This window comes from Bartonella sp. Raccoon60 (genome assembly GCF_002022585.1).
GTDB classification, from domain to species: Bacteria; Pseudomonadota; Alphaproteobacteria; order Rhizobiales; family Rhizobiaceae; genus Bartonella; species Bartonella rochalimae.
In genome coordinates, this window is sequence record NZ_CP019786.1 from 749,730 (window position 1) to 980,415 (window position 230,686).

187 protein-coding genes, 3 tRNA genes and 6 pseudogenes (2 of these 196 only partly in view) are annotated in these 230,686 nt (G+C 35.3%); 72 read left to right on the forward strand and 124 right to left on the reverse strand.

Features of this window, described 5'->3' with window-relative positions; all coding sequences use genetic code 11:
- From Bra60_RS03355 to Bra60_RS03365, 3 genes are all read left to right on the forward strand, one after another.
- Window positions 1-532, forward strand: the final stretch of a protein-coding gene (locus Bra60_RS03355; RefSeq protein ID WP_078692369.1) for a deoxyguanosinetriphosphate triphosphohydrolase. 698 nt of this gene lie to the left of the window's left edge; only the last 532 of its 1,230 coding nucleotides appear in the window; its start codon lies off the left edge, out of view; its stop codon occupies window positions 530-532.
- Between the two features lie 2 nt (window positions 533-534).
- A complete protein-coding gene (gene argS, locus Bra60_RS03360; RefSeq protein ID WP_078688610.1) occupies window positions 535-2,301 on the forward strand; it encodes an arginine--tRNA ligase in 1,767 nt (588 codons plus the stop codon).
- A gap of 167 nt (window positions 2,302-2,468) precedes the next feature.
- On the forward strand, window positions 2,469-5,012 hold the full coding sequence (locus tag Bra60_RS03365) for an SPOR domain-containing protein (protein ID WP_078698071.1): 2,544 nt from the start codon (window positions 2,469-2,471) through the stop codon (window positions 5,010-5,012).
- Between the two features lie 180 nt (window positions 5,013-5,192).
- Here the strand turns inward: Bra60_RS03365 and Bra60_RS03370 are convergent, their stop codons facing one another.
- Window positions 5,193-5,444 carry a hypothetical protein gene (locus Bra60_RS03370; protein WP_078688612.1) on the reverse strand — a complete coding sequence of 84 codons (252 nt, stop codon included), beginning with the start codon at window positions 5,442-5,444 and terminating at the stop codon, window positions 5,193-5,195.
- A 273-nt stretch (window positions 5,445-5,717) separates the two neighbouring features.
- On the opposite strand from Bra60_RS03370, the gene Bra60_RS03375 reads away from it, so the two are divergent.
- Window positions 5,718-6,824 (forward strand): branched-chain amino acid aminotransferase, encoded by a 1,107-nt coding sequence (locus Bra60_RS03375; RefSeq protein WP_078688613.1) that lies wholly within the window; start codon window positions 5,718-5,720, stop codon window positions 6,822-6,824.
- A gap of 98 nt (window positions 6,825-6,922) precedes the next feature.
- Here the strand turns inward: Bra60_RS03375 and glpX are convergent, their stop codons facing one another.
- Window positions 6,923-7,912, reverse strand: coding sequence for a class II fructose-bisphosphatase (gene glpX / locus Bra60_RS03380; RefSeq protein WP_078688614.1), 990 nt, complete (start codon window positions 7,910-7,912; stop codon window positions 6,923-6,925).
- A 731-nt stretch (window positions 7,913-8,643) separates the two neighbouring features.
- Between glpX and Bra60_RS03385 the strand changes: the two genes are divergently transcribed.
- Window positions 8,644-8,718: transfer RNA gene (locus Bra60_RS03385), tRNA-Glu, on the forward strand.
- Window positions 8,719-9,142: 424 nt separating this feature from the next.
- On the opposite strand, the gene Bra60_RS03390 is transcribed toward Bra60_RS03385, so the two are convergent.
- Window positions 9,143-10,894: a BID domain-containing T4SS effector gene (locus Bra60_RS03390; protein WP_153300961.1), complete on the reverse strand. Its 1,752-nt coding sequence runs from the start codon at window positions 10,892-10,894 to the stop codon at window positions 9,143-9,145.
- Between the two features lie 404 nt (window positions 10,895-11,298).
- Entirely contained in the window at window positions 11,299-11,943 is a 645-nt protein-coding gene (locus Bra60_RS03395) for a hypothetical protein (RefSeq protein WP_078688615.1), read from the reverse strand.
- A gap of 230 nt (window positions 11,944-12,173) precedes the next feature.
- On the opposite strand from Bra60_RS03395, the gene Bra60_RS03400 reads away from it, so the two are divergent.
- On the forward strand, window positions 12,174-13,388 hold the full coding sequence (locus tag Bra60_RS03400; protein WP_078688616.1) for an NADP-dependent isocitrate dehydrogenase: 1,215 nt from the start codon (window positions 12,174-12,176) through the stop codon (window positions 13,386-13,388).
- Window positions 13,389-13,625: 237 nt separating this feature from the next.
- Here Bra60_RS03400 and Bra60_RS03405 read toward each other — a convergent pair whose 3' ends face one another.
- From Bra60_RS03405 to ssb, 7 genes and pseudogenes are all read right to left on the reverse strand, one after another.
- Window positions 13,626-14,813 carry an MFS transporter gene (locus tag Bra60_RS03405; protein WP_078698072.1) on the reverse strand — a complete coding sequence of 396 codons (1,188 nt, stop codon included), beginning with the start codon at window positions 14,811-14,813 and terminating at the stop codon, window positions 13,626-13,628.
- A 447-nt stretch (window positions 14,814-15,260) separates the two neighbouring features.
- Window positions 15,261-16,378: pseudogene (gene tgt, locus Bra60_RS03410) on the reverse strand (tRNA guanosine(34) transglycosylase Tgt).
- A gap of 399 nt (window positions 16,379-16,777) precedes the next feature.
- Window positions 16,778-17,290 carry a peptidylprolyl isomerase gene (locus Bra60_RS03415; protein WP_078688618.1) on the reverse strand — a complete coding sequence of 171 codons (513 nt, stop codon included), beginning with the start codon at window positions 17,288-17,290 and terminating at the stop codon, window positions 16,778-16,780.
- Between the two features lie 4 nt (window positions 17,291-17,294).
- Window positions 17,295-17,900: a peptidylprolyl isomerase gene (locus Bra60_RS03420; RefSeq protein ID WP_174377792.1), complete on the reverse strand. Its 606-nt coding sequence runs from the start codon at window positions 17,898-17,900 to the stop codon at window positions 17,295-17,297.
- Complete coding sequence (gene coaD / locus Bra60_RS03425) at window positions 17,897-18,403, reverse strand: pantetheine-phosphate adenylyltransferase (RefSeq protein ID WP_035006330.1); 507 nt, start codon at window positions 18,401-18,403, stop codon at window positions 17,897-17,899. The genes Bra60_RS03420 and coaD overlap by 4 nt, the downstream gene beginning before the upstream one ends.
- A gap of 33 nt (window positions 18,404-18,436) precedes the next feature.
- A complete protein-coding gene (gyrA, locus tag Bra60_RS03430) occupies window positions 18,437-21,211 on the reverse strand; it encodes a DNA gyrase subunit A (protein ID WP_078688619.1) in 2,775 nt (924 codons plus the stop codon).
- A gap of 239 nt (window positions 21,212-21,450) precedes the next feature.
- The gene (ssb, locus tag Bra60_RS03435; RefSeq protein WP_035006333.1) at window positions 21,451-21,939 is read right to left on the reverse strand and encodes a single-stranded DNA-binding protein; all 489 of its coding nucleotides are present in this window, start codon (window positions 21,937-21,939) and stop codon (window positions 21,451-21,453) included.
- Window positions 21,940-22,197: 258 nt separating this feature from the next.
- On the opposite strand from ssb, the gene uvrA reads away from it, so the two are divergent.
- The 3 genes from uvrA to glnA (Bra60_RS03450) all read left to right on the forward strand — a co-directional run bounded on the left by uvrA (window position 22,198) and on the right by glnA (Bra60_RS03450) (window position 27,196).
- Entirely contained in the window at window positions 22,198-25,110 is a 2,913-nt protein-coding gene (gene uvrA / locus Bra60_RS03440) for an excinuclease ABC subunit UvrA (protein WP_078688620.1), read from the forward strand.
- 281 nt (window positions 25,111-25,391) lie between these two features.
- A complete protein-coding gene (locus Bra60_RS03445; protein ID WP_078688621.1) occupies window positions 25,392-25,730 on the forward strand; it encodes a P-II family nitrogen regulator in 339 nt (112 codons plus the stop codon).
- Window positions 25,731-25,786: 56 nt separating this feature from the next.
- Window positions 25,787-27,196 (forward strand): type I glutamate--ammonia ligase, encoded by a 1,410-nt coding sequence (gene glnA / locus Bra60_RS03450; protein WP_078698073.1) that lies wholly within the window; start codon window positions 25,787-25,789, stop codon window positions 27,194-27,196.
- Window positions 27,197-27,416: 220 nt separating this feature from the next.
- Here the strand turns inward: glnA (Bra60_RS03450) and Bra60_RS03455 are convergent, their stop codons facing one another.
- Window positions 27,417-28,157: a hypothetical protein gene (locus Bra60_RS03455; RefSeq protein WP_078688622.1), complete on the reverse strand. Its 741-nt coding sequence runs from the start codon at window positions 28,155-28,157 to the stop codon at window positions 27,417-27,419.
- A 375-nt stretch (window positions 28,158-28,532) separates the two neighbouring features.
- Between Bra60_RS03455 and Bra60_RS03460 the strand changes: the two genes are divergently transcribed.
- The 7 genes from Bra60_RS03460 (at window position 28,533) to traG (ending at window position 36,631) form a co-directional block, all read left to right on the forward strand.
- Complete coding sequence (locus Bra60_RS03460; RefSeq protein WP_078698074.1) at window positions 28,533-28,850, forward strand: TrbC/VirB2 family protein; 318 nt, start codon at window positions 28,533-28,535, stop codon at window positions 28,848-28,850.
- Window positions 28,851-29,159, forward strand: a complete 309-nt coding sequence (locus Bra60_RS03465; RefSeq protein ID WP_035006340.1) for a type IV secretion system protein VirB3 — start codon at window positions 28,851-28,853, stop codon at window positions 29,157-29,159.
- Complete coding sequence (locus tag Bra60_RS07140; protein ID WP_153300856.1) at window positions 29,160-29,327, forward strand: hypothetical protein; 168 nt, start codon at window positions 29,160-29,162, stop codon at window positions 29,325-29,327.
- A 27-nt stretch (window positions 29,328-29,354) separates the two neighbouring features.
- Complete coding sequence (locus Bra60_RS03470) at window positions 29,355-31,031, forward strand: BID domain-containing T4SS effector (RefSeq protein ID WP_078698075.1); 1,677 nt, start codon at window positions 29,355-29,357, stop codon at window positions 31,029-31,031.
- A gap of 132 nt (window positions 31,032-31,163) precedes the next feature.
- Window positions 31,164-32,813, forward strand: a complete 1,650-nt coding sequence (locus tag Bra60_RS03475; RefSeq protein WP_078698076.1) for a BID domain-containing T4SS effector — start codon at window positions 31,164-31,166, stop codon at window positions 32,811-32,813.
- A 168-nt stretch (window positions 32,814-32,981) separates the two neighbouring features.
- Window positions 32,982-34,571, forward strand: coding sequence for a BID domain-containing T4SS effector (locus tag Bra60_RS03480; RefSeq protein WP_078698077.1), 1,590 nt, complete (start codon window positions 32,982-32,984; stop codon window positions 34,569-34,571).
- A 137-nt stretch (window positions 34,572-34,708) separates the two neighbouring features.
- Window positions 34,709-36,631: a Ti-type conjugative transfer system protein TraG gene (traG, locus tag Bra60_RS03485; RefSeq protein WP_078698078.1), complete on the forward strand. Its 1,923-nt coding sequence runs from the start codon at window positions 34,709-34,711 to the stop codon at window positions 36,629-36,631.
- An 848-nt stretch (window positions 36,632-37,479) separates the two neighbouring features.
- On the opposite strand, the gene Bra60_RS03490 is transcribed toward traG, so the two are convergent.
- The 13 genes from Bra60_RS03490 to Bra60_RS03550 all read right to left on the reverse strand — a co-directional run bounded on the left by Bra60_RS03490 (window position 37,480) and on the right by Bra60_RS03550 (window position 50,602).
- Window positions 37,480-37,683 carry an antitoxin VbhA family protein gene (locus Bra60_RS03490; protein WP_035007373.1) on the reverse strand — a complete coding sequence of 68 codons (204 nt, stop codon included), beginning with the start codon at window positions 37,681-37,683 and terminating at the stop codon, window positions 37,480-37,482.
- Between the two features lie 164 nt (window positions 37,684-37,847).
- Window positions 37,848-39,767 carry a BID domain-containing T4SS effector gene (locus tag Bra60_RS03495; protein WP_078698079.1) on the reverse strand — a complete coding sequence of 640 codons (1,920 nt, stop codon included), beginning with the start codon at window positions 39,765-39,767 and terminating at the stop codon, window positions 37,848-37,850.
- 74 nt (window positions 39,768-39,841) lie between these two features.
- The gene (locus Bra60_RS03500; protein ID WP_236823966.1) at window positions 39,842-41,584 is read right to left on the reverse strand and encodes a BID domain-containing T4SS effector; all 1,743 of its coding nucleotides are present in this window, start codon (window positions 41,582-41,584) and stop codon (window positions 39,842-39,844) included.
- A gap of 82 nt (window positions 41,585-41,666) precedes the next feature.
- Window positions 41,667-42,737: a P-type DNA transfer ATPase VirB11 gene (virB11, locus tag Bra60_RS03505; RefSeq protein ID WP_078688629.1), complete on the reverse strand. Its 1,071-nt coding sequence runs from the start codon at window positions 42,735-42,737 to the stop codon at window positions 41,667-41,669.
- The gene (gene virB10, locus Bra60_RS03510; protein WP_078688630.1) at window positions 42,734-43,933 is read right to left on the reverse strand and encodes a type IV secretion system protein VirB10; all 1,200 of its coding nucleotides are present in this window, start codon (window positions 43,931-43,933) and stop codon (window positions 42,734-42,736) included. Before virB10 ends, virB11 begins: the two co-directional genes overlap by 4 nt.
- A gap of 2 nt (window positions 43,934-43,935) precedes the next feature.
- On the reverse strand, window positions 43,936-44,793 hold the full coding sequence (gene virB9, locus Bra60_RS03515) for a P-type conjugative transfer protein VirB9 (protein ID WP_078688182.1): 858 nt from the start codon (window positions 44,791-44,793) through the stop codon (window positions 43,936-43,938).
- Window positions 44,790-45,458, reverse strand: a complete 669-nt coding sequence (locus Bra60_RS03520; protein ID WP_078673470.1) for a virB8 family protein — start codon at window positions 45,456-45,458, stop codon at window positions 44,790-44,792. The genes virB9 and Bra60_RS03520 overlap by 4 nt, the downstream gene beginning before the upstream one ends.
- The gene (locus tag Bra60_RS03525) at window positions 45,448-45,765 is read right to left on the reverse strand and encodes a conjugal transfer protein TraJ (RefSeq protein WP_236823919.1); all 318 of its coding nucleotides are present in this window, start codon (window positions 45,763-45,765) and stop codon (window positions 45,448-45,450) included. The genes Bra60_RS03520 and Bra60_RS03525 overlap by 11 nt, the downstream gene beginning before the upstream one ends.
- Before the next feature lie 177 nt (window positions 45,766-45,942).
- Window positions 45,943-46,962: a type IV secretion system protein gene (locus Bra60_RS03530; protein ID WP_269466612.1), complete on the reverse strand. Its 1,020-nt coding sequence runs from the start codon at window positions 46,960-46,962 to the stop codon at window positions 45,943-45,945.
- A gap of 203 nt (window positions 46,963-47,165) precedes the next feature.
- Window positions 47,166-47,615 (reverse strand): type IV secretion system protein VirB5, encoded by a 450-nt coding sequence (locus tag Bra60_RS03535; RefSeq protein ID WP_194285020.1) that lies wholly within the window; start codon window positions 47,613-47,615, stop codon window positions 47,166-47,168.
- Complete coding sequence (locus Bra60_RS03540) at window positions 47,612-49,966, reverse strand: VirB4 family type IV secretion/conjugal transfer ATPase (protein WP_194284831.1); 2,355 nt, start codon at window positions 49,964-49,966, stop codon at window positions 47,612-47,614. The genes Bra60_RS03535 and Bra60_RS03540 overlap by 4 nt, the downstream gene beginning before the upstream one ends.
- A 9-nt stretch (window positions 49,967-49,975) precedes the next feature.
- A complete protein-coding gene (locus Bra60_RS03545) occupies window positions 49,976-50,284 on the reverse strand; it encodes a type IV secretion system protein VirB3 (protein WP_035006340.1) in 309 nt (102 codons plus the stop codon).
- Entirely contained in the window at window positions 50,285-50,602 is a 318-nt protein-coding gene (locus Bra60_RS03550; protein WP_078688185.1) for a TrbC/VirB2 family protein, read from the reverse strand.
- Window positions 50,603-50,977: 375 nt separating this feature from the next.
- On the opposite strand from Bra60_RS03550, the gene Bra60_RS03555 reads away from it, so the two are divergent.
- Window positions 50,978-51,718, forward strand: coding sequence for a hypothetical protein (locus Bra60_RS03555; protein ID WP_078688622.1), 741 nt, complete (start codon window positions 50,978-50,980; stop codon window positions 51,716-51,718).
- A gap of 220 nt (window positions 51,719-51,938) precedes the next feature.
- On the opposite strand, the pseudogene glnA (Bra60_RS03560) reads toward Bra60_RS03555, so the two are convergent.
- The 6 genes and pseudogenes from glnA (Bra60_RS03560) to Bra60_RS03585 all read right to left on the reverse strand — a co-directional run.
- Window positions 51,939-52,280, reverse strand: a pseudogene (gene glnA / locus Bra60_RS03560) (glutamine synthetase); the annotation flags it as partial.
- A gap of 151 nt (window positions 52,281-52,431) precedes the next feature.
- The gene (locus tag Bra60_RS03565) at window positions 52,432-52,854 is read right to left on the reverse strand and encodes a DUF2155 domain-containing protein (RefSeq protein WP_078688631.1); all 423 of its coding nucleotides are present in this window, start codon (window positions 52,852-52,854) and stop codon (window positions 52,432-52,434) included.
- A 64-nt stretch (window positions 52,855-52,918) separates the two neighbouring features.
- Entirely contained in the window at window positions 52,919-53,317 is a 399-nt protein-coding gene (locus Bra60_RS03570; protein ID WP_078688632.1) for an NADH:ubiquinone oxidoreductase subunit NDUFA12, read from the reverse strand.
- A gap of 166 nt (window positions 53,318-53,483) precedes the next feature.
- Window positions 53,484-54,983, reverse strand: a complete 1,500-nt coding sequence (gatB, locus tag Bra60_RS03575) for an Asp-tRNA(Asn)/Glu-tRNA(Gln) amidotransferase subunit GatB (protein WP_078688633.1) — start codon at window positions 54,981-54,983, stop codon at window positions 53,484-53,486.
- Window positions 54,984-55,102: 119 nt separating this feature from the next.
- Window positions 55,103-56,530, reverse strand: a complete 1,428-nt coding sequence (gene tig, locus Bra60_RS03580; RefSeq protein ID WP_078688634.1) for a trigger factor — start codon at window positions 56,528-56,530, stop codon at window positions 55,103-55,105.
- Window positions 56,531-56,665: 135 nt separating this feature from the next.
- Window positions 56,666-56,748, reverse strand: a tRNA-Leu gene (locus Bra60_RS03585).
- 179 nt (window positions 56,749-56,927) lie between these two features.
- Between Bra60_RS03585 and trmFO the strand changes: the two genes are divergently transcribed.
- Window positions 56,928-58,307: a methylenetetrahydrofolate--tRNA-(uracil(54)-C(5))-methyltransferase (FADH(2)-oxidizing) TrmFO gene (gene trmFO, locus Bra60_RS03590; RefSeq protein ID WP_078698082.1), complete on the forward strand. Its 1,380-nt coding sequence runs from the start codon at window positions 56,928-56,930 to the stop codon at window positions 58,305-58,307.
- 593 nt (window positions 58,308-58,900) lie between these two features.
- On the opposite strand, the gene Bra60_RS03595 is transcribed toward trmFO, so the two are convergent.
- The 8 genes from Bra60_RS03595 to Bra60_RS03630 all read right to left on the reverse strand — a co-directional run bounded on the left by Bra60_RS03595 (window position 58,901) and on the right by Bra60_RS03630 (window position 70,075).
- Complete coding sequence (locus Bra60_RS03595) at window positions 58,901-59,179, reverse strand: HU family DNA-binding protein (RefSeq protein WP_035007353.1); 279 nt, start codon at window positions 59,177-59,179, stop codon at window positions 58,901-58,903.
- A 232-nt stretch (window positions 59,180-59,411) separates the two neighbouring features.
- Window positions 59,412-61,835: an endopeptidase La gene (gene lon, locus Bra60_RS03600; protein ID WP_078689045.1), complete on the reverse strand. Its 2,424-nt coding sequence runs from the start codon at window positions 61,833-61,835 to the stop codon at window positions 59,412-59,414.
- Between the two features lie 171 nt (window positions 61,836-62,006).
- Complete coding sequence (gene clpX / locus Bra60_RS03605) at window positions 62,007-63,281, reverse strand: ATP-dependent Clp protease ATP-binding subunit ClpX (protein ID WP_078688636.1); 1,275 nt, start codon at window positions 63,279-63,281, stop codon at window positions 62,007-62,009.
- 196 nt (window positions 63,282-63,477) lie between these two features.
- Window positions 63,478-64,110, reverse strand: coding sequence for an ATP-dependent Clp endopeptidase proteolytic subunit ClpP (clpP, locus tag Bra60_RS03610; RefSeq protein ID WP_035007350.1), 633 nt, complete (start codon window positions 64,108-64,110; stop codon window positions 63,478-63,480).
- A gap of 143 nt (window positions 64,111-64,253) precedes the next feature.
- On the reverse strand, window positions 64,254-65,060 hold the full coding sequence (locus tag Bra60_RS03615; protein ID WP_078688637.1) for a hypothetical protein: 807 nt from the start codon (window positions 65,058-65,060) through the stop codon (window positions 64,254-64,256).
- A 9-nt stretch (window positions 65,061-65,069) separates the two neighbouring features.
- Entirely contained in the window at window positions 65,070-66,446 is a 1,377-nt protein-coding gene (gene trkA, locus Bra60_RS03620) for a Trk system potassium transporter TrkA (RefSeq protein ID WP_078688638.1), read from the reverse strand.
- 3 nt (window positions 66,447-66,449) lie between these two features.
- Window positions 66,450-67,808, reverse strand: a complete 1,359-nt coding sequence (gene ntrX / locus Bra60_RS03625; protein WP_078673808.1) for a nitrogen assimilation response regulator NtrX — start codon at window positions 67,806-67,808, stop codon at window positions 66,450-66,452.
- 2 nt (window positions 67,809-67,810) lie between these two features.
- Window positions 67,811-70,075, reverse strand: a complete 2,265-nt coding sequence (locus tag Bra60_RS03630) for a sensor histidine kinase NtrY-like (RefSeq protein ID WP_078688639.1) — start codon at window positions 70,073-70,075, stop codon at window positions 67,811-67,813.
- 171 nt (window positions 70,076-70,246) lie between these two features.
- Here Bra60_RS03630 and rirA point away from each other — a divergent pair, with 171 nt between their 5' ends.
- From rirA to Bra60_RS03645, 3 genes are read left to right on the forward strand one after another with little or no spacing between them, the layout of a single operon-like run.
- Window positions 70,247-70,702: an iron-responsive transcriptional regulator RirA gene (rirA, locus tag Bra60_RS03635; RefSeq protein WP_035007342.1), complete on the forward strand. Its 456-nt coding sequence runs from the start codon at window positions 70,247-70,249 to the stop codon at window positions 70,700-70,702.
- A gap of 26 nt (window positions 70,703-70,728) precedes the next feature.
- A complete protein-coding gene (locus Bra60_RS03640; protein ID WP_078692381.1) occupies window positions 70,729-71,922 on the forward strand; it encodes a bifunctional 2-C-methyl-D-erythritol 4-phosphate cytidylyltransferase/2-C-methyl-D-erythritol 2,4-cyclodiphosphate synthase in 1,194 nt (397 codons plus the stop codon).
- Window positions 71,919-72,407 carry a CinA family protein gene (locus Bra60_RS03645; RefSeq protein ID WP_035007339.1) on the forward strand — a complete coding sequence of 163 codons (489 nt, stop codon included), beginning with the start codon at window positions 71,919-71,921 and terminating at the stop codon, window positions 72,405-72,407. The genes Bra60_RS03640 and Bra60_RS03645 overlap by 4 nt, the downstream gene beginning before the upstream one ends.
- Before the next feature lie 15 nt (window positions 72,408-72,422).
- Here the strand turns inward: Bra60_RS03645 and Bra60_RS03650 are convergent, their stop codons facing one another.
- The 13 genes from Bra60_RS03650 to tpiA all read right to left on the reverse strand — a co-directional run bounded on the left by Bra60_RS03650 (window position 72,423) and on the right by tpiA (window position 85,715).
- Window positions 72,423-72,884, reverse strand: a complete 462-nt coding sequence (locus tag Bra60_RS03650; RefSeq protein WP_078688641.1) for a type II toxin-antitoxin system RatA family toxin — start codon at window positions 72,882-72,884, stop codon at window positions 72,423-72,425.
- Between the two features lie 8 nt (window positions 72,885-72,892).
- Window positions 72,893-73,849 (reverse strand): lipoyl synthase, encoded by a 957-nt coding sequence (gene lipA / locus Bra60_RS03655; protein ID WP_035007334.1) that lies wholly within the window; start codon window positions 73,847-73,849, stop codon window positions 72,893-72,895.
- Between the two features lie 74 nt (window positions 73,850-73,923).
- A complete protein-coding gene (gene lpdA / locus Bra60_RS03660; RefSeq protein ID WP_035007332.1) occupies window positions 73,924-75,384 on the reverse strand; it encodes a dihydrolipoyl dehydrogenase in 1,461 nt (486 codons plus the stop codon).
- 207 nt (window positions 75,385-75,591) lie between these two features.
- Window positions 75,592-76,914, reverse strand: a complete 1,323-nt coding sequence (locus tag Bra60_RS03665) for a pyruvate dehydrogenase complex dihydrolipoamide acetyltransferase (protein ID WP_078688642.1) — start codon at window positions 76,912-76,914, stop codon at window positions 75,592-75,594.
- 14 nt (window positions 76,915-76,928) lie between these two features.
- A complete protein-coding gene (locus tag Bra60_RS03670; RefSeq protein WP_078688643.1) occupies window positions 76,929-78,284 on the reverse strand; it encodes a pyruvate dehydrogenase complex E1 component subunit beta in 1,356 nt (451 codons plus the stop codon).
- A 16-nt stretch (window positions 78,285-78,300) separates the two neighbouring features.
- On the reverse strand, window positions 78,301-79,341 hold the full coding sequence (pdhA, locus tag Bra60_RS03675) for a pyruvate dehydrogenase (acetyl-transferring) E1 component subunit alpha (RefSeq protein WP_035007327.1): 1,041 nt from the start codon (window positions 79,339-79,341) through the stop codon (window positions 78,301-78,303).
- A 111-nt stretch (window positions 79,342-79,452) separates the two neighbouring features.
- On the reverse strand, window positions 79,453-79,794 hold the full coding sequence (locus Bra60_RS03680) for an FtsB family cell division protein (RefSeq protein WP_078698083.1): 342 nt from the start codon (window positions 79,792-79,794) through the stop codon (window positions 79,453-79,455).
- Between the two features lie 126 nt (window positions 79,795-79,920).
- The gene (locus tag Bra60_RS03685) at window positions 79,921-80,325 is read right to left on the reverse strand and encodes a TM2 domain-containing protein (RefSeq protein ID WP_035007323.1); all 405 of its coding nucleotides are present in this window, start codon (window positions 80,323-80,325) and stop codon (window positions 79,921-79,923) included.
- A gap of 111 nt (window positions 80,326-80,436) precedes the next feature.
- The gene (gene eno, locus Bra60_RS03690) at window positions 80,437-81,705 is read right to left on the reverse strand and encodes a phosphopyruvate hydratase (RefSeq protein WP_078688645.1); all 1,269 of its coding nucleotides are present in this window, start codon (window positions 81,703-81,705) and stop codon (window positions 80,437-80,439) included.
- A gap of 75 nt (window positions 81,706-81,780) precedes the next feature.
- Entirely contained in the window at window positions 81,781-82,623 is an 843-nt protein-coding gene (gene kdsA / locus Bra60_RS03695; protein WP_078688646.1) for a 3-deoxy-8-phosphooctulonate synthase, read from the reverse strand.
- 35 nt (window positions 82,624-82,658) lie between these two features.
- A complete protein-coding gene (locus tag Bra60_RS03700) occupies window positions 82,659-84,287 on the reverse strand; it encodes a CTP synthase (RefSeq protein WP_078688647.1) in 1,629 nt (542 codons plus the stop codon).
- 142 nt (window positions 84,288-84,429) lie between these two features.
- Window positions 84,430-84,870: a preprotein translocase subunit SecG gene (gene secG / locus Bra60_RS03705; protein WP_078688648.1), complete on the reverse strand. Its 441-nt coding sequence runs from the start codon at window positions 84,868-84,870 to the stop codon at window positions 84,430-84,432.
- 80 nt (window positions 84,871-84,950) lie between these two features.
- The gene (tpiA, locus tag Bra60_RS03710) at window positions 84,951-85,715 is read right to left on the reverse strand and encodes a triose-phosphate isomerase (RefSeq protein ID WP_035007315.1); all 765 of its coding nucleotides are present in this window, start codon (window positions 85,713-85,715) and stop codon (window positions 84,951-84,953) included.
- Window positions 85,716-85,869: 154 nt separating this feature from the next.
- Here tpiA and Bra60_RS03715 point away from each other — a divergent pair, with 154 nt between their 5' ends.
- Entirely contained in the window at window positions 85,870-87,759 is a 1,890-nt protein-coding gene (locus tag Bra60_RS03715; protein ID WP_078698084.1) for a peptidylprolyl isomerase, read from the forward strand.
- A 1,945-nt stretch (window positions 87,760-89,704) separates the two neighbouring features.
- A complete protein-coding gene (locus Bra60_RS03720) occupies window positions 89,705-91,090 on the forward strand; it encodes an amino acid permease (protein ID WP_078688651.1) in 1,386 nt (461 codons plus the stop codon).
- Window positions 91,091-91,165: 75 nt separating this feature from the next.
- Here Bra60_RS03720 and ilvC read toward each other — a convergent pair whose 3' ends face one another.
- A complete protein-coding gene (ilvC, locus tag Bra60_RS03725; protein ID WP_078688652.1) occupies window positions 91,166-92,164 on the reverse strand; it encodes a ketol-acid reductoisomerase in 999 nt (332 codons plus the stop codon).
- Between the two features lie 681 nt (window positions 92,165-92,845).
- Complete coding sequence (locus Bra60_RS03730) at window positions 92,846-95,206, reverse strand: mechanosensitive ion channel family protein (protein ID WP_078688653.1); 2,361 nt, start codon at window positions 95,204-95,206, stop codon at window positions 92,846-92,848.
- 618 nt (window positions 95,207-95,824) lie between these two features.
- Between Bra60_RS03730 and secD the strand changes: the two genes are divergently transcribed.
- The 3 genes and pseudogenes from secD to Bra60_RS03745 all read left to right on the forward strand — a co-directional run bounded on the left by secD (window position 95,825) and on the right by Bra60_RS03745 (window position 101,176).
- The gene (gene secD / locus Bra60_RS03735; protein ID WP_078688654.1) at window positions 95,825-98,335 is read left to right on the forward strand and encodes a protein translocase subunit SecD; all 2,511 of its coding nucleotides are present in this window, start codon (window positions 95,825-95,827) and stop codon (window positions 98,333-98,335) included.
- 107 nt (window positions 98,336-98,442) lie between these two features.
- Window positions 98,443-100,196, forward strand: a pseudogene (gene ybaL / locus Bra60_RS03740) (YbaL family putative K(+) efflux transporter).
- Between the two features lie 26 nt (window positions 100,197-100,222).
- Window positions 100,223-101,176 (forward strand): lysylphosphatidylglycerol synthase transmembrane domain-containing protein, encoded by a 954-nt coding sequence (locus tag Bra60_RS03745; RefSeq protein WP_078688656.1) that lies wholly within the window; start codon window positions 100,223-100,225, stop codon window positions 101,174-101,176.
- A 224-nt stretch (window positions 101,177-101,400) separates the two neighbouring features.
- On the opposite strand, the gene Bra60_RS03750 is transcribed toward Bra60_RS03745, so the two are convergent.
- Window positions 101,401-102,966 (reverse strand): TerC family protein, encoded by a 1,566-nt coding sequence (locus Bra60_RS03750; RefSeq protein ID WP_078673822.1) that lies wholly within the window; start codon window positions 102,964-102,966, stop codon window positions 101,401-101,403.
- 484 nt (window positions 102,967-103,450) lie between these two features.
- On the opposite strand from Bra60_RS03750, the gene Bra60_RS03755 reads away from it, so the two are divergent.
- The 4 genes from Bra60_RS03755 to pgsA all read left to right on the forward strand — a co-directional run bounded on the left by Bra60_RS03755 (window position 103,451) and on the right by pgsA (window position 107,577).
- Window positions 103,451-103,526 (forward strand) — tRNA-Lys (locus tag Bra60_RS03755).
- Window positions 103,527-103,942: 416 nt separating this feature from the next.
- Window positions 103,943-104,788 carry a 23S rRNA (adenine(2030)-N(6))-methyltransferase RlmJ gene (locus Bra60_RS03760; RefSeq protein WP_078688657.1) on the forward strand — a complete coding sequence of 282 codons (846 nt, stop codon included), beginning with the start codon at window positions 103,943-103,945 and terminating at the stop codon, window positions 104,786-104,788.
- A gap of 156 nt (window positions 104,789-104,944) precedes the next feature.
- On the forward strand, window positions 104,945-106,924 hold the full coding sequence (uvrC, locus tag Bra60_RS03765; RefSeq protein WP_078688658.1) for an excinuclease ABC subunit UvrC: 1,980 nt from the start codon (window positions 104,945-104,947) through the stop codon (window positions 106,922-106,924).
- Between the two features lie 71 nt (window positions 106,925-106,995).
- Window positions 106,996-107,577: a CDP-diacylglycerol--glycerol-3-phosphate 3-phosphatidyltransferase gene (gene pgsA, locus Bra60_RS03770; RefSeq protein WP_078688659.1), complete on the forward strand. Its 582-nt coding sequence runs from the start codon at window positions 106,996-106,998 to the stop codon at window positions 107,575-107,577.
- Between the two features lie 249 nt (window positions 107,578-107,826).
- Here pgsA and ndk read toward each other — a convergent pair whose 3' ends face one another.
- On the reverse strand, window positions 107,827-108,249 hold the full coding sequence (ndk, locus tag Bra60_RS03775) for a nucleoside-diphosphate kinase (RefSeq protein WP_035007287.1): 423 nt from the start codon (window positions 108,247-108,249) through the stop codon (window positions 107,827-107,829).
- A gap of 246 nt (window positions 108,250-108,495) precedes the next feature.
- On the opposite strand from ndk, the gene Bra60_RS03780 reads away from it, so the two are divergent.
- Window positions 108,496-110,376 (forward strand): ABC-F family ATP-binding cassette domain-containing protein, encoded by a 1,881-nt coding sequence (locus Bra60_RS03780; RefSeq protein WP_194285016.1) that lies wholly within the window; start codon window positions 108,496-108,498, stop codon window positions 110,374-110,376.
- A 109-nt stretch (window positions 110,377-110,485) separates the two neighbouring features.
- Here the strand turns inward: Bra60_RS03780 and Bra60_RS03785 are convergent.
- From Bra60_RS03785 to Bra60_RS03800, 4 genes and pseudogenes are all read right to left on the reverse strand, one after another.
- Window positions 110,486-112,253, reverse strand: a pseudogene (locus Bra60_RS03785) (autotransporter outer membrane beta-barrel domain-containing protein); the annotation flags it as partial.
- A 252-nt stretch (window positions 112,254-112,505) separates the two neighbouring features.
- Window positions 112,506-115,391, reverse strand: coding sequence for a BafA family autotransporter (gene bafA, locus Bra60_RS03790; RefSeq protein WP_078698085.1), 2,886 nt, complete (start codon window positions 115,389-115,391; stop codon window positions 112,506-112,508).
- A gap of 366 nt (window positions 115,392-115,757) precedes the next feature.
- Window positions 115,758-118,150, reverse strand: a pseudogene (gene bafA, locus Bra60_RS03795) (BafA family autotransporter).
- A gap of 717 nt (window positions 118,151-118,867) precedes the next feature.
- A complete protein-coding gene (locus Bra60_RS03800; protein WP_078698086.1) occupies window positions 118,868-120,772 on the reverse strand; it encodes a BID domain-containing T4SS effector in 1,905 nt (634 codons plus the stop codon).
- A gap of 519 nt (window positions 120,773-121,291) precedes the next feature.
- On the opposite strand from Bra60_RS03800, the gene Bra60_RS03805 reads away from it, so the two are divergent.
- Window positions 121,292-122,581 (forward strand): MFS transporter, encoded by a 1,290-nt coding sequence (locus tag Bra60_RS03805; RefSeq protein ID WP_078688662.1) that lies wholly within the window; start codon window positions 121,292-121,294, stop codon window positions 122,579-122,581.
- Here Bra60_RS03805 and Bra60_RS07575 read toward each other — a convergent pair.
- Window positions 122,578-122,844 (reverse strand): hypothetical protein, encoded by a 267-nt coding sequence (locus tag Bra60_RS07575; RefSeq protein WP_035007426.1) that lies wholly within the window; start codon window positions 122,842-122,844, stop codon window positions 122,578-122,580. The genes Bra60_RS03805 and Bra60_RS07575 overlap by 4 nt on opposite strands.
- Window positions 122,845-122,995: 151 nt before the next feature.
- Entirely contained in the window at window positions 122,996-123,445 is a 450-nt protein-coding gene (locus tag Bra60_RS03815) for a DNA polymerase III subunit chi (protein ID WP_035007277.1), read from the reverse strand.
- 683 nt (window positions 123,446-124,128) lie between these two features.
- Here Bra60_RS03815 and lptF point away from each other — a divergent pair.
- The 6 genes and pseudogenes from lptF to rsmA all read left to right on the forward strand — a co-directional run bounded on the left by lptF (window position 124,129) and on the right by rsmA (window position 132,160).
- On the forward strand, window positions 124,129-125,277 hold the full coding sequence (gene lptF, locus Bra60_RS03820) for an LPS export ABC transporter permease LptF (protein ID WP_078689048.1): 1,149 nt from the start codon (window positions 124,129-124,131) through the stop codon (window positions 125,275-125,277).
- A 527-nt stretch (window positions 125,278-125,804) separates the two neighbouring features.
- Window positions 125,805-126,896, forward strand: a complete 1,092-nt coding sequence (gene lptG, locus Bra60_RS03825) for an LPS export ABC transporter permease LptG (protein WP_078688664.1) — start codon at window positions 125,805-125,807, stop codon at window positions 126,894-126,896.
- Between the two features lie 45 nt (window positions 126,897-126,941).
- Window positions 126,942-129,272: an LPS-assembly protein LptD gene (locus tag Bra60_RS03830; RefSeq protein ID WP_236823903.1), complete on the forward strand. Its 2,331-nt coding sequence runs from the start codon at window positions 126,942-126,944 to the stop codon at window positions 129,270-129,272.
- Window positions 129,273-129,367: 95 nt separating this feature from the next.
- Window positions 129,368-130,327: a peptidylprolyl isomerase gene (locus tag Bra60_RS03835; RefSeq protein WP_078688666.1), complete on the forward strand. Its 960-nt coding sequence runs from the start codon at window positions 129,368-129,370 to the stop codon at window positions 130,325-130,327.
- The gene (pdxA, locus tag Bra60_RS03840) at window positions 130,327-131,337 is read left to right on the forward strand and encodes a 4-hydroxythreonine-4-phosphate dehydrogenase PdxA (protein ID WP_035007271.1); all 1,011 of its coding nucleotides are present in this window, start codon (window positions 130,327-130,329) and stop codon (window positions 131,335-131,337) included. Before Bra60_RS03835 ends, pdxA begins: the two co-directional genes overlap by 1 nt.
- Window positions 131,331-132,160: pseudogene (rsmA, locus tag Bra60_RS03845) on the forward strand (16S rRNA (adenine(1518)-N(6)/adenine(1519)-N(6))-dimethyltransferase RsmA). Before pdxA ends, rsmA begins: the two are co-directional and overlap by 7 nt.
- 49 nt (window positions 132,161-132,209) lie before the next feature.
- On the opposite strand, the gene gmk reads toward rsmA, so the two are convergent.
- From gmk to Bra60_RS03880, 7 genes are all read right to left on the reverse strand, one after another.
- Window positions 132,210-132,875, reverse strand: coding sequence for a guanylate kinase (gene gmk, locus Bra60_RS03850; protein ID WP_078688668.1), 666 nt, complete (start codon window positions 132,873-132,875; stop codon window positions 132,210-132,212).
- A 55-nt stretch (window positions 132,876-132,930) separates the two neighbouring features.
- Complete coding sequence (gene mltG, locus Bra60_RS03855; RefSeq protein ID WP_078698087.1) at window positions 132,931-134,031, reverse strand: endolytic transglycosylase MltG; 1,101 nt, start codon at window positions 134,029-134,031, stop codon at window positions 132,931-132,933.
- 105 nt (window positions 134,032-134,136) lie between these two features.
- Complete coding sequence (gene fabF, locus Bra60_RS03860; protein WP_035007266.1) at window positions 134,137-135,399, reverse strand: beta-ketoacyl-ACP synthase II; 1,263 nt, start codon at window positions 135,397-135,399, stop codon at window positions 134,137-134,139.
- A gap of 105 nt (window positions 135,400-135,504) precedes the next feature.
- Entirely contained in the window at window positions 135,505-135,741 is a 237-nt protein-coding gene (locus Bra60_RS03865; protein WP_035007265.1) for an acyl carrier protein, read from the reverse strand.
- Window positions 135,742-136,001: 260 nt separating this feature from the next.
- Complete coding sequence (gene fabG / locus Bra60_RS03870; RefSeq protein WP_078688670.1) at window positions 136,002-136,739, reverse strand: 3-oxoacyl-[acyl-carrier-protein] reductase; 738 nt, start codon at window positions 136,737-136,739, stop codon at window positions 136,002-136,004.
- An 18-nt stretch (window positions 136,740-136,757) separates the two neighbouring features.
- Entirely contained in the window at window positions 136,758-137,702 is a 945-nt protein-coding gene (gene fabD / locus Bra60_RS03875) for an ACP S-malonyltransferase (protein ID WP_078688671.1), read from the reverse strand.
- An 81-nt stretch (window positions 137,703-137,783) separates the two neighbouring features.
- The gene (locus Bra60_RS03880) at window positions 137,784-138,368 is read right to left on the reverse strand and encodes an undecaprenyl-diphosphatase (protein WP_078688672.1); all 585 of its coding nucleotides are present in this window, start codon (window positions 138,366-138,368) and stop codon (window positions 137,784-137,786) included.
- Between the two features lie 382 nt (window positions 138,369-138,750).
- Here Bra60_RS03880 and rpsF point away from each other — a divergent pair, with 382 nt between their 5' ends.
- The 9 genes from rpsF to Bra60_RS03930 all read left to right on the forward strand — a co-directional run bounded on the left by rpsF (window position 138,751) and on the right by Bra60_RS03930 (window position 147,217).
- Complete coding sequence (rpsF, locus tag Bra60_RS03890) at window positions 138,751-139,158, forward strand: 30S ribosomal protein S6 (protein WP_078688673.1); 408 nt, start codon at window positions 138,751-138,753, stop codon at window positions 139,156-139,158.
- Window positions 139,158-139,406: a 30S ribosomal protein S18 gene (rpsR, locus tag Bra60_RS03895; protein ID WP_035007423.1), complete on the forward strand. Its 249-nt coding sequence runs from the start codon at window positions 139,158-139,160 to the stop codon at window positions 139,404-139,406. The genes rpsF and rpsR overlap by 1 nt, the downstream gene beginning before the upstream one ends.
- A gap of 144 nt (window positions 139,407-139,550) precedes the next feature.
- Window positions 139,551-140,537: a hypothetical protein gene (locus tag Bra60_RS03900; protein WP_078688674.1), complete on the forward strand. Its 987-nt coding sequence runs from the start codon at window positions 139,551-139,553 to the stop codon at window positions 140,535-140,537.
- Window positions 140,538-140,562: 25 nt separating this feature from the next.
- A complete protein-coding gene (gene rplI / locus Bra60_RS03905; protein WP_035007253.1) occupies window positions 140,563-141,141 on the forward strand; it encodes a 50S ribosomal protein L9 in 579 nt (192 codons plus the stop codon).
- 111 nt (window positions 141,142-141,252) lie between these two features.
- Entirely contained in the window at window positions 141,253-142,752 is a 1,500-nt protein-coding gene (locus Bra60_RS03910; RefSeq protein ID WP_078673840.1) for a replicative DNA helicase, read from the forward strand.
- 6 nt (window positions 142,753-142,758) lie between these two features.
- Window positions 142,759-144,174 carry a DNA repair protein RadA gene (gene radA, locus Bra60_RS03915; protein WP_078688675.1) on the forward strand — a complete coding sequence of 472 codons (1,416 nt, stop codon included), beginning with the start codon at window positions 142,759-142,761 and terminating at the stop codon, window positions 144,172-144,174.
- A 127-nt stretch (window positions 144,175-144,301) separates the two neighbouring features.
- Window positions 144,302-144,841, forward strand: a complete 540-nt coding sequence (locus Bra60_RS03920; RefSeq protein ID WP_078688676.1) for a CvpA family protein — start codon at window positions 144,302-144,304, stop codon at window positions 144,839-144,841.
- 133 nt (window positions 144,842-144,974) lie between these two features.
- A complete protein-coding gene (gene purF, locus Bra60_RS03925) occupies window positions 144,975-146,465 on the forward strand; it encodes an amidophosphoribosyltransferase (RefSeq protein WP_035007246.1) in 1,491 nt (496 codons plus the stop codon).
- A gap of 2 nt (window positions 146,466-146,467) precedes the next feature.
- Window positions 146,468-147,217, forward strand: a complete 750-nt coding sequence (locus Bra60_RS03930; RefSeq protein ID WP_078698088.1) for an SDR family NAD(P)-dependent oxidoreductase — start codon at window positions 146,468-146,470, stop codon at window positions 147,215-147,217.
- An 87-nt stretch (window positions 147,218-147,304) separates the two neighbouring features.
- Here the strand turns inward: Bra60_RS03930 and pssA are convergent, their stop codons facing one another.
- The 6 genes from pssA to Bra60_RS07145 form a co-directional block, all read right to left on the reverse strand.
- Window positions 147,305-148,141 (reverse strand): CDP-diacylglycerol--serine O-phosphatidyltransferase, encoded by an 837-nt coding sequence (pssA, locus tag Bra60_RS03935; RefSeq protein WP_078698089.1) that lies wholly within the window; start codon window positions 148,139-148,141, stop codon window positions 147,305-147,307.
- Window positions 148,142-148,149: 8 nt separating this feature from the next.
- Window positions 148,150-148,848 carry a phosphatidylserine decarboxylase gene (locus Bra60_RS03940; RefSeq protein ID WP_078688680.1) on the reverse strand — a complete coding sequence of 233 codons (699 nt, stop codon included), beginning with the start codon at window positions 148,846-148,848 and terminating at the stop codon, window positions 148,150-148,152.
- Between the two features lie 108 nt (window positions 148,849-148,956).
- A complete protein-coding gene (locus Bra60_RS03945; RefSeq protein WP_078688681.1) occupies window positions 148,957-150,843 on the reverse strand; it encodes an ABCB family ABC transporter ATP-binding protein/permease in 1,887 nt (628 codons plus the stop codon).
- 126 nt (window positions 150,844-150,969) lie between these two features.
- Entirely contained in the window at window positions 150,970-151,638 is a 669-nt protein-coding gene (locus Bra60_RS03950) for a DUF421 domain-containing protein (protein WP_078673845.1), read from the reverse strand.
- A gap of 50 nt (window positions 151,639-151,688) precedes the next feature.
- Window positions 151,689-153,197 carry a cysteine--tRNA ligase gene (gene cysS / locus Bra60_RS03955; protein WP_078688682.1) on the reverse strand — a complete coding sequence of 503 codons (1,509 nt, stop codon included), beginning with the start codon at window positions 153,195-153,197 and terminating at the stop codon, window positions 151,689-151,691.
- Between the two features lie 341 nt (window positions 153,198-153,538).
- Window positions 153,539-153,691, reverse strand: a complete 153-nt coding sequence (locus Bra60_RS07145; protein WP_153300816.1) for a hypothetical protein — start codon at window positions 153,689-153,691, stop codon at window positions 153,539-153,541.
- A 481-nt stretch (window positions 153,692-154,172) separates the two neighbouring features.
- On the opposite strand from Bra60_RS07145, the gene Bra60_RS03960 reads away from it, so the two are divergent.
- Window positions 154,173-154,550, forward strand: a complete 378-nt coding sequence (locus tag Bra60_RS03960) for a TIGR02301 family protein (RefSeq protein ID WP_078698090.1) — start codon at window positions 154,173-154,175, stop codon at window positions 154,548-154,550.
- Between the two features lie 15 nt (window positions 154,551-154,565).
- Here Bra60_RS03960 and Bra60_RS03965 read toward each other — a convergent pair whose 3' ends face one another.
- Entirely contained in the window at window positions 154,566-155,894 is a 1,329-nt protein-coding gene (locus Bra60_RS03965; protein ID WP_078688683.1) for a dihydroorotase, read from the reverse strand.
- Window positions 155,895-155,957: 63 nt separating this feature from the next.
- Between Bra60_RS03965 and ygfZ the strand changes: the two genes are divergently transcribed.
- Window positions 155,958-156,824, forward strand: coding sequence for a CAF17-like 4Fe-4S cluster assembly/insertion protein YgfZ (ygfZ, locus tag Bra60_RS03970; protein WP_035007229.1), 867 nt, complete (start codon window positions 155,958-155,960; stop codon window positions 156,822-156,824).
- Complete coding sequence (locus Bra60_RS03975; protein WP_035007228.1) at window positions 156,824-157,453, forward strand: YfbR-like 5'-deoxynucleotidase; 630 nt, start codon at window positions 156,824-156,826, stop codon at window positions 157,451-157,453. Before ygfZ ends, Bra60_RS03975 begins: the two co-directional genes overlap by 1 nt.
- A gap of 146 nt (window positions 157,454-157,599) precedes the next feature.
- On the opposite strand, the gene panB is transcribed toward Bra60_RS03975, so the two are convergent.
- From panB to rpoZ, 11 genes are all read right to left on the reverse strand, one after another.
- Window positions 157,600-158,415, reverse strand: coding sequence for a 3-methyl-2-oxobutanoate hydroxymethyltransferase (panB, locus tag Bra60_RS03980; RefSeq protein WP_078688684.1), 816 nt, complete (start codon window positions 158,413-158,415; stop codon window positions 157,600-157,602).
- Complete coding sequence (gene panC / locus Bra60_RS03985) at window positions 158,412-159,272, reverse strand: pantoate--beta-alanine ligase (RefSeq protein ID WP_078688685.1); 861 nt, start codon at window positions 159,270-159,272, stop codon at window positions 158,412-158,414. Before panC ends, panB begins: the two co-directional genes overlap by 4 nt.
- Before the next feature lie 19 nt (window positions 159,273-159,291).
- Window positions 159,292-160,038: a DNA repair protein RecO gene (gene recO / locus Bra60_RS03990; RefSeq protein WP_078688686.1), complete on the reverse strand. Its 747-nt coding sequence runs from the start codon at window positions 160,036-160,038 to the stop codon at window positions 159,292-159,294.
- 4 nt (window positions 160,039-160,042) lie between these two features.
- Window positions 160,043-160,945 carry a GTPase Era gene (gene era, locus Bra60_RS03995; protein WP_078673850.1) on the reverse strand — a complete coding sequence of 301 codons (903 nt, stop codon included), beginning with the start codon at window positions 160,943-160,945 and terminating at the stop codon, window positions 160,043-160,045.
- A 15-nt stretch (window positions 160,946-160,960) separates the two neighbouring features.
- Window positions 160,961-161,644, reverse strand: coding sequence for a ribonuclease III (rnc, locus tag Bra60_RS04000; protein WP_078688687.1), 684 nt, complete (start codon window positions 161,642-161,644; stop codon window positions 160,961-160,963).
- Window positions 161,645-161,658: 14 nt separating this feature from the next.
- Window positions 161,659-162,441: a signal peptidase I gene (gene lepB / locus Bra60_RS04005; protein ID WP_078688688.1), complete on the reverse strand. Its 783-nt coding sequence runs from the start codon at window positions 162,439-162,441 to the stop codon at window positions 161,659-161,661.
- 79 nt (window positions 162,442-162,520) lie between these two features.
- The gene (gene acpS / locus Bra60_RS04010; protein WP_078688689.1) at window positions 162,521-162,922 is read right to left on the reverse strand and encodes a holo-ACP synthase; all 402 of its coding nucleotides are present in this window, start codon (window positions 162,920-162,922) and stop codon (window positions 162,521-162,523) included.
- Window positions 162,923-162,927: 5 nt separating this feature from the next.
- Window positions 162,928-163,521, reverse strand: coding sequence for a DUF2062 domain-containing protein (locus Bra60_RS04015; protein WP_078688690.1), 594 nt, complete (start codon window positions 163,519-163,521; stop codon window positions 162,928-162,930).
- Between the two features lie 88 nt (window positions 163,522-163,609).
- Window positions 163,610-164,188, reverse strand: a complete 579-nt coding sequence (gene pyrE / locus Bra60_RS04020) for an orotate phosphoribosyltransferase (protein ID WP_078688691.1) — start codon at window positions 164,186-164,188, stop codon at window positions 163,610-163,612.
- Window positions 164,189-164,200: 12 nt separating this feature from the next.
- Entirely contained in the window at window positions 164,201-166,429 is a 2,229-nt protein-coding gene (locus Bra60_RS04025; RefSeq protein ID WP_078688692.1) for a RelA/SpoT family protein, read from the reverse strand.
- A 115-nt stretch (window positions 166,430-166,544) separates the two neighbouring features.
- Window positions 166,545-166,943 (reverse strand): DNA-directed RNA polymerase subunit omega, encoded by a 399-nt coding sequence (gene rpoZ, locus Bra60_RS04030; protein WP_078688693.1) that lies wholly within the window; start codon window positions 166,941-166,943, stop codon window positions 166,545-166,547.
- A gap of 830 nt (window positions 166,944-167,773) precedes the next feature.
- Between rpoZ and Bra60_RS04035 the strand changes: the two genes are divergently transcribed.
- Complete coding sequence (locus tag Bra60_RS04035; protein WP_078688694.1) at window positions 167,774-168,442, forward strand: uracil-DNA glycosylase; 669 nt, start codon at window positions 167,774-167,776, stop codon at window positions 168,440-168,442.
- A gap of 36 nt (window positions 168,443-168,478) precedes the next feature.
- Here the strand turns inward: Bra60_RS04035 and smpB are convergent, their stop codons facing one another.
- On the reverse strand, window positions 168,479-168,958 hold the full coding sequence (gene smpB / locus Bra60_RS04040; RefSeq protein ID WP_035007204.1) for an SsrA-binding protein SmpB: 480 nt from the start codon (window positions 168,956-168,958) through the stop codon (window positions 168,479-168,481).
- Window positions 168,959-168,976: 18 nt separating this feature from the next.
- Window positions 168,977-169,861, reverse strand: coding sequence for a 4-hydroxy-tetrahydrodipicolinate synthase (dapA, locus tag Bra60_RS04045; RefSeq protein WP_078698091.1), 885 nt, complete (start codon window positions 169,859-169,861; stop codon window positions 168,977-168,979).
- Between the two features lie 238 nt (window positions 169,862-170,099).
- On the opposite strand from dapA, the gene Bra60_RS04050 reads away from it, so the two are divergent.
- Both Bra60_RS04050 and alr read left to right on the forward strand, forming a co-directional pair.
- Entirely contained in the window at window positions 170,100-172,214 is a 2,115-nt protein-coding gene (locus Bra60_RS04050) for a lytic transglycosylase domain-containing protein (protein WP_078698092.1), read from the forward strand.
- A 1,068-nt stretch (window positions 172,215-173,282) separates the two neighbouring features.
- Window positions 173,283-174,404 carry an alanine racemase gene (gene alr, locus Bra60_RS04060; RefSeq protein ID WP_078688697.1) on the forward strand — a complete coding sequence of 374 codons (1,122 nt, stop codon included), beginning with the start codon at window positions 173,283-173,285 and terminating at the stop codon, window positions 174,402-174,404.
- A 127-nt stretch (window positions 174,405-174,531) separates the two neighbouring features.
- Here the strand turns inward: alr and gcvP are convergent, their stop codons facing one another.
- The 3 genes from gcvP to gcvT are packed head-to-tail and all read right to left on the reverse strand — an operon-like array spanning window position 174,532 to window position 178,828.
- A complete protein-coding gene (gcvP, locus tag Bra60_RS04065; protein WP_078698093.1) occupies window positions 174,532-177,327 on the reverse strand; it encodes an aminomethyl-transferring glycine dehydrogenase in 2,796 nt (931 codons plus the stop codon).
- 4 nt (window positions 177,328-177,331) lie between these two features.
- A complete protein-coding gene (gcvH, locus tag Bra60_RS04070) occupies window positions 177,332-177,700 on the reverse strand; it encodes a glycine cleavage system protein GcvH (protein WP_078688699.1) in 369 nt (122 codons plus the stop codon).
- 6 nt (window positions 177,701-177,706) lie between these two features.
- On the reverse strand, window positions 177,707-178,828 hold the full coding sequence (gene gcvT, locus Bra60_RS04075) for a glycine cleavage system aminomethyltransferase GcvT (protein WP_078688700.1): 1,122 nt from the start codon (window positions 178,826-178,828) through the stop codon (window positions 177,707-177,709).
- Between the two features lie 512 nt (window positions 178,829-179,340).
- On the opposite strand from gcvT, the gene Bra60_RS04080 reads away from it, so the two are divergent.
- From Bra60_RS04080 to Bra60_RS04090, 3 genes are all read left to right on the forward strand, one after another.
- Entirely contained in the window at window positions 179,341-180,003 is a 663-nt protein-coding gene (locus Bra60_RS04080) for an LON peptidase substrate-binding domain-containing protein (protein ID WP_078688701.1), read from the forward strand.
- Between the two features lie 13 nt (window positions 180,004-180,016).
- Window positions 180,017-180,211 carry a Trm112 family protein gene (locus Bra60_RS04085; RefSeq protein ID WP_035007187.1) on the forward strand — a complete coding sequence of 65 codons (195 nt, stop codon included), beginning with the start codon at window positions 180,017-180,019 and terminating at the stop codon, window positions 180,209-180,211.
- Window positions 180,212-180,806: 595 nt separating this feature from the next.
- The gene (locus Bra60_RS04090) at window positions 180,807-181,838 is read left to right on the forward strand and encodes an aspartate-semialdehyde dehydrogenase (RefSeq protein ID WP_078688702.1); all 1,032 of its coding nucleotides are present in this window, start codon (window positions 180,807-180,809) and stop codon (window positions 181,836-181,838) included.
- Between the two features lie 88 nt (window positions 181,839-181,926).
- Here Bra60_RS04090 and Bra60_RS04095 read toward each other — a convergent pair whose 3' ends face one another.
- Complete coding sequence (locus tag Bra60_RS04095; protein ID WP_078698094.1) at window positions 181,927-182,583, reverse strand: SH3 domain-containing protein; 657 nt, start codon at window positions 182,581-182,583, stop codon at window positions 181,927-181,929.
- 1,348 nt (window positions 182,584-183,931) lie between these two features.
- Here Bra60_RS04095 and Bra60_RS07745 point away from each other — a divergent pair.
- A complete protein-coding gene (locus tag Bra60_RS07745) occupies window positions 183,932-184,126 on the forward strand; it encodes a hypothetical protein (RefSeq protein WP_371326050.1) in 195 nt (64 codons plus the stop codon).
- Between the two features lie 88 nt (window positions 184,127-184,214).
- Here Bra60_RS07745 and Bra60_RS04105 read toward each other — a convergent pair whose 3' ends face one another.
- A complete protein-coding gene (locus Bra60_RS04105; RefSeq protein WP_035007182.1) occupies window positions 184,215-184,703 on the reverse strand; it encodes a MaoC family dehydratase in 489 nt (162 codons plus the stop codon).
- A 167-nt stretch (window positions 184,704-184,870) separates the two neighbouring features.
- On the opposite strand from Bra60_RS04105, the gene Bra60_RS04110 reads away from it, so the two are divergent.
- The 6 genes from Bra60_RS04110 (at window position 184,871) to Bra60_RS04135 (ending at window position 191,460) form a co-directional block, all read left to right on the forward strand.
- A complete protein-coding gene (locus Bra60_RS04110; RefSeq protein WP_035007181.1) occupies window positions 184,871-186,184 on the forward strand; it encodes an NAD(P)H-dependent oxidoreductase in 1,314 nt (437 codons plus the stop codon).
- 454 nt (window positions 186,185-186,638) lie between these two features.
- The gene (locus Bra60_RS04115) at window positions 186,639-187,559 is read left to right on the forward strand and encodes a siderophore ABC transporter substrate-binding protein (protein ID WP_153300962.1); all 921 of its coding nucleotides are present in this window, start codon (window positions 186,639-186,641) and stop codon (window positions 187,557-187,559) included.
- A gap of 95 nt (window positions 187,560-187,654) precedes the next feature.
- Window positions 187,655-188,611: an ABC transporter permease gene (locus Bra60_RS04120; protein WP_078698095.1), complete on the forward strand. Its 957-nt coding sequence runs from the start codon at window positions 187,655-187,657 to the stop codon at window positions 188,609-188,611.
- Window positions 188,604-189,554 carry an iron chelate uptake ABC transporter family permease subunit gene (locus Bra60_RS04125; RefSeq protein ID WP_078688704.1) on the forward strand — a complete coding sequence of 317 codons (951 nt, stop codon included), beginning with the start codon at window positions 188,604-188,606 and terminating at the stop codon, window positions 189,552-189,554. The genes Bra60_RS04120 and Bra60_RS04125 overlap by 8 nt, the downstream gene beginning before the upstream one ends.
- Entirely contained in the window at window positions 189,551-190,309 is a 759-nt protein-coding gene (locus tag Bra60_RS04130) for an iron ABC transporter ATP-binding protein (RefSeq protein ID WP_078673862.1), read from the forward strand. The genes Bra60_RS04125 and Bra60_RS04130 overlap by 4 nt, the downstream gene beginning before the upstream one ends.
- A gap of 788 nt (window positions 190,310-191,097) precedes the next feature.
- Window positions 191,098-191,460: a hypothetical protein gene (locus tag Bra60_RS04135; RefSeq protein WP_078698096.1), complete on the forward strand. Its 363-nt coding sequence runs from the start codon at window positions 191,098-191,100 to the stop codon at window positions 191,458-191,460.
- Window positions 191,461-191,728: 268 nt separating this feature from the next.
- Here the strand turns inward: Bra60_RS04135 and fliQ are convergent, their stop codons facing one another.
- The 14 genes from fliQ to fliF all read right to left on the reverse strand — a co-directional run bounded on the left by fliQ (window position 191,729) and on the right by fliF (window position 204,918).
- Window positions 191,729-191,995: a flagellar biosynthesis protein FliQ gene (gene fliQ / locus Bra60_RS04140; protein ID WP_035007171.1), complete on the reverse strand. Its 267-nt coding sequence runs from the start codon at window positions 191,993-191,995 to the stop codon at window positions 191,729-191,731.
- Window positions 191,996-191,998: 3 nt separating this feature from the next.
- Window positions 191,999-192,508 carry a flagellar hook assembly protein FlgD gene (gene flgD, locus Bra60_RS04145; protein WP_035007169.1) on the reverse strand — a complete coding sequence of 170 codons (510 nt, stop codon included), beginning with the start codon at window positions 192,506-192,508 and terminating at the stop codon, window positions 191,999-192,001.
- Between the two features lie 17 nt (window positions 192,509-192,525).
- Window positions 192,526-192,969, reverse strand: coding sequence for a flagellar biosynthesis repressor FlbT (flbT, locus tag Bra60_RS04150; protein ID WP_035007168.1), 444 nt, complete (start codon window positions 192,967-192,969; stop codon window positions 192,526-192,528).
- Window positions 192,966-193,334, reverse strand: a complete 369-nt coding sequence (gene flaF, locus Bra60_RS04155) for a flagellar biosynthesis regulator FlaF (RefSeq protein WP_035007165.1) — start codon at window positions 193,332-193,334, stop codon at window positions 192,966-192,968. Before flaF ends, flbT begins: the two co-directional genes overlap by 4 nt.
- Window positions 193,335-193,351: 17 nt before the next feature.
- Window positions 193,352-194,434 (reverse strand): flagellar hook-associated family protein, encoded by a 1,083-nt coding sequence (locus tag Bra60_RS04160; protein WP_078698097.1) that lies wholly within the window; start codon window positions 194,432-194,434, stop codon window positions 193,352-193,354.
- Between the two features lie 7 nt (window positions 194,435-194,441).
- Window positions 194,442-195,812 carry a flagellar hook-associated protein FlgK gene (gene flgK, locus Bra60_RS04165; RefSeq protein WP_078688708.1) on the reverse strand — a complete coding sequence of 457 codons (1,371 nt, stop codon included), beginning with the start codon at window positions 195,810-195,812 and terminating at the stop codon, window positions 194,442-194,444.
- Window positions 195,813-195,842: 30 nt separating this feature from the next.
- Window positions 195,843-197,051, reverse strand: a complete 1,209-nt coding sequence (locus Bra60_RS04170; RefSeq protein ID WP_078698098.1) for a flagellar hook protein FlgE — start codon at window positions 197,049-197,051, stop codon at window positions 195,843-195,845.
- Window positions 197,052-197,252: 201 nt separating this feature from the next.
- A complete protein-coding gene (locus Bra60_RS04175) occupies window positions 197,253-197,948 on the reverse strand; it encodes a response regulator transcription factor (RefSeq protein WP_078688710.1) in 696 nt (231 codons plus the stop codon).
- A 262-nt stretch (window positions 197,949-198,210) separates the two neighbouring features.
- Entirely contained in the window at window positions 198,211-198,687 is a 477-nt protein-coding gene (locus Bra60_RS04180; protein WP_235692234.1) for a transglycosylase SLT domain-containing protein, read from the reverse strand.
- Window positions 198,688-198,736: 49 nt separating this feature from the next.
- A complete protein-coding gene (fliK, locus tag Bra60_RS04185) occupies window positions 198,737-199,999 on the reverse strand; it encodes a flagellar hook-length control protein FliK (protein ID WP_078688711.1) in 1,263 nt (420 codons plus the stop codon).
- Window positions 199,983-201,323 (reverse strand): chemotaxis protein, encoded by a 1,341-nt coding sequence (locus Bra60_RS04190; RefSeq protein ID WP_236823904.1) that lies wholly within the window; start codon window positions 201,321-201,323, stop codon window positions 199,983-199,985. Before Bra60_RS04190 ends, fliK begins: the two co-directional genes overlap by 17 nt.
- A 2-nt stretch (window positions 201,324-201,325) precedes the next feature.
- A complete protein-coding gene (locus Bra60_RS04195; protein WP_078688712.1) occupies window positions 201,326-202,480 on the reverse strand; it encodes a flagellar motor protein MotB in 1,155 nt (384 codons plus the stop codon).
- Window positions 202,477-203,232, reverse strand: coding sequence for a hypothetical protein (locus Bra60_RS04200; protein ID WP_078673867.1), 756 nt, complete (start codon window positions 203,230-203,232; stop codon window positions 202,477-202,479). Before Bra60_RS04200 ends, Bra60_RS04195 begins: the two co-directional genes overlap by 4 nt.
- A 21-nt stretch (window positions 203,233-203,253) precedes the next feature.
- Window positions 203,254-204,918, reverse strand: a complete 1,665-nt coding sequence (gene fliF, locus Bra60_RS04205) for a flagellar basal-body MS-ring/collar protein FliF (protein WP_078688713.1) — start codon at window positions 204,916-204,918, stop codon at window positions 203,254-203,256.
- A gap of 339 nt (window positions 204,919-205,257) precedes the next feature.
- On the opposite strand from fliF, the gene Bra60_RS04210 reads away from it, so the two are divergent.
- Window positions 205,258-207,045, forward strand: a complete 1,788-nt coding sequence (locus tag Bra60_RS04210; protein WP_078698099.1) for an autotransporter outer membrane beta-barrel domain-containing protein — start codon at window positions 205,258-205,260, stop codon at window positions 207,043-207,045.
- Between the two features lie 501 nt (window positions 207,046-207,546).
- Window positions 207,547-210,597: an autotransporter family protein gene (locus Bra60_RS04215; protein WP_078688715.1), complete on the forward strand. Its 3,051-nt coding sequence runs from the start codon at window positions 207,547-207,549 to the stop codon at window positions 210,595-210,597.
- Between the two features lie 310 nt (window positions 210,598-210,907).
- Here Bra60_RS04215 and Bra60_RS07580 read toward each other — a convergent pair whose 3' ends face one another.
- From Bra60_RS07580 to Bra60_RS04285, 15 genes are all read right to left on the reverse strand, one after another.
- Window positions 210,908-211,672, reverse strand: coding sequence for an autotransporter outer membrane beta-barrel domain-containing protein (locus tag Bra60_RS07580; protein ID WP_236823905.1), 765 nt, complete (start codon window positions 211,670-211,672; stop codon window positions 210,908-210,910).
- Window positions 211,612-213,177 carry a hypothetical protein gene (locus tag Bra60_RS04220; RefSeq protein WP_236823906.1) on the reverse strand — a complete coding sequence of 522 codons (1,566 nt, stop codon included), beginning with the start codon at window positions 213,175-213,177 and terminating at the stop codon, window positions 211,612-211,614. Before Bra60_RS04220 ends, Bra60_RS07580 begins: the two co-directional genes overlap by 61 nt.
- 745 nt (window positions 213,178-213,922) lie before the next feature.
- Window positions 213,923-214,675: a flagellar type III secretion system pore protein FliP gene (fliP, locus tag Bra60_RS04225; protein ID WP_078688716.1), complete on the reverse strand. Its 753-nt coding sequence runs from the start codon at window positions 214,673-214,675 to the stop codon at window positions 213,923-213,925.
- A complete protein-coding gene (locus tag Bra60_RS04230) occupies window positions 214,672-215,172 on the reverse strand; it encodes a flagellar basal body-associated FliL family protein (RefSeq protein ID WP_078688717.1) in 501 nt (166 codons plus the stop codon). Before Bra60_RS04230 ends, fliP begins: the two co-directional genes overlap by 4 nt.
- A 112-nt stretch (window positions 215,173-215,284) precedes the next feature.
- Entirely contained in the window at window positions 215,285-215,950 is a 666-nt protein-coding gene (flgH, locus tag Bra60_RS04235) for a flagellar basal body L-ring protein FlgH (protein WP_035007412.1), read from the reverse strand.
- Window positions 215,951-216,057: 107 nt separating this feature from the next.
- Entirely contained in the window at window positions 216,058-216,690 is a 633-nt protein-coding gene (locus Bra60_RS04240; protein WP_236823907.1) for a MotE family protein, read from the reverse strand.
- A gap of 71 nt (window positions 216,691-216,761) precedes the next feature.
- Complete coding sequence (locus tag Bra60_RS04245) at window positions 216,762-217,988, reverse strand: flagellar basal body P-ring protein FlgI (protein WP_078698100.1); 1,227 nt, start codon at window positions 217,986-217,988, stop codon at window positions 216,762-216,764.
- A complete protein-coding gene (gene flgA / locus Bra60_RS04250; protein WP_035007140.1) occupies window positions 217,988-218,446 on the reverse strand; it encodes a flagellar basal body P-ring formation chaperone FlgA in 459 nt (152 codons plus the stop codon). Before flgA ends, Bra60_RS04245 begins: the two co-directional genes overlap by 1 nt.
- Window positions 218,447-218,451: 5 nt before the next feature.
- Window positions 218,452-219,240, reverse strand: coding sequence for a flagellar basal-body rod protein FlgG (gene flgG / locus Bra60_RS04255; protein ID WP_035007411.1), 789 nt, complete (start codon window positions 219,238-219,240; stop codon window positions 218,452-218,454).
- 46 nt (window positions 219,241-219,286) lie between these two features.
- The gene (locus Bra60_RS04260) at window positions 219,287-219,625 is read right to left on the reverse strand and encodes a flagellar hook-basal body complex protein FliE (protein ID WP_078673873.1); all 339 of its coding nucleotides are present in this window, start codon (window positions 219,623-219,625) and stop codon (window positions 219,287-219,289) included.
- Window positions 219,626-219,682: 57 nt separating this feature from the next.
- Window positions 219,683-220,099, reverse strand: a complete 417-nt coding sequence (flgC, locus tag Bra60_RS04265) for a flagellar basal body rod protein FlgC (protein WP_078673874.1) — start codon at window positions 220,097-220,099, stop codon at window positions 219,683-219,685.
- Window positions 220,100-220,101: 2 nt separating this feature from the next.
- On the reverse strand, window positions 220,102-220,488 hold the full coding sequence (gene flgB / locus Bra60_RS04270; protein ID WP_035007135.1) for a flagellar basal body rod protein FlgB: 387 nt from the start codon (window positions 220,486-220,488) through the stop codon (window positions 220,102-220,104).
- A gap of 590 nt (window positions 220,489-221,078) precedes the next feature.
- Window positions 221,079-222,608 (reverse strand): FliI/YscN family ATPase, encoded by a 1,530-nt coding sequence (locus Bra60_RS04275; RefSeq protein ID WP_153300897.1) that lies wholly within the window; start codon window positions 222,606-222,608, stop codon window positions 221,079-221,081.
- Between the two features lie 40 nt (window positions 222,609-222,648).
- Window positions 222,649-223,383: a flagellar basal-body rod protein FlgF gene (gene flgF / locus Bra60_RS04280; RefSeq protein WP_035007133.1), complete on the reverse strand. Its 735-nt coding sequence runs from the start codon at window positions 223,381-223,383 to the stop codon at window positions 222,649-222,651.
- Between the two features lie 35 nt (window positions 223,384-223,418).
- Complete coding sequence (locus Bra60_RS04285; RefSeq protein ID WP_078688720.1) at window positions 223,419-224,219, reverse strand: DUF1217 domain-containing protein; 801 nt, start codon at window positions 224,217-224,219, stop codon at window positions 223,419-223,421.
- A 269-nt stretch (window positions 224,220-224,488) separates the two neighbouring features.
- Between Bra60_RS04285 and motA the strand changes: the two genes are divergently transcribed.
- The 7 genes from motA (at window position 224,489) to Bra60_RS04320 (ending at window position 230,009) form a co-directional block, all read left to right on the forward strand.
- Window positions 224,489-225,364: a flagellar motor stator protein MotA gene (motA, locus tag Bra60_RS04290; protein ID WP_035007128.1), complete on the forward strand. Its 876-nt coding sequence runs from the start codon at window positions 224,489-224,491 to the stop codon at window positions 225,362-225,364.
- Window positions 225,365-225,366: 2 nt separating this feature from the next.
- Window positions 225,367-226,335: a FliM/FliN family flagellar motor switch protein gene (locus Bra60_RS04295; protein ID WP_035007127.1), complete on the forward strand. Its 969-nt coding sequence runs from the start codon at window positions 225,367-225,369 to the stop codon at window positions 226,333-226,335.
- The gene (locus tag Bra60_RS04300) at window positions 226,328-226,798 is read left to right on the forward strand and encodes a BAB2_0123 family type IV secretion system effector (RefSeq protein ID WP_035007126.1); all 471 of its coding nucleotides are present in this window, start codon (window positions 226,328-226,330) and stop codon (window positions 226,796-226,798) included. The genes Bra60_RS04295 and Bra60_RS04300 overlap by 8 nt, the downstream gene beginning before the upstream one ends.
- A gap of 144 nt (window positions 226,799-226,942) precedes the next feature.
- Complete coding sequence (fliN, locus tag Bra60_RS07150) at window positions 226,943-227,347, forward strand: flagellar motor switch protein FliN (protein ID WP_078674107.1); 405 nt, start codon at window positions 226,943-226,945, stop codon at window positions 227,345-227,347.
- Window positions 227,348-227,375: 28 nt separating this feature from the next.
- On the forward strand, window positions 227,376-228,458 hold the full coding sequence (locus tag Bra60_RS04310) for a flagellar motor switch protein FliG (protein WP_078688721.1): 1,083 nt from the start codon (window positions 227,376-227,378) through the stop codon (window positions 228,456-228,458).
- Between the two features lie 18 nt (window positions 228,459-228,476).
- Window positions 228,477-229,547 (forward strand): flagellar biosynthesis protein FlhB, encoded by a 1,071-nt coding sequence (gene flhB / locus Bra60_RS04315; protein WP_078698101.1) that lies wholly within the window; start codon window positions 228,477-228,479, stop codon window positions 229,545-229,547.
- 36 nt (window positions 229,548-229,583) lie between these two features.
- Entirely contained in the window at window positions 229,584-230,009 is a 426-nt protein-coding gene (locus Bra60_RS04320; protein ID WP_078688723.1) for a hypothetical protein, read from the forward strand.
- Between the two features lie 664 nt (window positions 230,010-230,673).
- Here Bra60_RS04320 and Bra60_RS04325 read toward each other — a convergent pair.
- A protein-coding gene (locus Bra60_RS04325; RefSeq protein ID WP_035007120.1) for a hypothetical protein crosses the window boundary here: on the reverse strand, window positions 230,674-230,686 show its final stretch. The gene runs 455 nt beyond the window's last position; only the last 13 of its 468 coding nucleotides appear in the window; its start codon lies beyond the right edge, outside the window; the stop codon is at window positions 230,674-230,676.

Here is a 230,686-nt window from a genome sequence, read left to right on the forward strand (position 1 = left end):
CGAGCAAGTTTCCTTGACTGCTTCATTATTAAAAGATATCGAAAAAAAATATCCTAAACTTGACCAAACTCGACGCGGATATGAATTAGTACGTCGACAAATAACAATCATGGTTGAAGATGTAATCGAACAATCACAAAGAAATTTATCTTTTATCAAACCAAAGAGCACAAATGATGTTTATCAAGCGAAACAAACTATTATTACCTTTTCTCCAAGAATGGCTACTCAAGAAAAGCAATTAAAGGATTTTCTCTTTCAAAATCTTTATTATCACAATAAAGTTCTTGTACGTCGCAACATAGCGAAATCTATTGTACAAAAATTATTCAACTGTTATTATGAAAATCCAAACTTATTGCCTGAAAATTGGTACATTAAAATAACTAATTTAACCGATCAAGAGTTAGCGCGGCTTATTGCTGATTTTTTATCAGGTATGACCGATCATTATGCTTTGCGTGAATACCATCGGTTATTTAAGCATACAGATGATTTCGATTCACTATTTCGAATACAACATGGAATTTGAACATGAATGTTTTTAAGAATTTCGAAAATAAAATTAAAAAATTAATCGAATTATCTGATATAAAAGGAAAAAATGGTGAAATCTTAGATTTATCAAAAATCGTTGCTGACCCTCCACGTGATGCTTTACATGGCGATTTATCAACAAATGCTGCTATGGTACTTGCTAAATCTGTTGGACTAAATCCACGTGCTCTTGCTGAAAAAATTATAAAGCTCCTCAATAGTGATCAATCTGTTAGCGACATTGATTACATCGATATAGCCGGCCCTGGATTTATTAATATAAAATTTAAACAATCATTTTGGCAAAATGCCTTAAAGTTAATGATTGAAAAAGGAATATCCTATGGTCAAATTGAAATAGGACAAGGAAAAAAAATCAATATCGAATATGTTTCTGCAAATCCAACCGGGCCTATGCATGTTGGGCATTGCCGGGGTGCTGTTATTGGAGATGTTCTTGCTAATTTGCTTCAGTTTGCTGGTTATGAAGTTACTAAAGAATATTACATCAATGATGCTGGTGAACAAATAAAAGTACTCGCCCGTTCTGTAATGTTGCGTTATCGTGAAGCACTTGGACAAACAATCAGTGAAATTCCAGAAGGGCTTTATCCAGGTGAATATCTCATACCATTGGGGCAATCTCTTGCCAAAAAATTTGGTGACAAATTATTAATTATAGATCAAGAAGAAGCTTTATCTACAATACAGGAACACGCAATTGATGCAATGATGGCAATGATTCGCAAAGATCTAGCCGCTCTTAATATTTATCATGATGTCTTTTTTTCGGAACGCACGCTTTACGAAAATAACGCACAAGCCATCCGTAGTACTATTACTGATCTTACTTTAAGTGGTTATATCTATAAGGGTATACTGCCACCACCAAAAGGGAAAAACGTAGAGGATTGGGAACCACGCGAACAGACCTTATTTCGTTCAACTGACATTGGTGACGACCAAGATCGTGCTCTAATTAAATCAGATAATTCTTATACTTATTTTGCAGCTGACGTTGCTTATTTTCGTGATAAATTTAATCGCCACTTTGATGAAATGATTTACATTCTAGGCGCTGATCACACTGGTTATGTAAAGCGATTAGAAGCTGTAGCAAAAGCAATTTCTGGAAATAAAGCCAAACTAACTGTTCTCTTGTGTCAGTTAGTGAAACTTTTTCGCGATGGTCAACCCGTACGCATGTCCAAAAGAGCTGGATCCTTTGTTACTCTTCGTGATGTTGTAGAAGAAGTTGGCCGTGACCCAGTTCGTTTTATGATGCTTTATCGTAAATGCGAAGCACCTCTTGATTTTGATTTCGCAAAAGTAACAGAACAATCGAAAGATAACCCGGTTTTTTATGTACAATATGCACATGCACGTTGTCATTCAGTCTTTCGTCAAGCGCAAGAAGTCTTCCGTACTGAAAATCCTTCAAATAGTACAATGATTGCGCATCTTGACCAATTAGTCGATGAGAATGAAATATTGTTAATACGCAAACTCACCGAATATCCACGGATCATTGAACAAGCCGTCATTTACAAAGAACCACATCGATTAGCGTTTTATCTTTATGACCTTGCATCAAACTTCCATGGACATTGGAATAAGGGCAATGACAATCCTAATTTACGTTTTATTAAACCTGATAATAAAGAATTATCACTAGCCAGACTTGGATTAATTCAAGCTATTATTAATATTTTATCATCAGGGTTCACAATTATTGGAGTAAAAGCACTAACAGAAATGCGTTGAAAAAGTTCTATAAATATATAAAATGAGCATTTGATTTAGAATATTTTTTGTATATTCTTTAATTGGTAAAAACTTAAATTTAATATACAGTAAATTAGTTTAATATACAATGGAATGGAATTAATAGTTGTACATAAAAAAATGCAGATTTTCATGCGAGAAAACCTATGAGCGATAATGATCGCAAAAATCCAGAGGAAATGAAACAAGATCATGAGCATTATGATCCGGTGGAAAGGCTTACGCAGATTTTCAATTCAAATTTAGAAAATAAAAAAAAGAATGCTCAGAATCCTGATTCTTCATTAAAATCGGAACATTTGGAATCTGAAAATTCTGGAGACTCTTCTTCATTTGATTTGCCTTTTCTGGAAGAAATTACTGAAAATAATTTAGCTGGCGAATTACCATTTGATGACAATGAACAATGGGCTCCACAATTAAATACCGACAACCAAAGCTATAGGAATGTAGCCGAATATTCTCCTCATAATGAAGAACAAATTTTAAATACACTTTCTCCATTACCTATCCCAAGCTCTCAGACAACACAAAACACCTCAGAGACTGTCAATATTAACTCCTCTTTTGAAACCAATAATTTCAATGCACAAATACAAAATTCTTTTCCTGATGAAGTGAGTACACAAAGTAGATATATATCTTCTAATGCAGCTCTTTATAAAGAGGCTAAGACTCCTTTACAAATGCAAGACCAACAGTCAGATATTTATAGTGTCAAGCCAAAGTATGCTTATCAGAAAAATACTTACAATACATCTGTAAATTACTCATATGAAAGACCAACTACTCAACAAAATTTTGTTGAAGATCGTCAAGTTAATATACCAATTTCCTCCACGGATACGCGTATATTTTCTTCATCTGTTAATACAGTTTCAAATATAAACGGCGCTACAATGGATAAATCAACGAATGTTTCATCTATGATGGATTCGTCACCCACTGATAAATCCGTTAGTTTAGAAGACTTTTCACAAGAACAGCATATCATTAATCATAATGAAACAGAACCTTTAAAAGAAGATAATGAAACAAAATATTCATTATATAATAATGCTCAAATTCAATATATTAAAAATGATAATCATAGTATTAAAAATAACTCTCAAAATAATGAACAAAGAGAGCAATATAACCAAAACAATTTAAATTATACACAATCCTCATTAAAGACTTTTAATATTGCACAAACTAATAGTTTTCCTATAGAAAGCTCTTCGCATAGCGATAATTCTCCTCCTAATGTTGATACCTATAAATTTGCAGAGGAAATAGTAGAACAGACTGAACCAATTATGGTCTCAGAAGTTTCATATGAAGAACCAAAATACGATGTATCTAATGATGATTTAGAAAAAGAATTTACTGATGTATTCGGCGTAGGTAGCACTATAACCAAAAATTTTTCTCAAAAACAGCAAAGTGAAGTTTTTTATCCTGCTAAAAAAAATCTAACAGCGAATTTACATATAAATACTCAAGAACCAAATACCAACTATTCTTCTCCTGAGAATGGGAAACATTATTACTCTTCTTTTCCTGAAGATTCACAATATGGATATGCAAATGAGATACCTGCTAATACATTAGAAAATTCTTCCCCAAAAAGTTTTTCTATTGTAGGAATTCTCTCTAAAAGTCTTGCTTTTCTTATTTTGGCTGCAATTGGTCTTGTCAGTTATGTTCACTTTTTTATGTTATCAGACACGAATGAAAGTCCAAATATTATTCGTGCTGATAATACGCCTTTTAAAGTCAAACCAGAAATAACCGAATCTGAAAGTAATATTACGCAGAATTTAGATCTTTACAAACAGATAACCGAAAAAAATGAGAAGCAAGAAAATGCGCAGCAATTTCTTTTTGATAATTCTGAAGCACCTGAAGATTTAACAGTGTTAAACAAGAAAGGATCCGAAAATCCTATAGCTTCTTCTCTTAATGAAGCACCATCAGAAGATTTAACAGCGTTAAATAAGAAAGAACCTGAAAATCCTACAACTTCTCCCCTTAATGAAGCTTATGTTGAAGATGCAATTACTGCAGCGCTTAATCATACTGTTCCGACACATGAAGTTAAAACTGTTGTTGTAAAACCAGATGGTACAATTGTAGTAAATCCAGTTCACTACAAAAATGAAGAGCCTTTTGCTCAATCTGAAGTGACTAAAAAAACTGTATCTGAACAATCTCAAAAACAATCATCTGTTTCTTCACAATTACCTGATGTAAAGAACAATGAAAACAATCAAGAAAAAACGCAACATACTCCTACAACTGATATTGACCACATTATCACAGAGAGTAATGCTATCTCTACTATTCAAGAAAAAACTCGAAATTCACTTATACCAATTCCTTCACCTGCCCAATTGAATTCAAAGATTCCAATGCCAACTTCCGCTCATTCAAATTCTTCAGGACAAACAGCAGTACAAAATGGTGAAAAATATTATGTGCAACTTTCATCCCAACCCACTCCTGAATTAGCACAAAATTCTTTGAGAAAAATAAAATCTAAATTTGGATCTATTATTGGTTCTCGGCCATTAAATATTCAATCTGCCCTCATATCAGGGAAAGGTACCTACTACCGTGTTCGAATTCAAACACAAAACCGTAATGAAGCTGTAAGCCTTTGTGAAAATATCAAACAATCTGGGGGAAGCTGTTTTATCACAAACTAAACAAATGTAATGACAGCCTAAACAACTGTCATTCTATTTTATTCGTTCTCTTCTCTTTCTCTAGATGTTATAGTTAATATCAAAATTATTCTTTAGGATGCTTCATTTTCTTTATTTGTGTCAATCTCATTTTTTATCTATACAGAATCTACTTTATAAAATGATAAAGTATCGTTCTTTTTAAGGTATCGGAGGCACTATTGAATTTTGTGTTGGATTCGTTGTTGTCTGATTTACTCCTGTCTTATTCCTGTTAGGGATATTTTCTGATGATTTATTCCAAAAAGACCCTAAAAAAGCGACAATAAGCCAAATAAAGAGAAGAGAAAGAATAATAGTAAAAATACTTTTACCAATTGAATTAGACCATTTACAGTTTCTTTTTTCTACAGCTTTCTGCTGATCATATATTGGATATTTTTTTTCAATCATAGCGAATTCCTTTACTTGTTAATCATAATTCAATGATAAAAACATTTACAGTATCTCGAAAAACGCTGTGTATATATAAAAGTTCCAAACTCCTTGATACGAATTATAATCAAAATTCTAATAATAGAATATCTATTAATAGTTGCTAGAGTCTATATTATATGATGAAAATATTGACATAAGAAAATTGCCAATAATAATATTATTATAGAAACTTTTTATTATCTTGCCAAAAGATATAGAAATAAAATTTTGTTTCAGAAAGTTTAACTTATGAATTCTCCTAAATCATCATTTTTGTTTAAAATAGATAAACATCCTTCACCTTTATCAGATAAAAAGCGTGAAGAAATTCTGAAAAGCCCTGGTTTTGGTCAATTTTTTACAGACCATATGGCTCTTATTAAATGGACTAAAGATAAAGGTTGGCATGATGCTATTATTTCTCAATACAAACCTTTAGAAATTAGTCCATCAAGTGTCATTTTGCATTATGCGCAGGGAATCTTTGAAGGCTTAAAAGCATATCGAGCAAAGGATGGACGTATTTTACTATTTCGCCCTGAGGCTAATGCACAACGTTTTATGGAATCAGCAAAACGATTAGCTATGCCTGAATTACCAAAGGATATCTTTTTGGATGCAGTGAACCAATTAGTAAAAATTGATCAAAAATGGGTTTCTAATCATCCAAATGCTAGCCTCTATTTACGCCCTTTTATGTTTGGCAACGACAGCCTATTGAAAGTTCATCCTTCTCTAGAATATATCTTTTGTGTCATAGCATCTCCAGCTGAATCATATTTTACAGGACAAAAAACAACTATTAGCGTATGGCTCGAAACAGACTACAGCCGTGCTGGCCCTGGTGGTACAGGAACTGCTAAATGTGGCGGAAACTATGCAGCAAGCTTAATCGCACAAAACAATGCAACTCAAAATAATTGTAGTCAGGTACTTTTTCTTGATATGGTTGAACGAAAATGGATTGAAGAACTTGGTGGAATGAATATTTGCTTTATTATGGCTAATAATATACTTGTAACACCTGCACTCAACGGTACTATTCTAGCAGGAATAACGCGTCATTCAATTTTGAAGTTAGCACAACAAATGGGTTTAACAATAGAAGAACGCCCTTATTCTTTTGATTCACTGAAAGAAGATGTGCAAAATGGTCACCTTAAAGAAGCTTTTGCATGTGGCACAGCTGCTGTTATAACAGCAATCGGACGTATTAAATATAAAGGTGGAGAATGTATCATCGGAAATGAAGTATATGGTGAGATTACAGAAGAACTTCGCGCACAACTTATCGATATACAAAAAGGAAATATAGAAGATAAAAACGGCTGGGTACGCTCTGTGCAATTATCATAGTATCTATAATAAAAAACAAAAATATCTTCAAAAATTTATAAAGATATATTTCTCTAATTAATGCGTCCTTATTTTTATGCAATATCAGCTAAAAATCATCAGCCAAATTTCAACTGATTTCTATGTTGTGTTCTAATATTTCGAATTGTACCAGTATGTGAACGCATTACAAGACTATCTGTTTGAATATAATCACGAGTAAATTTAACACCAGACAACATATTACCATCAGTTACACCTGTTGCTGCAAATAAAACATCACCCTTAGCCATTTCTTCCATTGTATAAACCTTATTAGGATTCTTAATCCCCATCTTGGCAGCACGAGCAATTTGTTCTTCTGTATTAAATTGTAAACGTCCTTGCATTTGTCCACCAGTACAACGTAAAGCTGCCGCAGCTAATACACCTTCTGGTGCTCCACCAATACCCATATAAATATCAATACCTGTTGCCTCTGAATCAGTTGTATGAATAACAGCAGCAACATCTCCATCACTAATTAAACGAATTGCTGCACCAGTCATACGCACTTTATTAATCAATTCTGCATGACGAGGCCGATCCATAATGCAGACAGTAATTTGATTAACATCTATTCCTTTGGCTTTTGCAAGAGCATGAATATTATCGGCAGGATTCGCATCTATATCAACCACTCCCTTTGGATAACCAGGACCGATAGCTATCTTTTCCATATAAACATCAGGAGCATAAAGTAAATTCCCTTTTTGGGCAATTGCAATCACAGCAAGTGAATTAGCAAGATTTTTTGCACAAATAGTTGTTCCCTCAAGTGGATCAAGAGCGATGTCAACAGCTACTCCATTTTGAAGTCCTACTTTTTCTCCAATATAAAGCATAGGAGCTTCATCACGCTCTCCCTCACCAATTACAACCATGCCATCAATAGGTAAACAATTAAGTTCTCGACGCATCGCATCCACAGCAGCTTGATCGGCCGCTTTTTCATCACCACGTCCTCGCCAACGCGCAGCTGCAACAGCGGCATACTCAGTCACACGTACTAATTCAAGGGTTAAAATACGATCGAGTCCATTTAAGATCTTTTGAGTTGATTGGGTCATATAAAAAATCCTATTGAATTAGTATTCACAAAACGACATTAGCATTTTATTCTTAAATATCAAGAATACAGCTTTTGCAAAGATGAAAGATTTTCACAAGAAAAAAACTATAATCTAATTCCTCTTAGTACTCATTAACTAACCTGGGAATCTTTATATAGGATTGTAGCTTGTAAATATTTATCTGCTTTAATGAACTCTTTTCACTTTATATACATTATTTTCAGCTTCGCGATGCGTATTTTCTTCCAGCTTATTTACATTATATAAACAGTAGCTTGTGATTGTTTTATTAATGGATCAGTAAACATATAATCGCCATACTTCAGTCAATTGTTCTATAAACAATTTTCATTTTTATTAAAAAATGCAGATGCAGATCTTCTTGAAATGACTTTTTATGTTAGTAATGCTTTTTTATGAATCAATCTACAATAACGAATAAAATAATACTCAAAAGTATATTACATTATAAAATCCCTAACTTGATCATCTTCATCTGTTTTTTTATTAGAAAAAATAAAAGTATTACTATTGTTGTATACTAAAATGTATTACCGATTGTTATCAGATATTGTATCATTTAAAATCTTGTAAAATAAGCCTGGATTATATAATCTCCTAGGCATATCTCAAAAAAATAATTCAATAAAATGCATTTTTTTTAAAAAAAATCACTTATAGGACTTGCGAAGTAAAAAGATCCTCTCTATAAGCCTCATCATTGGTCTGCGCCCATCGTCTAGCGGTTAGGACATCGCCCTTTCACGGCGGAAACAGGGGTTCGATTCCCCTTGGGCGTACCAGTTTCTTTCCTTCACATAATCTGTTTGTTTTATTAATCTTTTTAAAAGATGAAGAAGTAGGAGCTTATATTTTCCTTTTTAGCTCATTATAAATTGAAAGTTCTTTCCGAGCTATTTTTTGTTTTGATAAATCCAATACTGGCTGAACAAAAAATTATGGTACCTCAGATTATTACAATCGAGATAAATACAAACTTTACACAAATGCTTTGCCCCCATGAATATAAAAAAATAAAAAATGTAAATCTTATATTTGTAATAGATTATGCTCCATTTTTTTCGATTCATGAGCTCTGCTTCTAGTTAGCTGACATACTTTTTGAGCTTTCTTAATAATTTCTGTGACTTTCTGTGCTCTACTGAATGATATACCGACACTTTCAGCGAGCTTCTCATAATCTCTATCATCAAGGGTTTGATACTCCTAAAATGTAAGACGATCTTTGACTTTATCCACAAGACCTGTAATTTCTCCGCAAAGTGAGGGATTGGCATTTAAAGCTTTGATCTGATCTTCTTCAGACATAGAAAGGATATTTTGCACTGCTTGACTAGGCATTTTTATCGCTTGCTGACAACGTTCTTGTTTTTCTTGGTGCTCTTGAAGAATGTGCTCTCTACGAGAGACTACAATACTTATATAATTATCAAATTCCTGAGTGAGATTAAAGTAATCTTTCTTAGCTTGTTTGCGCCGTGGACTGTCAATGCCCAATATTTCCGTACCTGCCAATTTAGACATATATTTAAAAAGACTCATATTCTGTCTGATATACTGTTCACCGAAACCTGAATCTATATTAACAAGATTGATATCAGCATCCAATATTTTCGAGCTTTTATAGACAGATTTTGATAAAGTTTTGATTTTTTGTCGACTCTTTTGAACGAAAATATCACCTGCAATTCTTGCAACAATTTCTTTTTCCGTCAAAGGAGCTACTTTTTCTTCTGGAATAAGAATATTCTCAAAGTTTTCTGGCACAGAAGCTCTAAAAGTAAGTTTGTCACCAAGCCGTAATGCTGTTAATGTTTCTGGTGCAAAATAATCTTTTTTGCATATAACATACTTATTATTTATCATGAGCATGATGGAATCTAGGCTATAACCTTTACAAATACCCGTATAGGTAGAACCTTCATTTGGCACTACAACAACCCTATTTGTCACCTTTGCATACTCATCAAAAGATCCCGCATTCCTTATGACATTCATGAAGAATTCTCTTAAAACATCCACTTTTTCTGGATTGGAGATATCTTCAAATAGATGACACATAGGAGTGATATTGCCTACAGCTCTGCCACCACGTGGTAACGCAGCATTATTAGCAGATCGCATGCGTTGTTCTGTTACAACCGAGAAGTCAAGCCTATACCCTGCTGCTTCGGCTATTTGTTCCATAAATATCCGTTGTGCGCATCCATTTCCAACTGCAAAAGGTCTTAAATTACTAAACAAAGCAAATATCATCGATGCTTCATAAACAAACTCTTTATGTGATAAACCTTTCAAATTATTCTTTTCGGCTAGTATTTGATCGATTCTCTCTAAACCGTCTTTAATTTTATTATTGACTGGCACCGTGGTAACTGTGCCATCTAAAAATGTAAATGGAATATCACAGATATGCCTAGCCCTTTCGAACGTTTTCTCAAACAAACATTTATGAAGATATTTTAGATAAGATGAATCAAACTTTTCTGGTAGCGGTTCTTTTTTAAGCCTATACTCTGCTTCTGATACATCATAGGCACACATATTTTGAAACTCTATGCCCTGCAATTCATATTTATTTTTCAACGTTAAACTATTAGCATAGACATAGCCATTTAGCAAAACCTTATCCACCGGAATATTAAATTTCTTCCGTGTAAGATCTCTGAATAACAAATAATCTCTAAGTAAAAAATCTTTAAGTGAAAAATCACTAAATGAGAGATCATCGCGTAAAAAACTATCAGCTGCAATCACATACCTCTTTATAAAGGCAAACTCCTCAGGAAGAATGTAAAGCCCATTAATCATATATACGTTGATAGACATCTCTACAGACTTTCGTAGTTCCTCTTGAGAAATATCTATCGACTCTGTACTCGATTTATTGTCTATACTAATCACTCCGTTTTCGTACTTCTGTGATGTAAAAGCTTTAGAACTAGGAGATTTTTCCATGCACACCTTAAACGATCAGCGCACACCTTTCAGCTTTTTTAAAACTTAACGATTATTATTTACAGTAATAAATACAGAGTGTTTCAAATATCATTTAACTTATTGTCAATATGTTTTTTATTATTTCTATAAAAATGTTGGAATAAAAATTAAACGATAAAAAGCCACAAAAAGGGGAAGAATAGTGAAAAAACGTAAACAAAACCAACAATATAAAACCCCTCACCTTGATAAGAAAGTGAAGTATTGATTTTATCATTTTTTTATTTGGCCAATGTAATCTCTAAATAATCTTGTGAATTTTTATCATGTAATAAAATAAATCTTTGTACTTATTAATGCAAACAAGCCAATTAACGCAAACAAGCCAATATTCTTAGAACTATATAGCTTAATGGTGATATTCAATAAATAATAGAAAAACGAAGAGATCCTATAGAGCCTGTAAATATTTGCTTACCTTCCTGTTGAAACTGTTGGATTAACTGATCATCAATCATACGGCGATCCCACATTGTACCAAACACATTACCTTGTTTCCAATTGACTGACTTTCCAATAAGATTTTCTATATCTGATTGATTATATATTCTAGCAGTATCGTGTTCTAAAGCTGTAAATAAAGCTTGTGGTGCCCCAAGTAATTTCCCTTCTCTTGCTAAAGAATGCACCAGATTTTTCAATTGATTACTGTCCATTATTAAAGGAACATAAACCTGAAAACGACCATTTGGAACGCCATCATAATCTTGAAATTGTGATACATCAACTTCAAAAGTGTTCCATAAAGAAAGAGAATAAGTACTATTAATTAAAGAAGGTAAGATTTCTGTAAATTGAATTTTATTATTAGAATTATCGGGCAACTCTTGAAGACGTGATAATGTATCATGAAAAACTGAAGGAATAATATTTTTATTACTGATATGCGCAGATGGCACCTGAATAGTATCCTGAAGTATCTGACTTAAATTCTGCTCTTTATGTGAGCTATGTTTTTGGTAGCTATCAATTCCTGGATTTACTTGAAACGAGTTAATAGAAACCATTATTTCCCCCATTTAAATGATACACCCCAATAATACCCTATACTGTAATTGATATAACACAAATAAAAAGATTTCAAAATAAAAAGGAAGAATTAAAAGAACAAATATTTAAAATAAAAACTGAGTTATATATACAAAAAGCTTTTTCTAGATTTCTGTTTTTAATTTCCATCATGGATCTGAAAGTGCTATAGGAAAAATATTATTTCAATACAATAAAGGGACTCCTAATGGCAAAGATTAAAGTGACAAACCCCATTGTCGAAATCGACGGTGATGAAATGACTCGTATTATCTGGAAGTATATTAAAGATAAACTCATTCATCCCTATCTCGATATTGATCTTAAATATTATGATCTTTCCATTGAAAATAGAGAAGCAACTAGCGATCAAATAACAATTGATTCTGCTCATGCAATCAAAAAATATGGAGTCGGTGTGAAATGTGCAACCATTACTCCTGATGGAGCACGTGTTAAAGAATTTAATTTAACAAAAATGTGGAAATCACCAAATGGAACAATTCGCAATATTTTAGGAGGTGTTATTTTTCGTGAGCCTATTATCTGCAAAAATATTCCACGTCTCGTTCCAGGTTGGACAAAACCAATTATTGTCGGACGTCATGCTTTTGGCGACCAATATAAAGCAACAGATTTCAAATTTCCGAATAAAGGAAAATTAAGTATTAAATTTGTTGGCGATGATGGCCAAATTATTGAACATGATGTCTTTAATGCTCCAAGTGCAGGAGTTGCAATGGCAATGTATAATCTTGATGAATCAATTCGCGACTTCGCCCGCGCGTCCTTTCATTACGGACTTCAACGCAATGTCCCTGTCTATCTTTCGACCAAGAATACTATTTTAAAAGCCTATGATGGTCGTTTTAAAGATATCTTTCAAGAAATATTTGACTCAGAATTTAAAACCGAATTTGAAAATCGTAAATTATATTATGAGCATCGTCTCATCGATGACATGGTGGCTTCTGCGCTTAAATGGTCAGGTGGTTACGTTTGGGCATGTAAAAATTATGATGGTGATGTTCAATCAGATATCGTTGCTCAAGGATTTGGTTCTCTTGGTCTAATGACTTCTGTTCTGATGACACCAGATGGTAAAACTGTTGAAGCAGAAGCTGCTCATGGTACAGTAACGCGTCATTACCGTCAGCACCAAAATAATAAAGAAACATCAACAAATTCTATTGCTTCTATTTTTGCTTGGACACGTGGACTAACACATCGTGCTAAGCTTGATAATAATGAAAAATTAAAAAACTTTGCTACTACATTGGAAAGAGTTTGTATTAATACTGTTGAAGAAGGTTTCATGACAAAAGATCTCGCTATTTTAATCGGTCCCGAAAAAAAATGGCTATCCACAACAGGATTTCTTGATAAAATTAATGAAAACCTAAAAAAAGAAATGACTCACTAGCATCATTCCACACTCAAAGTTTTCTAAATAGAAAACTTTGAGTTTTTTCTATAAATTATTAAATCGTTCAAATACAAATTCTATGATTCGCTCTAACAGCAATCTTTCTCTATATGAATACTTTTTATTATCTGTGCCGTGTTATTTTTTATCGAAGTCACTACTATGCTGCTCTCTTTTGATGATTCCTACGCTTATATATAAGAGGCTAAAATAACTTTAAAAATCTTTTCAACTTTACTTAGGAAAATACTGATTATATTTTTCCATGTGCCACAAAAAACAGAACATCAGCAATCCACACAAAGTTAAAATACCTCCAAGGATAGCTGTGTGTTCATAACTATAGCCTAATTTCAAAATACATGCTCCAAATTCCGCTCCAATAGCATTCGCAATATTAAAAGCAGATTGCATCAAAGCGCTTGCTAACATCTGTGCAGGCATAGCAATATCGATGATTTTTGCTTGTATAGAAGGCATAGATGCAAAAGAAGTCCCAATAAGAAAACATCCTAATGCTGCTGTTAGCGGAGTATATGATAAAAAGAAAAAAAGAAAAAAAACGAATGTACTCCAAAGCATAGCAAAAAATATCGTTGCTGAAGAACCAATCTTAACTGCAAATTTAGGACCTAAAATATTACCCACAACCATTCCCAATCCCATCAATGGCATAATAAATGGTACCCATTCAAGAGAAACATTAGAAATATAAAGCAATGTTGACTTAATATACGTAAAAACAGAAAATAATCCTGATGCACCAATTGAAACCATCGCCAAAAGAAACCATACTTCTTTTTTCTTTAATGCACTTAATTCGTTTAAAATGCTTGTTTTAGTAATGTTAGAAACAGAAGGTAAAAATTTCCAAATAAGAAAACAACACATCAAAGAAATAATACCTACAAGAAGAAATGCAAACTGCCAACCAACAAGTTGACCAATCCAAGTTGCACTCGGTGCTCCAATAACTGTTGCAATTGTCAAACCAAGCATAACACTACCAACAGCTTTTGACCGTTCATTTCTTTCTACCATTGAAGAGGCGACCATAGTTGCAATACCGAAATAAATGCCATGTGGAAGACCACTGATAAATCGTAAGATTACCAATACGTTAAGGACAGAAAAAAATGAACTAATAATATTCGCTAAAGCATAACAAAACATCAACCCTATCAAAATAGCCTTATGTGGCAGCTTAGCTGTTACGATAGCTAAAATAGGTGCTCCAATCACAACTCCTAAAGCATAAGAAGAAATATATTGTCCGGCTGTAGCAATACTAACATGTGAGCTACGCGCCATCTCCGGTTGTAAACCCATTGCAACAAACTCAGCAGTACCAATAGCAAAGCTTCCTACTGCAAGAGCTAAAATGCCCAAATGCTTGGTTTTAAAATCAATTCTAAAAGACATGAAAGAATTTTATCCTTAGAAAATCTTTGTCTTATTATTTTTACACTAAATATTATTCTATTAAATATGCTGTAAAATGAGCAAATAATACGTTTTTAATATCAAAAGCAATTTCTTGAAACAAAAAGAATATACAACTTTTACGTTTTACTTTCATGATGTTTTATAAAAATAAACAAAAAGCATATTAAAAAGGTAATTTTCATACTTCTTTAAGGATTTACTAACTTAGAATTAACATTGTTAATTTAGATAGTGATTAGAAACAGAAAATAAACTGCTTCTCTCCGGATCAGGTAGTGCGTGCCGGAGCAATAATTTTTGTTCGATAGAGTATATCATAGAGAAATAAATAACCACACCGCATATTTACCTTAAGGTAGCCATTTATATTCCCTAAAAGAGCTATATGAATATCTTTTTTTAATACAATTTTCTTTACGGACCTTATTGTCCTTGCATCCATAAGGCTACTGTATCGGAGCAAAAGTCGGCGTAACGTCCTGCTTGAATAGCATCACGAATACCTTGCATAAGTTGCTGATAATAAAAAAGATTATTCCAAGTCAACAACATGCCTCCAAGAGATTCACCAGATTTGATTAAATGATGCAAATAAGCGCAACTATAATCACGTGCAGCAGAACAAGGCTACTGTGGATCAAGAGGATTTGGATCTTCTGCATAACGTGCATTTCGCAAATTAATTCTTCCAAAACGAGTAAAAGCTAAGCCATGACGGCCTGCACGTGTTGACATAACACAATCAAACATATCTACCCCTCGAGCTACACTTTTTAAGATATCATCTGGCATCCCTACACCCATGAGATAACGAGGCTTATCCTCCGGTAAAATTGAACAAGTAACATCTAGAACAGCGGTCATAACATCCTGAGGCTCATCAACCGCAAGCCCTCCAATAGCATAGCCTTTCAAGTCCATTTCTTTTAATGCTTGAGCAGAGCGTTCACGTAATTTCATATTATCTCCGCCTTGAACAATACCAAACATTGCTTTTTCTGGTTGATCACCAAAAACTTTTTTACAACGCTGTGCCCAACGCAATGAAAGTTCCATAGCAGCTTCTATTTCTCTCTCTGATGCCGGTAATGCAATACACTGATCAAGCTGCATTTGAATATCAGAATCAAGAAGACCTTGGATTTCGATAGAACGTTCTGGACTCATATCGTAATAGGCCCCATTAATATGAGAGCGAAAAATAACACCCTGCTCCGTAATCTTACATATCCCCGAAAGAGACATAACCTGAAAACCACCAGAATCCGTTAAAATAGGCCCAGACCAACGAATAAATTTGTGCAATCCTCCTAAACGCGCAACACGCTCAGCTCCCGGTCGTAACATCAAATGATAAGTATTACCTAAAATAATATCTGCACCAAGAGCGTGTAATTGGTCTATATACATAGCCTTAACGGTTCCAACCGTTCCAACTGGCATAAATGCAGGTGTGCGAATACGTCCTCGTCCTGTTATAATTTCGCCTTGGCGAGCATATCCATCTTGAGATTTTTTTCATAGTGAAATGCTTTTATCATCATTTTTATCTTTTTAATTTCAGGATCCCATATCACTACTAAAATAAAAGCAATGGCTTCTTTACTGCAGCTACAAATTATGGATCTCTTTTATTCACTAACACTAAAACTAGTCAAAAAAATCAGCTATTAAACGATTAATAAAATAAAAAAATTATTGAGTGCAATAAAAAATATCTAATATTTTATGATACTAGCCAATAACCCTCTTTTAATTGAAAATCTTTAGAAAATGATAAAAATCTTATGAAAAATATATTTTTACCTAGATAAAAAAGTTTCTAGTACAATTTTCTATTTTGAAATCTCAACATTCAAAACTCTTTCTGCACGAAAAGACGTTATTTATATGCAGACTTCATGCTGTAAAATTGCAAAAAATGTTACATAACATCTCTATTATTTGGCATCTGCAGCAATTGTAGCTTTAATAATTGCATCTGGATCTACAACAGGCTCACCGCGCTTAATTTTATCAATATTTTCCATACCTTTAAGCACTTGTCCCCATATAGAATATTGACGATTAAGCCAAGGAGCATCTGCGAGACAAATAAAAAACTGCGAATTAGCCGAATTTGGATTCTGGCTACGTGCCATAGAAACTGTCCCACGTTTATGAGGAAGATTTGAAAACTCTGCTTTTAAGTCGGGTTTATCTGAACCACCCATACCAACACGTGACAAATTAAATTTCTGACCATTTTTTTTGCCAAACTGAACATCACCAGTTTGAGCCATGAAATCGTCAATAACACGATGAAAAACAACATTATCATAGGCGCCCTCACGCACAAGTTCTTTGATACGTGTAACATGAGCAGGAGCTAAATCAGAGAAAAGCTCAATTACTACTTCTCCTTTTGTTGTTTCAAGAATTAAAGTATTTTCTGGATCTTTAGGCTCGACCATAGCGTCATTCCTTTATTTCTACTTCTACTTTTTTCTCAATTTGTAAATAAGCAGCATTAATAACATCAGGATCTGTTACAGACCCATTATTATCTGCAGTTCCTTTTTTAATTTTATCAACAACTTCCATTCCTTTTACAACTTCTCCAACAACAGTATATTGACCGTTTAAAAAAGTAGCATCATCAAAACAAATAAAAAATTGAGAATTTGCTGAATTTAAATCTTGTGAACGAGCCATACCAACAGCACCACGTTTAAAAGGTTGCTTTGAAAACTCTGCTGGTAAATTAGAATAGTCTGAACCACCTTTACCAACATTTTTCAGATCAAAATCAACACTATCTTTTTTTCCAAATTTCACATCACCAGTTTGAGCCATAAAACCAGGAATAACGCGATGAAATACGACATTATTATAAGCACCTTCTTCTGTTAGTTTCTTAATTCGAGCAACATGTTTTGGTGCAAGATCTGGTCGCAACTGAATAATTACATCACCATTTTTAAGAGATAAAACAAGAATATTATGCTCATCTGCAGCAGCACTAAATGAAAATAAGTAAAAAAAACATGTTAAAAAAGTAAAAATTCTAAAAAACACAATCATTCTTCCCTTTGAGATTTAAATTTTGAATACAAAGCTTGTGCAACATTTGGAGGAACAAAAGGCGTAATATCTCCTCCCATAGTGACAATTTGACGCACCAATGTAGAGCTTATCATACGGCTAGAAATACTTGCTGGTAAAAAAATCGTTTGCAACTCAGGAGCCATCATTTCGTTTATTCCCGCCATCTGCATTTCATAATCAAAATCAGTACCATCACGCAATCCACGAATAAGAAATGAAGCACCAATTTCACGCGCTTTATCAATAAGGAGATTGTCAAATGAAATAACTTGTAACCGATCAGAACCTATATTCAATATATCTTTTCTCACTTGTGCAATTAAATCAACACGCTCTTCAAAACTAAAAAATGGCTTTTTTATAGCTTGTATACCAATAGCCATCACCACTTTATTAGCTAAAACTAAACTACTTCGCAAAATATCAAGGTGACCATTTGTAATAGGATCAAAAGATCCTGCATAAAGAGCAACTGTCATCTATTTTTTCCGATGATTTTAGAGTTATTTATCTTAATTAATATCAACCATACCAGAATGTTTTTCACTGTCATCATCTAATTGATTGGCATCATCCTCAGGATCAGAAATGCGCTCAACCGATACAACTTTTTCACCCTTTGCTGTATTAAAAATTGTTACTCCTTTTGTAGAACGACCAGCTATACGAATCCCCTCAATAGGAACTCGAATAAGTTGTCCTCCATTTGAAACCAGCATTATTTGATCTTGCGCTTCTACTGGAAAGGCTGCTACTAGCTTACCAATTTCAACAGTTTTATTTGGATCAGTTGCGCGAATCCCCTTTCCACCGCGCCCTGAAATACGAAATTCGTAGGAAGAAGATCGCTTTCCGTATCCAAACTCACTAACTGTTAAAAGCATTTGTTCACGAGCAGCAAGCTCTGCATAACGCTCATCTGTTAGTTCTGTTTCATCTCCATCTTCATCTTCATCTTCATCAACAATTACAACATCTTCCGTATCCGCACCAGCAGAACGTCGCTCATTAATTGCACGTTTAATATAAGCAGAACGCTCCACTGACGTTGCCTCAACATGCTCTAAAATAGTCATAGAAATAACCTTATCACCATCAACCATATTGATACCACGTACCCCTACCGAATTACGTCCCACAAAAACACGAACATCAATGACTGGAAAACGAATACATTGTCCATTGGCTGTTGTCAGAACAACATCATCACGCTCTGTACAAGTTTCTACAGACAAAATTTCATCTTCGTCATCAAGTTTCATGGCAATTTTACCATTACGATTTACCTGAATAAAATCCGATAATTTATTGCGGCGTACTGTTCCACGAGTTGTTGCAAACATAACATCTAATTCACTCCAACTTGCTTCATCTTCTGGCAATGGCATAATTGTTGTTATACGCTCTCCTTCCTGTAAAGGAAGCATATTGACCAACGCGCGCCCACGCGACTGCGGTGTACCAATAGGCAAACGCCAAACCTTTTCTTTATAAACGATCCCTCGTGATGAAAAGAAAAGAACGGGTGTATGTGTATTACTCACAAATAAGCGCGTTACAAAATCCTCATCCTTTGTGGACATACCAGAACGCCCTTTACCCCCACGACGCTGAGCACGATATGTATTGAGAGGTACACGTTTAATATAACCACTATGGCTAACCGTTACCACCATATCCTCTGGCACAATTAGATCTTCATTGTCCATCTCAGCATTACCAAAACCAAAGACAGTGCGCCGGAGAGTCACAAATTCCTCGCGAAGAGTACTTAGTTCATCCTTCACAATGCCCATAATCCGTAAACGTGACGACAAAATATGAAGATAATCTGTAATATCTACCCCAATTTTATTTAACTCATCAGCAATTTCATCACGTCCAAGTGCAGTAAGCCTCTGTAAACGTAACTCCAGAATAGCTCTAGCTTGTTCTTCAGATAAATTATATGTGTTATCCTCATGGATAATATGACGAGGATCATCAATAAGCTTAATTAAAGATGCTACATCAGCTGCCAACCAACGCCGCTCCATTAACTGTACACGCGCCGTCTGAGGATCAGGTGCTGTGCGAATTAATGCTATAATTTCATCAATATTTGCAACCGCAATAGCAAGGCCAACTAAAACATGCGCACGCTCACGCGCCTTACGCAAAAGATATTTTGTGCGCCGACTGACCACCTCTTCACGAAAAGAAACAAAAGCACGAAGCATATCAAGCAACGTCATTTGCTCAGGCTTTCCCCCATTCAGCGCGACCATATTACAGCCAAAAGAAGTTTGTAATGGCGTATAGCAGTATAGTTGATTCAAAACAATATCCGCAACAGCTTCTCTCTTAAGTTCAATAACAACCCTATATCCATCACGATCAGACTCATCACGCAGATCAGAGATTCCTTCGATGCGCTTATCGCGTACTAATTCAGCTATCTTCTCAATCATCGTTGCTTTATTAATCTGATAAGGAATTTCGCTTACAATAATTGCCTGTCGGTTATTGCGAATTTCTTCAATATCAACCTTAGCACGCATAATAATTGAACCACGTCCTGTTTCATAAGCTGAACGAACACCTGAACGACCGAGAATAATACCACCTGTAGGAAAATCCGGACCAGGAATAATTTCAATTATTTCATCAAGTGTTATATTAGGATTGTCAATTAAAGCAATACATCCATTAATGACTTCACCAAGATTATGTGGAGGAATATTGGTTGCCATTCCTACAGCAATCCCACCTGATCCATTAACTAAAAGATTAGGAAAACGTGCTGGTAAAACTATAGGTTCACGCTCACGTCCATCGTAATTATCTTGAAAATCAACCGTCTCTTTATCGATATCAGCTAAAAGTTCTTCTGCAACTTTTTCTAAACGACACTCTGTATAACGCATTGCAGCAGGAGGATCACCATCCACAGAACCGAAATTTCCTTGTCCATCAATTAATGGATTTCGTAAAGAAAAATCCTGTGCCATACGCACCAATGCATCATAAATTGAAGCATCACCATGGGGATGAAACTTCCCCATAACTTCCCCAACGACACCTGCTGACTTACGATAAGATTTATTAAAAGAAAGCCCCATTTCATTCATCGCATGAAGAATACGCCGATGAACAGGCTTAAGACCATCGCGCACATCAGGTAATGCACGCGATACAATAACGCTCATCGCATAATCGAGATAAGAGCGTTGCATTTCTTCAATAATACTAACTGGTTCAATACCAGTCAGGACATCATGTTCTGATTGTGTAGTAAGATCGGTCACAACTTCAATACTTTCAAAAAAGAATCATTTTGATCTTTTATATCGAAAAAAATTGCAAAATGCTAATTCAGCTCTTTACAAAAAGTAAACATTTAATGATAATTTTCAATACGTTATTTTCTTTTATTAAAAATCGTATATGCAATGAATAACGCGCACGCTCCTCAATAAAAAGTAAAATAAACATATATGATAAAATATACAAATACTTCTGAAATAGAATATCGCTACTAAAGGTATCAAAAAGGAATATCATCATCCAATTGATGTGAAAAATTTCCTTCTAATTGAGTATTTTTCTGATCAAAATCATCTCTTTGATCAAAACCACTGCTTGACTGATTCACATTGGATATTTGCTCTCCACTCCCTACCCCACGGCTATCAAGCATTTGTAGTTCACCACGGTATTTTTGTAAAACAATCTCCGTTGTATAACGATCATTTCCATTTTGATCTTGCCATTTACGTGTCTGCAACTGACCTTCAATATAAATTTTACTTCCCTTTTTTAAATATTGCTCAACAACTTTAATCAGATTTTCATTAAAAATAACGATATTGTGCCATTCTGTCCGCTCTTTACGTTCATTCGTATTGCGATCACGCCAACTCTCTGAAGTAGCAATACGTAAATTTGCTACCTGATCACCAGAATTCAATCGACGAATTTCAGGGTCTGCACCAAGATTACCGATTAAAATAACTTTATTAAGGCTCCCAGCCATTGTATAAACTCCACAATTTCAAACCATTTATATTATAACAAAATCGAACATCAACGTATAGTTTATTTTACATAAAACACAAAAAACTACTACCTTAACTAAACTACTACCTTAACTAAACTACTACCTTAACTTTCTTCATTTACCAAAGTCTGCATTCTTTTCTAAATGCAGCAATTGAACACATTGTAATTTTCAAAAAATAATCTTATTTCATATTCATGATTTAAGTTTTGCTAATATGTGCCAAGGATTAATATGTCTCATCAAAAATATATCTCTATTCGCGGCGCACGTGAACATAACCTAAAAAATATTAATCTTGACCTCCCCCGTGATAAACTCATTGTCATAACGGGTCTCTCCGGTTCAGGGAAATCATCTTTAGCCTTTGATACAATTTACGCTGAAGGCCAACGTCGTTATGTTGAAAGCCTTTCCACTTATGCACGCCAGTTTTTGGAAATGATGCACAAACCAGATGTCGATCAAATAGATGGACTTTCCCCTGCTATCTCCATTGAACAAAAAACAACCACCCGCAATCCTCGTTCAACAGTTGGTACTGTCACTGAAATCTACGATTATATGCGCCTGCTCTTTGCTCGTATTGGTATCCCTTATTCACCTGTTACGGGCCTCCCTATTGAGAGCCAAACAGTGAGTCAAATAGTTGACCAAATTATGACACTTCCAGAAGGTACTCGCATTTTTATTATGGCGCCTTTAATTAGAGGAAGAAAAGGTGAATATAAAAAAGAACTAACAGAACTTTTACAAAAAGGATTTCAACGTGCAAAAGTTGATGGAAAATTTTATGAAATAACTGATATACCTCCTCTTAATAAAAAATATAAACATGATATAGATGTAGTAGTAGACCGCATTATCGTGCGTAATGATATTACTGCTCGACTAGCTGATAGTATAGAAACTTGCTTACAATTAGCAGACGGGCTTGTAATTGCTGAAATGGCAGATCAGCTTTTAACAGAAAATGAAACTGTAAAAGGATCTTTCAATAAATCAACAAATGAAACCCACAAACGACTCATTTTTTCAGAAAGGTTTGCTTGTCCTATATCTGGTTTCTCAATTCCTGAAATTGAACCACGCTTGTTTTCATTCAACAGTCCTTTTGGCGCTTGCCCTGCTTGTGATGGACTTGGTACAAAAAAAGTAATCGATCCGATAAAAATCATACCAAATGAAAATCTTACTTTAAAAGCTGGAGCTATTGCTCCTTGGTCCCAATCATCCTCATCTTATCATCATAAAACTTTAGAAGCATTAGGAAGGGTTTATGGGTTTAAGCTCACAGATAAGTGGTCCACGCTCTCAAATGAAGCACAACACGCTATTTTATATGGAACAAAAAAAGAGATCTCCTTTTTCTATGAAGATGATGTACAGTCTTACACTACAAAAAAAACCTTCGAAGGTGTTATTCCAAACATGGAGCAACAATGGAAAAAAACAGATTCTACACATTTTCATGAAGACATTGAACCTTATATATCTTCTTCACTCTGCCCAACTTGTAATGGTTACCGTTTAAAACCAGAAGCACTTGCTATCAAAATCCATGGAATGCATATTGGGCAAATATCAGAACTTTCCATTTTAAAAGCAAGTCATTGGTTTTCCAACGTTCATCAATATCTCAATGAAAAACAGCGCAATATATCAGCACGAATTTTAAAAGAAATCTGTGAGCGCTTAACATTTTTGAACCGTGTGGGACTCGAATATCTTACCTTATCCAGAGCTTCAAGTACACTTTCAGGTGGAGAAAGTCAGCGTATTAGACTAGCCTCGCAAATTGGCTCTGGTCTCACAGGAGTTTTATACGTATTAGATGAACCATCCATTGGCTTACATCAACGTGATAATGAACGTCTTTTAAAGACGCTATGTCATCTACGCAATCTTGGCAATACAATCATTGTTGTTGAGCATGACGAAGATGCTATTCTCACCGCGGATCATATTGTCGATATTGGTCCTGCTGCAGGCGTCCATGGTGGAGAAATCATAGCTCAAGGCCCCCCACAAAAAATTATAAACAATCCATCTTCACTTACAGGTCAATATCTCTCAGGAAAAATGACAATTAATTTTCCTACTCAACGACGCAAAATATCAAAATCAAAAACACTTAAAGTAATTGGAGCCAGAGGTAATAATTTGAAAAATATCAATGTAAATATTCCTCTCGGAACTTTTACTTGCATAACTGGTGTTTCTGGTGGAGGAAAATCAACATTTCTTATTGAAACCCTCTTCAAAGCGGCATCACGTCATATCATGGGAAGCCATCAAATCCCAGCAAGCTACGATAAAATTGAAGGACTAGAGTTTCTTGATAAGGTAATTGATATCAACCAATCACCTATTGGACGTACCCCACGCTCCAACCCAGCAACTTATACTGGCATTTTCACTCAAATTCGCGATTGGTTCGCAGAACTCCCGGAATCAAAAGCTCGCGGTTATCAAGCTGGACGTTTCTCATTTAATGTTAAAGGAGGACGTTGTAAAGCATGTCAAGGAGATGGTGTTATCAAAATCGAAATGCATTTCTTACCTGATGTCTATGTTACTTGCGATGTATGCCAAGGAAAACGCTACAATAGAGAAACACTTGAAGTGAAATTTAAAGGTAAATCCATTGCTGATATACTTGACATGACAGTTGAAAAAGCAGAAGATTTTTTTCAAGCTATTCCTTCTATTCACAACAAACTCGGCATCCTTGTTAAAGCTGGTCTTGGTTATATTAAAATCGGGCAACAAGCCACAACACTTTCTGGTGGTGAAGCTCAGCGTGTAAAACTCGCTAAAGAACTTTCACGCAAAACAACCGGGCGCACACTTTACATCTTAGACGAACCAACAACTGGTTTACATTTTCACGATATTTCTAAGCTTCTTGAAGTACTCCATGAACTAGTCGAGCAAGGTAATACAGTTATAGTCATTGAACATAATCTTGAAGTCATAAAAACAGCTGATTGGATTATTGATCTGGGGCCAGAAGGTGGAGATAATGGAGGTGAGATTGTTGCTGTCGGCCGCCCTGAAGACATTATTAATGTCCCTTGTTCTTATACTGGTAAATTTCTAAAAGAACTCTTGCTACGTCGACCTTTACATAATTTAAAATTTTAAAATAAATCACAAAATTATCAATTATCTAATAAAGCACTAATAAAAAATAACGCCTTAATTTACACCATTATTATCTTTTATAAATTTTATATTTTTTATCCTATAAAACAATAGCGCTACATTTTATAATGCAATATAGTTATTTCTAATAAGAATAAAATGCCTTATTTTTGATTTTTTCGTGAAAAAGTACTTTTTTGATACATCTCATTATCGTAATCGTAAATATAGTATAATGATATATAAATTAATAAAATAAAATCATTGGAGATAATCTCAGTATGAAAAAAATTGAAGCCATCATAAAACCTTTTAAGCTTGATGCAGTAAAAGAAGCGCTTCAAGAAATTGGTCTACAAGGTATCACAATAACGGAGGCAAAAGGTTTTGGTTGCCAAAAAGAACAGACAGAGCTTTACCGAGGTGCAAAATATATTATTGATTTTTTACCTAAAGTCAAAGTTGAAGTGGTTGTTCCTGATGAAATCCTAGAGAAAGCAATTGAAGCAATCCGTAAAACAGCTCAAACAAAAAACATAGGAGATGGAAAAATATTTGTTTTACCTATCGATGACGTCATTCGTATTCGAACTGGTGAAACTGGCATTGATGCTCTTTAAATATCTATAAAATTTTTATATTTTCTATTCACCTCAATCCAATAAGGAAATTGAATATGACAACCGTTTCAGACATTCTTAAACAAATTGTAGATAATGATATACGCTTTGTTGATTTACGTTTTACTGATCCAAAAGGCAAATTGCATCATGTTACAATGGATATTGCTGAAATTTGCGAAGATACATTCACCGACGGTGTTATGTTTGATGGTTCTTCAATTGCTGGTTGGAAAGCAATTAATGAATCCGATATGGTCTTAATGCCAGATGCAGAAACAGCTCACATTGATCCTTTTTTTGCTCAATCGACTTTGATCATATTATGTGATGTACTTGATCCTGTTTCAGGAGAGTTCTATCATAGAGATCCACGTTCTATTGCTAAAAAAGCTGAAGCTTATATGAAATCTTTAGGGATCGGTGATACAATTTATATAGGACCAGAAGCTGAATTTTTTATTTTTGATGACGTACGCTATAAAATTGATCCTTACAATACAGGTTTTAAACTTGATTCAAGTGAAAATCCGTCAAATGATGATACTGAATATGAAATGGGCAATCTTGGTCATCGCCCACGCATGGGAGGTGGTTATTTTCCAGTCCCTCCTATTGATTCTTGCCAAGATATGCGTTCTGAAATGCTTACTGCGTTAAAGGATATGGGTGTACATGTTGAAAAACATCATCATGAAGTAGCTGCAGCTCAGCATGAATTAGGTATTCGATTTGATACACTGGTTCGTGAAGCTGATAAAATGCAAATTTTTAAATATGCCGTACATCAAATCGCCAATAGTTATGGAAAAACAGCAACCTTTATGCCCAAACCAATTCTAGGTGATAACGGTTCAGGTATGCATATCCACATATCAATTTGGAAAGATAAACAACCAATATTTGCAGGTAATGAATATGCTGGGCTATCAGAGACTTGTTTATTTTTTATTGGTGGTATTATCAAGCATGCAAAAGCACTCAATGCTTTCACAAACCCATCAACTAATTCTTATAAACGCTTAGTTCCTGGGTATGAAGCCCCTGTCCTTCTTGCCTATTCTGCACGCAATCGTTCTGCAGCATGTCGTATTCCATTTGGTGCTTCACCGCATTCAAAACGTGTAGAAATTCGTTTTCCGGATGCATCATCGAATCCATATTTGGCCTTTTCAGCGCTTATTATGGCTGGTCTAGATGGTATAAAGAATAAGATACATCCTGGTCCAGCTATGGATAAAGATCTTTATGATCTGCCACCGAAAGAGCTCAAAGACATTCCTACAGTTTCTAGAAGCCTAGGCGAAGCACTTGAATTTCTTGATAAAGATCGCGATTTTCTTAAATCTGGCGATGTTTTTGATGATGACCAAATTAATTCCTTTATTGAATTAAAGCTAAAAGAAGTTCTGCGCTATGAAACAACCCCTCATCCCGTTGAATTTGATATGTATTATTCTGTTTAATATAAGAATGAAAATTTTTGTTTGATTGTGATGGAATGCTAGAGCATTCTCATTAGAGGATTATCCTTCTATCAAATAGATTTTTATAAGGCATGTTTATTAGGAGATCATTTGAAACTAGCGATGAGAAGATTATTATCATTACGCGTTTAGACTATTTTTCAAAAATTATGTTTGGTTTATTTTTGTATTTTGAAGTTTAATGGAATATTTCTGCATTTTATTTTGATTCAGACATGAACTGATGGTAGTTATCGGAAGGGTTATAGGTTCCATACTTTTTGCGCCACTGTATAGGCTCAGTAAAGTTGCTAGACCAAAGGCCAATTTTATTGTTATAGGCGTTTTGTTCAGCACTTAAATATGTTGTTGGAACTGAATGTTTATTGTCTTTTGATAGGATCAGCATGCCTTCTGCAAGCCCTATTTCTGCTAGATCGACTCCTTGCACAAAGCACTGAGCATAGTGAGTTTCTTTTTCTATAACAGCTTGTTTACAAGATAAGTTATGTCCTAGAGTTTTTGTGACCAGCCATGCTGTTGTGACAGCTCCACATGGCCATTCTTGATTATCTAATTTTGCTTTTTGACGGGGTGCACATGTATCTACACCATATAAGTGAATATTTCGGACGATAGGTTTATGCTGAGGTTGTTCAGCAGGAATTATTAATTTAAATGTGACACCACTAGTCACAGATGCGATACCATTAAACACACCTTCATGATTATTTGAATCGCTATTGATCCAATTGAGACCTGGGTCATTTTCTTCTAATTTTTTTGGCACACTTGTTTCATAGTGCTTATTTTGTTCGATCTTGATCTCCATTGTATCTTGGTTTTCTTGCATTTTTAATGGTTCGAGAATATCTAGATCTGTTTTGTAATGGTTTTGGCTTATTATCCATATTCCTATAGAGCAGATAATGTAGACAAGAATAATCGATTTAAATCGCATTTGCCCAATCCTTATTGTTTCTATATCCTATAATTTTTTATGCATCTCTGCTTTTTTCCTAGATCTTAAAGAAAGTGTCTCAACAGCATTTGTTGCAAATTAAACACATTTTGCAAAGAAAAACATTATTTTACGCTCTTGATATTGTCATTTTGATAAAATAACAATATCTACGTTAGGCTTTTTGGTTATAGATTTGATTAATTTCTGTCTCTTAGTCGGGGAATTCTAGTAAAGAATTTTTGTGATAGTTTAGTAGAACACTTGCGATTAAAGAATCTTAAAATTGTAGGCCTGTAGTTTTAAGGTTTTTAAATTTGTAAAAGTAATATGATGTCAGTTTGTAATCAATATTCTTTCTGAAGAGGAGATTAAATGCCAAACATTATATCTAAGCATATTTATTATATCGCTTTTGCGCTACTTTTATCAATGTTTGCAGTGTTAACCCCTGCGTATGCTAATTCTGCTGCTGCCGGTATGGGAAATCTTGATACGGTTTTGCGGAATATTGTTACAATGATGACAGGGACAACAGCGAAGCTCATTGCAACGATCTGTGTTGCCGCTGCGGGTATTGGTTGGATGTATGGTGTTATTGATTTACGCAAAGCAGCATATTGTGTTCTTGGTATTGGTATTGTTTTTGGTGCTTCGGCTCTTGTTACGCTATTAATGGGGAGTTCATCATAAATGAATGAAGATACTCTTTTTCTTGCTTGCACACGACCAGCGATGTTTGCAGGTGTTACCGTAGAAGCAATGGCCTTAAATGTCATGGCAACATCTACTCTTTTTATCATAACAAGCAGCTTTTCAATGATCGGTCTTGGAGTTGGTTTGCATTTTATTTTACGCGAAATCACAAAACGCGATCATAACCAATTTCGTGTTTTATTCGCGTGGCTCAATACTCGAGGGAAACAAAAAAACCTGACAAGATGGGGTGGAGGATCTACGTCTCCTCTCCGTCTTGTCCGTACATACAAGGAGCTAAAATAAGTGAGACAACTGTCAGTGATGAAACGGGAATCTCTACCTGAGGAATTTATTCCTTATGTTCGTCATGTCAATCAGCATGTGATTGCATTAGACTCCCGTTGCTTGATGACAGTGATTTCTATCGAAGGAATCAATTTTGATACTGCAGATATCAAAGGATATTCTTAATTTTCAATATAATTAGCTCTGAGCAATATGAGAAAAAAATCTTTAAGAGTAATTTTAAAGCCTTCAAAAAGAAAAGATTTGCCTTCTTTTGGTTGTGATTATACTTATCCTAACAGTGATGTATTAATCAATAAATATGGAATAAAGAATTCTCAAGCTCTTCATGAAAAGAGCGCGTATCATTCAGAGCAAGCGATTATTCGTTTGCGTCAAGAAGCTCTACCAAATAAGTTTAATTCCTCTTATTTGAAACATATTCATAAATGTTTATTTGAAGATACGTTCGAATGGGCTGGCTGTACGCGTGATCTTACATTTAAATTTAAAAATGGCGTAGCTGCTAACATCTCAAAGATGCAAATACCAAATTCAAATGCTTTTTTTAAAAAGAGTAAAGCAGTTCCAAAAAGTTTACATAAATTTGATCAAGTGCTTTCGAAAAAAAATAATTTACAAGGCTTATCGCGTGAAGAATTTGTTGATGAAGCAACGAAGCTTTTTTCCTTTCTCAACTATATACATCCATTTAGAGATGGGAATGGGCTTGCACAACGAGTCTTCTTTGAAAGACTTGCTGAAGCTGCAGGCCATAAACTTGATTTTTCAGTTGCGACTCAAAAACGCATGATACATGCTTGCAATGATGCGATACCTGTAGAAGGTAATGCAAATTATGAAACGATGCAGCATTTGTTCGAAGATATCTCTAATCCAGAAAAAAGACGCATTTTGAAGGATTATTTAAATGCTGTGTCTAATAATGAGCATGCATGTAATTTTTTGGATGATCAAATTATCATAACACCACGTGAAGGTGTGACTTATACAGGTCTTTATAAGGTTAGTAACGCGGATTCTATTATAGTTGAAACAGTAGACTTTTACATGGTATGCTGTAAAGATTATTTTACACCAGAACAGCTTAAGGCATTAAAACCTAATGATGAGATTACTTTTACAGTTTCAATAAATAAAGATTTAGATCAAATTCTCATCCCAGCAGAAAAAATACCTCCTTTAACGTCAGAAAAAATTCTTCAAAAAATTGAGAATCATATTAAACTTCAAAACAATCGAAAAGAAATTGAGAATTTATCACAAATTGTTTATGGAAATTCAAAAGCGTTAGATCCAAGTATTGATGTAATTAATAAAGGACAAGAAGTAAGTAAAAAAATTCCTGAACAAATTTTAAATGATCCTGAATCTATTGCTAAACTTGCTGGTTTTAAAATATTGGGTATAAGAACTCCAGGACGCAGAATAGCTGAAGACAATCTTGCACCGCTTAGTCAAAAAATTAAAAATTATATGCGTTCCGTACAAATTATTAAAAATATAATCATTAGAAATCATGTAATAGAACAAAAACGCCTCTCACAAGAAATAAGACTGCCTAGTAAGCTAATGCAAGATATCCTTAGCGTGGTTCGAAATGAGAAATCACAAGCCTTAAATGTAGAAAATTGTGTTAAGATCCAAAAAGAGCTTATTTCCTTTTTGACTAAATTTGAATCTCGTCTTTCAGAGACAGAATCTCAAGCATTCAGAGAAGGTGATTATAAACAAATCGCTGAAAGTATTGGTATGTCAGAACATAAAGCAAAAATACTTATAAGCACTGTTAATGAAGTAAAAAAAATGTATCGACAACTTCAACAATTGAAAGTGAATAAGTCTATACAGATGGCCGTAGCCGTTTAAAATACAAGCTTTTTTATAACAAAATAAAAACATATTTCTATTCTATAATCCACAAGAGGGGTTGTAATATGGCGTAGGTCAAAAAAAATATAAATTATGATGCAATAGTTAATTTTAGGACTACAGTAAAAAATGGTAATTTCTGATACTGATATATCTTTAGCTATATCTTTAGCTCGTAATTATGCTTATCCTCACATGAAAGTATTAAAGAATAAACATAATATAATGAGTGCTAAAAAACTTGCATACGAATGTGAGCGTTATGCAAAAAAAGTAATGATCGATTTAAATAAGGAACCATTGCCCCAAGAATTTGATTCCTCTTATTTAAAATATATCCATCAACGCTTATTCGAGAGCACATTTGAATGGGCTGGATATACTCGTGATCTTTCGTTTACGTTTGATGATGGCACTGTTGCTGAAATGCCAATGATGAGAGTTCCAGACTCAGATATTTTTTATGTACAGGGTAAGAACATTCAAGAAAGCTTAAAGAAATTTGATCAACTACTTGCTTCAAAGAATAATTTGCAAGGTTTATCTCGTGAAGAGTTTATTGATGAAGCTGCGAAACTTTTTGTTTTTCTCAACTCTATAGCTCCTTTCAGAGCTGGTAATGAGCCTACACAACGAATATTTTTTGAAAAACTTGCTAAGGCTGCAGGTCATCAACTAGATTTTTCAGCTGCGACAGAGAAACGTATAATGCGTGCCTGTATTGATTCAATGACTCTAGAGGGTGATGGGGCTCATAAAGAGATGAAACTTCTGTTTGAAGATATCTCTGATCCCCGAAAAATAATTGTTTTAAAGGATTTTATTCAACGCATACCTAGATTGGAGCGCGAGCGTTTGAATGATGAATATGTTATAATGCCAAAGGAAGGTGTTACTTATACAGGTATTTGTAAAATAAGTACTGTAAATTCCGTTATAATTGAAACAGCGGATTCTCATGTTCTATGCGTTAAAGATTATTTTCCACCGGAACAACTTAAGACATTAAAATCTGGTGGTGTGTGTACCGTTACAGTTCCAATAGATATAGATCAAATTCTCATTCCAGCAGAAAAAATGGCTCCTTTAAAGGAAGAAGAAATAATCAGAAAAGTTTCACGTACTAATTGTATTAAAGAAAGCCAAAAGGAAATTGATTATTTTTTAAAGTTTGTTTATAGAGACATAACAGTATTAGACGAACAGATAATGTGTATTCGTAAATATCCTGAAACAAGTAAACAGCTTTCCGAACAGATTAGAAAATCTCCTCAAGCTTTTGGTAAGCTAGCTGGTTTTAAAGTATTTGGTATAAGGAGTCCAAAACGTAGGATAGCTGAAAGAAATATTGAAAAACTCACTTCAGAGATTGAAAAACATGGGGAAATTGTGAAAAATGTTAAAGATGAAATTTCTCTAGAATTTGAAAAAGATCAAAAGCGTGTTGGGCAAGTGGTGAAAAAAGCTAGTAAAAGAATACAAGATATTCTTAATTTGCCAAAGGATGAGCAAAAAAATGCCTTAGAGGCCTCTCCTCTTCTTTACGAAGAGCTTTGCGGCTTTCTAGATGAAGTCAATTCTCGTCTTTCAGCAAGAGAGAAAGATTACATCTGTGACTATAATGATAAAAAACTTGCCGAAAGCATTGGTACATCAGAAAAGCACGCAATGACAATTATAAAAACTGTTAACAAAAGCGCAAAATTGCGTAAACAATTTGAAAAGATCAAAGAAGAAATTAAAGTTGATTGTTCAGAAATAATGGCTATGGCCGTTTGAAAATACAGGTTTTTTTACTTCTATTTTTGTATGGATAGGAAAAAATTCTGTGATAATGGCTATTTTATAAATAAAGAAAAATTGTTTTTAACGAGTGTATAATATCAAAAGAATATAAAAACCAAAAGCATTCTTCTATTTTACAAAAATTAATAAAAAAGATAAACTATGTACTCTGGTTATTATTATCCTAATACTGAAGTGTTAAAAAACAAATACGGAATAACAAATAATAGAGAATTACGCAAACAGTGTTCTCGTGATATAAAAAAAGTAATGATTGCTCTGCGCCAGGAGCCATCACCCGAGGAATTTAATTCTTCTTATCTAAAATATCTTCATGAACGCTTATTTGAGAACGCATTCGAGTGGGCTGGGTGTATTCGGGGTCATGTATTTAAATTTGCAGATGGCACAACTGCCAAACAGCACATAGTAAAAACATCAGATCATGAAGATACGTTTTTAACTGGTTACAAAATTGAAAAAAGCTTTCAAGAATTTGATAAAATGCTTTCTGAAAAAAATAATTTACGGGGCTTATCGCGTGAAGAATTCGTCGATGAAGCAACAAAGCTTTTTTCCTTTCTTAACTATATACATCCATTCAAAGATGGAAATGGACGTGCGCAACGAATATTTTTTGAAAGACTCGCAGAAGCTGCAGGCCATAAGCTTGATTTTTCAGTTGTGACCAAACAACGCATGATACATGCTTGTAGTAATGCAATGCCTAAGAATGCAAATTATGAAGCAATGCGGCATTTATTCGAAGATATCCTCAATCTAGAAAAAGTACATCTTTTACGAGAAGCTATCTACCCCCAATCTGGGAGTAGACGCAAAAGTCTGGATAATAAAATTGTGATGATAGCACGTGAAGATGTTGCTTATACCGGTGTTTACAGAAACAGTGATTTGAACTCTATTACGATCGAAACGGTGGATTCATATATCTTATGCTGTAAAGATTATTTTACACCAGAACAACTTAAGGCATTAAAACCTAATGATGAGCTTACCTTTATAGCTTCAATAAATAACAATTTAGGTCAATTTCTCATCCCAGCAGAACAATTACCTCCTTTAAAGGAAGAAGAGGTAATTGAAAAAATTGAAAATGATGCTTGTATTCAAAAAAGCTTAGAAAAAATTAGAGCGTTATCAAAATTAATTTACAATAATCCCGAAATACTAGAACAAGATATAAGTCATATTAATGCAAATCCTAAAATGAGCAGAGAGCTTTCTGAACGGATTATAAATTCTCCTAAATCTATTGGTCGGCTAAAGGGTAGAAAAATTGGGCGTATCAAAAGTCAAAAATATAAAATCTCTGAACAAAATGCTAAAATACTTGGTAATGAAATATTTAATTATGCAGATAAAGTATCAAATATTAGATGTACAATTATGAGAGAACATAAAGCAAAAGGAAGACGTCTTTTACAAACAGTAAAGATGCCTAGCAAAAAATTACAAGATATACTTAGTTTGTCTATAAATTTGCAATTAAATGCTTTGCGTTCCTCTCCTGAAACTTATATAGAAATGAATCATTTCATACGTCAAATTACTTTGCGTTTATCAAAAAAAGAACATCAAAAGATGTATAATTCTAATTATCAAGAACTTTCTGCAAGTATTGGTATATCAGTAAATAAAGCGAAAATGCTTATAGAAACTGTTAATAAAGTCAATAAAATTTTGAACATATTGCAACCTAAAAATCCACAAACGCAATTTGTAACCCTCTAAAAATGTAAGGTTTCGTTTAATATTCATAAATTAAGAGTTATTTATAATAATATTATAACTTTTAAGATACCATTCACATTATATGTTCAGTTAATAAGTGTGATTTTGTGGCATAATAAAAACAAAAGTAGGGTGTAATGAGATATACTAAAACGGAATTATTTCTTATTTTAATGCCAATAATTTTAGGCAGTTTGACAATATTTTTTGTTCCTTACATGTTATTATTTGCAACGAACGGATTACAAGATTATGAGAAATATTGGTATATCCGTTCAGAACCATTATTAGTGCAGCTGCTTGTTGTTGCTGTATCATTTGTTTACACCATATCGCAAAAACTGTATCTACGCAAAGCGATTACAATTGTTACAGCGTTTTTTTTTACGGGTGTTTCTCTTTACTATCTTAATTGCGAAATTAAACGCTTAAGTCCTTATATCGGCCAACAAGGAATAACGTGGAGTTATGCTCTGCAATTTATTGATGTCATGGTCATCTTTGGCATAATTGGTGGTATTTTTCTTTTAGCAGCCCAATTCTTAATAACTGCTCCGCTTAAAAATAAAAAAGGAGTAAAGCGTGCCAAAAAAGGAATTTTTGGTGATGCATCATGGATGAATTTAAGTGAGGCAAAAAAAATTTTTCCTGCGAATGGTCAAATTGTTATTGGTGAAAGATACCGTGTTGACGAAGATAGTGTGTACAACATTCCCTTTTCCCCTGGAAACAAGGCAACGTGGGGGAAAGGTGGAACGTCGCCCTTATTAACCTTTAATCTTGATTTTGGTTCAACTCATATGATTTTTTTCGCTGGTTCTGGTGGATATAAAACAACAAGTACAGTGATCCCAGTATGTTTAAAATATCCAGGTTCTATTATTTGTCTTGACCCTTCAACAGAAGTTGCACCAATGGTTCAATTGACGCGTAAAAAGATGGACAATAGAAATGTTATTGTTCTTGATCCAACTTCAATATCAACGAAAACTTTTAATGTTCTCGATTGGCTTTTAGACAATAGTGTACCGCGAACACAACGTGAAGCTAATATCGTAGGTTTTTCTAAACTGCTACTCACTGACAAAAAATCAGAAAATTCTTCAGCAGAGTACTTTTCAACACAAGCGCATAATCTTTTAACTGCTCTTCTTGCGCATGTCATATTTTCTGATGAATATGACGACTGTGAACGTAATCTAAAAACATTGCGAAAAATCCTTTCTCAATCAGAAACAGCAGTTGTTAATCAATTACGCCATATTCAAGATACATCGCCTTCTCCTTTTATTCGCGAAATGGTTGGTATTTTTACAGAAATGGCAGATCAAACCTTTTCAGGTGTTTATACAACTGCCTCAAAAGATACTCAGTGGCTTTCTTTGTCTAATTATGCAGATCTTGTTTGTGGTGATGATTTTGCATCTTCAGATATAGCGGATGGGAATACAGATATTTTTCTGAATCTTCCGGCAAGTATTTTAAATAGCTATCCAGGAATTGGGCGTGTGATTATTGGTGCTTTTTTAAATGCAATGGTTACAGCTGATGGAAACTATAAAAAGCGCGTTTTGTTTGTTTTAGATGAAGTTGATTTGCTTGGCTATATGAATATTTTGGAAGAAGCACGTGACCGTGGACGCAAATATGGCATATCCTTAATGTTATTTTATCAGTCTTCCGGTCAGTTGGTAAATCACTTTGGAAAATCAGGAGCGCAATCATGGTTTGAGAGTTGTTCGTTTGTAAGTTATGCTGCTATTAAAGATTTACAAACAGCTAAAGATATTTCAGAACGTTGTGGTCAAATGACTATAGAAGTGACTGGAGCAAGCAAATCTAAAGGACAATTTTTAAAAGGTTCTAAAAATATAAATTATCAACAAAGAGCGCTAATTTTACCTCATGAAATTATTCAAAAGATGCGACAAGATGAACAAATCATTCTTATGCAAGGGCAACCACCTTTGCGATGTGGACGAGCAATTTACTTTAGAAGAAAAGAGATGCTAGCTACTACTGAACAGAATCGTTTTGCTCCCAAAGGAAAGAAAGACTGACTAGAGATGACAATAAGCACATACAGCAAATATTTTTTGAAAAATTTACTGAATCTGTAAACCATCAATTAGATTTCTTAATTGTTATAGCAGAGCATATGATGATCTACGATATGGTTATCTATAATAAATATAATACTTATTGTAAAATATTCTGTTCATGGAAAAGTAGAAATGTTTTACATAAGTTATTTAAGTTTCTAAACAAATAATAGAGGCGTAATAAATAAGAAGCTATGCTTCCTAAAATACTTAAAACTTTAATAAGATATACAAAATATTTAGATTCTAGAAAATTATTTATAGTTAGTCTAATTCTATAAGAGGTTCTTTCAGTGATAAATTATGATAAAGAGCCGAACATGTCTTATTCATTATTTTCTTATTGTAATTAAACTTATTTAGGCAATAATACATTTAAATTAAAAATGAATGTAGGATAAAGAATTCTCAAATTCTTGATAAAAAACGCAAATTGATTTTACTCATCAAATAACATAGCTTTTGATGAAAAGCACCTGAGTTAATATTTGCATCTTTGAAATGTTAACGATTATACTATTTTCAAATTTAAATGTAAGATCAGCAAGTAACACCTTGCCTATTCGAACATGTTCTTAAATAAGCATTTATAAAGATATTTTAAATAAGGTGAACAAACTTATTTGGCAGCATTTCTCGATGAAAATGAACAGCTGCTTGCTCTCAATCACACGCAGATTTCTTATAAAAAGATTGAGAATTCTTTATCCCATATTCATTTTAATATATTGCTGCCAGAATAAATATAATCATGAGCTAAAGATAAATAGTATATTATTGTATCTCAACATTTATTGTTTTATTCATTATAGTGTTGCATTGTCCATAAGAGTATTAAATTCCTCTAATGAATATTCTCCCTTCGCATATCCTTCTAAAATTTCAAGCGTTTTAGAATGAAGAGTGATTCCCTCAATTGCATGTGTACTAATAGCTGCATCAACTGCTTCACGGCGTTTTTGTAATTCTTCTGACGTTAAAGATGTAGAATGATCAGTTGTTTTTTTCATGAACTCTTCCTTTCTTTTACTTGTTCTTATAAAATAGAAGCATATCTTCTTGTTTGTTCCGTTCTCTATTATTATTTAGAAACTTAAATAACTTATATAAAATATTTATGCTTTTCCATGAATAGAGTTGCTACAATAATTGCTATCTATAAATATTAAATGAATTATAACTCCGCACACTTTAAACTGGTCATATTGATTACTTCTGAGTGATCACGTTTGATTTCTTTTAACAAATTTTGTAGGTTTTTGCCTTGCATAAAGAGCTCTCCAATTTGTTTTGCTTTACTTTGTGATATACCAATGCTTTCAGCTAGCAAATCATAATTACCATCACGAAGCCATTTATGTTCTAGTGGCATAAGACGCTGATTGACTGCTTTTATAAAAACATTGAGTTCTTCTTGGAGTAAAGAAGAAAAACTTAAAGTTTCTTTTTGCATATCTTTTGACAAATTAAAAATATCTTGTAATGTTTTGCTAGGCATTGCCACTACTGTCGTAAGACATTTTTCCTTTATTAGATTCTCTTTAACAATTTCATTTTCTACCTCTTTTACAAGATCAACATAATCATAAACCTTCTGAGCAAGTGCTTCAACATTTTGTTCAGCGGTTTTGTATTTTGAAGTTTTCAACCATAATATTTTTTTGCCTGCCAATTCAGAAATAGACTCAGGACAATCGACTATTTTCTTTATAAAAACTTCCTGAAAATTTTTATCTTCAATAATCTTTTTTACACTTATCTTTTCATTAAAGTCTTTTAAATTTTTATAAACATACTTTGCATACATATCAACTTGTTGTCGCTTTAATTGGACAGCAGGATGACTCGTAATTTTTTCAATAAGTTGATCTGATGTTAAAGAAGCTACCACTTCTTTTGGAATAAGAATATTTTCCAAATTTTTTATATCTCTACTCATTGGAACTTTAAAACTTAGTGGACAACCAGATTTTAATTCCTTAACTTCATTTGGTAAAAAATAATCTTTTTTGAATACCATATAAAGAGATTTTGAAATATAATTAAGATCTACTTTGAGTAGAAGATGTTCCGCGGTCTCACGTTCATAAAAACTTAGATAATTATGCCCTCTCTTTGGCATTACAATAATCATTTTTTGAGCATTTTTATACTCTAACTTACTCATGGAGCTTATGAACTCTTTCATAATACTCGCTTTTTCTGGATTTGAAATATCTTCAAACATATGCTTCATAGCACTTATATCGCCCATAACACCAGAACGCACCATAGAGAGTATACTGCAAACTCTCATACGCTCTTCTGTAACAATTGAAAAATCCAGTTGATGACCTGCAGCTTCAGCAAGTCTTTCAAAAAACATTCGTTGTGTGCGACCATTACCATCTCTGAATGGGTGTATATAATTAATAAGAGCAAACATACTCGCTGCTTCATTAATAAAAGCTTGTCGCGATAAACCTTGAAAATCATTCTGTTCCGCAAGCGTTTTATCCACATTAGCTAGGTATTGAGGAATTTTTTTACCCTCTAAAAAATGATCGTCAGAACCTACCTTTCTCATTGTGTGTACAATAGCAGTAGTGCCATCCTTAAATGTAAACGGGAAATTACGACTACTCCCAGCCCATTCAAATGTATTCTCGAACAAGCGTTTATGGATATATATTAGATAGGAAGAATTAAACCTTTCTGGTAGTGGTTCATGGTGCAAATTAACTATTGCTTTCACCGCATGATGCCCGCTTACCATGGACAAATTGTCTGAGTCTATTATTCCATGTTTATTTTTTAGTACTTGGGTTGCAGGATAAATATAGTTGTCATACGATGATGAGGAGGCAGATAGTAGTTTTTTCATTTCTACCTCCGTATTTCCCATTTCTTGCAATATCGTTTGTATAGCAGCATCCATAAGGATGTTAAACTCATTTAATGAACTTCCCTCTGCATATTTTTCTAAAATTAGAAGTGTATTAGGGTGCAAGGCAATACGTTCAATAGTATGAGTATGAATCGCTGAATCGATAATCCAGCGACGTCTTTGAAGTTCCGCTACCGTTAGAGACACCTGATCCCTGAGTTTTTCCACTAAGCAATCCCTCCTATTTCTCCATTTTTGTAAAATAAAAATATGTTTTTATTTTGTTATAAAAAACTCATATTTTAAACGGCCACAGCCATCTGTATTGACTTTTTTATTTTCAATCGTTGAAGTTCTTGACATATTTTTTTTGCGTCATTAACAGCCTTTATAAGTGTTTTCGCTTTATGTTCTGAAATACCAACACTTTTAGCGATTTTTCTATAATTACCATCTCTGAGTTGTTGAGACTCTATCTCTGAAAGACGAGAATCGACTTTAGTCAAAAAGGAAATAAGCTCTTTTTGGATCTTAACACAATTTTCTACATTTAAGGCTTGTGATTTCTCATTTTGAACCACGCTAAGGATATCTTGCATTAGCTTACTAGGCAGTCTTACTTCTTGTGAGAGGCGTTTTTGCTCTCTATCATAATTTCTAATGATTATATTTTTAGTAACTTCTACAGCAGATATATAATTTTTAATTTTTTGACTAAGTGGTGCAAGATTCCTTTCAGCTGCTCTGCGTTTTGGACTCCTTATACCCAATATTTTAAAACCAGCTAGCTTAGCAATAGTCCTAGGATATTTTAAGATTTGCTCAGGAATTTTTTTACTTATTTCTCGTCCTTTATTAATTACACCAATACTTGGATCTAACGCTTTTGAATTTCCATAAACAATTTGTGATAAATTCTCAATTTCTTTTCGATTGTTTTGAAGTTTAATATGATTCTCAATTTTTTGAAGAATTTTTTCTGACGTTAAAGGAGGTATTTTTTCTGCTGGGATGAGAATTTGATCTAAATTTCTATTTATTGAAACTGTAAAAGTAATCTCATCATTAGGTTTTAATGCCTTAAGCTGTTCTGGTGTAAAATAATCTTTACAGCATACCATATAAAAGTCTACTGTTTCAACTATAATAGAATCCGCATTACTAACCTTATAAAGACCTGTATAAGTTACACCTTCACGTGGTGTTATGATAATTTGATCATCCAAAAAATTACATGCATGCTTATTATTAGACACAGCATTTAAATAATTCTTCAAAATGCGTCTTTTTTCTGGATTAGAGATATCTTCGAACAAATGTTGCATCGTTTCATAATTTGCATTACCTTCTACAGGTATCGCATCATTGCAAGCATGTATCATGCGTTTTTGAGTCGCAACTGAAAAATCAAGTTTATGGCCTGCAGCTTCAGCAAGTCTTTCAAAGAAGACTCGTTGTGCAAGCCCATTCCCATCTCTAAATGGATGTATATAGTTGAGAAAGGAAAAAAGCTTCGTTGCTTCATCAACAAATTCTTCACGCGATAAGCCTTGTAAATTATTTTTTTTCGAAAGCACTTGATCAAATTTATGTAAACTTTTTGGAACTGCTTTACTCTTTTTAAAAAAAGCATTTGAATTTGGTATTTGCATCTCTGAGATGTTAGCAGCTACGCCATTTTTAAATTTAAATGTAAGATCACGCGTACAGCCAGCCCATTCGAACGTATCTTCAAATAAACATTTATGAATATGTTTCAAATAAGAGGAATTAAACTTATTTGGCAGAGCTTCTTGACGCAAACGAATAATCGCTTGCTCTGAATGATACGCGCTCCTTTCATGAAGAGCTTGAGAATTCTTTATTCCATATTTATTGATTAATACATCACTGTTAGGATAAGTGTAATCACAATCAAAAAAAGACGAATCTAATAATTTCTTTTTCTTACTTAAAGGTTTAAAAATTTTTTTTAAAGATTTTAAATTTTGCTTCTTCATGATCATTCGCTCAAATATTATTTTAAATAAATACAACTTTTTCACATAGATTCTTATAAAGTTTTAGATGTTTTAGTATTGATATTTATATCGATACTAAAATCTGAATTTTTTTATTATACTTTTTTTAGTTACCTCCAAAAATATTTCGTTGTTTGAAAGGATCATAATAAATCTCTGTAACTTTAAATTTTCCTTCAATCCGTTTACATTGAACAATAATATCAATCATTGAAATTAATAACCCGCGAATATCATCGCGCTCTAAATGTCCTCCTCCTTCACTTTCTTTAACCAAAAGCGTCATTTGCTCAAATGCAGCCAATGCTGTTGATGCATGAACTGTAGTAATAGAACCTGGGTGTCCTGAATTAACATTGCGAATATAATAGAAAGCAGTACCATCTCGTAACTCTTGTAGAAGAATACGATCAGGACGCATACGCAAGGCGGATTCTAATAATTCTTTTGGTCCAATAGAAGCTAAGCCATACCCATCTTTTGCATAGATCATAGAAACACAATTAAGATGCGGCACAACTAACTCTGGTGTATCTTCAATAGTTATAATACGCTCATCATCAGGAATTTTAGCTATTAATGCTTTTGACAGCGTTGTTTTACCAGCTCCTGTTTTCCCTGAAATAAGAATATTTTTTTGCAATTTCACAGCTTGATTTAAAAAGCAAACAAAATTTTTATTGTAATAATCAATTGCTAATTTATGCTCGACGTTTTTGAGTTCATCAAAACGCAATTGATAGTCATTCAATGGAGTGAAAGAAATCTGTTCACACATTGAAAATAGACCCTTGTTGGCTAGATCTTCGAGCAAATAACTTCGGGATGATGGTTTACGAATTGTCATGCTGACAGTATTTTCTTTTACAGCTGGTGGTATAACAATTTGAATACGCTCATTATTTGGCAAAGTAGCGGATAATATTGGGTTTTTATCGGAAATACTTTGCTTAGAATAGGCCGCGATCACTTTAGCCATACCCATGAGCTCATTAAAGGAGAATTCTGGTACTTCTATTGTTTTCCATCCTGAAATTCCTTCAATCATGATTTGATAGGGACGATTAATAACGATCTCAAAAAGACTTTCATCTTTGAGAAAGTTATCAATTGGTTTAAGTTTTGTTAAAACGATAGCAGTGGCTTCATCGCTTAAATTTTGGAAGTTTTGTTTCATTTTAATGTCACTGTAGAATTTTTATGAAAGTCTCCTGAAAAGGCACGACGAATGACCTGTTTATTATTTTCAACAATTTTCAATTTATATACAGTTGAGAAATCCAGGTCGCGGGCAACAAAAACATTAACCATTTCACCCTGATTTTTGGTCAAGGTTGGAGGGATATTAGCGTAATTGTCCGCGATAATCTTTGCCATATATGTTCCTGCAGAAAGGGTATATTTTTCTGAAGACACGGTATCTGTTGTTTGTTCTTGTGTTGTTGGCATTTTTAGTGAATCTAGCTGGTTATTTAAATAATTTGTTCCATCTCTGACGATTGAAACAAGAAGTGCAGAACCAAGTCGTTCAAACCAATGATTGTCAATATCGCCATCAACACCTGATCGACCTAAGAAATCTGTTGCGGGTGAGGATAATGTTATAATAATACCGTCTGGTGTTTTGGCTCTATTCCATAATATAAAGAGACGCGATTGGCCTCTTTTTAAACCCGCACGATATTCACCAATGATTTGCGTTCCTTTATCGAGCAAGACGACACGACCATTGTCTGATAAGATATCTCTAGAAACGATACAGCTCACAAACCCTTGTTGTTCACTACTGATTGCTGTTTCTAAGATACATGGGATGGAAGCTCCCATTGCAATGATGTAATTTCGGTTACCAAGCGTTGATGCACGAACACCATCTAACTTTGTTGGTTCGAGAAGTTGATTAAAGGATTGTGTTGTTTTATTCGATTTATCATTGCTTTGGTTAGAAGGCACGCTATTATTTTCTGGAATACCCTGTTGCTGATTTGGATTAAAATAGGCTAAAACGGGAGCACGTTGCGCTGCTTCTAATAGTTTATGATCAGATTTTGGCTGATTGATTGTTGGCGCTGGTATTTCAACCTTAGGCAGCAGGGGGGTATTTTTATCAGCTAGCTCTAGAGGAGCTATTGTTGGTTTTATCGATTGGAAAAGCTCTGTTTGTCTGCTTCTTTCTTCTTTCGGCAATTCTATGGGCTGTTTTTTTGTGTCTTTTGAAGTTGAAAGGATTGCATATATTAAATAAATACAGACACCAAAGAGAATAAGAAGAGCAATGGCTTTTCCTAAATTAAAGCCCTCTTTTTTTTCTTGACCATCCTTTATTGTATCGCGGTCATTAAGATTTATTTCGTCCAATTCATCATTATTCATGGCTATTTCTCTACGTTTATTTCACGTTGGACAGAAGGTGATGTTGTACCGGTTTCTGGGTTAATTCCTCTTGGTATGAACCCTTTATTAAAGATACACAGGACTTCGTTACCACGTCGCAAAGTGAATTGCATGGCTATGGCGTGAACAATGACCTGGTTTCCTTTAATTGATTTTGGAACGATAGTTTCTTGTCCATCAAGTGTGACAAGATAAATGGCGGGGATTTCATTATTGTCTAAAAAGGTAAATGTTGTAGTTTTACCATTATCATAGACTGAACTTGGTTCAATGAGGGGTGAACCTTGAGCGACATAAGCCCAATTGCGTGGTCCAAAATGTTCATGCATATTGAGGATATTATCGACAAATTCTTCTTCATTTTTTTGTGCTTTGGCTTGTTCAGCTAATTGTTTACGCAATGCTTCATCTTCTGGATAACGAAACTTTACAAGGAAATATGTGTCATTACCGACGGAAACATCACCTTCACGCACTTGAAGTTCAAATTGATAAGATCGTTTTGTTCCATCTTGACGAGTTGTGATGATTTGTAGATTGGTAATCGGCTGAACTTCACGCGGTTTGAGAAAGACAAAGTGACCAGCTGGTGCTACTTGCCAAGCAACTGAATTGCCAATTCCAATATAGGCAATATTTTCATCATTAGCGAATTCAATCTGTACTGAAGAGCGAATAGATCCAATGATTTTTGTCACATTGTGTGGATCATAATTAATAAATCTAATTCGGTTGTCTTTATGTGCGCTTACGGGAGAAATTTCTGCCCATAAGAAAGACATATGACAGTTTATTGCAACGAGGAGAGTTAAAAAAAATATTTTTATGACTCTAGTCATTGGACCACCTCTGGATCAGATCTATATGCTGATACTTGAAAGCCAAGCGGGTTAATTAAGCGATCTTCTACTGAAATGCGTGCATTAACGTAAGAAAAATTTAAGACTGAAACCCAATGGAAAATATCTTCTTTTCCATTGGAGTCTCTAATTGTTTTATAGTAACGTACTTGAACGAGATCTTTACTTAAAAAAGAGATCGATTTTATTGTGATTGTCACGGACATATTTTTATAGATATTTTGCGGACTGTCTGGATTATTTCCAGAATACCATTTGGCAAAGCGATTTTGTTCTTCTAGGGAAGATAAAAGAGAAACGATACGAAAGTTATTTTCTGTCTCTGATAATTGGAAACCTTCGCGTGCACGAATATATTTGCTGGCGAAGTAGCGCGTTATTACTTCATCGTAGTTTTGGGGTTCTTCTTTTAGAACACTGACAACATCGACAATACCTGTAGAATTATCCACACGAATAACGAAAGGCTCTACGGTTTTTAAGGGTGTTAATGCCACTACAGCTAAGGCTAAAGCGATTGTCATCAACCCAAAAAGCACAGTCAAGGCTACAGCAATTTTCATTTGTAGTCGCGTACTACGCATACGGTCAATATCAAATGACCGCGCTTCTCTTATATATTCTTTAAATTCATCACTTTTCATGTGTGATCTCCGCATTTTTATAAGAGGGCATTTGATGGTTTATTGTGTCTACAGAAGATGCGGGGAGTCCAATATGAGCTTTTGGTGCCTCATTTTCTTGTGTATTTAGGATAATAGGAGTTGTAATGGGTTTGATCGCCGTATTGTGAATGATGTTATAATGATTCCAGTTCCACTTACCATGATTGAGCATACGAGCGTTCTGTCCATTACAGCGTGGAAGTTTTTGGGCTCCACTTTTTAAAGAAGCACAACCAGTAAGTGTTATCAAAAGGATCAAAATGATAGTGATTTTTAGTTGCATCATTTGGACTCGCAAACATTTTGAAAAATAAAACATTGGTGTTTTTCAGTCCATGATTTTACGAAAACATGAACACTAATCTTTTGAAAAAGCTGAGAGAGCTTTGCATGGATTGTGCATACAGTTAATATCTTGTGTGTGAAGGTATTGACTATAGCTACATTGAAGAGACGTTTGAGATTAAAATGAGCCACGTCCACCCCCTCGCATCATTTGCGCAGCTTGTGCAGCGTGTTGTGCAGCCGTAGAACCTCTCGTTGCTGCTGCTGCACTTGCTGCACTTCTACCGGCACCAAAGCCTCTTCCAACAAAACCCAAAGTATTAGAAGCCATTGAGATCATTTGTGATCCTGTTGATACTCCAGCATGATGATATGGTCCTCCACTAGAAAGTGCAGAAGCAATGGTGGGAAGTGATTGGAAGAGAACTACGCCCACTATTGAGACGACAAGAACAGGGGGGAGCAAGAAATAGATTGAAGTATATGAACTCTCGAAAACATAAAGCATAATTTTGCACATCATTGTTCCAAGCATCATTACGAGAACTTGCAAAATTGTAAAATTAACTAATGTTGTAATCCATGCATCAGCATATCTGCGGGTTACATTGAACAAATATAAACTAATAAAAAGAGGTCCAAGACCTATCACCATGATTAATGTAATTTTTGCAAACATTTGAATAATAAAACCGACTGTACAAAAAAAGATAACTGCCAAAAACATTAAACCACCAATCAGTGCAACCGTAATTTTATTGAAAAGTGAAGCATTATTTAGAAACTCTTGATAACGCGTATTTGTAATTAATAAGAGATAATCAAAAACATCAGAGTCGACCGGACTGCTATTAAACGCATTCCCAATAGCATTGGCTAAATTACCGAAAAATATATCTTTGATATAAATATTAAATAGGTCTGCATTAGTTGCCATTGTTGTCACAACAACGATTTTAATAACATTATTAAGAAGACTATGCATTGAAAGGGCGACGTGGCCAGTCATAACATTGTAACCATATAAAAAGATAAAAATAATGGCCGCAAGATTTAATGGTGCTGCAATAGCAGAAGATAAGCTACTGACTGTTGTATCTATGACATCATTGAGTGGTGTCAAAATATACGAAGAAACAGTTTCGAATGGAGTAAATTTAAAATCTGACTCCTGAGTTGTCGTATTCATCAATTTCATCAGTTTTATCTCATTCCAATTTTATTTTTAATGTTTGATAAATATGAATTTATGATCTTTTGTTGCATTTTCTCCATGCTCTTTCTGTGATTGATGATTTCCATTTAATAATAGAAAGAGCTTGAATGAGAGTATTCATTTGAAGATTAGCCAACTACATTTGAAGAGCTTCCTTTTCTTCTTTTTGACTAACTGGAGTTAATTTAATACTTGACCTTAGCTTTAGCTTGATCCAATTTGTCTTGCAGTGTTTGTTGAAGAGCTTCCTGATTTTTCTGTTCTTCTTTTTCACGTTCTTGTTCTTTTGATTGAGCATTTTCCGATTTCATAATAGAAGAAGCCTGAAGTTTTAGAGTATCTACTTGAAGATTAGCTTGAAGAATAGCCAACTCCCTTTGAAGAGCTTCTTTTTCTTCTGGTTTAAGAGTCTGTGATGAAAATTTGTTATTGATTTCTTGAATCTTTTTCTGATTTTCAACTGCTGAAGTATAAATAGATTCAGCTATTTCTGATGTGGGCCGACTATCTTCTGATAGGGGTGTTCCTTGTTGTGTGACATTTTGATAATATGAATCAACTTCTGTGCTTCCCGATTGCGATATTGCATGAGAGATAAAGCATAATGATAAAAACATAATCAGATATTTTTTCATTGGGTTTGTTTCCTTTTGTAAAATATAGGTAGCCATATATCCGGATTTGCTCCATATTCACTTATAATTTGGTTGACGAGTTCAACATTTCTACTTGTTCCGCTTAAGACAGCAATTTCGTTATCCATTCCACGTAAATTAAGTTCTGCAACAATGGAACTTTGGCCTTGTTTAATGAGAAAACGACGAGATTCCCTGCTTAATTCTGATTGGATTAGCTCAAATTCACGTTCAGTGAGTTTAAAGTTTTCAACATAATCATTGTAATTGGCTTTTTGATTTGGAAAAAACAGTTGGGTAGGACATTGCTCAATGATTGTGTGAGCAATTGTTGAATTCAAAGCATCTCTGGGGCTTTGTGTGGCAAAGAGCATCATGCCATTTTGTTTACGAATCGTTTTGAGACGATCTTGAGTAAAAGCTTTAAATGAATCATCTTCAAGGGCTTTCCAGAATTCATCGATAACAATAATGATACGTCGACCATCAATAAGATCGAGAATGCGGTTAAACAAATACATCATCAAAGGGCGACGAATTTCTTCATTATCTAAGAAATCCGTCATGTCATAACCTATAAATTGAGCATCTAAATTGAGATCATCGTGATCATTATCAAAGACCCACCCTAAAGCATTACCTTTGATCCAACGTTGTAAACGTATGGCAATACCTTCTGTGGAAGTATTATCAAAAAACAGTTGAAGCGCACTGAGGGAGCGTTGTGATAGAGGAAGACTTTCTAAGGAATTAATCGCTCTAGCGATATCCTGCCGCTCTTGTTCTGTTACTGTTTGGCCATCCGCGGTAACTAATTTTAAGACCCAGTGCTGAAGAAAGAGTTTGTTTTTTTCAGTGTATTCCATCCCTTTTAATGGAGCAATACCAATAGGTTGACCATTTTTCAGAGGCTTATATTTGCCTCCTCCAGCACGAACAAAGATCTCTGCTCCTTGATCTTTATCAAAAAAGACTATTGTTGGGTTGTGTTTTTGCAATTGTGCAAGAAGAAAATTAACAATGACTGTTTTTCCAGACCCTGATGGACCACATACAAAGGTATTACCAACATCACCAAAATGAAAATTAAAATAATAAGGAGAGCCAGCCTGTGTTTGTAATAAGGCGACGGCAGAACCCCAAACATTACCTTTGAGTTTGCCAATAGGAAAGGAATGGAAGGGGGATAATGCTGCAAAATTCCTGCTGCTAATAGCTCCAGAACGTGCTCGATAGTTAAAGTTCCCAGGAAGTTGTGCCCACCATGCTGCTTCTAACCCTAAATCTTCTCTGGCTATAACGGCCCCACCATTAGTAAGGTATGAACGGGCTTTCGACAGATATTCTGTCAATTCTTGTGGACGATCAGAAAAAACAGCTAAAGAGAGATGATGTTCTCCCAAAACAAAACGATTCGATTCTAAATCATCAAGGGCCTCATCAAGGCCATCAATTTGTGAGCTGGCACGATCAGCTACATTAATCATTTGATTTTGTTTACGGCTCATAATAGCGCTTGCAACTGCTTTACTTTTAAAAACAAAGGATTGCGTTAAGATGAATTCAAAGGGCGCCGTCAACAAGCCATCTGTCATACCAGGACGCGTTTTAGAAGGATATTCTTTCCATCCAAACATACCAACAAAGCGTTCATTGCTTTCATGACGAATTTCAATAATTTCTTTGCCGAAAATAACACGATCTGAATAAATCGTTGAGGCAATAGTACCAAATGTAAGGGGTATGCGCTCACGCCTTCCTCCCACCAATTGATGAAGAAATTCACTTTGCTCAGAAAATACAACATCATTGTATTCGTAAGTAGATAAAAGCCGTGCTCCATAACACTCCAGACCTTGTATAAGATCTTGACTTAACTCTTCAATTTTCCGAATAGCTTCAGAATCTGGTTCCGATTGCATCTTCTTTGCTTGCGTTAAGCGGTGAAAAAAAGAAGCTAACTGTTCAGTTTTATCTGCTGCAGGATTCCAGATAACCGAAAGGAATAGATCATTTCGATAAAGATCTTGCAAAATCATTTTTTGTTTGTATTGCCGATCTAAAGCTGTTGCAAAAGATGAAGAAAATTGACTCTCTGGGTAAATTTTTTCGCGTCGGCGAATGATGTGAGAATATAAAGCGACACGTTCATCTGCTATATTTTTCAAAAGCGTGTTTAATTGGGTATGTAAAGAATTTAATTGGCTGATATCTGCAGTATCAAAATTGATTCCTTCGATAGAAATCACTGTCATCAAGCAACGGGAGTCTAATGCAATCACATGCTGATTGACATGACGAACATAAGGAATAAATTCCTCAGGTAGAGATTCCCGTTTCATCACTGACAGTTGTCTCACTTATTTTAGCTCCTTGTATGTACGGACAAGACGGAGAGGAGACGTAGATCCTCCACCCCATCTTGTCAGGTTTTTTTGTTTCCCTCGAGTATTGAGCCACGCGAATAAAACACGAAATTGGTTATGATCGCGTTTTGTGATTTCGCGTAAAATAAAATGCAAACCAACTCCAAGACCGATCATTGAAAAGCTGCTTGTTATGATAAAAAGAGTAGATGTTGCCATGACATTTAAGGCCATTGCTTCTACGGTAACACCTGCAAACATCGCTGGTCGTGTGCAAGCAAGAAAAAGAGTATCTTCATTCATTTATGATGAACTCCCCATTAATAGCGTAACAAGAGCCGAAGCACCAAAAACAATACCAATACCAAGAACACAATATGCTGCTTTGCGTAAATCAATAACACCATACATCCAACCAATACCCACAGCGGCAACACAGATCGTTGCAATGAGCTTCGCTGTTGTCCCTGTCATCATTGTAACAATATTCCGCAAAACCGTATCAAGATTTCCCATACCGGCAGCAGCAGAATTAGCATACGCAGGGGTTAACACTGCAAACATTGATAAAAGTAGCGCAAAAGCGATATAATAAATATGCTTAGATATAATGTTTGGCATTTAATCTCCTCTTCAGAAAGAATATTGATTACAAACTGACATCATATTACTTTTACAAATTTAAAAACCTTAAAACTACAGGCCTACAATTTTAAGATTCTTTAATCGCAAGTGTTCTACTAAACTATCACAAAAATTCTTTACTAGAATTCCCCGACTAAGAGACAGAAATTAATCAAATCTATAACCAAAAAGCCTAACGTAGATATTGTTATTTTATCAAAATGACAATATCAAGAGCGTAAAATAATGTTTTTCTTTGCAAAATGTGTTTAATTTGCAACAAATGCTGTTGAGACACTTTCTTTAAGATCTAGGAAAAAAGCAGAGATGCATAAAAAATTATAGGATATAGAAACAATAAGGATTGGGCAAATGCGATTTAAATCGATTATTCTTGTCTACATTATCTGCTCTATAGGAATATGGATAATAAGCCAAAACCATTACAAAACAGATCTAGATATTCTCGAACCATTAAAAATGCAAGAAAACCAAGATACAATGGAGATCAAGATCGAACAAAATAAGCACTATGAAACAAGTGTGCCAAAAAAATTAGAAGAAAATGACCCAGGTCTCAATTGGATCAATAGCGATTCAAATAATCATGAAGGTGTGTTTAATGGTATCGCATCTGTGACTAGTGGTGTCACATTTAAATTAATAATTCCTGCTGAACAACCTCAGCATAAACCTATCGTCCGAAATATTCACTTATATGGTGTAGATACATGTGCACCCCGTCAAAAAGCAAAATTAGATAATCAAGAATGGCCATGTGGAGCTGTCACAACAGCATGGCTGGTCACAAAAACTCTAGGACATAACTTATCTTGTAAACAAGCTGTTATAGAAAAAGAAACTCACTATGCTCAGTGCTTTGTGCAAGGAGTCGATCTAGCAGAAATAGGGCTTGCAGAAGGCATGCTGATCCTATCAAAAGACAATAAACATTCAGTTCCAACAACATATTTAAGTGCTGAACAAAACGCCTATAACAATAAAATTGGCCTTTGGTCTAGCAACTTTACTGAGCCTATACAGTGGCGCAAAAAGTATGGAACCTATAACCCTTCCGATAACTACCATCAGTTCATGTCTGAATCAAAATAAAATGCAGAAATATTCCATTAAACTTCAAAATACAAAAATAAACCAAACATAATTTTTGAAAAATAGTCTAAACGCGTAATGATAATAATCTTCTCATCGCTAGTTTCAAATGATCTCCTAATAAACATGCCTTATAAAAATCTATTTGATAGAAGGATAATCCTCTAATGAGAATGCTCTAGCATTCCATCACAATCAAACAAAAATTTTCATTCTTATATTAAACAGAATAATACATATCAAATTCAACGGGATGAGGGGTTGTTTCATAGCGCAGAACTTCTTTTAGCTTTAATTCAATAAAGGAATTAATTTGGTCATCATCAAAAACATCGCCAGATTTAAGAAAATCGCGATCTTTATCAAGAAATTCAAGTGCTTCGCCTAGGCTTCTAGAAACTGTAGGAATGTCTTTGAGCTCTTTCGGTGGCAGATCATAAAGATCTTTATCCATAGCTGGACCAGGATGTATCTTATTCTTTATACCATCTAGACCAGCCATAATAAGCGCTGAAAAGGCCAAATATGGATTCGATGATGCATCCGGAAAACGAATTTTCATTACTTGCCTATAACTATTATGCTTAAATAGCTGATTGGCTTGATAAATAGCATCCCACACAATATAGGTAAAAGTACAAATGGAAATCACTTATCTGTTAATCAAAAAGGTAACCACATATTTCTTGACTTACATAACAAAGTAATAACAATCATTCATCTGCAAGAATATCAGAATTTTTTTTGCAATCTTTTAGCCATACATCATAAATAGGATGCTCAACAGCATTTAAGCCAGGACTATCTGCAAACATCCATCCTGTAAAAATACGCCGTGTTTTTTTCTCCAATGTCATTTCACTAACTTCAATAAAACTAGTAGTACGAGCTGGTTCATTTTTAGAACTTGTATAACACACTCGCGGTATTACTTGCAAAGCACCATATTGATAAACCTGACCGATATGAACTTCAAAACTAGTAACCTGCCCCGTAATTTTATCAAGACCTGTGAAAATAACAATTTCATTGCTAATACGTTCAGCTTGTACAAAACTAACTGTAAATAAAACCGCTATACCCCCTAATAAAAAAGTATAAAAAAAATACTCAAATTTTGATAATAAAAGCTTCATAATATCAAATTAATTACACCTGACAAAAATCATTACAAACATAACCAAAGAAAAAATACACCTATTACTCCTCAGGTAACCATGCATCATAATCTTCACGAGCATAAAAGTTTCCATGATTATAAGCAATAGATCCTTTTGGCCGGTAAGCTTCACTTGTACCCGTCATATTTAAAATATGCGATTTCTCCCAACTATATGATTGATAATTTTCTTCCGTAGGTGGTACATTACAACGGTGGTGAATCCATCCATGCCAACCTGGAGGAATACTAGAAGCCTCAGAATAATCTTTATAAATCACCCAGCGGCGTAAATAGCCATCCTTATGGCGACTACCTTCATAATAAACATTACCAAACTGGTCTTCTCCTATACGTTTACCATGGCGCCATGTAAAAAAGCGTGTATTAATAGTATTACCATTCCACCATGTAAAAATTTGCTTGAAAAAACCAGACATTTCTTCTCCTATTTCTTTCGAATCCTCATAAGATCATTCCAACAAGAATAAATTTATTATGATACTTAGAAACATCAATCGCAGTTGAACCAAATAACTAACTATTAATCTGTACGAATTATATCATAAGTTAATATCATACTTACAGGATTTTCATCCTGATATATTAATCTATCCCAAGCTTACTTTTAACTAATTTATTAACTGTTTGAGGATTTGCCTTACCTTCTGTTGCCTTCATTACCTGTCCAACAAACCAACCAATCAAAGCAGGCTTCTCTCGTGCTTGAGAAACTTTATCAGGGTTATTGATAATAATTTCATCAACAGCTCTTTCAATAACTCCTGCATCCGTTACCTGCTTCATACCACGCTTTTCTACAATCTGATGTGGATCTCCACCTTCATTCCAAATAATTTCAAATAGATCTTTTGCAATTTTTCCAGAAATAGTTCCATCTTTGATAAGATCAATAATTGCTCCCAATTGGTTTGCTGTAATCGGAGTATCTTCAATATCACGATTATCTTTATTTAAAGCGCCTAAAAGATCATTGATCACCCAATTAGCAACCATCTTTCCATCCCGCCCATGTGCTACTTCTTCGAAATAATCTGCAATTGCTTTTTCTGTTACAAGAATAGAAGCATCATATGCGGTTAACCCCATCTCATTGATAAAGCGCGCCTTTATATCATCAGGTAATTCAGGTAATTCTGAAGCTAAAGTATCTACAAAAACCTGATCAAGCTCTAACGGTAAAAGATCAGGATCAGGAAAATAACGATAGTCATATGCTTCCTCTTTTGAACGCATAGATCGTGTTTCACCTTTTGTTGCATCAAAAAGTCGAGTTTCCTGATCTATTACACCCCCATCTTCTAAAATTGCAATTTGGCGACGTGCCTCATATTCAATTGCTTGTCCAATAAAACGAATCGAATTAACATTTTTAACTTCACAGCGCGTTCCAAAAGGTCCACCAGGACGGCGAACAGATATATTTACATCTGCACGCATAGAGCCCTCATCCATATTCCCATCACAAGTACCCAAATAACGAACAATTGTACGTAATTTTGTCATATAGGCTTTTGCTTCTTCTGATGATCGCATATCTGGTTTAGAAACAATTTCCATAAGAGCAACACCTGAGCGATTAAGATCTACAAAAGACATTGTTGGATGCTGGTCATGCATAGACTTTCCAGCATCTTGCTCAAGGTGCAACCTTTCAATCCCAATTTCAATATCCTCAAACTGACCATTCGAATCTGGTCCAATAGATACAACTACTTTCCCTTCACCTACGATAGGATACTGAAATTGTGAAATCTGATACCCCTGCGGTAAATCTGGATAAAAATAGTTTTTACGATCAAAAACAGATTTTAAATTAATTTTAGCTTTTAATCCTAAACCAGTTCGAACAGCTTGACGAATACATGCTTGATTAATAACAGGCAACATACCAGGCATAGCTGCATCAACAAGTGACACGTGATTATTCGGCTCAGCTCCAAACTTAGTTGATGCACCTGAAAAAAGCTTTGAATTTGATATGACTTGCGCATGAACTTCCATGCCAATAATAACTTCCCAATCACCTGTAGCTCCAGAAATAAAACGCTTAGGATCAGGAAGACGAGCATCAACAATTTTCATTATCAACTCACTATCAACATTTCAAATACACCCAATGGCTAACCTAAAACCATTGCCAGAGCAAGCCTAGAATACACATCAAAAAATAATTTATCAGAACTATTTTATTAGCATAAATTTTAACTTGTTTTAGAGATTTTCTTTTTAGTTGAAGCCTTTTTTATACCTTTTTCTTTTACTGCCGATTTTTTCTTGGCAGAAGTCTTGTCAGTTAAACCTGCTTCATCATATTCTTTCATCAACTCTTCAATTGTCACTTTTTTATCTGTTATTTTTATCTGTGTAAGCAAATAATCAATAACTTTTTCTTCAAAGATTGGAGCACGCAGATTAGCAACAGCTTCTGGTGTGCGGCGGAAAAAATCCATCATTTCTTTTTCTCGTCCAGGATATTGGCGAACTTGTTCAAAAACTGCAGCCTTTAATTCATCTTCACTTACTTGAACTCCAACTTTTGTACCAATTTCAGAAAGTACTAAACCAAGCCGAACACGACGCTTCGCAAGCATGCGATATTCTTCTCGCGCTTGTTCCTCTGTGATGCCCTCATCTTCAAAACTTTTGCCCATCCTTTTTAAATCTTCATTGATATGATTCCATATATTATTAAATTCAATCTCTAAAAGTTGTTCAGGAATATCAAAACTATAATCTGCATCTAAAGCATCAAGAACTTGTCGCTTAATTTTTTGACGTGTCATAGAACCATATCGACTTTCAACCTGTCCACGAACGACTTCACGTAAGCGATCAAGAGACTCTAAACCAAGTTTTTTTGCTGCTTCATCATCAATTTTCAATTCATCCGGTTTAGCAACAGTTTTAACAGTAATATCAAACTCTGCATTTTTACTAGCTAAATGCGCAGCACTATAATCATCAGGAAATTTAACAGAAATTGTTTTTACATCACCTGCTTTTAAACCAATTAATTGCTCTTCAAAACCAGGAATAAACTGTTTCGAACCAAGAATCAGTTGTGCATCTTTATCAGAACCACCATCAAATGGGACGCCATCAATTTTCCCTAAATAATCAATTGTTATGCGATCATCTTCTTTTGAAGGACCATTCTTTTGCGAATAACTACGAGTAGAAGAAAGAATCCGCGTTACTTGCTCATCAACTTCTTGTTCAGGTATATCAGCAACTTCGCGAACGATTTCAATATTTTTGAAGTCTTTAACCTCAAATTTTGGCAAAACCTCGTACCTCAAACTAAAAACAAAATCAGCCTTACCATCTATAACTTTTTTATCTTCATCTATATCAATTTGCGGTTGCATTGCTGAATATTCATTACGCTCCGCTAAAATAGAACGCGGAGCATCGTTAATGATCTCATTAAGAATTTCAGCCATAAAAGATTTACCGTACATTTTTCGGAGATGATCAGATGGAACCTTACCCGGACGGAATCCTTTAAGTTTGATCTTACCTTTGGTATCATCCAACCGTTCATTTAATTTTGCTTCCAAATCTTTCACTGGAACCACAATCTTAATTTCGCGCTTCAGTCCTTCGTTAAGCATCTCAGTAACTTGCATCGAACAACCTTTATTTCTCTGAGGAGATAGATAAACCTACTCCAATAACAACAATAATTCTAACACTTTAAATGCTAGATCTAGATAAACGGACTTCGTATACACAGCTATCCGTAGCGCTTAAAGCTATTACTTTGGTGCGGATGGAGGGACTCGAACCCCCACGGTCTCCCGCCAGAACCTAAATCTGGTGCGTCTACCAATTTCGCCACATCCGCTCAAATTTATAAACAAAAACTTCATGTCAGCGGCGTTTCTATAGCATTCAATTCCAACCAATTAAAGAAAAAAAGCAAATGGGTATCCTTTATTAACTCAATAAATAATTCTTTTCACAAAATTATAGAGATAAAATTCATCCTTTTCAAAAAGGACTCCTTACACTAAAAAGTAATTCATGTTAAATAAATCAAAAACTCCAATCCATATTATCGGCGGCGGTCTTGCAGGCAGTGAAGCAAGTTGGCAAATTGCTCAATTAGGAATTCCTGTTGTCTTGCATGAAATGCGCCCAAAAAGAAAATCTGATGCTCATAAAACAGATAAACTTGCAGAGCTCGTCTGTTCAAATTCATTTCGTTCAGATGATGCATCAAAAAATGCTGTAGGACTTTTACATGCTGAAATGCGATTAGCCAAATCTTTAATCATGAAGGCTGCAGATAGTAATAAAGTACCAGCTGGAGGTGCACTTGCTGTTGACCGTGATGAATTCTCAAAAACTGTTACAGAAACACTTGAAAAACATCCTCTTATAACCATACAACGCAAAGAAATTCATGAGATTCCCGAAAACTGGCATAATGTTATTATTGCCACTGGTCCTCTTACCACACCAGAATTTTCTCAAGCAATACAAGCAATAACTGGAACAGAAGCGCTTTCTTTTTTTGACGCTATTGCACCCATTATTTATACTGAAAGTATTAATATGGACATTTGTTGGTACCAATCTCGATATGACAAAATTGGTCCTGAAGGAACAGGAAAAGATTATCTTAATTGTCCTCTTGATCGAGAACAGTATAAAATTTTTGTTGAAGCATTGATAAGTGGAGCGAAAGTAGAATTTCGTGAATTTGAAAATATATCCTATTTCGATGGATGCTTACCAATCGAAGTAATGGCTGAACGTGGACTTGAAACTCTAAGACATGGTCCTATGAAACCTATGGGGCTCACCAATACTCATCACCCTACAATCAAACCATATGCTATTGTACAATTACGTCAAGATAACAAGCTGGGTACGCTTTACAATATGGTCGGCTTTCAAACAAAATTGAAATATAGTGAGCAAACACGCATCTTTAGAATGATTCCTGGCCTTGAAAAAGCAGAATTTGCACGCCTTGGTGGCCTTCACCGCAATACATATCTCAATTCACCAATCCTTCTTGATGAAAGTCTTCGTTTAAAACAAAAACCACAACTGCGTTTTGCTGGACAAATTACAGGCTGTGAAGGCTACATAGAATCAGCAGCGATAGGATTGCTCGCTGGACGTTTTGCTGCTGCTGAATATAATCATGCTTGCCCTTCTTTACCACCCAAAACTACAGCATTTGGAGCTCTATTGAATCATATTACTGGTGGTCATATTGCTACTATCGAAAAAGGAAAAAAATCCTTCCAGCCAATGAATATCAATTTTGGCCTTTTTCCGCCTATTATTTCGACCAATGACTTAGAAAAACGATCACATAAAGAAAAAAAACAAGCTATAATTGAACAAGCTTTAAACGATTGTATTCAATGGTTAAAAAATAGTTTTTAACTGAACTATTGTATTTGATTATAATTACTACATTCGCTAATCTAATTTTTGATCTATTAAGTAATTTAGTTTATTGCTAAAAAATAATTTAAGATTGTTCATTTTGTTAACACATGTCTCATTTTTCACTATAATTCGCTATAAAAAGAAAATGTCGTAATTATATAAATATTAATACTCTAAATAATATATTTCTATTATTATAAAAACAATATTTAACAATAACTTATCTAAATATTTTAATATAATAAATGAAAGAACACGACTTGTCAGTTAGATACACTATCCAACATTAATAACGTTAGTAGAAACATCTACGCTTTTTTACACAAAAAATTAAGAAGCAAATTATCAATTAACTAAAAACAGCTATGATAATGATAAAAATAATTAAATAGATATTATCTCAATTACTGTTTAACATAAATACTCGAGTGATTACTTGAATTCCCACTACATAAATTAACACACAGTTCTTATATTTCACCCACAAAGCTAAACAATGTATCTCACAAACATGTACTAACTATTTCTAAGCATTTCTAAAAAAAACCGGTTTATTTATAAACCGGTTTTTTAAAAAGTAGTTTGAATTATTTATTATTAACAGCTTCTTTAAGACTTTTTCCTGCAGAAAATTTAGGTACAGAACGTGCAGGAATAGTGATTTCAGCACCCGTTGAAGGATTTCGTCCTTTTGTAGCAGCACGATGAGAAACTTCAAAAGAACCAAAACCTGGAATACGAACATCACCTCCTGAAGCTAAAGCTTCTGTAACAGAAGCAATAAAAGCATCAACAGAAGCGCCAGCTTGAGCTTTCGAGATACCTGCTTTTTCAGCAACTGAATTAACCAATTCACTTTTATTCATTAAACATTTCCTTTCCCTATATTGCCGAGTAATAAAATTTAATCAGCTATAAGTAATTTTATTGAAAAGTACAGGAAACAGAAGTGCTATTTTTCCTCAATGCATTGTTTTTTAGAAATAATCGTAGTTATTCACGGAATTTTTTCATTATCTCTCTAAAATAGACAAAATTACAACTTCCTAAATGGCTCTTTTGTGCTTTTTATAGCATAATTATAGCGCATAATGTGAATCAGTGCGCAACTAACATTCCCTCATTATCACTTTCTGGTTTAACAGTTTCAGATATTGTGGAAGATTCTGTCCATTCAATAGGTTCGGGAAAACGAATCAAAGCGTGTTTAAGAACTTCACTTATATGAGTTACCGGAATAATTTCCATGTTATTTTTGACATCATCTGGAATATCAACCAGATCCTTCGCATTTTCTTCAGGAATAAGTACTTTCTTGATTTTCCCTCGAAGAGCCGCAAGCAGTTTTTCCTTTAATCCACCAATCGGTAACACACATCCACGCAAAGTAATTTCACCAGTCATAGCAACATCTTTATAAACAGGTATCCCTGTTAACACTGAAACAATTGCTGTTACCATTGCAATCCCCGCTGATGGCCCGTCCTTAGGTGTAGCACCTTCCGGAACATGAACATGAATATCACGTTTATCAAAAAATGGGGGCTCAATACCAAAATCAGCAGCACGAAAACGCACATAAGACGCTGCTGCAGAAATTGATTCCTTCATAATATCGCGTAAATTACCAGTTACAGTCATCTTACCTTTACCTGACATCATAACGCCTTCAATGGTTAGCAACTCCCCACCTACTTCAGTCCAAGCAAGCCCTGTAACAACGCCAATTTGGTTTTCACCATCAATTTGTCCAAAACGATAACGCTTAACACCTAGGAAATCATTAATATTATCATCCCTAATTTCTATAAACTTTTGATCAGTCTTAAGAATTTTTGTAACTGATTTACGTGCTATTTTCATCAACTCACGCTCAAGATTCCGAACACCAGCCTCACGCGTGTAAAATTGAATAATTGATCTTATTGCATCATCAGAAACACTTAATTCTCTTTTAGAAAGAGCATGATCCTTTAACGCTTTTGGCAAAAGATGCCGTTTAACAATCTCCATCTTTTCACACTCAGTATAACCAGCAATACGAATGATTTCCATCCTATCCATTAATGGACCTGGAATATTCAGTGTATTAGAAGTTGTAATAAACATAACATTGGAAAGATCATATTCTACTTCTAAATAATGATCAATAAATGTACCATTCTGTTCAGGATCAAGAACCTCTAATAAAGCTGATGAAGGATCTCCACGAAAATCCTGTCCCATTTTATCAATCTCATCAAGCAAAAAAAGCGGATTAGATTTTTTTGCTTTTTTCATAGACTGAATAATTTTTCCAGGCATAGAACCAATATAAGTTCGGCGATGCCCACGAATTTCAGCCTCGTCACGAACACCTCCTAATGAAATACGAACATATTCCCGACCCGTTGCCTTTGCAATAGAACGCGCAAGGGATGTCTTTCCAACACCAGGAGGGCCTAACAAACAAATAATAGGACCTCGTATTCTTGATGATCTGCTCTGCACTGCTAGATACTCAATGATTCGCTCTTTGACTTTTTCAAGACCAAAGTGCTCATTGTCCATAACTTTTTCAGCAAAACTAAGATCATTTTTAATTTTTGATTTTTTATTCCAAGGAATAGCTAAAAGCCAATCAAGATAATTACGTACAACTGTTGCCTCTGCAGACATTGGAGACATATTACGTAATTTTTTGAGCTCTGCCCCAGCTTTTTCTCGCGCTTCTTTCGAAAGCTTAGTTTTTCTGATACGCTCTTCTAGTTCAGATAGTTCATCTTGCCCCTCATCACCTGCCCCTAATTCTTTCTGAATAGCCTTTAACTGCTCATTAAGATAATATTCCCGTTGATTCTTTTCCATCTGCCGTTTGACATGTGAACGAATACGCTTTTCAACTTGCAAAACGGAAATTTCTCCTTCCATAAAAGAAAGTACACGCTCAAGACGATTACGTATAGGCAATAGTGCTAGTATTTCTTGTTTTTCTGCAAGTTTAATAACTAAATGGGATGCAATAGTATCAGCAAGTTTAGAAGGATCACTAATCTGACTAACAGCACTGACAATCTCAGGAGAAATTTTCTTATTTAGTTTTACATAATTTTCAAAATAAGAAATCACTGACCGAGAAAGAGCCTTGATTTCAACATCATCATCTTTAGTTTCCTCTGCGATAGTTACATAAGCTTGAAGATAATCATCATTCTCAATAAATTGGTTAATTTTTGCACGTGCAGTCCCCTCAACCAAAACCTTTACAGTTCCATCGGGGAGTTTTAAAAGCTGAAGAATTTTAGCAATAGTACCAACATCATAAAGACCTTCTGAAGTTGGATCATCATCAGAAGCATTTTTTTGCGTAACCAGTAATATCTGGTTATCCATTACCATTGTCTTTTCAAGAGCACAAATCGACTTTTCTCGGCCTACGAAAAGCGGAACAATGATATGCGGGAAGACAACAATATCACGAAGTGGCAAAATAGCGTAAAACCCCTCTATTTCCTCGCCTGTCTTTTCATCAATATATTGCATATTTTTCCTTTCTAGAGCCTCTGACTCGCTCATAATACAAGTCACTCTTTAAAAAGCCAACTCTCTACAATAACTGAAATGATAATTATGGACCAATAAATCAAGTAATTACGCTGTTATATACAAAATATCTATACAAAAATAACACAATAGCTAAATTTATATTATAGATCACGCTGATACATTTTCTTTATTTTCTATATGATCTGAATAAATGTAGAGAGGACAAGCCTTGCCTTCAACTACATCGCTAGAAATCACCACTTCTTGAACACCTATAAGAGCCGGTAATTCAAACATAGTGTTAAGAAGTATCCTTTCCATAATAGAGCGTAAACCACGTGCACCAGTTTTACGTTCAATAGCCTTTTTAGCAATAACACGTAAAGCATCTTCATGGAAAACTAACTGAACATTTTCCATTTCAAAAAGACGTTGATACTGTTTCACTAACGCATTTTTGGGTTGTGATAAAATTTGAACAAGCGCACAAATATCTAAGTCTTCCAAAGTCGCTATAACAGGAAGGCGACCAATAAACTCCGGTATCAAACCAAATTTAATAAGGTCTTCAGGTTCTAAATCACGGAATATCTCACCAACACGACGCTCATCAGGAGCCTTAACAGCAGCAGAAAAACCAATTGAAGTCTTTTCACCACGTCCTGAAATAATTTTCTCTAAACCAGCAAAAGCTCCTCCACAAATGAACAGAATATTCGTTGTATCAACCTGAAGAAATTCTTGCTGTGGATGCTTACGCCCTCCTTGCGGAGGAACCGACGCTATTGTCCCTTCCATAATCTTTAATAGCGCTTGCTGAACACCTTCACCAGAAACATCTCTTGTAATTGAGGGATTATCAGCTTTACGAGAGATTTTATCAACTTCATCAATATATACGATACCACGTTGCGCACGTTCAACATTATAATCAGCAGATTGAAGTAGCTTTAAAATAATATTTTCAACATCTTCACCAACATAGCCTGCTTCAGTTAAAGTCGTTGCATCTGCCATAGTAAAGGGCACATCAACAATACGTGCCAAGGTTTGCGCTAAATATGTTTTACCACATCCTGTCGGTCCAACAAGAAGAATATTTGATTTTGCTAATTCAACATCACTACTCTTAGATTGATGAGCAAGTCGTTTATAATGATTATGAACAGCAACAGAAAGAACACGCTTTGCATGACGTTGACCAATAACATAGTCATCAAGAACTGTTAGAATTTCCTGCGGAGTAGGAACACCATCACGCGCCTTAACTCCAGAAGATTTATTTTCTTCACGAATAATGTCCATACAAAGCTCTACACACTCATCGCAGATAAATACGGTAGGCCCTGCAATAAGCTTATGCACTTCATGCTGGCTTTTGCCGCAGAATGAGCAATAGAGAGTATTCTTCGATTCGCTCTCGCTATTGCTAGTTTTGCTCATTTCACTTTCCTTTCACTGCGATATATGAATATTTTATCCATTTAAAGGTAATTTTTCTTAACTACAATTAAAAACATACATAATATCTTTAGGTAATTTTCTTTATTATTTTTACGAGATCGTATTTTTAAAAATAGCTATTTTAATGGCAATTCTTATACGCTTCACAAATTAACTGCCTTTTCTATAAAAACTCTTAATCTTTTTCTTCTTTTTCAGTTTCTGCACGATATTGTATAACATCATCAATCAAACCAAACTGTTTAGATTCTTCTGCTGTCATAAAATGATCGCGATCAAGAGTATTTTCAATCACCTCATAACTCTGCCCTGTATGTTGAACATAAATTTCATTCAAACGCCGTTTCATCTTTATAATATCTTGCGCATGCCGTTCAATATCTGAAGCTTGTCCTTGAAAACCACCAGAAGGTTGATGCACCATGATACGTGCATTCGGTAAGGCAAAACGGCGACCTGTTGCCCCAGCTGTCAAAAGTAATGATCCCATAGATGCAGCTTGTCCCATACACAAAGTAGAAACAGAAGGACGAATAAATTGCATAGTATCATAAATCGCCATACCGGATGTCACAACGCCACCTGGAGAATTGATATAAAGATTAATTTCTTTTTTAGGATTCTCGGCCTCTAAAAAAAGCAACTGTGCACAAACAAGCATTGCCATATTATCTTCAACAGGACCATTAATAAAAATAATCCGCTCCTTTAAAAGACGAGAAAAAATATCATAAGCTCGCTCACCACGATTAGTTTGTTCAACAACCATAGGAACTAAACTTAAGACTTTTTTTACTGGATCACTCATATCTTCACTTCCATTAATAACTAAGAATTGGCATTTACATTTTTAACAGCCTATCCATAGGCCAACAATGCTCTCTGACGCAAGTCACAATCAATTATGCTTCAGTAAGATTAAAATATTAATAGTTAAAATGATAATAATACCTACTCAAATAAACTCTGAGCACCAGAAATACGTGATACTGCCCAATGGTAAAAGCTTCCTTCTTGAGGTTTCTGAATTGTTTTTTCCTTTCTGTGAATATGAAATCCTATAAAGTTTGGATCTCTCATTGGTTCAACACCAAAAGCTGGATCAAAAATTCTTTCAGCTTTTCGTCCTGTCCAATAATAAAAAGTTTTTTTCTCCTTTGCTTCTTGAAAAAAACCATTCTTTTTCGCTAACCGTGAAATACCATCATTACCAAATATAGTAATTCCAATCCTTCCCGGTAAAACCGGCAATTTCCTTCTTCTCAGCAAAAATGGCATCCAAACACGACGTTTAAAACCTAACCAATGAGGAATAATCTCTACACCCGCCAAATAATCTTCAAATGCTTTTATAATAGGGTTATCAGGTGGTAAATAAAGTGCAGAGACTCCTACTCTTGCAGCGTTTTCTTTTGCTAACCAAACCTGACCTACTTCTGGATGGAACTGTTTAACAAGATAAACATCCGTATCTAACCAAACCCCTTTCTCATATTTCATTAACATAATGCGAAAAAGATCTGAAAATTGAACAATTGTACGACAAGGTTCATAATCAGGAAAATTGGGATCAAGACGATAAAATACTGAATGAGGCAAAATTGACTCGGCTTCATGCAATTCAACACCAACAGGTATATTCTCCACTTTTTCATAGCTGAAAAGCTTAACACGCTGACCAACCTTAACCATTGATGACAAACACAACCAATCAACTAGTCTCAATTGTTTTCCATACCAAAAAGTACAAATATCCATAATAATCTATCAAAAATATTCCAAGCTTACACGAAATAATTGTTCAACATCACGCACACTATCAGCAAGAGCGAAAATTACTACCCGATCACCAGGCAAAATACGTGTATCTCCTGAAAGCTGTATGACTGTCTCATCACGATAAATAGCGCTAATTCTCAAACCCTCTGGTAAATTAAGCTCTCTCAACGGTTTACCAACTAATAAAGATGTTTGCATTGCTTCAGCTTCAATAATTTCCGCAGCACCATTAAAAACAGAATGCACAGCGCGAATACGTCCACGACGCATTCGTTGTAAAATTTTTGATACAGTTACACTTCGAGGATTAAAATATGCATCCACACCAACCGCACGACTAAATTCTTGATAAGCCACATTATTAATCAACACCATGTTGGCCTTGCATCCTAATCTTTTAGCTATAATAGCGCTCAAGAGATTCACCTGGTCTTGATTGGTCAACGTAATCATTAAATCAGCTTGACCAATGCCAGCTTCTTGAAGAATAACTGGATCTAGAACATTACCATATAAAACAGTTGTTTTTTCTAGTTGGTCAGCAATAGTTAGTGCTCTTTCTTTATCTATTTCTATAATCTTCAACTTTATTTTATGTAATCGCTTTTCAATAGCTTGAGCCACATAAAGACCAATATGACCACCACCTACAATAATGATACGATGTGCTTCTTGTTCTTTATGACCAAAAAGTCTAAGTGCACGACGCACTTGATCACGAGCTGAAACAAGATAAATGATATCACCAACGCGTAATTGTGTATCTGAACACGCGATTAATAATTCTGAACCACGTTTAATAGCAGTAACGGTTGTTTGTAAATCAGGAAAAAGCTCTGTTAGTTGCTGTAAAGGCGTATTAATAACCGGACAGTCCTCCATACATTCTAAAGCTAACGCAACAACAGCATCATTACAAAAATAAAGAACATCTATAGCTCCAAGCAAAGTAATACGACGCAAAACCATTTCCCCAACTTCAACTTCTGGAGAAATAACCACATCAATAGGAATATTCTCTCTTGCAAAAAGATTCTTATAACGTGGTTCTAAATATGATTGTGAGCGAATACGGGCTATCTTAGTTGGAATATTAAATAATGAATGTGCTACTTGACAGGCTACCATATTGACTTCATCAAATAAAGTCACCGCAATCAACATATCAGCCTCATCAGCACCTGCTGCCAAAAGAACTTCAGGCCTTGAACCATGACCAATGATACATCTAACATCTAATGTATCACGAATTTTTTCAATTAATTTTGCTTCGGTATCAACAACAATAACATCATGATTCTCCGCAGCAAGACGTTCTGCTATCCCATAACCAACCTGCCCTGCTCCACAAATAATAACATGCATAACTTATGAAACTCCAAGCACCTTAAGCTTACGATGCAAAGCTGAGCGCTCCATACCTATAAATTCAGCAGTACGTGATATATTTCCGCCTAAACGCTCAATCTGTGTCATCAAATACCTTTTTTCAAATAACTCTCGTGCTTCACGTAGTGGTAAATCCATTATATTTTTATCTGTATCCATTTGAATATGGAGGATAGAATCATTAACTTCAGCAGGAAGTAATTCTTTTGTTATTGGTCCATCATCGTCACGCACAAGAATCAATAAGCGTTCAATATTGTTGCGTAACTGACGCACATTACCCGGCCAAGTATGCGTTTGCAAAATAGTTATAACATCATTACTAATTTCACGAGGTTTAATACCAACTTGCTGCGATATCTTTTTAACAAAATGATGTACAAGTTCTGGGATATCTTCACGGCGTGCAGAAAGCGGTGGAACAACAATAGGAACAATCGAAAGTCGATGAAATAAGTCTTCTCTAAATTGTCCATTAGCAATGAGACGCTCAAGATTTTGCGCTGTAGAAGAAATGACACGAACATCTACTTTTACACGTTTTGTGCCACCAACTCTTTCAAATGTCTGATTCGTTAATACCTGAAGAAACTTATTTTGAATTTCACGCGGCATATCAGCAACTTCATCAATATACAAGACTCCGCCATGCGCTTCTTCTAATGCACCAATCTTGCGCTCCTCTCTTTCCAATTCACTACCAAATAATTCTATTTCCATTCTTTCAGCAGTAATTGTTGAAGCATTTATTGTAATAAACGGGCCATTAGAACGCGCTGAAAGTGCATGAATAGAGCGAGCAACCATCTCTTTTCCTGAACCAGAAGGACCAACAATCATAACCCGACTGTTAGTGGGAGCTACTTTTTCTATGACTTGGCGCAAATGCTTCATAACATTAGATGTTCCAAGTAATTCCGGTGTTTCAATTGACCGCTCTCGTAATTCTGAAAGCTCACGCTTTAATTGTGAATTTTCAAGAGTCCGCTCTGCAACTAATAGGAGTCGGCTAGCTTTAAAAGGTTTTTCAATGAAATCATATGCTCCCCGTTTTATAGCAGAAACAGCTGTTTCAATATTACCATGACCGGAAATCATAATCACCGGAATAGAAGGATATTGAACTTTGATTTCATCCAACAACGCTAAACCATCAAGACGACTTCCTTGTAACCAAATATCTAAAAAAATTAACTTTGGAACACGTTCACTAATTTGTGTTAATGCTTCATCAGAGTTACATGCAACACGCGTTTCATAACCTTCATCATCCAAAATACCAGCAACAAGTTCACGAATATCGGCTTCATCATCAACAATTAAGATATCTGATACCATCTTTACTCACCTATCTCATGATTTGTGCTCTGTGTAACGCTTTTATACTCTGTTTTATCGACTGGAAATACCATGCGAATCATTGCACCACGGCCTTCATAAAAATTTTCTAACGCATCATGCAATTCCATGTAACCACCATGATCTTCAATGACTTTACGTACAATGGCTAACCCCAGCCCTGTGCCCTTCTCCCGCGTTGTTATATAAGGTTCTAATAATTTATGTCTTTGCTCTTTAGGAAATCCTTTACCGTTATCAATAATCTCAACAACTAAACACTCTTCTTGACGATAAGAGCGTATCAGAATATGACCGCAAACACTTTTTTCTCGCGCCACAGCATCAATTGCTTCACTCGCATTTTTGATAACATTGCCAAAAGCCTGAACAATAAGACGATTATCAAACGCACCTATCAGCGGTACATTTCCTAAATCTTTCTCAAAATGAATATCATGACGAGTAACTTCTATCAAGAAACAGGCTTCATGCAATAATTCCCGTATATCTAAAATACGCATTTGCGGTTTCGGCATACGTGCAAAAGAAGAAAATTCATCGACCATACGCCCAATATCTCCCACCTGCCGAATAATCGTATCAATACACTGATCAAAAACTTCTCGATCCTGTGTGATAATTTTGTTATAACGTCTACGAATACGCTCAGCTGATAACTGAATAGGTGTAAGAGGATTTTTAATTTCATGCGCAATACGGCGGGCAATATCTGCCCATGCTGATGAGCGCTGCGCTTCTACAAGATCTGTAATATCATCGATTGTTAACACCCATGACTGTTCCTGTCCATCATTTTCTTCCATTGTCATTTGCACATTACAAACACGCTCTTGTCCTGCAACTTTTAAAGTCACTTGCTCACGATAATTCTTACGCCCTAATGAACAAGCAAGCTTAAAAACCTGTCCAATTTCAGAACTTAACGGTACAAGATTACACCCAATAACTTGCTCAGAACGAATACCAAACATTGTTTCAATAGACCGATTAATAATTGTAATATTGCCATTAACATCAATCCCAGCCACTCCTGCTGTTACACCAGATAAAACAGCTTCAGAAAATCGTCGTCTCTCATCAATTTGATCACGAACTGCAATCAGTTCATTACGCCGGCTTTTAAGCTCACTAACCATATAATTAAAAGTCTTTGACAACTGTCCAATATCCCCATCTCTTGCACGTACTGGTACAAAAACTTCCATATTGCCAGAAGCAACATCATCAGCTGCGCTAATAAGAAGCCGGATAGGACACACCAAACGATCAGCAACAGCGATACCAGTCCAAATAGCGGACAGGAATAAACTTAAAAAAAGGCATAAATAAAGCATCCCAAATGCAATTTGGGTCGGTAGCCGATTTTCATTCAAATCACGATAACGGTCTGTATTAACCTCTGTCAAACGCAAGGCAGACAAAACACTTCGATCAACATCACGCACCAAATACAAAAATGTATTTGAAATATTGTTAAATTTCAAAATAATACCAAAATAATCATGAACTCCTGGCTGAAAAGAGAAAGGCCTTGCACTGGTTGCTTGACCAATGAGATAAGGTGGTGGAATAGGGAGCTGTTCCTCATCACCAAGATCACTTGATGCAAAAATAGTTCCATCTGAGCTTAATAAAAAAACACCCCGAAGATTACGCCCTACAGCATGACGTGTCAATTGCATTCGATATTCAGCTGGATTACGTGCCAAAAGTCTTTTATCATCCAGTGCTAATGCCATAGCATAGGATAAATTCTTTAAATTTTGAAGCATTTCATCTGCATAAGCATTTGCTAAATCAATAGAAGAACCTACAATTTGTCGAGTCGTCGTATCAAACCATCGATCAAGACCTAGATTAAGAGCAGGCCCAGATACAAGAGCAACGGCAACAGCTGGCAATGTTGCAACAAGCGCAAACAAAGAAATAAGCCGTACATGAAGACGCGAACCAGCACGCCTTAATCTCCAAGCATGAATAATAGGAATTACCTCATACAAGACAATGACTATAAGTCCCAAAATCCAAATACTATTAATAGCTATAAAAAATAATGTTACAGCCCTATTGGGAACAATAGGCGTTAATCCAATAAGAATAATAAATGAGATAGAAGCAGTCAGCAAAGCTAATACAATAATTGTAACACCCAAGAACGTATACACACTGTTCAAACGCCGCGACTCATCTTTAGAGATATTTTGATCTATACCTTTGGGATTCGTTACGAATGTTGTATTCATAATTACCTTACAATACTTTCTTTACTGCTCTCATATAAATCCTTATGTCAAAAATTGACAATACTATGATTTAAAATATAACTAATCTAAAATTAAGAAAGAGCTTCCACATTTTTCATAGTCACTTTAAAAGTGGTTATATTATTCAGGGGATATTTCATAGGATTTGCAATGCGATTAACCAAACAAACAAATTATGCACTCCGGATGCTCATGTATTGTGCCTCTAATCAAGAAGCACTAAGCCGTATTCCTGAAATTGCTAACACATATGCTGTTTCTGAACTTTTTTTATTCAAAATCCTTCAACCATTAGTCGAAGCAGGCTTTATGAAAACAGTAAGAGGACGTAATGGCGGTGTTAAATTAGCCAAACCTGCAACAGAGATTTCAGTAGCTGATGTTATTAAGATAACAGAAGATAACTTTTCCATGGCAGAATGCTTCGATAATCAATCAAGTAATTGTCCACTAATAAATTTCTGTGGTTTAAATATTGTATTGAAAAAGGCTTTAGACTCTTTTTTTGATGTATTATCATTAACATCCATTGCTGATTTACAATTATTATCCTCTCAACCTCAATTTAAAATTGATAAAGGAAAAAGCAAACAACTCACTAATTAAAATGAAATTTCAAAAGGAAACTCGATATTTCTATTGCAGCCATAATATTAGCTGCCGGGCGCAGCAAAAGAGCAGGATCTTCACAAAATGGCCCTAAACAATACCGGATTTTAGGACAAAAACCGGTTATTTATCATACTATAAATTGTTTTTTACAACACTCCTCTATTACAACTATCGTTTTGGTTATCCATCCAGATGATCGTCAAATATGTGAAAACGCTATAGCTGATTTGAAAGAGCACCTCATCATTGTTGAAGGGGGTGATACACGCCAAATATCCACTTTACATGGACTAAACGCACTCAAAAATATCAAACCAGAATATATTCATATTCATGATGGTGCACGTCCCTTTGTAGAAAAAAAGCTTCTTGAACAAATACATACTATTGTTAATCATCGAGAAGGTGTACTCCCCATCATTCCTATCTCAGATACCCTTAAACGTTTAAGTAACACAGGCCATGTTTTAGATACAATCCCACGAACAAATCTTTATACTGCACAAACGCCACAATGTTTTCCATTTGAACTCATTTTAGCAGCTCATGAAAAAGCAAGACAATCTAACCAACAAAATTTTACTGATGATTCAGCAATCGCTGAATGGTTTGGAATCCCTATGCGAACGGTTCCTGGAAATCCGAATAATATAAAAATTACGTGGCCAGAAGATTTTGAAACTGCCTATTCATATTTACAAAAGAGGACGCAAATGTTCCCTGATATCCGTACTGGACATGGTTATGATGTCCATGCTTTCGAAAAAGGTGATTATCTCACTTTGTGTGGCATAAAAATCCCTTTTAAACAGAAATTAAGTGGACATTCTGATGCTGATGTTGCTCTTCATGCTTTAACAGATGCTCTTTTAGCAACTCAAGGAGCAGGAGATATCGGAACGCATTTTCCTCCTTCTGATTCTCAATGGAAAAATGTATCATCGGAAGTTTTTCTACGTTATGCCATTAATATAATTAAGCAAGCAGATGGCCGTATTGCTAATGTGGATATTACTTTGATTGCTGAAGAACCTAAAATTAATCCTTATCGTCATATAATGACAGAAAACCTTAGCAACATACTCAAACTTTCAACTAATCGCATCTCTATTAAAGCAACGACCAATGAAAAGCTTGGTTTCATTGGTCGTGCAGAAGGCATTGCAGCTCTTGCAGTTACTACAGTTATTTATCCGGGAGAAACTCCACGATGACATACCTTTGTGAAACACTGGCGAAGACTGTCCTTAAAGCTTGTCGTGAAAGAAATTTGCTCCTAACCACTGTAGAATCTTGCACAGGAGGGCTTATTGCTGCAAATCTTACCAGCATTGCAGGATCATCAGATGTATTTGACTGTGGATTTATTGTTTATTCAAATGAATCTAAAATTAATCTTGTTGGCGTGTGCCCTGAACTTATTAAAACATATAAATCGGTCTCAAAAGAAGTTGCTATTGCAATGGCTGAAGGTGGACTGAAATACTCACGAGCTTCAATTTCAGTTGCTGTAACAGGCATTGCTGGACCTGGAGGAGCATATTTAAATAAACCAGTAGGACTTGTCCATTGTGCGACAGCTTATAAAAATCACGCAACTATGCATCAAGAAATGCGTTTTGAGAATTCTGATCGCAATATTATTCGCCATAAAACTGTTGAAAATGCTTTAAATCTTATTCTTAGATATTTCTCATAGCTCTCCACTGAAAAATCATACTGTTGAAAAACCATAAATTTGATGTGCGCGTTTTTCAAAAGCATCAGTAAATTTATGAAAAGCAATACTAAACATTGATCCTACAGCCAACCCAAGCATTTTGCTCTTAAACTCATAATCAATAAAAAACTCTATATCACATGCATTTGTATTTTTAAGATCATGAAAAACCCAACGATTTTCAAGGTATTTGAATGGACCATCAATATATTTAACTTCAATAAGATTTTCTTTAGGATGAAGAAACACCTGAGTTGTAAAAGTTTCTCGAAACATCTTATAACCAACTGTCATATCAGCAAGAAGCAAAGTCTTCTCTTCACGTTCCTTCCGAGAACGTATAACTAAAGATTCACACATTGGTAAAAATTCAGGATAACACTCAATATCGGCAACAAGCTCAAACATTTCATGAGCAGTATAGGCAACTTGCCGATGTGTTGTAAAAGTCGGCATAATTATCTCTATTGGGAAAATTTTTCAGCACGTGCTTTTTGCAAAGCTTTAAAATCATCTCCTGCATGATGAGATGAACGTGTCAAAGGATTAGACGCCATATGTAAAAAACCCTTTACTTTACCAATTTTGGCAAAAGACTCAAACTCTTCAGGGGTTAAAAAACGAATAATAGGATGATGTTTTCGTGTAGGCTGCAAATATTGCCCAATTGTCATAAAATCAACATCTGCAGAACGCAAATCATCCATCAGTTGAAGAACTTCATTCCGCTCTTCCCCAAGACCAACCATAATTCCTGATTTTGTGAAGATTGTTGGATCAAGTTCTTTAACGCGTTGTAATAACCGAATCGAATGAAAATAACGTGCTCCTGGACGGACCTTTAAATATTTTGATGGCACTGTTTCTAAATTATGATTGAAAACATCAGGCTTAGCAGCAACAACAATTTCCAATGCACCATCCTTATTCCGAAAATCAGGCGTCAATACTTCAATTGTCGTCGTTGGAGCTTTCTGACGAATGGCATAAATAACTTTAGCAAAATGCTGTGCACCACCATCAGAAAGATCATCACGATCAACAGATGTAATAACGACATGCTTTAACTCCATTTGCACAACAGCATCTGCTATGCGCTCGGGCTCATTATCATCAACTGCAAATGGAATACCTGTCGCAACATTGCAAAAAGCACAAGCTCGCGTACATATTTCACCTAAAATCATAAAGCTGGCATGTCGTTTACTCCAACATTCGCCAATATTTGGACAACCTGCTTCCTCACACACGGTAACCAATTTATTGGTACGCACCACATTATGTGTTTCCTTATATATTGGTGATACTGGTGCTTTTACACGAATCCAACTCGGTTTTTTCTGAATACTTGTATCGGGAAGATGCGCCTTTTCAGGATGCCGCATACGTCTACTCGTAACTTTATCAAGCACCGTAACCATTCAAGACCTCTGTCTTTTAGATATAAAACGTTGATGAAAAATCACATAATCTAAATTTGCATATAACCTAATCATTAAGCATTTAAAACCTGATCATAAGCATCCAATACACTCTCTTTCATCATTTCTGATAATGTTGGATGTGGAAAAACAGTGTGCATTAATTCTTCTTCTGTTGTTTCAAGATTCATAGCAATAACAAAACCTTGAATGAGCTCTGTCACTTCTGACCCTACCATATGCGCACCAAGAAGCTGTCCTGTTTTTTTATCAAAAATAGTTTTAACTAATCCTTGATCTTCTCCTAAAGCAATTGCCTTACCATTCGCTGAGAAAGAGTAACGTCCAACGCGTATATCATAACCTGCTTCTTTTGCTGCCATTTCTGAAAATCCTACAGAAGCAACTTGTGGCGTACAATATGTGCATCCTGGAATTTTTGTTTTATCCAGCGGATGAGCATTCTTTAAACCAGCAATATGTTCAATACATATTACACCTTCCTCTTCTGCCTTATGAGCCAACATAGGAGGACCAGCAACATCACCAATAGCGTAAATTCCTTTCACTCCTGTCCAACTCCATTCATCAGTAACAATGCATCCACGATCAGTTTTGATACCTAATGCCTCTAATCCAAGATTTTCAATATTACCTTGCACCCCAACAGCTGAAATCAATCGATCAACCATTATTGTTTCTATCTTATCCTTCACATTAATATGCGTTGTAACAAAATCAGCAGCTTTTTCAACTTTAATTACTTTTGCCTCAGTAAGAATACGTATGCCCTTTTTCTCCAGCTGTTTACGAGCGAATGTTGAAATTTCAATATCTTCAACTGGCATAATTTGAGGCATCATTTCAACAACAGTTACCTCAGTTCCCATATCATGGTAAAAAGAAGCAAATTCAATACCTATCGCTCCAGATCCAATCACCAAAAGAGACTTTGGTATAGCAGGAGGAACCATAGCTTCAAAATAAGTCCAAATGAGTTTTCCATCTGGTTTAATATCAGGAAGAACACGAGGACGCGCACCAGTAGCGATAATTACATGCCTTGCTTGATAAGCTCCTTCCCCTAATATTCCTTTAGGAATTGGATTTTGTGGCTGCATAACTTCTTTGGATGATGCAGAAACCATAATTTCTGCAGGTTGATTACCGTTAGCTGCCTTCGTTAGTTTCGCTTCTCCCCAAATAATATCAATTTTGTTCTTTTTCAATAAAAACCCAACACCAGTATTTAAACGGGCTGAAATCCCACGAGAACGCGCTACAACACCTTTAATATCAACTTCTATTGAACCATTAAGCTTTAATCCATAGTCTTTTGCATGTTCAGCAAAATGTTTCATTTCTGCTGAACGCAAGAGTGCCTTTGTTGGTATACATCCCCAATTTAAACAGATTCCACCTAAATGCTCACGTTCAACAATTGCAGTCTTAAAACCACATTGTGCCGCACGAATCGCGGTTACATATCCACCTGGTCCTGAACCAATCACAATTACATCATAAAGACCTGCCACAATAATCCCTCCATGGATATATGCAAAAATGGATGTATTATCCAAACTTTAGACCAAAAATAAATAAGCCTCTTCCCTGTATACTGCTCCGAGTACTATAGAAAAAGCTATATGAAATCAAAAGAGGTTATAAACCATCATTAAACTATTGAGATCTGCTATTTCCATCACATTCTCTCTGCTCTTAAGTGCAATATTTAAAAATAATTAAATTAACATTGTTAATGGATTTTCAATTATCTTCTTAAAAGTCTGAGCAACTTCTGCCGCTAATGCTCCATCAATAGCACGATGATCAACTGAAAGAGTAACTGACATAACTGTTGCTATCGCTAATGCTTCATCCTTAATAATAGCACGCTTCTCACCTGAACCAATTGCAAAAATCGTTGCATGCGGCGGATTAATAATAGCAGAAAAATTCTTTATGCCATACATCCCCATATTTGATACAGCTGTTGTCCCTCCTTGGTATTCTTCTATTCTCAATTTACGTTCACGAGCACGCGTTGCAAGATCTTTCATTTCATTAGAAATAATTGACAAAGATTTTTCTTCTGCACAGCGAATAATTGGTACCATTAATCCATTCGGAACAGAAACAGCAACACCAACATCACAGTGTTTGTGATGCAGCATTCCATCCTCAAGCCATGATACATTAGCATCAGGTATAGCTTTTAAAGAAAGTGCTACAGCTTTAATAATCATATCATTGACGGATAACTTATAAGCAGGTTTCATACCTTCTTGTATCTCAACTATTGGAGCTACAGCATTTAATTGCGTACGTAATTCCAATAATGCATCTAATTCACAATCTACAGTTACATAAAAATGCGGTACCATCTGCTTTGATGCAACTAAACGCTTAGCAATTGTTTTACGCATATTATCATGGGGCGCAAATGTATATTCACTTTCTTTAAACAGTTGCAAAGTCTGTCTATCAGAGGTACCTGAAATTATTGACTGATCGATGTGCAATGCATGAGAACTTGCAATACCATTATTCAGAGCTTTTTCCACATCACGCTTAATGATACGCTTATGAGGACCAGTACCAGAAATAAGTGATAAATCAATCCCTGCCTGAGCTGCCAGTCGTCTTGCTAAAGGAGACGCAAAAAGACCTCTATTATCTCCATTTTGTTTTGCTAATTTCTGGTTTGTTGATGAATGAGCAGCTTGTACACTTGCTGCTTCCATAGATTGTTTAACGACTTGTTCTTTCATCTCAACAGAAGAAGATTCTTCTACAATTTTTGCAGCTTCAGATAAATCCTCTCCCTCTTCTGCTAAAATGACAATCAAACTATTAACTTTAACACCCTGTGTTCCAGCAGGTATAACAATTTTAGCAACCGTTCCTTCATCAATAGCTTCTACTTCCATAGTCGCTTTATCTGTCTCAATTTCAGCAATAACATCACCACATGCAACCTTATCACCTTCTTTGATATTCCATTTTGATAAATTTCCTTCTTCCATTGTAGGAGAAAGCGCAGGCATCGTAATCTTAATAGGCATAGTGCTCTCCTTAATTATGCTTTATAAGTTACAGCCTTAACGGCTTCGACAATTTCAGCAACACTTGGTAAAGCTAATTTTTCAAGATTTGCTGCATAAGGCATAGGAACATCTTTTCCAGCAATTGTAGCAATTGGTGCATCAAGATAATCAAAAGCCTGTTGCATAACACGCGTTGCTATTTCAGTGCCAACAGATGACTGAGGATACCCTTCTTCAATTGTTACCAGACGACCTGTATTTTTAACTGAAGCAATAATTGTTGGTAAATCCATTGGACGAATAGTTCGTAAATCAATTAATTCAGCGTCAATGCCAAGCTTTTCAATTTCTGGCAATGCTTGGACTGCATAATGCATTCCAATTCCAAAAGAAACAATTGTTACATCCTTACCAGGCTTATGGATCCGCGCTTTGCCAATAGGTAAAACAAAATCATCTATCTTTGGAACTTCAAACTGATGACCATAAAGAATTTCATTTTCTAAGAAAATAACAGGATTATCATCACGAATAGCAGCTTTAAGCAAACCCTTGGCATCTGCTGCATTATAAGGCATAACAACCTTAAGGCCCGGCACATGACTATACCATGCCGCATAACACTGCGAATGTTGAGCACCAACGCGTGCAGCAGCACCATTAGGACCACGAAAAACCATAGGAGTGGACATTTGTCCACCAGACATATAACGAGTTTTTGCTGCTGAATTGATAATTTGATCTATCGCCTGCATAGCAAAGTTAAATGTCATAAACTCAACAATAGGACGTAAGCCTCCAAATGCAGCACCAACACCCAACCCTGCAAAACCGTGCTCTGTAATAGGTGTATCAATAACTCGGCGTGCCCCAAATTCTTCTAATAAACCTTGACTAACTTTATAGGCCCCCTGATATTGCGCTACTTCTTCCCCCATTAAGAAAACTGTCTCATCGCGCCGCATTTCCTCAGCCATAGCTTGATTAAGCGCTTCACGCACTGTCATCATAATCATTTCCGTATTTACAGGAATATCAGGATCAGAAGCAATTGTAGGAATAGGTTGTACAGGAATTGATAGCATAGTAGCAGCATCTCCTCCTTGTGATTTTTTTAAAGTTTGTGAAATATTTTCAACACTTTCACCTTCTTCCAATAATACTGCAATAACAGTATTAACTTTCACATTTTCAGTACCTTCAGGTACAAAAATTCTTCCAACAATACCCTCATCAATAGCTTCCACCTCCATTGTTGCTTTATCTGTTTCAATTTCAGCGATAATATCACCAGAGCTAACTTTATCACCTTCCTTTTTAAGCCATTTAGATAACTTACCTTCTTCCATTGTTGGCGAAAGTGCCGGCATTAAAATATCAATGGGCATACTTGCTTCCCCTGCTTTAAACTAGAATATCAGTATAGAGCTCAGAAGAATCTGGCTCTAGATCATTTTGTGCAAAATCCGCTGCATCTGCTACAATCGCACGTACTTCTTTATCAATAAATTTTAAATCATCCTCGCTTGCCCAACCTTGTTTAATCAGCCGATTTTTTACTTGATTAATTGGATCGTGCTCAGACTTTATTTTCTCTACCTCTTCTTTTGACCTATATTTCGCCGGATCAGACATAGAATGACCACGATAGCGATAAGTTTGCATATCAAGAATAATTGGTCCTTTACCCGAACGTGCCCAAACAATTGCTTCGTCAGCAGCTTTTTTCACTGCACGAACATCCATACCATCAACAGCAATGCCTGGAATATCAAAAGAAAGACCTCGGCGAGAAAAATCAGTCTCTGCAGATGCGCGCGAGACAGATGTCCCCATAGCATACTGATTATTCTCAATAATATAAATGACAGGAAGTTTCCAAAGTGCAGCCATGTTAAAACTCTCATAAACCTGCCCTTGATTTGCAGCCCCATCACCAAAATAAACTAATGTCACATTATCTTTACCAAGATACTGATTCGAAAATGCGAGACCTGAGCCAATTGGAACCTGCGCACCAACAATACCATGTCCCCCATAAAAATTTTTTTCCTTAGAAAACATATGCATCGAGCCACCTTTTCCTTTAGAAAAACCACCTTGACGCCCCGTTAATTCTGCCATCACACCACGTGGACTCATACCAGCTGCTAACATATGACCATGATCACGATAAGATGTAATAATTTGATCACCTGCTTTTGTTGCTTTTAATGTACCAGTAATAACAGCTTCTTGTCCGATATAAAGGTGACAAAAGCCACCAATCAAACCCATACCATACAATTGTCCCGCTTTTTCCTCAAAACGCCGAATCAAAAGCATTTCACGATAAGCATCAATTTCTTCTTCTTTGGTGAAATTAGCTATCTGTGCCGTTTTAGTAGTATCTGATGATCCAGCATACACTGTCGACATAGAACTTTTTTTAGCCCGTCCTGCCATACTTAAACTCCCTTCAATGATTATTAGAAATAACCTCTACGAATAAAAGTTACAAGTATTATAAATCAGTTCAAACTATACTATAGTAATTGTTTAAAATATCTCTTTAGCTTAATTAACTTCTAATTCATTCAGATCAGGAGGAGAAATTAAAATTGTTAGCTCATTCGGCTTGGAAAAGTTTAAATTTTTCCGAACATACTCATCGAGCATATCCTTCTCAATATGGCCATCACGTAAAAGAGAAATACGCTTTTCAATAGATATCCGCTCAGCTTTTAATTGATGAAGTTCTTCTTGCAACTCAATAATATGTTGATTAATCTTGCTACGTGAATAAAGTCCATATTTCCCATGATAAATATGATAACTAAAATAACCTAACACCCCCACTGTTATGAGCGGTAATATAAAGCGCGCTTTTATTGATCTCTGTTTTTGTTTTGTCCACATACAGCACAGCCTTTTTTAAGATTTATTTTAACTATGCATTATTTTAATTAACACCTCATTACCAAAACAATCATACACAAGTAGTTTATTACCTTCTTTAAACTATCTTAGCGCAATAAAGACCTGCTAATACGTAATTTTATTCCCATTTTTATCAGTAAAGTTTCCCGATAAAATAAAGATAAAATCAATAATTGCCCAAACCGTAGTAACGACTAATCCTACAACTGATAAAGAAAGAACAAGCATTACAATACCAGTCCCAATTTTACCAACTATAAAACGGTGAATACCAAACATACCAGTAAACCAACAAATAAGTGCAAGCATCAATTTTAATTGTTTTGTTTCTTTTTTTAAAATCGGAAATACAGACTTAGCAACCCCATCTTCACATACAAAATCAAGATAATCACCAATTTGTGGTGAATTTTTTCCTAACCAATCCCAAGTTGCAAATTGATAACGCTTGCCATCATCACCTGATACAAGATAAATGCCCTGATCTTGGCTAATAACTATACCTCTCACTCTTACCTCTCAAAAAACTCAGTATATTAAAATGCTGTCTATAAATGCTTAAGTTTGTCATTGTAAATTATATTTAACATACAATGTTTTCCATCTTTCTGCTAAAAACCATTAATGATAAAAATTACCTGCATAACGAGCCTGTTTTCCTAACATTTCTTCAATACGAATAAGTTGATTATATTTCGCTAATCTATCCGAACGTGCCAATGAGCCCGTCTTAATTTGTCCACAGTTAGTCGCAACCGCAAGATCCGCAATCAGAGAATCTTCTGTCTCACCTGAACGATGAGAAATAACAGCACGATAACCTGCTTTATGAGCTATTTCTATAGCATCAAGAGTTTCACTTAAAGTCCCAATCTGATTCACTTTAATAAGAATAGAATTCGCTGCACCCATTTTTATACCATTGCGTAAACGTGCTGAATTTGTGACAAACAGATCATCACCAACCAACTGACATTTTTTACCAATCGAACCAGTTAGTAACTTCCAACCCTCCCAGTCATCTTCAGCTATCCCATCTTCAATTGTAATAATAGGATAAGTATCAACAAGTTGAGTCAAATATTTTATCTGTTCTTGTGTATTACGATATTTATTCTCACCTTCGTAAAAATATGAACCATTTTTATAAAACTCTGTTGAAGCACAATCTAAACCAATAGCAATTTCTTTACCTGGTTTATATCCACACGATATTATAGAATCTAAAATAAAATCAATTACTTGACTAGCATCCCTAAGATTAGGTGCGAAGCCACCCTCATCACCAACATTGGTATTATAGCCCGCACTTTGCAAATGTTTTTTTAACGTATGAAAAATTTCAGCACCATAACGAACTGCTTCCTTCAATGTAGGAGCCCCGATTGGAATAATCATAAACTCTTGAAAATCGATCGGATTATCAGCATGAACACCCCCGTTCATAATATTCATCATTGGAGTAGGAAGAACATGCGCTTGCGTACCACCAATATAACGATACAAGGGTAAGTTTAATGATTCTGCCGCAGCTTTTGCAACTGCCAATGAAACACCAAGAATAGCATTAGCACCAAGACGAGATTTATTAGGTGTTCCATCCAAATCAATCATTGTTTGATCAATTTCTCTTTGGTTTCTTGCATCTTTTCCGATAAGAACCTCAAAAATTTCACCATTAACTGCAGCAACAGCGTTTTTAACACCTTTACCTTGATAACGCAAACCACCATCACGAAGTTCTACAGCTTCATGCGCACCTTTCGATGCGCCTGAAGGAACAATAGCACGACCAAAAGCTCCATCTTCTAAATGAACATCAACTTCTACAGTCGGATTACCACGACTATCAAGAACTTCACGCCCAATAATACCTGTAATTATAGTCATATGAAATCCCTCATCCAGCAAAAATCCTTATTAATTTTATTCACAAACAACATAGTGCTAAAATACTTCCTATACTCAATATTGAATTTGTTTTTTTGCTAAACGATCAAAATCTATCAAAATTTCAAGTAATCTGTATAAATTATCAATTTTGATCATATTCAAACCATCAGACGGCGCATTATCCGGATCTTGATGTGTTTCCAAAAAAATACCAGCAACTCCAATAGAAACAGCAGCACGTGCTAATACTTCAACAAACTCACGTTGTCCACCAGATGAACTCCCTTGACCACCTGGCTCCTGCACAGAATGCGTAGCATCAAAAATAACAGGAGCACCGAATGAACGCATAATTGGTAATGAACGCATATCAGATACTAAACGATTATAACCAAATGAAGTACCTCGCTCACAAAGCATAACGTTAGGATTACCACTTTTTGTTACTTTCTCTAAGACATTTCCCATATCCCAAGGAGCTAAAAATTGTCCCTTTTTAATATTAATAACACGCCCTGTTCTAGCTGCTGCAACTAAAAGATCTGTTTGACGACATAAAAAAGCTGGTATTTGCAAAACATCTACAACTGAAGCAACGGCCATACATTGCTCTTCTGTATGCACATCAGTCAGAACTGGACATCCAAATTCCTTCTTAAGATCAGAAAAAATAGCTATTGCTTTTTCAAGACCAATACCACGTGTCGCACTTAAAGATGTTCTATTGGCTTTATCGTAACTAGATTTATAAACAAAACCAATACCAAACTGATCAACAATTGTTTTAATCCGCCCCGCCATTTCAAAAGCATGATCTCGACTCTCCATCTGACAAGGACCTGCAATTAAAGAAAGTGCTGCTTCATTTGAAAAAACAACATTTCCAACTTTAACAGTAATGTTTGATTTAAACATTTTATTCCTCGAAAGTAAGCAAATAAATTTATGAACTACCCTAACTTACTTTGCTTCACAGTAGCTTTAATAAAAGAAGAAAAAAGTGGATGAGGATCAAATGGACGCGACTTTAATTCTGGATGATATTGAACACCAACAAACCACGGATGATCTATATATTCTACTGTTTCTGGCAACATACCATCTGACGACATGCCAGAAAAAATCAACCCACATTGTTCTAGCCTATCTTTATAATGAATATTCACCTCATAACGGTGACGATGCCGCTCATAAATCTTTGTGGTACCATAAATTTCCGAAATATGGCTACCTTTTTTTAATTCAGCCACAAAAGAACCAAGACGCATTGTGCCGCCAAGATTTCCAAATTCAGTGCGCTTTTCAAAAACATCTCCCTTAAACCATTCAGTCATTAAACCGACAACTGTATCATTTGTTTTGCAAAATTCACTTGATGAAGCATTTTTAATATTTGCGACATTGCGTGCAACCTCAATACAAGCTAATTGCATACCCAAACAAATACCTAAAAAGGGAATCTTATTTTCTCTTGCAAATCGAATCGCTTCGATTTTACCTTCTGCACCACGCGCACCAAAAGCTCCAGGAACTAAAATCCCGTGAACCTTTTTTAAATAAGACGTAGGATCTTCTTTCTCAAAAAGCTCTGCTTCAATCCACTCAATATTAACCCTTACTTTATTTGCTACTCCACCATGCACAATCGCTTCGATAAGAGATTTATAAGCATCTTTCAAACCAGTATATTTTCCAACAATTGCAATCGTAACTTCTCCTTCAGGATGATGAATCCGATATGTAATATCTTTCCAACAATCCATATCCGGTTCAGGAGCACAATCAATTCCAAAAGCAGAGAGGACTTGCAAATCTAAGCCTTCTTTATGATACGCTATAGGCACATCATAAATTGTTGGAACATCTAATGCCTGAATAACTGCACTTGGACGAACATTACAAAAAAGCGATAACTTGTGCCGTTCTGCCTCTGGAATAGAGCGATCTGTACGCACTAAAAGAATATCAGGAACAATACCAATTGCTCGCAGCTCTTTAACAGAGTGTTGTGTCGGCTTTGTCTTTAATTCTCCTGCTGAAGAAATATAAGGCATTAATGTGAGATGCATATAAATAGCACTTTGCTTTGGCAATTCATTATGCAATTGACGAATTGCTTCAAGAAAAGGCATAGCTTCAATATCACCAACGGTTCCACCTATTTCACACAAGATAAAATCAAATTCTTCATTCCCTGTAGTAATGAATGTCTTAATTTCATCTGTCACATGTGGAATAACCTGAACAGTTGCTCCTAAATAATCACCACGCCGTTCTCGTTCAATGATATTGCGATAAATACGCCCCGTCGTAATATTATCTTGGCTATTTGTAGAACACCCAGTAAAACGCTCATAATGGCCAAGATCAAGATCTGCTTCTGTACCATCATCAGTGACAAATACTTCACCATGTTGATAAGGCGACATTGTTCCTGGATCAACATTCAAATAAGGATCAAGCTTTCGGATCCGCACGTGATAACCACGAGCGCGAAGTAATGCAGCCAAAGCTGCCGCTGCAATGCCCTTTCCAAGAGAAGAAACCACACCACCAGTAATAAAAATATAACGTGCCATGGGATTACGATGATAAATAATTCATAATGATTTTTCCAGCAAAAAATGAAAAAAAATAATCTCTCTTTCATAAAGCAAAAATGTAGAAAAACCATATTCCATAATGATCTATACCAACTCTACATAAAACTATTTAGGCTTATTATTTAGAAATCGGATTACCTACTGGTGGAGGAAGTGGATCTTCATTTTCAGGTATAGCTAAGCCATTTTGTTGTTGAGAAGATGCAGGACCACTGCCCAATTGATCAATAATAGAAGGCTGAGCTTCACCCTCAACTGATGGCGCACTCCCTGATTCATTCTCTTTTGTTGAATTTTGTCCTGAATTAACTGGAATACGATTGAGAATATCAGAACTAGAATTTGATAAGTTTCCAATCACAATAAGTCCAATTGATATCATGAAAAAACAAGCCGCTAAAATAGTTGTCAAGCGCGTCAATGCACTTTTGGTACCACGCGTACTCATAAAGCTTGAGCCACCACCTCCAAGCCCACCGCCTTCTGAAGGCTGAAGTAACACAACACCAATCAAAGCAATAACAACCAAAAAATGAATAACAATGAGTACTGTTTGCATAAATTCTGCTCTTTAATAATTACTCACAACTACCTACACACAAATTAAGTATAATCCAAGGGGTAATTATGATTTTCTCCTTATAATCTACGATAAACATCGCAAATATTTAAAAAATCAACTGCTTTTAGGCTTGCTCCACCGATCAAAGCACCATTAACGTGGGGAATACTCAAAAGCTCAAATGCATTAGATGGCGTTACTGATCCACCATAAAGCAGGCGTATTTTACACCCCTCATCACCAAAGCGAAAACTAATCTTCTCACGAATAAAACTGTGGATCTTCTCAACATCTGTCAAAGCAGGAACTTTTCCTGTGCCTATAGCCCATACCGGCTCATAAGCAATAACTATATTCTCTCCTGTTGAATCATCTGGCAAAGAATCCTCAAGTTGCTGTATGAGAACATCAAATACCTTACCACCTTCACGCTCCTCCAACGTCTCACCAATACAAACAAGAGGAACAAGATCTTCTCGCCATGCAGCTTTTACTTTAGCACAAACAATAGCATCATTTTCATGATAGGCTATACGACGTTCTGAATGTCCAATAATAACATAACTCGCTCCGGCCTCTTTAAGCATAAATGCCGAAACATCTCCGGTATAAGGGCCACTGCTGTTAAAATGGCAGTTCTGCCCTCCTAAAAGAAGCTTTTCATCATGTAATATTTCAGAAGCACGTGACAAAAGTGTGGCTGGAATACAAATAAGTGCTTCAAACAAACGACCCAAATCAGAGCTAACACCAGCAGCAATAGCGCGCAGCTCTCCAAGAGATTCGCCTGTTCCATTCATTTTCCAATTTCCAGCAACCAAAGGTCGAAGATCCGAAGCCATATTTTCACCTCAAAAGCTATCTTAATATTTTTTTTGCTTTAAGTATCAAATTATACAACGAAAGCAAGTCTTTAAGCTTGCATCTTCTTCATCTTTATTGCAAATTCTATCATTGCTGATAATCAATATACCCAATTATAGGATTAATTGAATAATGCTTAAAACCATGAGAAACTCTGTAAATTCTTGGGTTGCTAAGATTTTTCTTAGCACTTTGCTTTTGTGCTTTATCCTTCTATGGGGTGTACCACAATTACATACAACGAATAAAAATGAGCTTCTTACTTCCGGAAAATCCACAATAACTGTTGATACTTATCATCTCGCACTTGCTGACCAAAGTTTACGTTTAGCCCTTACTTCTAATCTTAGACGAATGTTTACACCAGATGAAATACAGAGATATAAAATTCCCTTTTTTGTTCTCAATCAGTTGCAACAGGATGTGCTTTTTGATGAACAAGCGCGTAAAATGAAAATTAATCTTTCAAAAGATATGATAGCCCGTATCATTGGTAATGACGATATTTTTCAGCATAATAGAGTTTTTAATCGCGATTTATTTCTCAACTATCTTCAACAATTACAGACTAACGAAAATAATTTCTTAAAATACTATACAAAAAAAGAAAAACGTAATCAGCTTATTTCAGCTTCATTAGCTGGTATGAGAGCGCCCGATATTTTTTATAAAGCACTTGCTACTTATCACGAAGAAAAACGTATCGCTGATTATCTTGTTATAGACCTAAAAAAAGAGAAAAAAATTGCTGATCCTAATCCAGAGATATTAGAAAAATGGTTTGATACTCACAAGAATAAATTTCGTGCTCCAGAATATCGTACTGTCTCTTTATTCTCTATAACATCAGAAGAATTTTTAAAACCACAAAACATATCAGTAAATGAAATACAGGCTTATTACACTCAAAATACCTCGCGTTTTATTACTCCTGAAAAACGTATAATTGAAGAACTCCGTTTTTCTACACGTGAAGCCGCTGATAATGCAGCAAAAAAAATAGCAGAGGGCTTAAGTTTTGATGCTTTAGTTAAAGAAGAGAAAAAAAACCTCAGTGATATAACGAGGGGGCCTCTAGCAGAAAATGAGCTTCCTAATCATTTAGCATCTGAGATTTTTGAACTCAAAAAAGGAGAAATTAGTGCTGTCATTAATGATCTGCAAGGTCCTGTCATTATTCGCGTTGTACATATTACACCCTCAACTCAAATTCCCCTTCAAAAGGTAGAAAACGATATTCGTCAAACGCTTGCCCAAAACTATGCTGTAACTCATCTGCGCAATAAGTATACAGAAATTGAAAATGCTCGTTTTGAAGGTGCTTCTCTTACAGAGTTAGCAAAACAATATAAATTGCCTCACCGCAAAATTACTATTGATAAAACGGGAAAAACAACTGAAGGAATCATACTCACAGACCTACCTCAAAAAGAGGTTTTATTAAATGCTATTTATCAATTACATGAAGGTATTGATGTGGATCCTCTTTCTCTTCCAGAAGGAGGATATCTCTGGTATCAAGTTGATACGATTATCCCTGCCCGTGATAGAACACTTTCAGAAGTAAAACAAAATGCCATTGTCCAATGGAAAGAAGAAGAAATCCAACGTCTTCTTGATGAAAAAGCCCAAGATATCCTCAAAAAACTCGCTAAAGGAAAAAGTCTTGATGCTCTTGCAACTGAGCTTGGTATCATAAAACAAACAACTCCAGCTCTCCGGCGCCAAGATCCATCACAAATCTTCGGCGTTGAAGGAGTTAAAGCACTTTTTTATGGTACCAAAGATCATTACGGCGTAGTAAAAGGTGTAAATGCGACAAATCGTATTGTTTATAAAATAACGACATCAATCGTACCTGAAGATATTACAGCTCATACTCTTTCGTCTGATATACGTACTAATATAGATACAATGATAAGAGAAGATTTAAAATTAGAAATGTTACAGGCTGCAAACAAAGAATATCCTATAAAAATTAACAGTTCTAATTACACTCGGATTTTCAGTAATTTTCAATAAAGTACCAAAATTATAATTTTTTCTTGTCTAAATAAAAATACATATTTACCTACCCTAATGGGTACATGTATCATAGACTATTAATATAATAATAAATCAGTCTGTTTTTATATGAAAGAACTTTAACGAAACCTTCATTATCCTTGTGATGAATAATTTCTGAATATAAAGAATAATAACAACTAGCTAAAAAAATATTATAACTACTGCAACTTCTATTATATTTTAACCCTTTTTGTTCTTTTTTAGTTTTCTCGGATAACTTCCTGATAAATGAATTAGAGCTATATTAGTGTATTTCAAATGAAAAACTAGTCCAGAAAATTTTACTTTAAAAAGCTTATGCTAAATAAACGATCATAAAAATTACCATTATATCAAACAATTAGGTATCAATCCTTAAAGAAAATTCTGTAGCCAAACTGAATATATCGAGTTGAAAAATGCAGATCTTCTTTGCCTCTATAATTATCCGCAAATGAAATTTACTATCAAATGAAATAACAGGGTCTTTTTCAGGAATGATCATAATTTTGCTAAACAACTACCAATCACGCACTATTATTAATCACGTCTCCCTAAAAATAATCAATACTACGAGCTTGTCTAAACATGAGACATTATTAAGTATCGGAAATTAAGATTCAATAAAAAGATAACTTGTTACTAAAATTTATCCCCCTATTCAAAAAAACATTTATGTGATTTACCTCGTAATGGTGCTATTTTTACTGAGGCTTGCACAAAATATCATCTTGAAATAGATTATAAGCTATAAATGTACTCGTATAAAGCCCACTTATGTTGCACACAAGCAGAAGCTATCCCTAATGATCCATGCTAATCAAAAAGCTGTTTTGATTGCTCATATTCATTAAATTTATATAGAAAGAAAGCTTAAGTAAAAGAAGACAGACCGGAATTTGTGGGATAACAATTCTAACTTTCAACTGAGAAAAATTTCTCTAATTATCTATCCCTGCATATTAATTATTGCCCTTAGTTTCAAGACTAATTACAATATTTGATAAACGCAAACTCTTTCTCCTCAGTATAGCTTTTTCTTGATGTAATACTAATAGAGCATAATTTAGCCTTTTTGCATCATCACTAATAAAAATTAATATTATTTTCTTCCCACAACTATATTATCCACTTTAAAACTATCTTGGATTTACTCAGCTTTAATAGCTAAAAACCGATCTAGAAAAACTTTCTCGATATATATAAGTTACATCTCTTAGTCTATCATAGCATGTAACATCCCTATCCCAACAAACGTAGTAAGCGAAATCGGTACTACAATTAGCCTTGGTTACTTCAATTTATAAAAAAGAAAATTACAACTAATATATGACTCTTAACCTTCAACTGCTTCATTTACAAAATCTGCTATTTTACTTAAGAATCCTGATCTTTTTCTAGAGGGTCAACAATAAAAAACAAAAAGTATTTTATTGACTTCTTTAAAATTTTGAGTATATAAAGGTAAAATGATGGTACTAATATAAACATATAATATTAATACTACTATGAATTTTGAGTAAAATAGATATAACGAAAATATGTGCAATCAATGGTTTAGAAAAATGATTAAAATAATCAAAAGCGCCTACAACCCAACAGATATTAAAATACATTGATAAGCATGAAAATAGTTTTTCCTATATAAGCGAAAATAACGTTTATGCATTACCCCAGTAAAAAAATAATATCAATTTCCAAAGAGTAGTTAAAGCATTATATCTAAGAGTTTCTATTGTTACTCGTCTCAACACAGCAATCAAATCTTTATCAACTCGCTTAATTTTCTCAATCGATACATTATCTAAAATCATTAAAAATGTTTTCTTTTTTGCGATTCACTCATATCATGCCTTTATACGAGTAATTACCTTTTTGATTAGCGTAATTTAGCCTTAATAATAAGGAGGTCTTCATAAAAATGGACTATAAACAAAATTTAGCTGAAAATCATCAAAGGAAATTACAACGTGAATTAGACAATCGTCATGTACAACTCATTGCCATTGGTGGTGCTATTGGAACTGGTCTATTTATGGGATCTGGGAAGACAATTAGTATTGCTGGCCCTTCAATCATATTAGTTTATGCTATTATTGGTTGCATACTTTATTTTGTAATGCGTGCTATGGGAGAATTACTGCTTTCAAATACACAATATCGGTCTTTTATTGATTTTTCAGCTCATTTTTTGGGACCAAAGGTTGGATTTTTTATCGGCTGGACTTATTGGTTATGTTGGATAGTAACTGGAACAGCAGATATTATTGCGATAGCCAGTTATGCACAATTTTGGTGGTCTGAGCTCAATCCATGGATTCCTGTGCTCATCTGTATTGTTTTCTTTTTAATATTTAATCTTGTCGCAGTAAAATTATTTGGTGAACTTGAATTTTGGTTTGGCCTGATCAAAATTTTAGCAATTTTAGCATTAATTATTATTGGATTTTATATGATTTTTATTGGCTTTACCTCCCCACATGGTACTCTTTCTTCTCTCCGTAATGTATGGAATGATGGAGATATTTTTCCTCGAGGTCTTGGGGGATTCTTTGCTGGATTTCAAATTAGTATTTTTTCCTTCGTTGGCATTGAACTTGCTGGAACAATTGCAGCTGAAGTCAAAGAACCAGGAAAAATTTTACCAAAAGCGATCAATTCAATCCCTATTCGTATTGTACTCTTTTATATCTTCTCTCTCATTGTAATTATGTCCGTTACCCCTTGGAATCAAGTTGCTTCAGATAAAAGCCCATTTGTAGAAATGTTTTTGCTAGCTGGTATTCCAACTGCTGCTGGATTAGTTAATTTCATTGTTCTCATGTCAGCAGCATCTTCAGCAAATAGCGGCATTTTTTCTACAAGCAGGATGATATATGGTCTTGCGACTAAACGAGGAGCACCTAGTTTTTTAGGAAAACTTTCTAAAAATTATGTTCCGGCCAATGCATTATTCTTCTCTTGTTTATGTGTTTTGTTAAGCTATATACTTTTGTCATTATCTCCAACGACTATAAGTGCTTTTACAATTATTACTACCATTGTAGCTATTTTATTTATATTTGTATGGTCTATAATTTTAATCAGCTATATTATTTATCGTCGTGATTATCCTATGCAACACATTACTTCTACGTATAAAATGCCAGGAGGGACTTTAATGTGTTGGTTTGTCTTAGCTTTTTTTATATTTATTCTTTTTTTACTAACATTAGAATCTGATACTTTAATAGCTCTAAAGTACACTCCACTGTGGTTTATTTTCTTAGAAAGCATGTATTTTATTTTCAGAAAAAATAAAGAATAAATTTTCATATAAAAATATATCAAAGATTACTCTTTTAGAGATAGTTCGTCAGTTTTTATTAGTTCAATATAAAATTTAGTTGCACTCTTTAATCGACGGTATCATAGCACGAATTTTTTTACCAACTTCCTCAATAGGATGGATATCATTTAAACGCCGCATACTTTTAAAACGTGCAGAACCCGCTTTACATTCTTGTATCCAATCTGATGCAAATTTACCTGTCTGAATATCTTTCAAAATACGTTTCATTTCAGCCTTAGTTTCATTAGTAATTAAACGGGGACCAGATACATACTCGCCCCACTCAGCTGTACTAGAAATTGAACGATTCATGTTTGCGATACCACCTTCATAAAGAAGATCCACAATTAATTTAACTTCATGTAAACACTCAAAATAGGCTATTTCTGGCGCATAACCTGCTTCTGTAAGTGTTTCAAAGCCTGCACGAATAAGCTCGACAAGCCCACCACAAAGCACGACTTGTTCTCCGAATAAGTCTGCTTCACATTCTTCTCTAAATGTTGTTTCAATCACACCAGCACGTCCACCACCAATATTACAAGCATAAGATAATGCTATATCATGCGCATGCCCTGAATTATCCTGTTCAACTGCGATTAAACAAGGCACACCACCACAACGTTGATATGCACTACGTACTTTGTATCCTGGCCCTTTGGGTGCAATCATCACGACATCAACTGTTTTTTTGACCTCAATTAAACCAAAATGAATACTCAAACCATGAGCAAAAGCAATTACTGCTCCATCACGCAAATAATCACGAATAAAATCTTTATAAAGATCGGCTTGTAATTCATCAGGCACTGCCATCATAATGAAGTCTGCCCATTTTGTTGCATCAACAACATTCACAACCTCAAAACCATCTGTTTCAGCTTTTTTGACTGTTGCTGACTCTAATCGCAAAGCAATTTTTATATCTTTAACACCAGAATCTTTAAGATTTAATGCATGCGCACGTCCTTGAGAACCGTAACCAATAATAGCCACTTTCTTTTCTTTAATTAAATTAACGTCTGCATCACTATCGTAATAAACATGCATAATAATACTTTCCCATAGACATATTTAAATTAAACTTCAAAACTTTGATGAACAACAAGCAACACGCATTGAGCACTTTATATCTCACAGATAATCATACTATCACTTATGATAAAATGGCAGCTGAATAAATTTAAATTTTCCTATTGCAAATAACAAGACCTTAAAGTTATAAAAAAAGCATATTTTGATCTAGAAATAAACTTCAAAGATTATTTTATAGCAAATAATAATATTCCTAAAAGATACTAATAGCTATTTAGTATAAATTTCTATTCTAATAACAATAAAAATTTGGTTCTTTATTTAAACAGCTTATTTAAAATAAATAATGTTTATTTATAAACATAAAATATAGAAAATTTTTTTAATGAAAATAAAGTGTACAATTCTTGTACAAAATACTTGAAAAAAACAATTAACCTTTTTTATATTCAAATTTTAAACTACCTTATTTGAACAATTCTTTATCTTCACTAATCTTCCATAAGACCTTCTGCTTTTATAACAAAATTCTTACCTGAAAACGATAATAAAGTAGCTCTCTCTAAACATTTTAATGGCTTAACCAGGATCTAACCAAATACTTGAAAAATACATTCCCTTCAGAAAAACTATTACATCTCTGAGACAGTATTTTTCACCGTTGAGGGATCATCACAGTAAAAATAAAGCCATATTTTAGCATTCCAAAATTCCTTCTTTCACAAAACGTTTATAAAGTACAAAACGAAGTGCATTAGTCACCTTAGATGTAGAAGTAATATTGGATACATAAACAGCTAAAGTAAATGAAAAATTCTTACTATCAAATGCTGTAAAACTTACCTGTGGTGCAGGATTTTTTAAAATTCCTTCTATTGTTGAAGCAACCTCTAATAACATTTCAACAACACGTTCTGGATCAACGTTAATCGCAACAGTGAGAGGTATATCAATCCTCCCCATTTTACTAGGACGGGTCCAATTACTCACATTATTATTAATAAGGCTTGAATTGGGAACAATAATTGTTTGTCGCTGAAATGTTTCAAGTTCTGTCGCGCGTACACTAATACGTTTTACAATACCATGTACTGATCCAACTTCTATATAGTCCCCCAATTTAAATGGCCGCCCAATTAAAATAATAAGACCAGACACAAAATTCTGGACAATGTTCTGCAAACCAAAACCAATACCAAGTGAAAGCCCACCAGCAATAAGCGCAAAATTTCTAACATTTAATCCTGCAATTGATAATCCTACTAAGGCTGATAAAGCAATACCAACATAATTTATGACCGTTTTGATAGAATTACGTACACCAGAATCGAACTCTCCACGCACCATTATTGTACTATCTAACCAACTAATAAATAAGCGGCTAACAAACAAACAAACAAAAAAGAAAATTATTCCTATGATAATAGAAATCAAAGAAATAGATATATTCCCAATTTGAATATTAGTCATTAATTGCCACAATATTGTTTTTATATCGGAATACGAAAAACCAAACTGCATAAAAATTGGCATTGCACAAAATACAATAACAACCAAATTGAAAAAAATACTGCTAACAATCCCCAATCGATTCATTGTTTTTTCTTCTAAATGAAACCTTTTCATCAAAGCACGACCAACATTCGTTCTGATAAGCTCTCCTTCGTTTCCCATGGCATAAGCGCTTCGCATCCCCAAATACATCAACACTAAAAATGTACTACAGATCACAATCTGTTGCATAATAAAACGAGCAAAACCAATATAACCTAAGAAATTCATTACAATTAACAATAATCCAAGTGTCATGGGTAGAATACGTATACACAACAGCCAAGATGGAGTTTCCTCTCTTATACTTTGGCGTCTAAATTGCAAAGGTATAAACGAGATAATGAACAACAAGACTCCTATAAGGAAAACAGCAATAAAACTTTTCGCAATAATCAAAGAAAAAGATGCTGATATCATTCGATAGATACTATCCAGAACTGTATCTAATGCAAACACCACACCTAAAAGAGTTATACAAACTATCAATTGATATGCTGCCAATGGTGTAACATTTAAAAGACGTATATGCGGTCTATACGGTGATAAAAGGGTAACTGCTACACGATTCAACAAAAAGACCAATATAATTTGATGCCCAATCGTATGAAATACGTCTGTAAATGTCCCTAAATTTAAACCAAAACTGCGAAATAAAAATAATGTCAGATAAACATAAATAGCACATACAAAAGAAGGCAGTAAAATTGAAATCAAAACAACCAATAAACGTTGTAGATAAGGTACCTCATCATTTTCTTTGAAAACATCATACTTTACATACCCAATAAATTTACTAGAAAAATATGAAAGACCTAAGGTAACAATAAATGGAATAAAAAAAGCACAAAATAATTGTAGAGGTTTAAAATAAAATGCAAATTTCCACCAAGAATCAAAAAATAAAGTAACGTTTGAAAAGGCCTCTTTTGTTTTTTCAACAACCTCTTGAACCATTGACGTTGAAAATTTAACTTGTTTAAACATATATCCAAAAAGCTCTCGAGACTGAGAAATTGTAACTTTTACTATCTCATTTGCAGCTAAAAATATTGCCTCCAATTTATGAAGTGCATTATTAATTCTATTTTTTTGTTGTAGGATATCTGAGTATTTTTTTCTTTCGCTTCCGAAATTTTTTCGATTATCATCTAGTGCGTTCAACTGGTTCATAATCTCATTAATTTCATTAAGAGAAGTCCGCAAAACAAACGCTCCTGCCAAAGCTCGTTTACTGATATCTCGTGCTTGTAATCTCCATTTTGTCAAAAAATGTTCATTTTCTGGTTTGCTTTCTAAATTTGTTTGTAAAATTTTAATATCCTGTACAAGAGTATCAATAACCGTTTCTTGTTGTTGAATAATTCTATCCACTGATTGTAACTCTATTGACTGTACAACCATCGCAGTTGGCGATGTTAAAGCTCCCCATGCACAAAAACTAGAGAAAACATTGGTCAGAAAAATTAAGAAAAAAAGGAAGGTTCCATTTAAAAATGAATACATATTCATCCTCAGAATAAGCATTTATTAAGTACTCCCTTAAAATTATGATATTCAACAAACACTTCAGTTTTTTATCAAACAAGCTTATAAAACCTTTTCTCATCCAATAATACTGATAAAAAAGTAGATAAATTAAGTTAAAATCAACAATAGAAAAAAAACACTTAACTGTGTTTTTTTTGCATTCATATTGCAAAAAAGAAATTCTTTTCCTTTATAATTTGTTTTTTTTATCCAATTCTAGCATTTTGAATAACGTTTAGTTCAAAAACCTATCTCTATCTAAACAACATACTGATTATAAAATTTTAAATAGTGCTCTTTTCTCAAAGAAACAGATATAATTAATTCCATTACAAAAGTCGTAAATAAAAAATTGTAATACCCTATAGATACCATAACTTAACAGCTGTACTTTTTTGAAGATATTAGTATTGAATGTGTTTTCAATTCCTGCCATAATTTTCCTATACAATTTTAAAACCTTCAAACACAAAATTTTAAATCAACATGCACCTTTCTCTCCTTGATCTATAAAAATAATTCTATTGTATTCTTCTTATCTCATTTTTTATCTCATTTTAATTATTTTAACGTATCTACTAATTGGAATATATCATGCGTACACCTGCCTGGCTGGCTGCTCTTTATTGTTTTATTCTTTTAAGCAGCATCTACGTTGCCTTGCCTAACTTATTTTCGCAAGAACAAATCAAAAATTCAAAATTCCTACCGAATACCCATGTAACACTTGGACTTGACCTTCAGGGAGGATCTTCCCTCTTACTCGAAGTAGATACCAAAACATTAAAACGCGATCAGTTACACACAGTTTTAAGTAATGTACGTAAAAAACTGCGTGAAGCAAAAATTCAAACATCGAGTGTCCGTATCATTGAAGATAATATTGTCGTTGTTCTTTCTGATACCACGCAAAATAAAAAAGCCATTACTACCTTAGAAACATTAATTATGCCTATACACAATAGCTTTGGTACCACAGCTAGTGATATTGCAATCAACAATCAAAATGAAACTATTCGTGTGACATTAACTGAATCTGGCATAAATGATCGTGTTAGCAAAGCTATCGAGCAAAGTTTAGAAATTATTCGCCGCCGTATTGACCAAGTAGGTGTTACTGAACCTGCCATCCAAAAGGTAGGAACCAATCGTATTATGGTACAATTGCCTGGCCTACAAGATCCAAAACAATTACGTGATCTTCTAGGAACTACTGCTAAAATGACTTTTCATCTTGTACCTTCTAATATTGATATCAATAACCCACCTGTAGGTGTTTCAATTCTTTCTGGTTATACAGATATAAATCAAAAATATGCAATTTATGACCAAATTGCTTTGGATGGAAATGTTCTTAAAGATGCGCGAGCAGGATTTGATCCGCAAATACCAGGACGCTCTATCATCTCATTTACTATGAATTCTACCGGTTCAAAAATATTTGCAGACATAACACGCCAACATATTAACCGTCCTTTTGCAATTGTTCTGGATAATAAAGTCTTAACTGCTCCCGTCATTAATAGTGTCATTCCTAATGGACAAGGACAAATTACAGGAAATTTTGATTCTAAAGAAGCCTCAACTCTTGCTGCGCTACTACGAGCTGGTGCTTTGCCCGCGCCATTAACCGTTATTGAAGAAAGAACGGTAGGTCCAAATCTTGGTGCTGATTCTATTAAAATGGGCCTGTATACAGGCATCATAGGTTTTATTCTCGTTACAGTCTTTATTTTTCTTTTATACGGCATCTGGGGTATTATTGCTGATATAGCGATAGCACTGCATACTATTTTGATATTTTCAGCTCTAAGCCTCCTTGGTGCAACACTAACCTTACCTGGCATTGCTGGTATTATTTTAGGTATTGGTATTGCCGTTGATGCCAATATTTTAATTAATGAACGTATTCGCGAAGAAAGTCAAAAAGGTATAAGTGCCTTTGCTGCTTTAGATCGTGGTTTTAAACAAGCTTTTGCAACTATCCTTGATGCCAATGTGACAGCTGTTATTGCAACTGTTTTACTATTTTGGTTTGGTACCGGCCCAGTTCGTGGTTTTGCTGTAACAATGTTGCTTGGCATCATTATATCGATGTTTACTGAAATCACCATAGTAAGAATTATGATGATTTGGGTAGTAAATAAATGGAAAATAAAAAAACTGCAGTTTCAATCTGTTTTCAATTTTATCCCTAAAAACACTACTTTTCGTTTCATGAACGCTCGTTTCATTGGTATTGGTATTTCAATTATTTTATCTCTATCTTCAATTTTTTTGTTTTTTAAACCTGGTTTAAACTTTGGAATTGATTTTGTTGGTGGCAGTCAAATGACCATTACAACAAAAACACCCGCAAATTTAGCAATTTTGCGTTCAAATCTTTCTGCTCTTAATATTGGTGAAGTTACACTACAAAATATTGATAACGAAAATACGATACTGATTCGTATACAGCAACAAAGTGGTGGAGAAATTCAACACACTATCGCTATTGATAAAGTCAAAAAAACTGTGCAAAGTATTTACCCAGATACAACATTCGATCAAACGGAAGTTGTTGGTCCTAAAATTTCAGGAGAGCTTGCTACAGCTGGTATTATTGCTGTTATTCTAGCAGCAGTCGCTATGTCTCTCTATATCTGGTGGCGCTTTGAATGGTTTTTTGCTATCGGAGCAATAGTTACGCTTATCCTTGATATTACAAAAATGGTTGGTTTTTTTGTTTTATTTCAATTTGATTTCAATTTAACAGCCATTGCTGCTCTTTTAACAATTGTTGGTTATTCAATTAATGATAAAGTCGTTGTATATGACCGAATGCGTGAAAATATGCGCCTTTATAAACAAACACCACTGCGTGAAATAATTGATCTTTCAATTAATCAGGTTTTTGTACGCTGTATTTTTACATCAACCACTACGATATTAGCTATGTTACCTATGGCTCTATGGGGAGGAAATACTGTTAATAATTTTGCATGGCCTATAGTCTTTGGCATTATTATTGCAACATCTTCTTCTATTTTTATTGCAGCTCCCATTTTATTATTATTAAATAATTGGTACTATAAGAAGAATAAAAAAACAACTCAAATTATATAACTACCAATTAAAATAGCGCGTTAATTTATATAATATGTTACTCTATTTCTTTTTTTAATTATAATCATTGTGACAACTATTTCTAAAGAAAGTACTACACTACAGTTATGCCTCACGATACGCCATTAATTACAACTATTGTTGCAGGTCTATGTTTAGCATTTATTTTCGGAATGATTGCTAATCGTTTGCGTATCTCTCCATTAGTAGGGTATCTATTAGCTGGTGTCATTGTGGGACCTAATATAGGTAGTTTTAAAGTAGATTCTGTTTTGATCAACCAACTTGCTGAAATCGGTGTTATTTTGCTAATGTTTGGTGTTGGCCTGCATTTTTCATTAAAAGATCTTTTATCTGTTAAAGCCATAGCTATTCCTGCAGCCATTACACAAATGGTATTTGCTACTTTTCTTGGTTTATGCCTCGGTTGGATTATGGGATGGCGATTTAGTGATGGTTTAGTATTTGGTTTAGCATTATCAACAGCAAGTACTGTGATCTTGCTGCGTGCTCTGCAAGAACGATGCCTAATTGAAACAGAAAAAGGACGTATTGCCGTTGGTTGGTTAATCATTGAAGATTTAGCTATGGTTCTAATACTAGTTCTTATACCTGCACTAGCAAACATCCTCGGTAGTACAAAAAAAGAACCAATCGGCCCTCTTGTTCAATGGTTCAACTTAAATGTCTGGGGCATTGTTGGTCTAACGATTTTAAAAGTCATCGTATTTGTTGCTCTAATGTTCATTATTGGAAGGCGTTTTATACCGTGGTTACTAAAAGTGAGTGCACAATCTGGCTCGCGTGAATTATTTCGTCTTAGTGTTTTTGCTATTGCATTAGGAGTAGCTTTTGGAGCCGCTCATTTATTTGGTGTTTCACTTTCTCTTGGTGCTTTTTTTGCAGGTATGATGATGAGTGAATCAGAATTAAGTCATCGTGCTGCAGAAGAATCTTTACCACTGCGCGATGCATTCTCAGTTCTTTTTTTGTTTCTGTAGGGATGTTATTCGACCCTATGAAAATTCTAACCAACTTTTTTTCTTTTCTCGCAACCTTATCGATTATCATCATAGGAAAATCGGCTATTGCTTTTTTTATTGTTAAAGCTTTCCGCTATTCTAATGGAACAGCTTTAACTATTTCAGCTAGCCTAGCACAAATCGGAGAATTTTCTTTTATCCTTGCAGGACTAGGTTCAAACCTTGGACTTTTAAATAACAACGCTCGCGATTTAATTCTTGGAGGTGCAATCCTTTCTATCCTCCTCAATCCCCTTGTTTTTGTTGCTGTTGATAAAATTAAAAAATATCTAGAAAATTCTTCTGCTAACGCGCAAGATAAACAAACAATTATTAATATCGATCCTGAAGATTCCGACGAAGAAGCACTACCAATTACTTCAAAAACTGATCATATTGTGATTATTGGTTATAGCTGTGTTGGAAAATACATAACACTATCTTTAATGGAAAGAGGTCAGCCGATTATAGTAGTTGAAGAATCAAAGCGTCTTGCTGATAAAGCAATAGCAAACGGAATCGAAACAATTTGTGGCAATATCATTAAAAAAGAAATTATTAATGCAGCCAATATTAGAGGTGCACGCAAGGTCGTTATTACAATGCGAAGCACTATTGAAGCAGGACAATGTATAGCAAACATACGCGATCTGAACAAAAACCTTCAAATAATTGCTCATGCACTATCTGAAACAGAAACATCTTATTTAATGGATTTAGGAGCGGATATTGTAGTGACGAATGACAAAGAAATCGCTAATAGTTTTATTGGATATATAATTGGACAACAATCTGTAATGAATACGTCTAATAATGAATTAACTTTACAAAAAATGTAAATAAAAACAAAAACGGATAAAGAAGTGTGAAACTACAGAAATTTATATGGCCATTGATTGGCATCTTAGCAATGTTGATATCGATTCGCATTCTTTATATAAAATTATCTACTATTTCGCTTAGTGCTGTATTAGAACGTCTTTCTAATTTAAGCACGCATCATTGGCTTTTAGCATGTCTTTGCTCATTCGTCGCTTATACAGCTCTCGCTGGTTATGATCGAATTGCCTTGCAACATCTTGGTCGTAAAATTTCTTGGATATTTATAGCTATATGTTCATTCACTACTTATGCACTTTCACATAATATCGGTGCATCAGTTTTTTCTGGTGCTGTTATACGTTATCGCGCTTATACAATAAAAGGACTCAGTGGAACAGAAATTGCTATATTAGTGGGTTTTTGTTCATTCACTTTTGTAATTGGTACAATCTTACTTTCTGGCATTGTTTTAATTTTACAACCAGAAATTATTACCCTCATTCACAATGATCTTCCTCAATGGTTAGGGAAGGTAATTGGTGTGATTTTACTTTCCTGTATAGCTCTTTATATTTTCGGTAGTTGGCTGCAATTAAAACCTTTACGTATAAGCAAAAAAATTTATCTTTTTTATCCACGTCTTCAAATTGTTATTCGACAACTTATTATTAGCCCATTAGAGATTTTAGGAGCAGCAGGAATTATATATGCTGTACTACCACATAATGCTGATATTAATTTTATCTCTGTACTTGGTGTATTCCTTGCATCTTTCTCTATAACTCTTCTTTCCAATGCTCCTGCAGGAGGTATGGGAGTACTTGAAGCTTTATTTATAACAGGCATGCCTAATACAGACCCAACCGATGTTATCGCAGCACTTATAGTATTTAGAATGCTCTATTTGATCATACCATTTATCATTTCACTATTCTTTATAGCAATCTTTGAAACTAAACAATATTTAAAACGAATACAACAAACCCCGCCTGAATAAAAAATAATTTCTTCTTTTTTATACTATATTGATACAAGCTAATAGCTAAACTTAACTAATAAGATACCCACAGGAAAACTCGTTTAAAACTTAATCTGTTCCATATAATTAGTAATCTGCGATTATGATAATGATTATATAATCGATGCAAATGATTTTTCTATTATATTGCAATATCGATTATAACTAAATTTGCTTCTCCATTGATTTCATTACCATGATAATTAGTCCTTCTCATGCACAACAATGGGAGAAATAAGAACTTTAGCGATATTCCGGCGATCCATTTCAATGACTTTAAAACATAAACCTTCTGCTTCAAAACTTTCCCCTTCATTTGGTAAATGCCCCAAACGCCAGAGCATAAACCCTGCAAGCGTAGTATAACGATCTGCTTCATCAACAAGATTACACTCAAGGTAACCGCTTAAACGACGAATATCAGCATATCCCTCAATAAGTAAGCTTCCGTCTTCGAGCTTTTCTGCCACAACAGATTCCTCATCATCAGGAAAATCACCTGCAATCGCCTCAAAAATATCTGTTGGTGTCGCAATACCTTTCAAAGATCCATGCTCATCAACAATAATCGCAATTTGAATTGGAGAATGGCGTAATTTCTCCATTAATCGTAAAACACCTGTATTCTCATGAACAACAAGTGGCTCACGCATAGCTTTTTGCCAATTAATCTTTTTACCTTCAGCTAGATTTAAAAGAAGGTCTTTCGTTAAAGCAACACCAACAAATTCATCTATTTTTTCACGTGCAAGAACTAAGCGACTATGCTTAACGCGTTGCAACTCTTCACGCATTTCATTTTCATTACCATTTAAATCTAACCATTCAATCTCATTACGTGGAGACATAATAGAACGCACAGGACGATCTGCTAAATCAAGGACACCACGAATCATTTCTTTTTCTTCTGGCCGAAAAATTTCTGAAGTAGCAGCTTGTTCAACAATGACGTCTACAGTTTCACTAAGATTTCCACCTTTTTTCCCACCTCCTAAAAGCCTCAAGACAGCATCAGCCGTCCGTTCACGTAGATCATTTGTTGTAATCATCTTTTCACGATTACGACGTCCAATTTGATTAAAAACTTCAATAACAACTGAAAAACCAATAGCAGCATACAAATAACCCTTGGGAATATGAAAACCAAAGCCCTCAACAATGAGAGTAAAACCAATCATCATCAAGAAACCAAGACACAAAATCACAATAGTGGGATGACGATTAATAAAACGCATAAGAGTTCCTGATCCCCACATCATCACCCCCATAGCGATAATAACCGCTATATACATAACCATTGTTTGGTCTTTAGCAATCATACCTGTTGCAGTGATAATACTATCAAGAGAAAACACTGCATCAAGCACAACAATTTGAATAATTACTTGCCAAAAAACAGCATAAATAACTCCTTTTTTTTGTGTATGCATCGTACCTTCTAGTCTTTCGTGTAATTCTAGTGTTCCTTTTGCTAATAAAAAAGCTCCACCACTAATCAAGATTAGGTTATGCCAACTAAATACAAAGGACGAAATAGAAAAAATTACCTTATCAAAACTCATTACCCAACCAATAACCGTGAGAAGACAAAGTCGCATCAATAATGCTAAAGTTAGACCTATAAAACACGCACGATCACGTAAATGTAACGGTAATTTTTCTGCTAAAATCGCAATAAAAATAAGATTATCTATGCCTAATACAATTTCGAGAAAAATTAATGTGGCCAAGCCAAACCACGCATGGGGATCAGTGATCCATTCCATCATAACTCACCATTTAAAAAGATCTTGAAAATTAAAAAGCTTAAATACATGTTGCTGATGAAAAAAATCATAAATTTTCATCCGCATAAGTCATCAATAATGTTGAATACAAATAAACTACATGGGAAAGTAAGTAGCTAAGTATATTCAAAGCAGTGCTTAAACTCTTATGATCGTTGAGAAAATATAACAATAACCCATACCACTTGTTACTACAAGAAGGCTCTCCTGAATCTTGCCCGGGCATTACGCTCGACAACCCTCCAATTATCGTTCTATATTGAGTAGAACATCTATTTATAGAATACCTTAATTAATAGGTTTATTTTTATAGAATATCAAGAGGAGAAGAATATTTTTTAACTTATAGCGTAACTATAAGCTCTCTTTATTTCATAGAAATAGATCAAAAACAACAAGGCTATCTAGACATCCTCTTTTTAGAGGATTATAGAGGGTTTTTCATTTTTACCTCTTTTAAAATTGTGGGTGATTAGCTCAGATGGTAGAGCAGCTGACTCTTAATCAGCGGGTCGTGGGTTCAATTCCCTCATCACCCACCAATAAAGATAATTTATTAATAAAAAAACATAAATAAAATTATAAAAATATACTGCCATTAGATTTAAGTATCTTTTCTGCTCACAATTGATTTACTTTAAATTCAGTGTACTCTTAAATCTAAAAAGTACTTTACCATTTATCTCTACAAAATATCCTGATATTAGAAGGACGTATTTAACTTACTCGAAAATATCAATAGTCCTCAAAATTTTTATCACTCTGAAAATTTTACTTTTACATTAAAGATTATAAAAATTTCACAATAAAATCCTAAATGCTGTTAAAACTTTAATAATCTTCATAGATTTCAAGGATTTAAATTTTTCTAAATCTTAAATCTTTCACTGGTATAAAAGTCATTATTTACGTTAAAAAGAAGTTTGGTAAACAATCAGATATATGATAAAGTTTGCCAATGAATTATCGGCATATTTATCATGCTGGCAATTTTGCTGATGTCTTTAAACACATTATTGTCACACGTATCATAGAATATCTTAAGCGCAAAGAAAAAGCCTTTCGCGTCATAGATACGCATGCGGGTATTGGACTCTATGATCTTTCTTCTGTAGAAGCACATAAAACAGGAGAATGGCGTGAAGGCATCGGACGACTTCTATCGATTCCCATCCCCCGAGACTTAAAAGAGCTTCTTGCCCCATGGTATGATGTTATTTTTGCAATCAATAAAGGAACTAAAGAAATTGCATTCTATCCTGGATCACCTATTCTTATTCGCCAACTATTGCGTAAAAAAGATCGATTAACTGCAATTGAATTACACCGTGAAGATTACCAAATTTTAGCCAGCCACTTTTCTGGTGATTACCAAACAAAAATTCTGCACTTAAATGGTTGGCTTTCTTTAAATTCCCATCTACCACCAAAAGAAAAGCGTGGACTTATTTTCATTGATCCCTGTTTTGAACAACCAGGAGAATTTTCCCGCTTCATTGAAGGAATAGTGAAAGCATATCGACGTTTTTCTGGAGGAGTATATGCTTTATGGTACCCTGTTAAATATAATAAAGAAATTGAACTTTTTCTTCATGCACTTCATAAAACAGAAATTCCAAAAATTTTACAGCTCGAGATGCATATTGGGAAAAGCGTATCCCCACCTAAAATGAATGGTAGTGGCATGATTCTTATTAATCCTCCTTATCTTCTTGAAGACGAAATAAAAAAAATCGCTCCTTTCCTTATCAATCATCTTGGAAGAGATGAGCATGCACATATTATACAAAAATGGCTTTCATAGAGCTCACCTATTCTTTAGTATTTTTAATAAAAATACACACTAAAAATTATCAATTCCGATACCATAAATAGAAAAAACAGCAATTCATAAACAAAGCGCTTGACTAGAAACAATCATTTCATATCTCACAAATATAAAATAGTTTCAGGTAAATTAATGAGCTTAGAAAAGCATATACTCCGCTATACAAAAAATGAAGAAAAATTCCCTTTTTCATCTGATATTATATGGCATGATGCTCATAAAAAAAATGAGAATAATCAATTTAAAGGTGTTGCACTCATCCAATATTTTGTCAAAAATCTCCCTCATAAACCAGGGGTTTATCGGATGCTCAATGAAAATGGTGATATTCTCTATATTGGCAAAGCACGAAACCTCAAAAAACGTGTTTCACATTATACCCGTGAACATGGACACAGTAACCGTATTACACGTATGATTCGTGAAACAAATCATATGGAATTTGTCGTTACCCATACAGAAACAGAAGCACTCCTTTTAGAAGCTAATTTAATTAAAAGATTACAACCACATTTTAATGTTTTACTGCGTGATGACAAAACTTTACCTTATATCATTATCACGGACGATCACCGAGCACCTGCACTATATAAACACCGTGGTGCCCGAACACGAAAAGCTCATTATTTTGGTCCTTTTGCTTCTTCGGAAGCGGTTACGCAAACAATCAATGTTCTACAACGCGCCTTTTTATTACGAACCTGCACTGATTCAGTTCTTGAAAACTGTACACGGCCTTGTTTGCTTTATCAAATTAAACGCTGCTCAGCTCCTTGTACACATGAAATTAGCAGTAGTGATTATTTACAACTTGTCAAAAAAGCAAAAGCTTTTCTTTCAGGAAAAAGTCAATCAGTTAAAAATGATATGGTTCAAGCTATGCATAAAGCTGCAGAAAATCTTGATTTTGAGCGTGCTATAACCTATCGTGACCGCTTATCAGCTCTTTCTCACATACAAAGCCATCAAAGTATTAATCCTCAAACTGTAAAAGAAGCAGATGTTTTTGCAATTGCACAACAAGAAGGAATGACTTGTATTCAAGTATTTTTTTTCCGTATGGGGCAAAATTGGGGAAATCGTTCCTATTTTCCAAAAGCAGATCCCTCTTTTTCCAGCTCCGAAATTCTAGCAAGTTTTCTTATACAGTTTTATGATAATAAGCCAATTCCAAAGCTTATTCTTTTATCTAATACAATTGACGAAGAAATACTCCTCACTGAAGCATTAAGCCTGAAAGCAAACCACAAAATATCTCTATCTTTACCAAAACAAGGAGAACGCAAAGCTCTCGTGAATCATGCTTACACAAATGCCTATGAAGCACTCCAACGCAAGCTTTCTGAAACATCAGCACATAAAAAATTCCTTTGTAATATCGTTAAAACATTTCAACTATCCCATACTCCACGCCGTATAGAAGTCTATGATAACTCACATCTTATGGGAACTAATGCAGTTGGCGTAATGATTGTTGTTGACCAAACAGGTTTTGTCAAAAATCAATATCGTAAATTCAATATTTGCTCGACCGATATCAAACCTGGTAATGATCTTGGTATGATGAAAGAAGTAATCGAAAGAAGATTTTTACGCCTTCTTAAAACATATGGTTTACCTAACAAAAATAAAAATATTGGCTATGAAGATTCTTATCCTCTATGGCCTGATCTTATCTTAATTGATGGAGGGCAAGGACAAATAAATATTACTAATACAGTATTATCTGAATTAGGTTTAGATGATTTTATCACAGTAATTGGCATAGCTAAAGGTCCTGACCGGAAAGCTGGTCTAGAACGTTTTTTTATGAAAGGAAAGCAACCTTTTACACTTCCCCCACATGATCCTATTCTTTATTTTCTACAACGCCTACGCGATGAAGCACACCGTTTCGCAATTGGAACTCATAAAGCAAAACGAAAAAAAGAAACATTCAAAAATCCACTTGATGAAATTGAAAACATAGGCCCTACGAGAAAGCGTGCTTTGCTTAACTATTTCGGAAGCTCTAAAGCAGTTTCCAGAGCATCTATTGAAGACTTAACAAAAGTTACAGGCATTTCTAAAGAAATTGCGTACAAAATTCATAATTATTTTAATAAAAAATAAGGCTTGTTTCATAAGCTTTGCCTTGTTACTTTTATACAATATTTTATACTCTAAAAACTGAAAATTGCTCTATGAAAAATCATACTTTTTCTTTTCCTAATATTCTAACTTATGCACGAATCATTGCTGTACCATTGGTTGTAGCGTGCTTTTTCTTAGAAGGTCGCCTACAATCAAGTGATATTGCTCGTTGGACTGCTGTTTCTATTTTTATTATTGCATCTATTACTGACTTTTTGGATGGCTATCTTGCTCGTATTTGGCAACAAACCTCTAATATTGGCCGCATGTTGGATCCAATTGCAGATAAACTTCTCGTCTCTGCCTGCCTACTCTTACTTGCTGCAGAAAGTACTATCGCCGGCTGGTCACTTTGGGCAGCGATTATTATTCTTTGCCGAGAAATTCTTGTCTCTGGACTACGTGAATATTTAGCTGAGTTAAAAGTGAGTGTTCCCGTCTCTCGTTTTGCAAAATGGAAAACTTTTGTACAAATGATAGCTATTATATTACTCTTAGCAGGTCCGGCTGGTAATAAAATAATTCCTTACACAACAGAATTCGGCATTACTATGCTATGGATTGCAGCTCTGCTTACATTATGGACAGGATGGGATTATTTCCGCGCCGGTTTGAAACATGTTATCACATAAAAAAACAAACGGCGAGATTACAATACATGAATAAAGGCTCATTATCCTAAATAATAAGACATTTACCATTGCTTAAGCTGATACAGAGAACATTTGGAAAATAATGCAAATATATAATTAAAATTTAATAGACTAGAAAAATACCTTTTTAGACATAGCCATACCAACATGTTCTTTTGAAAGTAATAATCTTACTCGAAAAGTCCCTCAATATATTTCGGGACTTTTCATTTGCTAAATAGTCTTTTGTTAACCAACAATTTCAATGTCAGAAAACCAATAAGCTATCTCCATTTTCGCAGACTCAGCACTATCTGAACCATGAACAGAATTTTCACCAATCGATAAAGCATGCACTTTACGAATTGTTCCTTCCTGTGCATCAATAGGATTTGTGGCTCCCATAATTTCACGATTTTTAATGATTGCATTTTCTCCTTCTAAAACCTGCACAACAGTTGGACCAGAAGACATAAATGTCACCAACTCTTCAAAAAATGGACGCCCTTTATGGATTGCATAAAATCCCTCTGCTTGCTGTCGACTCATCCACACGCGCTTAGATGCGATAATATGCAATCCGCCATCTTCAAGCATTTTTGTAATTGCCCCCGTCAAATTACGGCGCGTTGCATCTGGTTTAATCATCGATAAAGTGCGTTCTACAGCCATTTGGTTATCTACCTTTCTTTCATTTAAAAACTATCTTCACTTCTCTATAACAAGTAAAGAACTTTCTACCAAGTAACGGTAAGAAAATCTGTATTAATTTTCAATTATATAATTCTTTTTGAGATCGTAACCTTCATATAATAAAAATATTAGTAGTAATTTATCCTAATAACCATATCATCATTTTTCCTTCAAAAATTGAATAAATGAGCTTATTAGAAAATCATGTAAAGGAAACTTTTCACTATGTTGGTCTTGAATGATATCACAATCCGAATGGCTGGATACCTTTTGATTGATCGCGCTAATATTGCAATCCCTTCTGGCTCAAAAACTGGATTTGTTGGGAATAATGGAACTGGTAAATCAACTCTTTTTCGTGTTATTATAGGTGATATTTCTCCTGAGAATGGTGAAGTTCTCATACCACAAAAAGCGCGCATTGGTTTAGTTTCCCAGGAAGCACCAATAACCGAGCAATCCTTGCTCGAAACTGTTTTAGATGCAGACAAAGAACTTATTAATCTCCTCCGTGAATCAAAAACAGCAACTGACCCAATACACATTGCTAACATTCATACACGTTTAAGTGATATTAACGCTCATTCGGCAAAAGCACGCGCTAGTAAAATTCTTTCTGGTCTAGGATTTGATCCTCATACACAACAAAAACCTCTATCCTCTTTTTCTGGTGGATGGCGCATGCGCATTGCATTGGCAGCTGTACTTTTTACTGAACCTGATCTTTTACTCCTCGATGAGCCAACAAACTATCTTGATATTGAAGGGACTTTATGGCTCATCGAATATATACACCAATATCCTCATACAACTATTCTCATTAGCCATGATCGCGACTTCTTAAATAAGACTGTTAACTCTATCATGTATCTTGAAAATAATAAGCTTACCTTCTGGCGTGGTAATTATGATCAATTTAAACAACAAAAAGCGGAAACTATTAGATTACAACAAAAAGAGCAGGCAAAACAAGAAGCACAAAAAAAACATATGAAGGATTTTATTAACCGTTTTCGTGCAAAAGCAAGTAAATCGCGACAAGCACAATCACGTCTTAAAGCACTAGAAAAACTTAAACTAATCACACCTTGGGAAACAAGATATAGTCAATCTTTCACTTTTCCGATAGCTGATAGACCTGTAGCCTCCCCTATTATTGCATTATCAAATATAAATATTGGTTATGAAAAAGGGAAACCTATTCTTAAAGAACTAAATTTGAGAATTGATAATGATGACCGTATCGCTCTTTTAGGTTCAAATGGAAACGGTAAATCAACTCTTGCCAAATTACTCGCAGGCCGTCTTCAACCAGAACAAGGAACAATAACACTCGCCCCCCATCTAAAAATTGCCTTTTTTACACAACATCAATTAGATGATCTTATACCAGAGCAAAATGCAATAGAACATATGCGCTATCTAATGCCAGAACAGTCAGAAACCAAAATACGCTCTACATTAGCACAGATGGGACTATTAACAGAAAAAATGATGGTAAAAGTTAAAGAGCTTTCAGGAGGTGAAAAAGTACGCTTACTTATGGGACTTATCGTTTTCAAAAGTCCCCATCTTCTTATCCTCGATGAACCTACCAATCATCTTGATATTGATAGTCGTGAAGAACTAATCCATGCACTCAATAATTTTAATGGAGCAGTTATCCTCATTTCTCATGATCGTTACCTTATTGAAGCAACAATGGATCAATTTTGGCTTGTAAAAAATAAAACTGTTCTACCTTATAAAGGTGATATCAACACCTACCGCATAGAAGTTCTTGGCCTCTCCCCCAAAAAAGAAACAAACACTTCTCCTAAAAAAGAACATTTTCTTTCTAAAAATGAACAAAGAAAAATCAATGCGCAAAAACGCTCTCTTCTTGCACCACTACGCAAACAAATCGCTGAAACTGAAGCAGTGATAAATTCTCTTCAAAAACAAATTAAACAACTCGATGAAGAATTAATTCCTGCTTCTTCGCATCATCAGTTCTCTGAAAAAGCAAAAGAACGTGCTAAAGCAGTAAAAAAACTGGAAGAATCTGAAGCACTCTGGTTTGCCTTATCTAATCAATATGAAACAAAAAATCATACAAAAATATAGCTCTCCTACCATTAGCTTTCTTGCTTGACGGAATAATAGCTCTTCATAGAAAAGATCTTTAAAACTTCTCACACAATAGAGGCTATAATCAACAAAACAGAGCGAGCTCTTAAAAACTATAGCGTAACCCTACAATACCTTGAAGGGACTGTTCCACCTTATGCCCTTTGAGATACTGAGCTTCAGCATAAAGCGATAAGTTATCACCAATAAGGCTATGCAAACCAATTCCTAATTTTCCTGCATCTCTCGATAAATCAGTGATAAATTTATGCTGATTATTAATTGTCGTATGATTCCTATCTATATATTCACGTAACCAAGCCGTTGTTATATAAGTCATTAAGTGAGCGTCATCATTCAAATTAAACTTATGACCAACAGATAATCCAGCTTCACTGCGCAATGAAGTAGAACTATTCACATTACCAACCATCTGATTAGAAAGCTTTACTTCCTTACCCGAAACACGGACTCCTGTTAGTTGAGTATAAGGCTGTATCCAGGTATCTGGTGCTACATTAAAATAATACCCTGCTTCAAATGAAGTCCCTATTGCCCATTGGTTATAATCACCTTGAACACCCAAACTATTTGTCGAAATAGCCTTTAAATTATTTGTGTAATAATTATATTAAAACGCTATCTAAATACCACCCTTGATTATCAAAATAAGTCGCATAAGCCCCGGCACTATAAGTGTCCATATTACTGACACCGCCTCGTGCATGGGTAATACGCGCTTGATCATAACTTCCAAAACCACCAATGTAAAAATCCCCTTTCATCAGTTCTTGCAGCCAATCAACACCTAATATGATACCTGTCTGATCAAGTCTAAAATGCGTATGACCTGTAGCCAAACGATCGCGACCCTTGATCCCATACGTCCAGAAAGCCGTATTCTTCTTGTTCCTGCCTAAAATACCTCTTCCAACACGCAAACTTTGCAACTCATTATTAAAAACAAGTTCAGGAGCTACTGCCAAAGATAACACTGCATCTGTCGATGGTGTCGTAGACGAAGTTAGCTTATCAAAATGATCTGCTGCTAAATACCAAATCTTGCTAGCATCATCTCGTCTTTGCTTTAAGGTATACATATAAGTGCCACCGTCAACAGCATTAATCTTTACACCAGAAAGATCCACTAAAGTAAAATGAGAGCCTGCACTTTTATCAGTAACCAAATCACGGTGCTGTGAAAGAGGATTGGTAATTTCAGCACCTGAATCAGCTACGCTTATCATGTGATGACCATCACCACTTTCAATAAAAAGATAATCACCGCGATCCTCTGCAATAGTGGTATTAAATCTAAAATGTAAACTTCCTAATTCACCAGAAAGCTTCTCAATATAAAGATGAGAATAACGGGGTTGAGCTTGATAAGGAATAAAACTAACAGTTCCCTGACCACTTAATTTCTTAATCAAAGCGCTATCTCCATCACGTTCACTAATAACAGATAATTCACTAATAACAGATAATTCTGTCTCTTTTCCTTTTAAAATAAAGTTTTCTATTGTAGAGTGATGCTCTTTATCTCCAGCATAAAGATGAAACTTTCCAAAATCATTAATTGTCGTATCTCCTTCTAATGTCGCACCCGAAAATGCCCATGAACTCGCATGATCATTAACAGTTAGACCATATACATAACCATCCTTATGTATTTCTTGAACAGCATTATCATTTAAAGTAACAATAATAGCTGTACCTTCTGCAAAAACGCGCTGTCCTCCATCCCTAAAAACTTCAGTATTTACTGCAGTCCCTCCCCCTTCTTGATTACTTTTTGCACAAAGATTTTGTATGCCTCCTTCCATCACTTTCGCATTCCATACCACCTCGTTTCCAGATACATTCTGTTCTCCTGTTATATAACCTTGATCCCGAGGAAAAGTTTTTAAACCATTTGAAGATACAGATAGCAATACCGGTACAGATGCTTTCACTTTATCGGTATCAGAATTAGATGAAATAGCTTGTACAAGAAAAATATCTATGACTAGCATCGCAGAAATTAATTTATAGCGCATTATTCAAACTCTACTCTTAAAAGTTAGCGAATTCAGTAGCCTCAATCACCATAAAACATACCAAAAATCGAGACTGAGACTATTTTTTTAAAAATTGTAACGCAATCCTAAAACACCTTGAAGTGATTGCTTTGTCTTCTTCCCCCTGAGATAATGAGCTTCAACATAAAAATTCAAATTCTCACTAATAAAACTATTCAAACCAATACCAAGTTTGCCAGAATTACCAGATAAATCAGTCTTAAATTTATGCTGTTTATTAATTATTGTGTGATTATTATCTATATATTCACGTAACCAAGCAGCCTTTATATAAGTCATCATTTGAGTGGATGTACCTGAACTCAATTCATGCCCTATAGACATCCCAATTTCACTACGCAACGAAGTGTATGGACTAATATCACCTGTCATTTCATTAGAAAGTTTTACTTCCTTATCCCCAACCTGCAACCAAATTAACTGACCATAAGGTTGAACCCAAGTATCTTCCACTAACTTCACATAGCGTCCCGCTTCAAATGAAGCACCTATCGCCTTCTGATTATAATCACCTTTGATATTTATACCGTTCGTTGATATGGCGTGAAGATTATTTTGATAATGATTATATTTTAAAACGCTATCTAAATACCAATCACGATCACCAAAATAAGTCACATAAGCCCCAACACTATAAGTATTTACACGACTAATACCACCCCGAGCATGAACAATATCTGATTGGTCATAACTGCCAAAACCACCAATATAAAGCTGCCCATTCATTAGATCGCTTAACCAATCAATTCCTAGCATTATACCAGTTTGATCTAACTTAAAATTCGTATGACCTGTAGAAAGATGCTCTTTACTCTTGATCCCATATGTCCATAAAGAAGTGTTCTTTTTATTTCTTCCTATCAAACCCCTTCCAGCACGCAAACTTTGTAACTCATTGTTAAAAATAAGCTCGGGAGCTACCGCCAAAGACAATAACACATCCGTCGATGGTGTCGTAGACAGAGCAGATGTAGATATCGGATCTAATATTGGCAACTGTTCCTCTATTGGCAACTGTTCTTCATTATCTTGTATTGGCAACTGTTCTTCATTATCTTGTATTGGCAACTGTTCTTCATTATCTTGATTAATCAATTGTGTAGACTCTTGTTCTCCTAGATCTTCTAAATCTTCTAGATCTTCTAAATTAATATCTTCTTCTAGAGGCAAATGACCTGAGCAAACTGGAATCTCTTTATTAACATCAATCTGTTGTCCCGATGTATATGGAATCACTTCAAAACCAAGAATTTGTGATTGCTCTGAATTCAAGACTGGAGAACCACTCAGCACTGGATAACCATCCACCAGCACTGGATAACCATCCACCAGCACTGGACAATCATCCACACCACTATCATGAGACTGTAAGACACGTCTTCGACTTTTTGGCTCAGCACTTTGATCGTTCTTATATAAGATGGCTGAAGAACTAGAAGCCTGCAGTCCCCCCAAATCCAGTGCTAGAGAACTCTGCTCAGACCGTCTCACATGCCGAGGAGGACGAGATCGAGGCTCTGAAGATTTAGGAGAATTTTTGTGACTTTTTGATTTACCATTATCCGCTTTACCATTAGAAGTAGATGATAAATCTAAATTTAGTTTTTGAATTAAACGTTTAGAAGGAGCGCTTATATGACGAGGTTGGCCAGTATCTGCAGACAAAGCCCAAACCTTCCAATTTCCACTTTTGCTCCTCTGTTGCAAAGTATACATATAAGTTCCGCCATCAACTGCATTAATTGTTTTACCAGCCTTATTTGCTAAAGTGAAACTCGCTCCCCCATTTTGACTTTTATCGGTAACTAAATTAATCTCAGCAACACGAGCATGCTTTTGCGAAAAAGAATCTGCAATTTCACGACCAGAATCAGCAACACTTATTGTATGGCTACCTGAGCTATTTTCAATTAATATATAATCACTTCCCTCCCCAACATCACTAATATTAAAATTGAAATGTAAATTCCCTGAAAGTTTCCTAACATTAAGTTTAGAATGACGTTTATCATATTCAACAGAGGAAAAACCTACTGTTCCACCATTCCCACCTAAATCTTCAATCATAACCTCAGAACTACGGCTGCCATTCTGCATACCAATAGAAAACAATCTTTCAGGACTTCGCCCCTCGATAGTAATATCTTCTTTTGTAATATAACCTCTATCATCACCAGCATAAAGACAAAGACGCCCTTGACCATTAATTCTTGTTGCCCCTGTCAAACTTGTACCAACATATACCCATGATTGCGCTTGATCTTGAATCGTTAAATCCTTCACTGTCCCACCAGAATATACGACTTGAAGAGCTTGATCCTTCAAGGTAACTCCTGAAGCCTCACCTCCCGCTAAAACAAATTGTCTACCATTCGAAGAAACTTCAGTACCTGATGCGTAACCACCTTTTCCTGTCTTTCCTTTATAAAGATATTGTATGCCACCTCCCATGATTTTTGTATTCCATGCTTCCCCACCATCATATAGATTTTGTTGCCCGACACTTCCATTTATACCAGAAACCGAAGATTCATATGCACCACTTCGCTTACTCACTATACCCAAAAGTCTACCGCTTTCTTCAAAAACAAACTGCAAACCACCCTTAACTTGAGTGTTCATTGCAGTGGCTCCACGCGTAACGACCTGTTTTCCACCTTTACCAACAATGGCATTCATTGAGGTTCCATTATTTTCAACAATATCAACACCGCCCTCTTCAATCTTGGTATTCATACTGATACCTCGAGTAACAATTGAAGAGTTTTTCAATACCTTTCCCTGTATAAGAATAGAGGAAAAAGCTTTTATTACTTCACTTAAGTCCAAAGATTCATCAGACATCTCCTGCATTTTCTCCCGCGCGCTTACACTTTGTATGAAAAAAGTACTGACCATTAATACTGAAAAACTTAATTTATAATATTGCATGATCTACGCTCCATCACTGAAAGCTAGATTAACGTCTCCCGACTATCAAACAGCTCATTCTATTATATCACAACGTGTTTTATAGATATCATAATATGCTTTATATTACAACATAATAATATCTCACAAAGCGCAATGATCATAAATAATGTTGGATTATCAGAACAATAGAAAGAAAAATATATGCAAATTATGTATTTCACAAAACAATAAAAATGAATTTAATAAACAAAACTGATCTTGCATATTAGAATACAAAAATATCTCAATATCTGTATCTTCTCAAAAAGAGTTTTCTGATCATTAATATCTGGCTTGTAAAAAATACAATTCCAAAATGATCAGAAAACAAAACAGAGCGAGCTCTTAAAAACTATAGCGTAACCCTACAATACCTTGAAGGGACTGTTCCACCTTATGCCCTTTGAGATACTGAGTTTCAGCATAAAGCGATAAGTTATCACCAATAAGGCTATGCAAACCAATTCCTAATTTTCCTGCATCTCTCGATAAATCAGTGATAAATTTATGCTGATTATTAATTGTCGTATGATTCCTATCTATATATTCACGTAACCAAGCCGTTGTTATATAAGTCATTAAGTGAGCGTCATCATTCAAATTAAACTTATGACCAACAGATAATCCAGCTTCACTGCGCAATGAAGTAGAACTATTCACATTACCAACCATCTGATTAGAAAGCTTTACTTCCTTACCCGAAACACGGACTCCTGTTAGTTGAGTATAAGGCTGTATCCAGGTATCTGGTGCTACATTAAAATAATACCCTGCTTCAAATGAAGTCCCTATTGCCCATTGGTTATAATCACCTTGAACACCCAAACTATTTGTCGAAATAGCCTTTAAATTATTTGTGTAATAATTATATTTTAAAACGCTATCTAAATACCACCCTTGATTATCAAAATAAGTCGCATAAGCCCCGGCACTATAAGTGTCCATATTACTGACACCGCCTCGTGCATGGGTAATACGCGCTTGATCATAACTTCCAAAACCACCAATGTAAAAATCCCCTTTCATCAGTTCTTGCAGCCAATCAACACCTAATATGATACCTGTCTGATCAAGTCTAAAATGCGTATGACCTGTAGCCAAACGATCGCGACCCTTGATCCCATACGTCCAGAAAGCCGTATTCTTCTTGTTCCTGCCTAAAATACCTCTTCCAACACGCAAACTTTGCAACTCATTATTAAAAACAAGTTCAGGAGCTACTGCCAAAGATAACACTGCATCTGTCGATGGTGTCGTAGACGGAGTTGGTGTTGGCAACAGATCTAAATCTGGATTTGGATCTGGAGCCGGATCTGGAGGAGTTGGCTTATCAAAATGATCTGCTGCTAAATACCAAATCTTGCTAGCATCATCTTGTCTTTGCTTTAAGGCATACATATAAGCGCCACCGTCAACAGCATTAATCTTTACACCAGAAAGATCCACTAAAGTAAAATGAGAGCCTGCACTTTTATCAGTAACCAAATCACGGTGCTGTGAAAGAGGATTGGTAATTTCAGCACCTGAATCAGCTACGCTTATCATGTGATGACCATCACCACTTTCAATAAAAAGATAATCACCGCGATCCTCTGCAATAGTGGTATTAAATCTAAAATGTAAACTTCCTAATTCACCAGAAAGCTTCTCAATATAAAGATGAGAATAACGGGGTTGAGCTTGATCAGGAATAAAACTAACAGTTCCCTGACCACTTAATTTCTTAATCAAAGCGCTATCTTCATCACGTGCACTAATAACAAACAATTCTGTCTCTTTTCCTTTTAAAATAAAGTTTTCTATTGTAGAGCGATGCTCTTTATCTCCAGCATAAAGATGAAACTTTCCAAAATCATTAATTGTCGTATCTCCTTCTAATGTTGCACCCGAAAATGCCCATGAACTCGCATGATCATTAACAGTTAGACCATATACATAACCATCCTTATGTATTTCTTGAACAGCATTATCATTTAAAGTAACAGTAATAGCTGTACCTTCTGCAAAAACGCGCTGTCCTCCATCCCTAAAAACTTCAGTATTTACTGCAGTCCCCCCCCTTCTTGATTACTTTTTGCACAAAGATTTTGTATGCCTCCTTCCATCACTTTTGTATTCCACACCACACCACCTTCATATACATTCTGTTCTCCTAGTATATCACCTTGACCCTGAATAATAGTACCGTCAGCAAAACTCTCTGTTATTTTTCCTCCAACATCACCTTTCCCATAAACAAACTGTTTACCACCATAAATTTTCGTTCCCTCTGTTTTTCCCCCATACTTAACCTGTTGTTGTCCATTTGTGTAAATAACAGCATTTCTTGAAAAACCTTGTTTACCCTTGAAAGTTACAACAGTTTCAACACCACCACTTTCAATTTTAGTACCTTCACTCAAACCACCTCCATAAACATAAAGCTTTCCAGAATTTCTAATTATGTTATTGATTGACTTACCTGGATTATCTTGCTGGCCAACATTTCCAACATAGATTTCATTATTATTCTCTATTACGAAATTTTTTAAAATTGCTCCATCTTCAATAATAGTGATGTCACGTTTTCTAATGATCTCAGTTTTTTTTTCTTTCTCATTATCATACTGATCATAAACAACACTCCCCCTATAACTGCCATCCAATCTTTGCATTTCATTCTTATCTGCATCTGCAACTCCCACAAAAGAGCTACTGATTATAAACACCCAATAACCTAACTTCCATTTGTATTGCATAACTACATCCTTACTATTCCGTCTTGAACAAACTACTGGGAAGTAAATAGCTCTGCAAAAGTACATTTCAACCATAACCCATCAAAATTTACCAAAAATGTAAAGTGTACAAACCTTTAATAGCTTGTATTTTAAAATACAAAACGATCCCATTAACACTCTATAAAAAGCATCTTTCAACAAGCATATATTTTTATTGCTTTATCTTTTTAGGAAACATTTTCCAGAGTTAAACAATATAAATTTGATGTTTTTTAAACATCAAAACATCAAATTATTCATTCTTGTCATTAAGTAAAAACATATTGTACATAAAAACACGCTATGCTGCATTCATAGTGCAATATAATTAATGTAGATAACTTTAAAAGAAGACTTTTACGAGTATTATTAAGTAAAATCGATCCGATACAAATAAATCAATATGCGACAATACAATACATGAATAAACTCACTGTAAATCAATACAGAATATGCTAACTAGAACTAAATTACATCCTTTTAATATATGTGTCTGTAAAATTTATGACAACTGCTAAATTTTTATATAATTAACTATCTCAATCAGTAAAATAGACGTGTACCCATCCACCTATTCACTGCACTCATTCGCAAAAAATTCTTCTGCTTTAGCTAAAATGAATTGAAACCTTTTAAAAAACAGATCCTCTGTTTTTTAATACTCTCCACACATAAAAATGAAGATGCAACAACTTCTTACAATTTAATCGGCTTGCATTTAGCTGTATTTTCCGAAAGACTAACGGAGAAAGCTTTTTTAACATCCAAATACAATTTTTCAATCACTTTAACGGTTGTTATAATTTGCTTTGCTTTACTCTCTGATACCCCCAAACTTTCAGAAAGCTCTGCATAATTATTATCATCAAGTGCTTTATACTCATTCAATGAAAGACGACTCATGATTTCATGCATAAAATCACAACATTCCTGACGTAATGAAGGAGAAACCTCAAGCATTTTTTTTTGCGTGTCTTCTGGCAAATTTAAAATATCTTGCATTTCCTTACTGGGCATTTTTACAGATCTACTTGAAATACCACTTTGCACTTCTTGTTGTCTTAAAATTTCATCTCTAGCCGATATTACAATATCTGCATACCGAACAATTGCATCACTAAGTGCAGCACAAGACGCTTCAGCTTCTTTTCGCTTTGAATTCTTCATACCTAACATCTTAAAACCTGCAAGGCCAGAAATAGATTGAGGAGATTCCACAAACTTTTCTGCAAGCTGTTTTGCAAACTGTCTTGCAAGCGCTTTATCAAAACATGAAAATTTACCAATTAATTCGATATCTTCTTTAAAGATTGCCGAATTATTATAAACAAGTTTTGAATAAGACTCAACATCTTTCCAGCCTCTTTGAACAGAGAAATCTTTTTTAATTTCCTCAGCAATTTCTTCTCTTGTCAAAGGAACATATACTCTTTTTGGAATGAGAACATCTTCAAAAACCTTAGGTATTACAGCTTTAAAAACAACTGTATCACCTAATTTTAAGGCTTGTAATTCTTCTGGCATAAAACAATCTTTGTGGCACACGACGCAGCAACCTGGTATTTCGACTAGAACCGAATTTGAACTACAGCCCCTATAAATACCGTTATAAACCGCATCTTTACGAGCAGCTACAATAATCTGTTTTTCTACATCTTTATACTTGTTATTGCTAACAAACTCTTTTAGCATACACACTTTGTTTGGATCAGAAATATCTTCAAACAAATGCTCCATAGGAGTTAAAGCATCTATATCACCTTCTAATGTTTCCGAAGCATGGCTAACAAATTTCATGCGCTCTTTTGTTACAACCGAAAAATCGAGTTTATAACCAACAGCCTTAGCAAGTTGTTCAAAAAACACCTTTTGCGTACATTCATTCCCCCCTACAAAAGGACATACATAATTAAGAAAAGAAAACATTCTTGCTACATTATGAGCAAATTCTTCAGATGATAAACCTCTTAGATTATCCTTCTCAAAAAGAATGTTATCGATTTTTTGCAAACTTTCCTGAATTTCCTCACTATCTTGAATTTTATCATTATTTATAGAGCTCAATTTTCCCATTAATGACAACTTAGCATTTATTCTACTATCAGAAAATTTAAGCTCGTCACGAGTCTTTCCAGCCCAATCAAAAATATTCCCGAATAAGCTCTTATGAAGACGTTTTAGATAAGAAGTGTCAAATTGTTCTGGTACCTTTTCATGAGACAAATTAACAATTGCCTTTGCGACATCGTGTGCAATTTTGTTACGAAGAGCAACTGTATTTGTTATTCCACATTTATTTACTAGCATTCCATATTTATTTATCAGCTTTTTTTCAGAATAGCTTGAATGTTCCTTTTGTGCCTTTACTTTAACGAGTTTTTTCACAGAATTATCAAACTGAGTATTAAACTGCTGTAGTGAATAATCCCCGTTCGCATATTCTTTTAACATATCTAAAGTTCTAGAGTTAAAAGTATATCCCTCAATCATATGCGCACTAATCACTGAATTTACCACTTCACGACGCTTTTGTATTAGGCACTGAGGCGTAGCATAATCCGTCTCATAATTTGAAATCACCTTTTTTTTGCTCTTGAACATTAATGAATCCTCGTTGGGTAAGTTTTTCTTCTTTCTTTTTAAAATTACTATATAACTCTCTTCACATTGCACCTAGAACATAAGAAACATCTTGATTATACTTCTAATACTGCATACGTTCGAAGTAAATCATCAAAAAAATTTTTGACTAGTACTAAATAATTAAACATGAATTCTCAAATTTTTTAAAATACTTTAAGACTAGTGATTACAATTCATACTAAATTTTACACATTTTGACTTTTTAATCAAAATTAAAAACATAATCAAGTCAATTTTACTTATAAGCGACGTTTGATTACACCGATCACTCACTCTTTTAAAAGATTAAATGTAATTATTACAGACAAAGACAACTCTATTGATGCGGATATATAGTCCTTCATTTTCATTTATATATTTTAAAAATCCACAGCAATAATTAAAATCGGTAGTGATAATGACTCGACACTGATATGAATTTTTTATAATTATAGGCGTTTTGTAATTCAATTTCACACAAAAAGGAACTTTCTATCCATGTCTATAAGTATAGAAAAATGCAACACTAGCCGAGAATCTTCACCCGGTCGAATTTTGTTCGCGAGTTTTATCGGCACAACAATAGAATACTTTGACTTTTATGTTTTTTCAACTGCTGCAGCTCTCATATTTCCTCGATTATTTTTTCCATCCCAAAATGAGCAGCTCGCTATTTTGCAATCCTTCCTTATTTTTGGTGTCGCCTTCATATCACGCCCTATAGGATCAATTATTTTTGGTCATTTTGGTGATAAAATTGGACGGAAAATAACGCTGATTGCCTCTCTTCTTACAATGGGTATTTCAACAATTATTATTGGTATTTTGCCTACTTATGAAACAGCTGGATGGATCGCTCCTTTCCTTTTAACAATATGTCGTTTTGGACAAGGAATCGGATTAGGAGGAGAATGGGGAGGAGCTGTGCTGCTTGCGACAGAAAATGCTCCCCCAGAAAAACGTAGTTGGTATGCAATGTTTCCGCAATTAGGGGCTCCAATTGGCTTATGCGTATCTATTATAGCTTACTTAGCACTATGGCATACACTTGATGAAGAGCAACTTTTCTCATGGGGATGGCGTATTCCTTTTGTTGGCTCAATTGTCTTCATTATTTTAGGATTATGGCTTCGTATGTCGATCAATGAAACAATTGAATTCAAAAAAAATATCGACCACGAAAAAACCTCTAAAATACCTGTTCTAGATGTATTCTTCAAACACCCACGAATTTTGTTTCTTGGTACATTTTGTAGCATGACAATTCTTGTATTATTTTACTTGGTTACGACTTATTTGCTAAGTTATTCAACAAACCATCTGCAATTATCATTTAATCAAGCACTTCAAGTAGAAATGATCGGCGCTGTTTTTTTTGGTATTTTTACTGTTCTTACAGGAAAAATTGCTAATCATGTTAACCGCAGAAATTTGATGATTTGGGTTACAATAGCTACCGGTATCTATTCCTTTGCAATTCCTTACTTTTTCGATAATGGAATTTTAGGTATTTGTGCAATGTCTGTTATTGGTTTATCTCTCATGGGAATGACATATAGTCAGATCGGCGCAGTTCTTTCATCAGCATATCCAACAGAAGTTCGGTATAGCGGTGTTTCTATAACCTTTAATTTAGCTGGTATTTTAGGCGCAGCTGTTGCACCCTATATTGCAGAATATCTAGTACAACATTTTAGTGTTTCTTATATTAGTTATTATCTCTTCGTATCTTCTTTTATCTCACTCGTTTGCTTTATTGGTTTTAAAGATGAAGAGATATCACGCTAACATACAATAATAATGAACAATAAAACTAATATTAGCGGCAAAAATGCCGCTAATTTCATTTTTAAAGACATCGGTTTAGGTGTAATCCACCACAATATTCCAGCAAATAATAAACAAAGGAAAAAGAATAAGATATCGATAATAATACTAATATAAGAGACAGAAAATATCTGTGATAGAATATTTGTTGTTCCCAACCATGAAACACAAAAAAAAGCTAATATTACAGCCCATAGAATAAGTAAAATTCGGTCAAATATCATTATCATTCCATTTGAATATTTTAATCTAAGGCTATATTTTAGCGCTCCTAAAAAAATCATAAGAAAAATTCAATCTGATTATTTTGTAACCAAGAGCTCTGATTTATGAGAGTTCAATACTAAAAAAATCAAAATAAAGATATCCTATACCTCAAACCTTCTGCTCCCAACGATAATCTTCAGTTTGCTGCCAATAAGTTAAATTATAATTTTTTGTTTTATAGTCTTTCCACTGCTCACGAATAAGATTCAATTGCGTATCATTATGACCATCAAACATAATCACAAGTCGTTGATAAATATCAACATCTGAACAAACCGCTCCGTCTATAAGAAAGCGCACTTTTGAATCATTCGGATTTTCTTGTCCTGTAGTAAGAAACACAGGCTGCAAATCTGGATACTTATCATATTCTGTCCCATGCCCAATAAATGATTCATCGGCATAAACCCATAAACAAGTATCTATAAAATTGCATTGTTCTTTATTCATACATTGTATTGTTATTCTACCAAAACGCTTCAATGCACGCTCTACTAACACAGGCAAAGTCTCTTTTAAAGTTGACTTTGTTAAATGATAGAAAAGAATATCAACCATTTTAATCCTCAATATTTTTCATTATAAAGCGCTATTAGAGCTTCAGTATTTTGATACGATAAAGTAAGTTAGAATTAAAATCTCGTTTTATTCTAATGATTATATTCTGAAAAAATAATGCCATATATTAATATTTATAAAATCATATTATTCTCGTACAAGTCAGAAAATAGAATTATTATAGCTGCAATCATAGCTTTTCTTTTTGCATTTTTTAATAGAATTTTTTCTTTTACGTATCATGCAGCTAATTTATATAACTTTTAAAAAGGAATTTTTATTTACCCCTAATCCCATTTCTTTAAAACATCCACAAATATAAAAAGCCCTTAGAACAGTGCTCTGTTTATAGAATAACAAGCTAACATCACCATTATATTTTACTAATTCCTAATATTATAATTTCGTTGTATTTAGATATTGCAGACAAAACATCTTGCATCCTTTCTCAAACAGATTTTATTCATATATCGTTACGTAATGCATACATAAAACATCTTGTTAATTAAAAATCAGAGAGACTGGAAACTTATTATTCAAAATAATAAATAAACTGCCTGTATGACTATAATCATTTTCTATTGCTCATAGGAAAGATGCACAAAAAAACAGTCTTTAAATTTTAACTTAACGCATTATAGAATATCACTTTTGAAGTGAAAATTGAGGATAATATTTATTCTATGCGGATTTTTGAATTATACATATTAAAACGCATTTTTATTCTTTTTAGTGCTGTGCTGCTTGGAGCAGTTGGCATCAGTTGGACAGTACAAATTCTTGCACGAGTCGATTTTCTTACAACAAATGGGCAAACATTCTTAACAATTTTATATTTTTCATCTCTATTAATTCCTTCTGTTACTTCTCTTATCATGCCATTCGCATTAGTTGTTGCAATTACAACCATCCTTTTGACAATGAATCAAGATTCAGAATTAGCTGTTATCAGCGCCTCAGGCATATCCAAAAATATTGTTTGGAAGCCAATTCTTCTTTTAGCAATTCTGGCTTCATTTACTTCCTTTTCCATTACTAATTTTATTGCCCCTCACGCGCGTCTTAATATGCGACAAATATTAGCAAGTTCTCATTCCGATCTTATTAGTCTTTTCATTCGTGAAGGTAGTTTCCAAGAATTAACTAAAAATCTTTACATAGAAATTGGTGAACGAAATGCAAACGGAACCATTGGCCGTCTTTTCATTGCTGATCAGCGCGATCCTCAGCTTGGACTTTTTTATTATGCAACAAAAGGAGCTATTGTTAACAATAAAAAAGGTAAATTTTTAATCCTTAATGATGGCGAAATAGAAAGAATTGATTATAAAAATGATAATGTTTCAATTATCAAATTTAGCTCCCATACTTTTAGTCTAAGCGAATTTATTCCCAATAAGAAAACACCTAATATTTATCCTAAAGATCGGCCTCTTTCTTATTTATTCAACCCCAATCCAAGTGATCCTCATTATCAACGAAAACCACTTCAATATAGAGCTGAGTTGCATCGTCGTTTCACAGAATGTCTCTATCCTATTGTTTTTGCATTAATTGCAATAGCCATAGCAGGAGATGCACACTCATATCGACAAGCGCGTATCTCTGCGACTTTTTCTACAATTACTTTTTCCTTATTGATTTATTGGTTAGGATACTTTTTTGCACGGAAAACAGAAAATAACCCTTCTTATATTCCACTACTTTATGTCATTCCAATAGGAATAAGCTTGCTTACCTTTTTTATGCTACTAAAAGACTATAAAATTGGTATCCTTGAAAAATTTAATCATGTCATTCAAACAATTTTTCAAAAAATTATAAAAAATTGATTTACAAAAATAATTCTTCTTTTATTCAAACTGAATTATAGCTCACATTCATGATAGTGAATCAATATGGAAACGATTAATAATAGCTAAGTTTCCTACTATGCATTTTTCTATCTTTAATCTCAATGTAGCAGAACTTTATTATACCAAGGAATTTTCTATAGATAACACCGATACAAAATACAGAAAACTGATTAAATCTAAATTATAATTATAGGAAGTTATCATTTCTGACAAATTACAAGATCTGTTTTTATATAAAGTAGATTATGCAAAATCTTTAAAATTGTCAGTATCTAAAATTTTAGATTATGTAAAATCATTTATACACTATAAATCAAAGTGATAATAAATTAGTAAAATTTCAAACTACTGAATTCTTAATTAATGCTTTTTAATGTTGTAGTAGAATATATCATGCACTTTACGAACTCTCATAATAAAGCTTACTTCGCATTTCATTGAATATTCGCATGCATCATGATATCTACACATCAAAACTCTTACTATCTTTCGGATAAGGTATCATGATTGGATTGACGCTCGGACGATATTTTTTCATGCTTTATCTTAAAACAGTCTGTTTTTTCCTCTTGGGTGCCTTTATTCTCGTCCTCTTAATCGACTTTACAGAAAACTCTAGCAAACTAGCGTTACTTCCTCATCATACAGCAAAAGGAGCATTCCTTATTTCATTGCTGCGAATTCCCTTAATTATGCAACAACTCTTTCCCTTTATTGCATTATTTTCTGCAATAACAATGCTTATCTCCCTTAATAAAAAATTTGAACTTGTTGTTGCTCGTTCAATCGGTATTTCCGCATGGCAATTTCTCGCACCAGCTTGTTTTGGAGCTTTTCTTTTCGGATTATTCTCCATTCTTTTCATTAATCCACTAGCTGCATGGAGCTCTTCCCAAGCAGAAAAAATGATAGCAGAATGGCGTAGTAATAGTGCCCAAATATCTACCACTGACACGCGTATTCCATGGTTAACACAACACACAAATTTAGGAAGAATAACCGTTGGTGCTAAATCAATCATATATCAAGATCTTTCTCTTATTGATGCAACCTTTGTACAATATAATGAGAATGCAACAGTAAAAAACTGGATTAATACTAAAAAAGCAACATTGACAGATGGTGCTTGGTTATTAACAAATGGGACAATCTATAAGATAGGACAAACTCCTGAAAAATTTACTGAATTACGAATAAAAACTCACTTAAAGCCTGAGTTTTTAACTGAATATTTAACCGATCCTATAACTATTCCATTTTACACCCTACCAAAAAAAATTGCTGTTGCACGCTCACTTGGTTATTCTGCCAATAAATTTGATATGCATTTACAATCACTGATTGCTTTACCAATGTTACTTGTGGCAATGACTCTTATTGCAGCAACTGTATCACTAAAAATTCCACGCTTTGGACAATCGAGAACATTAATTCTTGGTGGTGTAATTGCAGGATTTATACTTTATGTTATTTCTATGCTCGTTCGAAGTTTTGGTAACGCTGGTTACATTCCACCAATCATTGCTGCTTGGGTACCAGTTATAGTGGCATTGTTTTTTGCAATATCCTTTTTACTTTATACAGAGGATGGTTAAGTAAAAATGTTAGCAAATAAAAGGAGAATTTTTAAAACACTGAGAATGTTGGTTATAAAAAGCCTCATCAGTTTTTCTGGAGGTGTTCTTATCTCTCATTCTACAATAGCACAAAATTCTAATCCTTTTTTTCAAAATCATCCCCAGAATACAAAAAGTCCTTTCTTACTCTCTGCTGATAAACTTATTTACAATCGTGATGCAAACACCATTTCTGCACAAGGAAATGTCCAAATTGAATATGATAGTAATAAAGCCGTCGCTCAAAGAGTCACTTACAATCAAAAAACAGGACGTGTCATAGCTCAAGGAAATGTTAAGATTACTCAAAAGGATGGAAATAAAATCTATTCTCATTATATTGATATGACAAAAGACTTTGGAGAAGGATTTGTAAATTCTTTACGTATCAAAACAACGAATAATACATACTTCACAGCTGAAAATGCTAATCGTAACAGGAACCAAATAACAATTTTTAACAATGCTATTTATACAGCATGTGAACTTTGTCATAACAAATCAGATGGTGCAGTCTCGTGGCAAATCAAAGCAAAAAAGATCATATGGAACAATGTCAAAAAAACAATTCGATTTGAAAATAGCTATTTTGAAACTTTCGGCATCCCAATTTTATATTTTCCAACGATTGAACTTCCTGATCCAACAGTAAAACGTATAAGTGGTTTTCTTGCTCCTCGCTTTTTTTATGCTGATAATCTTGGTATTGGCGTAAAAAACTCTTATTTCTGGAACCTCTCACTCTACAATGATTTCACACTTTCTGCTACAGTTTATACAAAACAAGGACTTTTAAATGAAGGTACATGGCATCAACGTTTAAAAACAGGCTATTATAACATCCATTTTGCTCATATATACCAAACCAATCCTTACAACTTCGATAATGATAGAGTTGATTCACAAAATACTAATCGTTATATGATAGCAACAAGAGGTAATTTTCGTATTAATTCGCGGTGGATTTACGGCTGGGATGCCTTTGCACAGTCAGACAGAAACTTTAGTCGTACATACAAACTTGAAAATTATGGCGACCCTGTAAAAATTTCTCAGTTTTATTTAAATGGTCTTGCAGGCAAAAATTATTTTGACATGCGTTTTTACCATTTCAATATCCAAAATTCACTGCTTAAAAACACCCTCAATGATCGTCATTCCCAGCAAGCATGGGGTCTACCTATCATTGATTATTCTTTGACACCAAATAAATCAATTTACACTGGAAATCTTACCTTCCGTAGTAATATACAATCAATTTATCGTCGTCATAATGACTTTAATAATACACATTTGCCAGATTACCCTAGCAATACTCTTCAACTCTCCGGTATAGCTGGAAACAGTTTTCGTTTAACAAACGAACTAGAATGGAAAAAACGTTTCAATACCAAAAATGGTTTAATATTAACGCCTATCTTTGCCTTACGAATTGATACAAGTGCAATAAATACTCACAATAACTATATTGCTAGCATAGAAAATGTCTCTTCGAAAAATTTTAATATTGCTTCCTCAACAATTCGTAGTATGGCAACAGCAGGCTTGGAGTTACGGTATCCTCTTCTTATTACTACTGAAATATCCACACATATACTAGAGCCAATAACACAAATTTTTATACGCAATAACGAACAATATGTAGGACAATTACCAAATGAAGACGCGCAAAGCCTTGTATTTGATACAACCACCTTATTTCAACGAGATAAATTCTCTGGTTATGATCGTGTAGAAGGCGGCACAAGAGTAAATATAGGTCTTAGATATTCCGGAAGTTTGAATAATAATTGGTCACTTTATGGACTTATTGGACAATCATTTCATCTCGCAGGAAAAAATTCGTTCGCAGAGAAAGACTTTGTCAATTTAGGTGCATACTCTGGTCTTGAAACAGCACACTCAGACTATGTGACAATGTTTGAAGCAAATCATACTCATGGCTTTTCTATAGCATCTCGTGGACGTTTTGATAAAACAACAGGGAAAGTCCGCCGTAGTGAATTAGAAGCATCACAAAAATGGTCTAATCTTTGGACGTCTATGCAATATGCTTATATTTCACATCAACAAAATGATGAATATACGCAAGATCAGCAAGAGATTTCTTTTCAAGTGGGACTTAAATTTTCCAACTATTGGTCAATTAATAATAATACTAGTTATGATTTAATATCTAATGCTTTTGTAAAACAAGGAATAAATCTAAGTTATATAGATGAATGCTTTGGGATAACGATTGGTTATCAACAGGTAAAAAATCCAGAGAGAAATATGACTTTTAAAAACTTTAATGTTTCTTTTTCATTACGTACTATTACAGCTATTGGCAAAAAAATAAAATCAGATTTATAATAGAAAGTATATCAATCTTAACTTATCATTGTTTTTATGCAGAAAAACATATATTTTGGGTAATAGATGAAAATTGATTGTAAAGGTTTACTTATATGAATACACTAAGAAATAGTGCTCTTGCTTTATTTTGTATCACTTCTTTGAGTGTAAGTAGTTTATCCGTAAGCACATTTTTTACATCACAAGCTTTTGCACAGACTTCAGTTGTCGTTACAGTTAATGGTAGCGCTATTACAAATTATGATATTCAAAGGCGTATTGCTTTTCTTAAATTGCAACAGAAGCAAGGAAATCTTGCCACACAAGCTAAAAATGATCTTATTGATGAAGTCCTTAAAAATAATGAAATAAAACGGCGAAATATTGAAGTTAGCACAGATGAAGTTGAGAATGCTTTTGAAAATTTTGCTGCACAAAATAATATGACTGTTGATCAACTCAATCAAATGCTCACTCAAACTGATGTCACGGTAGAACACTTTAAAGCATATATTTTGGGGCAAATGGGCTGGGCACGTCTTGTTAATGCGCGTTATCAAGCTGAAGGTGGAGTAATTACAGAACAAGAAGCCTCACAGAGGATATTAAAAAATGGCGGTGTCAAACCTTCAACAAACGAATATACACTACAACAAATTATTTTTGTTATTCCTGAACATCGGCGGTCAGCAATTCTAGAAAAACGTAAAAAAGAAGCAAATAAGTTCCGTGCCAATTTCCAGGGATGTAATAGCGCTAAAAACCAGGCAAAAGGTATTTTAGATATTACTATCCGTCATTTAGGAAAATTTTTGGAACCTCAACTGCCTCAAAATTGGGAAAAAGCTATCCTTGCAACGCCAGCTGGAAAAATGACTAACTTTCGAGAAACGCAGAATGGTATTGAAGCAGTTGCTGTCTGTCAAATAAAAAGAGTTTCTGACGACCGTGTGGCTCGACTTATATTTTCCATCCAAGATCATCAAAAGAAAGATATTCCCCAACTTCTTGAAGCTCTCAGTGAAAAGTATTTAAAAGAATTGAGACAAACAGCACGTATTCAAAATTCATAATGGCTCCGCTAATCGTTAGTAGTGGAGACCCGGCAGGAATTGGTCCTGAGATTGTTATAAAAACGTGGAATATGCGTAATATACGTCAAATTCCACCTTTTGTTCTTTTAGCCGATCCTGAAATTATTCATTCGCGTGCTCGTTTTTTACAACTTAATATTGATATAAAATCTGTTTCTACTCATAATCCTGTAGAAAATTTTTCAACATCTCTTCCTATAATTCCCTTAAAAAATCGACAAAGTGATCAACTAGGATTATCTTCACCGGATAATGCTGCTGGAGTAATTGAATCAATTGAACGCAGCGTTCAATTGATTCAAAGGGGTCAGGGATGCGCACTAATTACTTGCCCTATTGCAAAAAAAAGTCTTTACGATTTTGGATTTCACTTCCCAGGTCATACTGAATTTCTTGCTCATCTTGCTCAAAAGTTTTCCAATAAACAATATCATCCAGTTATGATGTTGGCTGGACCTCAATTAAAAACGGTACCAATTACTATTCATATTCCACTTAATAAAGTTTCTTCATCTCTTACATGTGATTTAATTATTAAAACTGCATTAATTACTGAAAATGATTTAAAAACCAGATTTGCAATAAATTCACCACGCTTAGCTATTGCTGGTCTGAACCCTCATGCTGGAGAAAATGGTGCAATAGGAAAAGAAGAAGAAAAAATTATTATTCCCGCTATTGAATATCTTAAAAAAAGAGGACTGAATATTATAGGTCCCCTCTCTCCTGATATAATGTTTCATGAACGTATAAGGCAAACATATGATGTTGCTCTTTGTATGTACCATGATCAAGCTATTATCCCTGTTAAAACATTAGACTTTGATACTACTGTTAATGTTACCTTAGGATTACCTTTCATTCGCACTTCCCCAGACCATGGCACTGCTTTTGATATTGCAGATAAAAAAATAGCTTCTCCTGAAAGTTTTATTGCTGCTCTTAAACTTGCAGACCAACTTGCAAAAAACAATCCAATCATATGCTAATAGATAATCTTCCTCCTCTCCGTAACGTCATCAGTAAGTATAAGTTACAAGCTAATAAATCTTTGGGACAGAATTTTATTTTTGATCTTAATTTAACAGCTAAGATTGCTCATCAAGCAGGCAATATAGAAGGAAAACCTGTTCTTGAAATTGGTCCTGGTCCTGGTGGTTTGACTCGCGCCTTACTTGCAAAAGGCGCTATTGTAACAGCGATAGAACGTGACGAGCGTTGTATGCCAGCTCTTTTAGAAATAGAAGAGCACTATCCACAAAAACTCAAGCTTATTTTTAATGATGCATTAAAACAAGATTTTCCAAAGCTTTTTGAAGCATATCCGGAAAAACCGCGAATTATTGCAAATCTTCCATATAATATTGGAACACAACTCTTATTAAATTGGCTTTTAACAAAATCATGGCCCCTTTTTATGAGTCAATGACTTTAATGTTTCAACGTGAAGTCGCAAAGCGTATTACAGCAACTGCTCAATCTCCTTACTACGGTCGTCTCAGCATATTGACTGGTTGGCGTAGTATTGCAAAAATCGCTTTTGATATTCCTCCTCGAGCCTTCATACCAGAGCCAAAAGTAACTTCTTCCGTTGTTCACATTATTCCACGCTTACAACCTCTCGCTTGCTCTACACAAAAATTAAGCCTCGTCACAAAAATTGCTTTTGGACAAAGGCGTAAAATGCTGAGACAAAGTCTTAAAACTATTGGAGGTGAAACACTTTTAGAAAAAGCTGGTATTGATGGAACACGCCGAGCGGAAACACTTTCTATTTCTGAATTTGTAACTTTAGCTAACCTAATCACTTAAAGAAATAGAATCCTTATTAATTTAAAGATTCTCTTAAAATGATAAGCTATTAATCAATTTTTTCAACAATAAGCTCATCAATAAAAGACTCAAGAAAATTACAACGCTTACGTTTCATTGTTTCTGCTAAATATACCGATTTAATAAGCAATAACGACTGATTCAAATCTTCGTTAATTACAACATAATCGTAAGAGCGCCATTGCTGAATTTCTGTTCTTGCATTGTTTAATCGCAAATTAATAATATCTTGGCTATCTTCTGCTCGACGATGTAAACGAGCAACAAGCTCCTTCATTGATGGAGGAAGAATAAAAACAGAAACAGTATCACCCGGCATTTTTTTTTGAAGTTGTTCAGTCCCCTGATAATCAATATCAAACAACATATCCCGACCAGCGTTCAATGCATTTTCAACACTTTCACGTAAAGTTCCATAATAGTTCCCATGAACTTCTGCCCACTCAATAAACTCGTCTCCTGCACACTTACGTTCAAATTCTTTTTTCGAAATAAAATGATAATGAACACCATCTACTTCACTAGGGCGCCTTGCCCGCGTTGTCATACTGATAGAAAGCTCTAATTGTTGATCTTTTAGAATTAACCGCGAAATTGTTGATTTGCCAGCACCTGAAGGAGAAGAAAGAATAAATAGAAAACCGCGACGTTTATTTTTTTTTTGAGCACTCAATTCATTATCAAATAATGTCATACTGTTACTTTTTTCAAAATTTTCTAAATATGAATTCTAAATTTAAGAAGATTTACTATTTTTCTAACGCCCGCCATTTACGAACGTTTGCATTATGTTCCTCCAAAGTTTTAGAAAAAACATGTCTACCTGAACCGTCGGCTACAAAGTAAAGTGCATCACTTTTCGGAAAACTTGCCACTGCCTTTAAAGAATCGCGACCTGGATTTGCAATAGCTGTTGGTGGCAACCCATCAATTTTATAAGTATTATATGGCGTTTCTCTCTCAAGATCTGACTTATAAATTGGACGATCTACAGGTTTACCTTTTCCACCAAAAATACCATAAATTACCGTTGGATCAGATTGAAGACGCATACCCTTAGCAAGACGATTATAAAATACTGCAGCCACTTGCGGTCTCTCTGTTGCAATCCCTGTTTCTTTTTCAACAATTGATGCCAATATAACAAACTCATCAATAGACTTGATGGGTAAGTCTGGGGAACGAGTAGCCCATATTGCATTAATTAATTTTTTTTGTTCTTCACATAACCTTTTTATAATTTCGACACGTGTTGTGCCACGAATAAAATGAACAGTATCCGTCACCAAACTGCCTTCTGGAGGTAAAACTTCCGGAAGATCACCAATCAAAATTTCATTGGCTGATAACCGGTCAAATACTTGTTGAACCGTTAAACCCTCAGGCACTGTAAAACTATATTCAACAGACTTTCCTTTTACAAGAATATTCATAATATCATGCATCGAAGCATACGCCGGAATTAAATATTCACCGGCTTTAAGACGGGTTGTGTTTTGGTAATAACCAACCCCATAAATAAAAATATCAGATGATCGAATAAGACTACGTTTTTCAAGCAATGATGCAATTTCACGAATTCCTTTTCCAGAATCAATAAGAATAACTTGTTCTTTCTCAGCAATCCCTTTACCCTCAAAAATGTTCTTTACAATATAGAGAGGAATACCAACAACTAAAAGAACAACCACAACAAGCGTTAGAAAAAAATTACCGAGAATAATAAACGGATTGCGCAAAATATGCGATCTTTTCCGTTTTTCATGTAACAATCCATTATTATTTGGTGGATAACTTAATGAAAAGTCATTTATATTCTTCAATGATGACTTACTTTTTGCATCAAACATAACCTACTAACCTTAATAATTTCAGGTATTTTACTAATAATTTCTCACTCAAATCTTATAGTCAAAAAGCTCATCAAGGCAGCCATAACAAATGAAACTACTTAGTTATTCACTAAAACGCCGCATTACTAAAGATGCGTTTGTTCCACCAAAACCAAATGAATTAGAAAGAACTATATCAATTTTTCTCTCACGTGGTGTATACGGCACAAGATCAATTTTTGTTTTAACAGATGGATTATCAAGGTTAAGTGTTGCTGGAGCTATATTATCCCGTATAGCTAAAATACAAAAAATAGCCTCAGCTGCACCAGCTGCACCAAGTAAATGCCCAATAGATGATTTAGTTGATGACATTGATACCTTCAACGCATGATGACCTAAAACACGCTCAACAGCAGCTAGCTCTATAACATCAGCCATCGTTGATGTACCATGAGCATTAATATAATCAATATCGCTCACATTCACTTGCGCACGCTTAAGAGCCAATATCATACTACGCTGCGCACCTTCACCACTCTCCGAAGGAGCTGTAATATGATAAGCATCACCAGACAAACCATAACCAATCACTTCTGCATAAATGCGAGCGCCCCGCTTTTTTGCATGTTCAAGCTCTTCCAAAACAACAACAGCAGCCCCTTCACCCATAATAAAACCATCACGATCGGCATCATAAGGACGTGATGCACGCTCAGGTTCATGATTATACCCAGTAGAAAGAGCTTTACAGGCAGCAAAACCAGCAAGAGATATGCGATTAACTGGAGATTCAGCCCCCCCTGCTACCATCACATCTGCATCACCTAATGCAATTAAACGAGTTGCATCACCAATTGCATGAGCACCGGTCGAACAAGCTGTTACAACCGAATGATTAGGACCACGTAGACCATATTTGATGGAAACATAACCAGAAGCAAGATTAATCAAACGGCCTGGAATAAAAAAAGGAGAAATTCGCCGTGGACCTTTATCACGAAGTGTATAACCAGCCTCAACAATGCCCTCAACACCACCAATACCAGAACCAATCATAACACCCGTCTGTATCTGCTCTTCATCACTTTTGGGAAACCATTCAGCATCTGCAAGTGCCTGATCAGTAGCAGCTATTGCATAAGTAATAAATGCATCAACCTTACGCTGATCCTTAGGCTCCATATGTAAATCAGCATTATATGTACCATTTGTTCCATCCCCTAAAGGAATACGGCCAGCAATTTGACATGGTAAATCAGCCACCTCAAACTCAGTGATGCGTCGAATACCACTTTTCCCTTCAAGAAGCCGCTTCCAACTCCATTCAACATCACTAGCGAGTGGAGATACTAATCCCAAACCAGTAACAACAATACGTCTCATGTTTCTAACCTTGAACCACCCACCTCTAGAAACCATATTGTCAAAATATGCCCTAAACTAAAAAATCAGGCAAAAGCATAAAATACTTTTGCCCTTTAAGTAAAATTATAGAGAAGCTTTATCAATAAACTTCACTGCGTCACCAACTGTGAAGATTGTCTCAGCAGCATTATCCGGAATTTCTATACCAAACTCTTCTTCAAAAGCCATCACAAGTTCAACCGTATCAAGGCTATCTGCTCCTAGATCATCGATGAAGCTTGCATTTTCTACGACCTTATCTGCGTCAACTCCGAGATGCTCTACGATAATCTTCCTAACGCGCTCTTCTGTATCACTCATATTGAATCCTCGAATTATATTGTTTTCCTGTACTTGGTTAGCGATATAAGTTCATATAATCAAGTAATAGATGCATTGCTCCAAAACTTTAGCGATAAAACATAGAACATTCCGTGAATATCTCCTCTTAAATGTACTAAATTGATACCCTGATAAGTCGAACAATTACCATATTTAAAGAAATAAACTTACTGTTTTATTTCACTTATCGTTATCTAAAATAATAATGATTATAAATCAATGTAGAATACAGCAAATACTCAAATCATTGCCATACCACCATTGACATGTATTGTTTGTCCAGTCACATATCCTGCCTCATCACTCGCTAAATAAACAACTGCAGAGGCTATTTCTTGCCCTATTCCCATACGCTTCATTGGAATTGTAGCCATAATTTTTTCTTTCTGCTTTTCATTCAATTGATCAGTCATCGCGGATTGAATAAATCCTGGAGCAATACAGTTAACTGTTATATTTCGCGATGCAACTTCTTGTGCCAATGACTTTGAAAATCCTATTAAACCAGCTTTCGCAGCACAATAATTCGTTTGTCCAGGATTACCAACAACACCAACAATAGAAGTTATATTAATAATACGTCCATAACGCCGCCGCATCATATTATATGTTAGCTCACGTGTTAAAGTAAAGGCAGCTGTCAAATTCACTGCCAATACATCATCCCAATCCTGATCCTGCATACGTACAAAAAGACCATCTCGAGTAATACCAGCATTGTTAACAAGAATATCAATTCCATCCATCTCTTTCTCTGCTGTTTTAGCCAATTGCTTGACAGCATCACGGTTAGAAAGATTAGCGGGGAAAATAAAAGTGTCTTTACCAAGATCTACAGCAATTTCTGTGAGTCTTCCTTCACGCGTTCCATGCAACCCAACAATAACTCCTTGTGCATGTAAAGCACGAGCAATTGCTTCACCAATATCTCCTGATGCTCCTGTTACAAGAGCTTTACGACCTGTTAATTCAAACATTTTTTAGACTCCTTAAGATTAAACACCTAGCACTTGTAATGCTGATTCAATTTCCTCAGCCGTACCAATTGTCAAACCATTAATATCCTTATTAATACGGCGCGCTAAACCTGTTAATACTTTTCCAGAGCCAACTTCAAAAAGAACATCAACCTTATTAGCTCCAAACCATTCGATTGTTTCACGCCATCGCACCCGCCCAGTAACCTGTTGAACAAGAAGCATAAAAATACGTTCCGGATCACTTTCTGGTGTAACAGAAACATTCGCAACAAGCGGAACAACAGGTGCTTTTTTATTAACAGCTCTAAGGGCGTCTTTCATCGCATCAGCAGCAGAACTCATCAAAACTGAATGAAACGGCGCTGATACAGAAAGAAGCAATGTACGTTTAGCTCCTTTTTGTGAAGCAATCTTGATAGCTGACTCGACAGCTTTTGCTTCACCTGAAATAACAATCTGTCCACTGCCATTATCATTAGCGATTTGACACACTCCCTCTCCTAAAACGAACTTGCAAATTTCTTCAACATCTTGCTCATTCAAGCCAATAATTGCCGCCATTGCACCTTCACCAACAGCAACAGCTGTTTGCATAGCATTTCCCCGAATCCGTAAAAGTTTTGCTGTATCAGCTAAACTAAATGTACCAGCAGCACAAAGTGCCGAATATTCTCCTAAAGAATGGCCAGCAACAAATTTCACCTTCTTTGCTATATCAAATCCCAACTTTTCCATGACACGAATAATTGCCATAGACACGGCCATCAATGCTGGCTGTGCATTTGCCGTTAATGTCAAAACCTCTTCTGGTCCTTCAAAAATAATTTGTGATAATTTCTCACCTAAAGCATCATCAACTTCCTCAAAAACCATGCGTGCTTCAATAAATTGCTCTGCAAGTACTTTTCCCATACCAACAACTTGGCTTCCCTGTCCTGGGAAAGTGAATGCTGCTACCATCATCATCTCCAAAATTAAATTTTAGATTTATCTTCTTTTCAACCAATTCAATAAACATAAATTACAACAAATCAACTTAATTTAAAATTGAGTACCTATATGAAAATTATATTTCAAAGGTGGAATTTGATATAGAAATTTAGGAAAATATGATGCAACAAACCGAATAATAAACCAACTTACAAAACTTCCTAAAACCACACCAGCCAAAACATCAAAAGGATAGTGTACACCTGTAAAAACACGTCCCCAACAAATTAATAACAAAAATATCAATGCAAACTTAGAAGCAATTTTGTATCGATACAAATAAAGATTAACAAAGTAAGACACAATAACTAATGCATGATTACTTGGAAAAGAAGCTGTTTCCCGATGTTTAATAAGAGGTCGCATCAAACCTGCAATAAATGGACGTGGACGATAATAAATAAGAGAAATAATATAACCTATAATAAGAGCAACACAAATACTAAGACCAATACTTAAAGCAACACGCCTTTCCGTACATCCACCACAAAACCATAATACACAAAGATGTATAGGAATAATATAAATTAAAAACTTTGCACAAATGATACCAAACCAAACAAAAATCAAATCCATTTGATTACTCTTAGCAAGCATTTCGAAAAGTGCTATATCAATCTGGTGTAAAACGTTCATTCTTATCTCACTTAATATATCATTATCTTCCTATTATACCATTTTTTACTAAAGGAAACAGTAATATGATAAAGTTAAAGTGAAACGCAAAATGTATAAAAAATATCCTAAGACTCAATAAATGATATTTTTTGTAAACACCAACTTGCTATTTTTAAAGATAAGCTGTAAATATTCAATGTTCATTACCGGTATTTGGCTGGGGGTTGAACGGAGGGCTGGGAAAAACCAGTGGGAATATAATAATTCCGGCCTCCTGTGTCTCCGCTCTCGAGTGTCTCGAATGCAAACGCGCCCTTTCTTCTTTGGATTTTCCAATAAAGACAAGTCGCAGAGGCTTTGCGCCAAAACTAGTAGAATTTAATTGAAGAAAGGCAAAATAATGGCTCTTTATGAACATATATTTCTTGCCCGACAAGATATTGCACCACAGCAAATTGATGAGCTTTTAGAAACTTACAAAGGCGTTATCGAAGCGAATGGTGGAAAAGTTGGGCGTGTAGAGAATTGGGGTCTTCGTTCTCTTGCTTACCGAATCCGCAAAAATCGTAAAGCTTATTACGTATTGATGAATATTGACGCTCCAGCATCAACAATTGCTGAACTTGAGCGTCAAATGCGTATTAATGAAGATATTTTGCGTTATATGACTGTCCGCGTAGAAAAACATGAAAAAGAACAATCGACAGCACTTTCAGGACTCAACCGTGATAGCTTCTCTAATCAAAATGAAGAGAAAGCTCAAAATCTGCACCGTCAACATGAAAATCCAACAGGAGGAATAGCATGATGACTGATATTCAACAAACTTCGATACGTCGTCCTTTTCATCACCGCCGTAAAACATGTCCATTTTCGGGTGCAAATGCTCCTAAAATTGATTATAAAGATATCAAGCTGTTACAGCGTTATATTTCAGAGCGTGGGAAAATTATTCCTTCGCGCATCACAGCTGTTAGTCAAAAAAAACAACGTGAATTAGCAAATGCTATTAAGCGTGCTCGTTTTCTTGGCTTACTTCCATATGTTGTCAAATAAATTTTAATTTATTATGTAGCCAGAATTTTTTCTGGCTACTTATTCTTTTTCTTTAATACTTTACAAAACATATTTTAATTATAATATATCCAAAAAAGTTGGGGTATTATATACCTCTAACTGCAAAAGGCAGGACAGCGATCAATGGAAGATTCCTATTCTTATAAAACAATAATCGGCGTTTTAGCAGGACTGTTTACTGCTGTTATAGGGATGGCAATCATCAATGTTTCAAATATCATTCCCTATTGTTCTCTTTTTTTAGGTTGTTTTATTTCTCTTCCAATCTTTATCGCAGCATTTAGATATGGTACACTACCTAGCCTTATTGCTTTAATTAGCGCTACTTTTGTTCTTTCCATAACCAATAATATTTATATTGGTTTTAGTTTTATGTTGTTGTTTTTTCTTCCTGCTGTTTATGCTTCTTGGCTCCTTGGATTTGCACAACCAGTACAAACAATACAAGAAGAAAATTCGTTGATGTGGTATCCATTACCACCAATTATTTTTCTTTTAACAAATTTTATTGCCTGTATATCAACTTTTATTGGAATTTATATTCAAAATCATCCATCTTCTCCTATTATTGCGAAGCAAATTACCGAGAATATAGTACAGACTATGCGACAATCGCAGTCTATAAACGAAACTAATATTCTTTCTTTTACTGAACTTGTAATGACACATACAGCAACTCTAACAGCAGTAATATTGACCGTTTACAGTTTATTGTTTTTTATTGCAAATCTTTACTTTTCAATGATGATAGCACGCCATATAAATTGTTTGAAAAGACCTCGTGATGATTGGAAACAAAATTTCCGCCTTCCAATTTGGGGACTTATCATTTTCATTTTTGCTTTTATAGCCGCAATGATTGAAACCAATTCTATTTTAAATTTAGGCGCAAATGTTTTTATCACTGCCTATACATTTATCATATCAGTTACTGGTCTAGCATATCTCCATAATATTACAAAAGAAATAAGTGGTCGAACGATAATATTATCTTTTGTTTACATTGCTATTTTAACTGTTATTTTTACTGTACCTATTTCTTTTATGCTGCTGCTTATGGGCATTTGGGCAACCATTCAATATAACAGCCAATCACACAAATCTCACTAATTGATTTAATTCGAAAGGAAAAACTATGGATATCATTTTGCTTGAACGCATCACTCATCTTGGTCAGATTGGTGATATTGTCTCAGTTAAAAATGGCTATGCGCGCAATTTTCTATTACCTCAAGGTAAAGCTTTACGTGCTAATGAAGCCAACAAAAAGCACTTTGAAACACAGCGCGCACAGCTTGAAGCTCGTAACCTTGAACGCAAAAACGAAGCTCAAAAAATTTCTGAAAAACTTGATGGACAATCATTTACTATTATCCGTTCAGCTGGTGAAACAGGACAACTTTACGGTTCCGTATCAACACGTAATATTGCTGATATTATAACAGAGAATGGCTTTTCGATTGAACGTAACCAAATTGAACTTAATCACCCTATTAAAACCATCGGTCTTCACACCATTTCTCTCAGCTTACACCCCGAAATTCAAGTTTCTGTAACAATTAATATTGCACGCTCAACTAGTGAAGCGGAGCGTCAAGAAGCAGGTGAAAATCTGACTTCTACTGAAGCAATATATGGTACTCAAGAGCAACCATTAACAAAAGAAACTGATAACCATGTAGAAAACAACCTTAATGAAGAAAGTCACAGTTAATGAACATCTTTTTCTTACTTAACTGTTTGTTTTTTCTTCTCTCCCATTAAAATTGGTATATCATGATAATATTTAGCCGAAAGGCTAAATATTATTAATAGGAAGATTGTTATGGAAGAAACCGGCATCTCTAATCTGATCCCTCAGCAAAAAGAAGAATCCACCTTTTTTCGGCAGATGCCACATAATATTGAAGCTGAACAAGCATTGCTTGGCGCGATTCTTATTAATAACGATGCACTTGATCGCGTGTCAGATTTTTTAAAATCAGAACATTTTTTCCAACAATTACATCAACAACTCTTTGAAGTTGTATCACAAATTATCAAAAAAGGAAAACTGGCAACCCCTGTCACTATCAAACCTTTTATTCCAGCTGAAGAAAAAATTGGAGATATTACTGTATTTAATTATGTTATTCGTTTAGCTAAAGAAGCGGTAACAATTATTAATGCTGAGGATTATGGACGAGTAATTTATGACCTTTTTATCCGACGTTCCTTGATTAATCTTGGAAATGAAGTTGTCAATACCTCATTTGATGCCCCTTTAGAATTGACACCAATTCAACAAATTGAAAAAATCGAGCGTGATTTATTTCAGCTAGCAGAAAAGGGAAAATATGGTGGTGGATTTGAGAGTTTTGATGAAGCTATTAAAAAAGCTATTGATATGGCAGGAATAGCAAAAAAGCGATCTTCACGATTATCAGGTATTGCTACTCACATAAAAAAGCTTGATGAACAAATGGGAGGATTACAGCCTTCTGATTTAATTATCATTGCAGGACGTCCTGGTATGGGAAAAACTGCTCTTGCTACCAATATTGCTTTCAATATTGCTAATACTTATAACTGTGATACAAAAAAAGAATCATCGCCAGACAATGAGGGGGGAATTGTCGGATTCTTTTCGCTTGAAATGTCATCAGAACAACTTGCAACACGTATTATTTCTGAGCAAATAGAGGTCTCTTCTTCTAACATTCGTCGAGGCAATATCTCAGAAGAACAATTTGCAAAATTATTACGCATAATGAATCGCCTACAAAAAGTTCCACTTTATATTGACCAAACGGGTGGCATATCAATCACACAATTAGCTGCACGTGCACGTCGCCTCAAGCGACAACACGGTTTAGATGTTTTGATTATTGACTACATACAGTTAATGACAAGCAATTCAAAACGCTCATCTGAAAGTCGCGTTCAAGAAATTACAGAAATCACCACAGGATTAAAGGCTTTAGCTAAAGAGCTTAATGTTCCCATTATTGCTCTTTCACAGCTTTCACGCCAAGTCGAAAATCGGACAGATAAACGTCCACAACTATCAGACTTACGTGAATCTGGTTCAATTGAGCAAGATGCGGATGTTGTTATTTTTGTATATCGTGAAGAGTATTATCTCAAAAATGAAGAGCCTAAGATAGGAGGTCCAGAACATTTAAAATGGCAAGCATCAATGGATGAAGTTTTTGGAAAAGCTGATATTATCGTAGCGAAGCAACGCCATGGACCAACAGGCATAGTCAAACTCTCTTTCCAAGCTGATTTCACACGCTTCAGTGATCTGGCAGACAGTAATTATCTTCCAGAACAATATGGTTAAACCATTATGGTACGTAATCGTCTTCAATTTATTTGCCAAGATTGTGGCACAGTCCATTCACGTTGGGCTGGAAAATGTCACTCCTGTGGAAATTGGAATTCTCTTACTGAAGAAGGTACAAATAGCGGTGTAGGAAGTGGCCCTCCTAAAAATATTCGTAAAGGTCATATAGTTACACTTACATCTCTTTCTGGAGATATCGAAAATGTTCCGCGTATCCATTCTGGCATTGCTGAGCTTGATCGTGTTACCGGAGGTGGTTTTGTCCGTGGATCAGCATTACTGATTGCTGGCGATCCAGGCATAGGAAAATCAACATTACTAACACAAACAGCAGCAGCCTTATCGCAAAAAGGGTATAATGTCATCTATGTATCAGGTGAAGAAGCTATTACACAAATTCGCTTACGTGCACAAAGACTTAATGCTACAAATACAGCAGTTCAACTCGCTGCTGAAACTAATGTTGAAGATATTCTAGCAACTTTAAATACACATAAAAAACTTGATATGGTCATCGTTGATTCCATTCAAACTTTGTGGTCAAATCTAGCAGATTCAGCACCTGGAACCGTAACACAAGTCCGCATCAGTGCTCAAGCAATGATCCATTTTGCAAAAAACACAGGAGTTTCTGTTGTTCTTGTTGGTCACGTCACAAAAGATGGACAAATTGCTGGACCTCGTGTTGTCGAACATATGGTTGACGGAGTTTTTTATTTTGAAGGTGAAGGTGGACACCATTATCGAATTTTAAGAACTATGAAAAACCGCTTTGGACCAACGGATGAAATTGGCGTCTTTGAAATGTCTGACAGAGGATTACGGGAAATTTCTAATCCATCTGAATTATTCTTAGGTGAGCGTAATGAAAAAGCGCCGGGAGCTGCGGTTTTTGCAGGAATGGAAGGTACACGCCCTATATTAGTAGAAATTCAAGCTCTTGTTGCTCACTCTTCGCTTGGTATGCCACGGCGTGCTGTCGTGGGATGGGATGGGAATCGTCTTTCGATGATTCTAGCCGTATTAGAAGCTCATTGTGGTATCCGCTTTGGACAACATGATGTCTATCTTAATGTTGCAGGTGGTTACCGAATATCAGAACCTGCAGCTGATTTAGCAGTTGCAGCAGCTTTGGTATCTTCTCTTGCAAACATCCCTCTTCCAACTCACTATGTGTATTTTGGTGAAGTCAGCCTCTCAGGAGCAATCCGTTCCGTTGCACATTCAGGACAACGCATTAAAGAAGCAAAAAAGCTAGGATTTCAAGGAGCTTTTCAACCTATAACAACAACAGAAATAATAAAATCACAAAATTTTCAACAACATACATTCTCTGATCTTCCTGAATTGATTGCGGCTATTACTTCAGATGAAAAACGCTCTGTACCACAAAAAATAATTAAAGAGAAAATTCCATAAAACGCAAAAGATTCTTGATATAAAAATAGAAAGTCGACATAACCAAAAATCAAAAATATATTTCTATACATTTTTATACTGATTATAACGAAATGCAACGCATATATCATATATAAGGAATCAAAAAATGAGTGTAACAATTCTAGACGGTATTGTCGTAGTAGTTATCCTATTTTCTTCTTTTCTAGCCATGCTTCGCGGTTTCTCACGTGAAGCGTTATCATTCATTTCCTGGATAATTGCAGCAGTTTCAACATTTTATTCATTTAAACTTATATTACCCTTCACTGAACAATATCTCTCGAATAAAATGATAGCATTGGTTATCACATTTTTCATGATTTTTATCACTGTTCTTGTCATTACTTCTATCATCACTATGAAAATTGCTGATTTTATTATTGATAGTCGAATTGGCGCACTTGATCGCACCGTTGGATTTATTTTCGGAGCATTTCGTGGCTTATTAATCGCTGTCATCAGCATACTGCTTATTAATGCACTTGTTAAACCTGAACAACAATCCGATTGGCTAAAAAATGCACAAACAAAACCTATGTTAGATTCACTGAGTAAAAAAATAGCAGAAATGATGCCAAAAGATCTTGATTATACCTTTGAAATAATAGAAAAATTCTTTAAAAAAGATGACACCTCAGATAATTAAATTACAAATATTATTAGACGAATTAACGATGCTCTTATTCACAGAATAAGAAATGGTTTTATTAAGAATGAGCTTTAAATCATATGGAGTCTATGATATCGGCTATTTCTTACGTCATAACTGAAAGAATATGATGACAAAAATCGACGTCTCTTGTCAGGAATTTTCGTTAGATGACGATACACTTCATGAAGAATGTGGGGTATTTGGTATCCTTGGACATGAAGAAGCAGCAACACTGACAGCTCTTGGGCTACATGCGTTACAGCATCGTGGACAAGAAGCTGCAGGGATTGTTTCTTATCATAACAAGATGTTTCACCAAGAAAAACATTTAGGTCTTGTAGGTGATCACTATACAGACTCCGCAACATTAGCTCGCCTACCAGGAGATCGTGCTATTGGACATACCCGCTATTCAACCACAGGTGAAGTAGCATTACGCAATGTACAGCCTCTTTTTGCAGAATTAAATGCTGGAGGCATTGCTATTGCTCATAACGGCAATCTAACAAATGGCCTTACATTACGCCGCGAATTAATTGCCTCTGGTGCTATCTGTCAATCAACATCAGATTCTGAAGTCTTTCTCCACCTTATTGCTCGCTCACGCCATGAATCATCATCCGATCGCTTTGTTGATGCTATTCGGCAAGTAGAAGGTGGATATGCTATGTTAGCATTAACACGTACTAAACTAATTGCCGCACGTGATCCAACAGGCATTAAACCACTTGTTATGGGTGAGCTTGATGGTAAACCAATCTTTTGTTCAGAAACCTGTGCTCTTGATATTATTGGAGCGAAATATATTCGTGATGTTAAAAATGGTGAAATCATTATATGTGAAATACAAAAAGATGGTCAAATCACTACAAAAATTATTAAACCAGAAATAGAGAAGCCTGAAAGGCTTTGTCTTTTTGAATATGTCTATTTTGCCCGTCCTGATTCAATTGTCGGAGGACGAAGTGTCTACGTAGTCCGAAAAAATATGGGTATACATTTAGCACGAGAAGCACCTTGTGACGGTGATGTTGTGGTTCCTGTTCCTGATGGGGGTACGCCTGCAGCAATTGGTTATGCACAAGAAATTGGAATTCCTTTTGAGTTGGGCATTATTCGTAATCATTATGTTGGTCGTACTTTTATTGAACCAACTCAACAAATTCGTGCTTTCGGTGTTAAATTAAAGCATTCTGCAAACCGTTCTATTATTGAAGGAAAGCGTGTTATTTTAATCGATGACTCAATTGTACGTGGAACAACATCTGTAAAGATTGTAAGAATGCTCCGCAATGCAGGAGCAAAAGAAGTTCATATGCGTATTTCCAGCCCAATGATTTTATATCCCGATTTTTATGGTATCGATACACCTACAATTGAGAACCTTTTAGCTAATCAATATCCAAACCTACAATCCATGTGCAATTTTATTGGTGCTGATTCATTAGACTTTCTTTCAACTGATGGTCTATATCTTGCTGTTATAGGAGAAAAACGAAACAATTCTCATCCACAATTTACTGATCATTATTTCACTGGTCATTATCCTACACATCTTACTGATCAAAAAAGTACTCCAATAGTTCATAAATTGTCTGTCCTGAAAACAAGAAATTAATAATGATAAAATCTGATTTTGATCTTACTGGATGTGTTGCTCTTGTCACAGGGGCCTCTAAAGGAATTGGTTATCATCTAGCATTAGAGCTAGCAAAACGCGGCACTCATATTATTGCACTTGCACGAACAATAAGTGGTTTAAAAACGCTTAATAATGAAATTAAAAAAAAAGGTGGTTCTGCAACATTAGTATCACTCGATTTGCATAATATGGAAGCCATTGATGAATTAAATGTATCAATTGACGAATGTTGGAAGAAACTTGATATTTTAGTTGCAAACGCTGCAATCCTAGGGACTCTTTCGCCAATAGCTCATATCGAAAATGCAATGTTTGAAGACATTTTGCAAATAAATCTTACCAGTCAATGGCGTTTAATGAAAGCGGTTGAACCTTTATTGCTCAAATCTAATGCTGGACGTGCTATCCTTCTGTCATCAAGTGTTGCTCATTGCGCACGCGCTTCCTGGGGACCTTATGCAGCTTCTAAAGCCGCCCTAGAACTTCTTGCTCGTTGCTGGGCAGAAGAACTCAAACACACATCTATTAAAGTTAATTGCGTTAACCCAGGTGCAACACGTACTACAATGCGCGCACAAGCTCTTCCTGATGAAGATCCCCAAACCCTACCTTCTCCGCAAGAAGTTGCAGCAGAAATAGTCTATCTCTCATCACCTCACTTAAAAGAAACAGGAAAGCTTTTTGATGTTCGTAAAAAACGATTTATGAACTATCATATTCCTGATTAACCGTAATCTATATATACTACAAAACCAATTACAGCTTTTCTAGAACAAATACTTTACTTTTTTATAGCTAATTATAGAACTCTCTAATTATTCATTAGCTACTATAATGTTTTTGATTTTTCCTTCTAAAGCAGCTTTTTTACTATAAGTCCAAGCACTATAGGGAAGAAAAGCCATATAACCAAAAGCTGTTATTAATAAAGTATACCACATATAAGTAGCCAGAAAACCAACATAAATAACAATAACTAGCATACATGGTATGACAACATCTCGCCTCAAATTATTACCTATTGTTTTTCCACTCCAAACTGGTAAACGACTTACTAAGAGAAAAGCAACAATCACAGTATAAAAACTAAAGAATAAAGCCCATCCCCAATTGGGGATTAAACCGACTCCCCCTAAATAAACAGGTAATAAAAGCATTAATGCACCTGCTGGTGCAGGAACACCAATAAAATAATTCCTCTGCCACTCTGGTATATCAGAATCATCTAGCATCACATTAAAACGAGCTAACCGCAAGCAACACGCAACACAGTAAACAAGCGCAGCTACCCAACCGACCTGATGAGCCTGAGTCAGTATAAAAGAATAAACAACAAGAGCAGGAGTAACACCAAAATTAATAACGTCAGCAAGTGAATCCATCTGCGCTCCAAAAGATGAAGTACCATCCATCAAACGAGCAACACGACCATCAGCTCCATCTAAAATTGCTGCCAAAAGTACTACCAAAATAGCTGATTCATAGCGATTCTCAAAAGCCAAACGAATACCATTCATTCCTGCACAAATTGCTAAAATAGTAATAATATTAGGAATAATATACCGCATCGGTATAGGTGAACGCCGCCGATGAGCAATATCACCACTTTGTCTTTCAGGTTCAAATGAAGAAAACGGTGAAGAATTTTTCATGTCTCATCCTAATCAAGTCTAAAGTCACTTACAGCAACGTCATCACCAAAGGAACCTAAAACTGTTTCCCCCGCAATTGCTATCTGACCAACTGCAACACGCAATTTTACATTAGCTGGCATATAAACATCAAGACGAGAACCAAAACGAATTAATCCAAAACGTTGTCCAGCAATAATTGAATCATCTGTTTTTTGCCAACAAACAATCCGACGAGCAATCAATCCTGCTATCTGAACGACACCAATTTTTCCATGTTCACTATCAATCACCATTCCATTACATTCATTAAATTGACTAGCTTTATCAAATTCAGCATTAGAAAATTTACCAGGACGATAAACGATAGACTCTATTGTCCCACTCATAGGAACACGATTGATATGACATGCAAAAATATTCATAAACACAGAAACACGTACCATTTCTTGATCGCCTAATCCCAGCTCTGCAGGCGGAACACATGGCTCAACAAAAGAAATGCGACCATCAGCAGGAGAAAGAACCCAATCTGAATTCACAGGTATCACTCGCTCTGGATCACGGAAAAAATATATACACCACATTGTTAGAACAAGACCACACCAAAACAATGGACTCCAGATTAAACCTAAAATGAGTGAAACGACAAAAAATGCTACAATAAATGGATAACCTTCTTTGTGAATTGGGACAAATCCATTTTGGATAGATTTTACAATAGTCATATAACTTCCTATTCATAGATAATTTAATAATTAATAAATATTTTTCTTCCCCCTATTTGTATATTTAATCAATCATTATACATACAATCAGCTACCATTTTATGTAATTTATTTATCACGATTAACAACACCTAGTTCATCCTCTTCACGCATTTTTCGTAATTTCTCTTCAGCTTGTGAAGCCTCAAGCTGCTTATCCCACATTGATGCATATAAACCTTTTTTGCATAAAAGATCAGCATGTGTCCCTTTTTCAATAATACGACCATTTTTAAGCACCAATATCTCATCTGCACCAACCACAGTTGAAAGACGATGAGCAATAATCAATGTTGTACGCCCGCTGCTTACAATATTCAATGCTTGCTGAATTTCCTGCTCTGTCGTTGTATCAAGAGCTGAAGTTGCTTCATCTAAAATCAGAAGTGGTGGTGCTTTTAAAAGTGTTCGTGCAATAGCTAAGCGTTGTTTTTCACCACCAGATAATTTAAGACCACGTTCACCAACTAAAGATTGGAATCCCTCTGGAAGCATTTCGATAAATTTCGATATCTGTGCCATTTCAGCAGCTTTGCGCATCTCTGCATCTGTAGCATTTGGGCGTCCATAATAAATATTATATGCAATTGTATCATTAAATAAAACTGTATCTTGTGGCACCATGCCAATCACTTCACGCAAACTTTTTTGAGTGACATCACGGATATCCTGTCCATCTATGGTTATTGCTCCCTCACTAACATCGTAAAATCGAAAAAGTAATCGAGAAATAGTTGATTTACCAGCGCCTGAAGGGCCTACGATTGCAACAGTTTTACCTCCAGATACTTCAAAATCAATATCTTTGAGAATTGGACGAGTTGAATCATAGGAAAATTTCACTCGATTAAACCGAATAGTACCGTGAGTCACCACAAGCGACTTAGCATTTGGTTTATCAATAATTTCTTGCGGAACATCCAAAAGATCAAACATTGCTTCAATATCCGTTAAACCCTGCCGAACTTCACGATAAATTGAGCCAATAAAATTCAATGGAATAGATAGCTGCATTAGCAGCGCATTAATAAAGACGAAATCTCCCAAAGTTTGCGTCGCATAAGCTACTTCGTAAGCTGACATTAACATAAGAATTGTCATCCCAATACCAAAAATAAGGGCTTGACCAAAATTAAGCCAGCTTAAAGAAGTCCAAATCTTCACTGCAGTTTTTTCATAACCAGCCATAGAATCATCAAATCGACGCGCTTCTAGAGTTTCATTGCAAAAATATTTAACTGTTTCAAAATTCAACAAAGAATCAACTGCACGTGTATTTGCTTGTGTATCCGCCGTATTCATCTCTTTCCGAATACTAATGCGCCAATCACTTGCCTTAATTGTAAACCAGGTATACAAACCAACTGTTATCGTAACGACAAGAAAATAATACCACCCATAACTTATATAAAAAATAAATGCTGCTAGAATAAATTCTAAAATAGTTGGTATTGTATTAAGAATTGAAAATCGAACAACGGCCTCAATTCCCTTTGTGCCGCGTTCAATAATGCGAGAAAGGCCACCAGTTTTCCGTTCCAAATGGAAACGTAAAGATAATTCATGTAGATGAACAAAAGTCTTATATGCTAATTGGCGAATAGCATGCTGACCAACGGTCGCAAAGAGAGAATCGCGCAATTGATTAAATCCAGCCTGAGCAATACGCGCAACGTTATAAGCCAAAACTAATATGATAGGCACTACCCAAATCGATGAAGAAGACCACACAGGTATCTTAAACGCTATATCAAGTGCATTCGTAGCATACTTAAAGAAATATGGAACAAATACAAGAATCAGCTTTGCTAAAATAAGGTAAAATACCGCCCATACAACGCGCATTTTTAGATCAGATCGATCTGATGGCCACATATAAGGCCATAAGTTATAAAGTGTGCGTAGGGTCTGACCTGAAGCCGCTGACACTGTTTTTATGATTCTATTCTGTTTCATAAAATCTTGACTTCTTTATTACCCATTTAATGCGCACAAAAACAAGCTCCTATATTGCTCTTTCATAAAATTATATCATACCTTTTATCTACCTCTAGTAAACTGTACAATACAAATACATTTAAATTAAACCGTTCTTGGAAAAGGAACAAGAAATAATCCGCTGGAACGCTTATTATTCTTATCTATATTTTCATACCACTCTGCAACAAATAAATCTTCAATTTTTACACGCTTCTCTTTCAACTGTGTCTTAAGCCATTTCTTTGTTTTATTAATCTCTTTAAGATTTTCTTCAAGTATTTCACCATTTGTTACTAAAATAACAGACCTCTTACCTTCTTCTTTTTTAACAACAGAAAAATCACCATTCGTCTCTAATCGAACAAAATCTGCTTCATGTAAGCGACACCCTTTAATACTTAACATTGTCGCTAAATCATTTACACTGATCCCTAAACGCTTAATCTCATCAAGCTGAAAAACACCATCTACTATAAGTTTAGCATTTCCTCCTGCAATAAGCCGATGAAAAAATACTGAATATCGTGCAAAAAAATTAAAAGATGTAATTAAGATTTGCCAAATAAATAAAACAAGCAATAATTGGATACCACTAATATTTGGATTATAAATAACGCCTCCAATAATACCTCCCATAACAAAATTACTTACCAAATCAATTGGTGTAATTTGACTGAGACTACCACGACCTGTTGTCCTTAAAATAAACAAAAAAGCGATAAGACCCACAACTAGCTTAAGTGTGACATATCCATAACCGTATAATTCCATAAAATTCTCTCCTCATATTTATGAGAGCTACTCGAATATGGAAATGGAAATTAGAATTGTTTCATCTCCCACGTGGTTATACGCTCACCAGTCTGCGGATCCTTGCTATCTTTTAAAAAGATCCCCTCCACTGCAAGCTCATCACGAATTTTATCCGCAGCTGCCCACTCCTTATTATGGATAAGAGCAAGCCTTTCAGCAATACGCTGATCAATAAATTGTAAATTAAGATGTGTCTTGCCAATGAAGAGTGGACATTCTTTTTCCTTAACCAACTCCTGTCTCAATAACCCTAGAAAATCCATACCATGTGCAAGAGCTATAACATTGTGCTCTTTATAAAATTTCCGTAAAATAGTAATTGTATTTGAAGTATTAAGATCATTACTTAATGTTTTAATTAAAGAAGAATCAACAGTTTGATTATCTTCCAAACAGTATTTTTCACTACGAAGCAATTCATACCAGCGATACAACTCACTACTGGACTGTATTAAACGCTGCATTGTCCAATTTAAAGGCTCTCGATAATGCGTTTGTAACATCGAAAAACGTATAGATAAACCAGCCCAGATCTGTTTTACTTCAGCTGACAAAATATCTGCAAACTCAAAAAAATCATCCTCTAAGAGTGAACGAATAGTAATGAAATTCCCAAGACTTTTAGACATTTTTTTACCTTCAACTTGCAAAAAACCATTATGCATCCAAAAATTAGCCATCCGTTCTGTCCCAAAAACTGAACAACTTTGCGCAATTTCATTTTCATGATGAGGAAAAATCAAATCAATACCACCGCCGTGAATATCAAAAATATTTGCCGTCGGATCTTCACAAACAAAACCACCACCATAAGGAGATAACAACTTCGCCATCGACATTGCTGAACATTCAATATGCCAACCAGGACGACCTAAAACGGAAATTCCTGCTGGTGATGTCCAACCTGGTTCTCCTTGAGCAGAAGGTTTCCACAAAACAAAATCCATTTCCCCCCTTTTATAAGAAGCTACATCTATGCGTGCCCCTGCTCTCATTTCATCAAGTGATCGTCTTGCAAACATACCATAACGAGGGTTATCTCCCATACTACTGACAGAAAATAATATATGATTATCCGCTATATAAGCGTGGCCCTTTTCAAGAAGCCTTTCAATCAAAAACCGTATTTCCTCCAAATGATCCGTTGCGCGCGGTTGACTGGTCGGCGGCAAGCAACCAAGCGCCAATGTATCTTGCTGAAATTGATAAGATGTATGTTCTGTTAATTGATGAATAGCATCATTAAGTTCTAGATCGGGATACTGAAGAGCTGCTTTTACATTAATTTTATCATCCACATCGGTAATATTACGAACATATATAACATGGTTTTCACCGTAAACATGACGTAACAAACGAAATAAAACGTCAAAAACAATAACAGGACGAGCATTACCGATATGAGCGTAATCGTAAACTGTTGGACCGCAAACATAAAGGCGTACTTTAGTAGCATCGATTGGTATAAAATCTTCTTTTCTCCGTGTCAGCGTATTATAAAACCGCAACTCTCCCATCATCACACTCCATTAGTGATACTTCTTAGCCATTCCCTTAAAATTGTTTACATCAATGCATTAATAGCACTGTAATAGCACTGTTTGAAAAGAAATCTCGCCCTGTTGCATCTACTACTAACATCAATTTTTATATATAATAAAAAAATAGCAATAAATGCTCATTAACAAACATACTAACTATGCATACTCAAATAATTAAAATAAATCAAACTGTTGATTGTTTTGAATATCGGATAATTTAACTGTTTAATTTGGTAAAGATATAACCTAAAAAAATATTTGATAACATATAGGTTGTCTTGTTAACTTGATTTGAAATGAGATAAAATTCGAAACCGTCATACTAAGCTTATCATAAGGTCTATAACCTCATTTTTCTTGTAACGAGAACAATCAAGCCAGCACACAATACTAGCACGATTTACCATAACAGGAATACGATGATGAATGGCATATAAATATTGAAGCAAATGACCACGTAATAATTGCACCCGTATCAATCAGTAATACATCTGCACCATTCTAGATTTCCATAAACTCTGCAGAACCAATAAACCGATATCCTTAGGATGAATGAAATTGTGTCTTTTTCATACCATATTTTTTGCATTCAAAAAATCTAACTGATAATTAAAAGTCACTTTATTCGTTATGAGCAAATGTTAACTGCCATTATCTATTAGATAATAATTTTCATCAAAATAGAATTATGGACAAGAAATACTCTGTAATCTGGTGGAGAAAGAAAATTGATTGTATGAAAAAAAATAAATACCCTAAAATATTCAATTTTAACATTTTCATGATTATTTTCTTACGTCTATCATGCCCTAAATACTTACTGCACACCTATAGCGAATAAGAATGAGTGAACTATTTTGACTCTATTTATCAATATACAGTCCATAATAAAACTCCTCTATCCACTATTGAAATTCATAGAGATAATGTTAAAAGCGAGTAATAAAAATAATGAATAAGATATTGATAAATATATTTTTTTTAATTTTCTTCTTAATTCCAACACAAACTTTTGCACAACAATACCCATCTTATCATATCAAACTTTTACGATTAGTAGAAATTTTAGGATCTCTGCATTATCTACGTAATCTTTGTAGCCTTCCAACAAATCAATGGTATGATCACATGGTTGCATTAATTGAAGCAGAAAAACCAACTCCACAAATACGTGCTCACCTATATGAAACGTTTAATGCAGCTTACAGCGCTTTTTCAGAAAATTATCATCGTTGTACAGATTCAGCAATCGAAGCAGATCAAAGATATGTAAAAGAAGGTAATGCCTTATCCACAAGTTTACTTAAGCATTTCAATAATGAAAACTAGAAAAAAAGAGTAGTACTACGATAACGCTTCTATAAATTTAACAGGTTCACCTTGCGAAGGCGTAACAATTTCACCTTCCCACATAACCCGCCTACCACGAATAATCGTCCCCACAGGCCATCCTTTTACCTTTTTACCATCATAGGGTGTCCAACCAGCACGCGAACCAACTAATGCATTCGTAATAATTTCCTCACGTTTAAGGTCAACAATAGTCAAGTCAGCATCATATCCAACAGCAATACGTCCTTTACAACTTATACCAAAAACGCGATTAGGACCATGCGAAGTAAGATCAACAAAACGTTCAAGAGACATTTGCCCTGCATTAACATGAGTAAGCATGATTGCTGCTGTTGTCTGTACACCTGTTATCCCTGAAGGCGATGAGGGATAAGGCTCATGCTTCTCTTCAAGTGTATGTGGAGCATGATCAGAACCTAAAATATCGATAATACCTTGCTGAACTCCATACCAAAGACCTTCACGATGACGTTTTTCGCGAATAGGTGGATTCATCTGAATTAATGTACCAAACCGTTGATAATCATCAGCGCTCAAAGTAAGATGATGCTGAGTAACTTCAACTGTTGCTATGTCTTTATGCTCTTTCAAAAAATCAACTTCTTCCGCTGTAGAAAGATGTAATATATGAATACGTGCCCCTGTTTCACGTGCGATTTTAACTAAACGCTGTGTACATTGTAAAGCTGTAACCTCATCGCGCCAAACTGGATGTGATGACACATCCTCTGTAACACAAAAAGCTTTACGTTCTTTAAGCCGTGCTTCATCTTCAGAATGAAAAGCTGTGCGACGGCGTGTATTTTGCAAAATAAGACGTACACTTTTATCATCGTCCACGAGAAGATTACCTGTCGATGATCCCATAAACACTTTAATTCCAACAACACCAGGAAGTCTTTCCAACTCTGCTAACTCATAAATATTATCACGCGTTGCTCCGACCCAAAATGCATAATCACAGTGCATCCGATGATATCCACGTTTAACCTTATCATTCAAAGCCTCTTCCGATATCGTTAATGGATTGGTATTTGGCATTTCAAAGACTGCTGTAACTCCCCCTAAAACAGCAGAACGAGAACCGCTTTCCAGATCCTCCTTATATTCCTTACCCGGTTCACGAAAATGTACTTGGCTATCAATGATACCAGGCAAAATATGAAGTCCGGTACAGTCAATTAGCTCTCCACTAGATGCACGTGTGAGATCACCAATTTCAACAATACGACCATTCACAACACCAATATCGCGCTTGCTGATACCATCATGATTAACAAGCGTTGCGCCTTTAAAAATTGTATCAAATGTTTTAAACATAGCCATGCTCCTTGTATATAACCTCTCTATCGTTATGTAACTCGAAGCAGAAAGGCAAGAACCATGATTGAAAAACAGAATGCCATAAATTTAAAAAACCGTAAAATTATTAAAGTCATAGGTGAAGAAGCAACAAATTTTCTGCAAGCTCTTATTACTACAGATGTAACAAAAATAAACTCACGAGAGCTCTTTCCTGGTGCCCTATTATCCCCACAGGGGAAGGTTATCGCTGATTTTCTGATTGGTAAAATAGACCAAAACTACATGATTGATATTGTGGCTTCCCTAGCTGACGTTTTTCATAAGCGCCTCACCCTCTACAAACTCCATAAAAAAATAGAAATTACAGAACCATTACAAGAGGTTATAAATGTTTTTTGGAATAATGATTTAGATAATTTAAATTTTAATTTAAGTTTTGTAGATAAGCGCTTCCCAAAAAAGGAAAAAGTTATACGAACTTATGGAAAAATTCCTTTTCTTATTCCAGAATATAATACTTGTTGGGATCAAATGCGTATCCATTACGGGATAGCAGAAAGTGGTCAAGATTATGAAATAGGTAAAGTTTTACCCTATGATATTAATTATGATCAAATTCATGGACTTTTCTTCAACAAGGGATGCTATATTGGACAAGAGGTTATTTCACGAATGTATCATCGCAAAACAGCTCGCCGCCGTTTTTTAGTGGTTAAAAGCCAGGCTCCCTTAACCTCAGGCTCTACCATTAAAGCAGGTACAAAAATATTTAGTCAATTAGGAACATGCGTCAAAAATGAAGCTTTAGCCTTAATGCGTATTGACCATGTCAAAGAAGCTATTGATAAAAATCTTCAATTTACAGTAGATGATATTCCTGTAACTATTAATATTCCTGAAAATATGAATTTTACCTTCCCTGAAAACTCCGTAGAGGCTAACTAATGGCTAAAGCTGAATTATCACAAGATGGAACAACACGTGCGTGGCAAAGAATGCTTTCTGGTCGACGGCTCGATTTACTTAATCCTTCTCCTTTTGATATTGAAATTGAGGATATTGCCCACGGCCTAGCTCGCGTTGCACGTTGGAACGGACAAACAAAAGGAGAATATGCTTATTCTGTTGCACAACATTCACTTCTGGTTGAACAAATATTTCAGCAACTTTTCCCACAGTCCTCTAATGAAGAATGCCTCTTTGCTCTTCTTCACGATGCACCAGAATATGTTATTGGAGATATAATTTCACCTTTTAAAGCTGTGATAGGAAAATATTATGAGCGCGTAGAAAAACATATACAAGATATTATCCACATACGCTTTTCCTTACCTGTCAATCCGCCTCAACAGATCCTAAAAAAAATCAAACAAGCTGATCGCATCGCTGCTTTTTATGAAGCCACCACTCTTGCTGGTTTTAGTAGAGCAGAAGCTCTTCGTTATTTTGGTCATCCAGGTAATATTGGATCTGATGAACTCAATTTACAACCATGTTCCACACAACAAATTGAAAATGCCTTTTTAACTCGTTTTAACGACCTTGATGTTCAAAAGCCATATTCTGGTTGTTGATTTTTTTATCATAACTGAAAGAATATAAAATTTCTATCATACGGTCATTACCTTAGTGAAGCATTAAGATTCTATTGTATCTCTTCCTATGAATCCCTTCAAAAATTTCTTCATCCCTTTTGTAGAACTGCCGTTTTAAACTCAATTTATTTGAGCTTGTAAACCTCTGAATCAGCTGGAAAAACGCGTGATTTGACATCATTCGCATAATTCCTAATTGCTGTATCCATCGCCTGCTCGAAAATACCATAACGACGTACAAATTTAGGTATATAAGCACCATAACCTAACATATCTTCCATCACCAAAATCTGCCCATCACACTGATTGGAAGCACCAATACCAATAGTAGGAATAGAAAGTTTCTCTGTAAGTTTTATCGCTAATGGCTCTACCACCCCTTCCACAACAACAGAAAAAGCACCTGCCGCTTCAATTGCTGTAGCATCCGCTTCAATTTGTAACCAATCACTTTCATTACGTCCTTGCGTCTTAAAACCACCAAAACGATTCACCGCTTGCGGTGTGAGACCAATATGCGCCATAACTGGAATACCACGATTGCATAAAAAACTAATTGTTTCTGCCATATAAGTACCACCTTCAAGCTTCACCGCACCACATCCTGTTTCTGCAAGAATACGGGATGCATTAGCAAAAGCTTGCTCTGGACTTTGCTCATAAGAACCAAAAGGCATATCGACAACAACAAGAGCACGTTTAGAACTACGCACAACAGCTTGTCCATGTAAAATCATCATATCCATACTAACAGGAAGTGTTGTATCAAACCCATATATAACCATACCAACGCTGTCACCAACCAAAAGCACATCACAATGTGAATCAGCAATCCGAGCGCTATAAGCCTGATAAGCTGTTAAAGCAACAATCGGTTCTTGTTTTTTTCTCGAACGTATTTCAGAAGCAGTAATGCGCTTTATATCTTTATGAAGCCTCATTTTTTCAGCCTTTTTATTGTAATATATTGATCAATAAGTCTGACTTTACCAAAGCAAACGGTAAGCAATAAAACCGCAGGTTTGTTTAGTTCCTTTTTAATCGCACACAAAGTTTCCAGATCGCATAAATCTATTGCTTCAATCACAGCACGTGGTTCTTTTTGTAAAACAGAGCGAACAACTTCACACAATTTATCAACGGATCGTTCACCTTGCTCATAAAGCCTCTTAACAGCTTTAAGACTTTCAGGAATAATCCTTGCAGCTTTGCGATCTTCTAGTGTCAAAAGTTTGTTACGTGAAGAACTAACAACTCCATCTGCATCGCGTAAAATAGGTACACCGACAATTTCAACAGGAAAAGCCAAATCTTTAACCATACGACGGATAATCAAAAGCTGTTGAAAATCTTTTTCCCCAAAAAAAGCTTTATCTGGTTGAACAATATTAAAAAGCTTAGCAACAACACTGGTCACACCACAAAAATGTCCTGGACGTAATTTCCCCATCAAAATACGTGATAAGTTTTCTACTTCTACAATTGTTTCATTGCCTAACGGCCACATTTCTTCTATAGAAGGCGCAAAAACATACTCAACATTCTCCCTTTTCAATAAAGAGCAATCCCCTTCTAGATCTCTTGGATATACATTAAAATCCTCATGACGACCAAATTGTTTGGGATTAACAAATATAGAAACCACTACACGATCACACATTGACCGTGCCTGTTGTACCAATGCAAGATGGCCATTATGTAATGCCCCCATAGTCGGTACAAAACCAATTGATAGCCCTAAGCGCCTCTCCTCTCTGAGGTGTTGACGCAACCCAGCAATTGTTTTTAAAATTTGCATTTTATTTACTTTCACAAAATCAAAATGTTGATGCTTTCATACAAAATCGCCGTTCAAACAATTGTATCAAACTAACACGCAAAGACAACTGTTTTATACCTCTCGCTTCCCAAACATAGCGTGTTAAAAAAAAATTTGTCAGAATTAATCCTTTGCTTATATCATTAAAATCAACAGGATAAACACTTTTTTGTACAAGGAATTGTGGTAAAAGTAAAAGCTTATCTTTCCAAGGACGTCCTATTTCTTCACATACAGCACGTCCCGATTTTGGAGAAACATAATAAAGTTTTTCTTGACGGCCTGTTACAGCACAACAAGATAAATCAAGCCCAAAACCAAGTTCTTCAAGCAGTAGAAGCTCAAAACGTACAAGCAGTTCAGCATTTATAAATGGATCCTCAAAATTTTGCATAAAAAAATATAACATATCATACAAAACAGGATGAGAATCACGCTCAGGAAGAAGACGTAAATAAAAAGCCATCAATTGTAGAGAATAAAGCGCCTCTGGTAAAACGATCAATCTTGAAGCATGTAAATTAAGCGCTTCAAGCCTAAATAATCCTAAATGTTCATCTAAACGTGCCCACCATTCAGCTTCAACAAAATTTCCAGGCTGAAGAAGAGGAGCCATACGACGAGAACGTCCACCTTTTACAATTCCCATATAGCGACCATGCTGACGTGTCATAATTTCAAGAATAACACTTGTTTCACCATGTTGGCGTGTACCGAGAATAATAGCCTGTTCTTTCCACTTCATTGCATCAAAAAAAACCTAATCCCATTTCGCGATAACGCTCTGGGTTCGCATCCCAATTATCACGCACTTTTACAAATATAAAAAGATGAACTTTCTGTCCCAATATATCCATTAATTCCTTACGTGCTGCCTGACCGATAGCTTTAATGGTGCTACCTTTCGCTCCTAAAACAATTTTTTTCTGATTATCACGTTCTACATAAATGACTTGATTAATTTTAACTGAACCATTTGCACACTCTTCCCAATTTTCTGTTTCAACCGTTGATGAATAAGGAAGTTCTTGATGGAGACGAAGAAAAAGTTTTTCACGCGTAATTTCAGCAGCAAGCTGACGCATAGGCATGTCAGAAATTTGATCTTCTGGATAATACCATGGCCCTTCCTGCATAATTGTACTAAGATAATGCAGTAAATCCTTACACCCAGAACCATTTAAAGCTGAAATCATAAATGTCTGTAAAAAATTCACTCGTTCATTCACTTTAGCCGTTAATGCCAAGAGAGATGATTTAACAACCGTATCAATTTTATTCAAAACAAGAATTTTATCCTGCTCAATACTTTTTAAAATATCTAACATTGCATCAACTTCATCTGAAAAACCACTCTGAGCATCAATAAGAACGAGAAGAATATCAGCATTTTTCGCGCCACCCCAAGCAGCAGAAACCATAGCTCGCTCCAATCGCTTATGAGGACGAAAAACACCTGGTGTATCAATCAGAATAATTTGAGTCTTATCATAAATTACAATACCACGAACTAAAGTTCGCGTTGTTTGTACTTTATGCGTTACAATTGATACTTTTGTTCCAACTAACTGATTAACTAACGTTGACTTTCCAGCATTAGGCACACCAATGAGAGCAACAAAGCCTGAACGCGTTTTAATAAGATCATTCACGATTATGTTTCCCCTCTATTTCCATATACCTTCACGTCGCAAAATTCTTTCAGCAGCATCTCTCTCGGCTTGACGTTTAGAACTACCTCGCCCTATCTCAGGTGCATAACCACAAATACTTACCTCCACCATAAAAACCGGATCATGATCTGGACCATAACGCTGTACGACCTGGTAATGAGGTTGTGCACTATCTTGTGTATGAGCCCATTCCTGTAATTCTGTTTTAGCATCACGTCGACCAGCATTCATCTTCTTGGCTCGATCATGCCAATATCTTTGAATGACAGGACGAACGCTCTCTAAACCTCCGTCAAGATATATTACAGCAATTAAGGCTTCAATAACATCAGCATAAATATTAACTAACCGACGACCTTCTAAGTTTTTCATTTCACAACCAACATGAACCATATCGGGTAAACCCATTTCCAATGCAATATCGGCACATGTTTGTGCATTGACCAAGCCATTCAAACGTACGGATAATTCACCTTCACTTGCTTGTGGAAAAATTTGATAAAGCATTTCAGCAATCAAAAGCCCAAGAACTCGATCACCTAAAAACTCTAATCTTTCATAATTACCCTGCTCTGAACTTTGCACACTAGAATGTGTCAATGCTCTTTTTAATCTGTCTGCATCTTTAAAACTATGCCCTGTCAGCTTCTCTAGCTGATCAATAATTTGATGCTCCATCACAGAATTCCTACTTATTTATCAAGCGGAAAGTCACGAATAGTATGAATGAAAGAAAATAAACGATTCCAACGCACGTCAAATGGCCAACGCCAAATCTGCCACGCACTCGAACCATTACTAATAGAGAAAAAAATCAAATTAGCTCGACCAATAAGATTTTCATCTGGAACATATCCTACATTCAAACGGCTATCATCTGAATTATCACGATTATCACCCATCACAAAATAATGTCCTGGTGGAACCTCAAAAACCTTTGTATCATCAACCTGAGGGATAAAACCTAAATTAAGTGTATTGTAACTTACACCGTTAGACATTGTTTCGCGATAAACATCAACAGGATGATTAACCTCTGTCACATCAGGATCATCAATCTTTCCTATAAACTGACGTGAAACAGCTTCATCATTAATATAGAGAACACTTTGACGAACTTGAACACGATCACCGGGTAATCCAACAACACGTTTAATATAATCAATATCCGGATTGCTAGGTAAACGAAAAACCAAAACATCCCCACGCTTAGGCTGAGATGCCCAAATCCGTCCCGAAAAAATAGGAGGAGAAAAAGGTATAGAAAAACGAGAATACCCATATGCATATTTGGAAACGAAAAGATAATCTCCCACTAGCAAAGTAGGACGCATCGAACCAGAAGGAATAGTAAAAGGCTGAAAAAAAAGTGTACGAATAATTCCAGCCAAAAATAAAGCCTGAATTAAAACAGAAAAAAATTCAATAATTTCATTTTTTTTATCTTTTTTTTGCATTTTCTCTTCTTGTTTCATCCTGTACTACCTTTTTATAGATAAAACTTATTTTGCAATCATAATGTCCAAATAATAAAAGCACAATCTCTCATGGAATCTATCCACGTGGAAGTGCTTCTATAATAACAAATGCCTGCGCCCAAGGAAAATCATCTGTTATACTGAGATGAACCATCACCTTATGATGAGGAGGTAATAATTTTTTTAACTGTGCGTGTGCGCAATTCGTTAGCCTCATAGTCGGTTTGCCAGATGGTAAATTAACTACCCCCATATCTTTCCAATTAACACCACAAGCAATTCCTGTTCCTAAAGCTTTAGCGCACGCTTCTTTAGCAGCAAATCTTTTAGCATAGGAACTAGATCGCTGACAAAGACTTTCAGATTTTTCCTGTTCAACATCTGTAAAAATACGCTGAATAAAACGGTCACCATAGCGAACCAACATCCTCTCAATTCGCCTTATATCAACCATATCACTGCCAAGACCAATAATCATAAATATTACCTAAGCTTTTTTGCTTTGAATATCTTTCTCTTACCATCTTTTGATAGAGATTTTTTTTGAAAATGAATTATTATTCTGTAAATACCTATATAAGATAAACTACCAAAAATAATACCTAAAAATATTCCACCCACAAACATCGGCATCATAATCAAATTCCATGTTTCCCCAAAAAATAACCATGCTTGCGAAAACGTCAAACCATCTAACATATTGCGAATTTGTGAAAAAGAAATTTCACTTTCATGACCAAAGAACAGTAAAAATAGGCGACCGACTTTATAATCAGCCATGATGATAAGAAAAAATGTCAATGGATTAGAGAAAACAGTTCCGATAATTGCCGCAGCAAAATCGCCACGTAAAACCCAAGAAAAAAATATTGCTAAAATGATGTGCAATCCCAAAAGAGGTGAACAGGCTGCAAAAATACCAATAGAAAACCCCAGCGCCACTTTATGGGGCGTTGCTGATATACGTAAAATACGTTCACGCATACGATAAAATAAACCACACAGGCTAAGCTTACGTCGAACACACTTTCCAAAATTCTTCAATGTCTGATAATTAAAAAATATGTGGTTACTCATATATACCTTGTACACACTAAATAATGCTTATATTTTATGCTATTCAGATTTATTTCATCAAGTATTTTCGTAGAAAAATTAATAAAATTCAAATATTTCGGCTTCCTGGCTTAATCGCCGGAAGCACAGCAAGCTCAGGAGGCAAAGCATTAGCATCATAAGATGCAATTTCATACTCGGCAAGTGAAATGAGTGGGACTCCTACATTAACTTTACCACCAGACCGATCAAGAATACACGCACTCGCTACCACATTGGCTTTTGCTTCAACCAATGCTTCAATGGTCTCACGAATAGAAAGACCTGTTGTCATAATATCTTCAACAATAACAACCCGCGCATCTTTTTCAATTTCAAAGCGGCGTAATTGGAATATACCATTCACACGCTCTACCCAAATAGAGGGAACGCAAAGATGACGTGAAGTCTCGTACGAAGGAATGAGACCACCAATTGCAGGCCCAACTACATAGTCAATTTTTTCTTTCACATATTTCTTAATTTTTTGAGCCAAAGCATAACACAGCTTTTCGGTAAGATCAGCATGCATAAACACTTTTGCCTTTTGTAAATAAGTAGCACTATGACGACCTGATGTTAAAATAAAATGCCCTTCTAAAATAGCATCTGCTTGTTTGAAAATATTAATCACATCTTGTGTATTCATTGCATAATCTCTTTACCCATAAACCCGATGTACCATATTCACTGATCTCGCTCTTTTTAACTGAGAAAAGATACGATTTAAATGTTTTAAATTCCAAATCTCAAGATCAATAATAATTTCTGTAAAATCTGTTCCCTTACGAACAAAAGATAAATTTTCAATATTGGCATCATTTACAAAAATGATCTGAGTAATTTCAGCCAAAGAACCAGGACTATTTACAGCTAAAATATTGATTCGAGTAGGAAAACGTTCACTCATCTCAGAATCAAGATCCCAGCGGACATCAATCCACCGTTCTGGCTGATCATCATAAGCCGTTAAAGCCGAAGATTGTATCGGATAAATAATAACACCCACACCTGGCTCCATAATACCAACAATTTGATCTCCTGGCACAGCTCCTTCAGGAGAAAATTGTATTGGAATGTCGCCTTTTGTGCCTTGAATAGGTAACACTCTATATTGACGCTCTTTCTTTGAAGCTTTTCCTTTTTTATTTTCAAGAATCTTTAAAATCATACCTTGAGCATTTTCAATATTAAACCAGCTTCTCTCCTTAAACTTAAACGATGGCTTTTTCACCACAGAATCGTCTTGATGATTTGGATAAACCGCTTTAACTACATCTATAGCAGCCAACTCACCACGTCCAACAGCTGCTAAAACATCTTTTACGTCCTTACGTGCCAAACGCGGTAAAATTTGCTTAAGCATATCTTGTGAAAATTGTTTTCCCGCACACTCAAATGAACGTTCAAGAATACGACACCCCAAACCTGAATATTGCTTATGTATTGCTGAACGTGTTGCTCGACGAATTGCAGAACGTGCCTTACCTGTTACAACAAGGGATTCCCACGCCGCTGGTGGAGATTGAATCTGCGAACATATAATATTAACTTCATCACCATTTTTTAATTTGGTCATTATGGGCATAATACGACCATTGATTTTTACTCCCACGCAAGAATTACCAATATCGGTATGTACTGCATAAGCAAAGTCAATGGGTGTAGCGCCTTTTGGAAATGCAATTAACTGCCCTTTCGGCGTAAAACAGAAAACCTGATCATGAAAAAGCTCAAGCTTTGTATATTCTAGAAACTCTTCTGGATTATGGCCATCTGCCAAAGATTGAATTGTTTGACGCAACCATGCATAAGCATTAGTCTCACTTGATAAGCGTGATGATGAATAATCAGAACCGTGATCTTTATAAATGGCATGTGCCGCAACGCCATATTCAGCAATCCTATCCATTGCACTAGTTCTAATTTGTAATTCAATGCGTTGCCCTGAAGGCCCAACAATTGTTGTATGAATTGAACGATAATCATTTTGTTTAGGGATAGAAATATAGTCCTTAAAACGCCCAGGAACCATCGGCCATGTAGTGTGTATAATACCAAGAGCGCGATAACAATCATCTACGCTCTCAACAATTACACGAAACCCAAAGATATCAGATAATTGTTCAAAAGATAAGGTTTTGCTTTCCATTTTACGAAAAACTGAATAAGATTTTTTCTGACGACTTTTAACATTGGCTTTAATACCGTTTTTCAAAAAAAGTTTTGTCAATTCTTTTTCAATTGTGGAAAGCAAATCGCGATTGCGCACTAATAATTCAGAAAGCCTATCATTAATAGTACGATAACCCTCTGGATTTAAATAAAAAAAAGAAAGATCCTCTAGCTCTTCACGCATATCTTGCATCCCCATACGACCAGCAAGCGGCGCATAAATATCCATTGTCTCTTCAGCAATCCACCGACGCTTATCATCACGCATGACATCAAGGGTACGCATATTATGAAGACGATCTGCTAATTTAACCAAAAGAACACGAATATCATCAGAAATAGCAATAAGAAGCTTACGAAGATTTTCCGCTTGCACAGCTTTCTTCGATACGAGATCAAGCTTATTAAGCTTTGTAAGCCCTTCAACTAATTTACCAATTTCAGGTCCAAACAGTTGATCAATTTCTTCTCTTGTAGCATTTGTATCTTCAATTGTATCATGCAAAAGAGCAACAGCAATTGTTGCTTCATCTAAGTGCATATCCGTTAAGATAGAAGCAACTTCTAAAGGATGAGAAAAATAAAGATCACCTGAAGCACGCCTTTGATGACCGTGCTTCTGCATTGCATAAACATAGGCCTTATTTAATAAATCCGCATTTACGTCAGGCTTGTAACGCCGTACACGCTCAACCAGCTCACACTGACGCATCATATAGATATCCTCAGAAATTTTGTAATTAAATTATTATTAAATACCCTACGAATAAAGAAAAAACAAATCTACCAAATGATAATCTATGCATTACTTTTTCAATAAAATATGATGATTAATAATCATCACTTTTCTCTGGCACAACTAAGCTCTCAATACCTGCCAAAAGCTCTTCTTCTGACATATAATCAAATGAACCAGTGTTTTCTTCTGATGAAGAGCCCAAAATATCTCTGGATTCGCCCGAGTGAGAAATAAACTCCATTGTTCCTTCTGGCTCATCAACTTCTACATGCTTTTGTAAAGAGTGAATAAGATCTTCTTTCAAATCAGCAGGAGACAAAGTTTCATCTGCTATTTCACGTAAAGCAACAACTGGATTTTTATCATTATCACGATCAATTGTAATCTGTGCACCTTCTGAAATCTGGCGAGCCCGATGCCCAGCTAAAAGCACCAACTCAAAGCGATTATCAACCTTATCAATACAATCTTCTACTGTTACACGGGCCATTTATGTCCCTTTCTTCAAGGTTCAAAAATTAACAATTACGTTAGAATATATACAATAATCAAAACAAAAAACAAGAAAAACAATACACACCTTATTATTTTTTCCAACTATAGCACTATAGCAAAACTCTTGAAAAAAATTTAGGTTTATAAAAACACTAAGATCTATAAGCGTTTGGAAATAAAACAATCTTAAACTATTGCATTCTAATAACACAGTAATTATTCATAGTTAAAGAAAATGGATCACACAAAAAAGTAAGCGCATTCATCAAAAAAATTACAATATAAACGGCATTGTGCTGTATTTTTTCTTTCTACAACCATAAAGATTTATTCAGATATAAATGAAAACTGGTAGTATATTACAGCTGAAAAACCAACTGCAGAGAACAAAGCCTTAATCAACTTATTAATTATAAAGCACTATATTATAAGGCTATTTGGCATAAATATCCGAACCTTCCTCCACCGACAAACTAAATATACCTAATCCACAAGCATCTTTAAAACAAGCATCTTTAAAAAATATAGTTTTTTAATCCATCACTATGCAAAAAATTAAGTTTCTGTAATTAAGAAAATAACATATCCCCCTTAAAAAAAGAAAAAACTTTAAATTCTTTTGGTAATGTATAGTCAATACATTACAACTAATCATAGCAATACATATTCTCTCTATAACACAATCAGCAACAAATTCATCTAATCATATTGTGAAAAAATCTCTGTATGCATATTATAAAGCTGTTTACAAAAATATACTCGACTGAATATCAAATAAAATAGCTTAAAAGACTTTTGATAAAATATAATTGGTACCTGCAATCCATGAACAGTAAATTAACATCATTGTGCCCAGAACCACCTCCAAATTGTAATTTGTGTCCTCGCCTAAATAACTTTATCGCTGACTGGCGTATTAAAGAACCTCACTGGCATAATGCACCTGTTAGTCCATTTTTCCCTCATAAAGGGGCTGCAACAACACGCCTTCTAATTGTTGGACTTGCTCCTGGATTACGCGGAGCAAACCGAACTGGACGTCCTTTCACAGGCGATTATGCTGGATACCTTCTTTATTCAACATTAAAAAAGTTTGGTTTTGCTCAAGGTACTTTTGCAGAAAGATCAGATGATTCCCTAGAGCTCATCGATACTGCAATTGTTAATTCAGTACGTTGTGTTCCACCAGAGAATAAACCCACTGGCACTGAAATCAACACTTGTCGACATTTTTTTTCACCTCTTTTAACAAATCTTCCTCAGCTAAAAGCCATCATTACTCTTGGCAGCATTGCGCATAACTCCACTCTACGAGCTTTAAACGCAAAAACCTCAGCACACCCTTTTGGTCATGGAAAAATTAGTGATATTGGTAGATTACGTATTTTTTCAAGCTATCACTGTTCACGCTATAATACTAATACCGGCCGTTTAACAGATACTATGTTTTATCAAATCTTCGAAGCTGCAAAAACCTATTTAAATCAATGTTGAAATCTTTCTAACGAAGATATGGAAATTTCTTTTCCATTATCCATACTTTCTAAAAAGTCGTGCCTTTTCACGCTCCCAATCTCGTTTTTTTTCTGTTTCACGTTTATCGTGAAGTTTTTTACCACGTGCTAAAGCAATTTCCAATTTAACACGCCCCCGTTCATTAAAATAAAGTTTAAGTGGAGTAATTGTCATACCCTCACGAGAAATTGCATTAAAGAAACGCGCCATTTCACGCTTTGAAAGTAATAATTTACGCAAACGACGTGCATCATGATTAAAACGATTCGCTTGCGTATATTCAGGAATATGAGAATTAATCAACCATAACTCTCCCTTCTCAAAGCTAGCATAACTTTCAGAAATATTGGCATGATTGGAACGTAAAGACTTAACCTCTGTTCCTTGAAGAACAATACCGACCTCAAGAGTATCAAGAATTTCAAAATTGAAACGTGCTTTACGATTATCGGCAATAACTTTTCGTATTGATGCTGTCTTTTTTTTGTTGTTCATAGCTATTTCAACATAATTTTATTCTTTAAGAAGACCTGCATATTGCAAAGCAGCATCAATAATCCTCTTTGTAGTATTGTCTAATGGAACAATCGGTAAACGAACAGTATCCCTACAAATTCCCAATTTTGCAGCAGCATATTTAATACCCGCTGGATTTGGTTCAATAAATATTGCACAATTAAGGGGCATTAAACGATCATTTAATTCTAATGCTGTATTATAATCACCACGATGGCAAGCAGTATAAAGCTCTGAACAAAGCTTTGGAGCAACATTAGATACAACTGAAATACACCCTACACCTCCATGTGCATTAAAGCCTAATGCTGTTTTATCATCACCGGAAAGCTGTATAAAATTCTTACCACATTTTTCTCGTTGTTCACTTACCCGCTCAATTTTACCTGTTGCATCCTTAATACCAACGATATTTTTAAAATCCTGACAAAGATTTTTCATAGTTTCTATAGTGAGATCAATAACAGATCGCCCAGGAATATTATAAATCACAATAGGAATAGAAATAGCTTTCGCAATAGCAGAAAAGTGAGCATATAATCCCTTTTGATTAGGCTTATTATAATAAGGAGTTACTACTAAAACTGCATCTGCACCTACTTTCTCTGCATGCTGTGCAAGCTCGACAGCCTCATCCGTGCTATTTGACCCCGCCCCTGCAACAACAGGAACACGCTTAGAAACTTGTTTAACGCATAATTCTACAACTCGCTTATGTTCTTCATGACTTAAAGTTGCTGACTCGCCTGTTGTCCCAACGGGACTCACACCATGAATACCTTGCCCGATTTGCCATTCAATAAAATTGCAAAATGACTTTTCATCAATAACACCATCTTCATTAAATGGTGTAATCAATGCAGTTAGTGCTCCCTTGAGCATAATAAACTCCTGATAATATTAAATTTTATTTTTAATAACCACCTTATTATAATAACATAGTCTTGCTCTATAGCTGAAGCAAGTTGAATTTCATAAAGATCTTACAATATTAATTTATAATTTCTGTATGCTGAACATTTCCTAAAAACACAACTAAGTTGTTAACATGTCGTTCATGCTTCTCTTTTAAAATTTATAAAGTATTACCTAAAAAGCAAGATCTAAAGGTCTTTCATCAATGTATATAGTCTCTGTTCACTATTTTGTATCAATCTTTATTATACTCAAATTGGCAACTATCATTTTACTCTCAAATGCCTCAGCACAAACAGTTTTTCTACCACAAAACGGACCAATTCCCTTGGTTCATCCTCACTCTTCTATCACCATAGAAAAACTTAAAAAATCTTTTGAGGCTAATCATCCTATAAAGAATAATATCCCAACAAAAATTAAGATTACTAAAAATAACCAGCTTAAATTCGGCTTAGATACTCTTTCAAACAAAGATATTATGAAAACAATAGCGCTTCGCAATACAATGCCTCAAAACAGTCTTGATCGCCATATTTTAACATGGGCAATCAACACATCATATCAAACGAATATACCAAGCTCTGAAATATTAAGGGCCATCAATGAATTAAAAGGTTGGCCAGGTATGAATATAATGAAACGCAATGCTGAACGTGCTTTCATTAATGAAAACAATTCTACACAAGCGATTATTCAAAAATTTACTCACCATTCTCCCCTCACTGTACAAGGAATGGCTGCACTTGCCAAAGTCCTTATCATAACTGGACAAACCACCCGTGCACGACAAATTATTGCACCGTGGTGGCATACAGTACAGCTCAACGCTCAAGAAGAAGATCTTATTCTTAAAAATGCAAGCACTGCATTAAAACCCTCTGATCATCTGAAACGTATGAAGATTATGCTTTATGCAAATCGTATTGATTCAGCTCAGCGAATTGCAAAATTAGCCCATGCCCAATCTCTCTTTAATGCTTTTGCTGCTGTTGAAAAAAATGAACCTCAAGCCGCACAAAAACTAAAAGCTGTTGATCAATCATGGAAGAAAGATCCTCTTTTACAATTTGCTAAAATTCGTTATTTTCGACGAACTGGACAATATGAAACTGCTGCACAACTCATGATGCAAGCACCACGAGATCCGATAAATCTTATTAACCCTGATGCATGGTGGATAGAACGACGTGTTCTTTCTCGTGAAATGCTTGATTTAAACAAGCCTAAAATCGCTTATCAACTTGTTTCAGCTCATATTGGAGGAACACCCTCATTTAAAATTGATGCTGCGTTTCACGCGGGATGGTATGCACTTCGATTTCTTCATAGCCCCAAGACAGCAATGCATCACTTTATGCATATCCTTCAACTCTCCTCTTCTCCTCTCTCAACATCCCGTGGCTATTATTGGATGGGGCGAACAGCAGAAGCCTTAGGTGAATATAAAAATGCTCAACATTATTTTCAGCGCGCTGCTCATTTTGGTACAACTTATTATGGTCAATTAGCAGCCTCTCGACTTAACGAAAAAAAACTTGAAATTCATTTTCCTAAGCCAACAATGAATGAGCGGCAAAGTTTTAGTGCACGAAAAGGTGTTCAAGTTATCCAAAGGCTTGAAGCTGCTGGCTATGCTAATCTCGCTAAAATTTTTTATAAAGAGCTCAGCACAACAATAGACAATCCTGGTGAATTAGCTCTTTTAGCTGTTATGTCAGAAAAAAGTGGCGACTATTATACCAGCCTCAAAATCGGTAAAACTGCTGTTGTTCAAGGTAAGACCGTCAGCGCTCTTTCCCATCCTATCGGGGCTATTCCAACATCCATCAACTTTTCTGCAACAAAAAAGGCACTCATCTATGCCATTGCACGCCAAGAAAGCGAATTTAATCCTGTCGCTATATCAAAAGCTGGAGCCCAAGGTATGTTACAATTGTTACCTACCACAGCAAAAGCATTAGCTAACAAACATTCAATTGCGTGGTCTCACAAAAAATTTAGTAGTGATGTCAATTATAATACTATATTAGGTGCTCATTTTTTAAGTGAACAATTAGAGCGTTTTAACGGATCTTATATATTGGCTTTTATCAGCTATAATGCAGGCTTCCGTCGCGCAAATGAATGGATAGAACGTTACGGTGATCCTAGAGGACAATCTCTTGATAACGTTGTCGACTGGATCGAACGTATCCCCTATACAGAAACGCGTAACTATGTGATGCGTGTTATAGAAAATTATGAAGTTTACAAAGCGCGTCTCATTGGAACCACAGATATCAAATCTGATCTCATTGCTGGCTACAGGAAGTCATAGACTCTCGTCTATTTCAAAATAGATCCTCTTCTTATCTTTTATTGTAGGATACGGTATAACGAAGTTATGTAAATGCCTTTTAAATAAGCATCTGTAAAACCATATATGTTATTGCTTTTGAAGCATTTAATAAAAATCAGAATATCACTTTAGTTTATAATGGTGATATCTTTTATTACATTATTAGCCTAATTTGAAAAGCATACTTTAGCTCTTACCTGTAAATTAAGTATCTACCTCTCATGCAATGACACATTGAGATAGTTTCAAATTTTCACTGCTATCCCAGTTTTATATAGAATAGACTGAAATGAAAACGTTAAATACACTAATTAGCTTATCTCTACAATAAAGAGATAACAATTTGAAAAGAGCATAATTAAAGTAACACCAATGTCCAGCTTTATTACTTGTTTAAATCAACTTTCCGTCTTTCAAAATTGTCTAAAGCAATACATTTAAAATAATGAAGATTAACAATAACTTCATACTTTTTTCATCCTTTAATAGGATCATATTCCTTACGAAAAAATAGTCTACAATTAATTTACGAATCCGTTTTAAAAGATATTTATACTTTCTCCCCAACTCATTTCTTATCATCGTCCACTGAAAATATAATACAAGCTCAACCGAATTGCCACCATCTTTACCTTTATATTTATAAAGCAAAAAACCAATACCATCATTACTTCTATATTTTTATTCACTCACTAACATTACAACTTCTTTCTTATGTAGATGTCTCCTAAAAGGTATCGTAAAATTCCTTCTCAAATAATTTATCATCTATTCTTTTTTCTTATGACGTTTAGATAAATGGTTTTGTTTGCTTCAAAAAGAAAAATTAAAATGAAAAAACATTATTCCAGTAGGAGCTATCATTCAAAGAAAATAACACTCCATTCATTGTATCAAAATTGCATCTCTCACTTCACTAATTGCTTTCAGCACTTATATATTTTAAAGTAAAAATAATATTCGCGTTTTTGTGTATCATAGGCACAGTTATAAGAATAATAACTAAAAGGGAATTTGTATCTTATTATATAGAGATAGGATTACAAAATGGACAAGTTTGTTGGTTATGAAGAAAATGCAATACTACCCTATACTGCCATAGCAACTATTGATATTGGTGCAATTATTGCTAATTATAAAACCTTAGTCCAACGTGTTGCTCCTGTAGAATGTTCAGCTGTTGTAAAAGCTGATGCCTATGGGCTAGGAGCTGAAAAAATTGCCCCTGCACTTTATCAAGCTGGTTGCCGCACTTTTTTTATTGCCCATCTTAAAGAAGCACTCCAATTAAAAGCTATTTTACCAAATAATGTTACCCTTATCCTTCTGAATGGTATTCCCCCTACTGCAGAAGAATTCGTGACTCAAACTGGTATTGTCCCTGTTCTTAATTCTCGGAATGAAATTGAAAACTGGCAAATGCATTGTCAAAAAAATGGTAAAAAATTTCCAGCAATCATTCAAATTGATACTAATATGAATCGACTAGGGCTCGATCAAGGAGAGCTACAATGGTTGATCCAAAATCCTACTCTCTTCGAAATAGCAGACATAAAATACATTATCAGCCATCTTGCTAATGGAGACAATGCAACACACACATCCAATTGCGAACAAAAAAACGCTATGAAAAAAGCACTTGCACAACTTCCTGCCTGTAAAGCTTCACTTGCTAATTCTGGAGGAATCTTTCTTGACCCAGACTTTTATTTTGATCTTGTTCGCCCAGGTATTGGACTTTATGGAATTGATCCCCATCAAAAACATCCCACATCTCTTAAATCTGTTTTAAAACTTAAGGCTCAAGTTATTCAAAGCCGCTGCACTGAAGCGGGAACTCCTGTAGGTTATGGGGGAAGTTTCATCACTCAAAAGCCCAGCATTCTTACCACCATTTCTATTGGTTATGCCGATGGCTGGCTACGAAACCTTTCTAACAAAGGTTCCGTTTATTTCAACCAACACAAACTACCCATCATTGGACAAATCTCTATGGATTCTATTATTGTTGATGCAACCAATCTTAAGCATGAAAAACCAAAACGTGGTGATTGGGTAGAACTTATTGGAAAACATCAAACTGTCGAAAATGTTGCTGCAGATGCAGGGACTATTCCTTACGAAATTCTTACTTCTCTTGGTTCTCGTTATAAACGTATTTACATTTAAATCTTCGAATTCTCATAAAATGAATCTAAGATAGCCATGATCAGCCTTAAACAAAAATCGAAACAAATTATATCCAACTCCACAGGCTTGATATAGACTTGCTTAATTGAAACATAAGAAAATAAATTTAAACCGTGTTCACCAATGGTGGACAAGAACAAATCAAAGTTCTATCACCAGAAACATTGTCAATACGTGAAACAGGCGGCCAATATTTATTTGCTGGATCAAAGCGAGGATCAGGAAAAGCAGCTTCTTTTCTCGAATAAGCCCGTTTCCAATTATCGTCTAAAGTGTCTGCTAATGTATGCGGTGCATTCACCAATGGATTATCATCTTTCGGCCAAATGCCTTCACCAATTTTCTTAGATTCTTCAGCAATAGATAACAAAGCATCACAAAGACGATCAATTTCTGCCTTCGGTTCTGATTCAGTTGGCTCAATCATCAAAGTTCCAGGAACTGGAAATGACATTGTTGGAGCATGAAATCCATAATCAATAAGACGTTTTGCAATATCATCCACACTGATTCCATATTGCTCTTTCAGAGACCGTGTATCCACAATACATTCATGTGCAACACGCCCATGTTTACCCCGATAAAGAATAGAATAAGCCTTTGAGAGACGCTCAGCAACATAATTAGCATTTAATATTGCTATCTGTGTTGCACATTTTAATCCATCAGCTCCCATCATCCGAATATACATCCATGTAATCACTAAAATAGAAGCACTGCCATAGGGAGCTGCTGAAACGGCATGAGTCGTCTTATCTTGTTCGTGGCCAGGTAAAAACGGTTTTAAATGCATTCCAACGCCAATCGGGCCAACACCAGGACCTCCACCACCATGAGGAATCGCAAATGTTTTATGAAGGTTCATGTGACAAACATCCGCTCCCATATCCGCAGGACGTGCAAGACCTACAAGTGCATTTAAATTAGCTCCATCGAAATAGACTTGCCCACCATTTTCATGAATAATGGCACAAATGTCCTTAATGTTTTCCTCATAAACACCATGTGTTGAAGGATAAGTAATCATTAAAGCTGCTAAATGAGCTTTATGCAATTGTGCTTTCGCTTTAAGATCATCAATATCAACATCACCATCACTTAAGCATTTCACTACTACAACTTCCATCCCTGCCATATGTGCTGAAGCTGGATTAGTTCCATGTGCTGATGCAGGAATAAGACAAATATTACGCTGATGATCACCACGAGATTGATGATATCGCCAAATAGCCAAAAGTCCAGCATATTCACCTTGAGCACCAGAATTAGGCTGAAAAGAAACTTGAGCAAACCCTGTAATTTCACATAACCATGCATTTAACTGGTTCATCATTTCCCGATATCCCAACGCATCCTCTTTAGGTGCAAAAGGATGTATATTAGCCACTGTAGGCCAACTCACAGGTATTAACTCAGCCGCAGCATTCAGTTTCATTGTACAAGAACCAAGTGGAATCATTGCCCGATCCAGTGCTAAATCCTTATCTGATAAGCGACGTAAAAAGCGCATCATGTCAGTTTCTGAATGCACTGCGTGAAAAAATGACTGCGAAAGAAAAGCAGAATCACGCTCTTTGCCAAAAAGCCTTGTAGCAGTTTCATCAGCTAATTGTGCGTTAAAAAGCTGTGCTAAAGCAATAGCATCTTCTTCTGTTGATAATTCATCAAAATTAATTGCAACCCAATCATCATTAAGAACACGCACAAGCCGCCCACCCATTTTTGCTTGATTTGCAATATCTTGAGCTCTCTTCTCGACAAAAACACTAATACAATCAAAAAAATATTTACCCTCACAATGGATACCCACCGCTTCTAAACCAGCAACAAAACGACATGTTAAACCGTGAACACGTTTGGCAATTTCCTGTAGACCTTTTGGACCATGCCAAATAGCATAAGCCACTGCCATGTTAGCCAACAAAGCCTGCGCAGTACATATATTCGATGTTGCTTTATCACGTCGAATATGTTGTTCACGCGTTTGCAATGCTAATCGAAAACCAGTACGCCCTTTTGTATCTGTCGATTGCCCAACAATACGCCCTGGAATTAAACGCATTAAAGCATCACTCACGGCAAGATAACCTGCATGAGGACCACCAAAACCCATTGGAACTCCATAACGCTGCATAGAACCAACAACAATATCAGCTCCCCATTTGGCTGGTGCTTCCATAAGGGTAAGAGCTAAAGGATCTGCGACGACAATAACTAGAGCCCCCTTCTCCTTTGCCTCTTTAATAACTTCATTATAATCATTAAAGCATCCTCTTGTATCTGGCCATGGTAAAACAACAGCGGCCGTATCAGAACAAATTTCACCTTTTTCGCTCATGTGAATGCCCTGTGTTTCAGCACGTGTCTGCGCAACACTCAATGTTTGAGGATGTAAAAGGCCTTGAATCAAAATTTTTGTTTTTTTCTCACGTGCAAAACGGACAGCCACCGCATTAGCTTCAGCTAAAGCTGTTGCCTCATCAAGAAGTGAAGCAGCCGCAACAGGTAATCCAGTCAATTCACTTATTAATGTTTGAAAATAAAACAAAAGCTCTAAACGGCCCTGGCTAATCTCTGCCTGATAGGGTGTATAAGCGGTATACCAAGCCGGATTTTCAAAAAAATTACGCAAAATAACAGGTGGTACAAATGTTCCATAATAGCCTTGTCCAATAAAACTCTTCCGGACATTATTGCGTTCCATAATCTTCGATAATTCTTCCAAAGCTTTTTCTTCATTTGCTGCTTCTGGTAAATTAAGCAATCGTTTCAAATGAACAGACTCAGGAACAGCTTGAGAAACTAAAGCTTCTATTGAATCAAGCGCTAACACCCTAAGCATTTTTTGTATTTCATCAGATCGAAGCCCTATGTGCCGCGAAACAAAACGATGTTCTTGCATAATTTTACCCAATCAATGCACGATAAGAAGATTCATCTAATAACTCATCAAGCTGTGTCTTATCCTGTATCCTCATTTTCCATAACCAACCTTCCTTTTCGGCTTGCTGATTTACCAACGCAGGATCACCTGCTAAAGCTTCATTAGCTTCAATCACTTCTCCATCAATAGGTGCATAAACATCCGATGCCGCTTTAACAGACTCAACAACAGCAGCTGCATCTCCCTTAGAAATATGTGTTCCGCTCTGTGGCAAATCAACAAATACCAAATCACCTAACTGCTCTTGAGCATGATTGGTAATTCCAACCGTAGCGATCTGTCCCTCAACACTTATCCATTCGTGATCTTGCGTAAAATAAATTTCAGACATAAACAATTATCCCTTAAAATAACGTTGTTCAACAAAAGGAAGCGAATGAACAGACAACATGATTTTTTTGCCACGCACTTCAGTAAAAACTTCTGTTCCTTCGATTTTCCAATCAATAGGAACATAGCCCATTGCTACAGGACCATTAAAAGAAGGACCAAAACCACCCGATGTCACTATTCCAATCTGTTTCCCCTTATCATCTAGAAGGACTGCACCTGCACGTACAGGCTGACGTCCCTGTGGTTTTAAACCAACACGACAACGAGAAGGCCCTTTCTGATATGCTCTAAGAAAAGCTTCTGCCCCATAAAACTTAGCTTTTTCCCGAACACTCTTGGACACAGCCCATGTCAGTGCAGCCTCAATAGGAGTGGTATCAGGTGTAATATCATTACCATGTAAACACAATCCCGCCTCCAGTCGAAGACTATCACGCGCAGCAAGACCGATCCATTCAACACGATAATCATCGAGTAATTTTTCAACTAATGAACGTGCCTGACTTTCTGAAAGTGCAATTTCAAAACCGTCCTCTCCTGTATAACCAGAACGTGTTACAAACCAATCTTGGTATGGCTCAAACCCTTGCATAAACAAAAGCTCATTACCAAGCAAACCTGCGTCAGCCAAAACAGAGGCAGCCTGCGGACCTTGAAGAGCAAGCAAAACTCTCTCAAGCGCAACTATTTTACAGTCAAAACCAACTGCACGTTTTTGAAGTTCGGCAAAATCAGCCTGTGCATTCCCTGCATTAACAACCAGCATAAAACGATATTCATCTAAACGCGTAAGAACAAGATCATCAAGAATACCAGCTTGCTCATTCAGCAAATAATTATAGCGTGATTGGCCTTTTTTTAAAAGGAATGCATCAATAGGAAGTGCATAAGATAAAAATTCAGCTGCTTCTTGCCCTTCAATAGCTATTAACTTCATATGAGAGATATCAAAAAGACCAGCCTGAGCACGTGTATGCAAATGCTCTTTCAAAACACCTAGAGGATAGACTAAAGGCATCATCCAACCAGCAAAAGCGCCAAATTTCGCTTGTGCTTTTTCATGTAAATTATGTAAAGGAAGTTTTTTTAAAGGCAATGTCTCAAATGTCTGCAAATCGGTGTCCATAATTTCTCCAAAGCCACGTTTACCACTCTATATTGTGGTTGTCTTTCTTACCCTTTGTCTCAAACCTGCAAGATTGCGGATTATTTTTCTCTTTGGCGGCAGATGCGAAAGTTCACATTTTGCACTCTCCCGCAAAGAATGAAAGAAGCAATGACATTCTTTCCAACATATTTTTGCTATAACTTATCTTCTCTACACTGTCATTAAAAAACTGATTATAGCACTCTAAATTTCAAAGTTTTTTATAATAACCTTGTTTTTTCAAACTACCCTTATAAATCTTTACTTGAGAGGAACTCATATTCTTTAAAATCTTACTGAAAACAACCCAAGATATTGTTGTTTCTCTTACTTTTCTCTATAAGGAGAGATTATAGTTTTTTTCATTATAATAACTTATATTATGTTATTATGTGGTATAGTCTCGCTCATAATATTATAATTTTCTTATAATAAAAAATTATAATAATTCTAGGTACGAAACTGTATTGGATAAAGGTTATAGAACACTCATGAAAGCTGGTAATATCCACTATAATTGTGAACATGACTTACCAAAACAAATTGCCATTTTTCCTTTAGAAGGCGCATTATTGCTTCCTGGAGGTTTTTTATCGCTTAACATTTTTGAACCAAGTGCTCTTGAAATGATTGAAGACGCTATGACATCTAATCGTCTATTAGGAATCATTCAGCCGTTATCATCGAGTACAGATGATTTATCCTCAGAACTCTATGAAATGGGCTGTGTTGGTCGTATTACAAATTATAATGAAACAGGAAATGGACGACTTCTTATCGTATTACAAGGTATTTGTCGTTTTACCTTAAAAAAAGAATTAGCGAGCAAAAAGCCTTATCGGATTGCCATCATCGAATTTAATATAAAAGATTTACAAGAATATGAAAACTCAGAGAATATTAATCGAGAAAATTTACTCAATACGATCGAAAATTATCTTATACTTCATGAAATTGAACATAATTGGAATAATATTTTACAAACGCCTACACCTGTACTCGTTAATGCTCTTTCAACTCTTATTCCCTTTACTCCAGAAGAAAAGCAAGCTTTACTGGAAGCACCAGATATTGCAAGTCGCGCCCAAACTCTCCTTGCTTTAACTGAACGTTCACTTATGAAACAAACAGGGGCATATCATCTCTTACATTAACGGATTTTCAAACATGAAAAAAATGACAACTGATCCTAAGATGCTTGAATTACTGGTCTGCCCACTCACAAAAGAGCCGCTCTCTTTAAATAAAAAAACACAAGAATTAATTTCATTAAAAGCAAAACTCGCCTATCCTATTCGTAGTGGTGTTCCCATTATGCTTACTTCAGAAGCGCGTCCTTTAAAACATAATGAAAAAAAATAGTTTTTATTTTCCTTTTCATAAAACCAAATTTTATATCAAAACATATTTTCTCTCGATCAGTTTTTTAAAATACATACCCAAAGAAAATCTTAAGAAAACTATTCTACTGACTAATAACGTTAAAGCTTTAATTTTTTTCAACAAAGAAACTCATTCTCTGCTTCCATAAAACTCATATTATTTCTTTGAATATCAATTGATAAATGCATAAAATAATTTTACTCATCACCTGCTAACAAAAATAGACCTGTTGCCTTAAACTCTGTTCCTTATGCAACAAAAAGGCCTGAAAAAACGATAATCAATAACAGATTAGCAGTCTGCTCAATCAAAACCTCATGAAAAATAATATTTATTAATTTGACAGAAAAAATTGAAACTCTCTCCAGTTCTAAAAAAACCAAGGAAGCAGTATATTGTCAAGTAAAGTGATCTATAGTACCCTCATCATGATAATTGTATGTATACAATTGGTCCTAAGAAAGTAATAATTAAAATATGCAAATTTCTTGGCTAATTTACCCTCTTTGTTAGATTTAACCTAAGAAAAATTAGCGTCATATCTGTTTTATAAAATAGAGAAAGAAGTGAAAATATGAATTTTAAAGTTGCAGTTGTTGGTGCTACGGGAAATGTTGGGCGTGAAATATTAACAATTCTAGAAGAGCGTTGCTTTCCAGCTAGCGAAATAGTTCCTTTGGCTTCACGACGCTCAATAGGACAGAGTGTTTCTTATGGCAACAAAACTTTAAAAGTCAAAGCGCTTGATACATATAACTTTTCTGACACTGATTTGTGTCTCATGTCTGCTGGAGGAACTATTTCCAAAGAATACGCTCCTAAGATTAGCGCTGCTGGTTGTGTAGTCATCGATAACTCCTCCACATGGCGTTATGATATCAATGTTCCCTTGATTGTGCCAGAAGTAAATGCAGAAAGCATTAAAGCATTTTCTAAACGTAACATTATTGCCAATCCTAATTGTTCAACCATTCAACTTGTTGTTGCTTTAAAACCTCTCCATGATGCAGCAATCATCAAACGCGTTGTTGTATCCACTTATCAATCAGTCTCTGGAGCTGGTAAAGAAGAAATGGATGAACTATTTGAACAATCACGAGCTGTTTTCGTTGCTGATCCAATCTTATTAAAAAAGTTTACTAAACGCATCGCTTTTAATATCATTCCTCATATCGATGTTTTTATGGAAGACGGCTATACTAAAGAAGAATGGAAAATAATGGCCGAAACAAAAAAAATTCTTGACCCCAAGATCAAATTAACGGCTACTGCTGTTCGAGTCCCTGTCTTTATTGGTCATGCTGAATCTGTTAATGTTGAATTTGCAAAACCATTAAGTGCCCATGAAGCGCGCGCGCTCCTACGCAATACACCTGGTTGCCAAATCATAGATAAACAAGAAGATGGTGGTTACATCTCTCCCTATGAATGCGCAGGAGAGGATGATATTTTTATTAGCCGTATTCGCGAAGATGCTACCGTCGAAAATGGCTTAGCTTTTTGGGTTGTTGCTGATAATTTAAGGAAAGGAGCAGCATTGAATGCAGTTCAGATTGCTGAACTTCTCATCTCTCGTAATTTGATCACACCTAAATCAGCTATCTAAACGGAAATAGCAGCATAAAAATTCTCTTTATGCTGCTATTTTTGTTTATTTTTTCTTCAGAAAAATACAAGAAAGTTTTCTTTATTTTTTATAAAGTAGGATATGTTATAACACGATAGCGTGTTTCACTGCGTTCAGCATTTTCAAAATTGACATTATCTGGAAATAAAGGATTATAAGCTGTTACTCGTTTTATAGATATTTCACGTGTATTTTCAGAAGGTTTTAAAATTATTCGATCATCAGTTTTTTTCATACCCGTGGGTACAATATCCTTAATATCTACAGGCTTCTTATTAATCGTCGCACTTGTTTCATCTTTTTTTTGCACCTTTTTCTCTGCTACTGTAGCAGTAGGCGTATTGTTTGGATGAGAGATAACCTGTTTTTCTTGTACTATTTGCTTTTGAATAACAGGTTGTGGCTTTCTTTTAATCTGCATAAAAGAAATTACGGGAATATTGTCAACATTAAAATAATTTGCAGATGCCCAACCAACCGTTTCATTATGTTGAAGTAAACACCATACTTTATCAGCGAGACAGCCATTAATTTGTACCTTCGCTCCAGTAGGAACTACCGCCGTAACTTTATAAGTTGTAGCTGGTCCTGCGCGTAAAATTGCTTTACCTTTTTCTATTTTAGCAACTGTTCCAGCAGCTACATCAGAAGTAGCCAACATAAACCCCGCTCCCATCAAAGATGTCAACATCATTGTTGCTGATAAAAAACTCTTTTTAAACATTCTCTCTTTCCTATTCCATAGCATTTAGAAACTCAAATTTGCCTGTGCAAAAATTTGTTTCGTTTCAATAAAATGGTGGTAAATTTTTTGATTTCTCAAAAGACTGCTACATCTTAAGAAAATTGAAAAAGCTCTCTTACGTGACTCCCACCACCCTATAGACACGAGCTCTTCTCTTGCAAACAATGCTGATCTTATCGATCATTGCATGCAAAAATATCATTTGATCACCTGATCATCAGTTCTTAAAGAAGTTTTGAAAATACTATTGGTTCCACAAAAAAGATCACAATTTAAAATATATTGACCTAAGTCAGAGTAAACCTCTTCCATTAATAGGATATGTTTGTTCAAAGATAAACACTTCGTAACAGAGGATAAAAAGATAATATCATTTTTAAAATAAAAATGATTGAGTACTCTCTAAAGCTTTTATACTTTTTAATTTTTTTCAAGATAATTCGAATACACAAAATTGTCCTGTAAAACCTTTATACAAAAACAAAAGAAAGATAAACACGTATGAAGTTGAATAACTGCTCCAATGCACAATCATTGGATTATTTCTTTTTCTCTCTTCCTTTATCTTTCACACTTCCTATACTGTTGTTCTTAACCAAGGATAAATTGCAGAAGAAAAATGTATCAAAAAATTTCACCTCACTTCAAAGAGATGCAACTATTGCTATGCCAAAACTGTAACGCCACAGCTTCCTATGTAATTTGCAAAAAATTAAATCAACAGGTCAAGAAGCCGTTACCTAAACAACATTGCCAGTGACATTGTTCAAAGAACTTTTCTTAATCTCCTTGAAAATGAAACAAGCTTAAGAGCGCGTATTTTTCATAGGTAACCTTGATACAGTCCAAAGAAAAACTATCGTACGTCTTTTTAGGTCTTCCTGAATACAATAAAGTAGCTCTAAAAAGCCATTTAATAGTTGACCGAAAAGAGTCAATATTGTGAGGTTTTTGGCTACATTTAACATTCTTTATGTTGAGCTTCCCACTGCTATTTTTACATTATTCATGACAATCAGTGCTTATTTATGGCCATTATTTTAGGACCGCAGCTTGGTTTGTTGCTTCATACAACTGCACAGAAAGACTTTTTCCATCATCCCTTATTTATTGCCTTTTGATTATCTATTATCGATAGTATTCGTGCTATTCCCTTTATTATAGCTGCCTTTTATCTTTTACCTATTCCCCGTGTTGTAAGAGGAAGCGACATAGGAATTTCTTCAGTGATTTTTGTTCTCCTCTTACAGCTATTCCTTTTTATGCATGCACAGCAGAATTATCTTTTAAAACAATCGAGCATAATTTAGTTGAAGCCATCCATTCTATGGAAACCAACCACTTTCAGATCATCAGACAATATCCTTATCCCCCTGTACCACTCACTAGTATCATTACTGGTTTTACAATCATAGTCATTTCTTTAATCAGTGCTACTTTGCTCGCTGGATATCTTGATGGTGGCAATCTAGGTGTTCTAGCAATTAGCTATGGCTACCAACGCTATACAATACCGCACTAATGATGATAGTGATTATTTTTTAATTATTCTCAATATAATTGTCGAATAGATTGATGATCAAATTGCATAGAAATTGGACAAAACAAAATTAAACAGTTTCAGATGCGGACTTATTTTCCCCAATCATAGCAATAATAAGCCAGTCGGCAATAAGAGCTGGATTTTTTAACTGTTCAATCTCCATCGTTACTTCATAATGAAAAACAACACGACCAGAAGGACGAACTTTAGCATTATTTAAAATAAAACGAGCACGGACTCGTGCTCCTGTTTTTACAGGATTCATAAAACGAACTTTATCAAAACCATAATTAATCCCCATTGTTGCACCTTCCAACTCTGGCAATGCCTCATAAGCTAACACAGACAAAAGTGACAATGTTAAAAAACCATGAGCAATAGTGCCTCCAAAAGGCGTTTTTTTCGCTTTTTCTTCATCTACATGAATCCATTGATGGTCATCGGTTGCATATGCAAATTGATTAATCATATCTTGAGTAACAAGACGCCACTGCGATAAGCCAATTTCTTTTCCAATGAAATTGGCTATATCTTGCACTGCTATTTTTCGTTGCATAACACTATCCTTATTTTGCTGGATGAAAAACTAAATGCCTTCCCTCTTGCTTTTATAAAAGCTATTGTTTAGAGCATCAACAATATAAATCCTAAATATCTCATCGATAAGCGCATTTATTAATAATAAAATGTTTTCTTAAAGAAAAATTCAAATAGGAAACAACAATGACCAGCAACATAAACCTAACAGGTTTAGCGCGTGATTTAAAACAGCATGCAGAGACCCATAACCCCATTCGTATTGGATTAATTGGTTGTGGTGAAATGGGAACAGATTTATTATCAAGTATTACACAGATAGATGGCATAACAATCGCAGCTGTTGCAACCCGCACACCATCGCGTATTTTTGATGCTGCTGCATTAGCCTATGGAGAAGAAGGGCATGTACGTGAAGTTGAAAACACTACTGCTTTAACCAAAACTATTGAAAAAGGCCTGATTGCTGCTACAAATGATTTAGACCTTGTTTTACGCCATGAACAAATTGACATTATTGTCGATGCGACAGGACATCCTGAAGCAGGAGCAGAAATTGGTTACAAAGCACTTAGTAACAATAAACATCTTGTCATGATGAATGTGGAAGCGGATGTTACGATTGGTGCTTACCTCAAATATGAAGCAGATAAACGAGGTCTTATTTATACACTTGGTGCCGGTGATGAACCGACATCTTGTATGGAACTCATTGAATTTGTTTCAGCACTCGGTCATAAAATTGTTGCAGTAGGTAAAGGAAAAAATAATCCACTCATTTTAGATGCTACCCCTGATGCTTACGAAGAAGAAGCCAAACGGCGCAACATGAATGTTCGAATGTTGGTTGAATTTATCGATGGGTCCAAAACAATGGTTGAAATGGCAGCAATTGCTAATGCAACAGGACTCCTTCCTGATTGCCCAGGAATGCACGGTCCTAAAGCTGCACTCAAAGATTTAAATAAAGTACTTATTCCAAAACAAGATGGTGGTATTTTAAACAGATGCGGTGTTGTAGATTATTCAATAGGTGAAGGAGTTGCCCCTGGTGTTTTCGTCATTGCAGAAATAACGCATCCACGTTTGCGTGAACGTATGGAAGATTTAAAAATCGGTCAAGGACCTTATTTTACCTTTCACCGTCCCTATCACTTAACTGCAATGGAAATTCCGCTTACCTGCGCGCGCATTATGTTATATGGAAAAACAGATATGGCACCACTTCACTACCCAGTAGCAGAGGTTTGTGCCATTGCTAAAAAAGATTTACACCCTGGTGAACAATTAGATTTTATAGGTCTTTACAGCTACCGTGCTTGGATCATGAGCGTTGAAGAAGCACGTGCTCATCAAGCTATTCCTTGCGGACTGTTAGAAAAAGCAACTGTTACAGCCACAATTAAAAAGAATGAACTCATTACAATATACAATACAACTATTCGCGAAAATCAATGGATTGCACGTCTACGCAATAAACAAGACCTCTTACTGCGTTGAATATCCTCCTCGCATAAACCATACTTTGCACTAAACTGCATAAAACACTCTAGATAAATAGAAAAAGAAACGAAATCACCTCTTAGGTTAAAAAAGAAAAACAGCGCTCATCTTTTTAAGTCAAAGCATTTAATAATCGCAAACTCTTTTAATCGCTCATTTTTTTAAAAGAACGAAAATATTAATAAGCTTTAATCAACAAAAGAAATAAAATTATAAATATGCTTTATCAGCTCACTTAATAATTTTTTGCAAACTACCCCAAAAAGTGTGTATAATACGAAAAACACAAAATAAATTTAATTCTTGATTGGCACTGCATTATACACTAAACAGTACGTATCTTAAATCATTTTGATAACATAGTGTGTTCTTACTGTATATTTATTATGTAGAAAAATTCAATATAAGGATCTTGATCTTAAAAGTGTTTTTAAAAGAAAAGGACAAAATAATGATTGTTAAACGTCTAATACGGGCAGTTTCTATTTTAACTGTAATAATGAGCTTTATAACTACCGCGTGCGCAAATCTAACGGTTGAGCACGCTTCAGGCACAACTTCTGTTCCTAACAATCCCAAAAAGGTTGTATTTTTTGATCTTGCATCACTCGATAATGTAAATCGTTTAGGCATTAATGCTGTTGTTGGTGTTCCTGAAGGAAAAAAACCCATATATTTGCAACATTTCGATGATGCAAAATATGAGAAAATAGGTACTTTCTTTGAACCTAATTATGAGAAAATCGCTGCTTTCCAGCCTGACCTTATTATTATTTCTTCAAGAACGAAATCTAAATATCAAGACTTATCCAAAATCGCTCCAACAATTGATCTGACAGTAGGGTATGAAAATGCTCTCCAAAATATTGAACGGAATGTTACCATTCTTGGAAAAATTTTTGGTAAAGAGAAAGAAGCAGAACAAGAAATTGCAACGTTCAAAGAAAATTTAGCAATGGTTCGTAAAAATACGCAGGGAAAAGGAACGGGACTCGTTCTAATGACTTCAGGTGGAAAAATAAATGCTTTGGGTCCAAAGTCACGTATAGATATTATTCATACTGACTTTGGAATTGCTGCTGCAACTGATAAGATAGTTGTGCACAAACATGGTCAACCTATTTCTCCTGAGTTCATTCTTGAAACCAATCCTGATTGGTTACTAGTTATTGATCGCGATGCAGCAATTGGACGGGAAGGAAAATCTGCAGCAGAGTTGTTAAACAATGAACTTGTTCACCGCACAACTGCTGGGAAAAAAAATCAGATTATTTACCTAGATTCTTGGAGCTGGTATCGTGCAAGTGGCGGCTTAACTGGACTTAACGAAGCAACAAAGCAAATCAGCAAAGCTTTCGCAGAAAATAAATAAAAACAGTTAAAATAGCTTGCTCGTTATAAAAATAAGATTTAATAACAGAAGCTGTTATACAAAGAGTTTCTGTTATTTTTTTAAAAGAATTTGATGTGACAAATTATTGGATAGCCATAGCGATCATTGCAGTACTTTCTGCTTGTAGTATTTTTGTTGGCTATTCTGATATGACACTCGCTGATTTATTATCAGGCAACTTAAAAGCGTGGCTTCTTTTTTGGCAAACGCGTCTTCCCCGAACAATTGCAGTACTCTTGACGGGTATGTCACTTGCTCTCTCAGGAATGATTATGCAATTGTTAACACGTAACCGTTTTGTTGAACCTTCAACAGCTGGAACAGTTGAATCCGCGTCACTTGGCATTCTTTTCGTCATGATTTTTATTCCTGACATATCTGTACTTGGAAAAATGGCCGTTTCCACAGCTTTTGCAATGATTGGTACGTTGATTTTTATGTTTTTATTATACAAGATTCCTTTAAAATCTGTTCTCATTGTACCACTCATAGGAATTATGCTGGGATATGTTATTAATTCCCTAACAAATGCTATTGCTGACCATGAAATGCTTCTTCCATCCCTTCAAGCTCATTTATTTGGTAGTTTTTCAATGATTATTGATGGGAAATATGAACTTTTATGGCTGTCTTTTCCCTTATGCGTTCTTGCTTATTTTGCTGCTCATTGCTTCACCGTAGCTGGCCTTGGAGAAGATTTAACCAATAATCTTGGCCTTAATTACCGTACTGTTATGTTTTTTGGGCTCTTTATCGTTGCATCAATTACCGCTTTGACCACTTGTACAGTTGGCCGTATTCCTTTTATCGGATTGATTATTCCAAATCTCATCTCAAATTTCATGGGGGACAATATGCGTCATAGTGCTCCTTGGGTGATGATTAGTGGAGCTGGATTAGTATTAATCTGTGATCTTTTAGGACGGGTCCTTCATCACGATTTTGAAATTCCTATCAGTACTGTAATGGGTGTTATTGGTAGCTTTATTTTTATCATACTGCTTTTACACTGGAGACAGCGTCTTGGATAGAAAAAAAGCGACTATAATGATATTGACAACGCTGACCATAATAGCGTGTATCATGATTAGCCTTTATATGCTATGGAATATAACTACTTTTACTTGGAAATTTCGTTTCGCAAAACTTGTTTCTCTTCTTCTCATTGCTTATACAATTGCTGTTTCTACTGTTTTATTTCAAACAGTCGTTAATAATCGTCTTTTGACACCTTCAATCATGGGATTTGATCAGCTTTATATTTTAATCAAAACCGTTATTCTTTATTTTCTCGACTCTCTTTCTTTACCATTCCTCAGTGAGGAAGGGCAATTAATTCTTGAAGCTATTATTCTTATTATTTTTTCAACAAGCCTCTTTCGCTGGTTATTTTCAGGAAACATTCAAGGTCTTCATCTTACTTTATTGATCGGTGTTGTTTTTGGTGGATTTTTTTTCAGCTTACGCATGTTTATGCAATTACAACTGAATCCAGATCAAATGATGAATTTAACAGATATTATGTTTGCAAATTTTAATAAATTCAATACATCATTAATTGGCTTTGCTACAATCATTGTTTTTATCGTAAGCTTGCTCGGTTGGCGTTTACACCACTTACTTGATGTTCTTTCTCTTGGACGCGAAACTGCTGTTAATCTTGGTGTTGATTATCACAAAAGTGCTACAACTATCCTTATTTTCATCTCTATTCTTGTATCGATTTCTACAGCACTTGTTGGGCCAGTCACTTTTTTGGGACTATTAGTCGCTAATCTTTCTTATGAACTCTCACCTCAAAAAAAACACCATGTTGTTGTCCCCATTGCAATATTACTAGCTATAATTTCTTTAGTAAGCGGACAATTTATTTTAGAACAAATCTTGAATATGGGAGGACGACTAAGTTTTATTATTGAATTTTTTGGTGGTATCGTCTTCTTAACTCTATTGATGAAGGGACAATTAAAATGATTGAAATCAATCATCTTTCCAAAACCTATGGAGCTAGGAAGGTTATTGATAATTTATGCCTTCATTTACCAGAGGGAGGAATTATTTCTCTTATTGGCCCTAATGGTTCAGGAAAATCAACTCTTTTGATGATGATTAGACGCCTTCTGCCAATTACTAAAGGTACAATTAATGTCGATGGCTTTGATATTCAAACGACACCACACGATATTTTAGCTAAAAAACTTTCACTTTTACGTCAAGATAATCCTTTACCTGTCCGTCTAACAGTTCGTGATTTAGTAAGCTTTGGGCGCTATCCTTATTCTAAAGGTCGGTATAACAATGAAGATAAACAATTTATTGACAGTGCTATTAAATATCTTGGTTTAGAAAACTTAGAAATGCGCTTTTTAGATGAACTTTCTGGAGGACAACGTCAACGTGCTTTTATTGCAATGGTCATTTGTCAAAATACTGACTATTTTTTATTAGATGAACCATTGAACAACCTCGACATGAAACATTCCGTTTCAATGATGAAGCAACTGCGCCGCACAGCCAATGAATTAAAAAAAACCATTCTTCTTGTTATGCATGATATTAATTTTGCCTCATATTATTCAGATTTGATTGTAGCAATCAAAAATGGTAAAGCTATTTATTGTGGGAGTCCAAAAGAAATTATCCAGCCTAAAATTCTTAAAGACATTTATGATATGGATATTCAAGTAACAACCATCAATGATGTACCTATTGCTCTTTATTACCAATAAAAACTCGTCTTTAGCACTTGCATACTCTTCAAAATTTTCTACAAAAAGTAAAATTTGAATATTGAATAATAGTAGACTCTGATACCATCAATCTTGGTATAATCTAAGTTCTGAAAAAATTAATAAAATTTAGTGATTTATACTCTACATTCAAAACTTGATCCTTTTTTCTTTATCTAACTAATTTTGCTTCGATCCTGATTGCTAATCATTAAAATATCAACTCTAATGACAAGAAAGTAGCAACACAATTTCAAAGAGTCTGCTAATTATTATTTCAAAAACAGAAGATAGTGTTACAAAAAACAAAACAAGTGTACGTAAGACAATTCTAATTCAGTCATTTTTTTATAAAAAGAAACTAATGCTACATAACCTTAAATATTTATAAAATGAAAAAAGGAGCTCTTAATATACTGGATTTTAACAAAGAAAATTTTATTTATTTTAGTGTCTTACAAAGAATAGCTTTCAAAAAAACATTTCAAAATAATTTTGATAAGTCTATAAAACAGATTTGAATAATCCTATTCTATAAATGAGAAATATTCAGAAAAAAATTATATAAAATGAAAATTCAGTTTTTCTTTATCTAAGCATCTTATTTATATATATTTTTCCTATATATAAGTACGATCAATTATTAACACTCGCTTTTCTAAAAAGCTGTCTACAAATTAAGCTCTTGAATTAAATATAAGGAATACCTATTAGCAGCTTGATTTTATAAAAAAAGTCGATTATTCTCGCGAGTCATTGAGTAGTTAATGTAACGAGGGGTAGTGATTATGAAACCGAGGGGAGTTGTTTCAACAATGTGCTTTGCAGCATTAATGCCACAAATAGCCTTTTCTAAAAATGAAGTGCAACAAACTCAAAAACTTACAAAAATGGCTCCTATTGTTGAACCCATGCCTCATTATCCTCTTTCAGCAAATATTTCTGATATGCTTGCACATATTAATGAGCTTATCCGTCAGGAAATGATGAAACCAGTCACAGACAATGATAACTTTTTCTTTTTAAATGCTGAAGAAGAATATAAGTATCAACCGATGCAACAACGTGAAATGGTAAAGAAAGAAGAGCTGCCTACAGCACAAAAAGCAGATGGGAAATTAATTGCGATAGAGAAAGAAAGTGCTGCATAAAATAGATATGAAATTTGCAGAATAATAATTGAACTAAAACAATTAGTGTGAAGTAAGTGATTATTATTTATAAAAGCAAAAAGGGCTTTTCTTAAAATTTAATGTGCATTTTACAGGGAATTTTCCCAAAAATTTCAATGATATTACATTTATTTATGCATTAAATATAGTAATTTAGCTTATATAAGAAAGCTTATCAGTTAATAGTTTTACGTATGCAAATATAAAAATATTCTAGTATCTTGTGATATACCGTTAACAAAAACTTCTAAAATCCCGTTTCTATTCGATTATAAACTAATTGTGTGAAAGCATAAATCTGCCCTCCAACAAACGGAGCTGTAAATGCTAACACTAAAAAAATAATAATAATTTTTGGAATAAATGTCAGCGTCATTTCCTGAATTTGTGTTAAAGCTTGAAATAAAGCAATAATAATACCTGCAGACATTGCAGCAAAAACTGCTGGACCACTAGCAGTTAAAATAGTCCATATAGCTGCTGTTACCATATCAATAGCATCAGCTTCATTCATACTCTAGAACCTACCAACATAAGATTTATGACCATCAGCTTCAGGTTTCTCACCATTTTCGCCAGGTTTCTCACCCTCTACATCAGGTTTTTCAGTCATAACCTTAACACCTGGGCCAATAACAACTTTTTCACCATTGTCCAATGTCGCAACTATCCCATCACTATAAATATCAATAGAAACCACATATCCTTCAATAACTTTATCTTTTTCATCTGTAAATTGTATATATTTACCGACATACCCCTCTGCTCCGTTGATTAATCCATTAGAAAGCATCTGGGAAAGTGTTTCATTCATTTTTATAGCTTGTTCAACAGATGAAAAACTTGCTAATTGCGATACAAATTCTGTTGAATCCATAGGTTTTGTTGGATCTTGATTTTTCATCTGTGCTACCAACAACTTTATAAACATATCATAATCTGCATTCTTCTTTGCTCCAGCCATCTCCGGCTGTCCACCATCATCTTGAGAATAACTTCTAGGAGCACTAACCGCGTCCAATGCCATATCACACCTCGTTAACGTTACATTCCAACTTGTCTTACACTTATACTTGTCGTATTTGGTGAGGATATTTTACCCATAATCTGTGCTTCTTTCTGAAACAAACTACGAAGAACTTTTAATACCTCAAAAATTTTATTTTGCTCAGTTAAATAAATACACTCCTTTAAGCCTTTCAAAAGGTCACAATCAGTAAAGGTTTGAAGTAACTTTTTTAACAGATTAACAAACACAGTTAATGCTTTCTCCGCTTCGCTTGGATTAATCAACACAAGCTGAGCAGAAAAATAAAGCTGTTTAAGAGGAGTATCAGTATCTTCAACTTGTAAAACATGCCCTTCTAAAAGAAAAGTTGCATCATTTAATAATTCAAAAGTTACTTTACGATCCACCCGTAATACAGCACCATTAAGAAAGATTCTTTCATTTGGTTTGAGTGTCAAACGGATTGTTTTTTTGCTCATTCATATATCTCCGCATTTTCTGCCAAACCATCACGAATAGATTCAGAGATCTCAACAAGAACATCAAAATCAGTAATCTCTCCTTCATCTAATTTCTGAATTTCTTTTAAAATAAAAAAACCAATAGAAATAAGAGAAGCTTTCAATGCCTGTGGTAAAGCATTCGCTGCTTGCCCAAGATCTTCAATAAGAATAACCCAAAGCTTTCGGGCAAACTGAACTGCATCCTTAGCTTCACAAGAACCAGGACCTTTGGCTTTTGCAGCTAAAAGGAGCTTGATACAACGATCAAATAAAAATCGTTCGCGCTCACGTGCGCTCATTGCATCATCTTCCATGACATCTTCATATCGCATTTGATACATTAAACAGCTAAACCTCTTTATTTTAAATAATTAATAAGACTTAATCGCCTTATCATATCTGTCAAAGTATAAGAAGCCTCTAACATAGCCTCCAAAGCTTTGACTTTTTGAGCGACCTCTGCCGCATCGACACCAATCATATCAATTTGTGCTCCTTTAAGAAGGCCTACTTGAGTTTCAATTTGGTGCGTAGCCGCTTTAACCCTTGTTTCTGTACTTCCTACTCTAGAAGCTGTTGCAATAATTTCATCCACAACACTACTTGTAGATGTATTGTCAGCAGACACTCGCGCTCTTGAAAAAAGACTTTCTTGTGCTTCTTTTGATAAACCGATATCACCAAATTCTGCGACTAAAATCAGATTTTTCATAGCATCACGAAAACCTTTATCATTAGCACTTACTACAACATCTACCTTATCACCATTGGGTGCAATATGCTTCTCAGTAGAACCATCCTTAGCATTTGAAAAAAATTCCTTAAAATTCTCTTCATTAAATAAATCACTAAAAGGCCCATCAATAAATTCTTCCATCTCTTCACTGGTGAGATCTTCTGGTTTTCTGCCATTTAGAAAATTCTCAAACGCTTCGTGCACAATTTTACTGGGACCCGTTTCACCACCTACTTTATAAAACTTTAACGGTGGTTCACTCGTATTTGTCCCACCAAATATATATTCACCATTAAAATTAGTATTTAAAGCTGAAATAAATGCACTCAAAGCATTTTGGGCAACAGCTTGCGCTGCAGATGGTGTCGCATTTCCTGCATCACCGACAAGCATATTATTAAAAACAACCAATGACCCTGGCGTTGATTCTTTATCACCTGACGCAATTAAACTTTGAATCGCAGCCTGCACAGAAGATAATCTCAATGAAAGAAGTTTATTGCTTGTACTATAACCTTCGAGATAACTCATCTGATTCTCAATATCCATTAAGCGTCCTGTTTTACGCCCCAATGTAAGACCTGGATCATACACCTGTCCAGTAGCCATTTCATAGCCAGCCTTCATCAAATCAGACTTCCCCTCAGAAATTAGATTACGCCTTGCATTGTTTAAAACATATGTCGAAATTGAAGGAACTCTCACTTTACACCTACCTAACTGCTGCTAGAAGATCATCTAGCATTTTACCAACCGTACTAATAATACGAGAGGTTGCTCCATATGTCTGCTCTAATTGCAACATCAAGGCTAATTCATCATCTGTATTGACACCCGTTGCATTGGATAATGCCTCAGCAGCATGCAAAAACATTGTGCCTTTATATCTAGCTTCTTTATCTGCGTTTGACCGCAAACCTTGAAACCAGCCTATTGAGTTTTTACCAAAATCCATAATTGACTGCTCTGGATCCAAACCTGTACCCGTTCCAAATTTTTGTTTCTCATTAAAAGAATCTACTAATTCTTGAAGTTTATCACCAAAATGTTCTGGACCACCACCTTCTGTTTTGCTGTCAAATATAGGATTAAGTTGTATCCTTCCTGCTAAACCCTCAAGAGCACCGATCTGACCACTAGGCTGCTCTCCATCTAAAAATAAAGAAGGAGGACCAGGAAACATCTGCATCAAAGCATTTGCTATTTCGTCTAACTGCTTTTGATATTGTGGTATAATATCATCACGTAGCTTCAATAAACCACCGAGATTACCACCTCCATTAGGATCAATAAAGGATGAATGACCTAAAGGGACACCATCAATGAAAATCTGTTTTCCAGAAATACCAGATGGCAAAGAAGTGCTGAATTGAAATGATACTGTCCGTGGCATTTTATCGTATAAAGTACTGCCATCCATACCATAAATGGACATTGTTCCATCAGAATGATTAACTGTATTGATACCGATTTCTTGAGACAACTCTTTTAAAATGGCATCTCTTTGATCCATATAAACACTATCATCCCGATTTGCATTTCTCTCCCGCGCTACCAACTGATCAAGCTCATGAAATTTTTGCAATAAATCATTAATGTAATCAACAGAATCTTGAATATCACTATTCACATCATTATATAACTTTTCAATTTCACGACTTCCTGCATTCAACCCTTTGGCTAAATCACGAGCACGATCGACTGCTGCATCTCCATTAGAACGCTGTTGTGGATCATTCGCATACAATTGAAGTGCTTTTTGAAATTCACCAAGCAATTTAGAAGGTGAATTTGAAAATCGATCCGATCCATAAATATCAGATAAACGATTCAGCCCATTAGAAAGACTGCCAGCAGCAGCAGCCTCGCTTGCTTTAACCAAATAATTATTCAATAAATGGATATCACCATCACGACGTACAACAACATGAACCGCTCCCCCCGGCCCCGATTCTAAATATGAAGTGCGACGCGTATAATTCGGATCTCCTGCTTTTACAACATTACGCGAAACAGTATCAAGTCGACCTGTAGTCGCTTTTAACGAGTTTCGGGCTGAATTAAGTGCTAAGTTAAGCGACATAATCTTATCCCCTTTTTGATTGTGTTTACATTATCGTTTCAAATTAACAATAACATCCATCAACTCCGAACCCGTCTGAAATACTTTGGAATTCGCTGTATAATTCCGTTGCGCCTCAATCATATCTGTCAGTTCATCGCCCATATCAACGTTTGAATCCTCCAAATAACCAGAAGATAGAGTACCAAAGACACCATCACCAGGACGCCCCATCATTTGAGGCCCCGTCTGACTATTAGTTTCAAAAACAGTCCCACCTAAAAAAGTCAAACTGTCTGGTGAAGCCACAGTCGTAACACCTATATACCCAATTGTCCGCGTTTTTTGATTGGAATACATAACCTCAATTTCACCATTTTTACCAAAGGTGAAACCATCAAAGGCACCCGACTCCATACCATCTGCTTCCCCTTCAAAAGCAAATAAATTGCCCTTTTGGGTCACCAGGGAATCTGCCCCCACCCCGCCAAAATTAACATTGACCTCAAAAGTATTCCCCTCACTATCTGGCAATGTTAACTTAAATTCTTTTGTAGGCGCTATAAGATTTCCTTCTTTATCAAAGTTAAACTCTGTAGAACCAACTTTTTTCCCGTCAGAATAAGCATCAACAACCCACTTATTTTCAGCAGTTTTTCTCATATAGAAATCAACCTGAACCTTTTTACCTTGACTGTCATAAGTCGTCATTGATTTCTTCTGACTATAAGTTTCAGGTTTCTCAGGATCAATTTTACCATCCTTCGGCTCAACAACCTTTGCACTCGGATTAAAGTTTACTTTAAAATCAATTTTCGTCGTCGCTTCAGGGCCGAACAAATCGGTTGGACCGCCTTTAATTTGGATCTTTTCTCCATCTTCATTTAAAAGATAATATCCTGCAGTATTGCGAAGATACCCATCCTTATCGCGTACAAAAGACCCTGCACGCGTTAAAAATTCTTTTCCATTTTCATCTGCTACACGAAAAAAGCCATTTCCGTGAATCATTGTATCACCAGAACGACCTGTTGCACGCGCTGGACCACCAATCGAAATATCATGACCAATATGACTCTTCACTCCGCCAGGAACGTAAGCATATTGTCCTGAAGGCGTTACATAATTAGAAAACTGGACATTCGTACGTTTATATCCAATTGTACCAGCATTAGCGACATTGTCAGCTACACCAGAAAGCCGCGTTCCTTGAGCGTTCATACCAGAAACACCAGTACGCATCATTCCGTAAATACCCATATCATCTCCTATGATCTTTAGCTTATAACACTACTATAAATAAACTTCCTTGTGTGAAGCTTTTGCTTAAATGTTTTTACAAAAATAAATTGTATGATCATAAAAAAAACATAATTTGTTTTTAGTGGGTTTGTATTGGTTTTGAATTAGAGTGTTAATATTAGGTGTTTTATTTTAAAAGTGGAGGAATTATATATAAATTTAATCTAATTGATTTTTAATTTGTAAGCTGTAACCAAGGAATCTTTTCGAATCTATAACGTCGTAGTTGAGTTTTGCTTTTAGTTTCTTGCGAAGTTTACTAATGTGGCTTTCTACAACGTTCTCTTCTATTGTTTCATCAAAGATTCCGTATACCGCATTGAATATTTGTGTTTTATTAACACGTTTTCCTGCGTTTGCTATTAAGTATTCGAGAATACGGCGTTCCCTGCGTGGAAGGGGTAGATTTACTCCATTGATTTGTGGGTCACGTCCATCATTGAAGACGCTAATAGGGCCAATTTCGACTGCGGTATTTGCTCCTCGTATATTATTTCCAATTCGTCTGCGGATAGCAGCGATTCGCGCTAGGATTTCGCGGACGTGGATTGGTTTGCGGATTACATCATCGATACCTGATTGAAAAAGTTCTATTGTATGATCCAAAATGTTTGTCTCTGTTAGAGCTAAAATTGGAGTCGAGCTGTAATTTCGAATTTTTTTTGGTAATTCGATTTGGTTTTCACATTTTCCTAAAAGAACTGCTTCAAGTGAAGATATCTCGTTATGTGAAGCTGTTGAAATCCACTGACTAAAATCTGAAGGGGCTAAGCCTGTTGCAGCAACTCCTTCGCGAGAAAATAAGGTAGCATAGCCATCTGTTACCAATTTACGGTCATCTACTACAACAATCATAAGCACTCACTCAGCAATTTAGAACTAAAATTTAAAATGTATACGCAGGAAATCTACATATTGCTAAATTTATACAACTTTAATTTTTAAAAACACAAGTTATTTTTACGATTTATTATCTATAAAGACGCGATTACTATTTTTGGTTGTGTTTTTTGACACAAAAAACAATTATAGGTTGTTACAAAAATTAATATCATCTCAAAATGAAACAAATTTTCATTTTTTTATCAAAATAATTTACTATTTTTGTCATAATGATTCATAAGGCTCCTTTACAAAAAGCTTGAGAATTAGGAGTCCATCGACCAAAACCGCTAGCAATCATGTTACGCATAACACGACACACATAGCCCTTTTGAGCTGGATCATTATTAGGTCCTGCATGGTAGCGTGCAACTGCCATAGTCCAGCTGCCTTCTTTTTCGTATAATTTTTTTAAAAAACGCGCAGCATAATCAACATTAAGACGAGGTTTTAACATTTCTACAACAGAAAAAAAATTCTTACCGTGGTAATAATGATTAATTTGCATACAACCTACATCAATGAATTTAGCTCCAGAGCGTTTAGCATTTTTAAAGATATGTAAAGCTTCTGCTTGGTTTTTTGCAAAAACAGCCTTGCCATCAATATTTAATGCATAAGGTTGGAGCGATTCTTTATGGCCTGTTTCTGTTAGCCCAACTGCATATAAGATACCTAATGGTACATTATAGCGCTTAGAAGCCGTAATCATTTCTGCTTCACAAATATTCTCAGCTACCGCGTAATTCAATACTATAATGCTAGACGACCAACCGATAAGAAATGCGCGAAGAAATATCTTCAAAAGGAATATCCAAAAATGTTGCATCTGATAACGGAAATTGCTTGAAAAATTGCTTTGATTCATTTTTTCCATTCTGTTCATTATCACCAAACGCTTGACGTTGACCATTAAAATGCTGTCCACTATTATCTTGCTCTAATCTTTGCTCCATTTGCAAAGATTGATTTTGTTGAATAACTTGAGAACTTTTATCCACAATACTAATTAATAAATGACCACTATCATGAACATGTGCCTTTTCTAAAACATATGATAACATCTGCTGATTGCTGATTAAAAGGCGCGCTGTTTCGCGATGTTGAGTACATAATTCAATATGAAGCCCTTGCGCAGTCATTCTCACTTTAGCATCAACTGTCCCAAGCTCCACAGGTGTAAGTTTTAAATGCAAAATCCTTACATCCCCAACTTTTTTATTACACGTAATATCAACACCACTTAACTGCATCATAAAATCAGGTTTTTCTTCTTGAAGAATAAGCCTATTGCCTATTTCTAAATTCTTGAGAGATTGAGTTCTTTCTATCTCCATCCCCACACGTAGTGTCAAGGATTCACTTTCATGTGCAAAATTTTGTGTACTATACTGTGGCATTTTTGGGTGTGTGAGAAAATGTTTGTCAACTGCTTTAATTTGAACCTTGTCTTCAATAGCACATTCTTTTTGAATATCTGCAACCCACTGATTTTGTACATCACCATTTATAGAAGCTGTAATGCTCCCATGTTTTACATGTTCACTAATTTTTTCTCCAATTTTTTCTTGCTTTACAAACCTCTGTGCCAAATAAAGTGGATTCAAAAAATTTTGAAAAGACATATTTTCTTTATTACCAAGATAACCATGCTTGGCTTTTTGCAATTTTTTCTCAAAAGCTTTAATTACATTTTGCTCCACAATTTCTTCTGATATTTCCGACTCTATAACTTTAGCTAAAGGATCCTGTCCTTTATTTAAATACTCTGCACCCTCATCTAGAATTGTCTGTTTTACGGATTCCTCTAAAGCTTCTTTCACCCTATGTATAAGCGAAGAATCTTCATGAAAATTTTTATCTTGCTCAAATTTACTTTGTTTAAGTAACGTATCAAATGTTTTAGGTAATTGATTATCCGCACAATCTTCTGATTGAACTGCAACTTTATCTGCTGTAGTTTTATTTATTGTAGCCATTTGTACAGAAAGAAAACCGCACAATCCATCAGCGCTTATCATCATTTTTGTATCCTAATAATTGGTCGATTTCATTTATCTTTTCTTGTGTATGTTGAATAAATTGCTTCATTTCTGCTTCTATAAGAGATGCTGTATTTTTTTGTTTATCATCTTTTTCTAAGGTTAACTTCAATTCTTCATGACTTTGCGGTTGTGATGCAATTTGTGTGTTTTTCTCTTTCAGAACATCCAATGGAAAAGAAACGACTCTTTGCGCAACAGCTTGTGCAGCAATAAATAAAAAACGATCTTTCTCTGATAAATCTTTGTAGATGATATTTTGTATCATCTGTAGAGCTTCTTGTGCAGCGATTGAACCAGAAAGACTCATAGCGTAATACAAACGCACAGATGTATCATCTACACCGATTTCATGTGCTAATGTCAAAGCTTTCTGAGCACTGAGTTTTGCTTTTTCCATACGTGCATCAATTAACGCAGCACGGCTCACTGCCATATATGCCATAAACTGCACCTTTGTCGGTGCATAAGCAAGCAATGCTTCCAATTGATCAACACTTAATTTTTCATCAAGCCGCAATACAGCAGGAATAAACTCATGCCAAAAGTCATAAGCATAAGGTGATTTCCAAAAACGATGCACATAATGACGAATTAATAAAGCCAAAAGATCTATCTCACCAAGCATTGATGCAACTTTTAATTCTCGACGAATAGCACCCTCTTCAAATAAAGTTCCCGGAGCAAAAAGCCTTACTTGATCTAATTGTTTCAAAGCTAAAGCAGGATCCTTTTCTATGATATTAACAACCGTAGAAAGTACAACAGACGCAAATAAAGCAGGAGGAATAGATCGAATATCTTCTTCAGTTAATTGTGTATATGTCTTTAAAAAAGTAGTTTTTTTATGAGATGCATAAGCCAAAGCACCATCCATTACATTCTCTGAAATCACTCCCTTTCCATATTTCTCTAAAATGCTTTGCACTACTCGAGGATTTCCACCATTAAAAAGATAAATCAATAAAGCATAAAGATTGTTCTTATCTTTCCAAACACTAGCATCAAAAGTTAAAAATTTATCGCCAATTTCTCCCAAAAGTTGCAGTTGTTTTTGCAGTTCTTCCTCTTGTCCTGATATAATTTTATCTTGTAAATTTTGTAAAGAACGCACAAGATGTACTGGCTCAGAGACAATAGTTTTTGATAACATGGAGGGCTCTTTAATTTCACGCTCTACCTGTGCGACAAAAATGTCCTGAGAATCTCTTTCTATCTTTTGTAAAAAAGCTCTACCCTCTTGTATAAAAATTCCTTGAATAAAGACCACAAAAGATAAAAAATAGACAGAGTATGCCTTTTTCATAATCATGGTGTTTTTTCCTTTTCAAGAACTGACTTGTCTTGTATAATCTTTTGCGAAGAAGACTTCTCTACTGTCGATTTTTCCTGTACTTCTTCAGTCTTTGGATCTCGTATAAAAATAGATATACGCCGGTTTTCAGCAGCATATGGATCCTTTTTATTTTTCAAATCCCGATCTGCATAACCTTCAACACGCAAAATTCGTTTCTCATCAAAGCCACCACGCACCAACATATAATAAGCCATCTGTGCACGTGCTGTTGAAAGTTGCCAATTATCATAAACAGCACTACGATAAGGACGTGCATCAGTATGCCCACTAATCACGACATCTCCTTGATATTTCGCAATAATTCCTGCCATACTACTAATTAAATCAATAGTCCGCGCTGTTGGAACAGATAAGCCAACTTTAAACATTTCATATTTTGGCTGATCCATTAATTCAATCATAACCCCTTCTTTAATCGGCTTCACATGAGCCAATATATTGCTGTTTTTCCCCTCTATCAAATCCGTTAATTCTTGTGCAAGAGCACGAGAATTCTCAGAAGAATTATTTTCTTGTATAGATTCTTTTACCAACGTTTTTTGCTTTTGGTCTTTTCTTCTTTGAGAAAAATCAATATTTTCTCTCCAATAATGCGGAGAAAAAGGATCATGATGCTCTGTTCCTAGTTGTAAATTTTCTTGAGAATCACCAACTCCCTGCCCTACAAGATCCCCTTTTTCAAACTGCTGCTCGGAAGGATTTTTTGCGTGGTGTTCTGATTGAACAATTTTTTCCAATCCAGGATAAGGATTATGCATTAACTCTGCTTCCTCCATAGCATTTGAGTTTTCTGACTGATCATCATCTCTACGCTCTTGATCAAGAGAACTTTTTTTATCTTGTTCAATATCTTTGTGTTGAATACCCCGATTACTTGTTTGGGGATCTACAAGTTTGATTGGATTAAAATAGTTTGCGATGGCTTCCTTTGTCTCATCATCCTGGACGTTAACAAGCCACAAGACGAGAAAAAGCGCCATCATTGCTGTCATAAAATCAGCATAAGCAATTTTCCAAACACCACCATGGTGATCATCATGATCTCCATGTTGCCCACGACGAACAATAATAATTTCAGAAGAAGATTGTTGGTCTTCAGATTTCATTGTATCAACTCCTTCAACGTCGTCAGCAATGGAGTAAGCTGTGTAGCAATAACCATTTCACCACGATGTAAACGTAACTCTGTACTTTTGGTCGGTTGAAATTCAAATTGAGATGAATCAAAATCACGCTGTTTTTTGAGCTGTTCAAATAATTTTTCATTCCCCTCAAGAACTAAAGGTTTCCCTGCAGAAAGAGCCTGATCTAATATTTTTGTAGCAAATTCCTGAAGTGCTTCTTCTGTAATTTTTTCACCAATAAATACGGAAAGAACCTGTGCAATCTCTCGAGAAATTTCTTGACGCAAATCAGAAAATTCTTTTGTTAATTGACGCTGTACATTGGCTCCTAGCGATTCAACCATACTTTGTTTAGCCGCTTCAATAGCTTTTGCATGCTCTTCTTCCAAACATTTCTTTTCTTCTTCAAACTGTTTTTGCAATTTTTCTGTTACCTCTTGCACAGCTTGATCAAAAGCTTCTTTTCGAGCTACTTCAACATCAACAACCCCTTCAGAAGGGAAAGATAATATTTCTTCCATATATTCTTCTGAAGGTTTAGTATCAGATAATGAACAGTCTTTCTGCTTCTCATTATTATACATGAGTTCGCTTTCATCATCAGAAGGTAAAACCTCTATATCTCCAGCAGAAATGTAGCGGGATGAAAAATCACTCAGAAAAGAAGATAAGGGAAGACTTACCTGTTTTTCAAATTTTCCACCTGTTTGTTCCATTCTATTTATCACTTCCATTTAACGTTTCACTTTACAAATCTATACAGCCACAGTTGTGTCAGTATCATGGACCCATTCACGCAAAACTCCAGCAAAACGTTCTTCATCCATTGCAATCATTTGCTCAAGACGATTCTGTGGTGGAACACGCATACGATTGCGTAAATTGTGAAGTGTATCATTATTTGTGCCTATAACGCCACCAAATTCTGCATTATCTTGATATTGGTGTTCTAAAGCAGGTATATTTCCAAGACCAGCTACAGCATTTTCACTGTTTTCAAGTGCCTTTTTTCCTTCCCGCATTTCCCGCATCAAAGGACGTACCCCTAAGAATAAAATCAAGAAAACAGCAATTACTAAAGCAACTCCATTGATCAAACCAGATGTATAACGTGACAATGATTTCCAAAGAGGCTCTTGAACAGGTGCCATATCAGCCTCAGAATTACCAACGAAATCGACGGCTGTAACATTAATGATATCTCCGCGTTTTGGATCAAGTCCTGCTGCCGTTGCCACCATCTGCTGGATACGATTTACTTCATCATTAAGAGCATTTTCAGAGGTTGGTTTTGTACCATCTGGAAGAACCAAACGCGCACGATCTACCACGATAGCAACAGCTAATTTCTTCACACTATAACCATCACTAACTGTAGAAATAGTCTTAGAGTTAATTTCATAATTAGTAATCTCTTCACGGCGATCTTTTTTATCGGTTGATCTTTCTCCACCACCATTAGCAATTTCTTCTTGCGGAATATTTTGTTCTACGCCGACAGCATCACTATTACGGTTATTTTGGCTATCAGCTTGATCACGCACGGAACGCACGGAACGCACAACCTGTGATTCTGGATCAAAAACGGTCTCATTTGTCTGACGACGATCTGTATCTAAAACAACTTGTACACTAGTTTGAAAATGATCAAGACCAAGATAAGGAACCAATTGTTTACGAATATTCGCATCAATTTGCGAAGCAACCTGTTGCTCAAGAGATGCCATCATCATCGAAGCTCCATTCATTGCATCCACTCCAGATGCAAGCAACTGTCCACGTGTGTCCATTACTGTCACTGAGCTTGCTTCAAGTGAAGGAACAGCTGCCGCTACTAATTGACGAATAGACTGAGCAAATTCAACTGCAAAACCACTATTAGTGCGAATTACAACAGAAGCAGTAGGCTTCTGGTTAGCCTTACGAAATGATCCTTTATCTGGTAAAACAATATGGACACGTGCTGCCTTTACACCTTGTACAGCTTGAATCGTCCGTGCGATTTCACCTTCTAAAGCACGTTGGCGTGTAATTTCTTGCATAAAAGACGTAAGCCCTAAAGATCCCATATTATCGAACAATTCATATCCAGCATTATTTGATGTTGGTAGTCCTTTTTCGGCAAGGAACATTCGTGCTTGCTCTGCTTGCCCCACAGGAACCTGAACAGTACTACCATCAGAAGAAACATCAAAAGCAATCCCTGCTTCACCCAACGCCATTCCCATTCGATTCACATCATCACGTGAAAGACCAACATAAAGTATTTCATAAATAGGACGCGTTAAATAAAAGCTAGAAAACAAAATTGTTCCAAACAAAGTTAATCCAACCATACCAAGCGCAATAAGGCGCTTTACTCCTAGTTTATGAAGCGCATTTCCAGAAGAAGAAAGAAAAGCCAAAAATTTATCAAGCATAGATTTGCACCATTATTATTGAAAAGACAATCTCGCGTAAAACAAAGAAAACAGCTGTTAAACAACTGTTTTCCTACTCCTACTGCTTAAATCATAAAAAACAAAACTTGCGTGAAAATGATGCCTGTTTTTGATAGAAAACCCATGATATGCTTATATCATAGATTTATTTAAAGGTAATATTTCGCTATCATGCCATCTTTATCTATTCTAAATAACACATAATAATACTGTGCATAATACATTGCGCCATCATGTAGACATATTCTTGCCATATAATCGCCGGTAATCGCCGGTAATTTTATTGAAAATCGTAAACTTTTTCAAAGGTCCTTCAGAATGTACAAAAATTACCTATTGCGGTATACGCTCATAAGTACTGTATTCTTTCATTTTTTAAGTGGTAATTCTCTATATGCTGCTCCACAGAGTGATTCCATACCTACAGGAAATGAGAACACAGCCCTTAATCTGAATAATGGTACAGTATGGACACTCAGAATTAATAAAAGGGAAACAGAGGGAGAAGAACAAAATGCAAGTCAGGATTTACCTGTTACCGATCAACTACGCTCCACTTTTTCTACCATTAATCTCAATGACAGTACCATTATTTTTGACAAACCAACAGATGATCAATATCAGATATTATATGTAGGCCCCTTACCAGCTACAGAGCGAAATGAAGAGAGAAGTGTATCTCAACAAAGTACGCCTTCCTTATCAAAAGTCTATAATGCAACAGGCAATGCAAAAATTCACTTCAATACAAAATATAGTAGCGCGCTTGCAATAAGAGATCAAGAAACAGACCAACTTGTAATTAATGGTAGTGTTTCAGGAACAACGACAATTTATGTCAACAGTATCAAGGGAAAGAAGAAACCAAAAAGTGCTCCTATTCCTGACAGAAGTGGTACCCCACTTGTCTATAATAAAAGTGGTATCTCACTCATCCAAGTTTCTGGAATAGCAAATAAAGACTCCTTTAAATTGGCAAATGGCTATACCACAATAAATAATTCTCCTTATAAATATATTCTTGTTGTCTATGCTCCTGAGCATTCTCGTCGTAACCATAATCAAAGTATGTTTGCTCTATATCAGCCATATTGGGATTTCCGTTTGCGAAATGCCTATCTCGACCCTAAATCAAAAGTGAAAGCTCTGGTCCCACAAATGGCCAGTTATTTGGTGATGCCAAATGTTTTATTCTCTGCTGGTTTCTCTGATATCAATCAGCAAAATGCATCCTTATCCAATCTCCGGGCTATGTCATTGGAAAATGATAACAATAAGAAAAATGCTTTCTTCTTATCTTCTTATGGCAATACAGCAACTTTATCATCCAAACATACTGCTATGGAATATGGTTATGGAGCTGATCTTCGCTACAGTGCTCTACAATTAGGGGTCGCGTTAGGTGTTCTGGAAAATCAAAGTACCACAACAAATTTCGGCTTGTTAGGCTCTTATGGACAAGTATCTTTCACTCCAAAAGACATGGAAGGTGCTGCCAAGAGCACACTTGATAAGTGGTCAATTTCAGCCTTTAGTAGTATACATCATCAGAACAACTTGTACCTTGATACACTCTTTTCCTATGGCCGTGTGAAAGGAAATATTAAAGTTGCTGATATTGGTGACATTGCAAAATTGGATGACGTCAACACATTGAGCGCCTCTGCAACTATTGGTCAACAATTTGCAACTGGTGTTGAAGGGTTGGTCTTTGAATCACAAACACAACTTGTTTATCAGCGCTTGATATTTGATAATATTTCAGATGGTAATAATCTTGAAATCGATATGAATGATCCTAACCGATGGTTGGTTCGTATTGGTGGACGTTTAAACAAAACTGTCACCGCAGCAGAAAACGCTCATATTATTTCTTTTTATGGAAAACTAAATGTGATCAAAACTTTTGCTGATAGAAATACAATACAAGTTATCGATAATTTCAATCTTGATTCTATGGGAGCTTCTGTTGAAGGTGGGGTAGGAATTAATGCGCAATTGAGTAAAAAGATTGGACTGTATGGCGATGTCAGCCACCAACACAAACTTCAAAAAGCAGGTATATCAGCAACCTCTCTCTCAGGTGGAATACGTTACCGTTTCTAAAACAATACTGATATTAGTTTCAATAAAAAGGGCAGTATAAAATACTGCCCTTTTTATTTTATTTCACTTCCCTCTTTTTAAAAAAGGCCCAAATATTAAGTCTCCATTATATTTTATTTCTTTGATTAGTTATTCTTAACTATATCCATCATTTTTATAAAAATAGAAAACTTATCAGTATTTTAAATTGAGCTTATAATAATCCTCTATACTAGAAAGATTAAAGATAATATTATGTTATTGTTTTAGCATTCATTTTAAATATAAATATGAAAAATGAGCTCTTTATTAAAAGAATAATTTAATACATTATGTATTGTTAATAATAATATATAATACATTATGTATATAAATAATAAATATTATTTATCTTTATATAAAATAATTTTTATCTTTACATATAAGGAAAAATAATTTACTTCATCTAATAGGAATTATCGATTCAATATCCTTCTTATAAGCGGGGGGATATTTTGGGTTTTATAAGTTAGGACAATCTTTATGTGTAAAAATTATCTTCTATCGTGTACAGCTGCGGCTGCTATAATTTTGTTTGGTGCTCATTTTAATGTTGCTGCTGCAGCTGATGATGAGAAAAGCATCTCTATAATTAATGGCGCCTTTAGGGATGCCGGTAAAGGCAAAACTTATGAAGCTCCGGAATTAGAAAAAAGTGCTCTTTACGTAGGTGATAAAAAAGAAGAAATTGACGGAGCTGAAGATACTGGCGATAAAGCTAGAAATGATGGAAAAACAGGTGGTACAATCACAGGTGAAGATTTAACACTAATTGGCAATGCTAGGAAACAAGGAATCGGCGCAACAGCTAGAGGGTCGAACAGTAAAATTATTCTAAAAGGCACAACAACTATTAAAGATCTTGATTTTGGTCTTTCTGCGGATGATGGTGGTACAATCACAATGGAAAGTGGTACCATTGATGTCAGTGACACTGCCGTAAGAGTTAAAGGTAAAGATACAACCATTACACTAGGCGATGTAAAGATTACTTCAAAAACGACAGGTATTGATTTAACAGATGGAGCTAAATTCACGATGAAAGGTGGCTCTATTGAGGCCGATGAAACTGCTGTACAAGCTAAGGATGAAGGTACAACCGTTACATTAAGCGATGTGGACATTACTTCAAAAAAAGAAGGCCTTAGAATAGAAGAAGGTGCCGCAATTGTAGCAAATGGTGGTTCTATTACAATAAAAAAGGATGGCGTTTATGAGAATGCTCCTGGGAAAGCAGTTGTTGCTTCTGGAGAAGGGACTAGCGTTACATTAAATGATGTAGAAATCTCTTCAGATAACATTGGTATTGAAATAGAGGATAAAGCAATATTAAATATGACCGGCGGTTCTATTAAAGCAGAAAAAGACGGTGTTACTTTTGTAGACAGTAAAAATAATAAAAACAAACTAAAAGATACAAAAATTAGCGTTGTCAAAGGGTCTGGATTTAAAGCCGAAGGAAGCACAGTTTCTTTAGAAAATGTTTCCATTCAATCTAAAGAAGGCACTGGTCTTTCTGTATCTGGGAAAGAAGCAGTTGTTAAAATGACAGGTGGTACAATTGATGCGCACGAGGCTGCATTCGTTGTAGAAAACGGTGCAAAAATTGATATTTCCAATGTTTCTGCAACAGCTGCTAAGAATGGCCTAGAACTTAAAGATGAGAATGGTGATCAACAAAATAATGTTAATTTCACGAATACAAAACTTACCGTTGAAAAAGGTGTAGGTATTCTTGGAGACAAATCTGGAAAAGATGCTATCAAACTCAAAAATTCAGAAATACGTGCTGATCTTTTATTAAGATACACTTCTAAAGATGACAAGGAAGCATCTCTTACACTCGATGCAGATCATTCAATCTTAGAAGGTGGTGTTAGAACTGAAGACAAGGCTAAAACAGTCTTTAATCTGACCAATGGTACAGTATGGACGCTTAAAATCAGTAAAGAAGAAAAAGAAGAAGGTGCAGATGAAGATGGAGCATTGCTTGATATTTCTCAAAGATCACACTCTACTGTTTCTACGCTTAATCTCGATAACAGTACCATTGTTTTTGACAAACCGACAGATGGTCAATATCAGATATTACATGTAGGACCAGCAATACCAGAAGTTGATCCAGCACAACCTGCTCTTCCAAACGATGCGAAAAAAGTCTATAATGCGAAAGGCGATGCAAAAATTTACTTCAACACTGAATGGAGTAGCGGACTTAAAACAAAAGATCAAAAAACAGATCGACTTGTAATTAATGGTGATGCTTCAGGAACAACGACAATCTATGTCAACAGTATCAAGGGAAAGAAGAAACCAGAAGAAAATGCTTCTGTTCCTGCAAATGAAAATGGTCTCTCACTCGTCCAAGTTTCTGGAGAAGCAAATAAAGACTCCTTTAAATTGGCAAATGGCTATACCACAATAAATAATTCTCCTTATAAATACACTCTTAATGCCTACGGTCCTGAGGATTCTAGTAAAAGTGAAAATCAAAGTCTGTTTGGTGATGGCCAATCATATTGGGATTTCCGTTTGCAAAATGCCTATCTCGACCCTAAATCAAAGGTGAAAGCTCTGGTCCCACAAATGGCCAGTTATTTGGTGATGCCAAATGCTTTATTTTCTGCTGGTTTCTCTGATATCAATCAGCAAAATGCATCCTTATCCAATCTCCGGGCTATGTCATTAGAAAATGATAACAATAAGAAAAATGCTTTCTTCTTATCTTCTTATGGCAATACAGCAACTTTATCATCCAAACATACTGCTATGGAATATGGTTATGGAGCTGATCTTCGCTACAGTGCTCTACAATTAGGGGTCGCGTTAGGTGTTCTGGAAAATCAAAATACCACAACAAATTTCGGCTTGTTAGGCTCTTATGGACAAGTATCTTTCACTCCAAAAGACATGGAAGGCTCTGCCAAGAGTACACTTGATAAGTGGTCAATTTCAGCTTTCGGTAGTATACATCATCGGAATGGCTTGTACCTTGATACACTCTTTTCCTATGGCGTTGTGAAAGGAAACATTAAAGTTGCTGATATTGGTAACATTGCAAAATTAGATAACGTCAACACATTGAGTGCTTCTGCAACCATTGGTCAACAATTTGCAACTGGTGTTGAAGGGTTAGTCTTTGAACCACAAGCACAACTTGCTTATCAGCGCTTGATGTTTGATAATATTTCAGATGGTAATGATCTTGAAATCGATATGAATAATCCTAACCAATGGTTGGTTCGTATTGGTGGACGTTTAACCAAAACTGTCACTGCAGCAGAAAACGGTCATATCATTTCCCTTTATGGAAAACTGAACATGATCAACGCTTTTGGTGATGGTGATACAATACAGGTTGCGGATAATTTCCATCTTGACCCTATGGGAACTTCTGTTGAAGGTGGTGTAGGAATTAATGCACAATTAAATAAAAAATTGGGATTGCATGGTGACGTCAGTCACCAACACAAACTTCAAAAAGCAGGTATATCAGCAACCTCTTTCTCAGGTGGAATACGTTACCGTTTCTAAAACAATACTGATATTAACTTCAACAAAAAGGGCAGTATAAATACTGCCCTTTTTTATAATAATTCTATTCACGAAACCTATATTCCCTTCATCCCCGAAAGCTCTCTTTCTATCCGCTTTTTCATCAAGAGATAAAAGCACTATTAAATGAATGCGGAAAGAAAGAGTATGAAATCATAAATGATCCTTATTATCAAAGTCTACCTTTTGGGACGCTTCTGAAGACCACAAAGCTCTAAGAAGAATAAAGATTTATACATAAAGAAGAAAATAAAGTACATTACCTCTTTACTAAAGTCGCATTAACCTATCAAAAACGATACTGCAGCTTTCCAGAAAAAGATGCCCCAGACATACCAGTTTTTGATAACCTTTGCTGATAACTAGCATCACCATGTACAAAAATATTGTTAGTTAACTGCACATTAACACCTAAACCACCCTCAATAGCAGAGCCCATAGAATCAAGATAAAAAGTATCACCAACTTCTATGGTATCGCTAAAACTAAGAGTCTTTATAACATTCATTTTTCCATAGAAAGCAATGAAACTATTCTTTTCAACAACAGGAAGCGTTTTGGTTAAACGACCACCTACACGCATTAACCATTGATGAGGATCCTTCATATTAACTTCAAGATTATCGCTATCTAAAATAGTATCAAACATCAAACGTTGATAAACAATTTGCGCCTGCGGTTCAAAAGATACACTTTTATTACCAGTTGCTAATTTGTGACCGACAGTTGCAGATACACTTAATATCTTTTTATCATCAAGTTTTGCTACATTATCGACAATAGCAGTCTTAACATGCCCTTTCAAGATACCATAAGAAAAGAGCGCATTCATATACGAATTGTTATCATGCTGCATATTACCGAAAACTGAAATGGACCACTTATCAAGAGTACTTTTAGCAGAATCTTCCATATCTTTTGGCGTAAAAGATAATTGACCATAAGTTCCTAACATACCGACACGGGTAACCGTATTTGCATTTTCAAAAGAACCTAACACAGCACCAGTTTGTAGAGCAGCATAACGTATATCCGCACCATAACCATATTGCAACGGATTACGAATAGATGAAAAAGTTTTTGCATTACCATAAGAAGATAAAAAGACAGAACTCGTCTTTTACCTGCAACATTTAACGTTTCCTGCACATCAGCTAATATACCATTCTGATTACTGATATCAGAGAAACCAGCAGAAAATAAAGCATTCGGCATAACCACATAACTAGCCATTTGTGGTACAAGGGCTTTCACTTGTGATTGGGCATCAACATATCCATTTGACAAATTGAATTTCCAAATACCAGAAGTTTCTCTTTTACTATTAAGAACATACCTATAAGGCAAGCTATTAAATACAGTATAACCATGAACTAATTGGAAGGACTTTTTATTTGCAGATCCACCACGAACCTCAATAATCGTAACTCCTTCCTTTGGCAAAATAACTGCATTTTTAGTAACACGTGTTGCACTACGGTTTTCCTCTACATTCTGATCTTCAACGTAATTAATATGAACTTTAGTAGTACCGAATACATCAGCTCCGGTGATTATAAGTTTATCAGAACCGTATTTATTAGAACCGTTTTTATCAGAACTGCTCACCCCCATATTAAAATGAATATTAACATTACCAACTGCTATATAATGTCCCATCTCACTTTGTTTGAGATCTTCTATGCGTAAAGTTTGGTAAATACCACTACCTTTTTGATCAAATATAACAGCACTATTATTAAGTGTAAGCATATGCAGAACAGATTCTTGTTGCTCCTTTGCACTCAGTTTTTCTTCACTAATATTAAAATTAACTGGTATGATCCATTTTGAATCGTCTTTAAGAGTTAAAAATGAATATTGCACTCCTTCAGCTTGTGCTGAACCTTCTAGAATAGAATGACTTGCAGAAACTCTCAACATGTTAACGGAAGGTAAAACCTCTTTATCACTAGCATAACTTCCTAATAAAATATTAGAACGAATTTCTGAATTTTTAAGTGACACAATACCTGATTGAAATGCTATAATACCTACTTCGCTAAATAAAATTTTTGTATTGGTAAGATCTACAAGACTTGGAGCAACGAAACTTATACCACCGCTTCCGCTCCTGTCACTACCGCTCACGGTATTAGAGGGCTTCTTAAAGAGATCGTATCCAAAAAAAATACCATACCCCTTACTTATTTGTCCATCAGGATTCTTAATATTTATAACTGAATCTTTTAAATGCACTTCAGTTGCACCTCCAGGTATTATACCTGCAATACCTGCCTGTATATCAATTCCTGTAGCACTAAATGCTCCAATACCATTAGCCAAAATCCCTACAGAAACTGCCTTACCTGCAATACCTGCCTGTATATCAATTCCTGTAGCACTAAATGCTCCAATACCATTAGCCAAAATCCCTACAGAAACTGCCTTAAATGTTCCTCCATTAATAACAAGAGGTGCACCCTTTGGTTCGATTGCAATAATAGGTACCCCTGAAAATCTATCATTTACTACACTGGGATTGCTATTAACTTCAGCCCAAACGTAAAACACATTCAATAAGAAAAAACTCAAAAACGTAAAGACTATATGTAGCATTTTGTGCATAATTTACCCTACCATTAAACTATAAAATTTAAAACGGATTTTATATGCAACAAAAAATATTATATGTAAAGTTATTAATCTTGGTTATCATTTTCACTGAAGCATGAGAGACATTGATAATGTTCTTAATAAATCAAAAATAAATTCAAGTATTTAAATCATTATTGACTATTGATTTATTTTGATTTTAGCATCATAATGAATTTTTATTAACGGAGACTGTTGTTTATGTACATCAGATTTTTCTGGACCTGAATTCACAGAGAACAATGCTGGTAATCTTCTACTGAAAATTTAGGTGCGATTGTTTCTATCCCAACTATTTTATTTGAATATAATATTTACAAGCAAACTTATTATAAGATGAATATAGTCTATGTTTATACTTAGTTATAATAAATGGAAAACTTAAACAAAGTTTATACTGTTAGCGATATAGTATAAAGTTAACTAATAATGAGTACGGCCTATTTAGTAGCTTACAATGTGTTCTTAATTGGTCTTATAATTTCAAACGCTAAATGTTCAATAAGAATTTATAAATTATAATATTTTTTTCAAATATATCCTATTAAAATATATATAGTATCTTATAAAAGAAACTAATATCATATCTAGTAGGAATAAATTATAATTCTATTAATTTTATTAAAAATAATTAATACAATAAAACTAATTTACAAGCTTAAATATAACTTTAAAAAGATCTTATTAAGCTTCCAACTAATAAATTCCATCCATCAACTAATACAAAAAATAGAATTTTAAATGGTAGAGAAATAACCGTTGGTGGCAACATCATCATTCCCATTGACATTGTCAACGTAGCCACGACAAGATCTATCACTAAAAAAGGAAGAACAATAAGGAAGCCTACTTCAAACCCACGACGTAATTCAGAAATCATAAAAGCAGGAACTAAAACTCGAAAATCAATATCAGAACCTGTTTTAACTTGAAGAGAAGAATCAGAGAGATTAACAAACAAGTCAAGATCTTTCTCACGGACCTGCGATATCATAAATTCTCGAAAGGGCTGACTAATTTTTTCTATCGCTTGTTGTTCACTGATTTTATTATTTACTAAAGGCTGGACCCCCTCCTCCCATGCCGTATTAAATGTCGGAGCCATTACATAAAAGGACATAAACAAAGCTAATGAGATCATCACAAGATTGGAAGGCGTTGTTTGTAATCCTAAACCTGTTCGCAACAGTGAAAAAGCAATAGCAAAACGAGTAAAACTGGTAACCATGATCAATAAACCAGGAGCTACTGATAAAATAGTCAATAGGCCGAAAAGTTGGACTATCCGTCCACTAATTGAACCTTCAGGATAAGAAAATAATCCAGCAATACCACTAGCATTCTCAGCACCTGTTTTTTGCGCAAAAGCAACTGTTGTTGCTAACAAAAATATCATCAATACAAAACCGCCAAGCCGCTTCATGATTCTACTACCAAACTTGAAATCAAAATATTACTTACTTTATTACCGGAACGAACTCTGGCACGATCTAAAAGATCAGCGCGCAAATTCATTAACCCTGACGGCCCTTTAACCTGATCGATTGTAACTTGTCGCAAAAATGCTAAAAAATCATTTGATATATCAGCTGTCAGTGTAGCTTCAATATTCTCATCAGGCTTAATAACTAAAGAGGCTTCCATTCGAATCCAAGCATTTTCTGGTACTGCAATATTAGTTAAAATAGGGGGCAAAGTAACAATATGGGAATCAGCAGCAATAAGATTCTCTGGAGTTTTAGTCATTGGTAACTCTTTTAAATTACTAGAAGTTGGCGCTATCCCCCGACTCACCCATGCTCCTAAAAACCACCCAGAAATAGCAGCAACCAATGTCAAAACAAATCCAACAATCAGAAAAACTTTTATGCTACTTTCCCGTTGCACAATGTTTTCTTCTTTTTTCGACTCTTCTGCCATAAAAATTCCCTGTCACATAAATCTTGTCACATAAACAATGTAATTAAAAGTTACTTTTGATAAGTTTCTATTTTTTGATAATGAACAATAAAATTAATTATATATTCATTCTCTAAAAAGGCGCAATCTGATTGAGTAATTGCTGACCATAAGGAGGTTGTTGTATTTCACTCATACGTCCACGGCCTCCATATGAAATGCGCGCTTCAGCAATTTTATCATAATCAATCATATTATTGCCTGAAATATCACGTGGACGAACTAATCCTACAATATTGAGAATACGCAATTCATTATTAACCCGAACTTCCTGTGAACCATTAATGACCAAATTACCATTTGGCAAAACATCTGTTACAATAGCTGCAATAGACAAACGAATATTTTCTTGTCGTTCTACCTTAGTATCCCCTTTAGACTGACTCGATGAGCCACCTTCAATACTACCAGCTAACTTGTCCATAAATGAATATCCGGCTCCAATTGTATATTTGGAATTAGAATCACGCTTTAAATCACTTTTATTGTTTAAACTAGCACGATCATTAATGAAAATTTGCACGGTCAATACATCACCTGGCTTCATTGCACGCGGATCCCGATAAAAGCTACTAGCGCTTGAACGATAAAGCGAATATCGACTTTCACTCGGTGCTGGTGGATAAATACTTGCTGCATGCGAAGAAGCATATCCTAAATCAGCACGAACCGGTGAAAAATTTGGTGCTGAATTAAAATCTTTTACATTATAAGAACAACTGGCTAATATTATAGACATGGTAGTCAAACCAATTGTTAAATATAAGAAAGAAGAGTATTTATTTGTACTTTTTATCTGTTTTACTTGCATAATTATATTATCTTTACTTCTATCGCATATTGCATTTATTTCTTTTTTGTTGATGCTTGTTGTGCACTCACTAATATTTGAGTTAATTCCGCTGATTTTTCAGGCGGTAATTCATTCATAATAGCACTCGACACTTTAGGACTCAGCTTAAGTACAAGCGAAGCTGCAACAAGATCATTCATCAAAGCCAATTGAGCAGCTGCAGCGTCAGGACGCATTTTCGTAATAATTTCAACTAAAGAACTCTCTGCCATTGATAAAAACTCATTGCGTTTATTAAGCCAAATTTGATATTCGTTCTGCTTTTCTTCTAAAATTTTCACACGTTCACTAATTTGATCACGTAATTCTTGTAATTGTTTGCGTTGTAACTGAAAACGCGCATCTGCAGCCTGACTCCCAATATTGCTACAAAAACGCTCTATTTCTTCTGTACTTACTCCAGATATCCCCTCAGATCTTCCTCCAGACTTCTCTTGTATCAATGAAACAATAGGAGCTTTCGTATCTACCTCAGTCTCTATTACCTCCTTCGGCTGAACTGACTGATGGGATACAGTTTCAATTTTTTGTTTAGGCACTTCAGTAGAAACTGGTGACTGTTCTACATTTTCTATAGATGAAGCAATCTTATTTGGTGCAGGAATTGGCACAGGTGCATTTTTCACATATCCCCTCCCAACCGGAAAAGCCATAAATATTACTATAAATAAAGAAAAAACATAAAAACGTAATTCTATCATTGGACAACAAGCTCCGCATGAAGAGCGCCTGAGGTTTTAATTGCCTGCAGAACTGCTATAATTGCTGTTGGTTTGACACCAATTTGATTTAACCCTTTAACAAGACTATCTAAATCGACGCCATTCAAAATACCAATATTAGAGAGTGGCTGATCAACATCAATTGATGTTCTCGGAACCACAATTGTATCACCTGTTTCACTAAAAGGATTAGGCTGTGAAACACTCGGTTCCTCCGTCACACGTACTGTTAAGCTACCATGTGAAATAGCAACACGTGAAACACGTACTTTTTCACCAATAACAACAGTTCCTGTACGTTCATCAACAACTACACGCGCCACCTCATCAGTAGGAATAGGTAATCCTTCAATGTCAGCAATAAAGCGTGCGATTGAAATATTACGCGGTTTGTTTAAAACAATAGTTTTCGCATCACGCTCTCTAGCAACACTTTGTTTATAACGCTTATTAGCAAAAATATTAATGAGATCAGACATACGGACTGCTGTCGAAAAATCCGAATTCCGTAACTCTATAATAATCTCGTTACTATGGTTGAAATTTCCATCAATCTTGCGTTCTACAAGTGCACCATTTGGAATACGACCCGATGTAGGCATACCTTGAGTTACACTTTCTGCAGCTCCCTTAGCCCCAAAACCGGAAATAACCATATTGCCTTGTGCCACCGCATAAGTTTTACCATCTGCTCCAAGGAGCGGTGTCATCACTAATGTGCCCCCTTGTAAAGATGTTGCATCCCCCAAAGAAGAAACCGTTACATCAATCCGTGATCCTGGAGTTGCAAAAGGCATCATTTCAGCAGTTACAATAACAGCAGCTATATTATTAACACGCGATGCACCCGCAGGAGGGCTAATTCCTAAATTATCCAGCATAGCTCGCATAGATTGTTCTGTAAAAGGTGCGTTTCGTAAAGAGTCACCAGTACCATTTAAACCAATCACCAAACCATAACCCACTAATTGATTAGAACGAACACCTTGGATAATCGCAATATCTTTTAAACGAGCTACTGCACTCGAACGCGCTAAATCTGAATAATGCATTTGTGCAGGATGACCGCCCGACCCCAACCAGGCAGCATCAGCTTCCACTGTAGAGTTATATTGTTCAACATTTTTCCCACCTTCATCTGCAAATGCTGGAATAAAGAGAATCCAAAAAGACAAGAAACAAGCAAAAAAACGCATAATCATTAAAAACCTACTCTTACATCACCATTTTGCAAAACGGTTCCCGTAACCACACGCCCTGAATCGGAATTGCGAACACGAATGACATCACCAGAAGATCCCGACTGTAAAACAACTCCTAGAGCTGTAATTTGCAAATTATGTGTTTGGAAAATCAACTTTGTTGCCTGACCACGCTCGACCAAAACTGGATCTCCTAAAGAAGAAAGAGGAATAGGCCGACCTGCTGTTAAGGTACGTTTTGCTACTTTGTGAAGAATTTGTTTCATATCCGTCACATACAAGGAGGCTGCATCAGATTTAATAAAAAAATGCTTTTCGCTTAAACCCATATCACTTACACGTTGACCAGCATAAATAGACTTATCAGGAACCAGAAAACCAATCCGATCAGCATAAGCTGCTGTTAATAAAAAAAACGAGAGAAAAAAACTTATGAGAAAAAGCGAAAAATTTTTCATACCATTTACCTCAGATTTTTAGAAACAACTGCTGCCATTTCATCTGATGCTTGAATTACTTTAGAATTCATTTCATAAGAACGCTGTGCTGCAATAAGCTCTGTCATTTCTTTGACTGGATCAACATTAGAAGCTTCAAGCATTGCTTGCATAATGCTGCCATATCCATCCTCCTTTGGATCTCCTGGAACCGGTGCACCAGAAGCTTGCGTCTCACGGAAAAGATTATCCCCTATTGGCTCTAGACCAACCTCATTGACAAAATTAACTAAACGAAACCGTCCCGCTTCCACAGCATTAGGATCTGTATCCGTTTGATAATAAACTGTCCCATCAGGGCTGACTGTGACATTTTTGCTCCCTATAGGAATAGTAATAACAGGCTGCACTAAATTGCCCTCCAATGTTACTATCTGCCCTGTTTCACTTAAATTAAAAGCACCTGAACGAGTATAAAAAACATTGCCATTGGGATCTTGTATTTCAAACCAACCATTTCCATTAATAGCGAGATCTAAGGCATTACCAGTTTGCACAAAAGCCCCCTGGGTATTAATCGTACGAACAGCAGCAGTACGCACACCCATCCCAATCATTGCTCCTTCAGGTATAACAGCTTGATTAAGCATATTAGGAACACCAACTGCACGATCTGCAACATACATCAAATCTGCAAATTCTGCACGCCCACGCTTGAAACCCGTCGTATTAATATTCGCCATATTATTAGCAATAACATCAAGATTAGTTTGCTGGGCAGCCATACCTGTTGCCGCAATTGACAGTGATTTCATGACCATAATTTTTTCCTATACTTTTCTAAACACTATCGTGCTCATGCTAAATTTGCATCCGACTTACTTCAAGATATGCTTGTACAAGCTTGTCACGGAGAGCAATAGCTGTACTTAAAGACCGTTCAGCTTCCATTACCGAATTTACAACTTCGCGCACACCAACATCACTTCCAGAGATTCTATCTATGGAAAGACTTTCTGCTGTTTGTAATTTTGTACCAACAACTTCTACAACCTCAGATAAAACCTGATCAAAACTGACATTGTTTCCTACTACACCAGGCAAGATTTGCTGCCCATTAAGACTACTCATTTGTTTGCTGGCTTGCCCCAAAGAATCAAGGGTATTGTGTGATACAACAGAAGTAAATGCTTCAATCATTTTATATGCTCCTACAAAATTCAAAATAAAACCTATTAATTAAAGTGATAAAACAGCTTATCCTTTTAATAAATCAATCGTTTGTGAGATTAAATCGCGCGCTTGGCGAATTACTTGTAAATTTGCTTCATATGAGCGATTTGCTTCACGCATATCTGCCATTTCTATAATCGAATTCACATTAGGATATTTCACATAACCATTACTATCAGCAGCCAAATGACCTGGTTCATAACGCATAATAAAAGGCGCTTTATCAGTGCTAATCCGTGTTACATGTACACCTTGTGCATCAATGTAAGGATTAAGCGTCGCTTCAAAGCTCACTGTTTTGCGCTGATAAGGTCGAGCACCTGGAGATTTTCCCGTTGAATTCGCATTGGCTAAATTTTCAGCAATAACACGCAAACGTGTTGACTGAGCACTCAAACCGGTTGTAGCAATTTGTTCTGCTGCAATAAGACGATCAGACATCTTTAAGCTCCTCCTCTAACTGTTGCCATTGTCATTCGATGAAAAGCTTTTACAATAGCAGTATTAAGAGATATTTCGCGACTAACATCCCCTCCTTTACGCATTTCTTCTTCTAAATTGACATCATTACCTGAATGCGTAACTTCCATAACATTTTCAGGGCGGATAATATGCGTTTCCATACCATTTTCGGTTATATCCATATGATGAACATTCGTCACAGCCATAGAAATCGTTTTATTTTGTAAAACGGCTGTAAAGTCCTCTACATCACGGGCTTTATACCCCGGTGTATTTGCATTCGCGACATTACTCGCAATTGCCTTTTGGCGAACAGATAACCAATTTGCTTGTTTATTTGCCATCTCAAAAAAATTAACCGAATCCATAATTCTTACCCTTTTTACTTCAAACCATCATAATAAAGAAAACTTGTGCGAGACTTGCTTTCGCATTTTAAATCTACAAGAAAATGAAATCATACCCAACCCCGCACTATAGATGTCTTTACAACACCTTACTTTTATCAATCATAATAACAAAATATTAACTGCCATGAATGAATTAACTTCCTGACTTGATAAACGATATACGCATCACACTTAATCATCGCGATGCTACCCTTCATTTCTTTGATAAGAAGAAATTTTCACAACTCAACCAAGAAAAAACTTATCTTGTTTATGAAGGCTTAACTCAAAATTAATCTATACGGTTTATCAGCAATGGGAGAGAAATCTTTTCAAACAGTATTCCTTTTTCTATCAACAGATTCACGTAGAACTTTGCAAACATACTCTTAATTTATTAGATTTATAGAAAACCGATCAAGCTTTCTAAACACCCTATGTTGCCTCTTTCAAACTTCTCTAAATACATCATAAACCATGAAAAGAAAAAATACTAACCAAACACAAGCCTGTACACAACAAAATGTAATCTCTTGAAAAATAATTCTCCCTTTTACCGCTAGAAACTATTACTGACTTTTCAATAACTTAGCTAATTCTTCATAGGGATCACTGATAAGTGCCATATCGGGACTTTGCTTCATTGCAGCATAAATAGATGGGACTAAAAAAACTGCTTGATCAAGAACATGGTCTGTCCCTGGACGATAAGCACCCATAGCGCGTAAATCACGTGTTTCTTCGTAGCGAAAAATCATCTCTTTCAAATTTTTAACCAATGCACATTGTTCAGGGGTCCAGTTATGAGATGCCAAACGTGAAATAGAAGAAAGGATATCAACGGCAGGAAATCTTCCCTGTGCAGCAATGGCACGATCAAGAACAATATGACCATCCAAAATCCCACGAATAGTATCAGCAATGGGATCATTATGGTCATCACCATCAACCAATACTGCATAAACACCCGTAATAGATCCTTTTCCTTCCCTGCCGGGACCTGCACGTTCCAATAAACGGGGCAATTCACTAAAAACGCGTGGAGGAAATCCACGTGAAACAGGTGGCTCATGAGCAGTAATAGCAATTTCTCGAGTTGCTAACGCATAGCGCGTAACAGAATCGACAACAAGCAAAACATTATCTCCTAAAGAAGAAAAATATTCAGCAATTGTTGTCGCCATAATTGGGGCTAAACGGCGCATCATCGGACTTTCATCACCCGTTGCGATCACTCCAATCAATTTGTGTAATTTATCGTGTAATACATCATCAAGCATATCACGCACTTCACGGCCACGCTCTCCTGTAAGCGCTAAAACAACCGTATCAAAATGATCAGCTTGCATCATCATAGACAAAAGAGTCGATTTCCCTACCCCAGAACCAGAAAAAACCCCAATGCGCTGCCCAAAGCAAAGGGGCGTGAAAATATCAATAACCTTAATGCCCGTGCGTAATCCTGCACCCACACGCGCACGTTTCAGTGCTGGAGGTGCATAGGTCTCAATTGCCATATTTCGTGGCCCAGAAGATAATCCTCCCTTGCCATCAATAGCCTCTCCAAAAGCATTAACAATCCGTCCACACCAAGAACGATCTGGAGCAACAAAAAGAGGACCTTTTGGAAAAACAGAAGCAGAAAGCATAGGAACGACAGTTTCATCATAAGGTTTAATTAAAACGCTTTCTTCATTAACACGAATAATTTCACCTCGTAGAAACTGTGACTCACACTCAACGGATACTGTATCACCTAATAAGACAGACTGTGATAAACCACGTGCAACTAATGTCCCTCGTGCTACATCGCTAATAACACCACCTTGACTCACAAGGTGAGAATAATGATCGTTTTTGTGTTTTGCAAAATCAAGCAATCGATTTAAAGCAGTAGGAGAAGGAGGTGTCTCAATTATGTCAGTATTTGAATCAGCATTTGTTACATCTTTGAGAAGATTTACCGTATCATCTGATTCCTCAGCATGAATATCAGTATCTTTTGCATCAGCAAGAGAAGAATTTATAACTGAATCAGTTGTTGGCGTAGCATTAACTAAAACAACTTCTGGCATAAAATTATTTTCACTCTCTAGCATCATACATACTCTTCAATACAAAGCCTCTATGATCAAATATTTATACTTTTCCACTCAAAATTTGAATAGATTTAGAACGCATTTCTTCTTGCTGACGAAGCATTGATTCAACACGTTCAAAAGCACGGCTTACTTCAATAAGGCGAGTCATCTCTATCACACCATTCACATTCGAACTTTCAATATACCCTTGCACAACAGTATCACCGCTTCCCCCTTCTGATTGAAAAGCTGCTTTATCAGGTATCACAGAAGAATTCGGTCCATAACGCAACTGGGTACCTGGCTGAAATTGAAATAAACCAATTTTCCCAACGAATGCATTATCTTGATAGATACTTCCATCAGCTACAATACGTGGTGTCCCCCCTGCTGGATTAAGCTGAATTGGTGCCCCTCCCTCATCTAAAAAAGGTAACCCTGTTACAGAAACCAATCCCCCTTCCGGAGTCATAATCATTCGTCCATCACGAGTATACACTTGTCCGAAAGATGCTTGCATAGAAAAATAGGAATCGCCTACTACAGCAATATCAAGCGCATTACCCGTCTCTACCAAAGAACCACGATCAGTGGAAATGTATCCCTTGCCAGCACTTGTGAAAAACACACGATCACCCTGTTCATGTGCAACGGAAGACAATAATGTATCAAACTTCATACCACCCGCTTGAAAACCTGGTGTATTCACATTTGCCATATTTTGCGCAATAGTCTCCATCCGCCGTTCCAAGCCAATTTGGCCTGAAACACCCACATAAATCGGATTTTGCATATACCTAGTCCCTTCTGAATCTTATCAATACTTACTTACAGACCACCTTGTTTGAAGGATTGTAAAGCCATTATTGTTTCATTTGAAAAAGCTAAACCTCTACCTACATTTGATCCTTGCAAAATCATTAAAGCAGGATTAACAACTGTTTGATTTTGTACATCATACATAGCAGAAAATTTTGCAATGAGGTGTTCTAACTTCTTTGGATCTTGTAAATCCTTAAGTGACATACGCGACTCTAACAAAGATTTTTGCACTTCAATTGGCGACGTAAGCACATTCTCAGAAATATTGAAGGCCTTAAAAATAACAGCCGATAAAGCCTTATCGCTCAAAATCTGATAAGCCCAATTTTTTTCTGTCAGAACATTATTCTGCACCATTCCTCCGATAGTCCGAGTGAAATACAAAGCAAGACGTGTCCCCTCATTAACTTCGCCTACTTCAACTTCTAATGTTTGTTGCATATATTTATTCACGGTGACCGTTTTTGCACTCTCTCTTTGTGTAGCTTTCTCACCATATTTGCTAAAATTAAATGCCTCTGCAAATTGCTGATAACGCTTATCTACTAATTGAGATGCATACTCAGGATCTGAAAGAACCTTACGAATCATGCCTTTAGCAAAAATCATATCTTCCAATCCATAAGCTTTCATAGCATAATTATAGATTTTATCATTTGCCAAAAAATCATCAACCGACTTCACACCAATAATATGCTTAACATAATAGTCTGTCTCACATTTGACTTGTGGCTTTTGAAAAAGCCTATCAAACGTTTGCTTCATATTATCAATTGTACTTCTATAACTCGTATATGTGCTAATCACAGGAAACCCCTCTCTACACAAGCCCCAATTTAAAGCATAAAACTTGCCTAAAGCTTATGATAAAACCACTTTATTATTAACGTAAGAAATATTTCATCAAGTCCTTATTAATAGATAAAATGCTTTTTATTTTTAAATTATTATATCTCTTAACACTTTTATACAATATTGTAATACTTTTATACAATATTAAGAAAATAAATGGTAAGTTTTACACAAGCATAGACATTTATTTCTCCACAAAAATTAAAAATAAGGAGCTCACAGCCTTGGGTGTTATTATAGGATTAATAATTATTTTTGGATGCATACTTGGCGGTTATGTCGCTATGGGAGGTCATCTTGATGTTTTAGTACAACCATGGGAATTTGTTATCATTTTAGGCTCAGCTATTGGAACATTTATTGTTTCCAACCCTATTCCCGCTATTAAAGACACATTGCAAGCAACGATAGAAGCAATGAAAGATGCTGTTCCAAAACAAAAAGATTTTTTATCACTATTGGGTTTACTCTATGTTCTTATGCGGGAAATGCGTTCAAAATCAAAATCTGAAATGGAAGCTCATGTTGACAATCCAAAAGAATCTGCGCTTTTCCAGCAATATCCTCTGATCTTAAAAGATGAATCTTTAACCAATTTTATTTGTGACTATTGCCGTCTTATTGTCATGGGAAATACACGCCCTTTTGAAATTGAAGCTTTAATGGATGAAGAAATTCATACAATTTCATACGATTCTCAAAAACCCTATCAAGCAATGCAAAATATGGCTGATGCTCTTCCAGCTCTTGGAATTGTTGCGGCTGTTTTAGGTGTAGTTAAAGCTATGGGAGCCATAAGTGAACCGCCAGAAGTATTAGGACACTTAATTGGAGCTGCTCTTGTAGGGACCTTTGCTGGTATTTTTTTCGCTTATGGTATCTTTGGCCCTCTTGCCTCAAAAATAAAAACGGTACGCAATAAAAAAGTGCGTATTTACATTGTTGTTAAACAAACACTGTTGGCTTACATGAACGGCGCAATGCCACAAATAGCACTCGAGTACGGTCGTAAAACCATCTCAGCAAAAGACCGTCCAACAATTGATATTATGGAACAACACGCAATCGCTAGTCAAGGTAGTGAAAAAGAGGCCGCCTAAATATGACTGAACCGATCGAAAAACAAGAAAACGAAGAAAAAGCGCAAGAAGATAAAAAACAAGATGCGCTGACCCAACATATTTTACGTGCAGCTGGCCTATCAAGTGATGACCTCATGTCATTTCAATATGTCTTCCGTGATGCAGCAAGTAATCTGTGTATGCGCTTAAGCAATTATACCTCTTTAAAATTTACGACAGATGTACAATCACTTGACACACTGAAAGCGGATCAGATTACTCAAGCAATTGGAACAGAAGCACTTCTGGTTTATTTCAACTCCGATCGTTGGGGAAATGACGTTATTTTTGTTCTTGATGCAACACTCGTAGAACTAGCAACAGAAGTATTTTTTGGGGCTTCAGAACCCATGGTAACAAATCGCAATGGACGCCCTTTTAGTCCGATAGAAAGCAAAGTCGGTGCAACTTTTGGAAAATTGTTAGCCTATGCGTTAGATGGTGTTTTTGGTATCGGTGATGGATCACTTTTAATCTTCAAACAAACATGTAAAGCACAAGAATTTAATGCGGAAACATTTAACCAATCACAAATGTTTTCCTGCACTCTCGGAGTGAAATGCGGTGAAGTGGAAACCTACGTGAATATTTTAATGCCACGCACTTGCCATCGCCCTATCCAAGAAGCCGTTACACGTGCACTCCGCGCTCCTGCAAAACGAACGGATCCCCTTTGGGCCAAACGTTTAAAACAAGAAGTCAGTCGTTCACGTGTACGCATTGAAGCTTTTATTCAACAGGGATCAATGACTTTAAATGAATTATCTACCCTCAAAGTAGGGCAGATTTTACCCCTTCCTGCCAATGCTGCGAAACAAATCAGGTTACGCAGTGGCAATAAATCACTTTATAAATGCTCCCTTGGTAAAATTGGGACAAGTTTTTCTATCCGAGTTACAAATCCTATTGATGAAGAAGAGGAAATGATTGATGAGTTGGTTCATGTTTAATTTTATAAGTGCATTTTTGGCTCTCGTCTCATTGAGTGTTTTGATTATTACAATACGCAAACTAGCTGCCACTATCCAAATGGGACGTGAGCTTGCAAAACAAGTTCAAATGGGGACAGCCTGTCTTGATCAAGCCCTTTCAACTCTGCGTGAAGAACATCAAGAATTCCGAGATGAAAATAGAAAAATGGATGCACGGATGATTGAATCCACACGTATTCGGCGTGATATTGATCGTTCAATCTCCCATATGGAAAATGTCCGTGATCAATTGAAAAGTGATTTCAATCAGTTCCGCAGTATTTTAGCTACACAAGCTCATGGTCCATCTGCAGCATCTGGTGCAATACATACTCTTCGCCGGCAACCTATCGTTCCTAAAAGCCTTCCTGTCTTTGTGCAACGCAAAGCGCATAAAACACCTCTTAATGACAAAATACAACTTTTAAAAACAAAATTTTAAAACCTTTAAAGGTAGAAAAAATAGTACGGTGACAGAATGACTAATGACATAAAAAAACCCGGAATTCCTAAAGGAATCAATCCTGCAACAGCACCCAACCCCACAACACCAAAAGTTGGAGAAGGTATAGCGCCAAAACCCGGAATGCCAGGAGGTTTTGGTGCTGGAGCACCACGACCAGGAACAGCAACACCTAACCTTAGAACAAATCCAGGCACTCCTTCTTTTGGAGGTGAAGCAGCAGGAAAAACAACTATTGGAGGTACAGGTGCTTCAAATGCGCCCAAAAGCCCAGGTGATACATCCAGTAATACAGAACTCATTATGAGTATTCCTGTTGAAGTTCAAGTTGTACTTGGTTCAACAACTATGCCAGTCGCAACCTTAATGGATTTAGGAAGAGGTGCAGTTATTACACTTGACAAACAAATTGGAGATCCTATTGATATCGTGGTCAATGGCCGTATTATCGCCCGCGGCGAAGTCATTGTTCTAGAGGATGATCCTTCTCGTTTTGGGGTTAGTCTTACCGAAATTATTGATAAATAACTGATTTCAAATCTTATGAAAGATAAATATGACGCAGGCAAAGGAAACAAAAACTACGGAAGAACTTCATACTATATCAGAGAATATACCCTCTGATAAAGAGAGCTCTTCTACAATTATTGATACGCTTTCTGGACAACAAAAGGTTGCAGCTCTGCTTGTTGCTTTAGGGAAACCTGCTGCTGCACGTCTTTTAAAACACTTTACACCAGATGATTTACGCCATCTTAGTGGGCATGCACATACTTTACCCAATATTTCTCTTGCTGATTTTGAAATTTTGGTTCGTCAATTCGAAGATGCTTTTGCAGAAGGCGTTTCATTTTCAGAAGCCGGTGCAAAATTCGATAATTTAATACAAGAAACATTGCCAGAAGACGAAGCTGCGTTAATTTTTGATCCTTCAAAAGCACCAACACTACCTCAAGAAAGTATTTGGGATATCATTAAAAAATTAAACGTTGATACTTTACAAAAACATCTTGCACAAGAACATCCGCAAGTGGTCAGTTATATCATTTCTCGTCTTCCTTCTGAAATAGCAGCAAAAATCTTTATGGCGCAAACAATGTCTACACGAAGTGATCTTACACGCAGAAGATTACACCTACGAACAGTTTCGCCAGAAATGGAAACGCTTCTCGATCAAGCCCTACGACCTGCGCTTCTAAAGAACAATGATGAAGGAGACAAAGCACATCACAGTCAAGTAGCTGTAATTTTAAATGAGCTTGATAAAACAGACATTGATGAAATGTTGGCAAATCTCGACAATCTAAATCCAGAAGATGTAGAAAAAATCAAAGCAAAACTTTTTGTTTTTGAAGATATTCCACGTTTGACAGAAAGAGCACGATTGCTTCTTTTTGATGGAATTGCAGCTGATACTATAATTACAGCTTTGCGTAATGCGGAAGATCTTATGAAAGAACTTATTCTTAATTCTCTTTCACAACGGACACGCCGCATGGTAGAAACAGAGCTTGCTACAGAGAATGACACTATTCAACAAGAAGCGATTATCAATGCACGCCGTAGCATTGCTCAAACAGCTATTAAACTATCAGAACAAGGAACAATCAATCTTTTAGGAGAAGAAGGAACGTCCTAAAGGGCGCACTGAACCAATATGTCAGATGAAAAACCAGATAAAGAAAGTCAAACAGAAGAACCAACCGAATATAAAATTCGTAAAGAAGAGGAAAAAGGAAATCTTCCTTTTTCTCGTGAATTGCCTGTCTTTGCTTCACTTGTAAGCTTTAGTCTTATTTGCGTTTTTATCTCCTTTCCAGCTATTTCAAAACTTACCTATTTTTTGATCCAATGGCTTGAACGTCCAGAATCCTGGCGTATTAATACTGCAGAAGATGTCAAACACTTGATTTATTTAGTAGGTGGAAGTGTAGGCTTAGCCTTAGCTCCTATCTTAATTCTTATCCCTTTGCTTAGCATTACCGCATCAGCAGTACAGAATGTACCAAGATTTGTCATAGAGCGTATTCGTCCACAATGGTCGCGTATCTCTCCTGCCAATGGATTTAAGCGAATCTATAGTAAAGCAGGATTAGTTGAATTTTTAAAATCACTCACCAAGCTTATCGCTGTTAGTTTAATTATTTATATAATATTTTTCAAAAGCAACACAATTTTCATTAATGCGCTTTTAACAAACGCATCAGCTTTACCAAAATATATTCATAAAGAATTGATTAACCTGTCCCTCTCTTTTATTACAGCAGTTATTGCTCTTGTAGGTTTAGACATCGCATGGTCCCGTTTTCACTGGCGTCAACAATTACGCATGACGAAACAAGAAATTAAAGAAGAACATAAAAACCTTGAAGGAAACCCTATGGTTAAAGCACGAATGCGTTCTTTATCACGAGACCGTATCCGCCGCCGAATGATCGCAAATGTCCCTACAGCAACTCTTATTGTAACAAACCCTACTCACTTCTCTGTTGCTTTACGCTATAAACCACCGCTTGATTATGCACCAGTTGTAATTGCAAAAGGACTAGATATCCTAGCACTACATATTCGTGAAATTGCCATCGAACATGAGATCCCCATTTTTGAAAATGTCACTTTAGCACGAACGTTGTACAAACAGGTTGAAATCGACCAAACAATTCCAACAGAATTATATGAAAGTGTTGCTGCCTTAATTCGTTTTATCAACAATCAAAAAAATCACTAAAACAATAATGTTTAAATAATGATATAAAGTCATAAGATGAAAAAAGATTATATAACTGAAATTCGTGAAATGGTCCTGGCGAAACAGGTTGCGCAATTTATTCCAGAACTACGATTAATTGACGTAGGTGATTTTATTGCATACATCCATACTGAACGCTTTAATTATCTTTCTGATCTCATTGAGAGTGCAACAGAATTGCGTTTTTATCCTCATACAATGCGCTTTGCCGGAAATGCCAGTTATGAACTGGATTGGAATACCACACCCAATATATCACTTCACATGGAGTTTTCTAATGAAGGGGTCAATGCTTTTTTCCGTATCTTTATGTCTGCTAAAGAATTTGGAGTTGAGCTGGATAATTGTATTTTTGATAATCCTTCTGATGAAGAAACCAATACCAGCACTTTCATGAATGCGCTTAATAATGCACGAATACAAAAACCACTTACGCATTAAGATAAAGCTATATTGATCTAAAAATATTGACTCATAAAGTGAAAAAATTATGCATAAAAAATGTTCTTTTCTTCGCAAATAAGTAGAAGCTTAAAATACTCAGCATTTTAGAAATAAACCTGTATGTAAACTAATAAGGTAAGTTGAAGCGCTTTTGATTCTCTCTGCTTTATGATCTAATCTCATATGTCTTTAGAAAAGAAATCTTCACATAACACTTTTATCAATTGTTATTTTTCTTTCAAATCAAATTAATGCAAAAGAATGCAATAAGAACAAAAAATCGAAGAATTCTTAAATTCCTTCGACAATAGGTATGTGGTCAATCTTTTATAGATATAAATTTTATTTACAATGTATTATATCACTACATTAGATAGTAACGGCTAATTTTTATGGTATTTATTATAAGATTTAGAAATAAATATTCATAAACATAATGGAAACAAGAATGCCAAATATACTTGTTATAAGTGCTGGTTTTATTATAAGCTCTCCAATGAGAGTAAACCTTTTTTATGAATCTTATCAATTTTTAGTTTAGAGATATCAAATTTTAAGCTTAGGTGAAGCATTAAGAATGATACACAAACTAATAAAACTAATTAACAAATTTAGAATTTGTTTTTATACTTTATTGCCTTTTAAAAGCTGATAAACACCCTTATCGTTTATTT

What these genes read in the sequence shown, in the direction of transcription:
- flaF (WP_035007165.1), bottom strand. Translation starts at nt 193,334, where the DNA reads ATGTATCAAATGCGATATGAAGATGTCATGGAAGATGATGCAATGAGC.
- Bra60_RS03480 (WP_078698077.1), top strand. Translation starts at nt 32,982, where the DNA reads ATGTACTCTGGTTATTATTATCCTAATACTGAAGTGTTAAAAAACAAA.
- Bra60_RS03815 (WP_035007277.1), bottom strand. Translation starts at nt 123,445, where the DNA reads ATGGTTGATATTCTTTTCTATCATTTAACAAAGTCAACTTTAAAAGAG.
- Bra60_RS04195 (WP_078688712.1), bottom strand. Translation starts at nt 202,480, where the DNA reads ATGAAATCTGAAGACCAACAATCTTCTTCTGAAATTATTATTGTTCGT.
- Bra60_RS04210 (WP_078698099.1), top strand. Translation starts at nt 205,258, where the DNA reads ATGTACAAAAATTACCTATTGCGGTATACGCTCATAAGTACTGTATTC.
- Bra60_RS03750 (WP_078673822.1), bottom strand. Translation starts at nt 102,966, where the DNA reads ATGATGGAATGGATCACTGATCCCCATGCGTGGTTTGGCTTGGCCACA.
- Bra60_RS04095 (WP_078698094.1), bottom strand. Translation starts at nt 182,583, where the DNA reads ATGTTTAAAAAGAGTTTTTTATCAGCAACAATGATGTTGACATCTTTG.
- lon (WP_078689045.1), bottom strand. Translation starts at nt 61,835, where the DNA reads ATGCAATATATTGATGAAAAGACAGGCGAGGAAATAGAGGGGTTTTAC.
- flgC (WP_078673874.1), bottom strand. Translation starts at nt 220,099, where the DNA reads ATGTCTGATCGTCTTATTGCAGCAGAACAAATTGCTACAACCGGTTTG.
- Bra60_RS04200 (WP_078673867.1), bottom strand. Translation starts at nt 203,232, where the DNA reads ATGGAAGTGATAAATAGAATGGAACAAACAGGTGGAAAATTTGAAAAA.
- fabD (WP_078688671.1), bottom strand. Translation starts at nt 137,702, where the DNA reads ATGGTAGCAGCATTCACTTTCCCAGGACAGGGAAGCCAAGTTGTTGGT.
- flgD (WP_035007169.1), bottom strand. Translation starts at nt 192,508, where the DNA reads ATGGCATTGGACGCGGTTAGTGCTCCTAGAAGTTATTCTCAAGATGAT.
- dapA (WP_078698091.1), bottom strand. Translation starts at nt 169,861, where the DNA reads ATGCTCAAGGGAGCACTAACTGCATTGATTACACCATTTAATGAAGAT.
- mltG (WP_078698087.1), bottom strand. Translation starts at nt 134,031, where the DNA reads ATGTTTGATGCAAAAAGTAAGTCATCATTGAAGAATATAAATGACTTT.
- glnA (WP_078698073.1), top strand. Translation starts at nt 25,787, where the DNA reads ATGACAACCGTTTCAGACATTCTTAAACAAATTGTAGATAATGATATA.
- Bra60_RS04025 (WP_078688692.1), bottom strand. Translation starts at nt 166,429, where the DNA reads ATGATGCGTCAGTGTGAGCTGGTTGAGCGTGTACGGCGTTACAAGCCT.
- ntrX (WP_078673808.1), bottom strand. Translation starts at nt 67,808, where the DNA reads ATGGTATCAGATATCTTAATTGTTGATGATGAAGCCGATATTCGTGAA.
- coaD (WP_035006330.1), bottom strand. Translation starts at nt 18,403, where the DNA reads ATGACAGTTGCTCTTTATGCAGGATCTTTTGATCCTATTACAAATGGT.
- Bra60_RS04275 (WP_153300897.1), bottom strand. Translation starts at nt 222,608, where the DNA reads ATGCTAGAGAGTGAAAATAATTTTATGCCAGAAGTTGTTTTAGTTAAT.
- ilvC (WP_078688652.1), bottom strand. Translation starts at nt 92,164, where the DNA reads ATGCATGTTTATTACGATAGTGATGCAGACGTTAATTTAATTAAAGAA.
- lptF (WP_078689048.1), top strand. Translation starts at nt 124,129, where the DNA reads ATGCGGATTTTTGAATTATACATATTAAAACGCATTTTTATTCTTTTT.
- gmk (WP_078688668.1), bottom strand. Translation starts at nt 132,875, where the DNA reads ATGACATTATTTGATAATGAATTGAGTGCTCAAAAAAAAAATAAACGT.
- Bra60_RS03650 (WP_078688641.1), bottom strand. Translation starts at nt 72,884, where the DNA reads ATGCCGACTTTTACAACACATCGGCAAGTTGCCTATACTGCTCATGAA.
- Bra60_RS03865 (WP_035007265.1), bottom strand. Translation starts at nt 135,741, where the DNA reads ATGAGTGATACAGAAGAGCGCGTTAGGAAGATTATCGTAGAGCATCTC.
- Bra60_RS03645 (WP_035007339.1), top strand. Translation starts at nt 71,919, where the DNA reads ATGACATACCTTTGTGAAACACTGGCGAAGACTGTCCTTAAAGCTTGT.
- virB11 (WP_078688629.1), bottom strand. Translation starts at nt 42,737, where the DNA reads ATGAAACAAAACTTCCAAAATTTAAGCGATGAAGCCACTGCTATCGTT.
- fabG (WP_078688670.1), bottom strand. Translation starts at nt 136,739, where the DNA reads ATGTTTGAATTAACAGGTCGTAAAGCTCTTGTAACAGGAGCATCAGGA.
- Bra60_RS04180 (WP_235692234.1), bottom strand. Translation starts at nt 198,687, where the DNA reads ATGATTACGGCTTCTAAGCGCTATAATGTACCATTAGGTATCTTATAT.
- Bra60_RS03715 (WP_078698084.1), top strand. Translation starts at nt 85,870, where the DNA reads ATGCTTAAAACCATGAGAAACTCTGTAAATTCTTGGGTTGCTAAGATT.
- pyrE (WP_078688691.1), bottom strand. Translation starts at nt 164,188, where the DNA reads ATGAATACACAAGATGTGATTAATATTTTCAAACAAGCAGATGCTATT.
- Bra60_RS03395 (WP_078688615.1), bottom strand. Translation starts at nt 11,943, where the DNA reads ATGGTTTCTATTAACTCGTTTCAAGTAAATCCAGGAATTGATAGCTAC.
- Bra60_RS03760 (WP_078688657.1), top strand. Translation starts at nt 103,943, where the DNA reads ATGAATTATCGGCATATTTATCATGCTGGCAATTTTGCTGATGTCTTT.
- trmFO (WP_078698082.1), top strand. Translation starts at nt 56,928, where the DNA reads ATGTTAAATAAATCAAAAACTCCAATCCATATTATCGGCGGCGGTCTT.
- pssA (WP_078698089.1), bottom strand. Translation starts at nt 148,141, where the DNA reads ATGAAAAATTCTTCACCGTTTTCTTCATTTGAACCTGAAAGACAAAGT.
- argS (WP_078688610.1), top strand. Translation starts at nt 535, where the DNA reads ATGAATGTTTTTAAGAATTTCGAAAATAAAATTAAAAAATTAATCGAA.
- Bra60_RS04245 (WP_078698100.1), bottom strand. Translation starts at nt 217,988, where the DNA reads ATGATTATGCGTTTTTTTGCTTGTTTCTTGTCTTTTTGGATTCTCTTT.
- Bra60_RS04015 (WP_078688690.1), bottom strand. Translation starts at nt 163,521, where the DNA reads ATGAGTAACCACATATTTTTTAATTATCAGACATTGAAGAATTTTGGA.
- ssb (WP_035006333.1), bottom strand. Translation starts at nt 21,939, where the DNA reads ATGGCTGGGAGCCTTAATAAAGTTATTTTAATCGGTAATCTTGGTGCA.
- Bra60_RS03530 (WP_269466612.1), bottom strand. Translation starts at nt 46,962, where the DNA reads ATGAAATTGATGAATACGACAACTCAGGAGTCAGATTTTAAATTTACT.
- Bra60_RS03520 (WP_078673470.1), bottom strand. Translation starts at nt 45,458, where the DNA reads ATGAAAAGTGATGAATTTAAAGAATATATAAGAGAAGCGCGGTCATTT.
- Bra60_RS03400 (WP_078688616.1), top strand. Translation starts at nt 12,174, where the DNA reads ATGGCAAAGATTAAAGTGACAAACCCCATTGTCGAAATCGACGGTGAT.
- clpP (WP_035007350.1), bottom strand. Translation starts at nt 64,110, where the DNA reads ATGAGTGATCCAGTAAAAAAAGTCTTAAGTTTAGTTCCTATGGTTGTT.
- glpX (WP_078688614.1), bottom strand. Translation starts at nt 7,912, where the DNA reads ATGACCCAATCAACTCAAAAGATCTTAAATGGACTCGATCGTATTTTA.
- panC (WP_078688685.1), bottom strand. Translation starts at nt 159,272, where the DNA reads ATGCAAATTTTAAAAACAATTGCTGGGTTGCGTCAACACCTCAGAGAG.
- smpB (WP_035007204.1), bottom strand. Translation starts at nt 168,958, where the DNA reads ATGAACAACAAAAAAAAGACAGCATCAATACGAAAAGTTATTGCCGAT.
- flgF (WP_035007133.1), bottom strand. Translation starts at nt 223,383, where the DNA reads ATGCAAAATCCGATTTATGTGGGTGTTTCAGGCCAAATTGGCTTGGAA.
- fliQ (WP_035007171.1), bottom strand. Translation starts at nt 191,995, where the DNA reads ATGAATGAAGCTGATGCTATTGATATGGTAACAGCAGCTATATGGACT.
- Bra60_RS03670 (WP_078688643.1), bottom strand. Translation starts at nt 78,284, where the DNA reads ATGCCCATTGATATTTTAATGCCGGCACTTTCGCCAACAATGGAAGAA.
- Bra60_RS03950 (WP_078673845.1), bottom strand. Translation starts at nt 151,638, where the DNA reads ATGGAATTATACGGTTATGGATATGTCACACTTAAGCTAGTTGTGGGT.
- purF (WP_035007246.1), top strand. Translation starts at nt 144,975, where the DNA reads ATGACAAAAATCGACGTCTCTTGTCAGGAATTTTCGTTAGATGACGAT.
- Bra60_RS03920 (WP_078688676.1), top strand. Translation starts at nt 144,302, where the DNA reads ATGAGTGTAACAATTCTAGACGGTATTGTCGTAGTAGTTATCCTATTT.
- Bra60_RS03420 (WP_174377792.1), bottom strand. Translation starts at nt 17,900, where the DNA reads ATGATTGTGTTTTTTAGAATTTTTACTTTTTTAACATGTTTTTTTTAC.
- Bra60_RS03965 (WP_078688683.1), bottom strand. Translation starts at nt 155,894, where the DNA reads ATGTTTAAAACATTTGATACAATTTTTAAAGGCGCAACGCTTGTTAAT.
- Bra60_RS03415 (WP_078688618.1), bottom strand. Translation starts at nt 17,290, where the DNA reads ATGGTCGAGCCTAAAGATCCAGAAAATACTTTAATTCTTGAAACAACA.
- pdhA (WP_035007327.1), bottom strand. Translation starts at nt 79,341, where the DNA reads ATGGCAGGACGGGCTAAAAAAAGTTCTATGTCGACAGTGTATGCTGGA.
- fliK (WP_078688711.1), bottom strand. Translation starts at nt 199,999, where the DNA reads ATGATGATAAGCGCTGATGGATTGTGCGGTTTTCTTTCTGTACAAATG.
- panB (WP_078688684.1), bottom strand. Translation starts at nt 158,415, where the DNA reads ATGAGGCTTCATAAAGATATAAAGCGCATTACTGCTTCTGAAATACGT.
- Bra60_RS03535 (WP_194285020.1), bottom strand. Translation starts at nt 47,615, where the DNA reads ATGAAAAAATATCTGATTATGTTTTTATCATTATGCTTTATCTCTCAT.
- Bra60_RS03730 (WP_078688653.1), bottom strand. Translation starts at nt 95,206, where the DNA reads ATGTATTCATTTTTAAATGGAACCTTCCTTTTTTTCTTAATTTTTCTG.
- Bra60_RS03805 (WP_078688662.1), top strand. Translation starts at nt 121,292, where the DNA reads ATGTCTATAAGTATAGAAAAATGCAACACTAGCCGAGAATCTTCACCC.
- Bra60_RS04105 (WP_035007182.1), bottom strand. Translation starts at nt 184,703, where the DNA reads ATGCAACGAAAAATAGCAGTGCAAGATATAGCCAATTTCATTGGAAAA.
- Bra60_RS03940 (WP_078688680.1), bottom strand. Translation starts at nt 148,848, where the DNA reads ATGACTATTGTAAAATCTATCCAAAATGGATTTGTCCCAATTCACAAA.
- Bra60_RS04215 (WP_078688715.1), top strand. Translation starts at nt 207,547, where the DNA reads ATGTGTAAAAATTATCTTCTATCGTGTACAGCTGCGGCTGCTATAATT.
- flgB (WP_035007135.1), bottom strand. Translation starts at nt 220,488, where the DNA reads ATGGATTCGGTTAATTTTTTTGAGATGGCAAATAAACAAGCAAATTGG.
- uvrC (WP_078688658.1), top strand. Translation starts at nt 104,945, where the DNA reads ATGAGCTTAGAAAAGCATATACTCCGCTATACAAAAAATGAAGAAAAA.
- Bra60_RS03780 (WP_194285016.1), top strand. Translation starts at nt 108,496, where the DNA reads ATGTTGGTCTTGAATGATATCACAATCCGAATGGCTGGATACCTTTTG.
- Bra60_RS03465 (WP_035006340.1), top strand. Translation starts at nt 28,851, where the DNA reads ATGAATGAAGATACTCTTTTTCTTGCTTGCACACGACCAGCGATGTTT.
- Bra60_RS03910 (WP_078673840.1), top strand. Translation starts at nt 141,253, where the DNA reads ATGGAAGAAACCGGCATCTCTAATCTGATCCCTCAGCAAAAAGAAGAA.
- Bra60_RS03700 (WP_078688647.1), bottom strand. Translation starts at nt 84,287, where the DNA reads ATGGCACGTTATATTTTTATTACTGGTGGTGTGGTTTCTTCTCTTGGA.
- Bra60_RS03960 (WP_078698090.1), top strand. Translation starts at nt 154,173, where the DNA reads ATGAATAAGATATTGATAAATATATTTTTTTTAATTTTCTTCTTAATT.
- Bra60_RS03470 (WP_078698075.1), top strand. Translation starts at nt 29,355, where the DNA reads ATGAGAAAAAAATCTTTAAGAGTAATTTTAAAGCCTTCAAAAAGAAAA.
- Bra60_RS03405 (WP_078698072.1), bottom strand. Translation starts at nt 14,813, where the DNA reads ATGTCTTTTAGAATTGATTTTAAAACCAAGCATTTGGGCATTTTAGCT.
- Bra60_RS04295 (WP_035007127.1), top strand. Translation starts at nt 225,367, where the DNA reads ATGACTGAACCGATCGAAAAACAAGAAAACGAAGAAAAAGCGCAAGAA.
- Bra60_RS03475 (WP_078698076.1), top strand. Translation starts at nt 31,164, where the DNA reads ATGGTAATTTCTGATACTGATATATCTTTAGCTATATCTTTAGCTCGT.
- Bra60_RS03615 (WP_078688637.1), bottom strand. Translation starts at nt 65,060, where the DNA reads ATGGATATTTGTACTTTTTGGTATGGAAAACAATTGAGACTAGTTGAT.
- Bra60_RS04085 (WP_035007187.1), top strand. Translation starts at nt 180,017, where the DNA reads ATGAAAAAAATGACAACTGATCCTAAGATGCTTGAATTACTGGTCTGC.
- Bra60_RS03490 (WP_035007373.1), bottom strand. Translation starts at nt 37,683, where the DNA reads ATGAAAAAAACAACTGATCATTCTACATCTTTAACGTCAGAAGAATTA.
- tig (WP_078688634.1), bottom strand. Translation starts at nt 56,530, where the DNA reads ATGCAAGTTACTGAGATGCTTAACGAAGGACTGAAGCGCGAAATTAAG.
- gatB (WP_078688633.1), bottom strand. Translation starts at nt 54,983, where the DNA reads ATGAAAATTGTTGATGCTCGTCTTCCTGATCCTAAGCGTTTTATTTCT.
- ndk (WP_035007287.1), bottom strand. Translation starts at nt 108,249, where the DNA reads ATGGCTGTAGAACGCACTTTATCGATGATTAAACCAGATGCAACGCGC.
- bafA (WP_078698085.1), bottom strand. Translation starts at nt 115,391, where the DNA reads ATGCAATATTATAAATTAAGTTTTTCAGTATTAATGGTCAGTACTTTT.
- rpsF (WP_078688673.1), top strand. Translation starts at nt 138,751, where the DNA reads ATGGCTCTTTATGAACATATATTTCTTGCCCGACAAGATATTGCACCA.
- Bra60_RS03800 (WP_078698086.1), bottom strand. Translation starts at nt 120,772, where the DNA reads ATGTTCAAGAGCAAAAAAAAGGTGATTTCAAATTATGAGACGGATTAT.
- flhB (WP_078698101.1), top strand. Translation starts at nt 228,477, where the DNA reads ATGTCAGATGAAAAACCAGATAAAGAAAGTCAAACAGAAGAACCAACC.
- Bra60_RS03880 (WP_078688672.1), bottom strand. Translation starts at nt 138,368, where the DNA reads ATGAACGTTTTACACCAGATTGATATAGCACTTTTCGAAATGCTTGCT.
- Bra60_RS03720 (WP_078688651.1), top strand. Translation starts at nt 89,705, where the DNA reads ATGGACTATAAACAAAATTTAGCTGAAAATCATCAAAGGAAATTACAA.
- eno (WP_078688645.1), bottom strand. Translation starts at nt 81,705, where the DNA reads ATGACTATAATTACAGGTATTATTGGGCGTGAAGTTCTTGATAGTCGT.
- Bra60_RS03390 (WP_153300961.1), bottom strand. Translation starts at nt 10,894, where the DNA reads ATGGAAAAATCTCCTAGTTCTAAAGCTTTTACATCACAGAAGTACGAA.
- virB9 (WP_078688182.1), bottom strand. Translation starts at nt 44,793, where the DNA reads ATGACTAGAGTCATAAAAATATTTTTTTTAACTCTCCTCGTTGCAATA.
- Bra60_RS03830 (WP_236823903.1), top strand. Translation starts at nt 126,942, where the DNA reads ATGTTGGTTATAAAAAGCCTCATCAGTTTTTCTGGAGGTGTTCTTATC.
- Bra60_RS03370 (WP_078688612.1), bottom strand. Translation starts at nt 5,444, where the DNA reads ATGATTGAAAAAAAATATCCAATATATGATCAGCAGAAAGCTGTAGAA.
- Bra60_RS04090 (WP_078688702.1), top strand. Translation starts at nt 180,807, where the DNA reads ATGAATTTTAAAGTTGCAGTTGTTGGTGCTACGGGAAATGTTGGGCGT.
- rplI (WP_035007253.1), top strand. Translation starts at nt 140,563, where the DNA reads ATGGATATCATTTTGCTTGAACGCATCACTCATCTTGGTCAGATTGGT.
- rpoZ (WP_078688693.1), bottom strand. Translation starts at nt 166,943, where the DNA reads ATGGCCCGTGTAACAGTAGAAGATTGTATTGATAAGGTTGATAATCGC.
- Bra60_RS03595 (WP_035007353.1), bottom strand. Translation starts at nt 59,179, where the DNA reads ATGAATAAAAGTGAATTGGTTAATTCAGTTGCTGAAAAAGCAGGTATC.
- rpsR (WP_035007423.1), top strand. Translation starts at nt 139,158, where the DNA reads ATGACTGATATTCAACAAACTTCGATACGTCGTCCTTTTCATCACCGC.
- Bra60_RS07745 (WP_371326050.1), top strand. Translation starts at nt 183,932, where the DNA reads ATGGAAACCAACCACTTTCAGATCATCAGACAATATCCTTATCCCCCT.
- fliF (WP_078688713.1), bottom strand. Translation starts at nt 204,918, where the DNA reads ATGCTTGATAAATTTTTGGCTTTTCTTTCTTCTTCTGGAAATGCGCTT.
- Bra60_RS04320 (WP_078688723.1), top strand. Translation starts at nt 229,584, where the DNA reads ATGAAAAAAGATTATATAACTGAAATTCGTGAAATGGTCCTGGCGAAA.
- lepB (WP_078688688.1), bottom strand. Translation starts at nt 162,441, where the DNA reads ATGAAACAAGAAGAGAAAATGCAAAAAAAAGATAAAAAAAATGAAATT.
- Bra60_RS04135 (WP_078698096.1), top strand. Translation starts at nt 191,098, where the DNA reads ATGAAACCGAGGGGAGTTGTTTCAACAATGTGCTTTGCAGCATTAATG.
- Bra60_RS03975 (WP_035007228.1), top strand. Translation starts at nt 156,824, where the DNA reads ATGGCTAAAGCTGAATTATCACAAGATGGAACAACACGTGCGTGGCAA.
- Bra60_RS04110 (WP_035007181.1), top strand. Translation starts at nt 184,871, where the DNA reads ATGACCAGCAACATAAACCTAACAGGTTTAGCGCGTGATTTAAAACAG.
- pgsA (WP_078688659.1), top strand. Translation starts at nt 106,996, where the DNA reads ATGAAAAATCATACTTTTTCTTTTCCTAATATTCTAACTTATGCACGA.
- rnc (WP_078688687.1), bottom strand. Translation starts at nt 161,644, where the DNA reads ATGGAGCATCAAATTATTGATCAGCTAGAGAAGCTGACAGGGCATAGT.
- Bra60_RS04170 (WP_078698098.1), bottom strand. Translation starts at nt 197,051, where the DNA reads ATGGGTATTTACGGAATGATGCGTACTGGTGTTTCTGGTATGAACGCT.
- flgH (WP_035007412.1), bottom strand. Translation starts at nt 215,950, where the DNA reads ATGTCTATAATATTAGCCAGTTGTTCTTATAATGTAAAAGATTTTAAT.
- recO (WP_078688686.1), bottom strand. Translation starts at nt 160,038, where the DNA reads ATGAAGTGGAAAGAACAGGCTATTATTCTCGGTACACGCCAACATGGT.
- pdxA (WP_035007271.1), top strand. Translation starts at nt 130,327, where the DNA reads ATGGCTCCGCTAATCGTTAGTAGTGGAGACCCGGCAGGAATTGGTCCT.
- flgK (WP_078688708.1), bottom strand. Translation starts at nt 195,812, where the DNA reads ATGTCGCTTAACTTAGCACTTAATTCAGCCCGAAACTCGTTAAAAGCG.
- Bra60_RS04310 (WP_078688721.1), top strand. Translation starts at nt 227,376, where the DNA reads ATGACGCAGGCAAAGGAAACAAAAACTACGGAAGAACTTCATACTATA.
- secD (WP_078688654.1), top strand. Translation starts at nt 95,825, where the DNA reads ATGCGTACACCTGCCTGGCTGGCTGCTCTTTATTGTTTTATTCTTTTA.
- gcvP (WP_078698093.1), bottom strand. Translation starts at nt 177,327, where the DNA reads ATGCAAGAACATCGTTTTGTTTCGCGGCACATAGGGCTTCGATCTGAT.
- radA (WP_078688675.1), top strand. Translation starts at nt 142,759, where the DNA reads ATGGTACGTAATCGTCTTCAATTTATTTGCCAAGATTGTGGCACAGTC.
- Bra60_RS03680 (WP_078698083.1), bottom strand. Translation starts at nt 79,794, where the DNA reads ATGTGGACAAAACAAAAACAGAGATCAATAAAAGCGCGCTTTATATTA.
- Bra60_RS04080 (WP_078688701.1), top strand. Translation starts at nt 179,341, where the DNA reads ATGAAAGCTGGTAATATCCACTATAATTGTGAACATGACTTACCAAAA.
- cysS (WP_078688682.1), bottom strand. Translation starts at nt 153,197, where the DNA reads ATGGGAGAGTTGCGGTTTTATAATACGCTGACACGGAGAAAAGAAGAT.
- trkA (WP_078688638.1), bottom strand. Translation starts at nt 66,446, where the DNA reads ATGCATGTTATTATTTGTGGAGCAGGGCAGGTTGGTTATGGGATAGCA.
- flgG (WP_035007411.1), bottom strand. Translation starts at nt 219,240, where the DNA reads ATGAAATCACTGTCAATTGCGGCAACAGGTATGGCTGCCCAGCAAACT.
- Bra60_RS03550 (WP_078688185.1), bottom strand. Translation starts at nt 50,602, where the DNA reads ATGCCAAACATTATATCTAAGCATATTTATTATATCGCTTTTGCGCTA.
- fliP (WP_078688716.1), bottom strand. Translation starts at nt 214,675, where the DNA reads ATGAAGCGGCTTGGCGGTTTTGTATTGATGATATTTTTGTTAGCAACA.
- fliN (WP_078674107.1), top strand. Translation starts at nt 226,943, where the DNA reads ATGCCAGGAGGTTTTGGTGCTGGAGCACCACGACCAGGAACAGCAACA.
- Bra60_RS04050 (WP_078698092.1), top strand. Translation starts at nt 170,100, where the DNA reads ATGTATATAGTCTCTGTTCACTATTTTGTATCAATCTTTATTATACTC.
- uvrA (WP_078688620.1), top strand. Translation starts at nt 22,198, where the DNA reads ATGTCTCATCAAAAATATATCTCTATTCGCGGCGCACGTGAACATAAC.
- secG (WP_078688648.1), bottom strand. Translation starts at nt 84,870, where the DNA reads ATGCAAACAGTACTCATTGTTATTCATTTTTTGGTTGTTATTGCTTTG.
- Bra60_RS04130 (WP_078673862.1), top strand. Translation starts at nt 189,551, where the DNA reads ATGATTGAAATCAATCATCTTTCCAAAACCTATGGAGCTAGGAAGGTT.
- Bra60_RS03835 (WP_078688666.1), top strand. Translation starts at nt 129,368, where the DNA reads ATGAATACACTAAGAAATAGTGCTCTTGCTTTATTTTGTATCACTTCT.
- Bra60_RS03460 (WP_078698074.1), top strand. Translation starts at nt 28,533, where the DNA reads ATGCCAAACATTATATCTAAGCATATTTATTATATCGCTTTTGCGCTA.
- Bra60_RS03545 (WP_035006340.1), bottom strand. Translation starts at nt 50,284, where the DNA reads ATGAATGAAGATACTCTTTTTCTTGCTTGCACACGACCAGCGATGTTT.
- rirA (WP_035007342.1), top strand. Translation starts at nt 70,247, where the DNA reads ATGCGATTAACCAAACAAACAAATTATGCACTCCGGATGCTCATGTAT.
- alr (WP_078688697.1), top strand. Translation starts at nt 173,283, where the DNA reads ATGGACAAGTTTGTTGGTTATGAAGAAAATGCAATACTACCCTATACT.
- gcvH (WP_078688699.1), bottom strand. Translation starts at nt 177,700, where the DNA reads ATGTCTGAAATTTATTTTACGCAAGATCACGAATGGATAAGTGTTGAG.
- Bra60_RS03555 (WP_078688622.1), top strand. Translation starts at nt 50,978, where the DNA reads ATGCGATTTAAATCGATTATTCTTGTCTACATTATCTGCTCTATAGGA.
- Bra60_RS03665 (WP_078688642.1), bottom strand. Translation starts at nt 76,914, where the DNA reads ATGCCTATTAAGATTACGATGCCTGCGCTTTCTCCTACAATGGAAGAA.
- Bra60_RS04300 (WP_035007126.1), top strand. Translation starts at nt 226,328, where the DNA reads ATGTTTAATTTTATAAGTGCATTTTTGGCTCTCGTCTCATTGAGTGTT.
- Bra60_RS03445 (WP_078688621.1), top strand. Translation starts at nt 25,392, where the DNA reads ATGAAAAAAATTGAAGCCATCATAAAACCTTTTAAGCTTGATGCAGTA.
- flgA (WP_035007140.1), bottom strand. Translation starts at nt 218,446, where the DNA reads ATGAAAAATTTTTCGCTTTTTCTCATAAGTTTTTTTCTCTCGTTTTTT.
- ygfZ (WP_035007229.1), top strand. Translation starts at nt 155,958, where the DNA reads ATGATTGAAAAACAGAATGCCATAAATTTAAAAAACCGTAAAATTATT.
- clpX (WP_078688636.1), bottom strand. Translation starts at nt 63,281, where the DNA reads ATGAGCAAAACTAGCAATAGCGAGAGCGAATCGAAGAATACTCTCTAT.
- lipA (WP_035007334.1), bottom strand. Translation starts at nt 73,849, where the DNA reads ATGGTTACGGTGCTTGATAAAGTTACGAGTAGACGTATGCGGCATCCT.
- lptG (WP_078688664.1), top strand. Translation starts at nt 125,805, where the DNA reads ATGATTGGATTGACGCTCGGACGATATTTTTTCATGCTTTATCTTAAA.
- Bra60_RS03570 (WP_078688632.1), bottom strand. Translation starts at nt 53,317, where the DNA reads ATGTCTGGTTTTTTCAAGCAAATTTTTACATGGTGGAATGGTAATACT.
- Bra60_RS03455 (WP_078688622.1), bottom strand. Translation starts at nt 28,157, where the DNA reads ATGCGATTTAAATCGATTATTCTTGTCTACATTATCTGCTCTATAGGA.
- tpiA (WP_035007315.1), bottom strand. Translation starts at nt 85,715, where the DNA reads ATGGCTTCGGATCTTCGACCTTTGGTTGCTGGAAATTGGAAAATGAAT.
- Bra60_RS04175 (WP_078688710.1), bottom strand. Translation starts at nt 197,948, where the DNA reads ATGATTGTTGTAGTAGATGACCGTAAATTGGTAACAGATGGCTATGCT.
- Bra60_RS03630 (WP_078688639.1), bottom strand. Translation starts at nt 70,075, where the DNA reads ATGAATACAACATTCGTAACGAATCCCAAAGGTATAGATCAAAATATC.
- Bra60_RS04035 (WP_078688694.1), top strand. Translation starts at nt 167,774, where the DNA reads ATGAACAGTAAATTAACATCATTGTGCCCAGAACCACCTCCAAATTGT.
- Bra60_RS04115 (WP_153300962.1), top strand. Translation starts at nt 186,639, where the DNA reads ATGATTGTTAAACGTCTAATACGGGCAGTTTCTATTTTAACTGTAATA.
- Bra60_RS03525 (WP_236823919.1), bottom strand. Translation starts at nt 45,765, where the DNA reads ATGATGCAACTAAAAATCACTATCATTTTGATCCTTTTGATAACACTT.
- Bra60_RS03375 (WP_078688613.1), top strand. Translation starts at nt 5,718, where the DNA reads ATGAATTCTCCTAAATCATCATTTTTGTTTAAAATAGATAAACATCCT.
- kdsA (WP_078688646.1), bottom strand. Translation starts at nt 82,623, where the DNA reads ATGTTTAAATCAAACATTACTGTTAAAGTTGGAAATGTTGTTTTTTCA.
- acpS (WP_078688689.1), bottom strand. Translation starts at nt 162,922, where the DNA reads ATGATTATTGGTCTTGGCAGTGATATGGTTGATATAAGGCGAATTGAG.
- Bra60_RS03900 (WP_078688674.1), top strand. Translation starts at nt 139,551, where the DNA reads ATGGAAGATTCCTATTCTTATAAAACAATAATCGGCGTTTTAGCAGGA.
- Bra60_RS03365 (WP_078698071.1), top strand. Translation starts at nt 2,469, where the DNA reads ATGAGCGATAATGATCGCAAAAATCCAGAGGAAATGAAACAAGATCAT.
- Bra60_RS03565 (WP_078688631.1), bottom strand. Translation starts at nt 52,854, where the DNA reads ATGAAGCTTTTATTATCAAAATTTGAGTATTTTTTTTATACTTTTTTA.
- Bra60_RS04190 (WP_236823904.1), bottom strand. Translation starts at nt 201,323, where the DNA reads ATGAAAAAGGCATACTCTGTCTATTTTTTATCTTTTGTGGTCTTTATT.
- Bra60_RS04260 (WP_078673873.1), bottom strand. Translation starts at nt 219,625, where the DNA reads ATGATTGAAGCATTTACTTCTGTTGTATCACACAATACCCTTGATTCT.
- Bra60_RS07575 (WP_035007426.1), bottom strand. Translation starts at nt 122,844, where the DNA reads ATGATATTTGACCGAATTTTACTTATTCTATGGGCTGTAATATTAGCT.
- traG (WP_078698078.1), top strand. Translation starts at nt 34,709, where the DNA reads ATGAGATATACTAAAACGGAATTATTTCTTATTTTAATGCCAATAATT.
- flbT (WP_035007168.1), bottom strand. Translation starts at nt 192,969, where the DNA reads ATGAGCAAAAAAACAATCCGTTTGACACTCAAACCAAATGAAAGAATC.
- Bra60_RS03945 (WP_078688681.1), bottom strand. Translation starts at nt 150,843, where the DNA reads ATGAAACAGAATAGAATCATAAAAACAGTGTCAGCGGCTTCAGGTCAG.
- virB10 (WP_078688630.1), bottom strand. Translation starts at nt 43,933, where the DNA reads ATGAATAATGATGAATTGGACGAAATAAATCTTAATGACCGCGATACA.
- Bra60_RS03930 (WP_078698088.1), top strand. Translation starts at nt 146,468, where the DNA reads ATGATAAAATCTGATTTTGATCTTACTGGATGTGTTGCTCTTGTCACA.
- fabF (WP_035007266.1), bottom strand. Translation starts at nt 135,399, where the DNA reads ATGAGACGTATTGTTGTTACTGGTTTGGGATTAGTATCTCCACTCGCT.
- Bra60_RS04230 (WP_078688717.1), bottom strand. Translation starts at nt 215,172, where the DNA reads ATGGCAGAAGAGTCGAAAAAAGAAGAAAACATTGTGCAACGGGAAAGT.
- gcvT (WP_078688700.1), bottom strand. Translation starts at nt 178,828, where the DNA reads ATGGACACCGATTTGCAGACATTTGAGACATTGCCTTTAAAAAAACTT.